This is a genomic window from Saprospiraceae bacterium (genome assembly GCA_016713025.1).
Lineage (GTDB): Bacteria > Bacteroidota > Bacteroidia > Chitinophagales > Saprospiraceae > OLB9.
In genome coordinates, this window is the sequence record JADJPZ010000003.1 from 461,374 (window position 1) to 692,059 (window position 230,686).

A 230,686-nucleotide genomic window follows, 5' to 3' on the forward strand; every position below is an offset into this window, starting at 1 on the left:
GATATTATTTCTGGTGAGTGTAGTTGCTGAAGAAAAAATTCCCAATGCTCCATTGCTCAGGTTGGTATACCTGGGTATTTCACCTGATGATGTGATACCAAGATTGGCCTGACCTATAGTAACATAGTCTTTTAGTTCTTTACCACCTGATGTGATGCTGATGGAGGCATTTTGAAAATATCGTTTGATCCCGGGATTTTTATCCGTGAGAGCTCCCTGAAAAAAATCATAAAACGACCTTCCTTGAAATGTAATGTCAGTTTTTTCTGTATTAGTGACAAGGTCCCAAACTACTGACTTGTCCGAAAGCTTGCCATCTTTTTCTTCTTTGATAAAAAAGGTAAATTTTACATTATGGATGACTGCATTATTATCTCCAAACCATCGCACCCGAAAATCTATATTATTTTGAAAAGACAACAAAGCTGATGCGTTTGGTGATGTGACATCTTCATTTTTTAATGGATTAAGAAGGGTTGTCGTAGCTTCACTCAACACAACACCATCATTTTTTATGATCTTGATTTTATATTGCTGGCCCGGGATCAAAGTTATATCTGATTTGCGGATCTTATACAGATAATTGGGAGCATCCGCAAAAGCACCCTGAGATCTTTTATATCCCTCACTATTACCGTCTACACGCTGCAGAGCAAATTCTTTGCCGGTGGTAACCTGTTGAAGTCTAACGGATATGTCATTAAAGTACAATTTTGAGATATCTTTGGCAAGGGTCAATGCTGATGTCTTGCTATCGATAAATGCTCTTTCTACTCTGATATATATTGCAGTATCTGAGGGTGAAAGCATACCATATACCACTGGAATTTCAGTTTCCGGTTCTGTGAGTTCAAAATCATTGGAGCATGAGGATATTACTATATGAAACACTAAAGTTAACAAAATAAGTACCCATATCTTTGACATACTCAGAAGGTTTATTTTTTTGCAAAAGTATATAATATTATGCTGTAACTCAGCAATATGGAATAGAAAAGCATAAATGATGTAGATTTTATGTTGAATCCCGATTAAAATATTCTAGTACAGCTACTAATTTTCCAACATGATTAAGAATAATGGATCATTGGCACTACATGGCATCTCATAAACTCTGCATAGACAATAAATTCTATTTTGGATTCGCTGGTGCTTCAAGTTTTTTGGAAAAACCAAACATTACAAATGTATATAATATTTATTACACTCTATATCAAAATTATATTACCTTAGCGCTTCGTATTCAAAACGCTTTGTTTTATGGCATTACGATATGCTGCCATTATATTATTCGGGATATCATTGCTTGCAGTTTTTCTGGGCCAAAAGCCTGTGAGACTTGACGGTCATACTACAGAACTGTCGGAAGAAATCAATATCATTCTGGAAAGGGATTCATCCTTAGTGATGAAGTATTTTGGAAGTGAAAATGACAAACAAATCCTGTCATCACTGTCCAGTTCACCATTTTACTTAGAAGTCTACAGACAGGACAGTATAGTTTTCTGGAATGATAATACATTCATTTCTGAAAATCCTCAGACTGAATTTAAACGAATCACAAGATGGGGTGATAGTTTGAATTACGCTATCGTAAGCCTCAATTTGAATCAAACAGATTATCATAACAAGATATTTAACAAATGGAAGTTTTATGATGTAAATTCAAAGCCGGATTTTGATAAGATACAAATAAGAAATTCAGTTTTGAGTTTAGACTATTTTGACGGTGCCCGCATTCAGAATTATTGGAAAAAAATGGCATGGATAGCCCTTTTTGGTAGCATTGTATTGATTTCTATCATACTTCTTTTCATTATCAAGTCAAAGATTTCCACTTCCTTCAGATCTGCCACGTACCCAACGATCTTATTAATAATGATATTGGGAGTTTATGGAGGATTGCATGGTTTGCCGGTATTTTACAGTTATTTCGCAGGAAATACATATCTAACTATCGCAGAACATGCCGGAATCAACATATATCAGATGATAGCCGGGTTATGGGCATTTGGCGTATTGATTTACATGAGTGTAATGATTTTTCGCCATTCGACATGGGTCACAGCCAAAACTACTCTGATGGCATGGCTGATAGGATTTTATACCTTTTTTATATTTGGAGTGAGCGTTTTTGTCATTGAAAAATGGGTACTGCATTCTGATGTCAACCTTGAAATTGAATCACTTCTGCAATTCAATTACCTCAGTTTTTTAGTGATCATCTCATTATTAACACTGATGATGATGATATTCCACAGCACACAACTGATGTTTGAATGGATGCATCAGCAACAATTGAAGGGTTATTATAAAGCGGGCATTTTAGTGACAGGATGGATTGGTGCTTATATCCTGCTCAGAATGGCAGGATGGCTCAATGTTCCGGCAATACTATTCTTTGTGTTTATCGCGTCTTACACGCTTATATTGGATGCCTATACTGAAAAGAAAGAAAAGAAGATCACTTACCTTATTTGGTGGATGATGATGTTTTCAGGATTTTTGGCTGTCACACTGTTTTATTTTGGTTTAAACAAAGATGTACAAACGCGCCAACGTTTTATGTCAGCATATTACCATGATTTTGACCCTGCGATAGTGACTTCATTAGAGATGCTCAATGACAGTTTGGTGGCAGATGATGTGTTTACAAAAATTGCTTCGATGGATCCCAATACCATGCTTGACAATAAGGATTTGAGTGAGTACATAGGCCGACATGCAGATTCTCCAATTGAAATTTCTACGGAACTTTTTAACAAACAGCGAGGCACCACTCTTTTTTCCAATCATTTTTCGGACTACTACAAGCTCAATGAATCATATCTTCATTCCAGAGCGGTAGGGAAAAACATCTATCATCATCCTTTTGAAAACTATTATTATTCAAGATTTGAAATTGCCGGATCAGACTCAGGTGCTACTTCCTGGTACTTGTTTATCATCTACAAAGTCGGAAAATCAACATCGATTCATGGCCAAAATTATAAAGACTTTGGGTATGCTGTTTTTCATCATGATCAGCTTATTGAAAAAAGAGAAAATACTCAAGCATCTCCTGATTTCAAAATACTAAGTTCGCTGATGGAGACCAATATAGAAAAAGGGTATTCCTACGTTGTGTCAAAGCCATCAGATCACTATCGTATAGTATCATGGAAAAAGGTGTCCGGTTTGATTAAGCCTATTTCCTTATTTTCATTTATGTTTACATTGATAGGTCTTATAGTAATCCTTTTCACCTGGATAAATACTAAATATGATTTTCTTCCAGACAATCTAGGTGTAAAATTTGGATCAAGTGCATCACTAAAGACAAAAATACAGTTTGCTATCATCCTTTTGATAGTCGTTTCATTTCTTATCATCGGCGTCATCACTGCCTTATATTTCAAAAACCTGATTGTCGCAAACCAAAAGTCAAAAAATATACAAGAAACTGAATCGATACTTAACAACATCAATACATCTATCCAAAACATTGATGAAGTAGGTTATGGTCTCAATTATATCAACAGCAAGCTGAAAGATCTCTCTTATATCCACAATAAAGCACTGAGTCTATATGACTACACCGGTAAGCTGGTGGGAGCTACATCCGATGAAAACATGCATTTGCGCGTTTCATACAATATCTGGTCCGGCATCAATTATGATCAACCTGAAGATCATGAATATGTACCGCTTTTTATGGGAGAGAACAAGGTGACACGAAAAATTCCATTTGCATTTATTGACATAGATCATCAATCATACAATTCATCGTCCAATATATTGGATTTTCTCAGTACCATTTTAAATGCTTATATATTTTTATTTTTAATTGCAGGAGCTATTGCCATTACCATTTCAAATTCCATTACCCAACCGCTGAGTATTCTGGCCGAAAAGCTCAAAAAATTTAAACTCGGTAAAACCAATGAACTTCTTGAGTGGAATTCAAATGATGAAATCGGAGCTTTGATACATGACTACAATAACCTCACACTGGAAGTAGAAAAAAGCGCAGGACTACTCGCTAAAACTGAGAGAGATATAGCCTGGAGAGAGATGGCAAAACAAGTAGCACATGAGATCAAAAACCCGCTCACTCCGATGAAACTCAATATCCAATATCTGGAAAAAACTGCAAAAGAGTATCCGGAACGCGCACATGAGATGATACCAAGAGTTTCTTCAGTACTGATAGAACAGATAGATAATCTTAGTCAAATAGCCAATGAATTTTCAAATTTTGCTGCTATGCCACAGGCATCAAATGAAAAATTTATACTCAATGAAGTTGTAGAAACCATACATGATCTTTTCAGAAAACGAGATGATATGGATATCAATATGATCGAACCGATAGATGATTTGTATATTTTTGCTGATAAAAACCATCTTGTGCGTATTCTGAATAATCTTTTGAAAAATGCCATTCAAGCCATACCGGAAAAACGAAGAGGAAAAATAGAAATAGAGCTCAGCAGAAAAGGAAATGAAGCAATCATACGGATATCAGACAATGGCACCGGCATCCCTGACCATATGAAAGATAAAGTCTTTACCCCCAATTTCACTACCAAGAGTTCTGGCACAGGACTTGGTTTGGCGATTTCCGCCAATATGATAGACTCATTTAATGGAAAAATTTATTTTGAAACACAGGTCGGAAATGGAACTGATTTTTATGTTTCCATACCGTTGATGCGTATAGATGAGCCTTCGAGAGATGAAACAAGAGTGACTCTGGAAGATTGATGATCTTAATGTCGTAATCAATACCAACTGTCACAAAGCTAAAACTTAATGTGAAGAAGATCAAAAAGCAGGTCTTATATAGTGACTTTATTAGCATTAAGTAGTCTAATGCTTGATTTATTCTTATAAAATCTTTATTTTTGCACCTAAATACACCAAAATCAAATTGCACCAAAAACCATTTGAAGAAAAAACTGATTTTGAAATTATCTTCAAAGAATATTTCAATCCGCTTGTCAATTTTGTAAACAAGTATCTTGAAAATTATGAAAATAGCCGAGAAGTAGTTCAAAGTACTTTTGTCAAAATATGGCAGTACAAGAATCAAATTGAAATAAAGACATCTGTTAAAGCGTATTTATATCAAATGACAAAAAATACAATGATTGATTTCATCAGAAGTAATAAGTCTATGATATCTGCATCATTGGTTGAAAATGAAATGTTACTTTTGCAGGATACAACTGATGAACATTTGGATCCGTATATTGTTAGGCAGGCCTTCGAATTAGCAATGATAGATCTTAAAGATAAACCACGGGAGATATTCCGACTTAATAAATTTGAAGGCTTGACTTATGAAGAAATCGCAGACTATCTGAATATCTCTAAAAGAAGTGTGGAAGATAATGTTGCGAAGGTTTCAAATCATCTTAAAGTAAAGTTAAAGAATCATTCATATTTTTTTGAGTAAAAATGTGTTATTGCAAAAAATCAGCGTCATAAGTATATATTAAGTAAAAATTGAATAAATTAGATTCCATATTGAAACAAAACAAAGATATCAAAGACTTTATAGTTTTTGATACTGATGCTGAATGGAATCAATTGATGCAGCAGGTGGAAGGACGTCATTTGGCAGAAAAAAAAAGTAAGATCTCATTCATTAATATCATTCAATCTATTGCAGCTTCAATGATAGTTATAGTACTTTTTGAGCTGACTCTAAAGGAGCCTGAGCCATCAAGAAGAGAAGTATTTGCAAAGGAAAACCAAAATATCACATTAACTGATGGTAGCATCATATCAATGATGACGGGTACAAATATGGACTACCCACTCCACTTCAGAGGACAAAATGAAAGAAAAATAATCTTTAAAGGAAGCGCAACATTTGATGTCAGGAAAAGTATTTTACCGTTTGTCATATATACCAAAGACTTGAAAACAGAAGTATTGGGTACTAAATTTATTATGTCACAAAAATCTGATACTTCATATATTGAAACATTGGAAGGTATAGTCAAGGTTTCAGAAATCAAAAATCCGGATAAATCTATTACGCTTCATAAAGGTGATAAATTTAAATATGCAGGAGGTTCTTTTACTGACCTTAACCACGTTGAGCCGGTAAAGAAAGCTCCAACCGTCATAAAACCTGCCAAAAATCCCGTTGTCGAAAAAGCACCACCAGTTGAACAAGCTGCTGAACCGGTAAAACCAGAAGGATCAGTATATAAGTTGGGTTCCGTGTTGAAAGACTATCTTGTCAAACAGAATAAAAAACTGATCAAAATCGACAAAAAATTCAAATTTGATCCTGAACAAAGAGTCAGAATAAATCTTAGCAGTGACTTTAATGAAATCATCAAATCCCTCAAATCACAGGGAATCATAGATACAAAACCCGGTGATTGCCTTGATTGTATTATCATTATAGCTCCGGATTCAGGGAAATAAAAGTTTATATTTTACAAGGATTCGCATAACACCATTGTAAGTAGCGTCCTTGGATATACCATTACGAATAGGGGTTCTTATGTGTTGGATTTAAACTTATACCCTAACCCTGCTCCGAACCATGGTCCGATATTGAATTGGCGGGAAATCAAAGGGGTTGCTCCGATTTTAAAAAAGAATTTACCCCCAGGTTTTTGAAAGCGATATAAAAAATTGGTATGTATCACCAAGTCCGGTCCCCAGCTGTCATCATCATCCCATAGAAAGCCATTGATATATGTCACTCCGGCTCCTATCTCAAAGTGGTGTTTTTTTCTGCCAAATACATAATTCAAACTGGCAGGAACGGTAATAAAGGATGTGGGTGCAAAACCTACTCCTATTTGCACATTAATACCTTGTAAATCCTTGCTCAGACTGTGCTCATAATTCACAGAGTTGACAAATCCCTTGCCCAATAATTCTATATACACTGCTTGGCTCGAAGAAGGGACACAAACAAATAAAAACAAGAAAATCATCAAAATTTTAAACATCACAATGGTGGTTTTAGATAAAAACAGATGGAATCGTTGACATTATGTAATGATTCTTTGGATGCACTCCTTTGCCGGCACAAGATTGCAAATTGTTCATTCATTTCTAAAATTGTGCTTCTCATTTTCCGGCAACTGTACAAAAATAATGGATATTTTTTAATTTTTCAATGGACAGGTCAATGAATGCAGTTAAATACCATATTGAACTTTAAATACTTACTTTATGTTTTATTTATTATTTTTACATCCAGGATTATATAAAATATGGTTATTAAAAATCACCAGTACTTCAATGGTAAAACAGGTGATTAAATATCTGTTGTGTTTCCAATGATGGATTTTTAGAGCAATTATTTAAGCTTGAAAGTTTTATTAGATATACAAAATGACAATAATTTCAAGAAGAACGATAAAAGAGAGCACATCCCAACAGGTGTTGCTTTAAAATGATTAAAACTAAGGGCAAACGTATAAACTAAAAAATTTGAACAATGAAGGTTATATTAGATATAAAAGACAATAAGGCTTTTCACCTTTTGGAAGTGCTAAAAAGTTTACCATATGTAAAAACAACCACAATTTCTGACGAAAAGGCTTTACTGATGGAAGAGATAAAAGAGGCTGTTGAAGAACTAAAACTGGTAAGAGATGGAAAACTTAAAGGCATAACTGCAAAACAGTTGTTGGATGAGTTATAACATAATCGCAGTTCCTACATTCAGAAAAGAATTAAAAAGGTTGGTAAAAAAATATAATTCTTTGAAAAAAGAAATATCTGCTTTATTTGAGAGCTTGGAGGATAACCCGGTACAGGGAACACTTTTAGGTAGAAACTGTTAAAAAATTCGTCTGTCTATCTCTTCTAAAGGTAAAGGTAAAAGCGGAGGCGCAAGGTTGATAACAAACATTGTCATTGCAGAAGAAACAGTTTACTTACTTACTCTCCATTTATGAAAAATCCGAAAAAGAAAATCTTACCGACAAAGAACTGGAAGAACTCCTGAAATATGTGCCTGAATAGTATTTAAGTTACAGTCTTGCGCCAATAGGGTGAAAATCAACCCTTATTTTCCTTCCAAATCCAATCCCAATTCTTTGAGCTGATCAGCATGTACCGGTGATGGTGCGTCGATCATCATGTCCCTGCCCTGATTGTTTTTAGGGAACGCTATAAAGTCTCTGATAGAAGATTGCCCATTCATCACCGCACATAGTCGATCAAATCCGAATGCCAGCCCTCCGTGTGGTGGTGCACCATACTCAAAAGCTCCAAGCAGAAATCCAAACTGTGCTTCAGCTTCTTCTTTACTGAAGCCCAGAAGGTCAAAGTTCCTGGATTGAAGTGCGCGGTCATGGATTCTGATACTACCTCCACCTATCTCAGCACCATTGATGACCATATCATAAGCATCAGCCTTCAGGCTTTTCATCGTCTCATGATCGCCGTTGAGCATACGTGGTATGTCTTCTTTTTTGGGAGATGTAAACGGATGATGCATCGCATGGAATCTACCTGACTCCTCGTCCCACTCCAATAGTGGAAAATCCAATACCCAAAGTGGTTTGAAATCGCCGGGTTTTGCCAGTTCAAGTCTTTTGCCCAACTCAAGCCTTAATTCACTGAGCTGTTTTCTGGTTTTTTCCGTTTCACCACTCAGGATCATGATCACATCACCTTTTTCAGCACTGAATCTTTGAGCCCAACTGTTCAACTCGTCATCTGTATAAAATTTGCCAATAGTGGACTTAATACTTCCATCTTCCTGATACTTGATATATACCAAACCTTTTGCTCCGATTTGTGGTCTTTGCAACCATTCGGTCAGGTCTTTCATATCTTTATTGGAGTATTTTTCTGCTATATCCCTGACACAAATGCCCACAACCAATTCTGCTTCATCAAAAACACTGAATCCTTTGCCTTTGACTACGTCATTCAACTCTACAAATTGCATATCATACCTGAGATCAGGTTTGTCCGAACCATAAAGTCTCAAAGCATCATCATAAGTCATTCTGGGAAAATCTCCGAGTTCAATGCTCAGAGTCTGCCTGAATAGGTGCCTCGTCAATCCTTCAAATGTGTTGAGTATATCTTCGATATGTACATATGACATCTCACAGTCTATCTGGGTAAACTCAGGTTGACGATCCGCTCTCAGATCCTCATCTCTGAAACACTTGACTATCTGAAAATATTTGTCCAAACCGGCAACCATCAATATCTGCTTGAAGGTCTGCGGAGACTGTGGTAATGCATAAAACTGACCCTGATTCAGCCTGCTGGGCACGACGAAATCTCTGGCGCCTTCAGGTGTACTTTTGATAAGAAATGGCGTCTCCACTTCTATAAACCCCTGACTGTCGAGATACTTTCTGGTTTCCAGTGCCAGCTTTGACCGGAATATGATATTGGATTGCACCGGTGATCTGCGCAGATCCAGATATCTGTACTTCATTCTGATATCATCGCCACCATCAGTTTCGTCTTCGATAGTAAATGGTGGTACCTTGGATTCATTGAGTACGTTGAATGTAGAAACTTCAATTTCAATATCACCTGTAGCTCGGTTGGGATTTTTACTGGACCTTTCCCGCACTATACCTGTCGCCTGGATGACAAATTCACGGGCCAGTTTCCTGGCTTGAGTACACAATTCAGCATTTTCATCCATATTGAATACTAATTGTGTCACTCCATACCTATCACGTACATCCACAAAAGTAAGACCACCCAGATCTCTGCCTTTTTGCACCCAACCTGCTATGGTGACCCTTTTTCCTAAATCTGCTATCCTTAGTTCGCCGCAATTATGACTTCTGTACATATTATTCTTAGTTAATCGTTATCAAATGTTTGGTATATTGGTTTGTAATCTTGTAACTCTTTAAATGAGGTCATTTTGTATTGTTTCATTGCTCATAAGCGACTTTCCAACATTAAAAAATTTAGCACACAAAGGTACGATTATAAGTGTTGATCGGCAAATGATAGATATTTTTTTGTTGGCTTATGTCATAATTCGTTCATGAAGATACCTCCTAATTCAACTTAGTTACCTTCAAAAATCTAAGTCAATTACACTTTCATCAAAATGTAATCAACAAAAATAAATTCTCGTCGGTACAAATGTACAGGTAAATTAGGGTCACAACTGTTGGGTTATGCCAACAGTTACCAATCAATCGGATAATCCGTGTAATTTGACAAAATAGAACTAATTACCCTTAAAATATTCAGGGTACTTCTTTATACCCTCATAAAAGAAATAAACTTCTCCATTGATGCCGTGCTTTCTGTTGGCCTGAATCATGCTGTCCAGCATACCTTCGGAAGGATTATAATCATCCACCTGAAGTAATATACCGGGAAATAATTTAGACTTATTTTCAGGCGAAATCTGGGTATTCACTATTTTGTCCAGTTCATACTGGTATCTGTCTATTTTGTATCTGTATATCTGTGGTATGATGTAATCTACGATGCCCATATTGACCCAGGTTGGCCAGTCCTGCAGATACTCTGCTTCGCACCAGGGGTAAATACTCGGAGCCATCGATATGATGATGTCAGGTTTTATTTTTCTGACTTCACTGGTGAGTTTTATCAGGTATTCATTCAGCTTACCTGATCTCCATTTTATCCATTCATAATCCTTTTCATTTTGAGGTGGAACCACACCACCGTTTTCAGATTTGTACATGTCGACAGTGTATGCATCATATCCACCGGAAGATGGTAAGGCCGGTAGTCTGTCGTCTCCTTGTATGCCATCTATATCATAGTTGGTCACTACTTCTGTCACCAAGGATGTGATAAATTCCTGTACTTCCGGATGAAAGGTGTTCATCCATTGGAAGTTATTTTTGGAAACAAGTTTGCCATTTTTATCGAGTGAGGCCCAGTGTGGTTTGGCCTTAATGATAGGACCACCATCATCTTTTTTGTACGAGCAGGAGAAGCCAAACTCAAACCAGGCGTGCACTTTGATGTTTTTGCTGTGTGCGGCATCTATCAATTCTTTTAATGGATCTCTACCACTTAATTCCGGTTGAATTTCCACACCAGTTAGATTTTTCATCATTTTGCTTGGGTAGGTAGTAGTGGCATCATTCCACGTGACTACAAAAATGTGATTGAAACCGAGACTGTCACAGAGTTGCACTGCCTTTTCAATATTACTTTTGCTAAAAAGAGCATCACTGGCTATATTGGTCAGCCACACACCTTTGATGGGATCTGCATTATTTTTACGGTTTAAATGATTCATTTCTTGAGGTGTCTGTTGGCATCCTGTTGCCATTAATCCCATAAGAAGAAAAAAAAGCCAGGTGATATTCATTGATGATCGTTGCATATGATACATTTTAAAGACTTCACAAATTACGAAGATATACCGGAAAGTAAAAATTTTTAAAAAAATAAAACAAAATATGCCGTGTGCGCGCACATATTAATTATATTTGTCCCAAATAACTTTTCATTAAAGATATGAATCATACAACATCAACAATTACAGAATTTGCCACCGGACTGAAATATCAATTAAAAACCTTTGAAAAAATTCCGATCAAACTTTGGGATTCACCTGACGAAGGTGCAGTTCAAATTGCCAGATATATTGCGCTTTGTATCAGACAGAAGCAGCAGGAAAATGAGAATATAGTGTTAGGTCTGGCTACCGGTTCTTCACCTATCAAAATTTATAATGAATTAGTCAGACTTCACAGAGAAGAAGGACTTTCATTTTACAATGTCATCACCTTCAATCTGGATGAATACTACCCAATGAAGCCGGATGCCAATCAGTCCTATGTCAAATTTATGAATGAATACCTGTTTAATCATATTGACATAAATCCTTCCAACATCCACATACCCAATGGAGATCTGCCAATAGAGTATGTCGAAAACTTTTGTGCTGAGTATGAAAAAAAGATAGAATCTCTGGGTGGTCTGGATATTCAGATTCTGGGAATAGGCCGAACAGGACACATCGGATTCAACGAGCCGGGTTCATGGCTTTCATCCAAAACACGACTTGTCAAATTGGATCATCTTACCAGAGTAGATGCTGTCAAAGACTTCGGTAAAGAAGAAAATGTACCCTACAGGGCCATCACCATGGGAATCAGTACCATCCTCAAGGCCAAACAAATATTTATCATGGCATGGGGCAGCCATAAAGCACATATTGTACAGCAAGCTATCGAGGGCGATATCACAGAAATGATACCTGCTACCTACCTTCAGAATCATAATAATGTGAAGTTTTATCTAGATGCCGCTGCAGCAGCCGAACTGACCAAAGTTAAGACTCCATGGCTGGCAGGTATCTGTAACTGGGATGATAAACTCATAGCCAAAGCAGTAATCTGGCTTTCACTAAAACTTAAAAAACCATTGCTGAAACTCACTGATGAAGACTATATCAATAATGGATTATCAGAACTCATCGCAGAGTACAACTCGACATACACGCTCAATATCAAAATATTTAACAAACTGCAGCACACCATCACAGGCTGGCCCGGCGGCAAGCCACATGCAGATGACAGCAACAGGCCAGAAAGAGCCAATCCTGCGAAAAAAAGAGTCATCATCTTCAGCCCTCATCCGGATGATGATGTGATATCTATGGGAGGTACTTTTATGAGACTTGTAGAGCAAGGACATGAGGTACATGTAGCATATCAGGTTTCAGGAAATATTGCTGTTCACGACATAGATGCGTGGAGATATGCTGAGTTTATGGGTGATTTTGCAAAAGCTATCGGTATTGACAACCCTGAGTTGTATAAAGTTGTACAAAAAATTTCAAAATTTATTGATAAAAAGGACCCAAATGAATCAGATATCAAAGAACTGAGGATACTGAAAGGTATAATAAGAAGAGAAGAAGCCCGAAGTGGTGCCATGTTTTGTGGACTACCTGAAAAAAATATTCATTTTCTCGATATGCCTTTTTATGAAACAGGCGGTGTGAGAAAAAATAAACTGGGTGAGGGTGATTTTGAAATTATTGTTAATCTGCTCAACGAAGTGAAACCTCATCAGGTATATGCAGCGGGAGATCTTGCTGATCCGCATGGTACACACAGAGTCTGCCTTGATGCTATATTTGAAGGCTTTGAACGTACGCGTGACCAAAAATGGTGGAAAGATTGTTATTTATGGTTATACAGAGGCGCATGGCACGAATGGCCCATCGACGAAATCGAAATGGCGGTTCCAATCAGTCCTGCAGAACTGATGCGTAAAAGAAAGGCTATCTTTATGCATCAGTCTCAGAAAGATCATCCTGTGTTTCCGGGAGAAGATACCCGTGAATTCTGGCAAAGAGCAGAAGACAGAAACAAAGAAACAGCTCATCTGTACAACGTATTGGGACTTGCAGAATATGAGGCAATGGAAGCATTTGTACGATGGAAGTTTTGATATGTCTTAATTACGATTTTTTAATCATTATTCATTTATGAAGTCATCTTATAGTTTTATAATCTTATTATTATCTGTTTTTTCATTCATCAATGGAAAAATGTATAGTCAAACAAACAATTTACCAGGAGTAATACCTGCACCCAACTCTGTCATCAATATTGGTAAAAATTCCGGTTTGAAGGAAATTAAACTTTACATCCCTGAAGAAGCCAAAAGCGCTTACTTTGACCACTTGTTTAAAGACTTGAAAATGGTCAGCTGGCAAAATGAAAAAAATGCCAATACCACATGCTCCATTGATAAAAGAATGACCGCAGAAGGGTACAAATTATTTATAGAAAAAGATAAAATTTCCATCAAGGCAGGTAGTAAGGTCGGATTGCAATATGCTTTGGTAAGTCTGGCACAAATGCTTACCCATAAGGGTTTGCCACTACCCCAGACAAATATCGAAGACAAACCTGCATTCGAGTATCGTGGCCTTCATCTGGATGTTGGAAGACATTTTTATAAAGCTGATGATATAAAAAAGTTTATAGACTACATGGCTTATTACAAGTACAACCAATTTCACTGGCACCTTACCGAAGATCAGGGTTGGCGTATTGAAATCAAAAAATATCCAAAGCTTCAGGAGATCGGAGCTTTCAGAAAGGAAACTGTAATAGGTCAAAACACAGGCCAATATGATGGGAAAAGATATGGCGGATATTATACTCAGGAAGAAGTAAAGGATATCGTAAGATATGCCATGGATAGAAATATCAACGTAATACCTGAAATCGAAATGCCGGGTCATTCATTGGCAGCATTGGCATCATATCCTGAATTGGGTTGTGAAAATAAGAAGTATGAGGTAGCAACCAAATGGGGTGTCTTCGATGATGTGTATTGTCCTACTGAAAATACTTTTCAATTCCTTCAGGATGTCCTCGATGAGGTGATGGTATTATTTCCATCAAAATATATCCATATCGGTGGCGACGAATGTCCGAAAGAAGCATGGAAAAAGAGTGCTTTTTGTCAGGAACTTATCAAAAAAGAAAACCTTAAGGACGAACACGAACTGCAAAGTTACTTTATACAGCGCATGGAGAAATACATCAACTCCAAAGGCCGTCAGATCATAGGATGGGATGAAATTCTGGAAGGAGGATTAGCTCCCAATGCTACGGTAATGTCGTGGAGAGGTACTGAAGGCGGAATCGAAGCAGCCAGACAAAATCATGATGTGGTCATGACTCCGGGTAGCCATTGTTATTTTGATCATTACCAATCTTTATCTTCTGATGAGCCTTTAGCTATAGGAGGTTATACCAATGTCGAAAAGGTCTACCACTGGCAACCTGTACCCAAAGAACTGGAAGCAGAAAAAAGAAAGTATATTTTGGGTGGACAGGCCAATGTATGGACGGAATACATCAAAGATTTTCCACATGTTGAGTACATGACCTATGCACGGGGTCTCGCCATGTCTGAAGCCCTTTGGTCAAAAGAAAGAAATTATAAAGCATTTCTATCAAAATACGAAATCCACAATGACTATTGGAAATCCAAAGGTGCCAATATAGCCAATCACCTTTATGAATTGACTCCCAAGGTATGGAAAAATAAAAACGGAAATATCAATGTCAGCTTTTTATTGCCAAGAGGAGCCAATATCTTGTATTCCATAGATGGTCAATCGGAAAAACCTTTTAAGGCAAGTCAGATTTTTGAACTGAAAACCTCAGGAAACCACTCTTTTACTGCTGCAAAGGGAGATAAAAAGGGCAATCCCTTAAATTTTGATCTTGATTTTCATAAAGCGACAAAAGCTGCTATTACCATAGATCCAGCGCCATCCCCTAAATACAATAGTGGAGGCAATGCATGTATCATCAATGGCATCAAAGGAAGCAACAATAAATTCAAAGATGATGAGTGGCTTGGATTTGATAAAACCGACGCTACGATTGCCCTTGATTTTAAAATGACAACCGATATCAATACTATTAATTGCCGTTTTTACAGAAGTGAAGGATCATGGATATTTTTGCCATCTGCCCTTATTGCAGAAGCATCTGATGACGGAAAAACTTATAAAAAGGTCGGCGAAATAACACAATTCAACAGCAAGGAAAACATTTCAGAAGTTGAAATAAAGACCAATGGAATATCTTCCAGATATATCAGGCTTACAGTAAAAAATTTCGGACCTTTACCGGCAGATCACCCGGGAGCAGGCAAAAAAGGATGGTTGTTCATAGATGAGATTACTGTAAAATAGAACGATCTGAACAACCAAACAATCTGAACAACCGAATGATTTAAATGAGTTAAATAATTTGAACAATCTGAATAATCTGAATAATCTGAATAATGAGTGACAGTAAGCGTAGGTCGTCTCAAGCATAGCTTGACAAGCTCTTTAGGGAATGAGGGTTGCGGGAAGTTGAACGATCTGAACAATCTGAACAACCGAATGATTTGAATAATTACGATGAGTTGAACAATCTGAATAATGAGTGACAGTAAGCGTAGGTCGTCTCAAGCATAGCTTGACAAGCTCTTTAGGGAATGAGGGTTGCGGGAAGATGAACGATCTGAAAAGCCGAATAATGAGTGACAGTAAGCGTAGGTCGTCTCAAGCATAGCTTGACAAGCTCTTTAGGGAATGAGGGTTGCGGGAAGATGAACGATCTGAAAAGCCGAATAATGAGTGACAGTAAGCGTAGGTCGTCTCAAGCATAGCTTGACAAGCTCTTTAGGGAATGAGGGTTGAGGGAAGATAAATAATCTGAACGATCTGAACAATCTGAACAACCGAATGATTTGAATGAGTTGAACGATCTGAACAATCTGAATAATGAGTAATAATAAGTGAGGGTCGAACCTTTAGGGAATGAGGGTTGCGGGAAGGAAAGCGAACAGAATTTAAAAAAACCAAAAGACCTTTTGGCCAAAACCTAATAAAAACAAATACAATCTAAATGTCAAACACAAAAACAAAAAGATCTCCGATGACCTGGGTTACTACAGCATATTTTGCTCAGGGCTTGCCTTTTGTGGCTATAGCAGCTGCATCTGCTTTGATGTTTAAGAATATGGGTATCACAGATACTCAGATAGCATTCTGGACATCTTTGATTATGCTCCCATGGACTCTGAAGCCACTTTGGGGACCATTTATGGAAATCTATAAAACAAAGAAATTTTTTGTTATCCTGACTCAGCTTACTATAGGGGTGATGTTTGGTTTGGTGGCTTTTTCGCTGTCATTGCCCGATTTTTTTGTATATAGTATTGCATTGCTGGCCATTATTGCTTTTGGTGGCGCTACCCACGATATGGCTGTAGACGGGGTTTATCTTAATGTATTGTCACCAAAGCAGCAAGCCATGTATATAGGATGGCAAGGGGCTGCCTACAACCTTGCCAAAGTTTTGTCAGGCGGTGCTTTGGTATATCTTGCCGGCCAGCTGGAAGAAAGACTTGGGGTAGTATCTGCATGGACGATTGTTATGTGTATATACGGGGCTATTATGATACTTGTGGGCTTGTATCACATCAAAATGCTGCCTTCAGATGCTGCTAAAACTGAGGTTGCCACATTGGATGAAGGGTTTGCCAGACTCAAAGATGTCATTACCACCTTTTTTCAAAAAAAATACATTTGGTTGGGTATTGTTTTTATCATCTTATATAGATTTGCAGAAGGGCAGGCGATCAAGATTGCACCGCTTTTCTTTAAAGCAGATAAGGCCGATGGTGGATTGGGCTTGAGTACTTCTGATATAGGTTTAGCTTATGGAGTTTTTGGAGCTGCAGCATACGTTGCCGGTTCACTTGCCGGGGGATATTTTGTGTCATCAAGAGGGTTGAATACGAAGACGCTTTTGATCTTGTGTGCTTTTTTCAACCTGCCATTTGCCATGTTTGCCTTGCTGGCCTACTTTGTGCCATCGAGCCTTGTAATCATCACCGGAGCTGTGGTGATTGAGTACTTTGGTTATGGATTCGGATTTGTAGGTCTGACATTATTTATGATGCAACAGATAGCACCCGGTAATTATAAAATGGCGCACTATGCCTTTGCAACAGGTATTATGAATCTGGGTGTCATGATACCCTCCATGCTGAGTGGTTACCTGAGTGATATGATGGGGTACAAAATGTTTTTCATCTGGGTGCTGATAGCCACCATTCCCGCCTTTCTGATTTGTTGGTTTATACCTCTGAAGCCTGTTGTAGCTGATGAAAATGAGTAATCAATTTTAAGAAACTTATGAAGAATTCAAATCCTGAAGGTAAACACCTGTCAGTACAATATCACGTGATCACCAATGTTTACGATGGGAAAGAACAGTTTAAGGCTGAACTATCCATAAGGAACAATAGTATACATACATTAAAAAAAGGCTGGTCAATTTATTTTAATAGTCTGAGAAAAATTCAGTCAACGTCGGTTTCAAAAGGTTTTCAAATCCAACATGTTAATGGTGACTTGTTCTGTTTGGAACCTACAAAAGATTTTAGACCATTATTACCTGGAGATGAAGTTGTTATATCCTATATAGCAGATTATTGGGCTATAAAAACTGTGGATAAGCCATTGGGTTTTTATATTGTTTACAGAGATTCATCCGGAAATGAGTTGAATCCGGAAGCATTGCCACCGGTTACTGTCATTTCTTTTGAGCGAGATGAGCAGAAGACGAGAAGTTGGATGGATGAATATCCTCAGCCGGACAATGCATCTATATACAAGGATAATGATGTTTTAAAAGACATAGATAAAAATGTTTTATGTCCTGTAGTACCAACTCCTTATTGGTACAAAAAAGAAAATGATGGATTTTTTGTAATTAATAAGGATACAAGACTGGCGTACCAATCTGCTTTGGTGGCAGAAGCTGGCCTTTTTATCGAAGATTGCAGAAAATGGTTTGGCATCCATATGATTGCCGTAGCCGGAAATCAGGGGAATATTAGATTGGAGTTGGGAAAAATTGAAAATCCTTATCAAAAAAAAGAACAAGGAAATGAAGCCTACAAACTAGTAATCAATCAGGACGGTATCCATATCATTGGTGTTCGGGGCGCTTCCATTTTTTATGGTATTCAAAGTCTTTACATGATCATGTCTTCTGCTGCCGGGAATACTAAAAACGGCGAGATAAAAATTCCTTATACCACTATCATGGATGTACCTGTGTTTTCATACAGGGGTATGCACCTGGATGTAGCGAGAAATTTTCAACATCCTCGGACAGTAAAAAAACTACTCAAGTACATGTCTATGTACAAACTCAATAAGTTCCACTTTCACTTGACAGATGATGAAGGCTGGAGACTTGAAATCGCAGGATTACCGGAACTTACAGATATAGGTAGCAAAAGAGGCCACACTATAGATGAAACAACATGTTTACTTCCATCATATGGTTCAGGATTTGACCCCAATGATCCGGACTCACCGGGTAACGGATATTATACAAGAAGCGAATTTATTGACCTTTTACACTTTGCCCACAGACACCATATAGAGATAATACCTGCCATAGATTTCCCTGGTCATGCACGGGCTGCCATCAGAAGTATGGAAGTCAGATATCTGAACTACATGGCGCAAGGATTGGAAGAAAAGGCTAACGAATATTTGCTGACGGACTGGCATGATGCGTCTGTCTATGAGTCCGTACAATTGTGGAGAAGAAATGTCATCAATATTGCCCTGCCTTCCACGTATACATTTATTGAGAAAGTCATTGACGAAATTCTGTCTATGTACCACGAAGCCGGTGTAAATATTACTACCCTGCATATAGGTGGAGATGAAGTACCCCATGGAGTCTGGGAAGGATCACCAATATGTCAGAAATTTCTTGAAACACACCCTGAACTACACGATATTTATGATATCTATGAGTATTTCCTTAAGGCCATCAATCAAATATTGACGGACAGAGGTCTGAATACCGGAGGATGGGAAGAAGTAGCTTTCAGGCATCAGGATGGAGCAAAGTCACCTAACCATCAACTCACAAATAGAAACATCATACCATATTGCTGGAATACTGTATGGGGAGATAAAGGTGAAGTTACACCCTATCTTTTGGCGAACTCAGGATATAATGTAGTGCTGTGCAACGCGCCAAATCTTTATTTTGATTTTGCCTATGACAAACATCCTGAAGAAGAAGGATTTTACTGGGGAGGTATGAATGATACTAAGGATGTTTTGAGGTTTTTGCCAATGGACTTGTATAAGAGTGCGGGGAGAAGCGGTATGGGCAAACTGATAGATCCGGATATGGAGTATAAAAAAGCGCCCAAGCTCAATAAAAGGAGTCATGAGAACATATCGGGTATTCAGGGTCAGATATGGGGCGAAACGATGACTACACCAGAAAGAGTGGAATATATGGCCTTGCCAAGGATGCTTGCACTGGCTGAGAGGGCATGGGCACAAGCTCCAGAGTGGAGTAAAATATCAGACAAAACCGATAGAAATGATGCTTTTAATCTCGAATGGTCACTTTTTGCCAATAGAGTAGGCAAAGTCCATTTTGACCTTTTATACCGGTTTTTTGGTTATATAAAATTCAGAGTACCGTGTCCCGGAATAATGATCAAAAACGATACACTATTTGCCAATACTTCATTTCCGGGTTTGACGATAAGATATACTACTGATGGAAGCAATCCCGGTATCGAATCCCCTGTTTATTTAAAACCATTAAAAATCAATTTTTCTGAAATAAAGTTGATTACCTTTTCGCCTAGCGGTAATTTCAGTCGGGTCATCCAATGGCAAGTGGATTCTTGATATATTTATTATTTTTGATATCAAAAAGGTGGTACTATTCAAATTTGTCTTTATATTTGTATAACTAAAATTTACATATCATGACAAAGCTGTACACTTTCGTTCTTTTGATTTGCTTCAGTAGCCTTTATAGTCAAAAGACTTTTTAAGAGAGAACTTTAATTATCCTGCCGGAGCACTCTTAAATGCTAATGGTTGGTATGCTCATAGTGCCGGAACAACTAGTCCCATAGCAGTTACCACAGAGGGATTGTCCTGGACAAAGTCATCTTATATCGGTAGTGGAAAAGGCAGGGCAGCAGCCGTAGTGACTACTGGTTCGGATGAAAATCGTCCATTTGACAGCTGGGTCGATACCATGAGTGTGTACGCATCATTTTTAGTGAAAGCGACTAGTGAAGTTACTACTGCCACAAGTGGCTATTTTTTTCATTATGTACAATATATGACGCCTTCCGCACCTGTTTTTACGTCAACAAGTACATCGTTCAGAGCAAGAGTATATAGTGCCCCTGGATCATCTGCTACAAAATTTAAAATTGGTCTCACCTTCAATTCAACAGCAGTCACGGATGGCGGCCAGTCAGCAGATCTCGATGTCGGAGAAACATATCTGGTAGTAGCAAAGTACACCTTTATTTCTGGGGCGGATAATGATGTAGTAAGTCTGTACGTGTTTAAAGACGGAGATAAAATAGATACAGAACCTGCCACTCCAACTGCCGGACCATTCGGAAAGACAGGTACGACCTCAGCTCCGGATTTGTCAAACATCCAGGGTGTGGCCCTTCGTCAATTTGCCGCAAATCAGAACATCATCGTCGATGGTATCTATGTCCGCAACCATTGGAATATGACTACAGAAGGTACCAGCAGTGCCAGCGATATCGTCAGGTCCTCACTGAATATTTTTCCAAATCCCACATCTGACAGGTTGATCAATATTTCCAATCCAGATAATGCTCCTGTAAAAGCTTGTGTGTATGACATAGCCGGACGAATAGTGTTGGATCAGAAAGTAGAAAATAATCAAATAGACCTTTCTCATTGTCTGAATGGAATGTACGTAGTTCAACTTACACAAAGCAATGAAACAGTAAGTAAAAAATTGGTATTACATTGATATCTCTAAACTTAGAAATGTATTAATAACAGATTTTAACTGTCTATTAAAGGAAATTAGATTTATAGTGCTGATTGCCAATGTCTTACATAGCACTTACATGGATCTTTATTCTTAAGGGGTAAACTTAATGTAATTTCATATTTACTGTGCCAAAGTCTACCTTTGATTGGCCTTTTCATTTTTAGACAAAACTTTGCAAAATGGCGTTAAGAACAGAAAACTGTATGAGCCAAAAAGAATGCATAATGCGAGAACAAAATAACGAAGTTCCTCAAATATCAAAACGGTGATAAACTCCAAAGGCGAGTTTTTTATGTTTAGCTATTTTGTGAAGTTTTGACGTTAAGAAAATGAAAAAGCCTTGACTTTTTGTTTCTTTTGTGTCAAGACAAAAGAAAAAGACAGTTAAAATCAATCTAACAAGAATAATTTTATATATCAAGTTTAGAATGAAGTTCGAAATTTGTAATTTGTCTTTGCAAAATTTACTCCGAAACTTAAGTCGAATAGTTCAAATTTTTTTTCAAAAGTTATCTTTTTGCGTATTTCGCCTTTCTAAAATTCGTAGTTTAGACGAATCAAGCGTATCTTTGATGATATTTTTGTTACTCTAATATCATGAAGATACATCATTGTACATTACTCTGTTTACTGTTCACTTTTTTGTTGCATCAACAACTTTTTGCCCAACAATCCACTACTTCTTCATATCAACCCCGAGCGTACACTTGCACCTATCTTGGTACAGGCAAATCCATCAATGTAGATGGCGATATTACTGAGTCTGCCTGGCAGGATGCAGTATGGACTGACTTAGTTGCAGAAATTGAAGGATCTAAAAAACCAAAACCCCACTTAGATACCAAGGCAAAGTTGCTGTGGGATGATGAGTATTTCTATATTGCTGCTGAAATGCAGGAGACGCATATCTGGGCTACATTTGACAAGCAGGATATGGTCATTTTTCAGGAAAATAATTTTGAAGTCTTTATTGATCCTGATGGAGACACACATCAATATCTGGAATTGGAGATCAATGCTATCGGTACTATCTGGGATTTAATATTGACAAAACCTTACAGCTTGTTTGGCACACCGATCAGTGCATATGACATCAAAGGGCTTAAAAAAGGGGTAAAACTCTATGGCACCAATAATAATGCATCTGATAAGGATGAAAAATGGACCATCGAGCTGGCTATCCCATGGTCTGCCATTGGTGAAATAAGCCATAAAAGGGGCAAACCCATAGATGGGGATTTCTGGAAAGTCAATTTTTCAAGAGTACAATGGGATAGAGACATCAAAAGTGGAAAATATTATAAACAAAAAGATGCTTCATCCCAAAAAGACAAACCCGAAAACAATTGGGTCTGGTCACCTCAAGGGGTGATATCAATGCACAATCCTGAGACATGGGGTTTGGTTATCTTCGCTAAATCGCCCAATGAAAAACTGATTAAATCTGCACTTGAAGTAGATAACATCAAAATGCAGCTTAGAAAAATATTTCTGCATCAGCAGACATTTTATGCAAAACATAGCATATATACCACGACACTTCCGGCAGACCTGAAACAGACGGATTTTGAAATCAGGGTACTGGGAGATACTTTTACAGCGAAGTACTGCAAAAGCCGGATTTGCTACTACATCAGGGAAGATGGCAGAGTGTGGGAAAAAAAGCCATAATTCTAATGGAGTTTAGTAATCATAGCAATCAAATTTTTGATCATTGAGACATCCATTTGCTTTTGTTGGTCTCGGAATATTGTTTGCGGCGCTATGGTCATCCGCTTCTGTAGCTGCCAAAATCGGTGTAACAGTCATGCAACCCTTAGTATTGTTTCAATTCAGGTTTTTCCTTGCGGCTTTTATTTTATTGCTGTACTCGAGGATATTTGAACCTTGGCGACTGCCGGATAAAAAAGAATGGATACAACTTGCTATCTTTGGTTTTTTTAATATCACCTTGTACTTGAGCTTATTTGTACTGGCTATAAATGAAGTTGCAGCCGGAATAGGGAGCCTGTCCACATCTATGAGTCCGCTGATGATGGCACTCCTCGGTGGTATGTTTTATAACAAGAAAACTAATAAAACCCAGATTCTGGGCTTGTTGTTGGGTATTGCCGGAGTTTGGGTAGCTGTCATACCGCTATTGGGAAACAATCTGGCCACTTTCAAAGGCATAGCATTTCTATTTATCAGCATCATGAGTTATAGCTGGGCAGCATTGTATTATTCTGATAAAACCTGGACATTATCAAGATATGCCATCAATGGCTGGCAGGTATTGTTTGGAGCGATCTTTTTATTGCCATTCACCATTTTATTATCAGAAGGCGACGTGACTTTTTCAATGACAGCCATGTTTTCTATATTGTGGTTGGTGATACCTGTATCTATCATCTCTGTGAACTTATGGCTGCGGATGTTGAAAATTGATCCCGTAAAGGCTTCATTTTTTCTGTTTTTAAGTCCTATCTTTGGGTTTGTATTTGCAACAAGCATACTTGGAGAGCCCTTTACCTTATATACATTGGGAGGACTGACCCTTGTACTTTGCGGATTGTATTTGGGTCAGAAGTAGGAGTTGAAAAAAATAATGTCAAAATAAAATATATGACACATGGACAAAAGAACATTTCTTAAAAATACAGCTCTGGCTACAACCGGATTAATACTCGGCAATCAGCTGACTTCATGCAAAATCCCGCAAAGTCCACCAAAAAAGTATAAAAACTGGGTTTGGGCACATCCACATGTCAACTGGTCGGCTGATACGTGGAAAATGAAGGTGGATAAAGCCGTCGAATCCGGTATCCACGCCATGCTGGTAGAAGTGTACAATGGTACCAATACATTTTATGAAGGTGGCCAACTTCCCATGGTGGCCAATGTATTGGAAAAGATCATACCAGCATGCCAATCATCCGGTATGGAGTTGCACGCCTGGATGTGGACCATGCCATGCAACGCACCGCAAATCGTCGAAAAACATCCTGAATGGTATGCCTACAATGGACTGGGTCAGCCTGCACACACCCATCCTGCCTATGTATCATACTATAAGTTTTTGTGCCCATGTCATCCCGGTGCTCAGGAGTTTATCAAAGGAAATGTCACAGCACTTTCCAAAATATCCGAACTCGCGGGTGTCCATCTGGATTATGTACGACTTCCTGATGCCATCATAGCTGAAGGACTTCAACCCAAATACAACATTGTACAGGACAAGGAATATCCACCATATGATTATTCGTACTCACCATCGTGCCGCGAAAAGTTCAAAGCCAAACATGGCATCGATCCGCTTACAGACATCAAAGAGCCCGCATCACACAAAGAGTGGGTGCAATTCAGAAGAGACAGTGTGACACACCTGGTCAATGACATCCTGGTACCCGAAGCCAAAAAGTATAATAAGCAAGTCACTGCCGCTGTCTTTCCCAATTGGGAGAACGTAAGGCAAGAATGGCACCGGTGGAATCTGGATGGATTTTTGCCTATGCTGTACCACAATTTCTATTTGCGGGATATGGACTACATCGCTGAACATACACAAAAAGCCAATGAAAGGCTCAAAAATAAAAAACCTGTGTATTCGGGTCTGTTTATACCCTCTATCAAAGCTGAACAAATATCACAAGCAGTTGCTGAGGCACAAAAAGGAAAATGTGCAGGTATATCTCTATTTGACTTAGCGTCCATGTCAGACGAACATTGGCAGGTATTGAAGAAGGTTTTACAGGCTTGATGGGAGTAGATTTAAGCGATGACAATAAACAAATTTTTTAGAGGGCGAAGTAACACTATTCTGGTGTCCCTACTTACCCGGTACATTTCACTTTGACTCAGATATAAAATTTTAAACATACTCTTGATAAGGTTTTTATTAACTACTTTTGTTAAAAAAAAAGGAACTTATGGTACAAACGGAATATAACGTCAACGAATATTGGTCAGAAGTGGCAAAAAGAATTAAAATCAGAGATGAGAGGGATAATGTGATAGCAGGTGATGATGAACCATTTTACAGGTATAAAAGAAAAAGATTTCTTGATCTGCTACTGAAAGAAGATTACCTTGATAAAGATGTTCTTGAAATCGGATGTGGACCGGGAGGAAATTTAAGTTCTCTATATCCTATGAGACCAAAAAAATTGGTAGGTGCTGATATTTCACAAAATATGATTGATCTTGCAAAAGCCAAACTACCGGTTGACATTGAAATTACCAAAACAGATGGCACGAGTTTACCATTTGATGATAATGCATTCAATATTGTTTTTTCTGCCACAGTTTTACAACACAACACCAATGACAAAATGTTGGAAGAGCTTGTAAAAGAGATGTGTAGAGTATGTAATCAAAATTTGTATATTTACGAGAGCATTTCTCCAGTCCTGACAGGAGAAATGCTCTGTAAATGGCGGCCTCAGTCTTACTATATACAACTTATGGAGGGTTTAGGATTCAAATGGGTATCAACAGACTTTATTAATGTCACCGTAAGTTATTACATGGCTGGAGTCATAAGAAAGTTACTTAATCCAAAGGATCGTAAAGAAGGCGAACCGTTAAATAAAATTTCAATTGTTTTGCAAAATTTGCTAATTCCAGTCACATCAATTTTAGACAAAATTATAAAATCAGAAAAAGACCTGGCGCAGCTTAAATTCACTAAGATAAAATAACCTTATTTATTTTTTTTAATAAGCAAATTACTCCCTAAGTCAAAACTTACATTATATCATTATTTTAAAATCTTTGAATATGCGACATCTTATAATTTTAATATTGCTGATCACTTCATCTTTTCAGTTGATAGCCCAGCATCATGAGTATCACCCCGATCCTGACACCAGCATTCATAGAAGACTCGAAGAGTGGAAGGATCTGAAATTTGGATTGCTCATGCATTGGGGACCTTACAGCCAGTGGGGCATCGTCGAGAGTTGGAGTATCTGTCCGGAAGATCTGAGCTGGGCAACCGGCGGCAGGAAACCCGGAATTTCTGAGAGTTATTTTGACTATGTAAAAAGGTATGAAGCACTTCAATACACCTTCAATCCTACCAAATTCAACCCTGAAAAATGGGCATCAGCAGCCAAAGTGGCCGGAATGAAGTATATGGTATTTACGACCAAACACCATGATGGATTCAGTATGTTTGATACCAAACTGACAGACTATAAAATCACAGGACAAGAGACTCCGTTTTCATCCCATCCACGCAGCAATGTGACAAAGGAAGTATTTGATGCTTTCAGAAAAGAGAACTTCTGGATTGGTGCTTACTTTTCCAAGCCTGATTGGCATTCTGACTATTATTGGTGGCGAAAATTTCCACCTTCAGACAGAAATTGTAACTATTCCGTAACAAAACATCCAGAACAATGGCAAAAATTTGTTGATTTCACGCATGGTCAAATCAATGAATTGGTCAGTGATTATGGCAAAGTGGATATATTATGGCTCGATGGAGGTTGGGTAAGGAAGACATCTGATGGTGAAGTCAAAAAATATCTGGCTGATGAAAGTGAAGGATCAAGGTGGGCGCGCAATCCACAAAACCAGGATATCAATATGAGTAAAATAGTAAAAGACGCACGTAAAAAACAACCCAAACTCATCGTAGTGGACAGAGCCGTCACAGGTGAGCACCAAAACTATCTGACACCTGAGCAGCACATACCTGATGACGGACTTCCGTACCCATGGGAGACCTGTATGACTATGGCCAATAGCTGGAGCTATGTCCCCAATGACAAGTATAAACCGACCAATGAAATCATCGAAAAATTGGTTGACATCGTCTCTAAAGGTGGCAATTATCTCCTGAACATCGGCCCGAGTCCAGAAGGCGAATTTGACTCCGTCGCATACAGTAGATTGCATGAGATTGGCTCATGGATGAAGACCAACGGTGAGGCTATCTATAGCACAAGGACGTATGATACATTTAAAGAAGGGGATGGAATCCGTTTCACTAAATCAAAAGATGGAAAAACAAAATATATTTTTCTTTTTGACTTTCCCGACAAAGCAATTACACTGACAAAAGTGAGTGCCGGTAAAACGTCCAGAATCCAGCTACTCGGAAGCAGCGCAAAAATAAAATGGGCTCAAAAAGGCCCAAATATGGAGATCAATTTACCTGCACAGCTCATGAGCGTATCCGATCATGTGTGGGTGCTGAAGATTGTGGATTAAGATGTGTTAAAACGTAGCCTTCACCTGAGCCCTTCCTACATTGACTACAGGTGAGATGCCGGTCTTACGGCCTTCGTAGTTGATGGTAAGGTCGATATTTTTTGCTATTCTTTTGGTATATACCACATTCCAGAGATAGTTTTTGCCATTTTTGAGGCCTTCGAGCATATCGTACTCGATGGGTGAGTTGGCGATGCCGGTAAAATTAATACTTACATAGCTGAGGGACATATCTAGACTATACTGATTGGCTTTTCTGATTGTATATTCAGATGTTATATCATGGATATTTGCCTGATCCATGGTGAGGATGGTTTGATTTTTTTTCTGAAAGCTGTACTTCGCCATCACTCGCATATTTTGAGATGGGCGGATACTGACTTCAGGCCTGATACGGATGACATCAATTTTGAGATTACGATCACCAAAAGCTTCTGACTGATATGTTTTATATGACTTTTCGATATGTAAAAAGAAGTCTGTATTATTTCTGAGATTGAATCTGGTGCGAAGAAACAATTCGTCCAATCCTCTGTCCTCACGTCCGCTTACCTGAATGATACGGTTTTGATTGTTTCTGTTGCCAAGCTGAATGTCATATTTTACATTGCCTTTATTGAAGAATATGGTATTGGTATTCAGTGCATTATAAGCCACTAAAGAAGTGTCCCTGATAGAAAAGTCAATGTAGGATGTCAAAGGACTCGCGATATTGTCCATTTGTTTTTTAGTAATTCTGAAATTGGATAACGATGAAAATCTCGAAAGAAACTTATATGTCTTTGACAGTTTTACACCTTCTTTTAGTGTCTTAAACTTGGACGGATCTATGGTTAAGCTTTGATTCAATTCGAGATTGTTTGTTCTGATAAACTCATTGTTTGTCAGAGATAAACGGATGTAGTTTGACAAAGGATTGGTAGGGTCATATCTGAAATCCTGAACATTGCTGAGATTAGGATTTTCGCTTTCGTTGATCAGGAAAAAGTCGCCCTGACCATTCTCAACCTTGCGGAATATATACTCTATTCTTGGTTCCTGACCTGAACTTGTATTGTATGTAGTAGTCGATCTGATACCTTGATTTATGGCAGCAAAAACATAATCCAATCTTCCGAGAATGGTCTTTTTACTTTTATCATTGGGCAATAGGCCCTGGTCTGTAATAGAAAGATCCCTGCCTGTGATACTCCATGATAAGTCTGAAGCAGCCGAAGCCAACCATTTTCCAGCCAGTTCTAATTCCTTTGCATTGGACGCTTTCTGGAGTTGATCTGTTTTTGCAAAATAATCGTTTCGGGAACTATAAGCTACTTTGATGGAAAAGTCCTTTGAAATGTCACTTGCGATATACCCTTTAAGAAAATTGTAAGCATAGCTAGCCTTTTTTAATGTATCTGTCCTGAAACCTTTCAATGTATTGGATTCACCATCATATTCAGTGCCAATGGTCCAGGACTTATTTTTAAAAAGCTTGTAGCTTGCAGTGATGTTGGGCCTCTGAAATCTGGTAGCCTGATCAAGGAATGATGAAGATGAATTAAGAAAATTGCTAAACGCCCTGGCTGTAAACCTTGCAACTTGATACCTTATTGTACCTTCGTGTTTGGTGCCCGCATACAGATTACCCTTTTCATACCTGTTGTACCCATATTCGAGACCCAAGCCGGATTTGCCAGTAAGTTGTACATGGGACATCAGGAGATTTTCAGCTGCTTTTGAAGTGATCAAACTGATATTCCAGTCTCTGGAAAACTCTGGAGGCCTGTACGGATTCAGTGCATTGAAGTGTTGGTGGAGATATTCATGATTCAGATTTGCTTTGATATTCCATATACCGGCACTATCCAGTCTTCCTGAATGAGAAAACCTGACATTGCTGGCCAATCCCGTATTGTCATTATTGTCAAGGGAAGATCGGCGATTGATGTCCAGATTACTGAGCGCCAGTTCTGCAAACACATCAGTATTGTTTGTTATTTTGTAAGCGGCATTGGCTGTGATAAGTTGTTTTTTTTCAGGTGGAATGAGTTGTATGACAGGCAGATAGGTACCCTTGCCTTTGCCTGCATACAGATATACCCTGCCATTTTTATTTTTGGTATTGTCTATTACATAATCTCCTTTTCCTACGCCTACTTCAGAAAACACAGCTGTATATTTGGCACTGTCCAAATTTTCTGTAAAATAGAGGATGAGATTTGCCGGATCAATCGGATCGGCTTCTCCTCGATATAAGATGCGTGTCAAATCAGTTTTTTCCTCTGGTGCCACTACTCTCAAACTTTTTCTGACTGATTTGGCAAAGTCATCACCACTCGACTCCAGGATGCGAATATCAATAGAGTCCAATTGCTGGTCACCTGTGACATTTTTGCTGTCTTGCTCTGAATATATCTGAATTCCGGCTTTCCATCTCTCGCCTTTGAATGACGTCTCTGCAGCATAAAGAGATCTCAGATAGTTGATATCGGTATATTCAAAATCAATGATCACCCTGCTATCCCTGGCTATGATTCTCGTAGGCGAAAATGCGATCTCTGCCCTATTGTAGTCTATCACATAGTCATAATCAAATCCTCGGGTCAATAAAATTCCGTTAAAAAATACCCTTTCTGTACCTGCTAGGACGATGATAAATCTTTCGCCATTGTTACCCTGAAGTCTGTAAGGACCTTGGTTGCCTTCTTTGGTAGGAATGCTCTGACGGGAAAATTTACCACGAGATATGGCAAAACTTCCTTTTGAAAAAGCTTCGGTTTTGTCACTCACATTGTATGTAGAAGCAAGAGTGATACCTTTGAGTTTTTTGAAATAATTCATAAAATAACTGTCAGGTTTTCTCAATTCATAATCTCCGGCTGTAAGTGAAGTTTTGTTTTTACTTACTTGAATGAATACTTTGTCAAACTCCTGCAGTTGTTGGGTATTACCTTGTGCCTGAATGGGGAGATTTTCGTCTGATATGGCCGCGACTACTTTGAGCCCGTTGCCCAGATCACCTATGAGTTGCATATCAAAGTTGGAATTGATCACGAGACTTTGACTATTACCAATGGATATTCCCCTTGAAAAACTTCCTCTGTAATCCAGGCCTTTGGAATCTACCAATGCATTTTTCCCGTCAGTTGGTTTGTACTCAAATACCTCTCCGATGGCTCTTTCCTGATATTTCAATTGAGAAGTGTCTATCATAAAAAATGGTTTGCCGATGTCAAAAGCAAATGTCCTATACCTGAAAGCAACACTTCGGTTAATAATACTTTTACATATGCTATCAGAAAAAATAATGGTATGATTGTCAATAACAAATTGAGATAGTGTATCTTCACCAATAGTAATCACCAAACTGTGGGGAAGAAGTGTAAAGTTGTCCAATTTTACAGAACAATCCTTGACCGTGAGCACTTTTAATTTCAATGGATTGCCTGTACTGTTCTGACCTGTTACAATCAAACAATATAACATCAAAAACAATCCCAATAACCAAATTCTAATAACCATCAACAATAATACGAAAAACAAGGGCTAAAAATTACTCATTTTGGTTTGATTTCGGTTTAAAAATTTTAGAATTACAAATACTGATAATATTTTGAACCCAAAAAGTGGATAATATTAATTATAAAATTTATATATTTGACCAACAAATAATTTAAAATGAAAGTTGGAAGTTGCCTAATAGGGTTTATGGTTTTTATGTCGTTTTCAGTGTTTGCGCAAAAAAAAGCAATGGTAGGTGGAACACTTATCGATGGTTTTGGTGGTCAACCAATCCATAACAGTGTCATCCTCATTGATGGCGAAAAAATCACCGCCGTTGGTCATCAGGGCAATCTACAGGTGCCGGATGGATATCAGGTGATTTCTACAGAAGGTATGTCAGTATTGCCCGGGCTTTGGGATATGCATGTGCACCTTATGATCAATGGTCACAGTAATTATACACACTGGGATTCTACTTATATAGATAAATTTGAAAAAATCATCATGCCATCTTCTGCGCATCAATTGCTCATGGCTGGTATCACCAGTGCCAGAGACCTTGGTGCACCACTTGAAGCCAGTATCAATGTCAGAAACAGAATCAACAAAGGTGAAATACCTGGACCAACGATGTATATGTCGGGACCTTTTCTGCAGCATAAACCATACCCAGGCACCGAAAAATTCAGATGGGGTATCAATGGTGCCGCGGATGCTATCGCCAAAGTCAACAAACTCGCAGATGCCGGAGTGGATTGTATCAAACTCATAGATCATGATGAGATGAAATATGAAGAAGTCAAAGCCATTGTAGATCAGGCACACAAGCGCAATCTCACTGTCATAGCACACAGCCACAGACCTGAAGAGATAAGGATAGGACTGAAAGCCGGAGTAGATTGTTTTGAACATACTGGCTTAAGCTCAGCTCCCGAATATCCTGAAGACATACTTCAGCAAATCAAAGAAAGAACTGCTCAGATGAATAAAGGACCTCTTTACTGGACTCCTACGGTCGAAGGATTGTACAACTATGAATACGTCAGGGATAATCCTGAAAAATTAGACAATGATTGTTGGCACCTTGGATTACCAAAAGATATTATCGACGATATCGAATCTTCCATCAGATATCCCGGTCGTATGCCATATTTTCAGCTCACTCCCATCAGGAAACCCACACTTGAGAAAAAAGTGAAACAACTAAAAGATGCCGGAGTCGTGCTTTTGATTGGCACAGATAGTGGCATACCTATGAAATTTCACTGCCAAAGCACATGGAACGAACTCGATGTCTGGGTCAACGAGTTTAAAATGGATGCTAACTACGCCATTAAGGCTGCTACATATTGGCCTGCCAAAATGATGGGTGTAGATGACAGGTATGGCACCATCAGCGAAGGCAAATACGCAGACATTATTACGGTCAAAGGCGATGTACTCAGATATGTTTCACTACTACAAAATGTGGACATGGTCATGAAACATGGGAAAGTAGTCAAAGGTATTATGCCGTGATATCCTAATGATCAATCGCCTTCTTCCAGCATAAAAATTTCATTGACTGATTTTCCAAAGTACCCTGAAAGTTTTAACGCCAGCAGCGTTGACGGAACGTATTTTCCTGCTTCAATCGAATTGATGGCCTGTCTTGATACCCCTATGGTTTTGGCAAGCTCATCCTGAGTAATATTTTTTATGGCTCTTTCTACTCTTAGATTATTTTTCATAGCTCATTTGTTTGCGTTCTTGATACAATTTAAAGTTGAATCTGCAAATAAAAATTATCAATATGGTAAACATATTGAATATCATGATATACAGAAACTCAGCGCCAAAAATAAATAGAAAACAAAAGATAAGAATAAAATAATTGATGTAAGTAGCCCAAAGCAGTGAATCCATCCTTGTTCTCCATATGAATTCGTCTTCGATTTTTTCTCTGGAAAAAGCAACCATCATTAACGAAATCAGACACATAACACCAGCAATAGTTTGGGTGTAATTCCCTGTAATGAATTTAAAAAAACCAATGTCCCCTTTATTGAATAATTTTAATCCATCGCTGGCATAGATAGTGAAAACTTTACTTCCCAACCAGTTTAACTCAAAATCAAAAAACAGAACAAATACACCGAGAATAAACGATGGAAAAAACAATACCCAACCAATTTTTTTACAGAAATTGGGCAATAACAAATTTGTGTTCATAATACATTTTTTTAGATGATGAAATGAAACACAAATATATACTATAATTTACATTATGTCAAGTATAATTTACAAAATATTTATAATAAAATACATTTTGTCAATTATCAAACATTATTGAATTGTCAAAATATCTATTGTTAGTCATACTCTTCAACCGGCAGTTCCTCCATTTTTTCACCAAAAACAAAATGATTGAACCACTGCCAGTTGTGCCAGATAGCTGCCAGTCTTTCTTTGGGCTTATTGATACCATGCCCAAATCCTTTGTACACTATTAGTTTTGAAGGTATATTCCTGTCCTGTAGTCCACGATACAATTCATAGGCATTGGGTATAGGTACTCTTCGATCGAATTCTCCATGCTGAATCAATGTTGGCGTAGATGCTTTATTGATGTTTGTCATGGGTGAAGTTTTCAAATATACATTCATGTCAGACCAGGGTGTGGCTTGCAGATATTGCCTTGTAAACGGAGTGATGTCAGTGTTTACATAGTAAGTGACCCAGTTGGATATACCTGCGCCGACTGAAATGGCTTTGAATCGGTTGGTATTGGTAGTAAGAAAAGCGGAAATGTAGCCGCCCTGACTCCAGCCCATACATCCCATTCTGGAGGTATCAATCATACCTTTGCTATTGAGGTGGTCAATCCCACTCATAACATCCCACATGTCTCCTACACCCAGATTTCGAACGTTGAGAGATCTGAATTTTTCTCCGTAACCTGCGCTGCCTCTATAGTTGACTCTGAGTACAAGTGCTCCTTTTTCACACCACTGACTGATAGGGTACACACCTCCGGGAGTTGGCTCCGGTCTGTCGATGCCTGTGGGACCCCCATGGATCACCATCAAAAGAGGATATTTCTTTTTAGAGTCATAGTCTCCAGGCTTAATCAATACTCCTTCAATTTCAGCACCGTCTTTGCTTTTCCAGCTGATGATCTCACTCTTTGGCACTTTCCAGTCTTTGATTTGAGCAGTCATATTTGTAACAGTTATTAACTTTTCTGATTTTTTTCCATACCATATTTCATTGAGCTGGTCGAAATTCCGTCCACTGATTGCTATCAGACTACCGTCTTTACTTGAAGATACTGTTCCCGGCAGATCCATACCGGTCTCCAACTCTTGGGTGGTATCAGACATTGGGTCATATATGAATACTTTATTTTTCATCTTCACATTTCTCCCATAGATGATACCTGATGGATTCCAGTCATAAATCGACTTATTTTCATCAACATTAGTAAGAATTTCCTTTGATTTACCTTCTTCCAGATTAAAGATAAATACTCTATTATTTTTGTAATAATGCGATATGGTATCATTTAATGTACTTGTATAAAGCACAGATTTCCCGTCAGGGCTCCAATTCTGGAAAAAGTCGCCTCCCATATTTTTAATAATAGTCTTTACTTCTTTATTTCCGATGTTTAATATAGCAATATCAGAGTGGATGGAAGCATTGATCAAAGGATTGGGCTGACGGTTGAAAGCGATTTGTTTGCCATCGGGGCTCCAGTCAAAGCCGGATACAGTAAAATCACCTTCGGTCAATCGCATTGCTTTGGGCATGTTGAAGCATGGTGTTGTTTTATTGGATCTAAGGCTGTCAGATTTTGAATTATAGCAAGGCAATAACCCCGCATTTAGTACAGAGTCCAGATTGAAATTTAAAACCCAAAGATGACTCAATTTATATTCTTCACCTTCGATACTAAAAGCACCATATCTGGACAGCATTCCTTTATCCTTTTTTGAATCAGATTCTGTTTTTGTAAATGCAAATTTGTCTCCATTAGGATTCCATTTGTATGATGTTATTCCATTCTCTTCATCTGTAATCGGAAATGCCTCTCCTCCATCCACAGAAATCAGAAATAACTGGTTTTTATTGCCTCGGTCTGCAAGAAAACTCACCCATCTGCTATCCGGGCTAAATGATCCTGCACTGCTACTGCCTTTTGTTGTTCTGGTCAGTTGAAACGGTTGCTGGCCATTTCTGCTCAACCATATCTCGGTATCATAGCTATTGTCACTCCAATTGGTACTGGTGACATTATAAATAACGTTTTTTCCATCGGGAGATATTATTGTACCTCCTGCTTGCTTGAGACTGATCCATTTTTCAAATGGAACAGATACATTCAACTGAGCAAATGTCGTGAGCGTGGTGACTAGAAAAAAAACGGGAATACAAATACTTTTCATTTTTGAAGTTATTATTTATCAGCAAATATGGGTCATTTAAAAATAATTTTATCAAAACTTTATATCAAAAATGACCAAAAAATCCAAAACATATTTAACTAATGAATTTATACTCATGCCTTGAGAATTAAAATATGATGCCAAAATCCAAATTTAAACAAAATCTAAAGCATAACGAGCTCTATAATTCTAAAGTGCATATAACAAAATAGAAGTGAATGCCTCCGTTTAAGAATTTCGCAGCTTACTTGTCATTCGTAAGAAACAAGCCGTATGTATCCCAAAATTGCACTATACTATATAGTTTTCAGTACTAAATTAATGATCCCTGTCGAAGAAGTATAAACCTGAAATGGCGATTTCTGATCAATTTTCTATTTTGAACGAAAATATGTACATCCTAAAAAGACAATAAAGTCTAAGGGTTTCTATATTTGCAGTAGACTGTCAAATCGCTTTTCACACATGTTTATAAAAATAAAAAATAAAAACCAAAAACTTATGAGAGCAAGTTTTTTTTCATCTATTTTGATTCTTTTCTTTGTCAATATCTCATTTCAGATTTTATCCGGGCAGGAGCCTGCTAAAAAACAAGCCATGACCCCGGAGCTGCTTTGGAAGGTACAGAGGGTTTCAGGTACAGGAATATCCAAAGATGGTAAAAATGTTATTTTCAGAGTGAGTACTCCTTCGGTCGAAGATAATAAATTCAGTTCAAAGACATATACAGTCCCGGTGAGCGGAGGCCAAGCAGCGGAAATCAATCTAACCAATGCAGGTTTGAGCGATAAAAATATTTCTCCCGATGGAAAATTTAAGATTACCCACAAGCCCGTCAAGGTTGAGCCTGTACACGGATATGACTTTCATCCTGAACTGAAAAAGTCCACAGCACAAATATACACAGCACTGGATTACAGACACTGGGATACCTGGAATTATGGCGAATTCAATCATGTGATATTCGGACCGGTCGATGCACCCGACTCTACTTACACAGATATCATGAAAGGGGAAGCTTATCATAGCCCTCAAAAACCATTTGGTGGTGATGAAGACTATATCTGGAGCCCTGACAATAAAAGTATCATTTACGTAAGCAAAAAACTTTCGGGTACAAAAGCTGCACAAAGCACCAACACTGACATCTACCAGTATGATATCAGTACTGGTAAAACGATCAACCTCACGGCTGACAACAAAGGATATGACACATACCCGTTATATTCTGTCAATGGTGATCTGGCTTATCTCAGCATGAAGACAGATGGCTTTGAAGCCGATAAAAATGATATAAAAGTGATTTCCAATGGTATCACAACCAATCTGACCGCCCGATGGGATGAATCAGTCAATAGTTTTATATGGGCAGCAGATGGGAAAAATTTATATTTTATTGCGGCAGTTGATGGTACATTACAAGTTTTTAGTGTCGATTTTCCGGGTATGACCAAAAAACTTCCTGTAGTGACTCAAATAACCAAAGGTGACTGGGATGTAAATAATATCATCGGACTATCAGGGGATTTGTTGATAGTTTCAAGACTGAGTATGAACAGGGCAGCTGAAATATACAGCTTCAATCTAAGCAACAAAACCTGGATCCAACTGACCGATGTCAATCGGGAACTATACAGCAATATCGGAGCATGTCGTACCGAAAGAAGGATGGTCATGACCACAGATAATAAAAATATGCTGGTGTGGGTAGTCTACCCTCCGGATTTTGATCCAAAGAAAAAATATCCGGCACTGCTATATTGCCAGGGAGGACCACAATCGGCATTGACACAGTTCTACTCTTACAGATGGAATCTCCATCTTATGGCAAGCCAAGGCTATATAGTAGTCGCTCCCAACAGACGCGGTATGCCAGGCCACGGGGTAAAATGGAATAAACAAATCAGTAAAGATTGGGGCGGACAGAATATCAGTGACTTGTACAGCGCAATAGACCACATGGCAAAGGAACCTTTTGTGGACAAGAACAGGTTAGGGGCAGTAGGTGCAAGTTATGGTGGTTACTCTGTATTTTATATGGCAGGAACACACAAAAATAGATTTAAAACTTTTATAGCTCATGATGGTATTTTCAATACAGTAAGTATGTATGGCACCACAGAAGAAATGTTTTTTGTCAATTATGATCTGGGAGGACCATACTGGGAAAAGAAAACTGATGTAAGTATGATAGGTGAAATCCCTGTGACCAATGAAATTCCCAATAAGTCCTACACTTCATTTAATCCTGTAAATCATGTACACAAATGGAATACACCTATATACATCATCCAGGGAGGTAAAGACTACAGGGTATCAGATGGTCAAAGTATGGAAGCCTTTACTGCAGCACAGATCAAAGGAATAAAAAGTAAATTCCTCTATTTGCCTGATGAGAACCACTGGGTTGTCAAACCCCAAAACAGTATAGTCTGGCAAAGGGAATTTTTTAAGTGGCTAGATGAGACTTTGAAGTAAAGAATAATAAAAATTAACTATTAAATATGTCGATTGATCCTACAAGATTTCAATTAAAAAGGAGTGCAATTTAGCACAAAAAAACTGCTCAGAATAGTAACACATTGTCTGCAAAGCTGTTATGGTTTTATAGTACAGAATGTGCATTAAAGAGTTTATATCTTAAAAAAAATAGTTTGCCGATTTTTACAAGCCGTTTAGCTAAGAATTTTGGGCATAATCTATCTAAATTATCAAAAGAATGTGCAATACCAAATAATACTCGTCCAGTGGTTGCACTAAGTGGTGTTAATTATCCCATTCACGAATTTCATGAGAGGCTGAGATACGGAGTGAATTTACCTTTAAACATAGAAAATAGTCAACTTACGTACATTAAACAAGTTAATTCTGTTGTCATAAATTTAATTTAAAATGAATAATAATTTATTATATACTTGGATAGATGTTCAATCCCAAATTCAAAATTTTTATAGCGATAAATCAAAAAGTACTATACTCAAAGATGTAAATTATCATGCATATTGGGATGGCTTAAATATTTCATATTATGGAAAACCTAATAAAGCAAAAGTAATAAAAGATTTGAATGAAATTTTTAAGTTAAGATTTACTGAAAATTCAGATCCACCTTTTATTGAATTGGAAGGAGGAATTAAATTTGATGTTTATTTAGAAGAGGTTGAAAATGAAGACGATATTGAACAGAATTTGGTAAAACCCATTTTATCAAGTTATTCATTTGTTTGGAGTACAATAAATTCAGAACCAGTCTCTAGAAATAATGAAACTCCAAATCTATATGCTTTTCATTCATTCAAAGGTGGTGTTGGTCGAACGCTTCATGCCTTGGCTTTTGCAATTCATTTAATTAAATCCAATAAGAAGGTACTCTTAATTGATGCGGATTTTGAAGCTCCTGGAATTTCATGGATTTTTTCAAACTGCGATATATCTTTTGCAGATATTCTGGCTATGTATCATGGTAGTAATGATAAGGAAAGTGTAATTGATTTGGCCAGCCAAGTCCTAGAAAAGGAGAAAGTTGATAAACTATATGTTTTACCAGCATTCAGAAATCTGGAAGAAAAAATTCCATTTCTGGATATTACTCCTGAAAATATTGTGCAGTTTGACAATGATCCATTTGTGATGTCAAAATTAGTATCTGATTTAGGTGCTAAATTGCAAGTGGACTATGTTGTTTTGGACTTAAGGGCGGGATTGTCAGAATTAGGCGCCCCTTGGTTTTTTGATCCGAATATTCAAAAAGTATTTGTTACTACATTAGCGAGCCAGGCTCTCTTAGGAACAAATATGATGTTTAAAAGTCTTTCAAACTTTAGACAAGAGCTTAATTTAGAAAAAGGAAAAGAGATACTACCGATGCTCATTTTTTCGCAGATACCTACCAACATTGTGAAAGAATATGAGGAAAATTGGTCTGATTCTTATTCAAATAATGGTCACCTTGGATTGATCAGGGATTCATACAAAGATGCTTTTTTAAACATGGATGATTTGGAAAGTAGTGATTCATACCAAGACTTAACTCCAAATCAAATTTTAGGGTCTGTATTAAGCCCGGTTACAATATTTACAAAAGAATACGATAGTTTAAAATCACTCCCAAATGATTGGAATGAAGTTAGAGAGCTAATCGAAAGAAGTCAATTAGACGAAGGTATAGCTAAATTTGCATTTAATAATCCAACTGTCCATGTAGATGTTAAAGATTGGGAAGGAAGTTTAAAAAAGTTAAAGGAAATTACTGATAAAGAAAAATTTGCTGAAACTTCGACTTCTAGTGATTTTTTTATTAACACTTCCATAAAAAACATTGCTACAACATTTAAAAGTGATTTGCCTATTGCAGTAGTTGTGGGTGCAAAAGGCTCTGGTAAAACATTTTTATTTTCTCAAATTTTTTTCTTAAAATATTGGAGTAAATTTGTTGACAAAATATTGAATGTTAAGCAAAATGATTCGGGAATAATTTTGCCAATAACTATTCCTTCTAATTTTACAAATCAAAATACATGGTCTAAAATCCCGGAAAGCTTACAGGCTATTAATGATAATGACTTAAGTAATAAAAATATTTGGTTGGATGTAATTAGACCCGATATTGAAAAATCACTTCAACAAGAATTCACAGTAAGTGAATGGAGAACAAAATGGCTCGATTATATTGCTTGGGCAGCTGGTTTTAAAATAGGTAAAGCAAATGTAATTTTAGATTTTCTTGAATACATCAAGTCAAATAAAATTCAAATTGTAAGTATTTTTGATGGTTTAGAAGACTTGTTTAAAGATTTTAACACAGAAAAAAAACAGCAAGTTTCTACAGCAGCTTTACTACAAGATGTACCCAATTGGCTTGCCACCCAATCTACAAAATATTTAGGTGTAATTGTATTCATTAGAAGAGACTTAGTAACTTCTTCAATTACCCAAAATTCAGGTCAGTTTTTAGCCAGATACCAAGACTTTGAGTTAAAATGGGTAAAAGATGAAGCATTAAAGCTTATTCACTGGATTCTAAATCAGTACGAAATTTTTAATCAAAGTACTATTGAAAATTGGTCTGTAGAATTGTCACATGCAAGTGAAGAAAAGTTGATTCAAAATTTATACAAACTTTGGGGGATGCGCATGGCAAAAGACAGTTCAAATGAAGCTTACACTGACAAGTGGGTATTAGGAGCTCTTGCTAATTTAAATAAACAGATTCAATCTCGTGATATTGTTAGATTTTTACATTATTCTTCCGAAAAATCTCTGAATAATGCACCTAATAAAGCAATTTATCCTGATAGATTGTTGTTTCCTTCAGAAATTAAAAAAGCAATTGATGAGGTAGGAAGAGAAAAATTGGAAGAGGTTAAAGTTGAAAATGAGCCGTTGAAAAAGGTATTAAATAAATTAGAAGATCAGTCGTCTGTTCTTAAATTTCCTTGCAAGAAAGAAGATTTAAACAGTTTTACAGAAAAGGACATAGATATTTTAATAGAAAATGGTGTAGTAAAACTCCATGAAGGAGAATACTATATGGCTGAAATTTTCAGAAAAGCAATGAAATTTGATTATTCCAGAAAAGGAAAACCAAAAGTATTGTACTTATAAAGTATGAAATTCAACGGGAGTTTTTTAAGTGGCTGAAGGAAACACTGTAGTATTGACTATCTTTGCTCCATAACTTAGTGATATGACCCAGAAAATATATCAGGTAGATGCATTTACTGACAAGATATTTGCAGGAAATCCGGCTGCAGTGTGCCCACTTAACAAATGGCTGGATGATGACCTTATGCAAAAGATTGCCGCAGAAAACAATCTGTCAGAAACAGTCTTTTATGTCAAAAACGGGGACAATTTTGATATCAGATGGTTTACACCTGAGGTGGAAGTTGATCTGTGCGGACATGCTACACTGGCAGCTGCTTTCGTATTGTTTTGGCATCAAGGTTTCTCAGGGGATATTATTCATTTTTATTCAGAACGAAGCGGTCCCCTTTCTGTTAAAAAGAATGACAATTTGCTTACTCTGAATTTCCCAACTGATGAGATACATCAAATGGAGCTGACATCTGACATCACCTTAGGATTCAATATCAGTCCTGTTGCAGTATACAAAGGTAAGACAGATTACATGTTGATCTATGATAATGAAGATCAAATTCTTCAGTTAATGCCGGATTACACTACTATTCAACAATGGCCGGTTCGTGGAGTTATAGTAACAGCGGCGGGAAAACATTCAGATTTTGTCTCCAGATTTTTTGCCCCGCAATCAGGCGTCAATGAAGACCCTGTTACGGGATCCGCACATACATCACTAACACCGTATTGGTCAGCAAAACTGAATAAAAATGAAATGACAGCTTTACAACTTTCTAGTCGCGGCGGCTACCTGAAATGCACTTACCTCCATGATAGAGTTGAAATAAGTGGGAAAGCAAAATTATACCTAAAAGGAGAAATTTTTATTGTGTAGTTTTCATTTTGAAATAAGCCATTCATATCAAAACATCATCAAAAAATATAGGAATCATCATCCTCGCAGCAGGTGCATCATCTCGGTTGGGAAGACCTAAACAATTGTTACAGTTTGGAGGCACTACTCTTCTCCAGCATACTCTTGACGTTGTAAAAACATTAAAAGTAGATCCGGTGGTGATCGTGACAGGGGCATATCATGATAAAATCATTGAAGTGACCGTTATTGGTGACCTTTATTTCGAATATAATGAATCATGGCAGGAAGGCATGACTACATCCATTGTATGCGGTATAAAACGTCTCGTATCAGAAGCACCGGAGGCTGATGCTGCCATTATCCTGATGTGTGACCAGCCATTTTTGAGTGCTGAAATACTAAATGAGATGATAAAAACCTATCATCTTTCATCTAAAGAAATCGTACAATGCCAGTATGGCAAAGCATCCGGACCGCCAGTGCTGTTTGATAAGTCTTTGTTTGCTTCAATTTGTGCCCTTAAAGAAAAAAATGGTGCACGCAGTATTATTAAAAACAATCCTGACAAAGTTGCACATGTGTCATTTCCGGATGGTAGCATTGATATAGATACTGAAGATGATTATAAACTGTTATTATAAATTTCAATGTCGTTTAGATAAGGATTTTTTCGCTGTTTTTACCCTATCTAAATCTTTCCCTAACAAGGGACAGACTTCATATAGAGGTTTACCTTTTAATTCTTTGTCAAATTATACTGACTCTCCAATTGATTGGAAAACTGTTGGGTTAACCCAACAATTGTGACCCTAATTTACCTATACATTTATCTTTAACTATGAAAAAATATCAGGTTTCCGGTTGATGACATTTTGATGAAAGTGCAATAGACTTACTTTTTTGAAGGTGACAAAGTAGAATTAATCCAACCCTGTTAGATGCCGGTTTTTATGTCATCGATAGCTCATAAAAAATTTAGATACCAAAATTAACCTTCTTCCTTCCTCAGTACTTCCAACGGTGGGCTACTGACAACACTACGGCTATTGAACATACCCGTGACCACAGTCACTATTACTACCATCAGAAATACAGCTATCACGGGTATCCAGTCTATTACAAAGTCTAATTTTAACTGAAATTTTGTAAGAATAAAGGCTGCCAGAATCGCGATTACTATCCCGGTTCCGGCTGAAAGTGATCCAAGTATGGTATATTCAGTCATATTGATCTTCAGAATCTGGGATTTTGTGGCTCCGATGGTCCGCAAAAGAATACTCTCTTTCAGCCTTTGGTATTTACTGAGCAGAAGTGAACTAATCAATACAATCATACCTGTAAGCAAACTGAATATCGCCATAAACCGGATGATAAATGCCACTTTCTGAAGGATGTCATTGACTGATTCAAGGATAGTGGTGAGATCGACTACTGATATGTTTGGAAACGTTTTTACGACTTCTCCGCGGTATGCAGAGATGGTTTTGTTGTCAGGAGCTTTGGTGACCAACACCTGAAACTGTGGGGCCTGCTCTAATAAACCTGATGGAAATACTATAAAAAATCTGGTGGACAAATTACGGAACTCTATCTCTCTCAGACTACCTACATAAGTCACGATTCTTGTACCCTGAACATTAAAAACTACTTCATCACCGAGATTTACATCCAGTGCTTCAGCAAACGTGGTACCCAATGAAACAAAAATACTATCATTGCCACCACGATATTTTCTCAGATCACCACTTACCAATTTTTCATCTTCTGAAATCGTGTCCCGATAGGTTACCCGCGCTTCTCTGTTGGCTGCCCATCTTTTTGAGTTCATGGTGCTGTCAGCCATCCATTGGGCTTTGGTCTTTCCTTTCCAGCCATCTATTTTCATAGTGACGATCGGGACTTCCTGAATGACGGGCAGATTATATTTGGTGGTTATGGCCTTGAGATCTTTCATTTGATTGGTTTCAATACCATAAAGGATCATATTCGGTTGTTTACCCTCGTCCATCAGGGAAACGTTGTTAAGCAACAAACTTTGAAGGATGATCATTGTCGTCAAAACTGCAGTACCCATACCTATAGTAACCATGATGGTCTGCGTCTGATTGTCGGGTCTGAACAGATTGGACATACCTTGTTTCAAAATAAATCCGGCTTTTTCCGGTATCATTTTTCTCAAAGAGCTGGTGACCAATACAGAAATGCCAGAAAGAATAAAATATGCCAACAGAATGCCCACCACAAAAAGTGCACCTGTAATCAATGAGCCGGTAAGCAACCACATAAATAAGGTCAGCGCCACTAAGATTAAGAGATACAGCCCGATTTTTATCATGCTGAATGATGCAGCTCCTTCTTCCACCGAAGATCTGAGAATTCTAAGCGGGCTTACAGATCGGATATTTACCAGTGGGATCAATGAAAACAAAGATGTCACCACCAGCCCTATAGCGAAGCCTTCCGATATTGCAGTTGGCGAAATACGCATATTGACCTGAACAGGCAAAAAGTCTTTCAGAATCAAAGGCAGTAAACTTTGTATGGCTACGCCTGCTATCACACCAGAAATGACTGCCAGCAAACCCAATGACATGATCTGAATAAAATAAACCAGAAATGCATCATCTGACTTCATCCCGATGCACCTTAGCAGTGCTATGGAGTTGTATTTTGATTTTACGTAAATAAATACACTGGACGCCACGCCTATACAGCCTAAAAGCAGTGCCACCACGGCAATAAGGTTTAAAAAGTTGTTCAGAAAACCGAATGCCTGATTGAGATTTTCCTTGCGATCTTCGATGGTTTCTACGCGCAGACTTTCAGAACGGAACAGTTTTTTTCTGGATGATTTCCATTTTTCTACATCAAAACCCTGCGGCACTTTGTAGTAATAGGCATAATTGACTAAGCTGCCGGGTTGTACCAGACCGGTACTATCCAATGACTCAATGGAAAGGTAGATGGCAGGTGCTACTGCAGACGCCGCACCGATACTTCCTATGGCTCCGCTCAATTTTCCTGCGATCGAAAACATCATATTTCCCAGCTTTATAGAGTCACCTGTGGCTAAGCTGTGCTGCAGCATCAGGCTTTCGTCGACAAGAGCATAAGGGCCGTTTTTGTACATTTTAGCTGCATCGACCGGGTCCGTTTTGATCTTGCCATAAAATGGAAAATCGCCTTCCAGCGCTTTCAGTCGCACAAACTGTGTTTCATCCGTTTTGGGAATATAGGACATGGAAAGCAGTTCCATCTCGCGCGCTTTTTCTCCCGGCAGGGAGTCAAGGATGTTCAGGATTTCGGGTTCTGCAACTTTATTGGTGGATGCTGCAAGATCGGCACCTAACAGTGTAGCAGCTTCGCGGTCGATTTCATTGCGCAGGTTGTAATTGAATGAATTGATAGCCACGAGGGCAGCAACCCCCAGTACGATGGATGACATAAACAGGACAAGCTTAGCCCTGTTTTTTCTGCTGTCTCTTAATGCCGTTTTGAGTAAAAATGTAAATCTGCTCATTATGCTCAGGCAGGAACCTCGTTTAAGTGATCTGAAACTACGTGCCCTGATTTTAGCTGTATGGTTCTTTTGGTTTTGGCAGCCAGGTCCTGATTGTGGGTGACGATGATCAAAGTAGTACCATAATCTTTGTTCAGGTCAAACATCAGTTTTTCTATGGTCTCTCCGGTGTCACCATCGAGATTACCTGTCGGTTCGTCAGCAAAAAGTATCTTTGGTTTATTGATAAATGCCCTGGCTAATGCCACACGTTGTTGTTCGCCACCGGAGAGCTGAGATGGATAATGCGTCACCCTGTCGCCAAGTCCAACCCGTTTGAGCAGGTCTTCTGCATCTTTGTGAGCGGTGTATATACCTTGCATTTCAAGGGGCAGCATCACGTTTTCAAGTGCTGTCAGACTGGGTAGCAACTGAAAATTCTGGAAGATGAAGCCAACATACTTATTTCTCAGCACCGCCCGCTGATCTTCAGAAAGTGGGCTGATTTTATTTCCCAGGATGGTGATTTCTCCGGAAGAAGGATTGTCAAGTGCAGCGCACAGACCCATTAGGGTCGTTTTACCGCTTCCAGAAGGACCGGTGATGGATACCGTCTCTCCTTCATGCACTTCGATATTGATAGATTGAAGCACAGATAATGACTTTCCGCCACTTTGATAGTTCATATTGAGGTTGTCCACCTTTAAAATTACCGACATAAATAAACTCTTTTCTGATTACTTGGTTAAATTGAAACAAACACATACATAAAAATGATCAGTATATATCCAGTGTCAAAAACATCGTCTCGATTTTACTCATCCCCGACCCTTCCCTTAAAATGGAAGGGAGACTTCTTTAAAAATCACAGCAATGCACTAAATTTTGGTATTATAACAATAAACAAAAAATCGAGAATATGGCTTACATTCCTAAAGAAGTTTTGGGTATTAATGATCATCATAATGCTAACCATACAAGGATGCAAGTCTAAACAAGAAAGTAGTGTACAAGTTGACAGTAAAGCCGAAAATAATGACCAAAACACGCCATCTGTCGCTGAAGAGGCAAAGCAGGCAGATAAAAAAACGATTCTCTTTTTTGGCAACAGCCTCACTGCCGGATATGGACTGGATGAAGAGCAATCATTTCCGGCACTGATACAGCAATGCATCGACAGCCTGGGATTGGCATATCTTGTGGTCAATGCAGGATTGAGCGGAGAAACAACATCAGTAGGCCTGAATCGCATAGAGTGGGTACTCAAACAAAAGGTGGATATCTTTGTCCTGGAACTGGGCGCCAATGATGTACTCCGCGGACTTGACCTGAAGGCCACTGAATCCAACCTGAAAGCTATCCTCGACAAAGTAAAGAGTACGTATCCGGATGTTAAGCTGATGCTGGCAGGAATGCAGGCACCGCCTAATATGGGCAATGATTATACCCGGCAGTTTGCAGCGATATTTCCTCGCCTGGCCAAGCAATACAACGCTGCACTCATCCCATTTCTGCTGAAGGATGTAGCTGCTATCCCATCACTCAATCTGGCAGATGGAAAACATCCCAATGTTGAAGGGCAAAAGATCGTGAGGGATAATGTTTGGGAGGTGCTGGAGGGTTTAGTAAATAATTGAATACTTACTTAATAATTGTGGGACGTTATTTTTCTACCAAATAAAATTATAAAATTTTATTGAGCTTTTTTGGAATTAAATAGAATGAGATGAGTAAAAGGCTAGTACTTTACTTATCTCATTTGTAGGTGTGGTTATTTTATTATTTTATCCTTTTCTGCACCAGTGCACCAGTGCACCTGCGGCCCTAGCTACTGCTCCAATTACATCATGAACAACAAGTTTTCTCCAATTTATTAGAGTATTGACCAAATATTATAAAATAGCAAAAACAGAATTAGTAAAAGAAGGAGAATATTTAACATATTAATTTGCTTTACATATATTTGTTTCATTAATATAATTAATGCAAATAGCAAAAATGAAATGGATAATATTGAAATTAAACTGCTATCTAGTCCTAAAAAAAAATTATTTTCAAATAATTTTACTTTTGATATTTGATCAAAATTATGATAATTATAGACGTAGATCCAACTTACAAAACTGTAAAAAGGAAACAATATTAATAAAACAAGTTTAATTTTATTTTTCATATTAATTTAATTTTTAATTTGATTCAATTAGGCATTTAAGCATGCCTAATTGAATAATTTTACTATTTAATGCCCTGTACAATCACTTTGACATGCCCAGCCACAATGCCATTTTGAGCAGCATATACATTCAAGATCATGGGCGAAACATGTATAAGTCCACATCCAACAACACCCACTATAGTTGCCACAACATCCATACGCAGATCCTAGCCCTAACAAACAATTTTTGCCCCTCGTCTCTAATTTTTTTTCATTTAACAAATAATTTCTAAATTCTTTTTTGCTAAGGTCCACAACCATTCCTTCCTACACCCATGAGTTACTCCACACTGTGCGCTTTCTGTCCCTATAGCGTCTCTCTTGATTTACTCCGCTATGATCGGGTACTGACTTGGCTACGAGCAGGTATAATCCATACTGCGTGATGCATAGTACGACCTCTCCCTGGACAAGTGTAATGTTAAGGTTAAATTGACAGATGACTTATTGTATCTTTTCCATTTGCTCTTCGTTGATGAACCCCTTCCTTAGTTACTGCTAAGGTCGGGAACCCTCGCCTTGATCAAAAGAAAAATCTACCTATAATTGATCCGTCATTCAACACTTACCATAACACTGGCTCGTTTTGACACAAGTGTGTTTCGGCATCATATGATGCGACTGGAACGATAAACTAAAATACACCACAGGACAGTGTCTGATTTTCAAAAATTAACCTTAAATGCTCTAAGAAAGATTTAGTATTTGCTGCGAGCCGGACTGAATGATGCGAAGCAAAATCGTGATAGAAATCACGATTTAATGAAAGAAACCAATCAAGCCTTTGATTGGATGGGCGGCTTTCGCAGTTCCTTCATTATCGAGTAAAGCATTTTACTCGATTCCCACCTATGGCGAGACCATTCAGTCACCACAGCTCCTCGTAGCAAAAATGCAGGCTCTCTTTTTGTCATCTATCGCAAGATAGGACAAAATATCAAGCCATACCGGCATCTTTCAAAATTTCTTCTGACTTTCCTGTATTTTTTTGTTTGTTTATTCCTGAGATATAGTACCGTGGTACTATATGTATCAGGACGTCTTAAATTTTTGCAATCCGTTGAAAAAATAGAGTAATAGATGACTGCACTTCTGAGCCATCAGCAACGATACGTGTATAGCAGCAGCACAAACTACTGAGCACAATTGATTTTTTGATATGATACTACACAACTGAAACTGCGACAGCATCATCCAAAAAAACCATCAAAAATGATCAAAATATCATCTTCAATCTTCTAAACTTAATTCTCTCAACGGGTGCAATTTTTTATCATCGGTCTCTTTTCATTTCACAATAGTATCATATCATGACCTATGATAATTGATGTAAATTTAAGGGGAATAATATTATAGAGCAAGGATTTTGGTGAATATTTTTATATATATTCATTATATATATATATATTGTATATCAATGTGATATGATTGGTGCTTGTAGTTGTGTGCTTGAAATATTTTTGATTAAAAAGCAAAAACTAAGAGAAAAGGAGCACAAATGGCATGTATCGGGCTTTATGAGACTGAAACTTGCGCTAGCATGGGATTGGAATATCTTGTGGTCAATGCTGGATTTTTATAACAATTGAATGAAAAAATGGAATACACCCCATACCTTTACGCCTATGGTTGCACAAGATATCATCATAGTAGGTGGCGGAGCTGCAGGTTTTTTTGCAGCAATTAATGCTAAAATAAAAAACCTGAATCAAAAGTTACTATTTTAGAGCAATCCAAAGAAGTGCTCAATAAAGTCAGAATATCTGGTAGTGGTAGATGTAATGTCACTCATCATTGTTTTGACCCGCGATTATTAACTACTTATTATCCACGTGGTCAGAGAGAACTATTAGGACCATTTCACATTTTTGGAGCGCAAGATACTGTGAATTGGTTTGAGGAGCATGGAGTAAAATTATATACAGAGCCAGATGGATGTATGTTTCCAGTATCCAATAGTTCTGATACTATTATCCAATGTTTTTTGCATTTGGCCGAAAAGTATCAAATCCAGATCATTAGAAATGCTAAAGTTAAGGCATTTAACTATAATGACACCAAAGCCTATAAGTATGAAGTCGTAACAGAAAGTGTGAATTATACTACTAAAATGTTAATGTTTGCCACAGGAAGTAGTCCTTTTGTATGGAATATGCTGGCGCAACATGGATATGAGATCATACCGCCATGTCCATCCTTATTTACTTTCAATCTACCTGGCCACCCTATTAGTAAATTGATGGGTTTGGTTGTAAAAAACACACATGTATCCATAGAAAATTCAAAAATATGCACTGATGGCCCATTGCTCATCACACATTGGGGACTAAGTGGTCCTGCAGTGCTGAAAGCGTCTGCTTGGGGCGCAACAGTACTGGCAGAAAGAAATTATGATTTTACGGCTTATGTAGATTGGGTACCTAATATAAAGATCGATGACATCACCGAGCTCAGAGAAACAATGGCAAAGAAAAAAGTCACCGCCAATCACCTTTTTGGCCTACCTGCTAGGCTTTGGCAGTTTCTTTTAGAATCAGTACTTAAAGATAAGGAGAAAAATTGGGCATCACTTACAAAAAATGAGATGTCAGATATCGTCACTCAACTCAAAAAATGCCCATTTCCTGTCAAAGGCAAAACGACTTTTAAGGAAGAATTTGTTACAGCCGGTGGAGTAGCCTTACATCAGATAAACTTCAAGACCTTTGAAAGCAAAAAACATCCTGGCCTATTTATGGCAGGTGAAGTGATCAATATAGATGCTGTTACAGGGGGATTCAACTTCCAAGCAGCATGGACGGGTGGATATATTGCTGGTATGACTATAGCTGAGAATGCGTGAATAATAAATAAGTAACATAAAAACCCGCAGATAAATAATTAGACGTCTAAAATTTCTGAAATTAATAGCTGAATTCATTAAAAATCAAAGAAAGAGATCACTCCTTCCATTTTAAGCCTGGAGAGAAAATGTGTGGGAGCAACAACCCTACCACACAACGTTAAAATCTTTGCCACCAAGGCACAAAGTCACCAAGTTAAACCAAGGATTTTTCTTTATTTGAATTAAGAGTGTGTATGTAACTTTTTTGCTCACAATTAATGATGGGCAATTCAGAAGCCCAAGTTGAAAACTTGCGCTAGCAGGGAAAACTTGCCCTAGCAGGGGTAAAATGTGTGGACGATGCTGGAGGAAACAAAGTCTAAACATTCACTCCATGATGAACAACATCATTCTTTTTTTTTAAAATAAAAAACCATTACCTTTGAAGCTCGTTTTACAACCAACCAAATACAATCAAATGTCTACAAATATTTTAAATCATTTTGCAAAACGTCATATAGGTATTTCATCGGCTGAAAAAGAAGCCATGCTTAAAATTATCGGAGTGGACTCACTTGACCAGCTGATAGATGAGACTGTGCCTCCGGGCATAAGAATGGACAAGAAGCTCAATCTTCCTGATGCCTTACAAGAGCACGAATATCTTTCCACTCTTCATAAAATAGCTTCTAAAAATAAAGTATATAAGTCCTATATAGGTCAGGGCTATTACAATACTCTGGTGCCGACTGTGATTTTACGTAATGTTTTTGAAAATCCGGGTTGGTATACTCAGTACACACCTTATCAGGCAGAAATTGCACAAGGAAGGCTTGAAGCTTTGCTCAATTTTCAGACAATGATTTCAGATCTTACAGCTATGCCAATAGCCAATGCATCATTGCTTGATGAAGGTACTGCTGCTGCTGAGGCTATGGCCATGTGCGAAGGCATACACAATAAAAAACGGAAATCTAACCCTGCAAAAAAATTTTTTGTAGACAATAGAGTATACCGTCAGACTTTGGATGTCATCATAACCAGAGCGAAGCCTCTACATATAGAAATAGTGGCCGGAGATTGGAAAACTTTTGAATTTTCTGATGATTACTTTGGTGTACTGATCCAATATCCTGATAGTGAAGGAAATGTACATGATTATACGTCATTTGCCTCACGATGTAATGATAAAGAGATACAAGTCATTGTAGCTGCTGATATCATGAGCCTTGCACTCCTAACACCTCCGGGAGAATGGGGTGCAGATGTAGTAATTGGTAATAGTCAGAGATTTGGCGTACCCAAAGGGTATGGTGGACCTCATGCTGCGTATTTTGCTACAAAAGAGGACAATAAAAGAGTAATTCCAGGGAGAATCATTGGTTTGTCCGTAGATGTAAATGGCGATCCTGCACTTAGGATGGCACTTCAGACCAGAGAGCAGCATATAAGAAGAGAAAAAGCCACGTCCAACATCTGTACAGCACAAGCGCTGCTCTCCATTATGGCAAGTATGTATGCCGTATATCATGGTCCGGATGGCATACGGCAAATTGCAGGTAACATTCATAAAAATACATCAATTCTTGAACACAATCTCAGGGTCATGAATTTGAATGTGACAAATACATATTATTTTGATACCATCACTATCAAAACAGATACTGATAAGATCAGTAAAATAAGATCTGAAAGTGAAGCAGCAGGAATAAATTTCTACTATACAGGTAATGATATGGTTTCTGTTTCTTTTGATGAAACCGTAAGTCTTGAAGACGTTGATGATGTTGTTACAATATTTTCGAAAGTTTTCAATATAAATCATACATTTGATGGTAGTGAAAGAAATGCATCCTTTGGAGTTAAGGTAAGAACAGGAGATATTTTGACCCACCCTGTATTTTCGAATTATCATACCGAAAGCAAGATGATGAGATATATCAAAAGTCTTGAAAATAAAGACTTATCTCTTGTCCACTCCATGATTTCATTAGGGTCGTGCACAATGAAACTCAATGCAGCGAGCGAGATGATACCTGTTTCCTGGCCTGAATTTTCGTCTATCCATCCATTTGCACCGGCAGAACAGACATTGGGCTATCAACAGATCTTCAATGAATTGGAAGAATATCTGTCCGAAATTACAGGATTTGATGCATGCTCTTTACAACCCAATTCGGGAGCACAGGGCGAATATACAGGTTTGTTGACCATAAGAGCCTATCACGAAGATCGTAATGAATTACACAGGAATATAGCGCTCATACCTTCTTCAGCACATGGTACCAATCCCGCTTCAGCTGTTATGTGTGGTATGGAAGTGGTGGTCGTAGGATGTGACGAAAGAGGTAATGTGGACATGAATGACCTTCGTTTGAAAACAGAGCAACATTCAGATAAATTGAGTTGCCTGATGATCACATACCCAAGTACTCACGGTGTTTTTGAAACTTCTATCAAAGAAATTTGTGACCTGATCCACGATCACGGAGGACTGGTGTACATGGATGGTGCCAATATGAATGCTCAAGTTGGCCTCACCAGCCCAGGTATTATCGGCGCTGATGTATGTCATCTCAACCTCCACAAAACATTTGCAATTCCACATGGAGGTGGCGGTCCTGGTATGGGTCCTATTTGTGTAAATAGCAAACTTGCACCATTTCTTCCGGGCCATCCATTAATAAAGACCGGTGGCAGCAAATCAATTCCTGCAGTATCTTCTGCACCTTGGGGAAGTGCAAGTATCTTGCTGATATCATACGGCTACATCAGAATGCTGGGAGCAGATGGTGTAACCAATGCTACAAAATATGCCATCTTAAATGCTAACTATATCAAATCAAGATTGGAAGGAGCTTATCACATTTTGTATTCAGGAGAACACGGCAGAGCGGCTCATGAGATGATAGTAGACCTTCGTCAGTTTAAGGACGTTGGAATCAGTGCTGAAGACGTAGCCAAACGACTGATGGATTACGGATTTCATGCGCCAACATTGTCGTTTCCAGTTGCTGGCACCATCATGATAGAACCAACTGAAAGTGAAGACAAGGGAGAGTTGGATCGTTTCTGTGATGCTTTACTGGAGATCAGGAAAGAAATTGATCAGGTGGCATCAGGGGAGATGGATGCTACATCCAATGTACTCACTAATGCACCACACACAGCAGTTATGGTTGTCAGCGATGATTGGAAATTTAGCTATAGCAGAGAAAAGGCAGCTTATCCCTTGCCATATCTTCGCCTTGGACATAAATTCTGGCCATCAGTAGCAAGAGTCGACGGAGCCTATGGCGATCGAAATTTGGTATGTGTCTGCCCGCCCACAGAAAGTTATATAACCCAATAAAATATACTGGAAAATAAATAGGGTAAAAATTTTAAAAATAATCTTTGTGAAATAAAAAATAAGCTTACCTTTGCGTCGCTTTTGAAGAAAGGCTCTTTAAAGGAGATCTGGTAGCTCAGTTGGTAGAGCAATACACTTTTAATGTATGGGCCCTGGGTTCAAGTCCCAGCCAGATCACGAAAAACCCTGATAATCCTTTGATTATCAGGGTTTTTTATTTTTATCGCAGAAGTTACACAGGTGCTACCCCTCCACAAATATAATAAATAAATACAATAAGAGATATTATATACTTTTGACAAATTTATCATAAGTATATGTTCCCATTAATTCCGGCATCATGTCAGAAATTGATGATATACATGAAAAAATCGAAGAACTAAAGTCCTAACTTAAGTTTAAGGCATGTTTCAACTTTTATCATTTGTCGCTAAAAGTGCTTCCGCCGCGGCGGATTGTATTTGAAGCTCTCACAACGAATCACATTTTAGTTATTTAGGTTAACAAAAATAAGACATCTAATCACATCAATTGGAAAAAAAAATTTTTATTAGTCAAGAGTAAATTACCCCCCCACCCTTTTACTTTCTGCTTCTATTCCGGTATTCCTTCTTCTTGACTTTACATTACTATTGCCCAGATCGTAACTGATGCTCAATGAAGCCCTTCTACTGTCCCAATTGCCCTGGCCATTGCCAACTTGTCCGTTGAATCTGGATACACCGCTCCATCCTGACTGGTAAGTGATATCTCCCACGCTAAGCCGGACATTCATTTTTTCATTGATAAATTTGCGCTGCAATCCGAGATTGAGACTATAGCTTGGGTCATATAGGAAAACTCCGCCCCAAACTCCCGGACCACTATACCAGCCGGATATTTCACCTTTCCACTGGTTGCCGAGCTTAAACGTATGTTGCTGAAAAAAACTATATGAACCCGCTTGTACATCTACAACTTTGCCGCTTCCATAGTCGGCCTGATTGTCGGTGTAGGATGCTGAAAAATTCATATACGCATTCCACCATTTGGTGATGTCCATAGGTAGAGAAATATTGGCGTTATATAATTTTTGAGTTGCCAGATTGTCCCAGCTAATGAATCCTGCTCTTGGATCAATTTCATCAGGTCCTAACAGTCGCGTAATTTGATTGGAAGTATTGCTGTAAGCCAGTTTAAAGGTGTATCTGTATTTTAATGTATAACCAAGCTCAATATTATTTACTATTTCAGGTTGAAGGAACTTATTTCCTTTACTATATGACAACTCACTGAGTTGCTCTCTGAATGGATTCAGTACATTGTAGTCAGGGCGATTGATACGTCTGCCATAATTGAGTGAAAACGAATGCTCAGGTTTGTGTTGATAAGTCACTCCTGCTGAAGGGAAAAAACTGGTATAATTGAAATCAACCGGCGCTTCATCGAGTTCAGGAATAAATGCTATCAAATCACCGGTAGCATCCGTATTTTTCTACCCTAAGGCCTGCGGATGCGTTCCATTTAGCATTGATGTTTTTAGAATAATTCAGATATCCGGCGTAAACATTTTCATGGTACTTAAACTGATTGGATCTTCGATCGTCCCTTGCTGAAACATTATTTTTGATATTGAAAAATAAAAAAGTATTGTCAGTTGCTACATTGCTGAATTTTGTACCGACACCTACATTTCCACCGAAAAGTTCTGTTTCAAAGTCGGCTTTGGCCGTAGCGATGTCTATTTTTACAGGTGTATTGTAGGAGTTGATATTTTGACTGATGATATTGGATTCACCTGAGTTAAAATAATAATTAGGCTGGAAGTGATCTGCTTCATTTCTGAATGTGCCATAATCAGCATCTATATTGAGTCGGTTTTTTCCTGATACATAAGCATAATTCAAATTAAAGGTAGCTTGTTTTCTTTTATTATCTGATGTATTAGGTGCTGTGAGTATGCTGTCTATCTTGTTGGGATTGCTCTCAGCCGAGATCATAGTTCTGTTATTACTGGCATTGTCCGAACCATTTACCTGACCACTTACCAGAAATCCTAAGGTACTCTTTTTATTGAGAAAAAAGTCAGTCCCCCATCGTCCATTTACTCCATTGTAATCATTGGTAGAGCGATTGGTCTCCAGCAGTCTGATGCCATTCTGGTAGGTGTCAAATATCATTTCGTTCCATCTGACACCTTGATTATATCCGACTCCACCGAAGGTGTTGAGAATTTTATTTCTATAATTTCCATTGGCATTGAAATTGCCGGTGCCGTATCTTCCATGACCGTATGTAGTGCTCACAGATCCGTTGGAGCCAAGATTTTTATCCTTTTTGAGACGGATATCGATGATACCGGCATTGCCCTGAGCTTCATATTTGGAACCGGGATTGGTGATGATGTCTATTTTGTCTATCTGCTCTGAGGTCAGATTTTCGAGATAATTGGTCAGATCATCACCAGTCAAAGGCACTCTTTTGCCATCCACGTACAACAATACTCCTGCTCTGCCCAGCACAGAAATACTATTGTTATTGTCTACCAATACACCAGGAGCTTTTCTCAAAAGATTCAGGCCGTTTTCTCCTGCTGAGTTGATAGTACCCTGAACATTAAATACTGTCCTGTCAGCTTTAACTTCTATCAATGCTCTCTGAGCAGTCACCACTACTTCTTCCAGTTGTTTGGCATTTTCTTTGAGCACAATCGGCGGAAGCGTTTTGATTGGTTTTCGATTGTGAAGATATCAGATTTTTGTTCTGTCAGGCCTACATAACTGGCTTCTGCAAAATATTTACCAGACTTGAGTCTTTCAAACGTAAAACTTCCTGTCTCTGTAGTAATATCGGCTTTGATCAAGCTGGAGTCAAGTGCTGACTTCAGTATAATGGTAGCGAAGGGAATACCTTCTCCTTTTTCATCATTGATATTGCCTGAGACTGTAAATCCCTGTGCGTATGTGAAAGAAAAAAAGATGAAAATAATAGAATAAAAAATGAAGGTAAAAATTTTGGCATAATTGTTTTGATTTTAAATACAAGCCGTTGTTTGTTCAATAAAACTCTGTTTTACTACTTAATACCCGTTTTTTAGAACTTCCAATGCAGCTTAAAGACACAAATATTTCAGTTTTGTTGCATGGTGTAAAAAAAAAAGACCAACATCGTATTATTTCGACAAAAAGGCTCTGATAACTGATAATTGAAAATAGTCTTTGATTCATTTATTTAAATTTACCTACCCTAACCCTCTCTTAAAATGGCTTAAAATGGAGGGAGTGCACTCGTTCTTTGATTTTTATTACTTTCATCATTATTGTCAGAAATTTTCCACCTGTTTATTCAATCGCTTTTTTATGGTACTTATTTTAATAAAGTCCATAAATCGTATTATTTCGGTGAAAAAAGCTATCTCGTCGAACTTTTTTAATTATTATGCACCGTGATGTATATCTTTGCACCAAATCAACATATCACTTATGAATGTTTTATCACTACAAAATGTAGTAAAAGCATATGCCAATCATGTCGCTGTCAATGATGTAAGTTTTGATGTAAAGGCAGGATCTATTTTTGGCCTGCTTGGACCCAATGGTGCAGGTAAGACGTCACTGATTCGGATCATCACGACGATTACAGCAGCAGATAGCGGCAAGGTTTATCTCAACGGACATCTGCTCAATCATCTTCACCCAAATGAAATAGGGTACATGCCTGAAGAGCGCGGCTTGTATAAAAAAATGAAAGTAGGTGAACAATTACTGTATCTTGCACAGCTCAAAGGACTCAGCAGCAAAGATGCAAAAGTAAAACTCAAAGCGTGGCTGGATAAGTTTGAAATAATGAGTTGGTGGGACAAAAAGATAGGCGACCTCTCTAAAGGTATGAGCCAGAAAGTGCAGTTTATAGCCACCGTAGTGCACGATCCGAAACTGATCATTCTCGATGAACCGTTTTCTGGATTGGACCCTATCAACAGCAACCTCATCAAAGATGAAATATATCAACTAAAAAAAAAAAAGGTGCGAGCATACTCTTCTCGACACACCGTATGGAGCAAGTAGAAGAAATATGTGAAGACATAGTTCTGATCAATAAAGGTAAAATCATACTCTATGGCAATGTAAACAAAATAAAAATGACTTCAAAGAACATATGTTCAGTGTAAAATATGAAGGGCAGCTGCCTGAAAACTTTGCTCTTTCGGCGTTTGATGTAGTTTCTGCCATTGGCAACGAAATTATTTTTAAAACAAGCCATCAGCATGCATCCAACGAATTGCTGAAGGGGCTTTTGCATCAGAATGTCAATATCATTCAGTACAATGAAATTCTCCCGACTTTAAATGAAATTTTTATCAAACAAGTAGAATCAAACAATGCATAAAATCTGGCTAGTCACACAGCGCGAATACCTTACCAGGGTATTGAATAAAACCTTTATACTTACCACATTGCTTACACCATTAGGTATTTTGGTATTTATGGTAGCAGTGGTTTTTATCATGGGGACAGGATCTGACAAATCAAAGATAATCAACGTCTATGATCCTTCAGGGCTGCTCGAAAAAGAATTAAAAACCAGAGACAATCTTACTTTTCAGTTCAACGATGATGCACTGGAGAAACAGTTTGAGCTATATAAAGACAAAAGATCAATGGTATCATAGAAGTACCTCCGCTGAAAGATTCGCTGGCGTCAAAGTACACTTATAAGTATCACTCAGACGAACAGTTGGCATTGGATGAAAATATGGGTATAGAAGGAGCAATCAGTAAAAAAATCCGGAATTATAAATTGAAAAAGCTCAACATCGACGAGAAGATACTTAAAAACCTTGACACCGATGTCACAGCTGAGCCGGTCACCATACTCGAGGATAAAAAATTAGTTCTATCACGACAGTGGTGAGTTCAGTTTTGGGTGGTATCGTAGGGTATGCCATGTTTTTTATTATTCTTGTTTATGGCATGCAGGTGATGAGGTCTGTCATGGAAGAAAAGATCAATAGAATCATAGAAGTTCTCATTTCATCCCTCAAACCATTTGAACTCATGATGGGCAAGGTCATCGGAGTGGCGTTGGTAGGCTTGACTCAGATAGGTATCTGGATGATTCTGATGCCACTGATCATGGTTATAGGTACCACACTTTTCGGTTTGAATGCCGACAATATGAGTCAAATCAATACAGGAAATATGCCGGTGGAAGAAATGGCTATGTCTTCTCAGGATAAAATAGCTCAGGTATTTATAGAAATCAAGGCGATGAACTGGTGGAAGATCCTGCCATTGACTTTGTTTTATTTCCTGGGAGGCTATTTTGCGTATTCAGCACTTTTTGCAGCCATAGGATCGGCAGTGGGTGAGGATATCAACGAGGCTCAATCACTGACTTTACCGGTGATGATGCCATTGATGTTTTCGATGTATATCGGCTTCAGTGCGGTCAATGCCCCGGATAGTAGTCTTGCAGTATGGTCAAGCATGATACCATTGTTGTCATCCATTGTGATGCCAGTCAGGCTTCCTTTGATCCTCCCTGGTGGCAGATTGGTGTCTCTGTGGTATCACTGATCATTTTTAGTATATTTCTGGTATGGATAGCTGCAAGGATATACAGAGTAGGCATCCTGATGTACGGTAAGAAGGCAAGTTTTAAGGAGTTGGCAAAGTGGGTGTTTTATAAAGGATAGGTAATGTATCTTTGAATGAAATTCCGTATTTAACCTTTAAATAGATGTCGTTTAGTTAAGACATCTTTATGAAGTCTTTCCCTTTTAAGGGAACGATTTAGATAGTGTAAAAACTAAGAAAAATTCCTTATCTAAACGACATTACCCTTTAAATAAATTAAAACCTGTTGCATTTCGACAGATGGTGAGCAAGATTTAAGGTATTTGTGGTTTCTGATTTCAATTCAGAATTTATAATTCTTAATATTTCATAAGTATATAGTATGTTTGCAACCTATCATACTTTTACAAATAAAAAATATGGACAAAATATATGACATTATACTCTTCGGGGCGACTGGATTTACAGGTCAGATCACTGCAAAATATCTGTCAGAACATGCCGTTAAAGAAAATATTAAATGGGCCATTGCCGGAAGAGATCAGGAAAAACTCCTTCATCTGGTCAAAAACCTTAATGAAAATACGCCCGCAATAATAACGGCGGATGTCAATGACTACAATTCTTTGTGTCAGATGACATCTCAAGGTCACATCATCATGAGTGCCGCAGGACCATTTAGTCGATATGGGAAAAAAGTAGTTCAGGCTTGTATAGAGACATCCACACATTATCTTGATATCACCGGTGAGCCTTCCTTTATAGCAGATATTTATAATAGCTATTTTGATCATGCTGTCGGGCAAAAATCCTGTATCGTCAATTGCTGCGGATTTGACAGTATTCCGGCTGACTATGCAGCGTGGCTTACTGCCAAAAAACTTCCTCAACACGAGCCCAAATCCCTAAAAGGTTTCATTCGCACCAATGCAACATTTTCAGGAGGAACACTGACTACTGCCATAGAAGCATTACATCAGGAAGCGCAGAAGAAATCCATCAAAACAAAGATAAAACGCCATCCTGACGCTCCGCGGATTCCTTTAAAGATCCACTTTAGTAAAGAAATCGGAGCTTGGGCCATTCCTATGCCTGTGGTAGATCCTCACATAGTCAAGAGAAGTGCTTACCGACTACCTGATGAATATGGGCAAGCTGTATCGTACGCACAGTTTTTGTAAGATCATCCCTGATGAAAGTATTCAAGACTGTCTTTCCCATCGCAGCAGCAGCGATTATGGTCAGATTTAAGAGTTTCAGGGAGAGGATGTTCAGCAAGTTTAAGCCCGGTACAGGTCCGAGCGCAGAAAGAAGAGCCAACAGTAAGTTTGAAGTCATATGTTTTGGGACTTCTCCTTCGGGTGGAGCGGTCACCAGGATTTCAGGTGCTGACCCGGGCTATGATGAGACGGCCAAAATGTTTGCTCAAGCTGCATTTACACTATCAGATAGTATAAAAAATAAATCCATTAAATATGGAGTACTTACGCCTGTAGAAGCATTTGGTATGCCTTTGGTGGAGAGGCTCCAAAAGGCGGGAATAGTAGTCAGCTGAAATAGTGTCACTAAATATTGACTAAAAAAAGCTGAAGTACCACTTAAAATGCTCATTTTGGGGTTGAACAGCCATGTACATGGGTGGTTACTATTCTTTTTTATACTGACAATACTACACCCTTCTTTGTCTTATTCAAAAAATGACATCTTCTTTTCAAATACGATGCTTGACCGTGTCTGCACTGAGCTAAATCGAAGTGTGAAGGAACTGTGAGCAGCTGCTCGCAGCGAATACTAATATATCCGGTGAAGACAAATTATTCAAAAAACATCTTGATCAGGACACAAACGTCCCAAAAGATCAAGCATAGCTTGACGCGGTATGGCAAAAAATATAACAGTGGCTAAAATAAAATTTGTCACTGGGAGACAAAGGTTAAAAGTTTAGACATACTCTAAACAGCAAATATTCAGTAAAAATTTGTAACAAACTCTTATTCATCATCAGCTTCCGCTGTCAATTCCTTCTCAATGTCTTCCATGAAAACGTAATCTATGGCTTCTTCAGAAGTAGGAATAATAGTAAGTATAGATTCAAGCCTCGATATTTCTATAAGTTTTTTTGACAGCCGGATGGTTGGCTCCCGTCAATACAAAACAACCATAATCTTTCCATAATCGATTAGCTGTCAGAATGGCACTTAAGCCTGACGAATCGACATACTTCACATCTGATAAATCCAAAATCAAATTTCTCACACCTTCATTACTGAAAACACAAATTCTGACTTTAAATCCGGCGCAAGGATCGAATTAAGATTTTCTTCGTGCAGTTTTATTATAGAGTACCGCTCTGTTTTATCTAATGTAAACTTCATGTTTGTTTAATTATTAAAAATTTGTCCTATCTCACCAACAATATAGTACCCCACTTTTAATCATTCTCCTTCTTAGTGTTGAGGAGCTTGAGAGTGTTTCATCAGCGATGGGGTGCAAAGGTAGCACATTTCACAAAAATATTTAAATTATATCTTTGAAAATAACAATCGCAATATTTTTGTCAAGAAAATAAAAAATATATTACAAATAATAATAATATTTAAAAGTCTTTATTATATTTGTGTTAAATACAAAAAGAGCAATAAAAGAGATAATTTATTGAAATCACGATCGCTGTTTTTTAGGTTGTAATTTACCTTATAAGGACATCATTTTAATTTTCATTCGGTTAATGAATGGTTAAAAACAATGATTTAGGTAATTTTTTATCATTTAATTTGTATAATTATTTAATTTTACATTTAAATTGATAATTTTGATTTCAATGTCGTTTAGATAAGGCCATATTATGAAATCCTTCCTTTTTAAGGGAAGGATTTAGGATGGGTAAAAACAAGTAAAAATACTTTAACTAAACGACATTGATTTTGATTTTGTATGCCATAATAGCAGAAATAAAATTGTGGCACGAAATTGTTAAATTATAAGTCGAAGAGAACATGGAAGCTTATATTTTGTTAGACCATGTTCAAAATTAAAATGAAATACAATAGATAAATGCATAACAGAAAATTTTCGCCAAAAGTAAAAAAGATCATACAGCTCAGTCGCGAAGAAGCCATTAGGTTGGGACATGATTTTATTGGTACTGAACATTTTTTATTAGGAATGCTCCAGGAAAAAGACAGTCTCCCTATAAAGGTACTGGATTCCCTTGAAGTTAATCTGGATGAACTCAAACACAAAATTGAGCTCACTCAAACACTCAGATCTGCAGATGAGCCTGCGTACAATCTCGGAAGTATCCCGTTGAATAAACATGCTGAAAAAGTACTGAAGGTCACTTCACTTGAAGCAAAAGTTTTCAGGAGTGAAGAAATCAAACCTGAACACCTTATGCTTTCTATTTTAAAACATGATGAAAACATAGCCAACAGAATCTTGTCCGACTTTAATGTGGATTATGAAGCATTCAAAGCTGAACTCGAATATGTAAGACAGGAACTTGAAGGTCATGCACCTGATTTTATGGGGCATACCCCGTCTGATTCTGATCTGCCTATAGATGACGATGATTCGGGAGATCAATACAGTTCGACGCGAAAGACTACCGGAAAATCAAGGACTCCTGTTTTAGATAATTTTGGAAGAGATGTCTCCAGACTTGCAGAAGAAGGAAAACTTGATCCAATCATAGGAAGAGATGTCGAGATCGAAAGAGTATCTCAAATCCTATCCAGGAGAAAAAAGAACAATCCGATCCTCATAGGTGAGCCCGGAGTAGGAAAAACAGCCATTGTTGAAGGTCTAGCACTGAGAATCATTCAAAGAAAGGTTTCCAGAACACTTTTCAACAAACGTGTAGTTATGCTGGATCTGGCAGCTCTTGTTGCCGGAACCAAATACAGAGGCCAGTTTGAAGAACGTATGAAAGCCATCATGACTGAACTTGAAAAAGCCAGAGATATCATCTTATTCATTGATGAAATTCATACTATAGTAGGCGCAGGTGGTGCCACTGGATCATTAGATGCATCCAACATCTTCAAACCTGCCCTTGCAAGAGGTGAACTACAATGTATTGGCGCATCCACGCTCGATGAATACAGACAATATATAGAAAAAGACGGTGCTCTTGATAGAAGGTTTCAAAAAGTGATGGTAGATCCACCATCTCCTGAAGAGACAGTCCACATACTGCACAATATCAAATCCAAATACGAAGAGTTCCACAATGTTACATACTCGGATGATGCAGTAGAAGCGTGTGTAAAACTAAGCGAAAGATATATTTCGGACAGGTTTTTTCCGGATAAAGCCATTGATGTAATGGATGAAGTCGGCGCAAGGACCCACTTAAAAAATATCCATGTACCTAAATACATTGAGGATCTTGAAAAAGAAATCGAATCCGTAAAAGAACAAAAAAACCTTGCGGTAAAAAGTCAGCAATATGAACGAGCTGCGGACTTAAGGGATCAGGAATCCAAGTTGCTCCGTAAACTGGAGCAGAACAAAGAAGAGTGGGAAGAAGAAGCAAAAACCAGAAGATATCCCGTCAATGAAGATGATATCGCTGAAGTGGTTTCCATGATGACAGGCATTCCTGTAAAAAGAGTAGCCCAAAGCGAGTCCAACAAGCTCGTAAAAATGACACAGGATCTTGAAGGGATGATCATCGGTCAGAGTGAAGCAATCGTTAAGGTCACAAAAGCCATTCAAAGGAACAGAGTTGGCCTCAAAGATCCAACTAAACCTATAGGTTCATTTATATTTTTAGGCCCGACCGGGGTAGGTAAGACAGAATTGGCAAAAGCCCTTGCAAGATATATGTTTGACAGTGAGGATGCTTTGGTTCGCATTGATATGTCTGAGTATATGGAGAAATTCTCCATTTCGAGACTCATAGGCGCGCCTCCGGGCTATGTTGGATATGAGGAAGGTGGACAACTCACGGAAAAAGTGAGAAGAAAACCATATTCAGTTATATTGCTGGATGAGATTGAAAAAGCCCACCCTGATGTATACAATATATTGCTTCAGGTACTGGATGATGGGCAATTGACCGATGGTCTTGGTCGCAAAGTAGATTTTAAAAATACACTGATCATCATGACTTCCAATATTGGTGTCAGGCAACTGAAAGACTTTGGTCAGGGACTTGGATTTGCCACTTCTTCACGACAAGAGGCTTCAGAAGAAAACACCAAAGCCATCATACAGGGTGCCTTGAAAAAACATTTTCACCTGAATTTCTCAATAGAATAGACGATATAGTCATATTCAACAGTTTGGATCAGGAGCATATTTTCAAGATTATTGACATCAATCTCAAGCATTTGTTTAAGCGCATGAATAATCTTGAATTTGAGTTGACCATGACAAATGAAGCTAAGAGTTTTGTTGCAGAAAAAGGGTGCGACCCGCAGTTTGGTGCACGACCACTCAACAGAGCTATTCAAAAGTATGTCGAAGATCCGTTAGCAGAATTTATTCTGAATGAAAATCCTGAAAAAGGCACTAAATTGATAGCTGACATCAACGAAGATAAATCCGGCTTAATTGTGATGTTGCATTCAGAAGCAAATACAACGGAAGACATAAGAGAGTAAGAAATTATTTTCATTGACATATACTTAAAGAAGGAGTACGTTTCGTCCTTACTCAAAATCAAAATGTTGGTCAAATCATTTTTATAGAACCGATTTATTTTGCGTATAAAAGAAAGTGAAATATTCTGTCTAAGAAATATTATAATTTATATATTTGCATTTTTAAAACAAAAACGAAAAACATTTGGCTAAAGGACGAGTACAACCCCAAGCAAAAGTACAGGATGATAAGTACAATTACAGACTGAACCGTGAAATCAATGCTCCAAGAATAAGATTAGTTGGGGAAAATTTTGATGAAGTCAGCGAAGTGGCTAAAAAACTATAGAGACAGGTATCTATAATACCTATCACGTACTTCAATGGGCTGAAGAACTGGAAATGGACCTCGTAGAAATAAGCCCAAATGCTGATCCACCTGTATGTAAAATCATAGATTATAAAAAATTTATCTATGACCGTAAAAAGAAAGAAAAAGAACTAAACGCCAAAACTGCCAAAACAGTCATTAAGGAAATAAGATTCGGACCCAATACTGATGACCATGACTTCGCATTTAAAGTCAAGCATGCTATCAAGTTTCTCGAAGACGGTGATAAAATAAAAGCTTACGTCCAATTCAAAGGAAGAGCTATCGTATTTAAAGATAGGGGCGAGTTGATTCTACTTAGATTTCTTAAAGAGCTCGAAGAGATAGGCGCTGCAGAAGAATTGCCAAAGCTCGAAGGAAAAAGAATGATCGTCATGATCTCACCGAAGAAGAAAAAAGTATAAACTGAAAAACCGGTATTTTACCCCATTTTCAAGTGTAAATAGTTGCTGACTATTTTAATCTCAGCTTCATCAATATATCTCTCTGAGCATCGTCTCCTAACACAAATATGTGGGAATCATAAGCAGTAAATCCGTTTTTACTATAAAAATTTATGGCCCTGTGATTGTTTTCCCAAACACCTAACCAGATATGATCAGCATTTCTTTTTTTCGCCAATTCGATACTTAGGTTGATTAGTTTTTGAGCTACCTGCTTACCATGATAAGTTTTCAACACATAAATTCTCTCCAGTTCAACTGATGCAACTCCGAACTCCGAATGGCGCTGACTTTGAAAGTTGAGTTTTAGATATCCTATGATCTTGCATCTTTCTTTACAGAAGTAAAATTCAGAATTAATGTCATGGATCTCAGATTGAAGTTTTTCCAAAGACATGTTTTCCTCAATATATTTGGACATATTCTCTGTAGAATTTGCATCTGAAAAGGCTTCAGTAAAAGTTTGAATGGAAATATTTCTCAAATCATCAATGAGCTCAGCACTTACTTTTTCTATATAAAAATCATCCATACTTTGTCCTAAAGGAGATGAGTAAAAAAAAATTCTGACATATTAGACAAAAGTCAGCTTTCAAAATTACAAATTATCATAATTATGTAATTTTTTTCTTAAAAAATTGATAAAAGTTGAATACAAAATGATATTTTTCAGTCTTATATTGTTATAGAACAAACAATACTTGAAAATGAAAAAGTTAATTATTTCATTAATTCTGATCATTTCAGTTTTTACTGAAAATTACGGACAATATTTTGGAAGGAACAAGCCAAGGTACAGAACTTTCGACTTCAAAGTAGTGGAAACGCCTCATTACAAAATTCACCATTACATGAAAAATCCGGAAATGGTGGGTTACCTTGCCAAAGTATCTGAACAATGGTATGACAATCACAAAAAAATATTCGGCAAAGATATACTCTTTAAAAATCCCATCATTTTTTATAATAATCATGCGGAATTTCAGCAGACAAATACCATAGGTGGTGATATAGGTATAGGTACTGGAGGTGTTACTGAAGCACTAAAAAACAGAGTAGTGATGCCGGTCACATTTTCTCTGCAGTCTACACATCATGTCTTGGTTCACGAGTTGGTTCATGCCTTCCAGTTCAACAATATACTCAATGGTGATTCCACTGCTATGCAAAATCTGGCCAATACTCCTCTTTGGATGATAGAAGGTATGGCTGAATACTTTTCTATAGGCAAAAAAGATCCTTTTACAGCTATGTGGATGCGGGATGCCATCATCAACAAAAACCTGCCGGAAATCAGTAAAATGAATAATTTTAAGTACTTCCCTTACAGGTATGGACACTCGCTACTGGCATTTTTGGGAGGATATTTTGGAGATGACAAGCTCAACAGAATGTTTGAAAGTACAGCAAAATATGGATTGGAGCTTGGATTTATTGATGCATTCGGGATGGACACAAAAACTATCAGCACCATGTGGCATGCTGCTCTTAATACACAATATAAACCTGTTCTGGCTGAACGTAAAGAAAAGCCGCGAGGCAAAAAACTCATTTCTGAAGAAAATGCCGGGAGAATGAATTTGTCTCCGGCATTGAGCCCAAATGGAAAGTATGTTATATTCCTGTCAGAAAAAGATGTTTTTAATACCGACCTTTATCTCGCTGATGCCACAAAGGGCAAGATTTTGAACAAAGTCACCAGTTTGTCTCAATCCGGGGACCTCGACTACATCAATGCGCTTGAGTCATCAGGAGCCTGGTCGCCCAATGGTAAGGATTTTGCCTTCATAGGCATCAAAAAAGGAAAAAATGTATTGGTCATAAAGGATGCAGATACCGGCAAAACTTTAAGAACCATCAATGTGCCCAATCTTGATGCCTTTGTCAATCCTGTATACCATCCCAATGGCAAAGAAGTCGTAGTCACCGGGATGATGGAAGGTCAGCCTGATCTGTATGTCATCAAACTTCAATCTCAGAAAGCTACCAGACTTACCAACGATATTTATAGTGAGAATATGGCTAGTTTTTCTTCTGATGGAAGTAAACTCATATTCAGTTATGATAAAAATAGTATCGTCAACGGCAGATACAAAGGTAAGTATACATATGACATTGCCGAAATGGATTATCCGGGCGGAACCATTAAGATATATGATTTCTTCAACGGTGTAGACAATATTAATCCTGTCTTTGATCATCAGGACAATTTCTATTTTGTAAGTGACCGGGATGGAATGCGCAATCTGTACAAATATGACAGGTCAGGTGCCAAAGTGTATCAAATGACGGATCTTCTGACAGGTATCAGTGGTATCAGTGGTATATCACCAGCCATCAGAGCCAGTTCAAAAAGGACAGGGTACTTTATACTCACTATTTTGATAGCAAATACACGATATATGAAGCATCATCTGATGAGCTGTTGAATAAAGAAATAACTGATACCCGCACTATAGATCAAACATTGGGAATGCTCCCGGTCTCTAATGTTCAAAGCATTGATATCGTAGATAATAGCTTTGCTAAGGCAGACAATGACCTTAAAAAAATCAAACCAAACACTAAAAACATAGCATACAGTCCAAATTTCAAATTGGACTACATAGGAGGTGGCGCCGGAGTTGGTGCAGGAGTCAATAATAACAACTTCAGAAATGCAGTAGGTCTGCAAGGTGGTGTGGACATGCTCTTTGGTGATCTTCTGGGCAATCATCAGCTGTACTCCCAACTCGCTCTCAATGGTGAGATCCTGGATATGGGTGGCATGGTCAGCTATATCAACAGAAAAAATCAATTGGCATGGGGCCTTGGCTTGAGCCATGTTCCTCTAAGGACAGGGTATCAGGATTTTTCGCAATCGACAATAGATGATGGCAGAGGTAATATATTTCCTGCACTTAAAGCAACCACCAATCTTATCAGAATATTTGACCAGGGACTAAATGTTTTTGCTCATTACCCGTTTTCAACAACATTACGGCTTGAAGGTGGTGTAGCCGGTACTTTCAGGAGCTTCAGATGGGATGAATACAATGATTACTATGTTGGCGATCAGTTCAGGGGATATCAGCTATTCGCATCTGACAGAACGAGGATACCTACAGAAGATCAGTTAGTGCTTGACAGATATTATACTATTCAAAAAGGAACAGGTGCTAATGCCAATGTGGCATTTGTAGGAGATAATTCCTTTTTCGGGCTGACAGCACCACTCGCCGGCCATCGTTTTAGGGTAAGTGTGGAGCAGTTTATAGGCAATGATAATTATACCGGCTTTCTGGTGGACGGCAGGAAATATTTCTGGATGAAACCTGTAAGTATAGCGGTCCGGAGCACCAATTATTTCAGATGGGAAAAAGAGGTAAACAGCGTGTACCCATTGTTTTTAGGAAATATGGGTTTTGTAAGAGGTCTCGGATCCATACTCAATAATGATGTAGAGTCTCTTGGCCTTACCTTCAGCCAATTAGTAGGTTCAAAAATGGCCTTGGGAAGCGTTGAAGTAAGGTTACCGTTTACCGGACCCAAAAGGCTTTCACTGATACCTTCTTCATTTTTACTTACAGATTTAAATGTGTTTGTCGACGGTGGTGTCGTCTTTGATAGCTTTAATGACTTTTCAGAAGGCAAACCGTATGATTTTATATCCAGAGACGAAAAAGGCAATATCATACTTGACTCTTCAGGAAGGCCATTCTATGAAACCAGAACAGCCAAACCTACATTTATTACCACCGTAGGGGCATCATTGAGAATCAATCTTTTCGGGGCATTGATTATTGAGCCATATTATGCTATGCCGCTACTTCAGGGATCCAGATTTAGATTTGGTATCAATCTTATACCGGGATGGTAATAAACATTGGTATCAGATTTGTGTTATATACTTCTACAGGACGACAAAGTAAGAAATGACAAATATACTTAAGATACTTTTTTTGGTTTTCGTATCACTTTTGTATTCTAATGAAGGTTTTGCTCAGCAAAAGTACAGACTGGCTGTAGAATATTACAACTCCGGTGAATATGAGAAAGCAGCTCAGATATACGAATCATTGTACAAGGAAAATCCCAAAAATAAGTCCTATTTCAATTGGTATATTCAGTGTCTTATCGATCTGCGGTCATATGAAAAAGCAACACAGATCATACAAAATGAAATAAAAAACTCACCTTCTGATGTGTCTCTGTTTGTTGCATATGGCAATCTTCTCGAAAGGCAAGGCCAGCATGAAAAAGCCAAAACAGAATATCGCAAAGCCATCGACAAACTTGATCCCGATCCGGGAAATATTGCAAACCTGGCATCATCATTTACCAACCTGGCCAAATATGATCTTGCGATTGAAACATATCTGAAAGGTGAAAAAATCTCCAATGTCCAAAATCTGTACGTCTACAATCTTGCAGATCTCTACCGAAGACAAGGAGATGTAAAAAACATGATCAAGTACTACCTTATTACCGCAGAAAAAGAACCATCCAGTATCAATATTCAGACGAGTCTGCAGAGATTTTTGTCCGTTGCTGATTATGATGAATTGCAAAAGCAGTTATATCAAAAAATACAGGAAAAAACGACTATACCTCATTATGGAGAGCTACTCCAGTGGACTTTCACTCAAAAGAAAGAATACGATAAAGCACTGCGACAAGCAAGAGCTTTGGACAGACAGTTTGAAGAAAATGGAAATCGAGTTTTTAATCTTGCCGATGTAGCATTCAAAGATAAAGATTACAATACCGCCATCGAAGCCTACCAATATATTGTAAATACTCATGGCAGGAATACGAGCTATTACCTTGACTCCAAACGAGGATTGTTAAATAGTAAAAAAGCTAAAGTGACAGAATCCTTCAATTATTCGAAGGAAGATCTGTTGGCTCTGAAAGCCGAATACAACTCATTTCTCGAAGAAATGGGAAGAAACACGCAGACCGCACCACTCATGCAGGAGTTTGCTGAATTTGAAGCACTTTATGTCAATGAGCTCGATACCGCCATCATGATTCTGGAAGAAATGAAGGAGTTTGGGGGCTTGTCGCCCGAAGCCATAGCCCGAGCTAAACTATCCTTGGGTGATTATTATCTGATGAGTGGAGACAGATGGGAAGCAAGTCTCCTATTCAGTCAGGTAGACAAAGACTTTAAAGAAGGCCAGGTGGGAGAAAATGCGAGATATAGAAATGCCAAACTATCATACTATGCCGGAGATTTTGAATGGGCACAGGAACAGTTTAATATCCTGAAAGGCGCCACTTCCAAACTCATATCCAATGACGCCATCGACATGTCCGTCTTTATCCTGGATAATCTGGGTATGGATACTACTGAAGTTACACTGCAGATGTTTGCACAGGCCGATCTTCTGGCTTTTCAGAACAAATATACAGAAGCACTTCAAAAGCTCGACTCTATCATCATCATTTTTCCGGACCACAGCCTCGAAGATGATATCCTGTACACCAAAGCGCAGATATTCAGAAAGTTGCGAAAAACTGACGATATGATCACGATGTATCAAACCATTATTGATAAATTTCCGGATGATATCAGAGCTGATAATGCACTATTTGAGCTGGCAGAGATATATGAAACAAAACTGAAAGAACCGGAAAAGGCAAAACCACTTTATGAAAAAATATTTGTGGACTATAGTGGCAGCACATTTGCCGCAGAAGCCCGTCAAAGATTCAGAATATTGAGAGGTGACGAGCTTTGAGAATGCTACATATGAATAAAAGTCACTATTTTGTATTTTTTTAGAATGAAAATACTATACAATATCACTATAAAAATAGAAACGGCCAGTCAACCGGAATGGTTGGAGTGGATGAAAAATGTTCATATCCCTGAGGTGATGGCTACAGGATGTTTTGAGTCATATAGGCTCACACGTATATTGGGAGATGATGATGAGCATGGTATCGGATATGCTGTCCAATACATAGCACCTGATATGCTTGCCTTTGAAAACTATCAGCAACGATATGCAAATGATCTGCAGAAAGCACATGCTGAAAGATACATTAATAAATACGTGGCTTTCAGAACACTCATGCAAATCGAAGCTGAAAACTACATTTTTGGCTGATGAAAGGCTACAGTCAGTGGTAAAACGATGCAAAAACTAGTTTCTTCATTGGGTTTTGATGACTTAACAAAAATCTTTCCCTTGTGATATTCTTCTACAATTCTTTTAGCAAGTGAGAGACCTAATCCCCATCCCCGCTTTTTTGTAGAATAGCCGGGATTAAATATGGATTTAAATTTTCCCGAGGGTATGCCATGTCCCGTGTCACTCAGTTCTATATATACATAGTTGTTCTGTTTATAGATCTTGCACCATATGCGGCCTTTACCATCCATGGCATCCAGAGAGTTTCTTACAAGGTTTTCTATCACCCATGCAAATAGATGCTTATTAATCATAGCAAAAATATCACTTTCGGGGCGAAAAAACTCAAACACTACTTTTCTTGGCGATCTTCTTTGCAAATATTCCTTTACTTCTTCCAGCTCCTCATAAATATTTGCTTGCTGAAGTACTGGTTCTGAGCCAATTTTTGAAAATCTGTCAGCTACAAGTTCAAGCCTTTCTACATCTTTATTAAGTTCATTGACCACATCAAGCTGGCCCGGATCATCTTTGAAGTGGTCACGCAGATACTCTATCCATCCGATGATGGCACTGATCGGTGTGCCGAGCTGATGTGCTGTCTCTTTGGCCATACCAGCCCACACCCTGTTTTGCTCAGCTCTCCTGGATGAACTGAATAAAAAATAACCCAGAGCGATATATAAACTCACCAATAGACCTTGTACCAGAGGAAATAACCTGATATAATCGAGCAAAGGAGAATTGAAATAGTAAATATATTTGGCGTATCCACCAGGACCATTTAAAGGCTGTTTGTCAGAAGCTAAAAATTCCTCCTTTTTTTTATTTAGGAACTTTTGATTTTGATTTTCATCATCATCGAAATTCATGCCTTCCAACAATCCGGTTTCATCCTCAGAAATCACTGGCAATGGGAATGATGCCTGTACTTCTGATGCCAGAGTCACATCATCACCGAAATTGTTGGTAGTGGCAAGCTCTGTTAAGGCTTTGATATAGAGGTTTATATTTTTTTCTTCATTTTCTCTCAGTTTCATAGCCAAAAAATTGGAATACAAGATTGTAGCCACCAGAATACCGGCGCCCAGAATCATTAAAATAATTTTCCAATAATTTGTCTTATTGAATAATGCCATCAATATCTAAACGTAAAAACTCCTTAACTTTGTATTATTACTGTATTTACAGAGCAAAAATGCAGCCAAAAAATGAATAAAGGAAGACAAAAGGAATTTTATAACAATTGAATGAAAAAATGATATGCCCAATATTTTTGTTCGATATTTTTATTACTCATCTGATGATAATGATTGAGGCAACATCAGCAAAAAGGACATTGATTTAGAATAATCCAGTAGTTCATATTCCAAACCCAATAATCGAATATTCTTGTAATATATTTGATGTTTGTTATAATAATTTTTTTCTGATTGAATGAGCCAGGCTTTTTCACCAAGTTTCTCTGCAAGAAACCATTTTTCAATTAATCTTGAAGTTCTGCCGTTTCCGTCATCGAATGGATGAATTTTGACAAAAACCAAATGCAGTAATGAAGCATAATAAAATATCTCCTGAACATTTAAATCAGCATTAAGAAGATACTCCAAATCAGTATAAAACTTGTCCAGTTCTGCATCAACCTTAAATGGGGAAACTGCTGCATATTCAATTCTTCCATCGCCGGTAATCACAAACATATTACTTGTTCGCACTTTTCCTTGTTTTTTTTTAGGTAAAATATGAGTTGTAATTATTCTATGTGCTTCCTCTATGTTTTTTTTAGTACACGTATGGTATTTTGCAAATTGATAAGCATCGTATAAGTCATCTATTTTTCTGGTGTAGTCCGGCAGAAACTTAATTCCAAATCTCTTATGTTTTATATAGCTGTCCAATTCAATTGGTTCGCCCTCAATTTTGGACGAAAACACAGCTGATACCGATGTATAAAAACTAAACGTGCTAATACTTAGTTCACTTTCCTGAAGTAATTCGTAATGCTTCAGATAAGTTGCTCCCACTTCTTTACAATAATCATTTAATAATACATCGTTTAAGATTTTGAACTTGGCCATTATTTAAGAATATGAAAAAATTACTAAAACAAGCTGAATGATGTTCCAATCATCCAGGTATTCATATCATGTGTCGAACTATCTTTAAATAGTTTTGACATGTTGTATCTGAATATCAGATCAAAACCTGATACATCCACTGCAAAATGAGTGCCGTACACCCAATTATTGAAATTATAGGCAGATCTTCGGTGTTCGTTAATTAACTCATTATTTATTTTTAGTGAGATTTTCTGAGATGAAGTTACTCTATAACCCAAATAACCTCCGGCATCAAATTTGACTTTTTTGCTCACCGCGATGGTCAATGATAGCGGAATATTGATATGTCCTGTATTTATGACAGGATGATCTTTAACTTCAGGAATCGCAATAAACTCAGGTTTGTTCTGACTATTTGTTACCAAACGAAGATCATTTTCAATTTTATAGGTGTTTTTTAAATAACCTATTCCATAATTCAGCGCAAATTTTGATTCTTTACCTCCTAATCTCGCTTTTCTCACCAAGGCAATATCCCAATACCATGATCCTCCTGTAGCAATCTCGGGAGAAAGGATACCCTGAGCAGGGTTTTTAGATTTTATGAGAGAATTGATCCCAAATTGAAACTTTATGCTTGTGTTAAATTTATTTTTAAAAGGCAGCATTTTTGAAAGTGCGGAACCGCTACTTTCTTTTTCATAATCTTCAAATTTGGGAGTTGGATTCATTTCAGTATTAGTTTTTTCTTCATTGGAGACTTCAGGGTCTTTTTCCGGCGTCTCTTGATTGGTGTCAGTGGACTGGTCTATGACCTCCGGAACCACTATCTTATTCACTTCATCTTCCAAAGATAAAGTAATCTCATCCATCTGATCAAGTAGTTGTACTATCTTGATCGAATCAGCATAATATCTCATTGATTGAGAGTACTCCTTGATCACAGAAAGGTAATATTTCATATTGTCCAGTTTGACCTGTGCATCACTCTGGCTGTAAGCAAATGTTGACATACATAAAAATGCAACCAATAAAATGTTTGATTTCTGACTCATGGTAATAGGGTTTTATTTTACTTAAAAATCTAAAATGATTGTTTGGAAAATCTAAGTTGATTTGATACTCTTTTGACTTCACATCATGAAACTGTGTCAAAAATAGGCTTTTTTGGAAAATATTGGTGATTATGTTTATTTATATTTTCGTTTGACCTAAGTAGCTGGAAGATCAGTGAATTGTGAGAACTATACCGACGAGAATTTATTTTTCTAAAGACGATGATACATATGCTTTATTATAGAAAATAATTCTAGTTAAGGCATCTTTATGAAATCTTTCCCTTGCAAGGGAACGATTCAGATAGGGTAAAAACAAAGAAAAATTCCTTATCTAAATGACATTGTATATAAAATCGAAAAATTCAATGGTGTGTATAACAAACTGAACAAATTCAAATTTTCTTCCTCGCTACCCTCATTCCCTGAAGAGCTTGTCAAGCTACGCTTGAGACGACCCGCCCAATTCAACCACGTTTTTACCGTCACTAAAGAAGAATACTGAAAAAGTGCAATTAGTTATTCACACAATTCATTGAGATGATTTTTGAATAAATGAGGATATTATTATCTTTGTATGCTAGTCGAGAGAATTTTGGATCGTCAGTTTTTATATTCATAAAAAAATAAGATAGGATTACAATTTTGTTTTAGAACATCACTTTATACAATATACCAAACAGAAAATTGATTACGAAAATTTACAATCATAATTATTTAATTTACAATACATTATGATTTATATTTTTCGCAGAATATTTTCTGTCTACAATAAAATACCCATCAAATGAATGATCAAGACAAAAAATTTAAAGAACTCTGGGAAAAAAGACAAGTTCAGGGACGTCTAAGATATGGACTGGTCAATGGTTCTTTTTTTGGCTTTATGGTATTTGTGATCATCAATCTGTTCAGTCTGAAAGAAAAGACATTTCAGGATGTTTATTTAACCTATCCGGCATTGTCACAACTGCTTACTATGATACTTGCCGGTATCATAGGCTACAGTACTCTGAAATGGTGGATGAATCAGAATATCTATAAGAAGATCATAGAAAGAGAGAAGAATTCTTTATAGTAATGGTTTCAAATAACCTTGGTTTAAAAGTCATTTTTAAAAGATTGATAATGCAGAAGAAAAAACAAATATTACCTTACTAAATATCATCAGGTGACGACAAATTCTAAATTGTTTGACAAATTTTAACTATGTTTAGAAATCCATTTTCAATTGAAGGTCGCATCAGAAGAACTGAATATGGTCTTACAATATTAATAATATATTCTTCTTATATGTTTGCTAGCCTTTTAATTGGCTTTACTCCTTTAGGAGCATTCATAATACACATTCTATTATTTTGGTTTAAATTAGCACAAGGAACCAAAAGATGTCACGATAGGGGAAACAGTGGCTGGTTTCAATTCATCCCATTTTATGGTTTATGGATGCTCTTTGGAGATAGTGACTATGGTATTAATAAATATGGACCCAATCCAAAAGGAGTAGGAAATATTGTGCGAAACACAAAGTGGTAATTCAGTGGTTAATCAATGTTTATTTTGGTTGACATTAAAGAGTTTTGAAGTATATACTTACAATAGAGTACTGACCAAACTACATATGTTTACTTGCAGCCCTGCGCAATCTGTCATTGATGGCCACACCAAGATCTGTTTCGGGGAGCAATTCTGCATAGATCACATCCAGATCACAATTATCCAGATACCGCATACCGGCAAATAAGTTGCGCGCTGCATCCATATAGTTGCCCGATGGTGATAGTACGACCTGATGTTTTGTGGTGATATGGGGAAGAAAATTCCTTAATGTGATCACACCAGTCTTTTCTTGATGAGCTCCAATAGTAAGCTTATTTAAATCTCCCAGGATCAGTGGCACTTTGGGCGCATAGTGGCTTATCAGCATACCGGGAGCTTCAGGATTTGATGTAGAAATATCCCTTACATGGACTTGCCCTACACAGTCTTCGATGTTTTCAACAGATAGTCCTCCTTTTCGGAGTATTTCGACGCCACCTTTATCGTCCATGCCTACAATCGTGCTTTCTACTCCTACTTCACAAGGACCGCCGTCAAGTATATAGTACACTTTACTTCCCAACTGGTCGGCTACATGTTGTGCAGTAGTCGGGCTGATATACCCAAAAGGATTAGCACTTGGTGCTGCTAAAGGAAAATCAAGTTTTGAAAGCAATTCTCGGGTAACAGGATGAGCGGGTATCCTTACAGCAACATAAGCTGATCCTGATGTCACCAGATCGGGAATGATATCTTTTTTCTTCAACAGAAAAGTGATGGGACCCGGAGTAAATCTCTCAGCAAGTTTTCTCAATGGTTCCGGAACTTCTTCGACATATTCATATACCCTACTGAAATCATACAGATGAATGATCAATGGATCAAACGAAGGCCTTTGTTTGATATGGTAAATCCTGGCTACGGCCCTTGTGTCGAGCGCATTGGCAGCCAGTCCATATACTGTCTCAGTAGGGATGGCCACCGCTTCTCCTTTTTTAAGCAATGAAGCGGCAATATCTATATTATGTCCTATAAAAGCATTTTCATACATAGTGCAAAATTACATCAATTTTTACTATAATGACTTAAATATTTCAATTTAAATTAATATGTTTTGAAAATGGTTAGGCTGCTCACTAAATTTTATTGGGTCATTTTTTTAACAATTGTGGTTATTTCAAGAGGCTTTAAACCCCTTGGGAACTGAACTTTTCCTTTTAAATGAAGATATACCTAAATAAATACTATGTTTTTAAAATTTTCTTTAATAACAATTTGAATGTCTGATGGCAAAGCTATGTGATCATCATGCATTGATAATCAGAGAAACACAACTTTAAAAAAACCATTTTAACAATAAACTGTTAGAAATTCTAACAGGTTTCCCAGTTTTTTCTCTGATTATTGGTTTTTTAGTTTACCTTTACACATTATTTATTTTCATTATATGACTTTAAGGCATTATTTATTTATTTTATCTTTTTTGACTGCTATTACATTCGTTACTGCACAACAAAATCTTATATCTGCAAAAACCCATATCAATCAAAAGGCAAAGTTCTGGGGTCTTGATAAAGATGATTATGAAGATATATTTGTAAGCTCAGAAGCCGTCAGTGAAAAAGGCATCACGTATATGTATCTCAATCAGGCTTACAAGGGTATACCTATACGCAACACCATGATGACAGTGATCATGGATCAGCATGGCAAAGTGGTTTCTGATGCACATAATCTGGTAGCTCAAATCGGTAAAAAGATCAATACACTAAAGCCCGCAGTAACACCTGCGGCAGCAATTATCAATAGTGCAGCTCATCTTGGGATACGGATTAAAGAAACTCCGGTTTCAGGTAGCAGATCAAGTGACAGAATACAATCATATACCCTACCTGAATTGTCCAAATCGCCTATACCTGCTCAACTGAAATATGAACTGGTAGATGACAAACTTGTATTGGTATGGAACCTCAACATTGATATGGCCAATTCTGCCGATTATTGGGATATGAACATCGATGCTGTCAGCGGTGAGTTTGTTTCAAAATACAACTATACATTATATTGCAAACATCATGATCATGCATATGCGAGACACGATGATTGTGGTATCAAAACGTTCAGAAAAATAAACAATACTCAACAATCTGTGTCAGAAATTCTTTCAGGGACAGCAGCAAAATACAATGTATTTAAATTGCCTGCCGAAAGCCCTAAACACAGTGGGCGAAGTATGGCGTCTGATGATGTTTATCCATCTGCTTCTCCATTCGGTTGGCATGATACCAATGGGATCGATGGACCCGAGCATACCATCACCCGAGGCAACAATGTATATGCTTATGAGGATAAAAATGATGATAATCAGTCAGATGGAAATGAACCCAACGGCGGCCAGTCACTTGTTTTTGATTATCCATTTAATATCAACAATGATCCCAGGCAAAGTAATCACGCTGCCGTGACCAACCTCTTTTATATGTGCAATATGATGCATGATGTTACTTTTTTAGCGGGATTCAATGAGGAGTTTGGAAATTTTCAATCAAAAAATTACACAGGTAAAGCAGATGGAAATGATTTTGTACAGGCTCAGGCATTTGATGGTATCACACTGCATGAAGAAAAAAAAGACACAGTTGCCGGACAACCTACAAAAATCAACAATGCCAATTTTTCGACACCAAGTGATGGTGGATCAGGCACAATGCAGATGTATTTTTGGGAAAATCAGGGAGGATCAGTGTCTATTGATGCTCCTGAACAATTGAAAGGCTTTGTTTCTGAATATGGAGCCGCCAGTTTTGGAAAAGTGATACCAAACTCAAACGAAATCCCTATCAGCGGAAATTTGGTAAATTATAAAGATGGGAGTGCCAATGCAACTCAGGGATGTTTTGTATCTGTCAATAGTAATGACATCAAAGGCAAAATAGCTTTGATTGATCGGGGAACTTGTAATTTTTCGACAAAAGTGCTGAATGCCCAAAAGGCCGGTGCCATTGCTGCTATCATTTGCAATATTTCAGGCGTAAATGGTGGAAATGGAGAAGAATTATCTACTATGAGTGGTGGTACTGATGCCGGCTCTGTCACAATACCATCTGTATTTTTCAAAAAATCAGATTGCGACCGCATCAGGGTTGCTCTCTCAAATGGAGCTACAGTGACAGTAACTTTTCAGCAGAGAGAAAGAGTTGGCGCAGCTTTTCTGGACGGATCACTTGATAATGGTATCATAGCGCACGAGTATGCTCATGGTATATCCAACAGGCTCACCGGAGGGCGATTTAATACATCATGTCTCACCAATGACGAACAAATGGGAGAGGGATGGAGTGACTTTTTTGCTTTGGTGATGACACATGAGCCAGGTGATAAGGGGCAGGACAGAAGAGGTATCGGAACCTACGCTTCAGCACAGGACATCACCGGTGGTGGAATCAGAAGATTTCCTTACTCCACTGATATGAATGTCAACCCACAGACCTTTCATTCTGCAAAAGGTACTAAAAGACCAGGTCCCGGATGCAATGGTTGCCACGCTCTGGGAGAGATATGGGCCGATGTATTATGGGATATGTACTGGGCTTTTGTTGATAAATATGGCTACGACGCTGATTGGAAAAATCAAAATTCAGGAAATTTTAAGGCAATGTTTCTGGTGATGGAAGGCATGAAGATACAGCCGTGTAATCCGGGATTTATGGATGGCAGAAATGCCATCATTAAAGCCGATGAAATTCATTTCAACTCAACTCATAAATGTATGCTTTGGAATGTTTTTGCACGTCGGGGATTCGGATATTTTGCGGATGGCGGTAGTAAAAATGACCGTGATGATGGCAGCGAAAATTTTGAATCCTTGCCTACCTGTATTGAAAAGTTAAAAATCAGAAAAAATATTTCGGCATCCGTCAATCCTGGAGGCGATGCCACTGTAGAACTAGTGGTTGTCAATCATATCCCGGCACGTCAAAATAATGTCATCATCACTGATCAGCTGGAAAATGGAATGACATACGTAAACGGATCATCTCCCATAGTACCTGAAATATCAGGAAATGTACTTACTTTCAAACTTGGCGAAATGGATTATGATAAAGAAATAAAGATTTCATACAAGGTCAAAGCCAGTAAGGACAATAAATCCGTAAGAATGTCAATCCAAAACTTTGATCGTGATTTCAACTGGGACATACAAAAAAATGAAGGAAATGAAGATTGGCTTCCCAACAATGATATATACCGAAGTCCGCAAACTTCGCTGCATATCATCAATGAGGTCGGGGATTCAGATGCTTCATTAGTTTCAGAAAAATTTGAAATCAAAGGAAAAAACCCGGCGGTCAGATTCTGGCATAGATACAATACTCAATTCGGCAATGATGGTGGTTTTGTGGAGATAAGTGTAAATAACGGGCCGTTCGTCCCTGTAAATAAAGAGAAATTTATACGAAACGGGTACACTGGTCCATTGGCTTGGGCAACCATAGCGATACCATCTTTGCAAGCATTTTCAGGCAATTCCGGTGGAAACTGGACCGGTACCAATCTGAATAATGGACCATGGATTGATTCATATATTGACCTGTCAGAATACAGTGGTAAGACAGTAATTTTCAGATTCAGGTTTGCAAGTGACGCCAGCGTAAAAGCCAACGGCGATGTGACCGGTTGGTTTATTGACGATTTTGAAATAATTGATATTTTTAAATACAACACATCGGCATGTATCACAGGCAACAATGGAACAGGAGAAAAATCCTGCACTCCTACCATACAAACACTTGTAAATACAGAAGATGCCGTCAGTCCTGCTGATGATTTTAACGAAGATTTATTAAGTTTCAAGCTCAGACCTAATCCTGCTGAAGATTATGTGGTCTTTTCAGCTAAAACAAATACAACTATACAATCCAGTATCACAATTTTATCTCCTGAAGGCCGTGTCATGATGGAAAGTAACGTTTTGCTTGACAACAGTCTGAGATTTTATCCACTGGACATCAGCACAATACCAGCAGGATTCTATCTTGTAAAATTACAGTCCGGCAATCATGTGAGTACACAAAAACTAATAGTGAAGTAGTCAATATCTGATTTACATCGAAATAAAGACTACATTTTCTATCTTTAAATATCATCCGTTTTCTATGGCGGACGCAAAAAGATTTATTTTGACTATTAACTAAGGATTATACTTCTAATGGGTGATCTGTATATTATCCTGTGGGACCATAACAGCAATAATATTATAACTTCATATCGTCTCCCCAAGCCTTCATGCTTTTCCGGCCACCCTTCATCAAAACTTAGACAATATAATACACTTTAATCCGTGTAAATTTTATATTTTTACAACAAATACTTTAAATCACACTCCAATGAAATACTTTTTGCTTTTTGCATTACTAATTCTTCAATTTTCTTCCTTCTCTCAAGACAAACCAAAATGGGACATAAACAATCCTCCCGGAAACTTTAAGGACGTTACTTTTACTACCAATGAGGGGACATGGATGAATGTCGATGTGAGTCCCGACGGAAGCATGATTGCATTTGATATGCTGGGAGATATTTACACCATCCCGATTTCCGGTGGTACTGCAACTGCAATTCGAACAGGTCTTGCGTGGGAGGTACAACCCAGATGGAGTCCTGACGGAAAAAAGATATTGTTTACCAGTGATTCAGCAGGTGGGGACAATATATTTTACATGGATCCCGATGGCAAAAATGTCAAACAAATAACCAAAGAAAGTTTCAGGCTCCTTAACAATGCTATATGGATGCCCGATGGTCAGTACATCATAGCCAGGAAACATTTTACTTCAGGCAGATCCCTTGGGGCGGGCGAAATGTGGATGTATCATATTTCAGGAGGCGATGGAATTCAACTTACCAAAAGGAAAAATGATCAGCAAGATGTAAACGAACCATCAATGTCTCCCGATGGTAAAATGTTATACTTCAGTGAAGATGTCTATCCAGGTGGATATTTTCAGTACAATAAAGATCCAAATAGCGAGATATTTGTGATCAATAGCTACAATATGGAAAACGGGGAAATCAAAAGAGTGACAGGAGGACCTGGCGGTGCTTGCAGGCCACAAATTTCAAATAAAGGTGACAAAATTGCATATGTAAGAAGGGTGCGAGAGAAATCTGTTTTATATATTTATGACATTGCCACAGCCAGAGAATGGCCGATTTATGATCAATTAAGTAAAGATCAGCAAGAAGCATGGACTATTTTTGGTATTTATACAGGGTTCGACTGGATGCCTGATGATAATGAAATCATAATATGGGCTAAAGGAAAAATCCAAAGAGTCAGCATTGAAAGTAAAAAAGCAATGGATATCCCATTTACTGTAAACGCCAAACATCGGCTCATGGAAACAGTGCAATTTGAAAATAAAGCTTTTGATGATCAATTTGAAGTGAAAGTCTTAAGAAATGTTGTCACGTCTCCGGATGAAAGTAAAATTGTATTCAGCGCATTAGGAGGTCTTTATGTCTCACAAAATGGTGGTACTCCTGAAAGACTTACAGATGGAACGGACTTCGAAGCTGAACCACAGTTTAATGCAAAAGGAGATCAGATAGTCTATGTGACCTGGAATGATGAAAGCCTTGGTAAAATTCAGGTTTACAATTTTGCTACTAAAAAATCAACCTCCATCACTAAGGATCCAGCCATTTACAGAACACCATCTTTTTCTCCGGCTGGAAATCAAATGGTATATCGAAAAGAAGGTGGTAATGGTCATCAGGGTTATCAGTACAATACAAATTCAGGTATTTACACCTGTAATGTAAGCGGTGAAAAACCTGAACTTATCACACAGGAAGGAGAAAAGCCCACTTTTTCATATGACGGTAACGACATTTATTATACAACCGGTGGATTTTTATTTGGTTCGGTATCCAAAGCTTTCAAAAAGTATAACCTGAAAACTAAAAAGTCCGAAATTGTTTTTAATACAAGCTATACTACCAATTTTGTAGCTAGTCCGGACAACAAATGGATAGCGTTTACAGAATTGTATAAAGTATATATTGCTCCCATGCCCAAAACAGGTCAACCCATTGGACTTTCTGCAAAAACCAAAATGGTACCAGTGGCACAGGTTGCCCGAGATGCCGGTATCAACCTGCATTGGTCGGCAGATAGTAAATCATTACATTGGACATTGGGCAATGAATATTTTACAGAAAGTCTGAGCAGAAGATTTCTCTTTCTGGAAGGTTCCCTTGATACCATACCTCCTATCGATACTTCAGGAACCAAAATCAATCTGACCATAAAATCAGACAAGCCCAAAGGTAAAATAGCCTTTAAAAATGCCAATATCATCACGATGGAAAATGACAGAGTCATCAAAAACGGCGTTGTAGTGATTGAGGAAAACATCATCAAATATGTTGGACCGGCTTCAGGGTTTAAATTGGATAATCAAACCAAAGTATATGACTTGAAAGGAAAAACCATCATGCCCGGGCTGATAGACGTTCATGCTCATCTTGGCGCCTTCAGAGATGGTATCAGCCCTCAAAAGCATTGGGAATACTATGCTAATCTGGCGTACGGCGTGACCACTACCCATGATCCTTCCGTCAATAGTGAAATCACATTTGCTCAGTCAGAAATGGTAAAAGCCGGAACACTCACTGGTCCAAGAATTTATTCTACAGGAACTATACTGTATGGTGCCGATGGAGACTTCAAAGCGGAAATCAACAGTCTTGAAGACGCAAAATCAGCTCTGAGAAGGACCAAAGCTTTCGGTGCATTTTCGGTAAAGTCCTATAACCAACCTCGCCGTGAACAACGTCAGCAAGTGATAGAAGCTGCACGTCAGTTAGGTATCAGGGTAGTACCGGAAGGAGGATCGTTTTTTTACCACAATCTAAGTATGGTGGCTGACGGGCATACCAGTGTTGAGCATAATATACCAGTGGCTCCGCTATACAAAGATGTTGTCAGTTTCTGGTCACATACGAAGACAAGTAATACACCAACCCTCATTGTCAATTATGGCGGACTTACCGGAGAATATTATTGGTACCAAAATACCGAAGTTTGGAAAAAAGAAAAATTGCTGAAATTTACACCAAGATCAATTATTGACTCTAGGTCAAGGCACCGAACTATGGTGCCACAAGAAGAATACGAAAACGGCCATATTCTGACATCAAAATCATGTAAAAAACTGGCAGATGCCGGTGTCAACATCAATCTTGGTGCTCACGGGCAGTTGCAGGGACTGGGAGTGCATTGGGAGCTTTGGATGTTGCAGCAAGGTGGTATGACCAACTTTCAGGCACTTAAAAGTGCCACCGTCAATGGTGCTGAACTCTTAGGAATGCAACACCAGATAGGGACACTCAAAGCAGGAAAACTTGCTGACCTGATCGTCATTGATGGAAATCCGCTTGAAGACATCCGAAAATCAGAAAATGTGGTTTATACCATGATCAATGGTCGCCTGTATGACACGGACACAATGAATGAAATCGGCAATTCAGATAAAAAGCGCACTAAATTTTACTGGGAAATGGATGGTAGTGGGCTGAATTACCCTTTCTATCAGGAGACCAATAGTTTTATGGGCATAAGATGTGCCTGTGGATTGTAACAGAGACCGAGATACAGTATATTAGGTAGTTTTAGCTTATCTCCAATTCTCACTATATTCGGGTGTATCCCAAAATTGCACTGTATTATTTTAATTTTTAAGTTTCGGATTTAGTGGGTTATCCTAGATGTAATAGACAAAATTAATGTTAATAAAGGCTGAAAGCCTTATAAACATTAGCTTTGCGTCAAAATAATGTACTACCATGATTGTCCGGGATATGCCCTTTGCATATACTGCATTTCTGCAAGTATAAAACCCAGATATTCTGTATGAAGTCCGGTTTTCCCTCCTTTTTTTGAAAAATACTTGACAGGGCCGGTCAGTGTAGCTTCTTGCAACGTCCTATTAAATTTAGAAAGAGCTTTTACTTTTACATTGTCCAAATGCGGAAAGATTAAATGAGCAGTGCAGTAATTTTCATATGTTGTAGGTGTAAACAGTTCATCCATATAGGAAATCATATTATTGAGAGCGTTTTGCATTTTGTCATGACTTTCTTCCGTTCCGTCACCCAATCTGATGACCCATTCAGAAGAAAAAGAAAGATGGTAGGCTGCCTCTTTGATACTTTTTTTGGCAATTGCAGCTAATCGTGCGTCCGCACTTTCTGTCATTCCTTCCAGCAGGTAATAGTGATAACAATCGAAGATACATTGTCTCATCATCGTATCCGCCCAGTTGCCATTAGGTTGTTCAACCAACAGTGCATTTTTAAAATTGCGTTCATACCTCAACATTGGATAATCATCTTCATTTTTGCCTTCTATCTCAGCAAGATACTGATAATAACCGCGTGCTTCACCTATGACATCAAGAGCTATATTAGTAAGTGCAATATCCTGCTCAAGGACAGGTCCGTGTCCGCACCACTCTCCTAGCCTTTGACCGAGCACCATTAGATTATCGGCCATCATGAGCATAACATCTTTTACTTCCTGCTGCATATTACATGTGTTTTAGTTCGTCAGGTAATTCATAAAAAGTAGGATGGCGATATATTTTGTCATGTGCCGGATCAAAGAGTGCTTCTTTATCATCGGGATTAGACGCAGTGATGTTTTTGGATTCTACTACCCAAATGCTTATACCCTCATTTCGGCGGGTATATACATCGCGTGCATTTTGGATAGCCATATGAGCATCGGCGGCATGGAGGCTACCCATATGTTTGTGACTGAGTCCATTTTTGGACCGGATGAATACTTCAAAGAGTGGCCAATCTTTCATGATACTTTGGTTTTAGTTTGAATTCTAATCATTACAGTCTATTGGTTTTGTGAATATTGTCCCTGAATCATTTATAGACACAAGATAACAGATATTATTTTCGTCTGTGAGAATTAATCCATATCCACTATTTTCAATCAGCATATCTCCTTCTTGTTGTTGGACATGGTTACCTGAAATCGAAGCAAGCAATGAAGTTTTCAATTCCCCAGCTTTACCTATCGATATCTTCCATAAAGCGTGATCAGGTGATTTGGTGATGATACCCTTTTGTGAAAAGTTTAAATTTAAGCTACTGTTTACAATCTTTGTGCTTCCTGTACTTGCACTGGCTATTTGAGACGCAGATATGATTCCTTCGTTGCTTACATTGATTTTATATTTTGTATTATTAGGACTTGTTAGTATTACACTACTATTAGTGGTATTAAAATAGATGTCCGCATTAATATTTATTTGATTTTCGGCAGGTAAGAGGCCTGAAGCCTGATTTACCATTGATGATAATAAAAATAAATAAGCTGATTGATAGTAAATGCCGTTTTCAGTCACGCTCCATGAGTTTTGGGGCCATCCGGTATTCCATTCTTTGTATGATTTTAATGGAGGCTGATTAGATGGTGGGTTTGTGATATTACAGAGATTATTGTTTGCAGCACTACCACACCCTGAAGGACAGCAACCATCCAAACTCCATCCTGGGTTAGGTCCGCCAGGAATAAATCCCGGCGCCGGGCCATATGTAGAAGTTCTGACATCATCCCAAAGTGGACTACCATGGTTAAACCATCCGTGGTAGATAGTATTTACAGATCTGTCTGCTCCTAAACCTGACATTTTTGTAAGGTAAGTAAGAGCATTGGGGTTTACACCATGCATATAATGAATATAATGACTCATAGTTTTTTCAGCCAAACCGTTGTTTGCAGCATCGAGATTAAAATGATGATAGGCTTGGTATAAGTTGCCATGATTACATTTGATTCCATTGCTACCCCAGCCAATGTTTTGTGTTTCTAAGTGAGCCTTGTACGCATCCAGATCATTAGCCTGAGCTGGAAAATTGTGCGTATAATTATTCATGGAATTTCTGAAAGCATTTTTTATATTGTTTGCAACCATTGTACTGACACCTTTCAAATGACTATAATGAAGCAAACTCAATTGAATCACATTTTCGAAAGGATAAACAAAGCCCCATTGCAATAAATGAGCATTATTATAATTACTTTCGACATATGTTTTGTAAGTATTGTCACCAGTCAAGTCATAAAGGTAGACTGCTGCGGCAAGTTTTCTCATGTCTCTTTCATAATTATCTACTTCTTGCTCACCTGCAGCAAGAGTGTCAGCAGTATTAAAGTAATTTATATTTGAATTGCTAATGGACCATGTCCATGCTTGGATGGCTTTAGTTTGGAGAGTTGTGGCATAGGATTGCGCAGTGGGATGATCTATTTTTTTAAATTGTTTGGAAGCAAAGGCGAAGGATGCAGCTGTAGTCAATGATGCGGCTGTGGTTTTAGTACCATAATATCTAGTAGCATTGTCAGCTGATGGAGGCGATGCTGACGTATGATTCTGGACACCTACCACACAAAAAACACCACCATCGGTATCTTGCATTTTGATAAACCAATCCAACTCATATTTGATCTCATCGAGTAAATCAGGAATACCATTGCCGGATTCGGGTATATTCATATTATCGTTTGCCCAAGCTTGTGGATTGATTTCATATGACCAAAGCAAATCGTTGATGGGTTTGTACGCAAAGTTCACGTATTTGTTATAATCACCTGCATCATGCCACCCACCAGCCATATTTTTGTACAATGAAGTATTATTTTTGTCCTTGATAAATCTACAGGAGGCATCTTGGGCATGACAAACTCCATCGGTATAACCCGGTAAAGCATAAGGAGCGACCTTTGCCACACCACATCTTTGATAATAAAATGTCTTGAAAGCTGTCTTTAAAATGTCATCATATATATCAGCCTTGATTTCAAAATCTTCTGATCGGATATCGCCACTATTTCCATCAGCGACATGATAAGTCCCAGGTGTATTGAACGCACTAAAATCAAATCTCCATACTCTGTCTCCACTCTGACTATGGGTAGCCCCACTTGCCCACACTACAGGCGCACCAGAAAATACGACTTGCAAGGTATTTGAGTTTTTCACAACTATAGTTGAAGCAGGTGTATAACTGTCCGCGCTATTGTAACCAGTTTGAGGATCAGATAGTATGGCAATTTTTTCGTCAGTGGGCTTGTAACCAAATTGGTCAATTTTGATCAAAGGTACATAAAGTTCGTTTATCGCGCGATTCACTGCCGCCACAGCGTCTATCCTACCATATCCATAGGTATTATTAGGTATAGAAGTGCCTGGTATGCCATTACATGATTGAGTATTTGAAGTAAGATTTACGGCTGTTTGCTCTATTATATTTTCGATTTTATCGACTTCACCTGCCAAAGTCGGATTGGCTGAGATGATCAATGCTACCAGACCTGCGACATGAGGACCAGCCATGCTTGTGCCGCTTGAACTGCCATAACCATTATTGCGAATGGCAGACCTGACGCTAACGCCAGGTGCACTGACATTGGGCTTGATCCTGTTTGAACCATCAACAGTAACGGACCCTCTACTGCTAAACCCAGCGATCTCATCTGCACTATTGGTTGCACCTACGCTAAAACTATTTTCAAAAATGGCAGAAGGATCATTTACACTTCCGCAGGATGAACCCGAATTGCCGGCGGACACAACAACAACACAGCCGGCTAGTTTCAGATTATCGACAGCAATCCTCATGATATTATATACTGAGGTATCACATCCCTCTACCGGCGGACATCCCCATGAATTGTTGATAACGTGAGGCATTTTAGTAGGATCACCAGTGGTGGAAAGACTATCCAAAGCATAAGGAGCCAAAAACCATTCAAAACATTCAAGATATGTTGATGGTCGTCCATAACCATTTTCCATATTGCGGCAACCTATCCATTTGGCTCCAGGTGCGACACCTATTTGATTTCCCATACTATCATTGCCTACCATCGTACCCATGGTGTGTGTCCCGTGGTTGTGATCGTCACAAGGCTGTCTGCTGTCAAAACCACAGCTATTTACACCCGAACTCAAAGGAATATCTTCTCTGATGGCATCATGCCAGTTGTAGTTGTGGTCAGGGGATGTCACATTCCATCCTCGGTATTTTTTTTTCAATGTATTGTGCATCCAGTCATATCCTGTATCCTGGCCTCCGATAACTACATTCTGTCCGGTATATCCCAAGTCCCACACAGTAGGGGCACCTATCTTATCTACATTCCATTCAATGCCTCTATTGCCTGATTTATTTCTTTCTGGTTCAATCAAATTATTGACAAGCACTGCTCCATCCAGCAAAACTCTGTCTACAGAAGTTAAAACAGCAATAGAATCAATGAGTGATTTTTTTGCTTTAAGCGTGATCATATTGACCATATAGTAACTTCTGAAAGATACTCCTTTAGATTGAAGTAAATTTTTAACTTCTACCTGGGTTATGACAGCTGTATCTTTTAGCCTGTTAAAAACAAAATTAGCTTTTTGGTCTTTTCCACTGACAGATTTTGCCCCTTTTACATCAGCTTGAGCAGAAAGGACTACTATTACATTCTGAGTTACATTAGGATTTGCATTGATCAATCGAAGATCTATTTTATTGATGATCTGAGCATCCAGATGTATGAAAATCATGGATGAAAATAAAAAAATTGCTAAAATGTATTTTCTAAGTACTCGTAACATGACCTTGTTTTTTTTATTATGCTACCGAAATGGCTCTTCTATGCTTTTGTTTTTCAGCGTATGCTAAGGCTGCCTCCCGTACCCAAGTTCCCTCTTCATGCGCCTTTATCCGTGCTTCCATTCTTTCTTTATTGCATGGTCCGTTGCCAGCCAATACCTGATAAAACTCTTCCCAATCAATAGGTCCAAAATCATAGTGACCCCTTTCTTCATTATAAGATAATAACGGGTCAGGCAGTTGTATCCCTAAAATTTCTGCCTGTGGCACAGTCATATCTACAAATCTCTGCCTCAGCTCATCATTTGAGAGTCTTTTGATCTTCCATTTTAGGGATTGGGCACTGTTGGGAGAAGCGTCATCATTTGGTCCAAACATCATGAGAGAAGGCCACCACCATCTGTTGACAGCATCCTGTACCATGTCTTTTGCTCTTTGGAACCTCTGCACATCGTCAGAAGTATATCATACCCTTGTCGCTGATGGAATGATTCTTCCTTGCATATCCTGACCATGGCTCTTGCATAAGGGCCATAAGATGTCCTGCACAATGCTACTTGATTCATGATAGCAGCACCATCTACCAACCATCCGATAGCACCTATATCAGCCCATGTCAATGTTGGATAATTAAAAATACTTGAATACTTTGCTTTTCCGGAATGGAGTTGGTCTATCAATTCTTCACGCGAAATGTCGAGGGTTTCAGTTGCAGAATAAAGATACAATCCATGGCCGGCTTCATCCTGAATTTTCGCCAATAAGGCGAGTTTGCGCTTGAGGCTTGGGGCTCTGGATATCCAATTACCCTCAGGTAGCATGCCTACTATCTCTGAGTGTGCATGTTGGGAGATCTGCCTGATCAGAGACTTTCTATATGCATCCGGCATCCAATCCCGGGCTTCAATTTTTTGCTCATCGTCTATTCGCTGCTGGAATATGTCTTCAAAAGATTTTATTGCATCCATTTTTACTAGTTTATCTTTTATCAACTAAGTGCTTTGATTAAAAGTGATGAAATCTGTTGCTCTAACTCTATTTTTATATATTTGTTTACTGAATCATACGACCAATTTAAGGTTTTAATGATAAAACTAAACACTATATCCACATTGTCAAATTCAAACTTTCCGGACTTTTTGCCTTCGATTAGTATTTTTTTAAACTTTTTTTCATAGTCTTTTCGCATTTCTAAAAAATCTTTAAGCTGGTCTCCGGCCATAAATCTCCACTCATCATTAAATACTGTAATAGAAGCCGGGTGATCATAAGCGGCATTCAGGTGCAGTTTGATAAGTTCCCTCAATTTCTTTTTCGCTGATACATCAGATGTAAAAATTTCATGCATACCATCAGTAAAATATTGGGCAAAAGGCATACAAATCTCAACGAGCAGCTCTTCTTTTGATTTGATATGACTGTAAATGCTTGATGGTTCAAGACCTACTCGCGCTGCAAGATCTCTGATAGATGTTGCACTAAATCCTTTTTCACGGAAAAGCTCAGCAGCTGTTTCGATTATTACTTGTTTCTTTGGACTGTTCAGTGTATTTGTCATTTTTTGTTACTTCTGGTCTAAATCTATATAAACTTTTGGTGATCTGGGATGCGACTGACAAAGCAATACGTATCCGGCTTCAATTTCGTACGGCTCCAATGCATAATTCAGATCCATTTCGACTTTACCCTTAGTGATTTTTGCCTTGCAGGTACTGCATACTCCTCCTTTACAGGAATATGGTAAATCCGCTCCGTGTGCTATGGCAGCATCAAGCAGGTTTTGACCTGAATAACTGATTGAAAATTCAAAAACATCACCGTCCATCTGAACAGTAATTTCGCTTTCCTTACTTTTTTCACTATCTTGAAGTGGCATTTTTTCAGTTAAAAGATTTTTTAAACCTGAAGTATTAAATAATTCATAATGTATTTTGCTTTCCGCTACACCTTGCTCCAATAAAGCATCCCTGACATTAAATATCATATCATTTGGTCCACATATCATAAATCCATCAGTATAGCTAATATCATATAGGGATTCTGACATAAGTCTACATTTAGCCTTATCGATTCGACCAAAAAATAATGGCAAGCCCGTTTTTTCTTTAGAAAACACATGATGGATAGCCAGTCTGTTTAAATATTTATTTTTGAGTCCTTCAAGTTCTTCTCTAAAAATTATTGATTCAAAGTTTTTATTGCTGTATATCAAAGTCAGAGAAGCATCTTGAGTGTGATTCAAAAGGTCTGATATTTGGGAAATTATGGGTGTTATTCCACTTCCGGCTGCAAAAAATACCACATTTTTCACATTGGGGTCTATGGTAAAATTGCCCGAAGGAGGCATGACATCCAATTTATCATCTTTTTTCAACACTTCATGAGCATACGTTGAAAATTTACCGCCGGGAAGTTTTTTGACAGCAAGAGTAAGGTCTGACTGACCCGGTACAGATGATATGGAGTAGGATCGGCGTAATTCTTCTCCTCCTATGGACCTTTTGAGAGTAAGATACTGCCCGGCCTTAAACTGAAATATATCACTTAGCTCATTTGGAATATCAAATGTGAGAGAAATACAATCTTTAGTATTTTGTGTTATATTTTTAACAACAAGGCTATAAAATTTAAGGCGACCCATCAGATACGAACATTTGTTCGCAAAAGTATGAAATTATTTAATTTTTTAATGATATCGAATGGAGTATTTTTTTTGACCAATTGTAGTTAAATCCGAGATACGGGTTTATTCGGTGGTAGTTTTAACTAATGTTAGTTTTTGAAAATCATTCCATTTATCTTCGATAAACCCGTTTTTTAAGGTGAAGCCGTCTACCATTTTCAGATTGAATTCCAGATTTGATGCATCAAAATCTTTAATGAGTAATTGGGCATCTTCATCATCGATATCATTCTCCAACCACTTTACCATCAGGTTTTCCTGTACTTTTGTCATGACAAATTCATTGTTTACCCTTAAACGTTTTTATCAGGTAATACCCTATGTTTTTTATGCCGTAATTTTACATAATTTTATATGTAATGTATAAGATATTTATCTACTGTCGATTAAAACTGTATTAAAATCCACTTTGAGTACTTTTAAAATTTCAATATTTTCATATTGATAGTATAGTAGATGAGTTGAATAGAATCGGTGTATCCCAAAATTGCAGTATATTATATAATTTTTAAGTTTCTAATTTAGTGTATTATCCTAGTAGTTAAGAGTTAAAGGGTGGGTCGTCCCTTCAGAGACTGCCAAGCTATGCTTGGGAATGAGGGTAGCGGGCAGTTTAAACAATTTTAGTGCAAAAATGGGATACACCCAATAAAATGAAATTTTGATAGTAGATATTACTTCAACTTCAAGGTAGCCATTATCTCCAATGCTTTCTGCATTCTTTTTTCTATAGCTTTTACACTAAGTCCAAGGGCTTCTGCAATCTGGCTGTAGGTCATTTTCTCCATTCTATTGAGAAGAAAAACTTCTCTTGCCATCTCTGGCATACTTTGTATGGTATTTTCAATTTTAGTCTTAAACTCATCCATTTCGATGAGATACTGAGGGTCAGATATTTCATTCTTTATTTCAAACCCATTGCAAAAAGTATTTTTTACCTTTTGGTGTCTGACATAATCCAAAAACAAATTTCCGGCAACAGTAAATAAAAATGACATGGCTTTGATGCGAAGCACCTTTTCTCTATTGTTCCAGAGTCTGATAAATGATTCCTGAGCGATATCTTCAGAAAGGTCTCTATCAGAGCATTTTGCAAAAACATACATTCTCAGAGTTGAAAAATTTTCAATATAAAACTCTTTGAAAGCTATTTCTTCAATCAAGTCAGACTCATTTGTTGATGACATGCTCTTTTAGATATTCTATTGCTTCTTTGTACCCTGGCAAACCATGTCCTACTATACTGTGTATTGCTGATTCTTTGATATAATTGATATGTCTGTAGGATTCCCGTTCATAGATGTTGGTGATGTGAACTTCAACTACCGGAGTGGTGATCGCCCGCAATGCATCGGCAATAGCTATAGATGTATGCGTAAAGCCAGCTGCATTGAGTATGATACCATCATACCTATACCCTACACCTTGGATTTTATCTATCAGATCACCCTCGTGATTGGATTGATAATAATGAAGATTATATTCAGGAAACTCTCTTTCCAATTCTACAAAGTAATCTTCGAAAGATTTATGACCATATATTTCCGGTTGACGTTTTCCTAAAAGGTTAAGGTTGGGTCCGTTTATTATTATAATCTGTACCATATTAATTAGCTATTTCAGAGATAAATTTTATTCGTGCTAACAATACTTCTTCTTCTCCAATATCGTCTTCCTGCAATTTTCTGATCGCTGCATCAATGGAATCCGTAGGTGATGATTTGAAGTAATCATATATTTCTTCGATGATCTCTTCATCAACTTTATCTTTAATATAATAGTTGATGTTTATTTTTGTGCCGTTATCTACAATATTATTCAGCTCATACAGTAACTCATCATGAGTCATCTCCACGTTGCGAGCTATATCATCAAATGGCATTTTTCTGTCAATGGACTGGATTATTGTCACTTTATTTCTTGACTTATTGGCGACTTGTTTGATGACCACTTCAGTTGGTCTCTCTATTTCGTTTTCATCCACATACTTTTTGATGAGTTCAATGAATGGCTTGCCAAATTTTTGTGCTTTGCCCTGACTAACGCCTGATATCTGCTGCATATCTTCCATACTAATGGGATAATACGTGGCCATATCCTGCAGGGATGGTTCAGAAAAAATCACCCAAGGCTGCACTTTGAGCTTACGCCCTTCGGATTTTCGCAAATCTTTTAGCAACTCCACAAGGACATTGTCCAATGCTGCTCCTTGCCCAGCACCGTAATCATAATCACTGTCATCTTTTACAGTGAAATCACGATTGAGTGGAATCATAATAGATTCAGGATGTTTGATAAACTTTTTTCCAGCATCGGTCAGTTTGAGAATGCCGTATTGTTCTATTTCTTTATATAGAAGATCATTTAACACTGCTTGTCTGAAAATGGTATGCCAAAATAATTCATCTTTGGCAGCTCCTGCACCGAATAATTCCAGTTTGTCAAACTTGAAATCTTTCATTTCTTTGGATGCTTTTCCGGTAACAAATTCCACCAATATTTTGATGGTATAATTTTCGTTGAGCTGTTGTACTACTTTAAGAGCAAGCTTCATCTCATTCATGACTTCTTCCTTCTTCTTGGGAAACTTACAGTTGTCGCACATATTAGTACACTTACTGTCATCATATTCTTCCCCAAAATAATGGAGCAAAAATTTCCTCCTACAGGTATTGGTTTCTGCATAGGCTATCACTTCATCCATCAGTTGAGCACTCAGTTCTCTTTCTGCTACCGGTTTGTCTCGCAGAAATTTTTCAAGCTTAAGGATATCTTTGTATGAATAAAAAGCCAGACAATCACCTTTGAGGCCGTCTCTGCCTCCCCGACCTGTCTCCTGATAGTAGTTTTCAATACTCTTGGGAATATCATAGTGGATGACAAAACGCACATCAGGCTTGTCGATACCCATACCAAAAGCAATGGTAGCCACGATCACTTCAACTTCTTCCATGAGAAAGTCGTCTTGCACCTGAGTTCTTGTTTTGGCATCGAGTCCGGCATGATATGCAGATGCTTTTATGCCATTCACAGTGAGTACTTTGGCTATTTCTTCGGTAGATTTACGGGATTGTACATAGATGATGCCGGATTTTCCTTTACTGGTTTTGATAAATTGGATAATACTTTTTACAGCATGATCTTTGCTTACTTTTGGCCTGATTTCATAGTATAGGTTGTCCCTGTTGAACGATGATATAAAAATATTAGGATCATCCATTTCGAGACTTTTTACTATATCAGTCTGGACTTTTGGTGTAGCTGTGGCAGTCAGGGCAATGATGGGAATATCTTCACCAATGGCAGAGATCATGGTCCTGATCCTTCTGTATTCAGGCCGGAAGTCATGCCCCCACTCTGAGATACAATGCGCTTCATCTACTGCAACAAAGGAAATATTGGATTTTTGAAAAAACTCAATGTTTTCATCTTTGGTTAGTGTTTCAGGTGCTATGAAGAGCATTTTTGTTCGACCGTTCACAATTTCATTTTTCACTTCATTCATCTGGGTCTTGTTGAGAGATGAATTCAGAAAACTGGCTATATTATCTTCCTGGCTATACCCACGGATAGAATCCACCTGATTTTTCATCAGAGCTATCAAAGGTGAAATAATGATAGCTGTACCTTCCATCATCATAGCCGGAAGTTGATAACAAAGCGATTTACCTCCACCGGTAGGCATGATGACGAAGGTGTTCTTTTTGTCCAAAACACTTTTTACTATTTGTTTCTGATCGCCTTTAAATGATTCAAAACCAAAGTAGGTTTTGATGGCGGATGTTATATCCTGATCTGTAAATACCATGGTATTATTATGTATCTTACTTTAATTAAAATTTTAAAAATCAATGAAACAGGTACCTTTTACCAATTCCATTAGTATCAATATCTTTCTGCTTCCGTGCGAAATCTCTGCCTGCAATTCTGCATTTAAAATCAAAGTTTTCTGCATTTGAGAAGATTCCATAAATATATTCATTTTTTACAAAACAATGTTAAAATTACAAGAATTTTTATAATAAAAATAATCATTTACAATATTATGAAAATGAATAAATTATATTTCATATTTAAATGTCGCATGATATATCACCTTCACATAAATCACTTATTAAAATCAGCTCAGAAGGTGAATGCACAAAATTTTTTGTAAGTTTGGGCTGCCTTAAATTGAAAGGCTTTTTTTTCGGATGCCAAAAATACAAAATTGAATTCAAATCAGTATACTTTCATAAAGGAAAAAATTATCAATTCCTTAAAAATAGAGGCAGATTCGCTTTATACTTTGTGTCATACGGTCAATAATGAGATGTGTGCGGCTATTGAATTGATTTACAAATCGAACGGAAGGGTGATTCTCACAGGAATTGGTAAAAGTGCATTGGTGGCTCAAAAAATTGTAGCTACATTAAATTCTACCGGCACCCAATCGGTCTTTATGCACGCAGCTGATGCCATACATGGGGATATAGGCATGCTTTCAGAAAATGATGTCGTGATATGTCTGTCAAAGAGCGGGGATACACCGGAGATTAAGGTCCTGGTACCGTTGATAAAAAATTTTGGAAACTCTCTTATAGCCATTGTCAGCAATGAAAATTCTTTTCTTGCATTGCAATCAGATATATGCATTTATCTCCCCATGGAAAAAGAAGCTGATCCCAATAATCTGGCACCTACGACCAGTACCATCCTGCAGATGGCCATGGGTGATGCCATCGCTGTGGCTTTGCTGTCGTTGAAAGGTTTTACGGAAGATCAGTTTGCACGCTTTCATCCCGGTGGCAGCTTAGGCAAACAACTTTACCTGAAAGTCAGGGACTTGATAGTAAGAAATGAAAAGCCAAAAGTATATCTGACTGATCCTATCAAAAAAGTGATATCAGAAATTTCAGGTAAAAGACTCGGGGCGACCGCAGTCATGGATGATAATGAAAATTTGCAAGGCATCATCACTGATGGTGATCTGAGAAGGATGATGGAACGAACAGACGATTTTGTCAACATTCAGGCAGGAGACATCATGTCGGGTTTTCCCAAGACTATCAGCATAGACAACCTGGCAGTAGATGCTTTTGCCATGATGAAAAAACATAGTATCACTCAACTCGTGGTCATGGAAGAAAACAGGTATAAAGGCATGGTGCATATTCATGACATGATGAGAGAAGGAATAATTTAGGGAAAGACGAACAACCGAACACTCGAACAACCGAGCAACCAAACAACCGAACAAACGAGCAACCGAACAAACGAACAAACGAACAAACGAACAACCGAGCACTCGAACACTCGAGCAACCGAACACTCGAACAACCGAACACTCGAATGATTTGAACAATGAATAGCGTGGGTCTTCCCTTTAGGGAATGAGGGTAGCGGGGCAGATCGACGAATGATTTGAACAACCGAGCAACCCATGTTTGAATCATTCGTCGTTAAAATTGTTCAGATCATTCGTCGTTCGAATTCATCTTCCCACATGTACGAGCAATACCGAAATATCAGAAGGCGATACACCACTGATTCTACTCGCTTGACCGATGGTTCTGGGTCTTATTTTTTGGAGTTTTTCTCTTGCCTCAATAGATAAGGACTTTAAAGATTGATAGTCCAATCGATCTGCAAGTCTGACAGACTCCAGTCTATCCATTTTTTCTACCATTTCCTGTTCTTTTCTGATATATCCATCATACTTCATGGCTACTTCTGCTATAGTGATCGTTTCATTATCAAAACGGCTTAAGAAATCATCAACATAAGGAAGATAACTCCTCATATCTGCAATGTCTATATTTGGTCTGGTGAGTACGGATTTTGCTTTCACTTTTTGTTTCAATGGTGCAGAAGTGATGGATTCAAGAAATCCATTGATCAGGTCTGGTTCCACACTTGTGTCGTCAAAATACCGCTCGATCCGAGCACCATTTTCGATCTTGGCATTGACTCGTTCCAACCTTTCTTCCATTCCCAGCATACCTAACTCACTCGCCAAAGGTGTGAGTCTGATATCAGCATTGTCCTGACGAAGCAAAATCCTGTACTCTGCTCTTGACGTAAACATTCTGTAAGGTTCATTGGTCCCTTTATTGACAAGATCGTCTATCAGTACTCCGATATACGCTTGTGATCGTTTTAATATAAATGGTTCTTGCGCTCTGATAGCCAGATGCGCATTGATTCCTGCCATCAATCCCTGACATGCTGCTTCCTCATAACCTGTTGTGCCATTGATCTGTCCCGCAAAAAACAATTTTTTTACAAGTTTAGTCTCCAGGTTCATGTTGAGCTGCACTGGCGGAAAGTAGTCATACTCAATGGCATATCCTGGTCTGAACATCTTCATATTTTCAAAACCCTGAACTTTCTTAAGCGCTTTGTATTGTACATCTTCCGGCAAAGAAGAAGAAAATCCATTGACATAAATCTCGCAAGTATTCCAGCCTTCCGGCTCTACAAAAAGCTGATGTCTGTCTTTGTCCGCAAAACGATTTATTTTATCTTCTATCGACGGACAGTACCTCGGTCCAAGTCCCTGTATCCTGCCATTGAACATAGGTGATCTGTCAAAACCTTCTTTCAGGGTTTCATGTACCTCTTCACTGGTATATGTCACATGGCATGGCAGTTGTTTTTGTATCACCGGGGTATCAGTGTAGGAAAATTTACCGGGTTTTTCATCTCCGGGTTGGATTTCCATCTTACTATAGTCGAGTGACCTTCCATCTATACGTGGTGGTGTACCTGTTTTCATCCGCCCCGACTCAAATCCCAGACTGATGAGTTGTTCGGTGATACCGGTAGCAGATTTTTCTCCTGCCCTTCCACCGCCAAACTGTTTCTCACCAATGTGTATTAATCCATTGAGAAATGTACCATTGGTCAGCACCACAGCGTCTGATTCTATTTCGAGTCCCAGACTGGTTACGACACCTTTGCAGACACCATTTTTGACGATGAGGCCTGGGACAGTTTCCTGCCAGAAATCAATATTCGGGTGTGCTTCCAGCATTTCACGCCATTTGGCTGCAAACATCATACGATCATTCTGAGCGCGAGGACTCCACATGGCGGGACCTTTGGACATATTGAGCATCCTGAACTGTACCAAAGAATAATCGGTAACGATACCTGAATACCCGCCAAGAGCATCCACTTCACGTACGATCTGTCCTTTTGCCACTCCACCCATAGCGGGATTGCATGACATTTGGGCGATGGTATTCATATTCATAGTGATGAGCAATACCTTAGAACCCATATTGGCAGCACCTACAGCAGCTTCGCAGCCTGCATGACCAGCACCTACTACAATTACATCATATTTTGGAAACATGCCGCAAAGATAAGATAATTGATCAATTTTCTCAAAATTAGGAATTTTGAATGATGCTTGAAATCAAATTGTTTCTGGATTTCGCTCAATCATAATTCTACAAATGTGTTTTTTGGGGTGTATCCCAAAATTGCACTAAATTTATATAATTCCTAAGTTCTGAATTTAGTGGATTAGCCTAATAGTTAGGAGTTTAAGGGTGGGACTTCCCTTTAGGGAATGAGGGTTGCGGGCAGTTTAAACAATTGCAGTGCAAAAATGGGATACACCCGTTTTTTTAAACTTGTTTTCTTGTAATACTTATGGCTTGGGTAGAGTTTCTGCCTGATTACTCCAATTCCAGACTATTGATCATTTCTTTAAGTTCATTTGGTTTGAGGTCAGCTTTTTCACTTTTATCGTAAATTGTGAGAAGATAAATTGTTTTTGTTCGCTATATAGATAAGTGATTATCCTTGCTCCACCTCTTTTTCCTTTGCCTTTACTGCTGACCAACAATCGAATTTTAAAACAGTTGTTTCCGATTTGTATACCTATGGATGGGTTGGTGACTAATTCAAAAATGAGTCGGGAATACTCATCTTTTAATGAACGATACTTTTTAGCCAATCGTTTAAGCTCTGTTTCAAATCGATGGGTAGAAATAACATTATAACTCATTTAGTAATTCCTGAGCAGTTTTTAATTTTATTCTACCTTCCTTATGCAATTTCACCTCTTGGGCAGCTTCTTTCAAGTCTTCCCATAACTCTATTTTAGAAACGCTCATTGGTTTAATTTTTTTAACAAATGAAAGATTTTCTAAAACCTTTATTGCAAAATTCGCATCATCATCCTGAATATCTATAAGTATTTTCATCGGTAAATTCTATTTTCTAAAAAACATAACTTGTTGATATAACAAATTGGCTTTCATTAAAGTTCTACGAAAATTTTTGTGTTCAGTTTTCTCTAAATTTGGGTTTTTTGAATTAGTCACACCACCTGTGAGATTAGTTTTTTTATATCAATCATAGATTTGCTATCTAACTGAAACTGAGGAATGAAAGTAATCGCTGTTTCAATTTTCATAAAATATTCATCTATTATTGTAAACAATTTATATTCACCGTTGTATGATTTTGTACAAATATTTTCCATATCGACAAGCACTATGATCCTTTATCCTAAAGATATAAAAGAAAAACTGGAATATTCTAAAATTATTGATGCCATTTGTTCAGAATGTCTGTCAGGTATGGCAATTGACTACTTCAGGAAGATAGAAATACTTACAGAGTTACAGCACATATCACAACTGATCAATGAAACGGATGAATATAAAAAAGCACTTCAACGGGGAGAATCCTTACCAATAACTTCTTTTGAATCAGTCACGGAAGATGTCCAGTTGGTACGAAAAGAAGGCTATGTACTTGAAATAGGTAGCATTAAAAACATTTACAGGATAGTCTCCATTGGTATGGAATTGGTGCAATACTTCTCTGATGCTGAGAAAGTCAAAATGAATCCACTAATATCAGGAATAATATCTGGTATCGTCATAGACAAGGCCCTGACCAAAGAAATCGACAGGGTACTTGATGAAGAAGGCGACGTGCGGCCCAATGCTTCAGAAGAGTTGCTCCGCATCTCCAAACTGATCAAATCCAGAGAAAGAGAAATAGAAAAAATTTTCAATAGTGAAGTGGAAGTTTATAAATCTAAAGGATATCTTGTAGATACATATGAAAGCATCAGAAACGGCAGAAGGGTGCTCACCGTAGCTTCAGAACACAAAAGAAAAATACACGGAATCATACATGACGAATCTGCCACTGGCAAAACGATATATATTGAACCTGAAAAAGTGATGCATTTCAATCAGGAAATCTACAATCTCTATGCTGAAAGACGACATGAGATATACAAGATTATCAGAGCATTGTGTGCTTTTATACGGCCTTATGCAGATGGCATACTGACGATACAGCACATCCTGGTCAAACTGGATACTATAAGGGCCAAGGCTCGATTTGCATACCGTATCAATGCAGGAAAACCATATCTGGATACCAAACCTGTATTCTGTTTTAAGACGGCTTACAATCCCGTCTTGCTCCTAAAAAATGAAAACACAGGTGCTCCGGTAATACCATTTGATCTCGAGCTACATGGTAGCAATCGTATCCTGGTACTCAGTGGACCAAATGCCGGCGGAAAATCCGTGGCATTAAAATCTGTAGGCCTGCTCCAGATGATGCTACAATCCGGCATGCTGATTCCTGTAGATGAAAATTCTCATTTTGGCATTTTTGATAAGATATTTGTGGACATAGGAGATCAGCAGTCGCTGGAAGATGACCTGAGCACATACTCATCACATCTCAAAAACATGAAGTTTGTCACAGAAAATGCGGATAAAAACTCATTGGTACTGATAGACGAATTTGGTTCGGGTACTGATCCCAAAATTGGAGGTGCTATAGCTGAAGCTGTACTTAACGATATGAATTACAGAAAAGTGTTTGCTACTATCACCACACACTATTCCAATCTGAAATATTATGCATACAAAACCAAAGGTGTCATCAATGGTTCGATGGAATTTGACAAATTGCATCTCAAACCTACTTTCAGGATGCAGGTGGGGAAACCGGGAAGTTCATTTGCATATGAGATAGCAGAAAAGATCGGCCTTGACTCTCGTATCGTCAAGTATGCTCAGCACAAAACCGGAAAAAATGAAAAAGCCATAGATGACTTGCTCATCAACCTGATGTCAGAAAAAAAAGAATATGAAGACAAGCTATCCTCCCTGCTGGAAAAGCAGGACCGGCTCGACAGACTGATACAGTCATATGAACATATGAATACTGATCTCGATATCAAGCGCAAAAAAATAAAACTCCAGGCCAAAGAACAATCGGCTATAAAAGTGATGGATCAGAACAATGAAATGCAAAAGATCCTCAAAGAAATCAAGCAGTCCAAAGATGAAGAAAAAGCACTGCAGGCATCTATCGCCCTGAAGAAAAAACAGGAAGAAACCCTCAAAGAACTCGAATCGCTGAAGATGGAAGTATTTGCCAGAGAGATCACTGCTTCGAAAGACAAAATAGAAGTGGGTTCTTTTGTACGTATGCGCAATGGCACGACCAATGGCGAAGTCCTCTCTATCCAAAAAGGTGTCGCCGAAGTGCAGATGGGATTTCTAAACCTGAAAGTGCCAGTCATAGATCTTGTCTCCGCCAAAGAACCTATAGAAACCAAGACCAAGAGTATCCACCTGCCCAAATCGGGAAATGAGATGCCTGACACAAAAATTGATATCCGCGAATATACCAAGTCAGATGCCCTTCATATGCTTCAAAACTTTATGGACAAAGCACTGATGAACAATACCTACGAACTCAGAATCATCCATGGTGTAGGCACTGGTGTTATGAAAAATGAAGTCAAAAAACTACTGCGCCAGTACAGGGACGTGAAAGAAGTCTGGCATCCTGAGCCTGAACAAGGAGGCGAAGGGGTGACTTTGGTGCGGTTTTAGGATGATTTGTTTTGCATGCATTGTTGCTACAAAATTAAAACAATGTGTAAGTAAATTTTAATCCTGCATTGACAGTAAATCTTGAGCCTTCATATGGTAGTATTGAATTCAGTGGAGTATATACTTCACTTCTAAAATTTGGGTTAAACTCATTGACACCTGATGGTCTTTCAAAAATCACACGATCATTGGTGAGCCATTTTAGATCTAAAAATCCTGATATTCTGGACCTGTTATTGATAAAATAATTGAAATTTAGTGGTAAGGAGAGTTGTGCTGCATGTTGACTAAATGTCTGAGTAGCCAAAGAAATGGTAGGAGAAGCACTGATGGTTGTTCGTGAGTTGGGATTGAAAATCAACCCATAGCTACCTGATAAAGTGGTGACATTATCTGCCTGGTGTGCATTGTTAAAGCCATGAGACAACCTTAATGAAGTTTCAGTTCCAAAAAACAGGCTTTTATTTTTTGCATTAACGTAGGTAACTGAAGCTAATGCACCACGATTTAACTCAGACTCCCAATTTACATTGTTTCGCTTGTCCCAGTTCTTTTGCGCCCATGGAGAAATACTGAATGAAAGCCTTTTCCCATTTAGCCTTTGGGCCGTAAAATTTCCGGTCCAGTTATCGTTCAGTATTGTAAATGTTTTGATATTTTGATCTATTCCTTTTGAGTTTAGCCAATTTGTAAGCTCAGTTAGCTGATAGATAGTGGCTCTTCTGAAATCAAATATCCTTTGATTTTTAACCTTGGCCATCAATGCTGCCAACTCATAAAGTTCACTTTCGGAAAATTTAGATTTGATAATACCGGCTTCCAGCAAATCATTCATAAGAAACTGTGCATCAAAAACTTCAGATACAGGCTCCAATCTACCAAAACCTAAACCCAAAGAAAGGTCAGCTGCAGCTTGAGTGTATGATGAGTTGATAACGCTGCTGTAGCTGACAGTAAGCTTATGATTGACCTCAAAAAACTTTCCTTTCAATCCTAAAAAGGAAGCTTCATTTTGGAAATAATTTCGATTTATCTGATTTTTATTGAGATTCAGATAGAAGCTCTTCACTTTATTCTCAATTGGTAACAAATCATATTTTGCATAGCTGAACCTATTCTGAACAGAAACAAAGTCTGTTTTTTGCCTTTTGCCTGTATTTAAAAACTGAAAGTAATTGCTCTCTAAATCGTAAGAAAAATTTCTGGATTTGTAGTCTTTGGTCAGTTCATATTTATTGTAACTTCCCAAGGAGTTAAAACTGATATTTAGACCTTTTACCTTTACCTCAGGAAATTTATATAGATCATAATTGTATTGACCAACAAGCATATTAGCCGAACCTAAGGTAAATATCATAGTGATGTAAAATAGTGTTTTCATAAAAATTGATTGGAAGAGTTGAATAATTAAAAAGTTATATCTTTATAACTCCCAAGAAAAAATAACGCTGCTTAAGGCTTTGAAATTTAATAAAGCTTTAACCAAGTCTGGTAACTATTAAGTTTTTATTAATTGTGTTTGCATAAATGCACAAGTTGCAAACTTGCACCAGCAGAAGACTACTATGGAAAAGTTATTCATTTGTATGAAATGAGTAAAATTTAGCTGGCGCTAATCATAAATGTCTTTCCTGTGTCCTAAGTCAATGACATCCACCAAAAGGATATCATCAAAAATTTCGTAGATAATGTAAAATTTTAATACATCCCCTCTACCTCACTTTGTTTATCTTTGCACTCACAAAACCTTCTTGAGTGATTCCAAAATATGTCACTGTCATCTTCCCATTAGCTCTACCAAAGCTGTATACTTATGCCGTTCCACCCGAAATGGCAGCAGATATACTCGCTGGTATCAGGGTCGAAGTATCGCTCAAAAATAAGCTGTACAGTGCACTCGTCGCTGAGATTCATGAGGAGATGACACTTGCTTATAAACCCAAAGCCATCATCTCTATCATCGATAAAATACCATTAGTCACTGCGGTTCAACTGCAATTTTGGACGTGGATGGCTGAATATTATTGTTGTACCATAGGAGAAGTCATGAATGTGGCCATGCCGTCAGGGCTAAAATTAGAGAGCGAGACCAAGGTAGTTTTTAATGGCAATCTCGAAGACATAGATCAGACGCTCTCTGATGACGAATATCTCATAGCCGAGGCTGTATCTATCCAAAATGAGCTCACCATCCTCCAAATCCAGGAAATCTTAGACAAAAAAACGGTCTTCCCGATATTAAGAAATCTATTAGACAAAAGGATTATCTCCATCAAGGAAGAACTCATCGAAAAATTCAAACCCAAAACCGCCAGCTTCATCACCTTGAATGAAATATATGTATCTGAACCTTCAAAACTGAACGATGCATTTGATCTGGTGGCAAGAAGTGAAAAACAAACCAAAGCATTGCTAGCCTTTGTTCAAATATCCAGAAATAAAAATTACATTCAGGCTGTTTCTGATATCTGCCAACTTGCTAATGTCGATACTCCGGTCATCAATGCCATGGTCAAAAAGGATATTTTCACTATCTCAAAACAGGTTGTGAGTCGTATAAAAAACAACGGAGCTTATCACCCTGAAACTGATACAAATCACCAACTCAGCCACCAGCAGGAAGATGGCTTGAAAGATATCGAGCATCATTTTGGACAAAACAAACCCGTGCTCCTTCATGGTATTACCGGAAGTGGTAAAACCAAAGTCTATACCGAACTCATCAAAAAGGTACTGGCAGAGGAAAAGCAGGTATTGTATCTCTTGCCGGAAATAGCACTGACCAATCATATGGTTGATCGTTTGACAGAAGTTTTTGGAAGTGACATCCTTGTGTATCATAGCAGGATGAACAATCAGGAACGGGTAGAACTCTGGAATGCCGTGCTATTAGGTGGAAAAATAGTCATTGCAGCCAGGTCGGGACTGTTCCTGCCATATATCCATCTGGGCCTGATCATCGTGGATGAAGAACATGATCCTTCGTTCAAACAGTCAGATCCCAATCCGCGGTACAATGCACGGGACGCTGCTATTTTTATGAGCCGTCTGACTAATTCAAAAATTATCCTCGGCAGTGCCACGCCAAGCATGGAGTCTTTTGCCAATACTGTCAACGATAAGTATGGTTTAGTAACTATGAATGAGCGACATGGAGATTCAGTATTACCGATAGTACAGGTGGTTGACCTGAGAAGCGAATATAAAGATAAAAGGTTTAAAGGGCTATTCAGTTCAGAATTAGTGGCTGCGATAGAAGATGCTTTGGAAAAGAAAGAGCAGATCCTGTTGTTTCAAAACCGTCGTGGTTATGCTCCAACACTGCATTGTCACATTTGCGGCTGGAAGGCGGAATGCACCAACTGTGATGTGCATCTCACAGTGCATAAAGCCTTCAATGAAGTGAGATGCCACTACTGTGGCACGAGAGCAAAACTACCCAAACAATGTCCTGCCTGCGGCAATCATGAGTTGCATGAGACAGGATTTGGCACAGAAAAAATAGAGGACGATATCAGGGAAACCTTTCCGACGGCTACTGTAGCCAGGCTGGATCTTGATACCGCAAAAACAAAACTGGCATTTGAGACTATCATCCATGATTTTGAAGAAGGAAAAATAGACATCCTTGTGGGTACTCAGATGATTACCAAAGGGCTGGATTTTGGCAATATCGCTTTGGTTGGTGTTCTCAATGCTGATGCACTATTGAGATATCCTGACCTTAGAGCCAATGAAAGAGCTTTCCAGCTACTCACACAGGTATCCGGCCGTGCAGGAAGAAGGGCTAAACAAGGCAAAGTGATCATCCAGACATTTGATCCTGCCCATCCGGTGATTGTAGAGACAATGCATCACATGTATGACCGATTTTTTGAAAGAGAGTCATCAGAAAGGAAAATGTTTTTGTATCCGCCATACTTCCGCATGATACAGATCGAGTTTTTACATAAAAATGCATCTACATGTGCACATGCTGCAGCTGTTTATGCAGAAGCTGTAAAAAAACAAATAGGAAGTCGTCTCATTGGACCTGCTACACCGGGTATAGCCCGCATAAGGGGTCAATATATACAGCAAGTCACCGTCAAAATGGAAAAAGATCCAATCGCAGTAAAAAAAGTAAAAGCCATCATCATGGCAGAAAGGGATAAACTGCGACATATCAAGGCTTGTAGCACTGTAAGGGTCAATGTTGATGTGGATCCTTATTAGGAACGTGGAGAAATGGAACGTGGAGAAATGGAACGTGGAGAAATGGAACGTGGAGGATGGAACGTGGAGGATGGAACGTGGAGGATGGAACGTGGAGGATGGAACGTGGAGGATGGAACGTGGAGGATGGAACGTGGAGGATGGAACGTGGAGGATGGAACGTGGAGGATGGAACGTGGAGGATGGAACGTGGAGAAATGGAACTTGGAGGATGGAAAATTTTGGGAGTGTAAGAAAGATTGTGTAAACTAGTATCAAGGAGTTAGGCTTCCATCTGTGGGGGGTACCCCCACAGATGGAAAATTTTAATATGTTTGTGCGACCAAGTACAGACACATTTTTTAACCTAACAAATTTAATAGTTATGCAAAGTAACAAATTTAATCTTAATCTCTCTGAATTTCTTCAGGATGTCAAGTCTCTTAATGATTTTGACAATGTTATGAATGGTCTTTACAAAGATGGCATTCAAGAACTTTTAAAAGCTGAACTAAGTCATCATTTAGGCTATTCAAAACACTCGCCCGATGGGATTAATTCAGGTAATTCCCGGAATGGGTCTTATAAGAAAAAGATACGCACTACACAAGGACAGGTAGAGTTGGATATTCCACGGGATCGTAACGGTGAATTTGAGCCTATCATGTTCCCAAGGGCCAAACTACCACTGAGAAAGTAGAATCTGTCATTACATCTCTTTACAGCAGAGGTATGAGCACCGATGACATAACAGCTCAAATTCAGGAAATTTATGGCTTAGACGTTTCTAAAACCTTTGTTTCAGATATTACAAACAAAATGATTCCGGCTATCCAGGAATGGCAAAACAGACCTTTGGATAATACTTATTACATCGTTTGGATGGATTGTATTTGTTTTAAAATCCGGCAGGATAATAAAATCATCAACAAGAGTATTTATATCGTTATAGGACTGAAAACCAATGGGATCAAAGAAGTTTTGGGCATCTGGATGAGCGCCAACGAGTCTGCCGCGTTTTGGCTTTCTGTCTTAAATGAGCTCAAAGACAGGGGCGTTAAAAAGATGCTCATTGCATGCACTGACAATCTTACAGGATTCACTCAGGCCATTCAAACTGCTTTCCCCGATACCGTATCCCAGCTTTGTATCGTTCATCAAATCAGAAACTCTATGAAGTTTGTCCCATGGAAAGATAGAAGGGCCTTCCTGGCTGATTTAAAAACTGTTTATGCCGCTTTAAATATGGAAACTGCTCTCATTGCTTTTGAAGCTTTTAAAGCAAAATGGGGGTCTAAATATGCCTATGCCATTAAAAGTTGGGAAGCAAACTGGTCAAATCTATCTCCCATGTTTCAGTATCCTACTAACATTCGTAAAATTATGTATACCACTAATACCATTGAAGGCCTCAACAGAGCCATCAGAAAATTTACCAAAACCAAAACACTTTTTCCAAATGATCAGGCAGCCTTGAAATCTGTATATCTTGCTATTCAGCAAATTCAAGTTAAATGGACAATGCCAATTCATAACTGGCATATTACTCATAATGAAATTTTAATTATCTTTGAGGATAATTTGATTCAGCCATAATTCTTTGAAGTTTTGTTTACACAAAATATTTTACAGCCTCTGAAGCTTAAAAAATACTTTTATCTATAAAATTTTTCAAACTAAAAGAACATTAATCAATCACTCAAGATAATATGTTATTTTTGCCATTATGAATACATTTTTCGTATGTTTTGCATCAGGCGCTAGTTTTTTATTGAGTTTTTTGCTTTACTTCCACCCTTTGCATCAGAATATAAAAGCCAATAAATGTCTTAGTTTTTTTGTTTTCACCATGGGTTGTGGATTTATAAGTATTTATTTGACAATTACACAAACAACCACGGAGAATAGCTTCCTTTTTAAATCTTTAAACTGTTTGCAATTTCTTTTGGCACCTAGCTTTTACATAAGTATTACCTATTTCGTTAATCCCAAAAAAGTATTTGGCAAAATGGAATGGCTGCATTTCTTACCCTTTTTGACATACTTCGGGGCGGAAATGATGTGGAATTACGACAAGGAAAGCATTTCAACATTCCCTATTTTTGCAATCAACGAAAATCTTTCTTTCTTGGTGCGGAATATCTTGCCCTTTATTGCAATCATATATTTGGCAAAATCCTATAATTTACTAGCAAAACATAAAAGTAATCTGAAACGAATAGCTTCGTCTATTAATGAAATTAGCCTTGAATGGTTGTTACAGTTTTTATTTATCCTATCGATAACCATCGTTACATGGATAAATGATGCACTATTTGGACTACCTTTTTTGACCGAAGCAACTAATTTTGTCTATGTTGTTTCTTTGTTTTTTTTAGCCTATTTTTCTATAAAGCAAAAAGCCATATTTGCATTTGAGGAAAAACATATCAAAGAAATTTCAGAAATAATAGAAGATAAAAGTGACTCCGACAGAAGACTCAAGGAAGGTAAAAATGTTGAAATACCAAGTGATGGCTCAGGTATTAAAGAGAAAACGAAGCGACTGAATGTAGAACAAATGGAAAATTTGGGGACTCAATTGATTTCCCTTATGGAAAAGGATAAACTTTTTCTTGATAATGAATTAAATCTACCAACTGTTGCTGAAAAATTAGGTATCAGTATTCATGAAGCTTCATTTTTGATCAATGAAAATACCAATGATAACTTTTACAACTTTATAAATAAGTACAGAGTCGAAGAAGCCAAAAGGTTATTGGCATCACCGAAAAGCATGGCACAATTAAATATTTTAGGTATTGCCTATAATTCGGGTTTCAACTCCAAAACCACATTTAATACCACTTTCAAGAGAATTGTGGGCATTTCCCCATCCCAATATAGTAAAGAACAGAAAAGTAGTTAAAACTTTGTTCGACTGGATAAAATCGAACACTTGATAGACCATGGAAGCCTAATTTTGAGCATTATTTATTCACAAAAACTTTTTAAAATGCTTAAATTATCAAATCCCTTGAAGTGTAGTCTTATTTTCTTTTTCTTGATTACCTTTTCTATTTCAAATGCCTGTTCAGTATTTATGGCCAATGATGGAAAAAATGTATGGGTAGGAAACAACGAAGACGAAGCCCAAAATACAAAGTACAGAATGTGGTTCTATCCTGCCAAAAAGGGTAAATATGGTTATGTCATCTGGACTGATTTAAACTTAAAATTTCTTTCTTACCTTAATCCACAAGGTGGTTTAAATGAACATGGTCTTTTTATGGATTTTACCGCCATTGCTGAAATTCCAATGGTGAAAGATGTACAAAAGAAAGACAGAAAAAAACAAGTGGTTACAGATCTTTTAAAAAAATGTAAAACAGTTGACGAAGCTTTGACCTATTTAAACCAATTTAACTTAATAAAATTAAATGCTGCACAATTGTTTATCGGTGATGCAACGGGCAATTATGCAACTATTACAGGTGGTTACGTCGTCAAAAAGACAGAAAATAGTTTTGCTGTGACGAATTATTGTATTAATGAAGGAAAAAAGAAAGCCTGCCATAGGAGAGATGTTGCTACAAATTACTTAACCCGTGAAACCACCTTTGAATTGAAAGATATAGCCAAAATATTAGAAAAGGCAGCACAAAAGTTTCCCCAACAATATACCACCAATGTTTCTACAGCAGTAAACTTGAAAACAGGTATAATACACCTTTATTATAAACACGATTTTGCAACTGTGGTTACCTTGTCGTTGAAGGAAGAATTAAAAAAAGGAAAACATCAAAGAGATATAGAATCCTATTTTCCCAAAAACATAGCACCTATTCTTGAAAAAACTTATAAAAGCAAAGGAATAGCAGGAACTATTGCCCAATATAATACTTTACGCAAAACAAGTTTTACTCAATATAATTTTAAAAACAGTGATGTTTTAAACCTTGCTATAAGCTGGATTAATAAGGGGAATGATAAAGATGCTTTACAGCTTTTATATTGTTTAGACGAGGTTGACCCTATCAATTCTGCTATTCAAACTTGGATAGGCGTTACAAACAGAAAATTGAATAACATTGAGGAAAGCAACAAGTATTTTTCAAAAGTACTGAGCCGAAACCCTGATGATTACTTAGCAACGCTTTGGGGCAAACAAGAAGCCGGAAAAATAACGTTTAAGTTGACAGATTTTGAAGCTGCGGAACGCGTATGGCTTGTGGGAGAATTTACCAATGGACTAAAAAACCCAATAAAAATGCGTAAAGAACATGGCTATTGGACTTGTGATGCAACCTTACCTAAAGGCGAAATGTCTTATAGGTTTGTCGTTAACAACTCTTATTATGTAGATGGCATAAATATATTGCATGCAGGAATCGAGGAACATACATTATCCAAAATATATGTATGGTAAGAGCGATTTTACTTACATTAAATGACAAACTACTGAAACTTAAGATTATTATAAAGTAGGTTAGCTAAATTTTCAATTAATACAATATAAAATCAAAATATGAAATCATCACTTGGAATCATTTTTATTCTTTTAACCTTTATAAGTACAATTTCTGCTCAAGAAAATGTAAAATTCATAAAAGCAACATCTCAAAAAGTTGCCATCAAAGACGGGAATCAGCCCATTTCAAAATGGTGGGATTATTTACGAAAAGATGTAAGACCAGTAGTATACCATATTTCAAAAATAAATCAGAATAGAAGAGTTATTTTTTATACTGATATTGATAGTATTGTTTTTGATGTAACGCCAAATAGTACATATAATTTTAGGGTATTGCTAAATGCAAAAGACACTTGTTATGCAAAAATTTCCACTGTTATTCCATCATATTACAAGGAGTATGAAAATTGTAAAATAACAAGAGACACCATTCCCTTTTTGCTTGGTACTGACAACTATATCCACATAAAAGGCAAAGTAAATAACTCAGAAACATTAGATTTTATTTTTGACACCGGTGCAGGAGTTTGCCTTTTGAATGAAAGAGGGCAAAAAATTGTACAATTGAATTTAGATGGTCAAACGGATAATGAAGGGTCATCCGGATTTACAGTTGAACAAACAAGTAGTTCAAATCATTTGCAGCTTTCGTTATTGAATTGGAATAATCTTCCACTTCTTTATATTGATTATCAAAACTCAATAAATACAGATGGTGTAATAGGTTTTAACATTTTTGAAGATAAAGTAGTAGAAATTGACTATGAAAAAAACATTTTAATAGTTCATAGTCAAATGCCAACAAACATAACAGGATATTCAAAGCATCAATTAAAACACGATAATAATGGTACTTTTATTGAAGCAACATTAAACAATGGTACAAAAGATTTTACAGGTTGGTACTTATTTGACACTGGTGGCAATATGAATGTTATGGTTGGAGGCGATTATGCAACCAAAAATAATTTGTACGGGTCAATGAAGAATTTAGGTAAATCAAAAGCAACAGGAAATGGAAAGGGTTTTTTTGAAAATGAAATTGTTGAACTACCTATATTAAAAATTTGCGGGTTTTCCATTTCACAAGTTCCTATACAGCTCACAAGATCGGACAAAAACTTTTACGACCAAGCAGGAATTATTGGCAACAACATTCTTAAAAGATTAAACACATTAATTGATTATCCAAATGCAACTATTTATTTAAAACCAAATGGTTTAATAAATGAAAAGTTTAAAAAAAAAGATGAAACAACAATGAATATAATTATTGGATTTTTAATTGCAATACCCCTTTTAGTTTTTGTTGTATTTCTATTTAAGAATTCGAAACGTAATATACTCCCAAAAAACAACTCTAATATGCACATAAAATTATTTTTAGGTCTGTTCATTACCCTTGTTGGTGAAGTTGCATTTGCACAACAAACAGTCCCAATTTTAAAAACCAATACTACTACTTTGGATTTTAAGGAAAGAGGTATTTTAAAAAAAGGTGAATGGCAATTAGCAGCTCATATTGAGTTAGATATTTATGAAGTAAGCAATAAAAATATAGAACAGGTAATCACCATTTATTCCGACATTGACTCTTTGTCAATAACTTTAATGCCAAATTCAGTTTTCGACTTTATTATCTTATGGAAAAACCAGACACCATTTAAAACCAGAATATCTTCACGCTACAACACTTACCGAAAAAACTGTAATAAATGTGTAATTACCAGTGATACGATTCCTTTTAAATACGGGAAAGGAAACAGGATATTAATAAAGGGCAAAATTAATGATGGTGAAGATCTTGACTTTTTATTTGATACGGGTGCAGAGTTCATTGGCTTATACCAGTCAGGGGTTAAAAAAAATCCGAACTTATTATTTAATGCAACTGGAGTTGCTATAGGAGGTGGTGGTCAATTTGAAATAAAAATAAGTGATGATAATAAATTGAGTATTTCTAATCTAATATGGGATAATAAAGCATTTTATTATAGCGGTGAAAAATTAGGGAATTATGATGGTGTTATGGGGTATAAAATATTTGAAGATAAAGTTGTAGAGATAAATTTTGATCAGGATATTATAATTGCACACAGTTCACTTCCAACAATGGAACAAGGCTATACTAAATGCAGATTTGAAAAAAGGGGAGAATTATTTTTTATAGAACTTAAACTCAAAATCGGTAATAAAACAGTTGCAGAATGGTTTGACTTTGACACAGGAAACACAGGAAATATTAATATTCATGACGAATTTGCTACCAAAGAAAATCTATTTGGTTTGTTAAAAAAAATAGGAGAAAGTACCGTTAAAAGTGCAGACGGTGCAAAGAGAAAAACAGACGAAGTAATACTTTCAAAAGTACATTTTGGAGATTATGAATTTACAGACATACCGATTTTTATTGAACATCCATCAAAAGTTGAAAACTTGCCTTTTCCTATTGTTGGAATTGAACTAATAAGCCGATTTAATGTAATCATGGATTATAAGAACAATTATATTTATTTAAAACCGAATAAGTATTTTTATACTTCTTTTAAAAAAAAAGATGACTCCAAAATGTATATAATTGTTGGTATTTCAATAACAGTAATACTTTTAGGTGGACTTTTCTTTCTGTATAAAAGAAGAATAAAATCATAATACAATCTTGTTTTCCGAACATTAAAATTAATTCAGAAAAAAATATGAAGTATTTAAAAATTTACTTATCACAAATTACAATAATTTCGGCTTTTCTAACTTCGTGTGGTACAACAAAAAACACCTATACGATAACAAAAAACTATAAACCCGATGACAAACAATTATACGAAACAATAGTAAAATTAGACAGTACTTTTTTTGGTGCTTACAATACCTGTAATACCAATCTTGAAAAATATGCTTCTTTTTTTTCTGAAAATATTGAATTTTACCACGACCAAGGTGGCTTAATGACTTCCAAGCAAGATATAATCGATGCTACAAAAAGAAATATTTGTGGCAAAGTAACCAGAGAACTTGTAAAAGGCAGTATTGAAGTATATCCGATAAAAGGTTTTGGAGCTATTGAAATAGGTTTGCACAAATTTTATAATAATCAAGAACCTGTTGGTACACCTTCAAAAGTTGGGCGATTTATGGTTATTTGGCAAAATAAAAACAATGAATGGAATATAACAAGAGTTGTGAGTTTACATTAATTATTGAATAATTAAGCTAAAGTCGCAGTTGGTTTTAATTCGCAGCTAATTTGATATGTATTTATGTGGAAAGGCAAACAAGGATTTAGAGATCACCACCAAATAATGCATGATATGATGGTGATAAGTAGTGAATAATTAAGATCAGGCTTTTCTAGTGCTCTGTCCAGATAAAAAGTTAAATTAAAATGGCCTTTATTTTTTCTAAGATCAAGGCAAAAAACGCAGCCATAGCAATAGCTACTGCAAGTATTCTTAACGCAGATATTAGGAAAAAGAACAACATTTCATTAAGTTCTTTATCTGGACAGAGCACTAATCCTAATAAATTCTTCAACATCAGTCTTATACTTTCTTCCAACAGGAATTTCAAAATGATCAAACTCAATTCCCGAAGAAGTCAAATTTTGAATTTTATTTTTGGATATGATAAATGATTTATGCACATGCAAAAAATCAACCTGCCCAAGCAGGTCCAACATGACATTCATGGTACTTCTTACTACGTGTCTTTCATTACCACAGTAGATCATCACATAATCTTTCAACCCTTGTAAATGAGTTATACTGATTTTGTTGATTAAGATCTTCTTGGTACCGGTCTTGATTAATATTCGAGAATCTGAGACACTTTCACTTTCGATGACAGATTGTAGCGATTGCAATTTTAAAAAATCAACAGCTCTATTAACAGCAATTCTAAAACGCTCTTTCCTTATAGGTTTTACCAAATAATCTATCACTCCAAGCTCAAATCCATCCAAAGTATAGTTTAAATAGGCCGTGGTAAAAATTGTGATTGGTTTTTTTTGGATGCTTTGCAAAAAGTTTATACCATTCTCTTCTGGCATTTCTATATCCAAAAACAAAATATCTACTTTATTTGATGCAATATATTCCCTGCATTCTTGTGCAGAATAACAATGTTTGACTAATTCCAAATTTTCATACGATCCGATATGAGATTTTAATACCGAATGAGCTAAGGGTTCATCATCAGTTATGACACATGTATACTTCATGCCAGATTAATTTGAAGATTCACTAAAAAGGAATCGCTTTTTCTTTCTATTACTAGTTCATGACGATTGGCATAAAGTAAATTAAGTCTTTTTTTTACATTGTCTATGCCTATGCCATGCGATTGTATGGCAATAGTATTATTTACTGGTGGAAGGTTATTTTCAATAGACAAATTAAGTAATTGTTCTTTTGTACTAATTTGAAGATGAATAAATCCGTTTTTTGATACAGTGTTCAGGCCGTGCTTAAAAGCGTTTTCAACAAAAGGAAGCAATAGCAAAGGAGTAATTTGCAAACTGTCATTCGTATTAGATTTAGTAAATGTAACATTAGCTTCAGGGGTTCGCAATTTCTCTAATTCGATATAATTTTCAAGGAGTTGCAGCTCTTTTTTCAGTAAAACTTTATCCTGATTACCTTCTCCTATTGTGTATTTTAATATATCTGCCAATTTCAACACACATTCTGCGCTTTTATCTGATTTCTCGATGATAAGGCCATATAAATTATTAAGTGTATTGAACAGAAAATGTGGATTAACCTGTGCCTTTAGGAAATTTAGCTCTGTCATGGCTTTTTCCAGTTCAATTCTTTTCAATTCTTCTTTTTGTTCAAAATAATCTACTGTAATTTGAAGCATAAAAGCTGTTAATACATATCTTATTGCCATTGTAAATTGTCTTATAAAATATAAAGTGCCTAGTGTGCTAATCTCTCTTCCTTTAATTTCTAATACAAACAACTCCAACTTTGCATTCACATATGCGGCTAAAATGGTAATCAAAATCAAACAAAAAGTATAGATAAAATATCGTTTCGCACCAAATAAAGTAGGATATAAGTACAGAAGGTTGAAGTAAACTAAGATCATCATCACAGCGGTCTTAGAAAAAAGATAAAATATGAAGTATATCTTATCCACATGATACAGCTCACTCTGATCAAAACAAAGTGAAATCATTAAAATCATCCATAGAATGATGTGGAAAAAATACTTCCTTGTAAAATCAAATCTGATTGCCATAGCTCAAAAGTAAGCCAATAATTATAAACAATTTGGTTATTCGTCTCAATTATTTGCAGTTTGTCGCATAAACAGATTTAAATGCAACTTTGCATCCTTTTTGGGCGTCATTAATGGAGAACGAAATATATTATTGATACTTCAAACAGTAATTTTATGTTCCTTCTTTTTAAAAAATATAAATAAATGTACTATGCTTAATTTAAAATTTAAAACCCTATTGCTAAGCTTATATTGTATATCGGCTTTTACTGCTAACGCACAAATATCTACAAAAGAACTTCAAACTTTTCTTGAAAGCGAAATAGTCAACAAAAGAACTAAAGGAATTGTTGTCGGTATTATTGATGCAAATGGAGGAAAACAAATTATTAGCGCTGGAAAACTAAGCGACAATAACTCAAAAAAACCTGACGGAAACACACTGTTTGAAATTGCTTCGGTAACTAAGCTCTTTACTACTTTAGCACTAGCAGATTATGCCAACAAAAACGAAGTCAGTTTGAAAGATGGTATCTCTAATTATTTGCCAAAAAAAGTTAAAACTCCCGTTTTCGATAATCAAGAAATTACTTTATTGCATTTGGCAAGTCATACTTCTGGCCTTCCAAGATTTCCTTTTAATCAATTTCCGAACAATCCAGTAGATAACTATTCTGTCGAAGATTTATATTATTACTTATCGGAGTTTAAACCAAACAAAGCGTTTGGGACAGCTTTTAAATACTCAAATACTGGAATGGGATTAATTGGTCATATTCTTTCTTTACAAGCCAAACAGCCTTTTGATGCTATTGTTAATGAAACAATTTGTAAAAAGTTAAAACTTAACAATACTACTTTTTCTCCTACTAATCAACAAAAACTAAATATAGCCAGCGGACATTTACCTTATGGACAAAAAACAGCACACTATCATGAAAGCGAAGGCATGAAAGGTGCAGGTGGATTATACTCTTCGGTAAATGATTTACTAAAATTTGCAGCCTTGGGCCTAGATCTTGAACAGAATGAATTATCATCAGCCATGCAATTGACTCAAACTAAAGTGGGTAATTTGGGCTATGAAATGGGTTATGATGCCGAAATACTTTATGACTATGGTATGGGGTGGAATATTTGGACTAAAAATGGCAGAACCATTCATTGGAAAGATGGTACTAGCTTTGGATTTCGGTCATTTATATGTTTAGACAGAGAAAAGAAAAAAGGTGTAGTGATTTTATCTAACAGCTTCAATCCTATTAACGATATTGGTTTGCATTTAATTGATGCCACATATCAATTAAAGCCATATAAATACCAATGGGGTTTGATTGATTCATTAAAAAAAACTTATACCAAGGCTGGTATTGATCGGACAATTGATAAGTATCTGGACTTAAAAAAAAGTGCAAATAAAGAAATTATCTTTCATGAAGAAGTCTTATACTATCTCGCAAAAGAATTATCGCTAATGAAAAAAAATGACCACGCTATAAAGCTGCATCAATTAAATATTGATGAATACCCAAAATCTTCTATGCCCTTAGAAAGTATGGGTAATTTATATTTTGAAATGGGAAATAAAACAAAAGCCTTAGAATATTATACTAAAGCACTTGTTATAGAGCCAAAAAATCTGCATTTTCAATGGGTTATTGATCAATTGAAAAAATAAGAAAACGATGAAAATAGTATTAAATAACAAGACAATTAAGGGAATTGCCGTTGGGGGAATGAAAGTATTATCTTTTATTTTATTGACCTTTTCATGCTTTGCTCAGATTAAAAATATCACAACTATAAAAGGCAATAAGATACTTGTAAAGGACTTAGACAAATTTATCATTTCGCAATTGGATAGCTTGAAGGTTCCAGCCATTTCATTGGCAATAATTAATAAAGGTAGACTTGTACATTACAAAAACTATGGTGTAAAAAATCTTGACACCAAAGAAGCTGTAAATCAGAAAACGATTTTTGAGCTTTGCTCCGTTTCCAAACCCGTATTTGCTTATTTTGCATTAAAGCAAGCAGAGAAAGGAATTTTGGACTTAGACAAACCCCTTTATGAGTATTATATTGATCCGAAAATTGACACTGCACATGGATTTTACAAACTCATCACAGCCAGAATGGTCTTAAATCACTGCTCAGGTTTTCCAAATTGGCGGGAAAATGAAGACTTTAAGAACACTTTATTTTTCAAAAATAAACCAGGAATGACATATGGCTATTCTGGTGAAGGTTATCAATATTTAGCAAGGGTTTTAGGAAAAATTCTAAATAAATCAGACGTAGAACTGAATGATTACTTTCAAGAAGAAGTTGTAAAACCATTAAAAGTGAAAAGCATGAATTTTACTTGGGATAATAAACTACGACCCTTTAAAGCTTATTCGCATAGGAAAGGGAAACCTACGGATAATGGGTCGCAAGGGCCACCTGATTGGTTTGGTTCAGCAGGTAGCCTACATTCTAATGCGGGAGACTACGCTTTGTTCCTTCTTTCTCTCATGAATAAAAACACACCAATTAATCATCAACTTATAAAATTAAATACAGATCTTCCAAAAGAACCTGACGGACTATTTCGCAGTTTTGGCTTTCCTTATAAAATGGCAGATGGTAAAGTACGCTACTATCATTCGGGCAATAACAGTGACGCTCAATCTTACTGTCATTTTTATAAAGAAGAGAAAATGGGATTAGTCATGTTTGTCAATAGTGACAATTTCTTTAAGTCAGGACTTGCTCAGAAGGTGTTGGTATTTTTGGAAGAAGAGTTTACGTATTAAACCCACATTTTGTAACCCAAACTCATTCATCAACGTATTTAAATAAGAGAATTAAAAAAGGTTTTAACAAAAATAAAATAGTCTGTAAAAATGGAAATTAAAGTAATTAGAACAATGACAAATACTAGGATTACTAAATGTATTCTGTTTGAAAAAAAACTATGGATCGCCTGTACGATGATCTTATATATAACCAACTTAATTTTTGCAAACAATCCAAAAATCATTTCTAAAAATGTGAAATTTACAAGTGAAGGAGTCACGTTGTCAGGTACGATTATAAAACCTAAAAATCCAGTGGCAGCACTTGTTATAGTTCATGGGTCTGGACAAGAAAAAAGAATGATGGAATTTGCGACGAATTTGTCTCACAATGGTTTTGCTGTACTAACCTATGATAAACGAGGAGTTGGCGAATCCGGTGGCGTATATGCTGGCCCTGAAGTAGGCACAAATAATGTTGATTCAACAAATCTCAATCTCTTGGCTTTGGATGCGAGTGCAGCCACAAACACATTGATGGCTGATATTGCTACCAAGCATATAAAAATGGGACTTATCGGTTGTAGTCAGGCAGGTTGGGTCATACCTCTGACAGCTCAAAAAAATGAAAATGTCAATTTTATGGTTATATTCAGTGGTCCACTTATCACGGTCAAAGAACAATTGAGATTTCAATTTTACACAAACAATGACGACAATTTCTGGGAGACACATACAGAAGATGATGCAAGATTTCATATAGCCAATGATGAGGATAGATATCAATTCATTGATGTTGACCCTCGTGTTGCACTTTCTACATTGGCCATACCATGCTTATGGATTTATGGACAAAAAGATATTCAAGTTCCTGTGAACCTATCTATTGAGCGCCTTGAAATTCTAAAATTAAAGAACAACCGATACCATCATCAGTTATATCCTGATCTAGGCCATAATACTGCTTTCACCGATTCTACGGAGCCAGTTGAAAATGCCGTTAAATGGATAAGATCCATGATATCATCAATGCAAAACAAAAAATGATTATTTTATTTCATAAGTAGTTTTAGCCCATCTTTATTTACATGTTTTCTTCTTAAAACTAAAACTCTTTGATTCACAACCCATAATTACAGAAATCAAAGAAACTAGGTAAATTTTACAAAACTGATCCATTGGTTATACATCATTTAATTTTAAATCCAGCACCTAATTCCAGGCTTGCATTCTCTATAAATACCCATTTGCCATCAAATAAAGGAGCATATATTCTGCTTGAAAAGTAAGTATCTCTACGCCCGATCTTTAGATTATACATAAGCCCTTTATCAAAGGAAAATGTGTTGAATTTAGTCTTAACATTATCTTCTAAAGCCGGATTTACTATTTTGGCTGAATATGAAAAATATTTACCTCCACCCATAATAAATAGCGTATGTGAGCAATGTTTGGAATATATCGATGTTCCAATGCCAAACTTTTGGAAAGTTGTGACGCTATATTTTACATCTATATTTCTAAAAGCTTTAAAACTATTGATATCAAATGAAAATGCCGTGTGGGAAGCAAAAGAAAATCTATTGTTGATCTGGTATTGCACCAGCCCTGCCACTTGTATATCTACCAAACCAAAAGCGGAGCTTACTCTGAGACCAATTGTGGGCTCTATGGATAATTTTCTTTTTGGATATTTTTCTTCCTGCCCATAAGAAAACATAATAAAGACAAACATAAAAAGTAAAGTTATTGGTAGTTTCATGGCTATAAATTTTTAAAGTAGTATTCCAAAGCTTTCTTTATGTTTTCATCTTTGCTACCGTTATGACCTTTGCCGGGGATTATACACAATTCAGTTTTTGTGTCAGGATAATATTTCTTGATGCGATTGTATAAAAGTTCTATTGGGGGCACCATATTGGGTTCTGTACCACCAACTCCAAAATAGACCCATTGCTTTTGAGATTTGATTTTAGCTCTTGTTTCCTGTTCATATTGCAAAATAATTTCATTGTCATAAATCAAACTAGGGCTGAGTAAAAAATATTTTCCAAAAGCTTCATTGTGTTTTACGAAGGCAAAAGCTCCACAGAGTCCACCTAATGAGTGACCAATCAATATGCGTTGCGTTCTATCCGGCAATACACGATACTCCATTTAAACTTTTGCGATGAGCTCTTTTTTTATAAAATTCATGAATTTTTCACCTCCACCTTCGCCGGAAAATCCGGAAGTAGAATATTTGGTCGGAGTATAATCAATTTCGCGATAGTCTCCATGGCGAATACCTATTACAACTACATCTTGCTTTTTATAAAGTCGACTCAATTCTTTACATTTTTTTGATATATAGAAGAAATTTGAATTACCTTCTGCACTTTTATCATCAGGATCAAGAACGTATACTGTGGGATATTTTTCTGCACTTTTGTTGTATTCTTCTGGCAGCTGTACCCATATTCTGTATGTTTTACTTTTCTCTTGGGAATCAATAAAAAATTCATGTGTAAGGCTGGAATCTAAATCACTCAACACTTCTTGTGCACAAGAGATTAGCGTCAAGATAACAATCAAATTTGTAACACTTTTTTTTAGCATCATTTTGCTCAATATTTTAGTAAGATTGCAAAGATAAGGTGAGAGCAACATAAATCTGTGTCTGAAAGATAGACGCAAGGAATCACATGACCAAAAGACTATTTTATCAATAATCATTATTTGGTAGGTCAATAATACCTATTGGTCAAGTAAAAATTCAATTTTGGCAACACCATTATGTTAATATAAAATAGTAATTTAAATTTATACCATGAATCCATTTATAGATTATTTTATTAGTTTTCATCATAGACACAGAGCCGCAACTCATGTGGTATTCTGGACATTGTTGTATGGTCTAGGTCTTTTTACTGATACTTCACATCTTCAGCAATTAAGTACTGATCAAAATATTGTTTTGTATTTGATGATGATGATTTCTAAAATTCCTATTGCCTACTTTGTTGTCTATTTTGTCATTCCGTTATACTTAGATAGAAAAAAATATTTATCGGCACTTTGTCTTTTCCTTATATTCTACTACCTCAATTTTTGCTTATCAACTCTATTTAAAATAAACATTTATCCGTTATTCCAAATGTATGTTATTAAGGATTTTGAAGAGTTTAGCCCTAGTCATTATATTAAAGACTACTTTATTTCAAACTTGGGAGCCACCGCATTATTAGTTCTAATAAAATTGTTTTTGAATAAAAGTGAAGTACAACAAAAAGCACTTCTGCTGGATAAACAAAAATCAGAAATTGAACTTAAGTTATTAAAATCTCAACTAAATCCACATTTTTTATTCAACACTCTTAACAATATCTATACTTTATCAATATTAAACTCACCGAAAACTTCTGAGTCCATTGCTAGATTGTCAGATATTCTGGATTATATGTTGTACAGGTGCAATTTAGTGGAAGTACTTCTAAAAAACGAAATCAAGCTTATTCAAAACTATATAGAATTAGAGAAAATTCGGTATGACGACAGACTAAAAATTACATTCATTGAGCATATTCAGTATGATGTTCAGATTGCCCCTTTGATATTATTGACATTGGTAGAAAACGCATTTAAGCATGGAGCTAGCGAAGATGCTGGTAGTCCTCAGATTAATATCGATCTGAAAGCCACAGAGAAAGTCATTGAATTTAAAATCCAAAATTCAATAACGCCACCTACACCTGATGAAAAAGTATCCTTAGGGATTGGCCTGTATAATCTGCAAAAGCAATTGGAGTTGATTTATAGCAACGGGTACAAATTAGAAGTTTCTAATGATAAAAAACATTTTAGTGTGTTATTAATAATAAATATCAATTCTAAATAAAAAGTGAAAAATGAAGATTCATTGCATGATCATTGATGACGAACCACTTGCTGTTCAATTATTAGAAAATCACCTTGCCCATTTAGAAAATTTCGAAGTTGTTGCTACAGCTAATAATGCCATCAAAGCAATTGAAATATTGAGATCAAAGCAGATTGATTTGCTTTTTTGTGATATAAAAATGCCCAAACTATCTGGTATTGACTTACTAAAGACACTCAAGAATCCTCCTAAAACCATCATTACTACTGCACATAGGGAATTTGCTTTGGAAGGATTTGAATTGGAAGTTTTAGATTATATACTCAAACCTATCACTCTTGAAAGGTTTTTGAAATCTATCGAAAAGTTTTTAAGAAGTAAAGAACATTTACCTATGCAGCACATTGATAAGAAAGATGACAAGGTTATAATAGTAAAATCCAATAATGTATTTTATAAAATCAACATAAATTCTATCTTTTATATTGAGAGCCAAAAAGACTACTGTAAATTGTTTCTCGAAGAAAAAGAAATTATTTGTAGGTATAAAATAAGCGAATTTGAAAAAGAATTGGCTGAATATGGATTTTTGCAGATCCACCGCTCATTTTTAATCAATACAAAACACCTTCATTCTTATACTGTTTCTAATGTTACTGTTGGAACGCATACTGTTCCAATTGGCCAAAATTTTAAGGAGTTAAGTTTGAGATATTTTGATAGTAAAAATAACTAAAATGAGATTTGTAGTAGTGCCTTTGGTCGATAGCGACAATTATTTTTCGTCCAGGATTTCTAAAAAAATGTTAGCTTCTTTTGATACAACGTTTGTTTGCTAATTTAATCAGTATTTTGGAATACCAAAAGGGATTTCGATTTAATAAATATTTTATTTCGGTAAGTAAATAAAAATAATGCTTTCTCCTTTCACCGATACTAAAGAGCCGGTTGAAAATGCCCTTAAATGGATAGGATCCATGATATCATCAATGCAAAACAAAAATTAGTTTGTTAAAAAATAACACGTTATTCAGTTTAGTATAGTCTTATTTTGAAAAGCTATCCTTAACAAATAAGCTTATCATCCCATTACCAAATAAGTTGATCAATCACTCCAGGCAATTCGATTTTCAAGCTATTTTTATGATTAATTCGAAGGTAGAACTACTCAATAAGTATTATTTAACATAAAATTAACATATATACTAATGAATTAGTAGTTATCCTAATAAATTAGTAGTACCTTTGCTTGAAATATTTTGAGATGATAAAATTAGCCAAAAGAGAAGAGCAGATCATGCAGGTGTTTTGGGATCTTAACAAAGCCTTTATCCGAGATGTCATTCCACTCTTACCCGATCCTAAGCCACATTACAATAGTGTAGCAACCATCGTCAAAATTCTGGAAGATAAAGGATTTATTGACCATGAAACCGTTGCAAATATGCATTGCTACTTTCCCGTGATAAGCAGAGAAGCTTATCAGCAGTTTGCTATGAAAGACATTGTAAGCCAGTATTTTGATAATTCATATCCCAGAATGCTGGCCTTTTTTGCCAAAGAACAAAACTTGTCAGATACTGAGTTGGATGAAATTGTTAAACTCATTAAAAAAGAAAACCAATGATACCTTATATCGTATATACTGCAATCATTATTGCTGCATTTCTTATTTTTTACAAAGCACTGTTACAAAAGGAAACCTTCTTTAGACTCAACAGATATGTGCTTCTTACCTGTATGACGCTGGCCTTTGTCATGCCAATAGTCCCTGTACCACAGCAATTCTCATTCAGGCAAGCACCCGAAAATCTTACTATACCAAATATAAATTCAGTAACTCCCAAAGAGGACATAAGCATTACCCAAACTGAGATTACACCTCCACCCGTTGAAACCGATTTACGTCAAACTTTCAATACAGATTCTGTTGTACAATGGCTGATTTATCTCTATTGGTTTGGAGTGATCATTTTTGGTCTCAATTTTTTGCTCCAAATAGTCATATTACTTTTCAAAGCATTTTCAAAGCCTGCCATCCTTGACGGCAAATTCAGAATTGTAGAGGTACCAGAAGATAAAGCTCCATGTTCTTTTGCCAATATCATTTTTATCAATCCTGAAAAATATGACTGGGAGACATACCATCAAGTCTTGTTGCATGAAAAAATTCATATTGAAGAAAAACACACGTTTGATCTCTTATTGACTGAATTGATGCTCATTTTTCAATGGTTCAATCCTTTCGCGTGGCAATGGCGCAAAGAGCTCGAAAGCAACCTTGAGTATTTTACGGATGCCCTTATGCTGCAAAATGATGAAGTCAGCAAAGAGCATTATCAGATGAGTCTCCTACGAGTAGCGGCTCCAAATATTCCCTTAAGTATTACCACCAATTATAATCAATCACTTCTTAAAAAAAGACTAATCATGATGAATTCAAAAAAATCAAATTTTCACACAATCTGGAAATATTTTTTTCTTCTGCCCATTATTGCAATTTTCATTTGCTCATTCAACGAGCCATTTTCACAAAGCCAAAGTAAATTATCAATCACCAATGTTGATACTAAAAATGAGAATGACAATGGAATGAAAAACACAGGATACTGGTTTGCTACCATCAAAAATGATCAGGTAAATATTCAGTTTAAAAATGACGATGATGAAGATAATAATAATTCAAGCGGTACCACCTTTCTAGTCAGCGAATTGGGCACTCTACCTATGGACAAACAAGGTACATTTTCTGTAAAAAGAGAAGCAGGTACCATGGAATTTACAGGCAAATTTGAGGGTAATAAAGGTATGGGCAATTATAAGTTTGTACCCAATAAGGGCTTTGTAGGAGATATGCAAAAAGAAGGAATAGATCTGAAAGAAGATACGGATTTGTTGGTCTTCTTTATGATCAATATCAAGGAATCTTATGTCCAAATGCTCAAAAAGACTGGATTCAAAAAGTTGGACAAGGACGACTTGATACCTTTGGCTGCATTAAAAGTTGATGAAGCCTATATTAACTCCCTCAAAATGGCAGGATTGAGTGATCTTAAACCAGGTGATTTAATTCCATTGAAATCGCTGAACATTGATAAAAAATACATTGAAGAAATTCGTAGTTCTGGATATAAAGATGTGACAGCTGACAAATTGATATCACTAAAATCTATGGACATTGATGGTAAATATATAGCTGATTATAAGTCAAGCAATAAGCACAGAACTGATGAGATTACAAGTAACAATATAAGTAATCGGACCAACGATGGCGGAAATGAAGACGATGATATCATTGCTTTCAAATCAATGGACATAGATAAATCATACATCAATTCGATCAAAGAAAATGGTTATGATAATATCGCCAATAGTGACCTGATAGCCATAAAATCTATGGGTGTAACTCCAGAGTATATTAAAACTATAAAAAATTCAGGATATCCTAACATTGAAATAAGCGACTTGATTGCAGTAAAATCTATGAGTATAACTCCGGAATATATTAAGAGTGTTAAAAATGCAGGATTTCCAAATATAGAAATCAGTGACCTTATCGCAGTAAAATCACTCAACATAACACCCGAGTATATCAAAAGCATCAAAAGTGCAGGTTATCCAAATATTGAAATGAGTGATTTAATAGCAATGAGTTCGCTTAAAATAGATGAGGATTATATCAAAAACTATCAAAATGTGGGTTATGGTAATATAGAGGTCAGTGATATGATTGCATTAAAATCATTAAACATAACAACTGCTCTCTTTAAGGAATACGAAGATCTTGGGTTTAAAGATCTCGATATTCAAGAAGTAATATCCGCTAAATCCACGCGTACGACTCCGGCATTCATAAAATCTATGCGCGAAAAAGGGCATAATCTCAAAAGTCTTGAAAAGTATGTGACTTTAAGGTCGGTCTTAGAAAACTAAGTAAAAGTCTTAGCCTTCACTTTAACCCAAATTTTGCATGTGACTACGTTGCGAGCACTGAAATACCAATAAATGTGGGTTTAAGAATAAATATCAACTGGCATGGCCTGTTGATATTTTTTAAATCATTTCTTTTTTCGTCTCTTCAATTTAAATAAATATGCAAAAATTTATTGCTAAAACATTATTTTGCTTAGTTATTATACAAACACAAGCACAAACCAATAAATTATCTAACAATGATATTGTAAAAGATAAAATTGTATACTTGCTCAATCAAGGCGATTATAGAGGTGTTTATAATTTAGCCGCATCAAACTTCAAGAAAAATATTTCAGAAGATCAAATCATCAATCTACTTCAGGGAACAGCAGATTTTGGAGACATTTTAAAAACAGAAATACTCAGTACGAATAAGGGTGGTGTATCAAAATACAGACTTGTTTATGAGAAAAAATCTTTGCATCTAGAAATGAAAGCGACAAAAAAATTGACATTTGAAGTTTTCGGTTTAAGCTTTTATACTCTACCGATCGTCCCTACACGGAAAGTATTTCTAAATGACAACATGATGAAAACTAAGTTGGACAGCTCTGTTCAAAGAGCAATTACGGCTTATATGAGCAATGAAAATGTCTCAGGTCTTTCAGTTGGCATAATTCAAAATGGTAATATGTTTACATATAATTTCGGAGAAACAAAAAAGGGGAGCAAGCAATTACCAACATGTGAAACAATTTATGAAATTGGATCAATTACAAAAACTTTCACAGGAATCATTTTAGCAAACAATGTACTAGAAGGTAGATTAAATTTGAGTGACGATATCCGAATGTATCTGGATGGAGATTTTCCTAATCTTGAATATAACGGGAAGCCTATCCAACTCGTACATCTGAGCAACCATACTTCAAGATTGTTATCACAACCTAAGATAGTTGGTACAAGGAAGGATCCGTTTGACCCATCACAGTTATTTTCTGAAAAAATACTATCCGATATTTTACATAATATAAAAATCGATACAATACCTGGTCATAAAATTGAATATTCTAACTTTGCAGTTTCTTTATTGGGGTGTGTATAACAAATTGCACAAAAATAAAAAAAGTATTAAATTTGCCACACCTGAGTATTATTAACCAATAAAAAACGAAACGATGGACACTAAAGATCAAATCTTAGAATCCATCCTGAGAAGTGTTAGAACCGAAGTTAGTTCATTTTTAGATCAAGAATCGGGAATTAAATGCCCAATTGAGTATGAGTTAAAGCTCATAGAAGTAAGTAGGAATTTTGCTAGAACGTTGCTGGATAAATCACAAGGTAAAATTCCAAAGAGTAGAAACTCAAAAAAAAAGTAATCACCTATTTTGGTAAATTAGACTTGAAGAAGGATCACGTTCTGTGTAGCGGCACCAAAAAGTTTGCCATTACGCGATACTTACAGGTGCTGCTTTGTTTATTGGGGCAAAGTAAGGTATTTGAAGAAGCTAGTGAAATGCTTGAGAAGCTTGTAGGGCTTAAAATCAGCGGCATGCAAATACAAAGAGTAAGTGAGTATTACGGAGATCAATTAGATCCTGCCATCGATCGCAATATCGAGAGTTGTATCCCTAAGTTAGAAGATGTTAAAAAAGAAGATGCTGTATATGTAATGGCAGATGGAAGTATGCTACTTACACGGGATGAAAAATGGAAAGAGGTAAAACTTGCTAGAATATTCACGCACAATAACATATTGAAAGTAAGTGATAAAAGGTCAGAAATTAGAAATTCGGTGTATGTAAGTCACATGGGGGGAGTAAGCGTATTTTTACCAAAATTAGAACGTCATTTAATAGGATATCAAAATAAGGTTATAATCGGAGATGGAGCTAAATGGATATGGAACTGGGCGGAAGACAATTATCCGGCAGCGACGCAAATACTAGACTTTTTTCATGCCAAAGAAAAATTAGTACTCTTAATAAAATTATTTTTAAAAGAGCAAGAACGGCAAAATTGGATCGACATTCAATGTAAACTTTTGATGGAAGATAAGGTACATCAAGTGATAGAGAATATAAAAAGGCTGAGGTGTAAAAGCGAAGAATCAAAAAGAAATAAAAGAAAAAAACGCTCCATTATTATGAGGAACATGAAGAAAGGATGTTTTATAAAACATATAGGGACAGAGGTTTACTAATAGGTTCAGGCCCAATAGAAGCAGCCCATAGGAGTGTATTACAATCACGAATGAAACTCTCGGGACAAAAATGGAGTATAAAGGGTGTAAATGCGATAGCCAACTTGAGATGCTTATACAAGAGCAACTCATGGCATATTCTTGAAAAATTTGTTAATGCGGCCGCTTAGTGCAATTTGTTATACACACTTTATTGGGATATATTTTGGAAAAAGTAAATAACTTGACCTATGAAGAATTACTCAATAAATATATTTTCGTACCAACAAAAATGACACATTCAAAAATATCATTTAGCACCAATGACTTCCTAAAATATGCTCAAGGCTATACTCTGGGAGGTGATACAACCGGATATTGGCGAAATAAATTAGCTGAACCGGCAGGTGGCATTCGGGCTACTTCGAAGGATATGCTTTTATATATCAGCGCACAATTGGAAGCAAAAAAGGGATCTCCTTATTGGTTGTCACATCAACTTACAGCTGGCACCAATCTACGCGGGAAAGGATTAAATTGGGGAATTTCAACTACTAAAAAGGGATATTTACTACTATCGCATGATGGGGGAACAAGTGGTTTTTCATCTTTATGCTTAATCTATCCGGAGTTAAAATCTGGCATTATTTTACTGACGAATAACGGCAATCATAATGACGAGTCTTTCTATGACATTGGAAAATTAATTTATTCGGATTGGGTAAAGTGAACTTAAAAAATTCATACGACCCATACACTGGCAACTTCAATCAAAACAGTTTTCCATAATAAATACATTTCAATCAAACAAATGGTAAAATTCATTCAATTATTGACATTGGCGCTGATCAGCAGCAATATTTTTTGTCAACAAACTTTAGGCTCTGAAAAGGAAAGTAAATATACCGAATATCTAATTCAAGACAGTGTTATGATTAAAACACGAGATGGTGCAACTATTTCGGCAATAGTAGTTCGTAAAAAAGGAGACCAAAACCCAAAACCAGTCATACTTCAATATACAATTTACGTTAGGGATAAAGGTAGAGACATTAGAACAACAAAAGAATCCGTTGACAACGGCTATGTAGGTGTAATTGCATACACAAGAGGTAAACGTTTTAGTCCTGACGAAATATTTCCTTATGAGAATGACGGTAATGATGCGTATGACGTTATAGAATGGATTAGCAAACAAAAATGGTGTAACGGAAGTGTAGGTATGTTTGGCGGTAGTTACAATGGCTTTACACAATGGGCAGCTTGCAAAACGTTGCACCCAGCACTTAAAACAATTGTACCTTATGTGGCGGCAAGACCAGGACAGGGCTTACCTGTGGAAAATAATATTTTTGTAAACCCAAACTACGAATGGGCATTTTTCGTTGGCAACAATAAATATTTAGACACATTAGCAGGAAACGACAGACAGCGTTTTAGAAATATGCAGAACAAATGGTGGGAAACAGGAGTTGCTTACAATAAGTTAGACAGCATTGATGGCACACCTAACAAGTGGTTTCAACGATGGATAAGCCATCCTTCTTTTGACAATTATTGGCAAAATATGACACCATATAAAAAGGATTTTGCTCAAATAAAAATACCTGTGTTGGCATTTGACGGTTACTACAACGACGGACAAAGTTCAGGCTTGTATTATTTGAGAGAACTGCAAAAATATAGCCCAGAAACACCTGCATATCTTATTATTGGACCGTATGGACACTTTGGCACTCAAAAAGGTGGAGAAGCTGTTTTGTATGATTATAAAGTTGACTCTGTTGCATTATTTGATATTACCAAAGTTACTTACCAATGGTTTGACTATATTTTAAAAAATGGAAGTAAACCAGCAATGCTGAAAGACAAAATCAATTATGAAGTTATGGGTGCAAATGAGTGGAGAAGTGCATCCTCACTTGACAAAATGAGTAATAGCTTTCTAACTTTGTATTTGACAAATAACAAATCGGGGAATTTTTATTCTGCAAGTTCTAAAAAGCCAAGTAAGAAAAATTACCTCTCACAAGAAATAGATTTTGCAGACAGAGAAAATAGTAATAACGATTATTATCCAGAACCCATTATACGCAAAGAAGTAGATACAAGCAATGGCTTCTTATTTATTAGCGACCCAATTAAAGAACCTACTATAATCAATGGTGCATTTTTAGGACAAATTAAAGCAAGTATCAATAAAAAAGATATGGACTTCGGTGTTACCTTATACGAAGTAATGCCGAATGGTGAATATTTTCATTTATCCTATTTTATTGGTCGTGCCAGTTATGCACATGACATTACAAAAAGAAAATTGCTAAAACCAAATACTATAGAAACAATACCATTTTCAAATACACATATGATAAGCAAAAAAGTAAGCAATGGAAGTAGATTATTAGTAGCAATAAACGTCAATAAAAATCCTTTTTCACAACTGAACTATGGAACCGGTAAAGAAGTAAGTACAGAATCAATAAACGACGCCAAAGAACCACTAATAGTTAAATGGTTTAATGACAGCTTTGTGAAAATTCCAGTATGGAGATAGTCGTTTAAAAGGTATTTAAAAATGTCTTATCTATTAACAAATAAGCTGAACATAAAACAAGAATAAGGCTCTAAAATCACCCCAAATACTGCTATGACATTTTTAGTGTTTTCCCTTTAGAATTGATAGACAAAAACTTTAAAAAAGAAAAAAGATCTCATTTATTTTTTTCTCAAAACAAAGCTATTTTCTGTAATTTCGGTCATTTGTCAAAAAAAAAGCAATAGAGAAAATGAACGAAGAGAAGTACAAAGCACCAAAGGCAAGCCTTTGCTGTAGTGAACAGTTTATGGGCTTTGGACGCGGACTGCTTTGATATTATGGTTTTGTGAACCAATAAAGGGACTAAGACGATCCACCTTTTCTCGCAACTCATCCTCCATATTCCACAGTTCGGTAACATGTTTTTGCTGCGATCTTAGATTGCCCATACTTTTGTCCTATCAAATTAAAAACACAGATCAATGAAATACATTTTTACCACAATTGCAATTTTCCTGAGTATAGTGACTTATTCTCAAACCAATACGCTCACAGTCACTGTAACAAACTTTAAAAACAATGAAGGTAAAGTGATGGTAGCCATTTACACGGGTCAGGATAATTTTATGAAAAAGGCAACTTTTAGAAAATCAGCCATTATCAAAACCAACACAGCTAAAGTCGTATTTGAAAGTGTCCCTGATGGTGATTGGGCGATTTCGCTCTTCCATGACGAAAATGACAACAATAAATTGGACAAAGGTTGGTTTGGTATTCCAAAAGAAGGATATGGATGCTCAAATGATGCCAAAGGAAACATGGGACCACCAAAATACGAAGATGCTAAATTCCAACTGACCGATCATAAAAGCATGACCATTAAAATCAATAATTAAACATTAACTAATTTTTTAAACAATTCACTATTAAACATTAAATAAACAAGAATGAAACATTTAATCGTATTATTAATCCTTACTTTAAGTATCTCTCTATCAGCACAAAGCGCTTACGAAAAAGGCATGCAATCTGCTATGGGACTTTGGTCTGAAGGCAAAAACAATGAAGCCGTTGCCATGTTCGAAAGAATAGCAGCTGCCGAAAAAGACAACTGGTTGCCCAATTATTACGTGGCTCTTGTAAGTACAACTACGGCATTTGCTACCAAAGACAAAACCCAAATCGATGCCATGCTTAAAAAAGCTCAATCTGCATTGGATAAAGAACTAAAAAAGCAGCCCAATCATCCCGAATTACTTGTGATGCAAGCTATGATTCACACAGCATGGATAGCATTTGATCCCATGACCAATGGAATGAAACTCTCCGGAATAGTCATGGAGATCTATGGAAAAGCTGAAGCCATCGCTCCTGAAAATCCAAGGGTTGTACTTGGCAAAACAGAATTTGAAATGGGATCAGCCAGTTTTTTGGTACCGATATCAAACCTTTGTGTGCAAAAGCAGAAAAAGCAGTCGAACTTTTACTACTTTTAAGCCCGAAAGTGGTTTTCATCCTAATTGGGGACAGGAAAGGGCGCAAGCAATCGTAGCATCCTGTCAGTAATTATTAATCTTCAGAACGATCATTTTGGCAAAGGAAATCCAATATATTACTAAAATAATTCTCACCGGAGTGACGGTTGGGATCGGCGTTGCTGTGATCATAATGACTCTGGAAGCATTATTTGGCAGGACTTTCCATTGGGACCAGGAGATGTTGCAAGCGTTTATTTATGATGTATATTTTGGATTAGTCTTGACTATCATTAATGCCGGTTTTTTTGATTATTTAAATTACAAAGTCAGTTGGCCATCTGGCAAGGATTATTACAGGATAATTGCTGGCTTTGTAGGGAGTATTCCTTTGACTCTTTTTGGTGCATGGCTGGTACGGCTGACCATTGCTGTTGGTATTGAAAATCAATCTTTTGACACATTTCTAAAGGAACAATCATTTCAAAGTTATTTAGGAACGCTTATCATTACTTTTGTTGTTTCACTTGTCTTTCATGCTATCTTTCTTTACCGAAAATTGCAGGAAACCAAGGTCAAAGAACAGAAAATCATAGCCGGTAATGCATCTGCACAGTTTGAAACGCTCAAAAATCAAATCGACCCACATTTTCTCTTTAATAGTCTTAATGTATTGAGTTCCCTGATAGAAGAGAATCCGGAAAATGCCCAAAAATTTACCACTTCGCTTTCCAAAATATACAGGTATGTGCTGGATCAAAAGGATAAAGAGCTAGTGCCTTTACAGGAAGAATTGAATTTTGCAAAGACCTATATGAAATTGCTGACTATGCGGTTTGAAAATTGTTTGACCTATCGTCTACCGGATACACCGATTGACGAAGATGCCAAAGTAGTACCATTATCATTGCAGCTGCTGTTAGAAAACACCATCAAGCACAACATCGTGAGTGATATGCAACCTTTACATATTTCAATATTTGTAGAAGGCGAAAATCTTGTAATATCAAACAATCTTCAGAAAAAAGAAGTCTTACAAAGTGGGTCAGGTGTAGGCTTAAAAAACATTGTAAATAGGTATGCCATCTTGACTAAAAAGCCTGTCTTGGTCGAGTCAGATGACGCTAATTTTGTAGTAAAAATACCTATACTGACCAAAGAAATAAATTTAATCAAAAATAAATCGTACAACGAAATGGATGCTTATCTAAAAGCTAAAAAGCAAGTCAAAGAAATCAAAGAATTTTATAGCAGTTTAATATCCTATTGTATAATTATACCGCTGCTTGCATTTATTAATTATAAAACACACTGGGATTTTAAGTGGTTTTTGTTTCCTATGATCGGATGGGGAATAGGATTGTGTTTTCATGCATTTTCTGTCTTTGGTTATGGTAAAACCTGGGAAGAAAGAAAAATAGAAGAATTGATGGCAAAACAAAATAACACTAATCAACGTAAATGGGAATAATCATGAATAATCCTGAACAGGAAATGGCTTACGAAGCCGCACAAAAGAGAGTTAAAAAATTAAAGGGTTTTTATATACACTTATTGGTTTATATTGTGATCAATGTAATGATCATTTATGCTAATTATTCCTATTCAAAAACATCAGCTTCACTTTTTGAATTTAAAAATTTCTCCACAGCTTTTTGGTGGGGAATAGGATTGATGGCTCATGCTTTCAATGTCTTTATAGCAGATCTTTTTCTTGGTAGAAATTGGGAAGAGCGCAAGATCAGAGAACTGATGGATAGAGAAAAAGAGAAAAATGATTTTGTGTAAAACCCACGATATATGACCACCATCATCATAGAAGACGAAAAGCCCGCAGCACGTATGTTGCAACGCAAACTCGAGAAACTCAATATTCCAGTTCAAGTAATGTTACATTCCGTCAGGGAAGCTGTAGAATGGTTTCAGCAAAATCCACATCCTGATTTGATCTTTTTGGATATACAGCTATCCGATGGATTGTCATTTGAAATCTTTGAAAAAGTATCCATCCAAAGTCCGATCATCTTTACAACAGCGTATGATGAGTATGCACTCAGAGCTTTTAAACTCAACAGTATTGACTATCTACTAAAGCCCATAGACGAAGACGATTTGGAAGTTGCCGTCGAAAAATATAGGAAGTTGATCAGCCCGAAGCCTGCCATCGATATGCAGATGATCCGCCAGCTATTTACTTCATCCAAAGCGCCGGAATACAAAAAACGATTCAGCATCAAAGTGGGTGATCACATCAAAGTCATACCCATCGAAGATGTAGAATTGTTTTACAGTGAATTTAAAGGGACTTTTTTGTTCACAACAGAAGGTCGGAACTACCTGTTAGACACAACCCTGGAGTCATTGGAGAAAGAGCTGGAGCCTTCACAGTTTTTCAGAGTGAGCCGCAAGTTTATCATTGCCAATATAGCATTGAAAGATATCGTCGTATATAGCAATTCGCGACTCAAATTGAACCTGAAAACCTACAACAAAGAAGAAGTCATCGTGAGCCGAGAGCGCGTGGGAGATTTTAAGGAGTGGTTGGGGTAGTATCCGAGCCTTGTTAATCATGCTTTTCTGCTCCAAAAACCAGCGTCGGGTTATCAGGATACATAGTGGATCTCCCAACCCTGTAACTATCTATTATCGCCGGTAGAAAGACTGGATCTGCTACTTGCATCCGCTATGCCATCAATATATAACCATACTCCTCCACTCGAAGCCTGACGGGTCACTGCGATATGATGCCAAACACCATCATCCACTATAGTATTACCTACCACGCCTCCGTGCCCTAGATTACTTCTATGTACTCCTACTACTATCCTTCTGTTGCATCATACAATTCAATAATCACCATAATCACCATTGCCAAAATACCATTCATTTGGGTTACAGCCATTAGCATTGTTATCTCCGGATTTGGCCTTCATCCAGAATTCTATTGTAAAATCCATTGCTACATTTACAGGCTTTCCAGGATTGCCCAGTGGAATTACTACAAGATCTATATCAGGATTGGCAGCACTACCTGATGCCAAAGACTGTAAAGAATACTCCTGTGCAGGACTTAAAAAAGGCAGGAGCAATAAAAAAGATATTGGCAGTTTGACAAGAAATCTGTATTTCATGAATAGATGTATTAACGATACAAATTGACCTGAAATTAATGTTGCAAATATAAATGAACTTTTGGCTACAAATAATAGAGATTCCCCTGATATTGGTGATAACACTAATTCACAACAATTTCTTCCGTTTTCACTACATCTCATGATAAGGTCATAAAAAACACAAATACCTTTGTTTCATTATATTCACCATTTTAAAAAAATAAAGTTATGCGTTTCATATTTTTAGTAATGTTTATTGTCTTTTACCTTGACTCAACAGCACAATTTGACAAAATCAAAAAGTCTGTCTCTAATGCTGCGAATGTAATTTCAAATACAGGCAAAGATGTTAAAGAAGTAAAAGAATCGGCTGCACAAAAGGAAACAAAACCTTCCACAGGACAGAACACAGTAAAATCCTCTAATGAAATACAAAATTCTGATGGTAATCACTACTACATTCGACCTGATGGGAAAGGCAAAGATGCTACGAAAGATGCTCCTGCCAAAGATATTGCAGCTATAGCAATGCAACTTAAAGCAGGTGATGTAGTACATGTGGCTGCTGGTGTGTATACAAGCAAGGCTGATCAATCATCTGATGTCTTTTCTGTTCCCATATCAATTATTGGCGGTTATAGCTTAGATTTTACCATGAGAGATCCATGGGGTAAATACAAAAGTGTATTCAGTGGCTCCAATGATATCAGTAAAGGTTTGACCACAGAGAGAGTCGGAATTCTGACAGACAAGGGCTTTAAAGACTGGAAAGGAGAAATTGTCATTGATGGTATCATCGTAGATAACGGAGCCAGAAACTATTATACAGATACAAAGGAAGAATTTATCAAAAGAAAAGCCAGCCCCGAAAAAGGAATGAATCCAACGCCCAATACGCCAGGTATAAAAATAAGAACCGGGAGTGGCACAAAAGTCATCATTAGAAATTGTGTGGTTACTAATACTGCTCCCACTCAAGGTGCCATAGATGTGCAGGTAGGTAAAGACGGGAAGGCCATTATCGAAAATAATCTGGTGGTAAATAATACTGGAGAAGGCATCATGTGCAAAAGTAATCACCATGGATCCAGCGGGCACCCTTCATACGAACTGAGAAATAATACCATACTTTTTACCTGGAAATATGATGCTATTGCCAGTTTCGGAGGAAATAGTCTGATGTTTGATAACGCACTCACCCTTGTTGCTGAAAATAATGTATTTGGATTCAGTGATTTTGGTGGCGTCAATAATGTAAAACAATGCAAAACAGTCACTCTGAAGAACAATCTCTTTGTTGGCCATAAGAAGTATGATTATCAGGAATTTGGTACGGGACTCAAACTGGATGAAATGGAAGACTATGCCAATTTCATAACCAAACAGTCAACCAATAACTACTCCAGGGAAATAAAACTTTATATTAATAAGTCATGGGCTGAAAAGTACTTCAACAGAGTAGAAATTTCCCGCGCAGAGGTTGATGCCGCAGCAAAAGTATCCAATAGCGGAACCAATCAACTCAGAGCTATGTTTGGACTGCCGTTACAGGCAAGTGCAGTAAAGATGGATGCCAGCATCTGGCTTCATAGAATGTCACTGGATGATGCTATAAAACTCGGAATTACACCATATGGCAACAATGCCGGATGTTCAGTTCCGACAAACTAACAATCCCCAATTTTAACATCTCAAAAGACTTCCTATATGGAAACTCCGAAGTCAGCCGGCTCCGGGTTTGATTTATTAAACATTAAAACATATCAAAAATGAAAAATTTAATTGTCTTATTAATTTTTACTCCTATTATCATTTTTTCTCAATCTTTTCCATCTGACACAAAGGTACTGCAGGATGTAAAAAAGTATCATGGTAAGATATCTACAGCAGAAGTACAAAATGACTGGAAGCTTGAGCAGGAATCCGGATATAATTTTAGCAATATGGCTAAAAGAGTGGTGTCAGGTACTACCATAAGAGAAAATGGTACATCCAAAAAAATTATTGGTTTAGCGATTTATATACGCGGCGGTGCGGGTGAAGCATGGAGCTTTTCGAGATATTTTGTGACAAACAGTGAAGTGGTAGGTGCTGTATCACTGACTGTAAATGATCTTGTAGAGCAAACAAAAGCACTTGCAAGAAAAAACTTTGAAAAAGCATTGTTCGCCTTGCGCAAAGATATCGTTTGGATTTACAATATATCTTTTCCGGGCTCAACTCCGGATCATACAGATCGCACTGGTGATATTATTTATAAAGGAAGTATAGAATATGAATATAAATTTAATAATTCAGAAGGCATCACACTTCCAAATTATCCATTTGAAGCTGGAATAAGAAGACACATCACACCTATTGAAGCTTATGTTAGATTGGTTGATGGTCAAATGAAGGTAGATTATGTTGCTAGCGGATATAGCGAACCTTTGAATGAAAAAATGATGAGTCGAAAAGATTTTGAAGCATTGCCCATTATTACAGAAAAGAATTTTGACCAGCATTATGGACCTGAATGCCCGTTTTTAAAATCAAAAGGATCTGAAAGTATTAATGCTAAAGATAAAAACCAAATAGATAATTCTAACAATACAGATGGAATATCAGAAAGCAAAACTGAAAAAACTTCAGAAAAGAAAAAAATTAAATTTGGTCTCCCCAAAATAAAGATAAAAGGATCAGGAAATCGATATAAAAAATAATCAGCTGAATAAATAACATAAGTACAAAACTTTTTATGTTTTCTATTTTCCACTACATTGCATCCCATCTTTAATAACTGGAATGGTTTTTATTAGTTTTAACGTTTAGACAAATATGCAGCAAAGTCATTTTAAGTCAGCACTTTGGGTTATTTTGATTGGATTGTGTGGTACGCTTTTCAGTCAGGAGAAGTCATATTTTGAATCAAGAACACTATATTTTAAAGATAATTTTGCTAAAGGTAATATTCTGGCAAAAAAATCTGATTTGTTAGTGGCCTTAAAATTCAAAGATAGTTTGTATAAGATTAACAGAAGTGATCTGCTGGCAGAACACATGCTCACAGTTGGGAAAATGTATCAAAGAATGGGTCAGATGACCAGTGCAGAAGGTGCTTTTCAAGCAGGCTTGAGATTGGGCAGGAATAGTAAAGATAGCATCTGGGTTGCGAAAGCATATTCCAGAATAGGAGGTTTTTACGCATTGGAAAACAGAAATTTTAAAGCTTTAGATTATCAGATGAAATCACTTTCTCTTTTTGAAAAATTTGCAAAAGAGAAAATTTATTTGCCCGATGTGTACAATGAAATTGCAAATGCCTACATTCAGATGGGAGAACTCAAAACAGCAGAACAATACCTGGAGAAATCACTAAAATTAAAAAAGGAGTTGAAAGATACGCTGAGATTGGGGATAATCAATAACATGTATGCTGACATATACAGACAAAGAGGGGATTATGCAAAAGCAGAGCAATTTTATCTGAAAGACCTGCCCAAAAGAGAAAAACAAAAAAACTATGAAGGTGCGATATTGAGCTACCTTGGACTTGGAGACACTTATATTGGATGGAAGAAGTATGAAAAAGCAGAAAGCATATATTTGAAAGCGCTCAGTTTTGCGGATACCATCAAAAGACCACGATTTATCGGAATTTCTTTGGTGAAACTTGGTGAATTATACCTAAATATTGGGAGAAAACCAGATGCCGAGCGGGTATTTAAAAGAGCAATTAATGAATGTACTCAGGTGGATTCACGTATCTATCAACTAGCGGCATATAAATCTATGTACATACTGTATAAAGATAACTCTCAACTCAATGAAGCTATCTATTATCTTGAAGAGTATCTGGAAATCAATCAAATATACTCCGATGAAGCATTTGAACACAAGGCAGAAGACATGACGGCTGCTTATGAGCTAAGGCAAAAAGAAGAGGATCTTTCGCGACTTACAACAGAAAATAATAAAAACGCTCAAATTCAAAAAATACTTACTTTAGGTCTGGTGCTTTTAATTGTGTTATCTTCCTTTTTAATATTTTTGTATTCAGGCCGGAATACCGCTTTAAAAAAACTTTTTCAAGAACAGCAAAATACAAACAACCTCTTAAGAGAAAAAGAGATGTTACTTGAAAACCTTGAATCTTCTCATCATCAACTCGTCCATAGCGAAAAAATGGCTTCTATTGGAGTCATGACTGCCGGCATTGCTCATGAACTTAATAATCCTGTAGGCTCCATCCATGCCAGCGCTGAAGCATTAAAGATGGATTATGACGATTTAGTCCCACTATTTAAGGTTTTGGATCACATTAAAAAAACGAATGATCAAGCCCATTGGGATAATCTGCTGTACCTTTTAAAGGATATTGACATAAAATATCTTTCTGCAGAATTGGAAACCTTACTAAATACAGTGATGAATGGCTCCATGAGAACATCTCAAATCATTCAAGGATTAAAAACATTTACCCGGGATAGTGGCGATACAAAGGAACCTTACTTTATAGAAGATGGTCTAGATGCAGCGCTGACCCTACTCCACCACAAATTTAAAGATCAGATTACTATAAATAAACAATATGAATTCGGAAAAACATTACTATGCAACGGCAGCAAATTAAATCAGGTTTTTCTCAATGTCTTAGACAATGCCATTCAGGCATTGGCAGGAGCAGGAATCATCAGTGTAGCAACCAAAGAAGACAATAATTATTGCATTATAAAAATATCAGACAATGGACACGGAATGGATACCACGACTCAAAAATCTATATTTCAACCTTTTTTTACCACTAAAGAAATAGGAAAAGGTACGGGTTTGGGCTTAGCCATAAGTTATGCAATAGTTAAAGATCATCAAGGTGAAATGCAAGTGATCAGCGCACCTGGACAAGGCACTACAATTACCATTTCCATTCCAATCCAATCCAATGAAGCTGTATGCTAATTATTTGATTTCATTGACTTATTTTGCCATTTTCCTCACTATAGCTGCATCATATATAGATTTGAATAATTGGCTGTTTAACAAATCAATTATTGAGGATGGATTAAGTCAATGCTTCAGATTCGGCAGGACAGTTTTGATCACCTATTTAGTTTGGATGACCAGTGAAAAAAAATTGTGCTTAAGAAGTAATTTACTTCTTTTGGCATTTATAATTTGTTCCATCGCAGATGCCTTTTTGATTTTACTCCATAGATTAGACATTGGTATCTTTTTTTTCACCTTGATGCAGATCGTACTGATCGTCAGGCACGCACCTGATTTGAATTCTTTTTCAAAAAATAAAGGAGAGGCTATTATAGCATTTGTAGCTGCAATATGCTTTTATTTGATTTTCTTGGTTCTATTATTTTGGTTTATGTCACAAAATCAATTGTTTATTCATGTGATTGTATATGGTTTTCTATTGGTTATGTCCTGCTTGTTTGGCTATTTTTCTAGATTCAAAAATGATCATATCACGCGTCTTCAATCTGATTTAATATTCTGGGGTATGATTTTATTTTTATTATGTGATATTACAGTATTACTTCCGGTGATGTTTCCAAATCAGGATTTTGCTCAAATCGCCAGAGCATTTACAGGTGTTTTTTACACTCCTTCACTTTTATTACTGGCTTGGTCTGGCGTAAAAAATGAATCATTTTGAAGGCTTTAACTGGTTTTCGAGGTTTAATTTTTAATGCCGTCCTTTTTGGATTGGTTTTTTTATTGAGTTCGTTTTTAGAAAAAATGAATGTAACAAAGGACAATTTTATTTTACCCTTGTATATTTCAGTATTAGGTATAGTATTGCTTCCATTTGAATACCGAGCGAATATATATTTACTTGCCACAGAGTTTCAAATCATGACTGCCATGCAAAGGCTCTTGTGGAGAAAATTTATAAAAACATGGTATTTTGGCATATTGATATTGATGGTCATCATTTGGCGTACTTATTTCAAAATGGAATTGATTTTAATGCCAGTTTGGTATGCTGCTTATGATTTTATAGGACTCAATTACCAAAAAATGAGTTGGAAAGGTAAATTGCCAGTTTACCTAAGTGGAATAACTATATTTTATTATGAATGTCTGCTTATAGGACATACCTTGATACCTGGAGAAGCTAAATACAAAGAAATTAAAGTATGGTTTTCAAATCTGATTGTGCTGCTTTTTATGACCTTTTTTACTACTGGTCTGATAGCTGTTTTTCAGAAAGAGTTTATAGGAATGACTGTAAATAACCTATGGCCATATATTCCCATTTCTTTGATAGTCTTTACATTTTTTTATGTTCCTTTACGTTGGGTTGAAGTCATCTCTGACATGATAGATTGTCAAAATATTTGGCAACTTTGGTTGTTTTGGATCAGTACTTTTACAGGGATGATTTTGATGTTTATAAAAACATGATTGAGGAAAAATTTAAAACTGCAGACCAGCATTTGCCCGTTTTACTTCAATAATTTACCGTTTTACTGCGATATACTTTTAAACAACATTCCAAACAGTAACTTTGATAGAAAATTAGATTTACAATGGGTATTCTTCTTATGTTTTTCATGGTTTGTCTTATTATTTATGCAGTATTGGTGACTCATGGTATCTATTTTCTATCCAATATGGTCATCATCAAATGGCTGGGATTAGCAATGTCACAAAAACTACTTTGGATCGTTGTTAATACCTTATTGTGGCTTTTCTCCATTCGTTTTATATATTTCCTGCTACTGGATTCCAAAGGTGGTACCCCAAATATGGAAGCTATTTGGAAGTTTTATATGGTAATTGCTACCGTCTTATTTTTAATTGTATTTTTGTTGGGATATAAATCCAAGTAAATTTTGAGTCAAACATCCATTTTATATCTTGACGATGAAGATGATAATCTGATTGCCTTCAGGGCTGTATTCAGGCGATCGTATACAGTCTATACCACTACTTCAGTAGCTGAAGCCAGGGAGTATTTAAAAAACTATTCTATACAAATCATCATTAGCGATCAAAGAATGCCTGGTATGACAGGTGTGGAGTTTCTTACAGAAGTATCAGTAACATATCCTGATGTGCTCAGAATGATCATGACTGGTTATACTGATATGCAATCTATCATTGACGCCATCAATAAGGGTAAAATTTATTATTATATCTCTAAGCCCTGGAAATTTGAAGAACTAAAGATTATTCTTGAAAACGCCATTGAAACTCAAAAACTGAGAGATCAAAATATTACATTGATCCAAGAGAATCATGATTTGATCAAAAAGTCCTTGGAATTTGAAAAATCGCAGCTACAGGCCCAACTCGAAGTACTCAAAAATCAGGTCAATCCGCATTTTTTGTTTAATTGTCTGAATACACTCGCATCTTTAATTACTTCTGATCCGGACGCAGCCGTACGTTACACCACCAAATTCTCAAAACTGTATCGTATGTCTATAGAGCATAGTGATGAAAAGCTAATCGGCCTTGAAAAAGAATTGGAATTTTTAAATGCATATATTTTTCTTCAAAAAATCAGGTATAATGAAAATCTTAGAATCCTTTTCGATATCAATAACCCACAATCTTATTTTATCCCACCTTTTGCATTACAACTTTTGGTAGAAAATGCTCTAAAACATAATGTAGTTTCAAAAGAGAAACCATTGGAAATTTTTATAATTCAAAAGAATGATAAAATAGCCGTTACAAATGAAATTCAAAGGAGACAATCGAGCGAACCATCTACGGGAACCGGCTTGAAAAACCTTATGGAGCGCTTTACACTACTAACTGGAAAAGGAATACAAGTCAATAATGACGGTCAAAAATTTGAAGCAATAGTTCCACTAATTTTAGAGATTTAAACCATGAGCACCATTAAAGTATTGATTGTAGAAGACGAAATTCCAGCTCAGGATCTCCTTGTGAGAACATTAAAAATAGTGGAACCATCCATAGAAATCGTGGGCAAAGCAGATAGTATTCAAACAGCGGCTGAATGGTTAAAATTAAATTCGGCAGATTTAATTTTTATGGATATTCAATTGAATGATGGGCTTAGTTTTTCTATTTTTGAGCAGGTACAAATACATACACCTGTGATATTTACAACCGCTTATGATGCTTACGCTATTAAAGCTTTTAAGGTAAACAGCATAGACTATCTTTTAAAACCGATTGATGAAGACGATCTCAGAATAGCAATCAACAAATACAAAAATATCACCAATTCTACATTGATACTAAATATTTCGGATCTTAAGAAAACACTGAGTCTTTCAGAAAAAACTTATCAGCAAAGATTTATAGTGCATCGGGGAGAAAAATTATTGAGTGTCACGGTGGATCAGATAGCTTACTTCGAAGGTGAAGACAGATATGTATATTTAGTGACTAAAGATGCTAAAAGATTCATCATTGACTACAAATTGGCAGAGGTGGAAACGGTTTTGGACCCTAAGTCTTTTTATCGATTAAACCGAAGTTTTATTTCCAGGTTTGAGGCCATCGACGGCATGATCAATCTCAGCAAAAGTCGTGTTAAAGTCAGCCTGAATCCACCTGCAAAAAGAGATGTAATCGTAAGCAGTGAAAATAATCAGGATTTTAAAAGATGGTTAAACTCATAATAATAAAGTTAGGTTTTGAAAAATATTCAATATTCTTTATTTCTTGAAAGTACTGACGGCTTATTTAAAATATTAGGCTTGTTTTTACTATTAATCACGTTATACATATACCCTAAAATCCCCGGTAAAGGTCAAAAAGCAGAAGATTTCATCCCAAAAGGATATAAAATCATAAAACAGGTCAAAGGGCATCTAAACGGAGATAACATCATAGATCAGGCTGTTATTATCGAATCTCAAAAATGTATCGACGGGCTTAAAGAGACAGATCACACACAAAAACCAAGGATACTTTTTGTAGTCACAGGTACGAAAAAATCGGGTTACATGCTTAGTGTTCAATCCAATGAATCTGTCATGCTCGATGATGATGGTGGTTTACTAGGTGACCCGCTTGAAGACATGTATATTTTGGACAGCAATCTGCACATCACTTATTATGGTGGCAGTCGTGAAAGGTGGTTGTATGATTACAAATGGAAATTGCATGGTGAAAAATGGTTGCTGGCAGGTGCTGCATATACTACAATGGACCCTGTAGAAAATATAAAAACAAGCTTTAATTTTAATTTTATAAAAAGCACCGGAGAAAAAACGGAACAGCAATACTTGGAAGATGATGAAGTTAAGCCAAAAACAAAACCAATAATAAAACGCATCAGACCAGAAAAAAAAGAACTTATGATGCTGGACAATTTTCGATTTGGACAAAATATGGTCTATAAAGAAGTATATTTTTAGGTTATGAAAGTATTAGCAGAAAGCAACTGGGATTATATCCTGGAAGAAGATCATGAATACAATTTATTTTTTGAAGTGGTATGTGGTACAGTAGCTATTTACACCATAAAATTTATATTAAATGATATTGAAAGAGAAATTTGGTATAAGGAAGGAACCACTGGGTTAAGGCATCTGGCGTATGATGTTAGGGATTATCCGGATAGGTATTTATGCAGAAAAATATAGATTGTTAAAAGCTCTTCTTTAATACCGTCACTGAAGTTTATTTCATTTTAGCATTTGAAAAAGAAATATTCTTGTATAAACAGGATTTTATCAATATTTTACTAACAGGCAAATTGTAATTGAAAGTTTTAATGTGCGATGAAAATTGCATCGAATATCCTTATTCGATAAATCATTCAAACTGATACTTATCTATCGGATATTTTTTGCGATTTTCGGATGTGCCGTAAGATATTAATGTTTGGAAGTCACGTTGTGTAATCGTTTTGTCTTTATTTCCATCATCGGAGTCAGGCGAATTTAAAAAGATTTTCTTGTAGGGAAATCTTAAGTTTAGCTTGATCTTTATATCATAAAAATCATTTAAATCCTGACCTTTAGCTGTTTTGGTGTAGATTGGAAGACCTTTACGATGGAGCGTGGACATATCTGGCAGTAACCTTGGATATAAACTGTCTCCATATACCACAAATTCTCTTTTTAGTAAAACTTTTCCGCTAGGCATATAGGCTTTGTCCGTCCACCATATATCCTTGACAGCATTCATAGCTGCAGCAGTTTCATCCATATTTTCTACAGGAATTAGTTGCAGCAGTTTCTTGTTTAGAATCTTAGTCACAGCATCATTATAAGGAAGATCACTTCTGATTGCTTCCATACCTACATGCGCACCCATAAGATTGGAATAAGCATCTTCAACAGAAAAAGCTGAATATCCTTCTGAAATAAATGGTAAGAAAGAGTTGCCATACCAAGTAGCGATTTCATGCCAAACAGAAATATCATAAGCTATTTTACCCGCCAGTATTATGGCATCATCATCAGTAAATTCCTTTGGTATTTTTAATATCAGTTTTTTGGTACCGCCTTCTTTTCCTAATTTTAATTCAAAATGGGGATTTTCTTCCTTTTGTGCTTTATTTATCAAATTGTACACATATGCAGTCCAATCAGCAACATCCCGAACATGTGCTATATCGACAAACCCTCCATGTTGTGTATATATAATCCCATTCATCTCAGCTTTATCGCCCAGGTATTTGTGACTGCCCAACTGATCATAAGAAGTGATATCTGTAAATTTTATAAAAGACAATGCGAACATTTTTACCTCATGACCAAAGGAGCAACAGGTACGAATGATTTTGGGTGGTGCCGACTTCAAATCAATATCAGATAATTCCGGTGATTTACCAAAAAGTGATAAAGGAAGTAATAGAAAAAAAATTATATTTTTCATAGACCTAAATAACGGTCATTTCAATTATTTGTTTTATTTTTATAAATAATTGACATTTAGTTGACGTTTCAATTTTACTTTTTTTTTGGTCAACAGTAAATGTTTCATGATGATACTTATAGTATACAGAAAATATTCTGTGAAATATTTAAATCATAATGTATTGTAAATTAAATAATTATGACAGTATATTTTCTCAATCAACTTTCTGTTTGGTATAAAAAATTGATATCAAATTATTTTAGGACGGAATTGCAAAACTCCTTTTGCAGCTAATCTGTTGATATGTTCAGGGGGTATGTAGGGGTGCAATTCCCCTGTGTGACTCGATTGTTGAACAAGCTTAAAATGAAACAGACAGCTATCAAATTTCTTTTTTTGTCAAATTTTTTGTTTACGCAAGGAGACAAAAAATTCCTGACTGACTTTATGTTAGGAAGGGAATTATTGCCTGAAAATGTTTTGGACAAGTATGTGAAATATGATTTCTCAAATATTTGGCTGAAAACCGAGAACAGTCAAATTTACGGGATAATCGGAGATGATCACCAAAGAATCAGAATAAAAATATTGACTGTAAAGAAAAATTCAGAAAATACCTCTGAATATTTAGTTGTTGGAAAGTCAAATGTAAAGGAAACAATTTGTGATTTTCAGGGTATAATAAATTTGTCTGAAATTTATGAAGTCAAGGAATTGCACTTTGGAGTTGATGATTATGTAGCCAAAGGAATTAAATCACAAGGCGTATTAATTGCTGATTACGAGTTTAAAGAGAATATGGAACAAAATCATAGCGGAACTTTTAAGGGTGAACTTTACACCAAATGGTATTTGAACTCAAAAAATCAGATAGCGTATGACAATATTGAATTCATTTCAGACGGATATTTTAACAATGCTTTTGTTGGGAAATGGCAAAGTAATTCAACAGGTAATAAGAAGACATGTAATTGGGCTGATTATAGAATTCCAAATGCAAATAAAGACTTTGATATTGGGGTTGGTGAATTTTATGTGTCCGAGAAATATAGGAATAAAGGCTGGTTGGACATAGCGTTGAAAAATCAAGCCCCAAATCACGCCATTAAACGAAAAAAAAGCTTAGGGAAATCGAAAGAATGGTGGGAGTAAAGCCGGTTGCTGACAGTATGTATGTGGCGTTAGGGGGTGTAGTAGCAAGAAGGTCAAGTTTAAAACAGCTTTAATCAAAAGCAACAGTCAGGAGTGTCGGGGCATCTACTAGAATTGAAGTTATTGGAATGAGCGATAAAGAATTTGAACATTTACTCCGGAAGCGATTGAAAAAATAATTGATTTTTTAAAAACACAAATGCCATGATAGATTCTAAAGTTAAAGAAATCAGAGCCTTTTGCGAATCCAACATCAATGATGAAATTATAAAAAAGTATTCACGGTATTTCAAGGAAGGATATGATGGTTATGGAATTGATGACAAAATTTTCAAAGAGCAGATTGATAAATGGATGGAGCAATGGAATGACGAAATGACGATTGAAAGTTACTTGTCTTTAGGTGATGAGTTAATGAAAAATGGAAGATTTGATGAAAAGCACGTTGCTATAAATTTTTTAATATCACACAGACAAGAATTTTCAAAGGATACTTTTATCCGGATTGGCCATTGGTTTGATAGTGGCATTAATAATTGGGCAACTACAGATGTTTTATGCATGACTGCTTTATCAAGTCTATTATTGGATAAAGTCATCGGCTTTAATGATTTAAAAACATGGATTGATTCTGAGTCAGAATGGAAACGTAGAGCCGTGCCTGTTGCACTTGTTGAACTAGATAAGTTAACGAACGATTTAAATCCTGTTGAAGCAATAGAATTGGTTGGACCATTGATGCTTGATGATTCTGAATACGTTCAAAAAGGGATAGGTACTCTATTATGTGGAATGTGGAAAAAACATCCATCGCAGATTGAAGATTTTTTATTGAAATGGAAAGACAAGTGCGGAAGATTGATTATTCAGTATGCCACAGAGAAAATGGATAAGGAATATAGAAAGAAATTCAGTAAAACTAAATAAAGTACGGAAATGTTAACGACGTAATTTTACAATCATCACTTTTCAACTAAAATACTAACCTATGGCTTCAGACCAAAATTTTGTGGACTTTGTTATAGAACAAATCAAAGATGCAGGAGAAATAACCGCTAAAAAAATGTTTGGCGAATATGGCATTTACGCTGACGGAAAATTGTTCGGACTGATATGTGACAACAAATTATTTATCAAACCCACCATTTCGGGACGAGAATTTATCGGTAAAGTGGTTGAAGCACCACCATACGTTGGAGCAAAACCAAGTTTCCTTATAGAAGAAAAAATGGAAGACAGTAATTGGTTAAGTGAACTAATCAGAATTTCACTCAAAGAATTACCACCACCGAAACCAAAAAAGAAGAAATAAACCCCAAATGAAATGAAACATCAGAAAATAGTTACTCCGAAACTTAATTTATTTTTGCATATTTTTACCGTTTAACCTGCTTAAGCTTAAAAAAATTATCTTTGCTCCAAATTGTATCAAGTGCAAAAATATAAAGCCTTCACCCTCTGGTTTCTGTTTATTATTGTCGCCAATCTGGTATTTCTTTCATGGCATACAGAATACAGGATGGTGAGCAAGCCGCTGATCATGGGAAGCTTGATCGGGTTTTACATTGCCCATGTGACAAAACAGTCTCCTTTATTTATTTTGGCATTGATATTTGCATTGCTGGGTGATGTCTTCCTGATGTTTGATGGTGAAACTTTTTTTATGATAGGGTTGGGTTGTTTTATGGTGATGCAAATCCTGTATACGACCATGTTTCTGAAAGACAGGTCTTCTGATCTAAAAATGAATTTCATCAAATCACTTCCTGTTGTTCTTTTGGCAGGTACGATGATATTCCTGCTCTGGGAAAGTTTGGGCTCGATGCGGATTCCTGTAGCAGTATATACCATAGCTATAGCTGCGATGGTCATATCAGGGGTCATACGCAGGCAAAATATCAAGTGGTATATTCCTGTGATCGCAGGTGTCGTATTGTTTATGATCTCAGATGCCGGTATTGCCATCAATAAGTTTGCAGCACCGTTTTCAGGAGCGGATTATTTTATCATGAGTACATATATGGTAGCACAATATCTTATTGTGAGAGGGGTAGTGGAAAAAGAATTATACCTAAATATCTAAAATGAGATTCGTAGTGAGAGCTTCAAATACAATAAAATCAGCACTTTTAGCGACAAATCATACTGTGTGCAGCAAAGCTGTAGTCACCATTATGGTGCGAAGCTAAAAGTGAGCAACGCGACTGATTTTGAAGTATTTGGAGGTCGTAATAGATTATCATTTTAGATTTTTAGGTTATACTCAAAATAAATTGGTCTGCAAAAAATTCCTAAGTTAATTTACTGATTTTGAGTAGAATGAAGACATAATTTTTCTTAAAGAAAATTATCGTCTTTATATCTCAAGGCTGACAATCTTTCTCCCGCCAGATCCAAAAGCTTTTCAGTTTTGGCAAAGCAGAACCTGATGTGCCTTAGATCTGACTTTTGAGAGTAAAAAACAGATAGCGGAATGGCTGTGACTCCTATTTTTTCAGTCATCCATTTTACAAAGGAAATATCATCTTCATTGCTTATCGACGAATAGTCCACCACCTGAAAAAAAGTCCCCTCGCTCTTCAATGGTTTTAACGGGGTATTTTTGATGGTTTCTAAAAAAAAATCCCTTTTTGCCTGATAAAAATCCGAAAGATATTCATAATGCGCGGGTTCATTTAGGTATACCGACAGGGCATCCTGCATGATGCTGTTGACACAAAACACATTCCACTGGTGTATTTTACGAAATTCCTTCATCAGGTAATCCGGCCCGATGATATATCCTATTTTCCAGCCTGTAGCATGGAAGGTTTTACCAAAAGAAAATACAGCCAGGCTTCTTGAACACAATTCAGGGTACTTCAATACACTCTGATGTTTAGCCCCATCAAAAATCAGATGTTCGTACACCTCATCACTGATGATGATGATGTCAGTACCGTGGACTACACTTTGGAGAGATACCATATCATCGTCATCAAGTATGGTCGCAGAAGGGTTGTGCGGACTATTGATGATGATCATTTTTGTTTTGGGGCTGATCATGGATTTTACATGATTCCAATCTATCCTGAAATCTTCACCCACCATGGTGTAAACGACACATTTTCCACCTGCGATTTCCACAGAAGGTTTGTAAGCATCATAGGCAGGCTCAAAGATAATCACTTCATCTCCGGAATGTATAAAAGCTGTGATGGCGGTAAAAATAGCTTGTGTTGCTCCGGCAGTGATGGTTATCTCTTTCTCAGGATCAACATAGGTGCCATATGATTTCATAATTTTTCTTGAAATAGCTTCACGAAGTTTGTAGTTGCCTGGCATAGGGGCATATTGATGTATATCCTGAAAGATATTTTGATGTATGAGGTGCAATAAATTTTCCGGTGGGTTGTAATCAGGAAACCCTTGTCCCAGATTGATGGCATTGTGTTGGAGTGCCAGGGCGGACATTTCGGTAAATATTGTGACGTTTTGGGACGTAAGTTTAGAATTTATTTGCTTCATGATCTGCTTTTCTGTAATATAATAGGGTCAATTGGTTCAAAATCTAATAAATATCAATCACTAAATTTGTTTTTTTTACTATAAATTTTACTTTTGTGGCCTTTATTGATTTTTGGAAAAAGTATATTTAAGTTTCTTTTTTTGAAATTACTAAATTTATTTTTCAAACAATATTTTTAATTATTAACGACAATCACAAATTTTTATGGGACAAAATTTAATTTATTTAATTCCTGTCTTGGGTATTTTGTCATTACTTTTTACCTACTGGAAAAGCAGCTGGGTGGCAAAACAAGATGTAGGAACAGAAAAGATGGCAAGGATTGCCAAAAGTATTGCTGAAGGTGCAATGGCCTTTTTGAAGGCAGAATACAAGGTTTTGGCTATATTTGTTGCCGTAGTTGGTATCTTAATGGCAATCAGTGGCACAACAGAAGGATCTTCTCCTATAGTAGGTCTCTCATTTATAATTGGTGCTTTTTGTTCTGCTCTGGCAGGATTCATAGGCATGAAAGTAGCTACCAAAGCCAACGTCAGAACCACTAATGCTGCCCGCACAAGTCTGGGTAAGGCACTCGAAGTAGCTTTTGCCGGAGGATCTGTGATGGGAATGGGAGTAGTGGGTTTAGGCTTATTGGGACTCGGTACATTATTTATAGTATATACCAATATGGGTTGGGATATCAACAAGGTAATTACTGTACTTACCGGATTTTCATTTGGTGCTTCATCCATTGCATTGTTCGCACGTGTAGGAGGCGGTATCTATACCAAAGCTGCTGACGTAGGAGCAGACCTCGTAGGAAAGGTGGAGGCTGGTATACCGGAAGATCATCCGCTCAATCCTGCCACTATAGCAGATAATGTAGGAGACAATGTAGGCGATGTCGCAGGTATGGGAGCTGACCTTTTTGAGTCATATGTAGGAGCCATAGTCGGTACAATGGTACTTGGGGCTGTTTTTGTCGGTATTACAGGTTTTGAAAGCACCAATGATTTCGGTGGACTAAATGCTATTTTGCTTCCATTGGTACTTTCAGGGGTAGGTATTTTGACATCGATTCTGGGTACATTTTTTGTAAAGGTTGTAGAAGGTGGAGATCCGCAAAAAGCACTCAACAGAGGTGAATTTATATCAGCAGGATTGATGTTGGCAGCCACATTTTTTATAGTAAAATGGATGCTTCCTGAATCATGGTCAGATGCTGCAGGAGTTACATTTACTTCAATGGGAGTATTTTGGGCAGTCATTATAGGTCTTGTGGCCGGTCTTGCCATAGGAATCATCACAGAATTTTATACAGGAACAGGTACAAAACCCGTAAAATCCATCGTCAACCAGTCTATTACAGGGGCAGCAACCAACATCATAGCAGGTCTGGGAGTTGGTATGATGTCTACAGCATTACCTATCTTGGTATTGGCTGCCGGTATTATAGGTGCGCATTATTTTGCAGGCTTGTACGGTATCGCCATTGCTGCAGTAGGTATGCTCTCCAACCTTGGTATTCAGCTTGCTGTAGATGCTTATGGTCCTATCTCTGACAATGCCGGAGGTATAGCAGAAATGGCTGATTTGCCTAAAGATGTACGACAAAAAACAGATAAGCTCGACGCTGTAGGAAATACTACTGCAGCTATCGGCAAGGGTTTTGCGATAGGCTCTGCTGCCTTGACGGCACTAGCACTTTTTGCGGCTTACATGACCACTACCGGATTGACATCTATAGACGTTGCAAATCCTGTCGTTATGGCAGGACTACTGATAGGATCTATGCTGCCATTTTTGTTTTCAGCTATGGCGATGAATGCGGTAGGTCGTGCAGCTATGGACATGATACAGGAAGTGAGAAGACAATTTGCTGATATTCCTGAGTTGAAAGCAGCACTTGCAGTCATGAAAAAGAATGACGGCTCAGAATATAAGACCTGGTCTGATAGCGACAAATCCACATTTGATGCCGCTGATGGCAAAGCAGAATATGGCAAGTGTGTGGAAATATCCACAAATGCTTCGATCAGAGAGATGGTGTTGCCAGGATTACTTGCTGTAATTTCGCCTGTGATCATCGGATTTGCAGGAGGTGCAGAAATGCTCGGTGGATTATTGGCTGGTGTTACTTCTTGCGGCGTGCTGATGGCTATCTTCCAGTCAAATGCAGGAGGCGCATGGGACAATGCTAAAAAAATGTTTGAAGAGGGAGTAGAAATTCAGGGTAAAATGTATTACAAAGGGTCAGATCCGCATAAAGCCACTGTAGTGGGAGATACGGTAGGGGATCCGTTTAAGGACACATCAGGACCATCACTCAATATCCTTCTTAAGTTGATTTCTGTAGTAGCTTTGGTATTGGCACCACTGCTTTCTTAAGATAAAACATTTTTTATACCAAACAGAAAATTGATTGATAAAATTTATAATCATAATTATTTAATTTGCAATACATTATGATTTAAATTTTTCGCAGAATATTTTCTGTTCACTTTAAAATATCAAAAGCCTTCTGTAGTTCAATTATGGAAGGCTTTTTCTTTTTTTTGAGTGTGTATAACAAATTGCACTTTTTCAGTGTTCTTTTTAATAAATGGTAGAAACGTGGTTGAATTGGGCGGGTCGTCCCTTCAGGGATTGAGGGTAGCGATTAAGGAAATTTTAATTCGTGCAGTTTGTTATACACACTTTTTTTAAGTATTTCACAGCATTTCAAACTTTTTGATGTATTTTTGTTTAAAAATATAACTATCACCATTTTCATTCTGATATGCATGTAATATTTAGAATATCATTTTCAGTACTCTTCGCGATGTTTTGTCTTTTAGATGCATCGACTCAAAAGTCGTTTCAACCTAAACAAGTGGAATTCGAATGGAAAGGAATCGTATACAGAAATGAAACTACGCTAAAAGGGACACTACACACAAATGGATATAGTATAGCTTACAATAAAGGCAAAATAAAATCTTACTATAAAACCAACTATTATCACATTGAACTCGGGCATATTTCTGATCCCAGAGAACAAAAGCAAAATAAAAATATACCTTATCAGTTCAGTAAAATCAGCAGATCATTTAAGTTTGGCAAACAAAACAGTCTTTATGTAATTCGAGCCGGCAAAGGGACAAAAACCCTTCTCACAGACAAAACAAAAAGAAAAGGGGTAGCAATCGGTTATAATTATGAAGCAGGACCAGCAATCGCCATTCTGAAGCCATATTATCTGGAGTTGATTTATGGAGTAGAGCGGAATGGGAAATTCCTCAATGAACTTAAAGAAGAAAAATTGAACGACTCCAATGCGGACAAGTTTCTTGATTATAACTTTATTTTTGGAGGTGGATCGCCTGGCAGTGGTTGGAAAAATATAAGTGTAGCACCCGGAATTCAAGGGAAACTCGGTCTGTTTTTTTCACTCGGTGCTTTTGAACAATATGCAAAATCAATTGAAGTAGGCATCATGGGAGACATCTATACCCGGAAAATTCCAATTATGGTTGAAACAGAAGCCATAAGCTCCAAGCCCTACTTTATAAACTTTTATGCAACTATAGAGTTTGGTAAGAGAACAAATTAATTTTTGATTAAAAGTTTAAATCCTCTAAAATAGCCTTCTATTGTGATAGAATTACCTATAATTTCTGAATTGCCTTCAATTGCTCAAAAGAAGTCAAAAAAACCCGATTGGTTACGGGTTAAATTACCTATAGGCGAAGATTATCGCAAAGTCAGGACTCTGGTCGATCAATATAAACTTCACACCATATGTCAGAGTGGCAATTGCCCCAATATGGGAGAATGCTGGGGAGCGGGCACCGCTACATTTATGATTTTAGGCAATGTATGTACACGCAGTTGCTCGTTTTGTGCTGTTAAAACAGGTCGTCCCCCTGAATATGATGAGGACGAGCCACGCAGAGTTGCAGAAGCTATCTTTCTTATGGGTGTAAAACACGCCGTCATTACCTCAGTCAATAGAGACGAGCTCAAAGACAGAGGTGCTGAAATCTGGCACCAGACGGTCGTGAAGGTAAAAGAAATATCGCCCGAAACCACTATAGAAACCTTGATTCCCGATGTCAAAGCAAGCTGGGATGCCCTGGAAAGGATGATCAGTGCCGGACAGGAAGTAGTATCTCACAATATGGAAACCGTACAGGAACTATACCGGAATGTTCGCCCGCAGGCAAGATATGAGCGCTCACTGGAACAGATCAGCCGCACGAAAGCATACGGCAAAAGGACAAAATCTGGCATTATGGTGGGATTGGGAGAAACCAGAGATCAGGTATACAAAATTATGGATGATCTGGTAGCCCATGGCTGTGATGTTTTCACTATAGGACAATACCTTCAACCAACAAAGATGCACATCGAGGTAGCGGAGTTTATACATCCTGATATATTTGCCATGTACAAGGAAGAAGGACTGAGCCGTGGATTTATGTATGTAGAAAGCAGTCCATTAGTGAGGAGTAGTTATCATGCTGAAAGACATTTGTAAAAGTTTTTCATGAAAAAATCATACAATTAATTGCGAAGTTAAACGAAGAATTGTACATTTGCACCGCATTTGAAAAAAATATAAAGATATTACCAGAACTCAATCTCAAATGCCTCCTTAGCTCAGTCGGTTAGAGCGACGGACTGTTAATCCGCAGGTCCCAGGTTCAAGTCCTGGAGGGGGCGCAAAGCCTGATCGATATTTTTCGGTCAGGCTTTCTTGTTTTATAGCTGGTTATTTTATTGTTTCTTACTTTAGAGCGTGAGAAGGAAACACGTCAGGGGAAGACCCATTGTTGGGAATAATTAGGGTCTGCTGAATATGTCTTAAGATCATCCGATTGCCTGAACCATCTGGGACCGCCCAGCGTAAAACGATAATAAAAATTGATTTGTCTGCAAGTTACAATTTTGCTTCAAAGCACTTAGTATGTTTTGTATCAGGCAATACAGTGCTACCCCAGCCAACTTGACCAGGTTGAGCACCAGTATGATGGTGGAAATCCATGATTCACTCGTTGAAGTCAGCATGGCTCTTATCTTGTCAAAACCATAACCCCGCTTTGCCTGACCAAACTTGCCCTCTATGGGATTTCTTTCTCCGGGTCTTACTTGATTTGACAATGCCTTCGGTCTTCCTAATGGTTTTGCTCGTAACTCTATGCCCTGCTCTTTTAGAAAGTTTCGGAATTGATGTCCGAAACTTATATGAAAACGGTGGAATGGTGCATTGTGTGACTCAGCAACAACCACAATAAAGAAGTAGTGTGCTAAAAAAGCAGAATCATATACCAACTTTCTCCAGTCAACAGGAAGATGTGAAGAATATCATGAAATGAATAATAGCCTTGGCAAATAAAAAATCTTAAACCTGATAACTATGCATAGAACCAAAATACAAATTTATGGTTAACTATGAATGCATTTCATTTTTTCGTCCTTTGCTCGACTTCTTATCAAGTTTCGTTTGTACATCGTATCTACGATGCAATGTACTCAGGCATCATGTCTGAATTGCGAAATAAAAAAATGATGATGATTACTGTGAAGCAAAAAAATGAAATACACCCTTAACTATTAACCGTTTACTATTTTAAGGGAAAGTCGTACATTGTGCCTTCATAACAGCACGACCCAAATTTATGGCATCAGAGCTTGATAAAATAAAAGAACCAGTCAAAGCAGAGCTTGAAGATTTTGAAAAATACTTTAAAGACTCCATGAAAAGCTCAGTGCCACTGCTGGACAAAATCACTTACTATATCGTCCAGAAAAAAGGGAAACAGGTCAGGCCGATTCTCGTTTTTCTGTCAGCAAGGATGTTTGGTAGAACGTCCGAATCAACAAGCGTAGCTGCTGCCTTGATAGAGCTATTGCACACTGCAACATTGGTTCATGATGATGTAGTAGATGATTCTTATCAAAGAAGAGGTTATTTTTCAGTCAATGCATTATGGAAAAATAAGATTGCTGTTTTAGTGGGAGATTTTTTGCTGTCGCAGGGTATGAATATAGCCCTGGAATCCGGCAATTATCAACACCTTCATACAGTATCCAAAGCCATAAAACAAATGGCTGAGGGCGAACTTCTCCAGATTGAAAAAGCCAGAAAACTGGACATCGACGAAAAAGTGTACTATGAAATTATCCGACAGAAGACTGCTACCTTGATAGGTGCTGCTTGTTCTGCAGGTGCAGCATCTGCCACTGAAGATCAGGCAATAGTCAGAAAAATGTGGACTTTTGGGGAAAAACTGGGTATAGCCTTTCAGATAAAAGATGATCTGTTTGACTACGGTGATGAGTCAATAGGTAAACCCCGAGGCATAGACATCAAGGAAAAAAAAATGACATTGCCCCTGATATATGCCTTGAACAAAGCGGAAAAATCATTAAAAAATAAAATCATCCATCACATCAAAACTGATAGTACCAATGAGTCCAAAATCAAGGAAGTGATTGACTTTGTAAAATCTATGGGCGGCCTGGAGTATGCTCAGGAAGCCATGATAAGATATCAGAATGAAGCTTTGGAAATCATCCAATCATTTCCTCAAAGTGAAAGCAGAGATCGTATGGTTGATTTAGTGTACTTTTTTACTAACAGAAAATCATAATCGATGCATCATACTATCCAAAATGACTTTTTGAAGGTGGAGATTGCAGAAGAAGGAGCTGAACTGCAAAGTATCATAGTCAAAAATACAGGTAAAGAACATCTGTGGCAAGGTGACACCACTTTCTGGCCAAGACGAGCACCGCTGCTATTTCCGATAGTAGGCAGATTGAAAAATGATACTATGACTTTCAAAGGAAATGAGTACAATATGCATCAACATGGTTTTGCCAGAGACCTGCATTTCAGTGTTGAAAAAATGACAGATCAAAGTATCCTCTTAACAAGTGCAAGTAGTCCGGAAACAAGACAAAAATATCCCTTTGACTGGAAGTTGGATTGTAGTTATGAGCTCGATGGCAACATGCTGAAAGCTTCTGCATCAGTAACAAATACTTCTTCTTCAGATTTGATGTATTTTAGCATTGGATTTCATCCGGGGTTTGTATTGCCTATGGATGGAGGATTGACTTTTGATGAATATCAGTTGTATTTCAATAAAGATCACTCAGCCAAAAGGTGGAAAATCGAAGGAGCACTGATCGGTGACGAATTATCAAACAACACCATCAATGACTATCATATACAATTGTCATATGCTTTATTTGAGACGGACGCACTCGTTTTTAAAGGCTTAAAGAGTGATGAGATCATCATTAAAAACTCAAAATCGGATTCAAGACTACATTTTACCTTTCAAAATTTCCCTTTTTTGGGTATCTGGACGAAGCCCGAAGCACCTTACCTTTGTCTCGAGCCCTGGCACGGGATTGCAGACAGCATATGTCACAACGGGGATTTCACCGTCAAAGAAGGTATCCAGACACTTGATCCCAACAATACTTTTCAATGCGGGTATGGGGTGGGTTTCCATTAATTCAATGTGTTTCAATGAAGTTCAAAGAGTTCAATGAAGGAAGTAAACGATATGATGTATCAAAAACTTTATTGTTGATCTGAAGAACCGAAAATTCGCACAGTACTTGGTATTCTGAACTAAATTTTACCTTATTTTATTATTAATTTTAAACCAAATAAATATGGTAGAAGGTATAGTTTATATAACCGACGAGAAGGCAGAAAAGAAATTTGTACAAATCGATCTTGAAAAATATGGTGATCTGTGGCCAGATTTTTTAGACATCATAATCGCCCACTCCCGTAAAAGCGATAAGAAAGTAGCATTTAATGATGTGAAAAAACTTGTACTTGATGGTTCTTTATGAAATTGTCTTTAGTGAGGGTGCTGTAAAAGACTTGTATATCTTTAATCTAAATTATTTTCTATGCCCCATTCGTAATTCACTCATTCGTAATTCGTAATTAAACCTCAATACCTCCCATCCTTAATAAAAGGCAGCTTCTCCATCTTGCTCACTTCCAGATCGCAAAGCCAAAACCATCCACTACCTTGCCTAGTACGGCATAGCAACCTTTGCCCTGAAATGCATAAGCTTTCAGGCTCGGAGGGAAATGTACGGTGGCAAAGAAGCATTTTCACAAAAGCAAACGGTAAAATTTTAAAAAATTCTCAATTAATTAAAAAAATACCCTTATCTTTGCATTATCAATACCTCCCGGACCTCTCTCGTCTTTGACGATGATGTGCATTTTTGGGGGGTTTTCTTTTTTTATACTTTTGTGATGGCAAAGCAAAATAAACTATCATACAATAAGCTACCCAAATCCTTTGAAAATCAGGTAAAACTACTAAAGTCAAGAGGACTTCATTTTGAGAATGAGAAGAAAGCGGAATAGATTCTGCAGTTTGTCAGTTACAATAGGTTAAGTAATTATTGGTATCCGTTTTTAGAAGAACCAAAGACGGAAGAAGTATTCAAACCCGAAACTTCATTTGAGTCGATATTTAGTATTTATCAATTTGATAGTGAATTACGAACACTAACATTTCAAGCTATCGAACAAATAGAAATTGCTGTAAGAACACAAATCATTTACCATTTGTCACATAAATATAATTCCGGCTTTTGGTATGAAAATTCCGGAGCATTTAAAAATTATCCTCAATATGTAAACTTTCTTTCAAAGATTACCATCAACACTGAGGAGTCAAAGCAGGAATTCATTTTAAAATACAAAGACAAATACCAACAATTTCTGCCACCATCCTGGAAAGCTTTTGAAATAGTAACTTTTAACTCACTACTCTTCATTTTGAAAAATGTAGCAGATTTTAAAGATATTATCCCTGTGGCCAGAAGCTTTGGATTGAATCATGAAGTTTTCATTTCATGGGTAGAAACTTTAGTGTATATCCGGAATATTTGTGCGCATCATAGTCGATTGTGGAATATAATTTTGACGATTAGTCCTACATGGCCAAAAAGCACATCAAAAAATTGGGTAGATAGATGGGAAAATATTCCATCGAAAACTAACACAAGAGACAAGGTGTTAAAAACATATGCCGTATTCTGTATGATAGCATATTTGCATAGTCACATTAATCCATATAGTAATTTCAAAGCTAAGTTGAAAAAGTTAATTGAAGAATTTACAGAAGTAGATATTAAATATATGGGATTTCCAGAAAATTGGGAAACACAACCTTTATGGAAGTGAATTTTAGAAGTTACATAACCATTAGCATGAACTTTATAAAAAAATATTTCCCAAATCTAATTGTAATATTGCTCCCATTTTTGTTAGAGCAAAAGTCATTGTATACATTTGTTTATTGGGTCTGGGTGAAGCCAATATCGCAAAATATTTTGGATAATATCTGTATATCTGCGCTACTAATTTCAGTTATAAGTTATCTTTATTGCATCGGCTTTTTTCAACGAAAGTCTAAACTTTTGCTTACTGCTCTTTTGACTGTGATTATTATAATGGCACAGACTTGGAACTATTGGGAATTTAAGGGATATTATTGGACTATGCCATTTCTACTTTTAATCATTTATACTATTTCTGAAATAACAATTAAAAAGAAATATGAGAAAACGTCTATAACAGATGAGTTAAATCGAGATGGTTTTGCAGCGTCAATTTTGGAAGATATTAAGTTAAAAAAAGATATTGAACGCTCTTATAATTATGGTTTAGTTGGTGAATGGGGCTCAGGCAAATCATTTTTGATGGAAATGATGTATGAAAAAATGAAAAATGAGCCTAAAACATTCATTACTTACTATTTCAAACCTTGGGAAACACCCAATGAAAAAGAATTTGCTATACAAATCCTGAACGGAATCAAATCAAAATCCGAAAATTATGAATTTGAAACCAAGATCAACAAATTTCTTTCGAAGATAGAAACCGATTCAAGCGACATACTTACTAAAACATTCACAACGTTCTTCTCTTGGCTCATTTCTGATGACTCGAGTATTGATGACATTAAAAAAGACCTTTCAAACTACCTTAAAAAGAACGATAAAAGATTAGTTGTATTTTTAGACGATTTGGATAGGTTGGACCAATCAGAGATAAAAGAGTTGCTAAGATTGATGCGTAATACTTTTGATATACCATATTTGTTTTTTATTGTTGGGTATGACAGAGAATATTTAGCAAGAACCTTACGTCTTCCTTCAGTTAAGTTTGATAACTATATTTCTAAGTTTTTTCAGGTAAGAGTTGATATTCCATTATTAAATAAAGATGATCTTTTCAAGAAATATTATAGAAATGACTTATGTCTTGTTATGGACTTTGATGCAAATGACTTGGATGAAGAAAAAAAGAATAAAGAATTGATCTCGTCATTTTTTTTGGATAAAATCCAAACGCCAAGGGATTATGAAAATATTATATCTTCGTTTGACGTTGCCTTTCGAAACCTACGCGATAACTGTGATTGGTTTACATTATTTCAACTTGAGATACTAAGACATAAAGAGTACGACAAATATATCGAAGCGAAAAGTGGGAATTATAATTATACAGGATCAGAAGTCTTGAAACAAGCATATGGAAAGTATCCAATAAGCGATATAAAGTATCGTCACAAGTACTTTTCTTTGGTCAATGCAGCTTATGAGATTGACCAAAGAGAACTTGATAAAATCCTTTCAGAGAATGACTTAACCATTGTTGAAGAAAAATTTGAAAAATGGCTGAAGGATGGGAAATATGATGATTTAGATAAAAAATTAAAGTACTACTTTAACAATTCTGACAATTTTATTGACCCTGACTTACTTCTACTCATAGATAGTAAGATGGCAAGTGGACCTTATTCACGACATAGTGTATATAATCCTATATTAGAATATTTACTACGAATTTTAAAACACTTAAATATACCTGATTTTCATTACATTGCAGGAATTCATAGTAAGTTAGACAATGCGAGTAAGTTAGACAATGCCAATATTAGTCGCAATATTTCATATTTTTTAGTAGATCATATTTATAATAATGAATTGTGTAATGAAATTATTGAAAAGTTTAACTCACTAATAGTGACAAATCAATATTATGATAATCAACTTTTTTACTTTTTACAAAATGTTGAAGTTATGCAACAAAACTTTATTGATAGAGATATTTATAGAGAATCTTTCGAAAATTATTTGAATTTCAAAAATAATTTCAAAGGAAAAATTGATCCAATTTTAACTAATTTTGCTAGAACCGATATAGTAGAATTTCTTCAAAATTTTAGTGCGCCCATACCAAATCCTCGTGGCCCTCTATACTCCATTTATGATGATCTTGTACCCAAATTGATCAGTTATGATGATGTTTTAAAATTGCTTATTAAAGAAAAACAAACTGATTCAGTTAAAGAATTAGTTGATTTTGTTTCAAAGTTAAAGCAGGTTGAATTAGATTATCCTCAAGGTTATTCTGTTTTTGTCCAAAACTTTACATTTAGACATAACGAAAAAATTATTGATAAATCTTAATCAATACCTCCCATCCTTCACAAAAGGCAACTTCTCCATCTTGCTCACTTCCAGGCTCGCGAAGCCGAAGTCATCGACTACCTTGCCTAGTACGATGTAGCAACCTTTACCCTGAAATGCGTAAGCTTTCAGACTAGGTGGGAAGTGTACCGTGTCAAAGAAGTGTCCATCTACGTCGGTCATCGTACCGAAATTCATGAGATCGCCTTTGGAGGTGGTGACCCACTTGCGACAGACGTAGTAGCCGACCATACGGACGGTCTTGCCGATGTAGTCTTTCATTTGGGTGGCTCTGATGTCTCCGCGGAACTTCGTCTGGAGCAGGTCAAAGGGATTGCAGAGCGGAAATCCGAGCAGCTCTATCTCGTCGAAAGATTGCTCGTGCTCGGTCTCTGAGAGTATAGGTAGCGTGAAATTTTCCATCTCTGTGTCGAAGAGCATCTCCCCGGCATAGGCGTGTTTGATGAGCGGATTGTGGACAGCATTTTTTTCCCACATAAGTTCGTACTTGTTCATCCCTGTGAAGCGGAAAGCACCGATGCGGATGAGGATTTCGAGTTGCTCTTTGGAGATATTGATGCGATGGGTAAAGTCCTTGAGGCTGCGGTAATCGCCATGTATCTGGCGCTCTTCGACGATGGCGTGGGCGAGTTTTTGCTCCAGGTTGGCGAGGTGGACGAAACCAATGTAGATCGTGGTACCATAGATATTGGTGAGGTAGGTAGAGTTATTGACGCAGGGTGCTTCTATCTTGGCACCACACATACGGGCTTCGTGGACGTACTGCTCCGTACTGTAGAATCCACCAAAATTATTGATCACGGCGGTCATAAATTCGAGCGGAAAATAGGTCTTGAGATAGAGACGTTGGAAAGACTCTGCCGCAGAACTCGCCGAGTGCGCCTTGCAGAAGGAATAACCACTGAAACTCTCGATCTGCCGCCACACTTCCTTGCTGAGTTCGTCGGGATAACCACGCTCTTTGCAGTTTTTAAAATATTTCTCTTGTAGTCGATAGAAGGTGTCCGAACTCTTCTTTTTACCGGTCATGATACGTCGTAGCACGTCTGATTCATCAAGATCGAGACCCGAGAAATGGTGGACGATCTTCATCACGTCTTCCTGATAGACCATGACACCATAGGTCTCGCCGAGATGCTCCTCAAATACCGGATGGAGATACGTATAGCTGTCCGGCTTATGAAAACGCTGTATGTACTCGCGCATCATACCCGACTGCGCTACGCCCGGGCGTATGATGGAGCTGGCGGCGACGAGATGTACGTAGTTATCGCATCGCAACTTGTGTAGCAGTCCACGCATGGCGGGCGACTCGATGTAAAAGCAGCCGATGCAGTGACCGGATCGGAGCTGGGTTTTGACGTTTGGGTCTTCTTTGATCTGTGCCACATTGTGTACGTCGATAGCCTTGCCCTGATTTTGTTTGACGAGATCAACGGCATCTTTGATATGGCCGAGACCACGCTGCGAGAGCACATCGTATTTGTGGTATTCGAGATCTTCAGCTCCGTACATATCGAAGTGTACGATGGGAAATCCCTTGGGCATGAGTTGTAATGCCGTGTGGTAATTGAGTGGTTTTTCGCTGATGAGTATACCGCCGGCGTGGATAGAGAGATAATTGGGAAACTTTTCGATCATCTTGCCATACTTAAAGATGTGTTTGGCAAAAGGATGATGTTTGTCCACGGCCATAGGTTCGTCCACGATGGTGTCTATGTCCGCTTTGGGTAGGCCAACCACTTTGCCGAGCTCACGGATGATGGACTTGCCCTTGAAGGTATTGTATGTGGCGAGCAAGGCCGTATGTTCTTTGCCATATCGTTTGAAGATGTAGTCGGTGACATCATCACGGTTATTCCATGAGAAGTCGATGTCAAAATCCGGTGGTGAAGACCGATGTGGATTGATAAATCGCTCAAAATACAGGTCCAGCTCCAGTGGATCTACGTCGGTGATATTGAGATTGTAGGCTACGATAGAGTTGGCTCCTGATCCGCGACCTACGTGGAAGTAACCTACAGAGTGTGCATACCTTACGATGTCCCACGTGATGAGAAAATAAGCACAGAAGCCCATCTGTTGTATGACTTTGAGTTCACGAAGTGTACGCTCCATCGCTTTTTTATGCTTATCTCCAAAGCGTCTTTTGCACCCACTGACAGCGAGTTTGGTCAGAAGTTTGAAGTCATCCGTCTCATCACCAGTGAAAGTACGACGATTGTGGAGCTTTGTTGCCTCCATCTCTGTATGGCAAGTATCCAAGATACGTTGTGTGTTGGCAATGATGTGTGGATACTGTTGGAAGACATTTTCGAGATGACCTTTTGGGTAAAATATCTCAGATGACTTGGCACAATCTTTAGGGTCAAGCTTGCCGATGACGATGTTGAGATCGATACAACGCAGCAGCTTGTGCGCCTTAAATCCATCCTCATCTGCGAAAGTCACCGGACTGAAGATGACGAGTTTGTCGGGATAATTTTTGAGATAGGATGAGTACAGATGATTGACTTCTTCGGGTCTGATGCCAGCATATTCGTAGTCACGGAGCAGCTCCACACCTTTGGGTAGTTTGCGATAGATGATGTAGCAATGGTGAAGTTCGGGAGCTTCCTTGGGCAGTGGTTCGCCTGTAAGTGAGGACTCTGTGAGCAGGGAACAAAGCTCGCGCCATCCTTCATCGTTTTTGGCTATGCCGAGATATAGAAACTCATTGTCCTGACGAAATTCTATACCAAGGATGGGTTTTATACCTTGCTCGCGACATGCACGTACAAACTGAAAAGCAGCGGAAGTATTGTTGATATCAGACATGACGAGACACTCCACGCCATAAGACTTAGCGATGCCAGGCAACTCTTCGGGAGCGAAGGTGCCGTAGCGGAGGCTGAAGTAGGAGTGACAGTTGAGATACATCGACGATAAGGTTGAGATTAAGATTGAGACTAAGAATAGGGTGACAAAATTCAGCCTAATTTTACACTTAGCTTCAAAATGTCGACTTAAACGTCAATATAATGACGATAAATCTGGCAAAGATAACAATTGCCATTAATTTATCAAATGTGAAGGATGAAATATTACCTAAAAATCTAAAATGATAATCTATTACGACCTCCAAATACTTCAAAATCAGTCGCTTTGCTCACTTTTAGCTTCGCACCATAGTGGTGACTACAGCTTAGCTGCACACAGTATGATTTGTCTCTAAAAGTGCTGATTTTCTTGTATTTGAAGCTCTCACTACGAATCTCATTTTAGATATTTAGGTATTACAAATTTACTAATATCAACATACTAAATTCTGCCATCTTTTTTACTCAACGGGTGATATTTTATCATAGTCTCTCTAAGGTAATTTCTGTCCAGATGAGTGTAGATTTCTGTAGTCAGTATGGATTCATGACCCAACATTTCCTGAACAGCTCTGAGATCCGCACCTCCTTCTACCAGATGGGTTGCAAAAGAATGTCTGAAAGTATGCGGGCTAACCGACTTTCTGATTCCTGCTTGTGTTGCATATTGTTTGATCAGTGTAAAGACCATCACTCTGGTGAGACCTTTCCCTCTTCTGTTGAGAAAGAGCGTATCTTCATGATTTTTGGCAATGACGGGCAGAATTTTTCGTTCAGTATCTAAGTATAATAGAATATGTTTGATAGCTGAAGTGCCAATAGGAATTAATCGTTCTTTATTGTTTTTCCCCAGTACTTTCACAAATCCCTGATCAGGAAAAAAATTACTTATCTTTAGTGTGATCAATTCAGAAACCCTCAAACCACAGGCATAAAGAGTCTCCAGCATGGCGCGGTTACGCTGACTATGTGGCAGTGACATATCTATACTTCCGATCATATGGTCTATTTCCTCATAGCTCAACACATCTGGCAATGCACGCTGCAATTTGGGTCCTTCCAGTAATGAAGATGGGTCATTTTCAATAATGTCTTCCATCATCATATACTTGTAAAAAGCCCTGATTCCCGAAATGATGCGAGCCTGACTTTTGGGCTCGAGGCCAAGATCATTGATATAATAAATAAAAGATGTCAGGTGGTCAGTTGTCAATTTATCAGGCGTAAGATCTATCTTGCTGATAATCACATATTCCATTAGTTTTTCAGCATCACGGATATAAGCCTCGATGGAGTGTGCCGAAAGTGACTTTTCAAGCAGTAGATAAGCCTGGAAACCTTTCAAAGTGCTGTGCCAATCCAAATATGTTAAGTATTTATAGAGTTAAACTTTTCAGTATATAATCTTAAACCTAAATATCTTTATGAATTCCGTTATGAAGATCAAAAGTACAATAAAATAACACTATCAATCGACTTAAATTAAAATTTCACCAAAATACACATCTAATCAATTGATTATCAATAACCATTGTTTGTACAACACTATAGAACACCCCTTCATATGTAGCTACCCTTACTTTTAAAATATTTATATTGTGCAAAGGTGAATTGATAGCTTTCATTCTTTTTGAAAAAATCAAAAAAGGTCAGCACATTTGACATTGAACACTAGGTTGAACCTAAATATCTATAATGAGTTCCGTAGTGGGGTCAACCTGCACGACGTTTCGGTGAGGCAGGCTAAAAGCACAATTGAACCCGATGGATACATACCTTACAGGGTAAAAGCAGCATTTTGGACGACATATTCTATTATGTGATGCTTATACCCAACAGAAAATGATTTGCAAAATTTATAAATCACAATTATTTGAAAATCTATAACTTGTGATTTAAATTTTTCGCACAATATTTTCTGTTCACTATTAGTTGAAGCACTGCTACTGCAAGACAGCACAAGTTAATTTGGTTGATTTCGGATTTTAATACAGTTTTAACATTTCTTAAATCAAATAATATTGTACTTTTGAAGTTTAATAGTAACTTTACCAGCATTTTTTTAAAGGGACTTTTTTATACAATTAGTAAAAAATAAAGCATGATCTTGCGTCAAAGTATAATTCCGGTTATTATTTCTGTTTTTTTTGTACACTTTTCTATAGCACAAAGTGCTTTTCACAGGACTTATGCTTCAGATAAAAACAAGGATATCGTGAGCATCGGTGGTATTCAGACCAAAGATGGCAATTACGTTTCGCTTGAACTCGAAGTAGAAAAAACACCGGATAAGTCTTTCAGATCAGATACCCTCATTGTCACGAGCTACATGCCAAAAGGAGACATCAACTGGTCCACAGCCATAGCCATAGATACTGCTTTCGGCCGACTCCAGCAAGCATTGGGTAACATCATTCAGGGAGACAGGGATAGTCTGTTTTTCAGCCTGATCACTACGAAATCAAATAAACCATCAAAAATTATAGGCTCACTGGATATCGGTGGGAAAAACGGATGGATAAGGGCATACACTACTCAGGCAAACAGAATGGCAGACGGCACCGCTTTCAGTCATCTTTTGGCAAATCATAACAGATCCTTATTTTCCACTCATGTGGGTGGTAGCAGTACAGACCACGACATTGCACTCAGTAGAAAAAATTATGCCGGCAATAATATCTGGTCGAAACTTTTATCCGCAAAAGATGGAGCCGGTAGAAACATAACTGAAAGAGTGGCCCATCTTTCTTTTGAAAAAGACAGCTCGCTGTTGCTTGCCGGCATAGTAGATACCTCCAATCTTACTGCTTTCATTGCGGTCACAGATACTTTTGGCAATCTCAGGTGGAGCAAAAAGTACCGGACAGCCAATCCATCTCTTGATGGAAGATTGCATGGATATGGTGCTTTAAGACTTGCTGATTCCACTTATATTCTTACCGGAGTTTTGGCCAGAACCGGTCAAAAAGACAGAGGTTTTATCTTGAAAACCAGAAAAAACGGCGACGTGGACTGGGGTAGAACAATCATGTTTAAAGCTCTTGACAATACCATCATCTCTCAAATCACTTTAGATACAAAAAACGATATCATCCTATCGGGTATCAATATGGACTCTATCGCTAAAAAGACTTTTATTTTTGTCATGAAAATAAAGCAGGATGGAAGCCTGGTATGGAATAAAAAATATACCAGAGTCGGTGGCAGATCTGAGTTTACCGGTAACTTATTTGCCACAGCAGACGGAGGTTCAGCTTTGTTTTCATCTGCTATAGAGAGCCAGATGACAAAATCATCTTTTATCAAACTAAATGCCAATGGCAGTTCTACCTGTGAAGAAAATGTATCTGAACAAGTCCTTACCGCTGCATCATTTTTTGCGGATACATTGATCTGGACGACAGCAAATGCCGGAACAGTGGATACCGTCACTTTTAAGACTAAACCCAACAATTATGATGTACCGGTATTGGCACTGAATGTCCGTCCCTTCTGCCCTAATGAACCGATTGACTGGACTTTCAAGGCAGGTACAAAAGGTGCCATTTTTTACGAGTGGAGTACCGGAGAAAAAGGACCAACTCTGGATACCTTAAGAGTATTTAAAACCGGAAAATATTCAGTCACTGTGACTATAGGCGAAAAAGTATGCTTCATGCTATGCGATACTGTTGAATTAGCCAGATATGATAAGCCCCAGGCAGGTATGAATCTCGGATTGGGAAGCTTTTGTACTACAGGAAGACAAACCTTGGCTTTTTCTTATACACCTGGACATCCTCAGGTAAAATCAGTTGCCTGGAGCACAGGACAAAATACAAATACTATAGAAATCGCCCAGCCTGGAAATTATTCTGTGACAGTAACGGACCAATGCGATGAAAAAGCTCCGGCTTCGACTTCAGTAGGTACTTTCCCGACAAAAATTACAGCTGCTACCATAGCTCCCACCATATCTGTAGACTGTTTTACCGGACAGGCGACCGGAACCCTTACAGCAAATGGTAATTCTACAGGCCTCGGACCTGAGACGTACAGATGGAGTACTGGCCAGGCAACAAAAGCCATTTCTATCAATAGTGCTGCGATCAGAACCTTTACCGTTACCATCACTGACGCGTGTGGAAGCACTGCCGCAAGTACCTACAATATGGAGCTGAAAGGACCCGGAATCACAAAAGCCAGCATAAGTATCAATAAAGATGGCATTTGCCAAACGAAAAATATTCGGTTAAATGCTTTGGCCGACAAGGTCGGTCAACTTAGATATGCCTGGTCAAACAGCACTTCTGCTGAAAGTATCAATGTCAATCAAACCGGAACATATTCTGTTACAATCACAGATGTCTGTGGAAATACAGGCACCGCAAGCGCAACGATTAAAGAGTCCGATCTGACACCACAGGATTTGATATATGCCAATGTATTTTTCCCTGAAGGAGTCGGTGCCAGGTTTGAATCAGGGACAGATTCACTTGCCTGGAATGCTTTGAAATTAAACCGTACATTTGGTCCGGTCAATAAACCGGAATTCTGCATAGACATTATTTCTGCCTATGAATTTTATGTATTCAATCGCTGGGGTCAGCAAGTCTTTGAGTCCAAAAATATAAAAAATGAATGGGATGGCCGTATAGGCGAAAAAGATGCACAAAGCGATACCTATATCTGGGTAGTAAAATACAACATAAACGGATTTGAAAAAAAGCTCAAAGGCGATGTCAGTTTGATAAGGCAATAAGAGTATGTTTGAACTTTTATCATTTGGTTCCAAGTGGCAAATTTAATTTTAGCCAGCGTTATATTTTTCGCCGTACCGCGTCATGCTAAACTTGAGCTTCCGGATAGATTCAGTATTCGCTGCGAGCCGTTGTTCGCAGTTCATTCATTATTGAGTAAAGTATTTTACTCATTTCTCGTCAAAGACGAGACCATTCAATCATCTTGTCCAAAATAAAATTTCCTCACTTTCACTCAAACGTAAAAATTTAAACATACTCTAAGTAGTGCTGCATAAAACTAAAAATTCAAAAGTCGCTGTTTTCCTTTTTGAAAATTAAATTGATTATGTCGATGGCAGATTCAATGTTCATTTTTACGTTTCTAAAAAATGATTTTCCAGTTTAACCTATTTCGCACATCCATCACACATTACCTTTCAGGTCATTTCTTTTCTTACAACCTACACTTCCGATCTCCATTCGACAGATTTATTTTATTTTTCGTCGATAAAAACTATGTGTTTGTATATAGTACCTGCTTAAAGATAGTACTATGTATTGCATGGTACTATAAAATGTTATATCTTTGTGTCGTTATTGCAATTGAATCAAATATATAATATGACATGGAATTAAAAATTGAAAATACAAAAGCGCAGATGCGCAAAGGCGTACTCGAGTTATGTGTGTTGGCTATCATTGCAAAGGAAGAAGCATATCCTACCGATATCATCAATAAGCTGAAGGAATCCAAGCTCATAGTGGTAGAAGGTACGCTCTATCCTTTGCTCAACAGACTCAAGGACGCCGATCTTTTACAATATACCTGGAAGGAATCCAAGTCAGGTCCTCCCAGAAAATATTACCAGATCACCACCCATGGCAATGAGTTTTTGTCAGGACTCAGGGAAACCTGGGAAGAATTAAATCACGCTGTAAATCAATCACAAAACAATACTAAATCAAATAAGAAATGAACAAGACCTTTAATATTAATCTCGGAGGATATCCATTTGCGATAGATGAGGATGCTTTCGAATACATACAAAATTATCTGGGTACGATCAGACGTCATTTTTCCGCATCAGAAGGATGTGAAGAAATTTTGTACGACATAGAAGTCCGTATGGCCGAGCTTTTTCAGGAACACCTTAAAGGCAGAGCCATCATCAGCATGAAGGAAATCGATGAAGTAATCATGATTATGGGTAAACCCGAAGATTTTGGAGCAGAGCCTATGTCAGAACAATACACCAGCAACACCAGGGGTAAGAAATCTGATACCAAAATCAATACAGGTAAAAAACTTTTCAGGGATCCGGATGATAAAAAACTCGGTGGAGTTTGCTCCGGTGTTGCCGCATATCTCGGAATTGAAGACCCGTTATGGTTAAGGATTTTCGTAGTTCTTACTGCGATTTTTTCAGGAGGATTTGTCTTCGTGGTATACATGGTTCTGTGGTTTTTAGTACCTGAGGCGGCGTCTGCCAGCGACAAACTCGCTATGCGCGGTGAGCCGGCAACTATCAGTAACATTGCCAAAGTAGTGGAGGAAGAACTCAACGAACTTGGTGATAAAATTACTGAGTGGAGCAAAGATTTTGACGGTACTAAAAAAAAAAGTGGTGATACATCATCAGGAACACACCAATTTAAAGCAAAAGCTATCCTTGCAGAAGGAATCAATATTTTTGGAAGTGTAGCCTCTGGTATTATTCCTGTTTTCAGGACTATTTTGAAACCCATATTTATAACCATTGCTATCATAGCGATGGCTGCATTAGGCATATCATGGGCAGCTTCTTTTGTCGGATTGTCTTTTGCTTCACCTGTGCTTCATGCTGTGGGACCTGATTCTGGATTTGTAAGCTCCCTTGGTATTGGATCTTTATTTTTTACTTTTGGTCTGCCTGTTCTGGGAGCAATGCTGTTGTTGGCCAGACTTGCTTTTTCTTATAGAATCAATAAAAATGTAAATACCGGCTTATGGACAGTGTGGTTTTTGTCTTTATTTACTACCATGTTTGCCGGGATGAGTACTATCAAGGAGTATCAATCCCATCATGTGACCACTGCTATCTCTGACTACAACATCGGATCGTCGGATATCAGGATCTCAATGCCGGAAGAGAATCTGGATCATTCTATGGGTGTTTTTTTAGACAAATTTTTTGCAGACAATGGCAAACAATGGGCTATACGAGATGTAAATATCCAACTCGAAAAATCCAAAGATGCGTTTGTCCACGTCGAAAAGAAAATTACATCAAGGGGCGAACAACTTTCTGATGCTCAGCAAAATACGCTTTTTGTAGGTAATGATATCAAAGTAAATGATAGCGAAATTTCTATTTCAAAATATCTCACCATACCAAAAGAACGAAAATACCGAAACCAATCCGTAGACTATACGATCTTCATCCCCGAAGGCAAAAATATCATTTTGGACAATAGTGTCAGGGGAAGATTAAGACATTCGGAACTGATGAATTGGGAGCAAGTATACTCCAGCGAAGACAACATGAAATGGACTGTAAAAGGAAACGGCGTTTTTTCAAAGGAATATGATGAAATCCATCACTTCAAAAGGCAGATTGCCACAGGCAATTACAACAAAATAATTATAGAAAACGGTTTTGACGTCGTCATAAAAAAAGGAGAAAAGTCATCTGCCAATTTTTCCGGGAATAAAGAACTGGTAGAAAAACTTACGTTTAAAAACCTGGATGGAACATTGACTATAGATGTTCAGGACAATGAATCCATCGAAGATGTTACCATATATATTGAAACCCCATCTTTGGAACTCGTACAGCTTCACGGTGTAAAATCAGCCACTATTGAAGGTTTTAATCAGGATAATTTTAAAGTACTGGCCAAAGACACAGAAGGTGGATTTTATAATAATGAAATCAAAATATCAGGTAACATTAAAAATCTTGACATCTCCATGGATGGTAACCAAAATCTGCATTTGACGGGAAGTGGCGAATCAATAAGTGCAGTCATCAATGATGGTGCCAATATAACTGCGGATAAATTTATAGTCAATAAAGCGATAATATCTGGCAACCACACTCACGAATCCAGTTTCTATGTCCAACAACAACTGAAATGTGAATTTCCTGATCAGATTGACTTTAAAATTTATGGTAATCCAAAAAAGGAAAAACTTTGATCCGGGCAGCTGAAAGTATCGTAACTATTTATTACCTAAAAATCTAAAATGATAATCTATTACGACCTCCAAATACTTCAAAATCAGTCTCCGCCGCGGCGGATCACTTTTAGCTTCGCACCATAGTGGTGACTACAGCATAGCTGTACACAGTATGATTTGTCGCTAAAAGTGCTGATTTTCTTGTATTTGAAGCTCTCACCACGAATCTCATTTTAGATATTTAGGTATTAAGTAGCTCAGTGTAAAGTTTAGATGCTACACTAATTTGTGCAAGAATTTTATTGGATACAAACGTTTTCACAATCGTTTGTATCCAATTATTTTTTTTGAACCATATTCACTCAATTTGCCATAAGCCAGAAATTATTCAAGCCATCTCCCTGTATCAGTGACACCTGTTGCAGGTTCAACAGTTCGAGCAAAGCAATAAAAGTCACAACGGCATGTATGCGGTTTTCGAGCTGTAAAAATATTTCGGTAAAGTTGACTTTGCGGCCTTTGGGCAATCTGTCCATGATGTATGATTGCTGCTTCTCCACAGTATATTCAAACCTTACGATCTGATGTTTGGGTGTGTTGATATCATCATTGTACCTCTGGATAAGATGTTGAAATGTTTGGAGCAATTTAAATAGACTTAGTGATTCGAGCTCTACATCGACCAAAGCCTTTTCTGCGATTTGTTTCAGTTCATCGGTCACATTACCTCTTGTATGTCTGAAATGCCTGTTATCTTCGAGTGCTCCCATCTCATCGAGTATCGCCTTATACTTACGGTATTCCAGGAGTTTTTGTGTCAACTCTTGTCTTGGATCTATTTCATTGCCGTCATCATCCATCTCCTTTCTGGGTATGAGCATTTTTGCTTTGATGCGCATGAGTGTTGCCGCAACCAGAATAAATTCACTGGCTATGTCTATATCCAGAGATTTCAGATGTTTGATATAGTCCAGAAAATCTTTTGTGATTTTGGCGATCGGGATATCATTTATGTCCAGTTCGTCTCTTTCTATAAAGAAGAGCAACAGATCAAAAGGACCTTCAAACTGCTGAATTTTAATAGTATATGATTCCATCGCCACAAAGATAATAAAAGTTAGACATTTCTATTTTTTCATTCAGCCAATGTGTGTATAACAAATTGCACAAATTCATATTTTCTTTCCCGCTACTCCTGCCCGGACTACGTAGGCAGGCAGTCTTATTCCCTAAAGAGCCTGTCAAGCTATGCTTGAGACGAGCCACCCAATCCACCCACATTTTTACCGTCTATTAAGAATAATACTGAAAACGTGCAATTGTTAAACACACGTCAGTCAATATATAAAAACATATGTTTATATTGCTGTGAATCAAGATATTTAAAGTGTTTTTACTTTGTAAAGATGGATAAAAAAGTTATCTTTGCACCCCAATAAAATATATATAAATTAACAAATGAGTGAAAACAAGGATAATCTGAAAAAGAATGAATATGGCGCAGACAATATTCAGGCGTTAGAAGGACTTGAGGCAGTAAGAAAGAGACCCGGGATGTACATCGGTAGTACAGATACCAAAGGGCTTCATCACCTGGTATGGGAAGTCATTGACAACTCTATTGATGAGCACCTTGCTGGACATTGTACACATATTGATACTATTATCCATAAAGATAATACCATCACTGTAAAAGATAATGGTAGGGGAATACCGACAGGAATGCACGAAAAGCTGCAAAAATCTGCACTTGAAGTGGTCATGACAGTCCTGCATGCAGGTGGAAAATTTGATAAAGATACATATAAGGTCTCTGGTGGATTGCATGGTGTAGGTGTCTCATGTGTGAATGCACTTTCAGACTATCTTAGGGTGGAAGTACACCGTGACGGGCAGTATTTTGAGCAGGAGTATAGCAAAGGTATTCCTATGGGCCCGGTAAAAACCCTTGGTGATTCTGACAAGAAAGGTACACAAGTGACGTTCAAACCTGATGGATCCATATTTGAAACACTGGAGTATAGTTACACGACACTTTCTGGAAGGATCAGGGAGTTGTCCTATCTGAATAAAGGTTTGTTTCTTTCCCTGACAGATGAGAGAGAGGTTGCAGAAGACGGTTCTTACAAAAGAGCAGATTTCTATTCAGAGGGCGGTCTTAGAGAATTTGTAAAATACCTTGACGAAACAAGACCACCACTGATAGACGAACCCATCTATGTCACAGGAAAGGAAGAAAATGTCGAAGTTGAAGTGGCCATGCAATATAACACGGGCTATCAGGAAAATATCTTCTCCTATGTAAACAATATCAATACCCGCGACGGTGGAACCCACGTGGCCGGATTCAGACGTGCCATCACAAGACTTTTTAAAGATTATGGAAACGAAAACAATCTTTTCAGCAAGGTGAAATTTGAAATTGCAGGTGAAGATTTCAAAGAAGGTCTGACAGCAATTATCTCTGTAAAGGTGCCAGAACCTCAGTTCAAAGGACAGACGAAGGGTGAACTGGGCAACTCAGAAGTGACAGGAATCGTATCCAGATGCGTAGGAGACGTACTCAAAGCCTATCTGGAAGAAAACCCTGTCATGGCCAAAAGAATCATCGAAAAAGTAATATTGGCTGCTACCGCTCGTCATGCTGCCCGTAAAGCAAGAGAGATGGTACAGAGAAAAAATGTACTTACAGGCAGCGGACTGCCAGGAAAACTCTCAGACTGCAGTTCCAAAGACCCTGCAGAATCAGAAATATTTCTTGTCGAAGGAGACTCCGCAGGAGGTACTGCAAAACAAGGTCGGGATAGAAATTTTCAGGCCATCCTTCCACTGCGAGGCAAAATACTCAATGTAGAGAAAGCCATGGAGTACAAAATCTACGAAAATGAAGAGATAAAAAATATGTTTACTGCACTCGGAGTAAGCATAGAAGAAAAAGATGGAGAGAAAATACTCAACATCGAAAAACTCAGATACCATAAAATAGTCATCATGTGCGACGCGGACGTGGATGGAAGTCATATTTCTACATTGATTATGACATTCTTTTTCAGATACATGAAACCACTCATTGAGCACGGCCATATCTTTATCGCTGCACCTCCTCTATATCAAGTCAGAAAAGGTAAAAATTTTGTATATTGCTGGAATGATGAAGAACGTAAAAATGCAATAGAAACCTATGCAAACGGTAAAGAAGATACCAGTATCAAAACTCAGAGATATAAAGGTCTTGGAGAAATGAACGCCGAACAGTTGTGGGAAACCACAATGGACCCGGTCAATAGAATACTTCGCCAGATAACCATCTATGATGCTATGGAGGCTGACAGGATCTTCAGTATGCTCATGGGCGACGAGGTGCCACCGAGGAGACAATTTATAGAAGAAAATGCAAAGTACGCCAATATTGATGCGTAATAAACCGGATTCAGCACAAGGGTATTGATCAATTAGTATATTTTTTTTGTTTAAAACCTAAATATCTAAAAAATAGAAGTCAGATATGATCAAAATAGGATTTGGAGGAAAAGCAAAACCAAAAAGTTTTGACTACAAGCCCCGATATTATGACGAGGCAAAAGAAGAATTGCAGGAAAGGATAAAAAAGTATAGTCCAGCCGAAGATAGCGAACTTTCAGTAGAAAACATGAAAAATCGGGTAAAATCGGGGCTTAGGATGAAATCATATGGCGACCAAAATACCAGAGCCAAAGCAGAGAGGCAATCCAATATCAGACTATTGCTTATCATCGGTGTATTGTTACTTGCAATTTATGTCATCATGTCATCCAACAAAATTGTCACACTTTTAGAGTCGTTTTCGAAGTAAAAATCCTATTTGATGCCTGATATCATACAGCTACTTCCGGATAGTATCGCAAATCAGATAGCTGCAGGCGAGGTGATACAACGACCGGCATCCGTTGTGAAAGAATTGATGGAAAATGCTCTCGATGCCGGGAGTTCATACATCAGACTGATCCTCAAAGACGCCGGAAAAACAAGTATTCAAGTCATAGATGATGGCAAAGGTATGTCAGAGACCGATGCGCGTATGTCATTTGAACGGCATGCCACCTCCAAGATAAGATCAGCTCATGACCTCTTCAGCATCAAGACTATGGGGTTTCGTGGAGAAGCACTCGCTTCCATTGCCGCCATAAGTCACACCGAAATGACCACCAGACAAGCAGAAAGTGATGTGGCTGTCAGAATCGTCATTGAAGGGTCTCACATTTCAAAACATGAAAAATGCCAGGGAGCAGCAGGTACATCTATCACCGTAAAGAACATTTTTTACAATATACCCGCGCGCAGAAAATTTTTGAAATCCGATCCGGTGGAAATGAAGCACATTATCGAAGAGTTTCACAGAGTCGCTTTAGCCAACCCTGAGATACATTTTACACTACATCATAATGGAAACGAACTATATCACCTTCCAAAATCAAATCTTAAACAAAGGATTGTAGGTATTTTTGGAAAAAATATCAATGATAAACTTGTGCCTGTAACTGAAGAAACTGAAGTAGCTGTCTTTTCAGGACTCGTAGGCAAACCCGATGCTGCAAAAAAAACTCAGGGTGATCAATATCTTTTTGTCAATAAGAGATTTATCAAAAGCAGTTATCTCAACCATGCTATAAGGACAGCATATGAAGAATTGATTACCAAAGACATGTTTCCTGCATATTTTATTTTTTTAGAGGTGGACCCATCACACATAGATATCAATGTGCATCCCACCAAAACTGAAATCAAATTTGAAGATGAAAGATTGATTTACAACTATCTCAGAGTTTCAGTCAAGCATAGTTTAGGCCAATATAGTCTTTCTCCTATGCTTGATTTCAATGTGGATCATAATTTTACCCACAAATATTCGGGAGAAGCTACTTCCGACCGGAAAAGTACAAACTATCATCCGGAGCAGGAAGCAAGATTCAGACCCGGCCAGGAAAATGTCAGAGGTTGGGAAGATATTTATAGTAGCATGAAGCAGTTTACTGTGCCCGAAGATCCATTGTCTCAAAATGAAGTAAGTATCCTGGAAAGCGAAGCTTTCAAATCCGATATTTCAATCAATGAACTTGATGCCATCAATAAAGATCCATTTCAGCTGCACAATACATATATCATTTATCCTGTCAAATCCGGTATGATGATCATTGACCAGCAGGCAGCTCATGAAAGGATCCTGTATGAACAATACCTTGAAAATCTGCAAAACGGCGAGTACAGTACACAAAAAGAACTCTTTCCCAGAACAATAGAACTGGACGCAGCCAAAGCATCCGTACTAAAGAATATTGCAGACAGAATAGCCGCTTTGGGGTTTGATCTGGAAGATTTTGGTCACAATACCTTCATCATTCATGGGACACCATCGGGATTGGACAATTCGATAAGTATTGACTCTGTCATCGAACAACTCATCTCCAATTATGTTAACAATCTTGAGTTTGAATTGGGGATAGAAGACAATCTTGCACGCTCAATGGCCATTTCTTCAGGTATCAAAAAAGGAAGAAGATTGGAAAAACAAGAAATGAGTGCCGTCATAGACATGCTTTTTGCGTGTAAAGTGCCTGAAAAAAGCCCTTCCGGAAAAAAATGTTTTTTCATCCAGGAGATAGATGAGATCATCAAACGTTTTAATCAATAAGATAAATTATGTAATTATGATGAGTATGACGGATGTGGTAAAAAATCTTTTGATCATCAATGTCATTGTATTTTTCGCCGTCAATTTTTTAATACCTGTACCTGGCATCCAAGAGTATTTTGTTCTTTACAGACCGTTTACTATTGGATTTGAACCTGTACAGATTGTAACGCATATGTTTTCACATGCCGATATTCCACACCTTTTTTTCAATATGCTGGGTCTGTATATGTTTGGATCCATGGTGGAGGCAAGTCTCGGCCCCAAAAGATTTCTTATTTTGTACCTGACTTCAGGTCTGGCGGCTTCGGCACTGCAGATGTTATTGTCACCTTCACCTATTTTAGGAGCTTCAGGTGCCGTTTTTGGGATTACTACAGCATTTGCAACTATGTTTCCCAATACCCAATTGATGCTTTTATTTCCACCTATACCGTTGAAAGCCAAATATATGGCTATACTGTTTATTGGAATAGGCTTATATAGTGGTCTCTCGGGCTCCAATGACGGGATCGCACATTTTGCACATGTAGGAGGAGCGATATGCGGATTTTTAATGATTATATACTGGAAACTCAATAATTTACGTTAATTAATGTAATTCAGGTGATATGCTCCAATCAATAGCACAGGATATTAGAAATTCATTTGATTTTGGCAATATGGTGATAAAACTGGTCATCATCAATATCGCTGTTTTTGTGATTACGGCATTAGCAGAAGCATTTTTTCCTTTCTTTTATCAGTCTCATATATTACCTTATTTAGCTATTCCGGGTGATCTCAGATTACTCATATATCGGCCATGGACTGTACTCACACACATGTTTGTACATTCAGGTATTTGGCATCTTGTATGGAATATGATCACCTTATTTTGGTTTGGAAATATCGCCGGTGACCTATTAGGAGACAGGCGTATTCTACCTGTGTATATCATGGGAGGTTTGACGGGAGCATTGTTTTACATTATATCATATAGCCTTCTGCCGGGTATAGGCATTATGGCATTGGGTGCTTCAGCTGCAGTGATGGCTATCGTATTTATGGCTATCATTACAGCGCCGGATTATGTTGTTCATCTCATATTATTAGGGCCTGTCAGAATCAAATACATTGGATTGGTCATATTTTTCATTGACCTGATCGGCACACGGTCTGCAGACAATACAGGCGGTCATTTTGCTCATCTCGGAGGTATGCTCTTTGGCGTTCTTTTTGTATACCTTTTGAGATCAGGTACAGATATTTCAACCATTTTCAGCAAAAAATCAAAAATATTACCAAAGAAAACCACAATATTCTCAACATCCAAATCAAAACTTAAGGTAGCTCATAAGTCGCCCAGCCTGAAGAGTCAAAATGAAAAACTGCCGACTCTCCAAACTACCCTTTCTCAAAAAGTGGATGAAATATTGGATAAAATAAAATCAAAAGGTTATGAAAGCCTGACGGATGAAGACAAAGAGATATTATATCAGGCTAGTAAAGATAAATAAGTGAAATTTTTTGACAGGACAATTTTGCTTTTCAATTTGGCAGCAGTTGTAGCTCTGCTTATCGCCTATGTAGCTCCTCATATAGACCCGGAACTTACATGGGCTTTATCATTTTTTGGACTTTTTTATCCTGTTATCTTATTGATCAATATTATATTTATTTTTTATTGGGTGTTTAAAAAACCGCGTTACATTTGGCCATCATTGATAGCCATCCTGATTGGATGGAGCCAGTTGAATAGTTTTATTTCATTCAGTAGCCAACAACCCGAATCTGAAGGTGAGACCATCACTATAATGTCCTTCAATATCAGTAATGCGTCTTTTGGCTATGATAAAAACAAAAAAACACGGGAACTAAAAAAAGAAGGATTAATTGATTTTTTGGATCAATTCAAGAACACCGATATAATATGTTTTCAGGAAGTCGGTGATTATGCATATGAAATTCTTAAAAAAAACTTTCCAAAGCATCATATCTATTTCAAACAAAAAGGAGCTGTCATACTTTCTAAATATCCTTTCAGAGATAAAGGTGAAATTGACTTCGGAACAAAGACCAATTCATGCCTTTGGGCAGATATCACGTTGGATGATGAAACATACAGGGTGTATAGCATCCATCTTCAGTCCAACCAAATAACTAGAGATACTGAAAAATTGGCCAATCAAAAAGAAATAAATCAAAAACAAGCCTGGTATGACATCAAAGGCATATTGCGAAAATTCAGAAATAACCACATACAACGCAGCAGACAAGCAGAAAAGATAGCAGAACACGTAAAAAAAAGTCAATATAAAGTAATCATGGCTGGTGACCTGAATGATCCGCCTCAGTCATATACTTATAAGGTTTTTTCATTATTGGGAAATGATGCTTTCAGAGAAAAAGGTGTGGGTATAGGGACAACCTTTGCCGGCAAAATACCATTGTTAAGAATTGATTATATCTTTGCAGATAAAAATCTGAAAGTACACGATTTCACCATCATCAAAGATAATTATTCAGATCACTACCCCATCTCGGCAACTTTGGAGTGGAATGATAAAATTGATGATGAATCATCTGATAAAGAATAAAGTGCACGCTTTTTTATTGAAATAAATTAAAAAAATATCATATGGCAGAAGTACTTGAATTAGCAAAAAATAATCTGGTCAAAAAAGGTTTTCTTGATATTGATGTGGACCCAACTTTAGACCTTGTGGAAGCCATCAATAAGTTAAAAAAAGAAAAAAATGCCATTATCCTGGCGCATTATTATCAGGAATCTGAAATCCAGGATGTGGCCGATTATATAGGTGATAGTCTGGGATTGTCTCAAAAAGCTGAAAGCACTGATGCCGATATGATAGTATTTGCAGGAGTGCATTTTATGGCTGAAACTGCCAAAATGCTTAATCCCTCAAAAAAAGTAGTTTTACCGGACCTGAAAGCCGGATGTTCCTTGGCTGACAGTTGCCCACCTGCTTTTTTCAAAAAATTTAAAGAAAAATATCCCGACCATGTAGTAGTGAGCTATATCAACTGCACAGCAGAATTGAAAGCGCTGACCGACATTTGCTGTACATCTTCCAATGCTGAAGCCATCATCAACAGTATACCAAAAGATAAAGGTATCATCTTCGCACCTGATAAAAACCTGGGAGCATATCTCGAGAAAAAAACAGGCAGAGATATGATTCTCTGGAACGGCGCATGTATGGTTCATGAAATTTTTTCACATGAAAAAATTGTAAAGCTTATGGCCAGATACCCTGATGCAAAGTTTATAGCTCACCCTGAGTGCGAAGCACATATTCTAGACAAAGCACATTTTATCGGCTCTACTACTCAATTGCTCAAGTACACCCAATCCTCTCCGGCTACATCTTTCATAGTTGCCACTGAAGCCGGTATCTTACACCAGATGGAACTGGCCTCACCGGATAAAACTTTTATCCCGGCACCACCCAACAACAATTGTGCATGTAATGATTGTCCTCATATGAAGCGAAATACCATGGAAAAACTGTACTTAAGTATGAAGTACGAGTTGCCGGAAATCATTCTTGAAGACTGGGTGATAGAAAAAGGAAGAATTTGTATAGACAGAATGCTCGATATCAGTGTTAAGGCAGGATTTAAAGCTTAATACCTAAAAATCAATGTCGTATAGTTAAGACATCTATATGAAGTCTTTCCCTTGTAAATGAAAGTTGGTAACTATATAGTTGAACATCATCAGGAACTTTTTTTAATCTGATTAATGTTTGGCACTGTTAAATCCATCGTACTATCTAATAAATATCAGATATTTGCATCTTCTTAAAAAAAATCAAAATAAGAATCATGTTTTTACACATACACAAGTCAAAAATTCATAGAGTCAGGGTCACACAAGCCAATCTCAATTATGTTGGTTCCATCACGATAGATGAAGATCTCATGGATGCTGCAAACCTTTACGAAGGCGAAAAAGTACAGATAGTCAACAACAACAATGGTGAACGTATAGAAACCTATGTCATCAAAGGTGAAAGAGGCTCCGGTATGATATGTCTCAATGGCGCGGCGGCTCGAAAAGCAGAGGTCGGTGATGTAGTCATCATTATTAGTTATGCACTCATGACTCCTGAAGAAGCAAAAGCTTACAAGCCTGTCGCTATCTTCCCTGATGAAGATAATAAAATCAACTAAAATTTCCGGATTTGCGAAGTCATATCACTAAAGGACTTAAAGTATTTATTTTTTTTGCAATTGGTATTGTCATCTTGTATCTATTGTATCAGCGCCAGGATGCCGCTTTCAGGGCGGATTGTGCCATCAAAGGTATAAGTGCTGAAAACTGCAGTCTTATGTCAAAAATTAAAGATGACATCAGCAATGCCAATTATTATTGGGTATCCATCACAATGATACTTTTTATGATTACCAACATACTCAGAGCACTGAGATGGAAAATGATGTTTGTAGCTATCGGGTATCGCCCACGTATGATCAATCTTTTTGGCACGATCATAATCAACTATCTCGCCAATTTAGGTATTCCGAGATCAGGAGAAGTCATACGCGCAGGATTATTATCCGGTTATGAAGATATACCAATAGAGAAAGTGTTAGGAACGATTTTTACAGACAGGATTTTTGATGTGATGATGCTGTTGATAGTAATCGTTCTGGCGATGTTTTTCGGAGGAAATGACTTCCTGGCCTACCTCAATCAAAACATAAGTATAGGCAGTAAGTTGGCCGGAATTTTTAATAATTCAGTATTAATTTATATAATAATTGCATTTCTGGTACTATCCACAGTTGTCATTTGGAAGTTCAGAACCAGGATCATGTCTACCAGACCAGGGAAAAAATTAGTTTCACTTTTTACTGGTTTTGCTGACGGAGTGAAAAGTGTTGCCAACGTTTCGTCAGTGCCCCTTTTCTTGTTCTACACAGGGGCAATTTGGTTTATATACTACCTGATGGTATATTTTGCATTTTTCACATTCTCACCTACAGCTCATCTTGGTCCCGTTGAAGGTTTAGTGGCATTTGTATTTGGAAGTCTGGGCATTCTGATCCCTACCCCAGGTGGAATGGGCAGTTTTCATTACCTCATGGGAGAAGCATTATCGATGTATGGTATAAGCGGTGCTGATGCTTTTTCTTTTGCCAATATCGTGTTTTTTTCTATCAATATATTTCTGCCTATAGTATTTGGATTATTGGCACTTATCTTACTACCTGCGGTAAACAAAGATGAATAATGACACTCATTAAAGAGAAAATCTATCAGTCTCACCAGCATATCAAAGATCAGATTGCTATCTGGAAGGCTTCCGGCAAAAAAATTGTCTTCACAAACGGATGTTTTGATTTAGTGCATGTAGGCCATGTGCTCTATCTTGAAAATGCTGCTCAGCTGGGAGATATTCTTGTAGTAGGGCTCAATAGCGACGACTCAGTGAGAAGGCTTAAAGGACCAACAAGACCTATCAATGATATCCTCAACAGATCACATGTACTTGCTGCATTGGCAAGCGTCGATGCAGTCATCATTTTTGAAGAAGATACACCATTAAATACTATCCATACGATCCTTCCCGATGTTTTAGTCAAGGGTGGTGACTGGAAACCGGATCAGATTGTAGGGAGTGACTTGGTTTTAGAGCATGGAGGTCAAGTATTGTCTTTGAATTTTGTAGATGGGTACTCCACTACACAGATTGAAAATAAGATCATCCAGCTCGGTTCGATTTGAGCATATTTGAGTGATTTTAACACCCGGAGTTCATTTGCTCTTCGTTGGGTTGCTCTTCGTTTGTCATACATCTTTCTCACAACCCCTGCCTTACTACTAAGGCAGTCAGGCTCATTTCCTAAAGAGACAATCTACCCAAAATCTTCTAAAATGGCCTTACTACCGATCAAAAAGCCAAATTTCCATCCCGCTACCTGAAGGCCGACCAGTCCCAAATTCTTCTTAAATGAACTTACAGTCCGGACCTAAATTCGCCTTTCCATAAAACAGGTAGTAAGTATCGGCTTATCTAAAAACTTATATCTAACTAAAAGGTATCAGCTGACATTCAACATCTGAAGTCAATTCCTCACCTTATCAGCCAGTGTGACCGAACCGGTGTATTGAATTTCTTTTCCGTCTATGAATCGAGCTCTGACAAAATACACAAAAACTCCGGGATCAAGGCGCACATTATTGTAGGTGCCATCCCAACCATCAGTGCCTGCAGGGTCCGGTATAAAATTACTCTTATCAAATACCATATTGCCCCATCGGTCATAAATAGAAAATGAGAGAAATTTTTCTACACCCGGCCCAACAACAGCCTGAAAATAGTCGTTAAACCCATCTCTGTTGGGCGTAAAAATATTGGGGAAATATACATTTCTTATATTATTCACTTTTACAGTGATTTCATCTGACCCCTTACAGCCTTTTTCATCAATGACCGAGGCAAGATAAGTGGTTGTGATGATTGGATTTACTTCCAAAGTAATACAATCCGGTGATAAACAATTTAAACTGCTTTTTGGTGTCCAGATGACTGTATCTATTTTAAATTCTGAATTGACATCTACTTTGAGCAAAACCGGATCCTGACCTAAATTCATCTCAATATCTGGGCCAAGGTTTACAGATATAGGCGCTGGCTGGTTGATAGTGATTATTGTATCAACTGAGCAACCGGCAGAGTCAATGAAACTTATAAAATACTGACCTGCACTGACTCTCACACAGGAGTCTATGGGAAAGCGTCTGCCGTTGTTAATTTGAAATGTATATCGATTGCCGGTACCGCCGGATACAGACTTTACAGAAATACAGGTACTGCCTCCATTGCATTGAGGCGGATTAGGATTGTTGACTTCTCCTCTCACTTGTGCCGGAGCGACAAGTGCATAGCAGAATGTGTCTTTGCATCCAAAGTTGTCTGTCACTGTAGCGCAGTAATTTCCTTCTTTTAATCCTATAGCAACCCCATTATCTATTGTTAGTCCTGACTGCCAGTTGATAGTTTTTATTCCCGGGTTTCCACCTGTGGTTTTAATTCCTATTCTGCCTGCATCTGTGCCTTTACAATCCAAGCCAACAAACTTACTTAGATCCAGCGAAGCCACCAATTCGGTAGGTTGTGCAACGGTGACACTGTCACTTTGCAGGCAATTATTGCTGTCACTGATAGTTACTTTGTAGGTTCCGGCTGCAAGATTGGTCAGTTCAGGGCCTGTTGTTCCGTCTTGCCATCTATAGGTATAGCTTATTCCAGTTCCTCCGGTCGCATTTATTCGGACGGATCCATTTCTGTTACCAAAACAAGAAGCATTGATCAATTGAGTCCTGATGCTATCAACGGCCAACTTTTCAAACGTGCCGGTATCAAAAAAAGTGGTATCAGAAACACAATTTTTATTATCTTTTGCAATCACCCAACTCTTTCCAGCTGAAAAATTTGAAGCAAAAAGTCCGTTTATACCCGTGGACCAGGAATAAGTCAAACCCGGAGGGCCACCTACAATTGCTGCCTGACCAGTAGCCAACCCAAAACACGTGACTTTGCGGGTTTCAGGGTTGGGAAAAGTAATCTTTGGAGGTTCGGTAATTATTATGGAATCGGTATTCTGACAACCGTCAGCGTTAAGTTCCTTTACAAAAACATAGTACTTACCTGCTCCAATATTTGCCACTGTCGAATCCTTGCTGATTTCGACTCCATTGACATCCTTCCACACCACATTATAAGCAACATTATTACCACTGACAGCGACAGATGCTCTACCGTCTTTGCTTCCTGCGCAAGTGATGGTTTTGGAAAGCATGGGTGTAAGCATGACTTCTTTCAAAGCCTGTGTCAGCGAATCACAAAATTCGGTAGTACATCCCTGACTATCTGTGATGGTGGCACAATATCTTCCTGCCCGCAGTCCTGACGCAATAGACGATGAGGAAGATACTCCTGTCTGCCATTTGATTTGTTTCTGACCTGAATTTCCGCCATTGATGACAAAAGCTACTGAACCACCTGTAAGGTTGATACAATCAGGATTCTTAAAATTGCCGGGATCTTTGATAGCTCTCAAACTATCAGGTTGAGTCAATGTCAAAGAGTCTATGGTCGAACATCCCCCACCATCAGTGATGGTAACGATATACTTACCTGCTACCAGATTGGAGAGAAAATCACCACTTCTTCCGTTTGACCATGCATAAAGGTACCCGGAGCCTGATCCTCCTTTGGATGCCACCGAAAGTGACCCGTTATTTTGACCAAAACACTTAGGATTGGCAAGTATAATATTGGCCTGATCTAAAGTTATCTTCTCTGGCTCTGTAATATTAAAAATGTCGTGTCAGATGTGCAGTTATTATTATCAAAACCGATCACCCAATGCCTACCTTTGGCAAGGTTTAATGCAAATGAGCCGGTAAAGCCATTGGACCAAGTAAAATTCAGATTTGGAATTGGGTCTATTTTAGCTCTTCCATCTGATTTTCCACCACATGTTACATTAATAGTATCCGGCCTAGGAAATGTGATCTTTGTTGGCTGGGTGATTACCACAGTATCTTTCTTTGGGCAATTTCCTGTATTTGATATGACCACAGTATAAGTACCGGCTTGAAGACTGATAATACTGTCTTTACCTATTGTTTGATTTGAAGCGTTTTTCCAATCAAAAGTATATCCTGCATTTCCACCTTTTACTCTTATCGTGGCATTGCCATTTTCCTGAAAACATCTGGCATTAATTACAATTTTTGTATAGGCAATAGAGTCTGGCTGTGTTATGAAGACGGTCTGTGTGACTGAGGCGCATTTGTTTTTGTCTGATACTACCACATTATACTTTCCTGGTCCTTTGTTGATCACATCTTGGGTTATGCCTGCACTATTGCCCAGACTGTCTGTCCACTGGATATCAAAAGGTCCGTTTTGACTCTGGATGTCAACAGTCAATGTTCCGTCTTTGGCTCCATAACATGTGATATTAGTCGATTTTGCAGTGATTTGTGGTCTCCCCGAAGGATCGAGCGTCTGACTGAATACAGAGGAACACTTATTGGCATCTGTGATAGTGACCTGATAATTGCCGCTATCTAAGTTTTTAATGCTATTTAATGTATCTGCTGGAGTCTGATTCCATTTGTATGAGTAACCAGGAGTACCGCCTGATGGATTTAGTGTAATGGAACCAGGGATATCACATTTGGGTTGTACCACTACCTGATTATAACTGATTGCAAACGGTGCAGATATGACCATAGTATCTGAAACTTCACATCCAGCTGAATTGATAGATCGCACAATATAAATGCCCGCACTATCAACCAAAATACTATCTCTGTCGATAATGGTTGAATTATTTAATTTTTGCCACTCAAAACTGTAGGCGGCATTACTACCTCCGACAATTTTTATCTCGGCTATTCCATCTCTGCTATTGTGGCATTTTGCAGCAATGGATGGGGATTTGATGGTGGTAAATATGGGAGGATTTGTCAAATTGATGCTATCCGTCAATGACTTGCATCCATCCTTATCCGTCACCTGTACATAATAGATTCCAGCACCTATACTGACAAGGGAGTCAGTCAGAGAGACGGTGAGACCACTACTATTTTTCCATACATAGGTATAGGGGCTGCTTCCACCCGAGGCTGAAACTTTGAGTTTACCATCGCTTTTTCCTGCGCATGATATTGTCTTAGTAATGCTCAGATTAGTAGCCAATGAACCCTGAGCGTTTAGCGTGATAGCGGCTGTGTCTGTGCAGTTTTTTGAATCCGTCACAGTGATGCGGAAGGTACCTCCGGTCAGACCAGATAGCGAAGTGGTATTGGGACTTTGAGGTGGATTCCAAGTATAGTTGTAGCCACCATTGCCCCCTCTGGTATTCAAAGTAATAGAACCTGCTATATTACATCCCGGCTGGATGATGACTGGATTAAGTTTTAGCGAGTCTGAAGGCTCGTTGATGGTAAACTCGACAGTTTTCTTACAAGAATTTCCACGATGAGTTGTCTGAAAAGCATACATACCTGCTTTAAGATTATTTAATGTTATAGAATCTCCACGATTATGGGGTCCCAGTATATTTGAAAATGGATTTAAAGGTAAAAATTCAAAATCTGTAGAACGAGGAATTGATATCATTTTTAGAGTTGCACTTCCATTATTTGCCCCTTTGCAAGTTATATCCTGATGGACTTCAGTTAAATTTAATGAATTGTTGTACAACGTATCATATGGTATAGTAATAGAATCCACTTTATAACATATAAGTGAATCTTTCACTGTAATTTTATGTCTACCTGCTATTTGATCGGGAGGAGGAGAAGTAGGGGATATATCGAATTTTCGGCTGAAACCTGATGGGAGGGGTTCTATTTCCAAATTGTATATATTTCCTGATTTTGGCATGCCACCTGAAACATTCACATTGATGAAGCCAAAAACCCCTGATTGATTACACGGAGCAGGACTATGTAAACTCAAAGTCATATTAATAGGAGAGCGTGAAAGTTCTGTACTATCTACAATCTGGCATCCTGTATCTTTGTTGGTAATAGTTACATAATACTTTCCTGTACGCAGCCTATCTAAAGAATCTAAACCTCGACCACTCAATAAGTTAGACCATTGGTAGGTATAGTTTTTGTAAAATCCATACACAGGGTTAATTTTTATACTGCCATTGTCACTATAAGAACATAATGGATCTATTTTTGTAAGGTTATATTTTAGACCTTCTAAATTATCAAATGAAAACCTATCCATTTGTTTTCTTCCACTGACATCTGTCAAAATTATTTCAAAATTTTTATTTGCATCCAGATTTGGTATAGTGACCCTTTGTCCATCTGAGAGACCTCCACCAGTATACTCGGTGCCATTGACTGTATAAGAATAAGGAGGTGTGCCACCTACTCCATAGAAAGTGATTGAACCTTTTTTCGCTCCGTCAGCATCACAGTAAGACCTGAAGAGTTTAAAATCAGTTGAAACCAAATCGATTTGACCCTGATTAAATTTTATTATTGACTTTGAACACGGAGATATATCCTTGTAACAAACTTCAACACCTCCTGAAATAAAATTTCCATTAAAGACTATGGGAGATTTATTACCAGCATCTCCGATTACATCAAAACAGATCGTAAAAAGCACACTATCGTGAGGGATGGTTATGGGATCACCAGCCCAAACTACATTTAAATAACCCTTATCTTTATTGTTACAATTAAATAAATCTCCAAAAAAACTGCTCTTTAAAGAAGGATGGACAAATGTCGCGGGGCATGAAGGTACAACCAATGTTGCGTCATATGAAAGACTAAACTGAAAAGATTCTACATCCTTAAAGTTTTTTGTGGTAACATCCATACACACAGTGCTACCTGTTGTCCCGGATTTTTGCTTTATTTCCAAACAAAGGGTGTCTTGCCCACTTGCATTTAAGGAAATAAAAAGTAATAGTAATGCAAAATATTTTATAATAAAAATTTTATTTAACATCATGATAATCAGTCAATTAAAGTTAGTACAAACGCCTTTTATTTTAAAATAAAATGCAAATGTATATAAAAAATATTAATATATGATGTAAAGAGGGAAACTGTTGGTAAGAAAACGCAAAATTAGGTTTTAATGTTGTTTTATCCAAAATAAAAAATGAATATTTCTTATACGACCCCGGATAAATTATCTAACTTTGTCCTTCATTCTTCAATTCAATTTGTGACAATAATCCACTTCACCGCAAGACTTTTTTTCCTGGCATTGCTCAGCAACCCATTCTTGATGCAGGGTCAGGATGAAGATGTCTTATTTATAAAAAAGATTCATGACGAGGCACTTACTGCCGGAAAAGCATATCCCTGGCTCAAAGAATTATGTACAAAACACGGAGGGAGAATAGCCGGATCGCCGGCATATATAGGGGCGGCATCACTAACAAAAGACATGTTGGCCTCTGTCAAAGGAGTACAAAGCACGCTTCAGGATTGTGAGGCCAGCTATTGGTACAGAGGATCTAAGGAAAAAGTTATGCTATTGGATACAAAAGGCAGAAAAACCCCATTAAAAGCACTCTCACTTGGAAATTCAGTAGCTACACCTGCCGGCGGTATCACTGCAGAAGTTGTGGAAGTAAAGAGCCTTGATGAAGTAGAATCATTGGGCAAGGAAAAAATCAAAGGGAAGATAGTTTTTTACAACAGGCCTATGGATCCAACGCAGATCCGTACTTTCAACAGTTATGGCGGAGCTGCTGATCAGCGCGTTTTTGGGCCTTCCAAAGCTGCTGAATATGGTGCAGTGGCGGCCATAGTGAGGTCACTGACCACTTCAAATGATGATTTCCCCCACACAGGAGTCACAGTATATCAAGACAGTACACAGCGGATACCGGGCTTAGCCATCAGTACCAATGATGCCAATATGCTGAGCAAAAAACTTGCAATAGGTCCGGTAAGCATGTATATAAAGACAGATTGTAAAACGATAGGTATGAGATCGGCCCCAACAGTCATAGGTGAAATGAAAGGCAGTAAATATCCGGAAGAAATACTACTCGTCGGAGGCCATCTTGATAGTTGGGATGTAGGCCAGGGTGCGCATGATGACGGATCAGGTTGCGTACAGGCTATGGAAGTACTCAGGATTTTTTCAGCTATAGGTTATACACCCAAAAGAACAATTCGCGCAGTACTTTTTTCCAATGAAGAAAATGGTCTCGCCGGAGGCAGAACTTATGCAGAGGTATCAAACAAAAAAGGCGAATTTCATTTGGCTGCTATGGAGTCTGATGCCGGAGGGTTTTCTCCCAGAGGATTTAGTTTTGAAGCAGATACTTCGGTATTTAAAACGTATTATAAAAATGTCAGTAAGTGGCTGCCTGTATTGGAAAGTTATGGTTTGATATTCGAAATGGGTGGTTCAGGGGCAGACATCAGCCCTTTAAAATCTCAAAAAGGACTGCTCATAGGTTTAAGACCTGACTCTCAAAGATATTTTGACTATCATCATACTGATAATGACCTCATACAACATGTAAATAGAAGGGAACTGGAGTTGGGCGCTGCGGCGATGGCAAGCCTCATTTATCTCATAGACAAATACGGAATCAAGTGAGTTTAAAAAAACAACAAGATATCATCCAGGTAGGTGATCTTTCATTTATCAAATATATAGATGCAAAGGAGATTGAAAAAAAAGTACAGGAAATAGCCGACTCCATCAGAGAAGATTATCACGAAAAATACCCCATGTTTTTGGTAGTAATGAATGGTGCTTTCATCTATGCAGCTGATCTGATCAGAAAGCTGGACTTCCCCTGTGAGCTCAATTTTGTTCGTATCAAATCATATCAGGGAACCGAAAGCACAGGCCAAATAGATATCTATATGCCACCAAATATTGATATTAAAAACAGGCACATCATCATCATAGAAGATATCATAGATACAGGCAATACGATGTCTGCCTTTTTACCAGAATTGGAGAAAAATCAACCTGCGTCGATATGTTTGTCTTCTATTCTCGTAAAACCCGAGGCTCACCAACATCCTATCATCACTCATTATCCGGGATTTATTATCCCCAATAAATTTGTAGTAGGATATGGACTGGACTATGACGGCATGGGTAGAAATCTCAAGGATTTATATCAGCTGAACGACAATTCTTAAATGCACTTTTATGCTTTCTGACCAAGAACAGGCTGTAAAAATTGTGCATCATTTAATGTATTCAAATGACCGGTTTTCACAATGGTTGGGTATTGATATACTGGAAGTGATGCCGGGAAAATGCACCGTTCAGGTGAAAGTGAAACCGGAAATGCTCAATGGATTTAATTTATGTCATGGTGGCGTCACCTTTGCAGTGGCTGACAGCGCTTTTGCATTTGCGAGCAATTCGAGAGGCATACAGTCCTTGTCTGTGGAGACATCCATTTCTCATATAAAAAAGGTATTGCCTGATGATACTATCACAGCAGTAGCTACAGAAAAACATATCACATCAAAGTTTGGGCACTATGAAGTTTTACTGACCAATCAGCACAATGAAACGGTGGCGATATTTAAGGGTACGGTATTCAGGACAGGAAAATCCTGGGAAATTCTATAAACAAACGGCCTTATCAAACCATTTAGCATGTTACCAATAGGTTAAAGTCTCTGATTTTGGAATTTTACACTATATTTGTGGATTGTTATTAATTCATGATGTTTTTTAAATACATAATTGATTAAAAAATGAGGTATATCATCAACACCCTTTTTATACTTTTTATCAGCGGCTCGATCATTGCTCAAGGGATTGAGTTTTTCCAAGGCACATGGAAGGAAGCCCTCGCCAAAGCCAAAGCTGAAGAAAAACTTGTGTTTGTAGATGCTTATGCAAAATGGTGCGGTCCGTGTAAAGTCATGGCCAAAAATGTTTTTACGCAGCAAAAAGTTGGAGACTTTTTTAATGCCAATTTTATCAACCTCAAACTCGATATGGAGGAATCAGATGGCGTTACTTTCGGTCACGTTTATCCTGTCTCGGCATATCCTACCTTGCTCTTTCTGGATGGCGAAGGAAAGGTAGTCAAAAAAGTGGTCGGAGGCCAGCAAGCTGAAGGACTTATCGCCCAAGGGGAAGATGCCAATAAAAAGAATGACAAGAGTGGCAAGTTTGAAGAAAAATATCTTGCTGGTGACAGGAGCTATGATTTGATGTATTCTTATGTGAAGGCTCTCAACGCAGCAAGTAAACCAAGCCTGAAGATATCCAATGACTATCTCTTGTCCAATCCTGACATCACGGAAAATCAAAAGTTGTTGTTTATACTCGAGGCTGCCACAGAAGCAGACAGCAAACTTTTTGATCAGGTGATCAGTAATAAATCTAAAATCATAGCCGTGGCGGGCAAAAAAACATATGAAGACAAATGTAAAAGCGCCTGTCAGGCTACAGTAACAAAAGCAGTCAATTTTGAAATGGAATCTATGCTTACTGAAGCAAATAGTAAAGCAAAAAAAACATTTCCTGATGATGCAGACAAGTTTATTGCTAAGTCAGGCATGTATTATTATAAGACTTTCAGAATGGAATCACCCTATACTCAAAGTTATAAATCACTGGCCAAGTCTGCCGGAAAAGATCCTGAAACTTTGATGTTTATTGTAAAAGATATTAATAAAAATTTTAAGGACAATAAAAAAATGATGACAGATGCTTCACAATATGCGGAGGTCGTCTGGGAAGCAAAAAAAGATATGGAATCTCTTGGTACATTTTGTTCAATACTCTTATCAATAAACGAAACAGAAAAGGCAATCAAAGTAGCAAAAGTAGCCAGAGAAAAAGCAGAAAAATCCGGTGAGGACTTATCAGGATATGATGGTCTGATCAATTATCTGAATTCCAAAAAAGCATGAGAAAATATTTAAGATAATTTTAAGTAAAAATCATGTGGCAATTCAACTTGTAATATGTCTTTATCAAAGTAAAACAATTATTTTTTTTAAAACCAAAAATGATACCAATGAAGAACCTTATTTTTATTTTCATCGTCATGATGAGTACTGTACTTTCAGCTCAGGATATTGTAGAAAAGAAAGTATCTATGAGCCTTGGACCACAAAATGCATTTTATGTTGAGATTCAGGGTGCTGATAAAAAGCTTGCCGAAAAGACCTTCTATGAGTTTGTAAAAGAATATGGAAAAATGAAGGAGAACGGTAAGGCACGTGAACACTTTCTGATGGCTACCAAGATTCCTGTGATCAATGGTACTTCCCCATTGGACTTGTATGCAAAGTTTGAAGAAGGAAAAGGTATGGCAACTACATTTGTATGGATCGACCTCGGCGGTGCTTTTGTCAATGCGGCGGAACATGCATCTCAAACTACTGCTTTGCGTCAATTTATGAAAGATTATTTTGTCTCTGTAAGAAAAAAAGTGGTAGCGGAAGAAGTCAAGGTGGAAGAAAAAAATCTTTCAAACCTAGAAAAGGATCTGAAAAAACTTAGAGAAAAAAATGAAGACCTGCATAAAGATATAGAGAAAGCAAAATTAAAAATAGCTGAATCAGAAAAAAATATAGAAAAAAATCTTGTGGATCAGGACAATAAAGGAAAGGAAATTTCTACTCAAAAAGACGTTTTGGGCAAAGTGACTGAAAAACTCAATAACATAGGTAAAAAGGATTGATTTTTTGGGTGTATCACAAAATTGCACCTTACAGTATGTTAAAATAATTATTTATTACCTTAAAAACAATATATTATGAACCTGGATTCAAAATGATCACCTCATTTAGTCCATCAGCCCACCTAAAATGTAGTTGATAATTTTTTTTAAATTTTAATGAACGATTGATATGACAACACCAACTAAAAACCCATTCACTTGGGTAGAAATTTATGTAGAAGATATGGACAGAGCTCAAAAATTCTACGAGACCGTTTTGCAAATTTCAATGATACCAATGCAGGCCCCAGGCGAATTTGGTGACTTGGAAATGGTGAGTTTTCCTTGGGCACAAGGAGAAAACAATATAAGCGGAGCATTATGTAAGACAAGCGAAATGAAACCCGGAACTGGAGGAACTTTGGTTTATTTCACTTGCGAAGACTGTGCTGTCGAAACTGCAAGAGTAGAAAAAGCAGGTGGCAAAGTATTGCAAGACAAGTTTCCAATTGGCGAACACGGTTTTTGTTCGATTGTGATGGACACAGAAGGCAATACCATTGGGTTTCATTCAAACAATTAATCAGGTCAATATATAGTGAACAGAAAATATTGCGCGAAAAATTTAAATCACAAGTTATTAATTTTCAAATAATTGTGATTTTTAAATTTTCCAAATCATTTTCTGTTGAGTATAAAAAGAGTCAACTTTTTAATTTGCTGTTTCAATTTGTCATGAAAATCTGTTTTTTGATTTTACCACCCTCTTAGTCATTTTGGTTATATTTGAAACTCTCACTACAAATCTCATTTTAGGGGTGTATCCCAAAATTGCACTGTATTATTTAATTTTTAAGTTTCTAATTTAGTGTGTTATCCTAATAGTTAGCAGTTTAAGGGTGGGACGTCCCCTTAGGGATTGAGGGTTGTGGGCAGTATAAACTATTTTAGTGTAAAAAATGGGATACACCCCATTTTAGATATTCACCTTTGAGTTTTTTTAGCTGCATGCCTGTGGTAATCTAAGATCATTTATGTTTTCAGTATTATTGATCATCCAAAGCTTTATACAAGCCACTCGTTGGATTTCGATAGGTAGAAATTTTGACTTTTCACCTTTCCAATTCTTTTCTGTTTCCTTATCTGCAAAACTAACTATCGAAATTTAGCGTTTTGGTATATAAATAAACTTATCGCTAGAGTTTGATAACACCATTGATGGAGATAAGTTATCTATTCTATACCGCTCGTGACGCGGGACGAGTTAAGACAACTAAAAATCAATAAAAAAAAATAACCAGATGCAAAAAAATCTTTTTATAGCCTTTGAAGGCATCGATGGCAGTGGCAAAAGCACGCAGGTAAAGTTACTAGCTAAATATCTGACCCAACAAGGGCATAAAGTATATACCACCTTTGAGCCCACAGATAGTCGTATAGGTACCATGATCCGGGACATATTCAATCATCGTATGGAAGGTGACCAGCGGGTCATCGCTACGCTGTTTGCCGCCGACCGACTCCACCATCTACTCAACAATACTGACGGCATACTCAAAAAACTAGCCGAAGGCTACACTGTCATCACCGACAGGTACTATCTCTCCTCCTATGCTTACCACAGTGTGTATGTAGATATGGATTGGGTGATACAAGCCAATTCTATGAGTGCTGATCTATTAAGACCTGACCTGAACATCTACATCGATATCAGCCCGGAAGTCAGTATGGAACGCCTGCGAAAAGGTAGGAAGCTATGGAAATGTATGAAACCCTCGATCACCAGGTGAAGGTATATCAGAAATATGAAGAAGCCATGGAAAGAGTAAAAAATGTAGAGAAAATAGTCAGAGTTGACGGAAACAGAGATGCTGAACAAATTGCCAATGATATTAAGAGTATGTTTAATTTTTTATTGCCTTAAAATCAATATATTATGAACCTGGCTTCAAAATAATCGCCTTATTTAGTTCACCTGCCCGCCTATTATCATAGTAGTCAGGCAAGCTAAATGCGTTGATTATTTTATCGCCAGAACCATAATCTCTTAATTTACAACTAAGAAAAATTTTAAACATACTCTAAGATCTTAGTAGAAGATCGAAGTGCTCAAAGTACTATATCTTCCATTACACAATAGGGTTAATATCCTCTTTTGAAAAAGAGGATTGGAGATATTGAACAATCACATCTGTAAATCTTCTGTGACCATCCTGCACATAATCAAGATATAAGTCGGGTTCTATCAGTTCGAGTTCCATCAGATGAAACACATTGCCGATCATCACTCCATCAATTCTGGCATAGAGAAGGTCATGTTTGATGTATTGTATGATATTGGTACAACTATTGAGCAATAGATCATCAGGAAAATAAGGCATGTAAGAACCTCCAAATTGTGATTGAATCCTGAAATCGCCATCTTTGGGTGTTTTAATTACTGCATGACTATATTTTTTGTCAAAAAAAACAAGTGAAATCTCTCCGTGAGTAATGATTTCCGGGATAAACTTCTGTATGATCAAGTCATTACTTTTTCTGATATCTTTGTATACCGTGCTGATAGTATCTACATTCTGCAAAAAAAAGCACTCGGTAAGATAAGCACCTGCTGAAATAGCAGGCTTGATGACTGCTTTTTCCCAATCTTCCGGTATAAGCATACGGAAATCTGTGTCGTCATCTTTAGAAATAAAAATACCAGGGATGACAGGTATGCCATACTCTTGCAACTCTTTCAGGTAGAACTTATGCGCGTTCCAAAAAATTGTATCCAACGTATTGATAGTGGTTATATTACGAGTTGCCAACTCCTTTAACCAGTTGAAAAATGTTTCTTTTTTTGTAAAATAGTCCCACGTATTTCTGAATAGCAAAACATCGTATCTGGTAGATTGGAATAAGGGATTATCCCAAATAACAGCTTCAGCAAAGATGCCACTTTCCTTTAACAAGGGAATGAGCTTTTGATCAGATAAAGTCAAATCAGGAAAATCTGAACAAGTAAGAATGCCAACTCGAATCATGTTTTTGAAAAAAATTGTTAAAGATTATATTTAAAAAGGTTGTTTCAATAGGAAATCGACCCTGATTGGTCGTTAATTTTAGGTTAATGTCCTACTAATGACAACAAAATGCATAAATTTGTTCGTTTAAAACACTAGTGCAGACCAACCTTTGATACAAAAATGCAAAAACAAACATACGCTTTTATTCTTGGCATCGTGATTTTTATTTCTATATCAGGTTTTTCTCAATCTGATACCGTAAGACTTAAAAATCCAAGCTTTGAAGACAACCCCAAAAGGGGCGGAGAAGCAATGACAGGTATTTCCGGATGGTTTGACTGTGGCAAGATCAACTTTCCATCGGAATCACCGCCGGATATTCATCCTAATGGATATTGGGGAAATAATTTACCAGCTTACCATGGGAAAACTTATCTTGGTATGGTTGCCAGGGATAATGGAACGTATGAATCAGTGTCACAAAAACTAAATAGTCGATTATTAAAAAACACTGAATATGAGTTTACATTAAATATTGCAAAATCTAAAAATTATATTAGTCGTACTAGAACAAGTGGTATTGAAGCAAATTACACCAATCCTATAGTGCTCAGAATCTGGGGAGGTCTTGGAAGTTGTGAAGAAAAGGAACTTTTATATTCATCAGCACCCATAAATCACAATGACTGGAGGCAGTATATAATCAGAATCAAACCCAATCAAGATTTAAAAGGATTAACATTTGAAGCATATTATAAACCTGGCACTGTAACAGGATATAATGGTCATATATTATTAGATGCGATCTCAGACATAATTAAAATCAATTAATAAGAAAAATTATCAATTTTCTAACTGAAAATTTGGACCAAGTAAATGCATAAAATTAAGTTCAGTCTGATAAATTTATTAATCATAGGTCAAATATCTGTGACTTGTTTTTCTCAAGCAGATACTGTAAGACTAAGAAATCCAAGCTTTGAAGACAACCCCAAAAGAGGAGGAGAAGCAATGGAAGGTATTTCAGGATGGTTTGACTGTGGTAAGATCAATTTTCCATCGGAAACACCGCCGGATATTCATCCTAATGGATTTTGGGAAAATAATTTACCTGCATCAGATAAGAGAACTTATCTCGGGATGGTAGTAAGGGATAATAATACTTATGAATCCGTCTCACAAAGGCTGGACACCATGCTTCTTGCTGGTAAATGTTACAAATTCACAGTCCATCTGGCCAAAGCAGCAAAATACATAAGCAAAACCAGAACCACAGGTGAAGAAGCAAATTATACTACACCTATAGTCCTGAGAATTTGGGGCGGTTCCGGTTTTTGTAATGAAAAAGAATTGCTGGGCGAATCTGATCCTGTCAGTAATACCAGCTGGCAAATCAATGCATTTGAGTTCAAACCTAAGTCCAATATCCGGTCTATCACTTTTGAAGCATGCTACAAGACACCTACTTTTTTACCCTACAATGGCAATATTCTGGTAGACGGGGCATCAGATATCATCAGGATCCCATGCCCGGGAGAAACGATTGCAGCTGTTGAAAAATCAAATCTACCACCTCATAAACGAAAAAAAACAGTAAATACAGCTCCTGACACCGTAACACCGAAGCGAGAAACTGCTGTGGCCAACAATGTACCTAAAGATTTTAAGCCAAAGGTACTGCAGGAACTTAACAGAAATAGTATCAAACAAGGCCAGACCATTGAAATACGAAATCTGATGTTTCGGGCAGATTCTGCCAAGATAGAAAGTTCTTCATACGATGTGCTCAATGACATCTATGGATTTTTGGTATCAAATAGTGATGTAATCATTGAGATCGGCGGTCATACGAATGGAATTCCTGATGATGAATATTGTGATAGGTTAAGTACTGCCCGAGCAAAAGCTGTCGCTGAGTACCTTGTAGGAAAAGGGGTAAATCCGGCAAAAGTTCAGTTCAAAGGGTATGGGAAACGCAAGCCATTAGCAGACAATAAAACCAAATTTGGAAGAGATAAAAACCAAAGGGTTGAAATCAAAATTCTCAGCCTGAATACATGATTTATTTTCCTTAAAGAGCAAAAAACAAAAAATTACAACTCAAATGTCTGACTTATGATATCAGCTAAAGGGATAAAAAAATCATATGGAGCACTTCACGTACTGAAAGGTATAGATGTTGACATTTCGTCCGGTGAAATTATCAGTATTATAGGTAAATCAGGTGCAGGAAAGAGTACCCTGCTGCATATACTTGGTACACTCGACAGGCCCGATGCCGGTAGTCTGGTCATCAATGATAAGGAGATAACTCACTATAATGAAAAAGTCCTCGCAGGATTCAGAAATAAGAATATTGGTTTTGTATTTCAATTTCATCACTTGCTTCAGGAATTTTCTGCCCTTGAAAATGTGTGTATTCCTGGATATATCGCAAGAAACAACGCCTCAATTGTGGAATCCAGGGCAAAAGAACTTCTTAATTATCTCGGACTTGCAGAACGAATGCACCACAAGCCCGGTCAACTCTCAGGTGGAGAAGCACAAAGAGTCGCAATAGCCAGATCTCTGATCAATAACCCAACCGTAGTGTATGCTGATGAGCCTACAGGCAACCTTGATAAGGCAAATTCAGAAAGCCTGCACCAACTGATCATGGATTTGAGAAAAGATTTTAACATCACATTTGTCATCGTCACTCATAATGAAGACCTTGCCAGACTAAGTGACAGAATCATCACCCTTGAAGACGGTCTGATCAAAGTATAAATGAAATGAAAGCAATCAATTTATTTATTTTTGCAGTTATCATTTTTTATTCTAATCTGAGTTTTTCGCAATCTGAAAGAGGGAAAAAAACCAATTATGAAGTGGGCATCACTTACGCAGCATTGGGTAATGCCGATATTGTTCATTCCGGAATTGATGGAGCTCCATCATATGAATCAGAAAGAGTCCAGATAATTGGGTTAAATGCGGTAAGCACCATCAACCCATGGCTCGAGTTTGAAACAGGTCTTGAGTATGGCAAATACAAATTTAGGGTAGAGTCATATCGTGGTCCCGGAATGCCAGTAAATATCTCTTCAGCCAACGCAGAATTATTGACAATACCCGTAACAGTCAGAGCCGTATTTTTAAAATACTTTTTTATTAATGCCGGAGGTCTGTGTGGGATTCATATTTCAAATCAAAAAGAGCCTTCCAATCAGTCAGGTCTTGGACTTATGGCCGGATTAGGGGCCAGATATGCTTTTAAAAACGGATTATCTCTGATGATCAATCCTTATATACGTATTCACAATCTGATACATTTTGGAGAAGGGCGAAACGGAGCATACTTGTTGGAAAATGGAGTCAGATTTGGTGCAGGGTATAGGTTATAGTGGGTGTAATCATTTTTAGTTTGTATCAAAAATCTTACCAAAACCTAAAGCTCAGTAGGTTGTGGTTGGATGATTAAGGCACAAGTTGCATTTATCAGGCTTAGAACTGACTGAAACTTGCGCCAGCAAGGGGAAGAAGATGTGGTCAAAACCCGGAAGGATAATGGTAAATGTCATGATTTTTGTGCCAAACCTGCCTTCAAAAGCTTCTGACTAAAACTTATCATAAGAAACTTATTGTCTTGTAGTCGCGTTGAATGCAAATGATCAAAAAGTCTTAACTTTGTACCAATGAAACACAAAATCCAAAATCATCACGACAAAATCGTCAAGGAAACCTTTTTACGCCCTGAGTTGGCCAAAGAGTATTTCAAGCAATTTCTGCCCGCAGGTCTGAAAAATGTGATTGATATGGACACGATGACAAAATTAGAGACCTCCTACATTCAAGAAGGACTTGAAGAATATTTTTCTGATTTGGTATTTCAGTTTAAGGTCAAGGGTACTGAAAAAGAACTGTGTGTTTCACTGCTGTTTGAGCACAAATCGCATCGCCACAAACATGTGCACGTACAACTCGGGCATTATATCTTTAGTCAGTGGGTGAAAGAACTCAAGGAAAGAACAGTAGTAGTCCCTATTATTCCATTTATCTATTATCAAGGCAAAAGCAAATGGAAGGTACTAAAATTACAGGACATGTTTAGCGACTATCCCGATGAAATTAAGAAATACATTCCTACCTTTGATTTTGTATTTATGGCTCTGAATGCCGTCAGTAAAAAAACATTGGATGCCATCACGGATGCTATGCTGATTATTGCGCTTACTGGGCATAATCGAAATATTGGCATTAAGGAGTTTGTCCAAAAACTAAACAATATTCTAAAACTAAAAAGTTTTGATGATATAGACGGGAACTTTATAAGTCATATCATTGTTTACAAAACGCGTGAAGATCTGATTGAAAAAGAAGAATTTATTGAATTGATAAAAACCATTCCTAATCCAGTTAATGATAATATTATGAGTTTATATGATGCTATTAAAATCGAAGGGAAAATCGAAGAGAAAATCGAAACTGTCCTCACCTTAAATGAAGATAAACTGCCTTTAGAGCAAATAGCTAAATATGCTAGACTTACTATGAATGAAGTAAGAAAAATCCTGAAAGATAATGGTAAGTTACTGAAGGATAATGCTAAATAAGAGTAAGGATCAAAATAAACTTTGGTGGTTAAGTTTGTTGTATTGAAAATAAACCTCGGAGTAGTCTACCTATAAATACAAAACTAAGTAAGTAATTAGCATCCGCCTTTGCGAGGTACACGTTTATAAAGTATTTTTCCATCTCGTTGTACATTGTCGCCCGCTACTATTGGGTATGCATACTTGGGGGCGTGTGATACAAAATGGCTTCTTATAATAATTTTGTCGTTAACTTTCAGGCTATGTAACAGCTCAAATTCATTTTTCAGATTCAAAACATTCTTGCCGGACTTTTCTGGCCCAAAAGCAAGAATAAAATCATCACCATCAATCCTTACCATCAATCCGTAACCTAATCTTGAGACTGGCGGAAGAGAAAGGGAGGTTACAATTCCTTCCATATTGGTAGAATCTCTGATGGACTAGCTTATCTTAGCTTCACTGGCATACACTTTTTTACCCGTTGGAGACGCTTCCCACTTTTTGTACATTATACCAGCTGGAGTAGCTGCCCATTCTTTTATTGCAGTTTTCCTTTCAGCAGCAGAGATAGGCTTTGAGACTTTTTCAGATATTCAGCCAGTAATTGACTTTAAGTACGATAGCCCTGTTTTTATTGACAAAGGCGACATCGGTAAAATAGTTGTCGGAATACACCAAAAACATATCACTCATGGGCCGGTATCGCCATTGCAGACGACTATTGACATTAAAATTATCTGCTTGCGAATTCCACTGCACAAAAGTGGTCCAGAAAAGATTATTGGCAAAGTTGATCTCCATTTTGGGGGCGATAAGCCAGAATTTCTGGTTGCCATATGGTGAAGGAAATTTCAGATCATTATATTCAAATGACATAGACATCAGCAAATATGGCTGATTTCGGACATTGATATCAGCATTAACCTGTAGATAATCAGCATTATAAAATTTGCCATAGGTGACACCTGCAGAAGCCACAAAGTTTTTTCTGGAATCTGTAGATACTTCCAATGTGCCATTATTAAAATTGTACATTTTTGTCGGAAGAGGTTCGGCATTGACATCATCTACAAAAGTAAAAGGAAAAAGCAGATTTACACGATTGATGTTATAGCCTATTTCTATTCGGGAGGTATTTTTAAACTCCCATGATGCGCTACTGGTCTGATTTAACTCATTAAATTTAAAGTTTTCATCATAAGCCAGAAAGTTTTCTGTACCGAGACTAAACCTGTTTAAAGCCCCATCCTTAAAGTACCATGTGTATCCGGTTTCATTGAATGCGAAGTTGAAACCCACACGAATTACTGTATCTCTTTTTGCATCATAATTGGATATCCTGTTGACAAAACCCACATCGGCATCATAGTTTCTTCCAGCATGAGTAAAATCAGTGAATGTCACAAAATTCTGCCCGAAATATCCAGCCCCGATATTAGAAAAAATATTGTTTCCTTTGATATCAGGTTTTAAACTGAAGTGCCCACTTGACCAGGCCTGTACCACACCTGATTTTGATGAGTATGATAGTTCAAGACCGCCGTTTCTGCCGAAAGATCCAAATCGATCACTGCTTTTTTCTGTTTCATTCTGAAAAGCTGTCCTGTTGGTAAAGTATCCTTTTATGACAGACCTGTCCAGCACTTGCTGATTGAAAGTCAGTGTGGTAAAGTTGTCTGCTGCGCTTTCTCCTTTTCTTCCTGTTTGAATATTCATGACCCCAAATCTGAGTTTTTTGTTCAGGTTGCCGGTCAGCCTTGCACCAAATAGGATCGGCACACTCTGACCATCTTTGCTGCCTATTCGCCTGGAATAAAATGGTCGCACAGGAGGTATTCCAAATCCTGAAAACAAATCATCATTTTCAAGGAAAAACACCCTTCTCTCCGGAAAAAATATAGAAAATCGAGACAAATTCGTGACTTGCTCATCCACATCTACATTAGAAAAATCAGGGTTTACAGTCAAATCAAGATTGATGGATGATGATACTGCGATCTTTGCATCTACACCAGCATTGATGGTGCCGCCAGTACTGACTAATGTGGTAGCATCCGAATTGATTCCTGCCAAAAAATACGGATTTATAGATGCGGAACTTCCTCCCGATGGAGGGTCATTGTCCCACATCATTTGGCCAAGATAGCCCAGATCAGTACCTCTAAACTGCAGTGGCATATTTGTCCATGTATGAAACTCATTTTCTGATCTTGCTGAGCGTATAAAATTGATACCCCAAACACGTTTTGACTGTTCATATCTGAGTATTGAAAACGGAATGGCAATCTCTGCGGTCCAGTATCCGTCGTATTTTTTTGTCTCGCTATACCAGGTGTTGTCCCACGTGATCGTTACTTCATCATTAGAGTTGCCGATTAAGCCTTCAGTTTGAGAGTTATAAGGAGTTACCGCAAAATAGAAGCCGTTTGTTTTCAGATTTACCGGATCAAGTACGATACCTATACCATCCGCCACCCTCAATCCAAGGTCACGTTTCAGAGATTGTACCAACAAACCTTCACTTGACTCCGTCACCTTGACTCCAAAATACAAATAGGTATCATCATAAGTAACCTGAACTTCAGTTTTGGGGTCAGCCAATGATTCATTGGTGGGAAATTTCATCCAGAAGTCAGTATTTTTACCTGTTCCTTTCCAGATATTTTCATCCAATACACCATCCAAGATGATTTTATCAGAAGTCTTTGACAAGTGGATGATTTTATCGGAGTTATCTATCGGCTGATTTGGGTTGTTTCCGGCTGAAAGATAAAGTCCTGAAAGTATTATCGAGAGGGTAAAAATATGCTTCATTGATCTAATTGTGGAGCAAAGATAAAAAAAATTTTTACGAGCCATCAAAATACGGCGTATCCGAATTCAAGCTTTGCCCGTATTGGAGATGTATTGAAACTTCTGAAGTTCAAACGAATCTCCAGATCAATCAACTCTTCACTCATTAATTTTTTTAATTCAGTGGTACTACTCAGCATCCTGAGTTGACTTCCGGTATTTAATGGTACAAAATCAATATAGTACATTTCTCTTTTTTGTGAAGGATCTTTTCTGGATACTGCATAAACGGAAACTCTCTCTACAAAATCAAAATCTCTTTCCTGGAATTTTGCTCTTATCAATCCTCTTGAAGCCAGAACATTAGCAATACCTGAAGTATCGAGACTGCGATTGTCAGCGGATTGTTTGTAGAAAGTTGGTACATTTTTGATAATAAAATAATGTGTTTCCAAAGTATTGAGCCCAACTGGTATATCAAACTCCGCATCTAAAGCAACATCATATCTTATAATGCTTTCTTTTTCGCAAGAAAATAGAATCGTCAAGGATAAAACCCATAAAATCAAACGTGGCAACATAAATTATGGTTAACATTAGATATTAAAAAACATGAATTGATGAAAATTATTGTTCAATACCGAAAATTGAATGATGTTTTACTTTATCAATTAAAATAAGTCAATTATATTGCGCTGATAAATTAAATTGGTCTAAAAATTGTGAGTACAAATAGCGGTAATTACCGGAACATTGGATCAGATAAGGGCAATTTAAAATTTTATCGGAATTAGTGATTAGAAAGATATAACTTTATTTGTATTATGGGAGAACAAAAAGTTTCTTTGGTAAGTGATCAGAAGCAGATGCAGAAATTTGTCAAATCGTTGCTCAATGATGTGACCGCACTGGAGTTTATGCTTGACAATGATTGGTTTGAATCAGATGTCATCAGGATTGGTGCCGAACAAGAGATGGTGATGGTGGATAAGACTACCTTTAAGCCATCTCTGGTTGCTATGGAGGCACTTGAAAAAATGGAACAATATCCTTGGGTGGAGACGGAACTTGCCAAATTTAATCTTGAAACCAATATAGAACCAAAAGTCTTTGAAAAAGACTGTTTTTCCATGCTGGAACAAGAGAATACTTACAAACTGGACAAAATCCAGGAAGTACTGGACGGAATGAATACGTCTATAGTCCTAACAGGAATCCTGCCAACCCTACGCAAGTATCACCTTGAAATGGAAAACCTTACTCCAAAAAAGAGATATTTTGCATTGATGGAAGCCTTGAATAAGCAATTGATTGGTCAGTCGTACGAGTTACGTATAGTAGGGATCGATGAGCTGTTGGTAAAACATAGTTCTCCATTGCTGGAAGCAAGCAATACCAGTTTTCAGGTACATTTACAGGTGGCACCTAAAGACTTTGTCAAAATGTACAACATTGCCCAGGCACTCGCAGGACCTATGATGGCCATTGCTGCCAATAGTCCTATTGTCTTTGGAAAACGACTATGGCATGAGACAAGAATTGCATTATTTCAGCAATCTCTTGATACCAGAACATCCCACGATCATATGCGGGAGCGTAGTCCGCGGGTTCATTTTGGAAGAGATTGGCTGCACGACTCCATCATGGAGATATACAAAGAAGATATAGCCCGGTTCAGGGTCTTGCTGAGCAGTGATGTAGAGGAAGACTCCATTGAATTACTGAAAACCGGACAGGTACCAAAACTTAGGGCGCTTCAGGTACACAACAGTACTGTGTACAGATGGAACAGACCTTGCTATGGTATCAGTGACAATGGCAAACCACATCTTAGGATCGAAAACAGAATATTGCCATCAGGGCCTACAGTTTTGGATGAAGTGGCCAATTCCTGTTTTTGGTTGGGTTGTATGATAGGAATGTCCATGGAAGTGGATGATATCCGCACCAAAATGTCTTTCTCAGATGCCCGGGACAACTTTGGGAAGGCAGCAAAATTTGGGATAGATACAAAATTTACCTGGTTTCATGATGAAAAGATATCTGCCGAAAGCCTCATCTTACAATTACTTCCGATAGCGCGCAAAGGACTGGAAGCCAGAAATGTCGATGCTGATGATATCAATAAATACCTGCACATTATAGAGCAAAGAGCCATCCAAAATATGACAGGAGCCAGATGGATGTTGCGTGCGTTTACAAAATTACATCAAAATACTAATACAGACGAGGCACTAAGTGTTCTCACCGCAGCCATGATAGAAAATCAAAAATCAAACAAGCCTGTGCATGAATGGGAATTACCGGATCTGGATGATCTCAAAATGTACCGACCTGCCCATCTGAAAGTTTCAGAATTTATGCTTACGGATTTATTTACAGTCCAGAAAGATGATATCGTGGATTTTGTTGCAGAGTTGATGGATTGGAATACCATAAGATTTACCCCTGTAGAAGATTCTAAAGGAAAATTAGTGGGACTGGTTACAGCGAGAATCCTGCTCCGGCACTTTCTGAAAGCAAAACAAAGCAATTACAGAAAGACGACACTTGTGTCAGAAGTCATGATAAAAAACCCGATCACAGTACATCAGGACACCAATATCATGGATGCCATGAAGCTGATGCGCGAAAATAAAATCGGATGTCTTCCGGTGGTCAACGGTGACGAACTCGTAGGACTCATATCAGAAACAGAATTCCTCAGAATCACAGCAAGATTGATCAACAGGCAATAAGTAAGTTGTTTACATCATTGATAATCACTGCTGAATCACGACACAATGTTCCGTCATTTAGATACTGTGGAAGTTTTGTGCATTTCAGCAAACATTGCCCTGAAACAATTTGCTGAAGTATTGCCTTCTTTTTTAGCATAATACTCCCTCATGAACGATTCGGCGCCTGACCATACTGTCTGCATCATGCCCTGATACCTGTTTTTCATCACTTTGGTAGCACCTGATCTGAAGGTGATCATATCTTTGGTCTGCTGTACAGCAATGGATGGTGTGCGCCACGGACATGTGATGACATCAAAGCCTTTCATGGCAAAATACACTGCGGTGTGTAATGGAGCCTCATAATGCCAGTCACAAATGATGACGCTTTTATCAATCATGTCTATGGCTCGATGGGTATGATTCATGCTGGCTTCCCACATACCTATGCCGGTGGTTTTACCATCTATCAGTCTGTCTCCCCAGATATACAATTTTCGATTTTTTTGTCTTAAGTGCTGATTTATTTTATTGACCTCACCAGCAAACAATTCCGCTTTATCCCTGCCTGCACATCGTGGGCACTTATCATCTCCTATATAAAAAACTTCATCCATGCCCGCATGAAAGCCGTCAGATTCAAATACATCGCATATCTCATCCACGAGACTAAATACTACCATATGTACACTATCGTGCAGCGGGCAGTAGCTTTTGCAATACAGACCGTCGGCATTGGGCCATTCATATTTTTCCGGCATTTTGACATGAGGCGTTTCATCAAATTGAGGGTATACCTGCAGTAGTTTTTCCAGAGTACTTGCCCAAGACTGATGCCCAAGGAGATTGATTTGGGGTATCAGTTTGATGTTGTTATTTTTGCATACTGCCACCAGCTTTTTGACATCAGCTTTTGATAATGGATTGTTGTTGCGCAATTCAGGATGGCTTTGATACTCATATTCATAATCCACTCTCAGTATCAAAGTATTGACTCTTGCAGGAGCCAGTTCCTGTCTGATGAAAGTGACAAAGCTATCCACATGACTTTTTTTCGGTGCGGCAATGCACAATCCTCTTACCGGGAAAATTGTATCCAGGCCTGACTGTGCGTTCAGAGCATATGCAAAAAAGAGTAGTAAAATGTTGGTATAAAGTTTCATATTATTTTCTTTTAAGAGTATGTTTAAAATTTATCCTTTAGCAATAAAATGTTCTATTTTGGCTACAAATTCGTTAAATTTTTCGTCGAATTGCCAACATTCGACTGCAAAATTTGCCACTTTTCGCTCAAAATAACTCCATTTTATTATCCAAAAACAAAATTTAAACATACTCTAACTTGTGAAGATTATTCTGTCTGCAAATGTAGAAATTTCATTACTCTGAGTTTAGCGTTTTGTCTGATATTGTTATAATAAAAGTTTACATCTGCAATGTGGTAATTTTTAGTCCGAAGAAAAACACTACCTCTGAATTTCGGTTTATTGGCCCACAAAATATTGTTGTGCACCTGCGCGTCTACAAGATCCGGATATAATTTGTCAAAATCATAAAGGAGTGTTCCGCGGTTGTATGATTTAGGTACATATTGTGTGTCTGAAGTCCAGCTGAGCGGATTGGTTACAGCTATACTGCCATCTTTTTTGTTTTCAACTAAATGATGTCCGCTTTTAAATGTACGCCATGATACGAAACATCCGGTTTCAGTACTATCACTACATGGTTTGATGTCTTTGAAACGATCTTTTTTCACTGGCATTCCCAGCAGATATGCAGCGATGAGCTTTTCTTTCAAAGGTGCACCTGAAATGAATTCTTCAATGAGTCTTTCAGCATGATTGGTGCCCTGACTGTGGCTGGCTATAATAAAAGGTCTTCCGTTATTATGTTTTTGCAGATAATATTCAAATGCATTTTTTACATCTTTGTACGCCAGATCAAATGCTTTTTTTGAAGATGCAAGGTCTTTAGAAAAATAAGCATGAATATGCGCCTGACGATATCTTGGAGCAAAGATCCTGCCTGCTTGGTTGAATACAGAAGCCTGAAATCGTATCGTTCCTTCATCTGTTTTCTGGTTAACTTTTTTATCATCAATGCCGGCATTCCATTTATCCTGTTTTTTTTCTCCGATATAGGTGGTAGGGTGGATAAAAAATACATCCGCCAGTAGCAGGGTGTTTCGAACAGTATCTCCTTCAGGTGTTCTGTCTGATTCGTCTATCTTGTCAGGGTGTGCTGCCCAATGATCTAAATTACTGTAATCAACAAGATTGTACTGTCTGTCTTCAAATGTATCAACAGGTTTGTACACCTTGCAGGATAATAGCAAAATGGAGATGAAAAAACTAATGTACAATGATTTCATTGAAAATGCTCTATATCTATAATTTTGAATAAACACCTTTTCCGTTGATACTGTTCAGGTGGTAAAACAAAAGTCAGTTGTATCAGATTAATTTATTAAGATGAACACACTCTAAGTAAAATTCATCTGAAGCTTAAATAACGTGAATTCGGGTTAAGAGAATTGAAGCAAATATGGTTTATTCTCAAATCTATTGGAGAAAAATTAAGGTATCGAGTTAATATATTATACCAAACAGAAAATTGATTGCGAAAATTAAAATCTTAATTATTAAATTTACAATACATTATGATTTAATTTTTTTCCAGAATATTTTCTGTTCACAATAAGCAGTTTTATTAAAAGAAGGCGCGTTAGCTCTGATATCTTTGTAAAAAGAACTAACTAATTGATAATAAGGGGCGTAGCCCTGACATCTTTAATGATACTGAAATTGTTTTAAGATTACAAAGCTAACGCCCCTGATTTTAAGTTTTGGTACTCCGATTACAAAGATTACAGGGCTACGCCCCATTTATTTAAATCAGAAAAAAAGTGCGATAAAATACCTTATCCCGAATTCACGTTAAATATTAAAGTATAAATAATTACATTTGGTTTCTTGATCGGGCAATTGTGGAGGATCAGTGGATATTCTGTTTTAAGGAGTTTTCTGAACAGATTATCTGTATGCTGATATTCCTGAATTTTTTTTACATACAAAATTTTATCATGATTAGATTATTAATCGCACTATCAATATTTGGTTTGTCCATATTCGACACAAAAGCCCAGACTTACCCTCAAAGGGAAAACACCCATCGGCTTATGAGTTACAATATACACCACGGTCAGGGTATGGACAGCAAAATAGATATTGCACGGATAGGCAGACTCATTCTCGATGTTAATCCTGAAGTAATTGGATTGCAGGAGGTTGACAGCGTGGTCGGGAGAAGTGGCAGAATTGATATCATGAAACTGCTGTCTGACCAGACAGGAATGTATGCAACCTTCGGGTATTCCATTCTTCACGACGGGGGTAAATACGGAAATGGCATCCTGACAAGGGGAAAACCAGTCTCTACTAGGAAAATATCCCTTCCGGGTGCAGATGAAGCCCGAAGTGCACTAATAGTGGAACTCGACAGATACATTGTTGTCAATACGCACCTTTCGCTCAAAAATGACGAAAGAACAGAATCCATTAGAATCATAACTGAAGCTGTCAAAGATTATCATAAAGCCGTCATCTTAATGGGTGATTTAAATGCCACTCCGGATTCTGAACCTGTAGAGTTACTAAAAAGAAATTGGCAAATTCTTTCCAATCCTGCAATAAAAACATTCCCATCAGGGGAGCCCGAGGTAACATTGGACTACATTCTCGGATATAAAGGACAAGCTGAGACCTATGCAAAATACCATGCTCAGGTCATTGATGAAAAAATAGCATCTGACCACAGGCCACTGTTTGTAGATATCAGGCTTAAAACTCCTGCTTCGGACGTGATGCGTACTATCCCGTACTTACAAAATCCGGGAACCAATGAAATGACAGTGATGTGGCTGACCAATGTGCCTGCAAGAAGCTGGGTCGAATATGGCACAAATCCGGATAGCATGATTCGTGCGCGTACTTTTCTCGAAGGTGAAATGGTGGCAAACAATAAAATCAACAGTATTCGATTGACAGGTTTGGAACCCGGCACAAAGTATTTTTACAGGGTCGTTTCACAGGAAATTACAAGGTATTCCAGCTATTACAAAGAGTTTGGCGATACCGTCATGTCGGATATCAAATCATTTGCTACATGGAGCGATACTAAAAGGGATTTCCGGGTTATCGTGTATAACGACGTTCACAGCAATATGCAGATGTTTAACAAACTACACACTTTGGTGGCGGATAAACCCTACGACCTGGTAATATTTAACGGAGATTGCTTTGATGATGTGGAAGTGGAAAACGACATTCTAAGCAGATTACAGACTTACAATTCGCGGATAAAAAGTGATGAAATACCGTCTATCTACATAAGGGGAAATCACGAAACCCGAGGCGAATATTCCCTTTATTTGTGGGACTACCTGGGAAGAATTGGCGGACGTTCATACGGTGCCTTTTCGATGGGCGACACTCGCTTTGTTCTCCTCGACTGCGGAGAAGATAAACCTGACAACCATTGGGTATATTATGATATGAACGATTTTACCCGACACAGACTTGACCAGGTTGAATTCCTTAAAGAGGAACTGAAATCCAGAGAATTTAAAAAAGCGAATAAACGCATTCTGATTCATCATATTCCTATTTTCGGAACAAAATCCGGTAGTTTCGCTCCCTGCTCCGACCTTTGGATACCCGTTCTGGAAAAAGGTCCATTCAACGTTTCCCTAAATGCACACACACACCGCTTTCAGGTTATAGAAAAAGGGGTAGCCAGAAATAATTTCCCTGTTATCATTGGCGGTGGCAACAAAGATGCTGATGGTACCGTTATGGTTGTCGAAAAAAAGGGAGATAAATTGATGCTGGAAGTGCTTAATGCTGATGGGGTAAAATTGCTGGACAAAGAGCTGTAAAATTGATGAAAGGAGTGGAAGTATAATTCAATAAAAAAGCCCATAAGTAAAGATGTATGGGCTTTTTTATTGATAGAAATCAGATCATATCTTCGGGTTTTACCCATTCGTCAAATTCAGCTGCAGTGACATAGTTCAGATCCAGGGCTGCCTGTTTGAGTTTGGTGCCCTCCTTGTGTGCTTTCTTAGCTATTTCGGCAGCTTTGTCGTACCCTATTTTGGTATTGAGTGCAGTGACGAGCATCAGAGAGTTGTTGAGATTGTATTGGATTCTTTGTTCATTGGCTTCGATACCTATAGCACAGTGCTCCTCGAAACTGATACAGGCATCACCGATAAGATTGGCTGACATGAGGAAGTTAAAAATCATGACAGGTTTAAACACATTCAGTTCGAAGTGGCCACTCATACCCCCTATGTTGATGGTGACATCATTGCCCATCACCTGAGCCATGGCCATAGTCAATGCTTCTGACTGAGTAGGATTGACTTTGCCGGGCATGATGGATGATCCCGGTTCGTTTTCCGGAATAGTGATCTCACCGATACCACATCGTGGCCCTGAAGCCAGCATACGGATATCATTTCCAATTTTCATCAATGAAACAGCTACTGTCTTGAGTGCGCCATGAGCTTCTACGATAGCATCATGAGCAGCAAGGCCTTCAAATTTATTGGCTCCGGTCACAAAAGGCAGTCCAGAAATTTCTGCTATTTTTATTGCCACCAAAACATCATATCCTTTAGGTGTATTGAGTCCTGTACCTACAGCTGTGCCACCAAGTGCCAATTCTGATAAGTGAGCAAAACTGTTTTTGATGGCTTTGATACCATGGTCCAATTGTGCCACATATCCGGAAAGTTCCTGTCCTAATGTCAGAGGTGTTGCATCCATAAAGTGAGTACGGCCTATCTTGACGACATTCATAAATTTTTCTGACTTGGCTTTAAGTGTATCCCGGAGTTTTTCGATACCTGGTAACGTCACATCTATCAATACTCTATAAGCAGCTATGTGCATGGCTGTAGGGAAAGTGTCATTGGAAGATTGAGATTTATTGACATCATCGTTGGGATGGAGTATTTTTTTGGCATCATCCAGCGTGCCCCCGTTGATGACATGACCACGATTGGCGATGACTTCATTGAGATTCATATTGGATTGAGTGCCTGAACCAGTCTGCCATACTACAAGAGGAAACTGATCGTCCAATTTTCCATCCATGATTTCCTTACATACCTTTTCGATCAGAATTTTTTTCTCACCTGACATTACACCAAGATCAAAATTGGCCTGAGCCGCTGCCATTTTCAGGACTGCAAACGCATTAATGATTTCTTTAGGCATTTGGTGACCACCAATTTTAAAATTATCTGCTGATCTTTGTGTCTGTGCTCCCCAATATTTATCAGCAGGTACATCTATGTATCCCATACTGTCTTTTTCCTTTCTGAATTGGCTCATTTTTTATTCTTTTTAACTTTTAAATACACATAATTATCATGCAAGTTGCAAAGGTACAAATTACTCTATATCCAACCATGTGATTAAAAGCAAAATGAATAATGATCATTATCATTTTACACTTTTATAAAAAAACAAAAGGAGCACTAAAAATTATAGCGCTCCTTTTAAAATAATTCAAGATTTTAAAACAATCAGGCGTACACCGACTCTTTTTTAAATTTTATGACTAGAAGTGCATAAACTATTGCTCTGTGCTTGTTTCTGTTGCTTGATCCCATAGCGCTTACTGCTTCGTCAATAGCAGCGTCTAAAGCAGGGCTGTCAGCAAGTCCAAGTTTCTTAATCAAAAAATTGTTTTTCACTCTTGCCTTTTCTTCAGCATCACTACCTGAAACTAAAGATGCATCTCCCAAATAAATAGATGGTCCAAGTCCTTTTGCTACTTTAGTCAATAAATCTGTAGGAATATTTAATCCCAACTCTTTAGCATTGTCAACATACATCGCTACTTTTTCATCAAATTTGCTCATAATTGCTTTTAAATTTAAAATGTTAATAAAATATACTTGAAATTTAGTTTCCTTTTAGTTCAGTTGGGACATTTGGTGGTATAGACTTACAAATATCATTCCCATTGGCATCTTTTACAAAAAGTTCTACCCTTCTGTTAAATCTCCTACCTGAATCATCGTCTGTATTCTTAGCAATCGGAGCAGATTCACTAGATGCCGATGTTGTAATTCGATTTGCATCAATACCTGCCTGCACCAGAACAGCCTTGGCTGAGTTAGCTCTGTTTTCAGAAAGTCTTTGATTGTAAGCGTCATCACCCCTTGCATCTGTATGTGCTTTAAGTACACCTACGTAAGTTGGATTTTCTTTCAGAATTTTTGCCATCAGTTGCAATTCACCATCAGCATCCTGACGAATATTATATTTATCAAAATCAAATAATATCCAATTGAGGTCACAACTTGGAGGTGCAGGTGCTACTTCCGGAGATGCCTGCGCCACTACAGTATCTACTGTAGCAGGTGTGGATTCAGCTGGTGCCGGAGTCATCTCAGAAACTTCATTGGCCTTTTTACCATCACAACCCTTCCAAATAAAGAAAAGAGGAATCAGCAACAATGGCAGTAACCACCACCAGTTGAATCCGGAACCTCCGCTTGCCACGGGAGCTACAGGAGGGACAACTTTCGGTGCAGCAGCAACCGGTGAAGGTGTGACCACAGGTGGTGCCGCAGCAACCGGTACTACTGGAGGAGGTATAATTGCAGCACCTGGTTTCTCAGGACATGACCTGCCTACTTCTCTTCCTGTCTTATCTTTCAGCACTTTGATGACAAAACCTGCTTTTTTGATGGTTTCATACATATTGCTATCATTAAGATGCTTGATCACGCCTCGCAACTCCTGATATCGTTCTTGTGCAGTTTTGAACCCTTCGCTTCGTAATCTTACACTGCCATCTTTATTATAAACGACAAAATAGAATTGACCATTCTTATGTTTAAAAAATGCAATATTATTGGCTTTGTCACTGACTGCATATCCTTTGTATTCATCACAGGCAAGATAGTCATCAGATTTATCCGGGCTTTTATATTCTGTCTTATCTTTTATGATTTCTGAGGCTAAGGCAGCCGTTCCTGCAGCAGCTACAGCGGCAGGAGCAGCAATATTTACCGGTTCAACTACTTCAGGAACAGCTGCAGGTGGAAAGACCATCGCCCATAGCTTATCTTCACTATCTTTAGGGCACGACCTACCTATTTCCTGATGATTTCCTGCTTTTAGTACCAAATAGTGAAGGCCACGTTTTTCTTCTGTTTTAAATCTTTCTCTGATTTCTCTGTTTTTGCGTACCGACTCCATACCATTGTCACGAGCTGCTGCGGTTGGATAACCCTCGCTTCTCAATATGACATTGCCATCCCCATCATACCATGCAAAATAATATTTGCCCGTGTTTTCATGCAAGAATCGTATGAATCCACCTTCCTCTACTTTATCGGTTTGGTATTGTTCTTCGTACTCTCTGCAAATCATGTAATCATCCTCCTCATTTGTCCCGGAAAGAGTGGGTGCAGCAGCTGTCAGAGTAGCTAATCGAAGTGCTTCTGCTTTGGCTCTTTCGGACGGTAGCCATGCTCTCGCTTCATCTTCTGTCTTGAATGGACAAGATCTGCCTATTTCCTGATGGTTTCCTGCTTTGAGCACTAAGTACCATAAGCCTCTTTGTTCTTCTATTTTATATCGTTCTTCCAGATCTCTGTTTTTACGAACCGATTCTAAACCATTATCTCTCGCTCCAGTAGTCGGGTAGGCTTCACTTCTCATGATGATATCACCGGAATCAGTAGTCCATGCAAAATAAAAGCTGCCGGTGTTTTCATGTTTAAACCGGATAAAATTGCCATCTTCCAATGCTTCAGGAGTGAACTTCTCCTCATATTCTCTGCAAATCATGTAGTCATCGCTTTCCTTGGATGAAGTTTCATCACTATCGTTAGCAAAAGCGACACCTTCCTGAGGAACATGTCCTGCCTCAATTGATGCCAATCTGAAAAACTCTGCAGCAAATGCTGCTCTCTGGGATGGAAGGTAAGACATTACTTCTTCTTCGGACTGTTCCGGACATGATCTGGCAATCTCCTGATGATTTCCTGCCTTCAAACTCAATACCCAAAGACCATCAGGTAGCATTTTAGCACTATACATCTCATCATTGTCCATGTTTTTTTGGACTGATGAGATACCATTTTCTCTTCCTGCTTCGCTACTATATCCTTCACTCCGTAGCACAACTATGCCATGATCTATAAAAGAAAAGTAAAATTTGCCTTCCTGCTCAAATCGATTAAAGCCTTGTTGGTGAGAATTGACGGACTGGTATTGATCACATTTCAAATAATCATCATCCCGATGTTGAATTGGGTCATTCATTATAACTGTTTTTGTTAATTATAAAAAAAAATTATTCAAGAGCTTTTTGGGGAGGATACGAATCAAAACTGTAAATATACAAATAAATATATATAGTAAAAGAAACTACGTCAAAAATTATCGAATTTTTTTACTTAATTTTTATAGCAATTATCTATTGAAAGAAGCTGTATCAAAGTATGATTTCCTTATACCCAAGAATGGTGTTGTACCCTTTTGCATTGAAGTAACCCTTGACGTATTCCAATCCATCTCGGGAAGTGGCCATCACAAAATCTCCACCCCATGCACCAAGCGATTTGACTGTACCTGAGTAATCTGGAAAAAGCCTGTCCTTCACCTTTTCAAAACCAGTGTGACTACTGACAGTATCTTCATGCTTTTGGAGAAGTTTCTCAAAATCTGACAGATCTTTTGTTGTTTTGATTTCCTCTGTAATAGATGTTATAGTTTTGACAAAAGCACTTTTATTTTTTACTGCTTTGATATAATCTTTTATGCCTTGAGCTGAATTTTGTTTGTGGCCCAAATGTATAAAAAACAAATTGTCTTTAAACTTAGGATTAAAATCAACCTCTGTGTATGCAACTTCATCAGGTGAGTTGAGATATTCTACAGGACCATCTGAAAATGCACATGCCACATCATATCCCGATCCATCTTCGGTTTTGAAATATAGTAATAAAGGATTAACTTCGGCCCATTCAGAAATCAAATAAATGAGAGTACTGCTTGACCCCAAGCCCCAATCAAGTGGAAATTCAACCTGAGTTTCTATCTTGAATCCATTCCATTGAGATAGAAATTCTGAATTGAGTCTTACAGCATTTTTCAAAAGTTTCTGGAGATAATCTGATACTTTTTGGTCAGTAGTGGTCACAGCAGAAAAGTCAAATAAAGAAATAGTGGATTCGAACCAGGTCTTTCCTTTCATATCAAGGCTTTCCCATATGAGGTCTGAGCTTGTAGTTCTTTTGACGACCAATTTTTGTCCCAATTTGGTAGGTAAGCCGAGTGCTTTAGCCCCATCCAATACAGCATACTCTCCGGTGAGTAGCAACTTGCCATGGCCGTAATATTTCGTTTTGATATGTTCTGGTTTTAAAAATCCGCGACAAAATTAATAAATTTAAAAAATCCCCCAAATATTTTACATTTTTTCTTTTATGTATTTTACTTAATGTAAGTCATTTATATATTAATGGTTTTGTCTGATGACCTTGTTTGGCAAAAAATTATGGCCAACACTTTAAATTATTGAGTGTTGGTTAAAATATGATAGAAACTCAGTCAAATGATAAAAATGGGGTGTATCCCAAAATTGCACTCTATTTATATAATTTTTAAGTTTCCAAGGTAGTGAATTGTCCTAGTAGTTAAATGTTAAAGGGTGGGGCGTCCCTTAAGGGAATGAGGGTAGTGGGTAGTTTAAACAATTTTAGTGAAAAAATGGGATACACCTTAAAAATCTAAGTGTGATACACAGTATGAAAATAAAAAGTTTGCCAAAATAAAACTGTTTTTCAGCAAGTTATGAAAAATAAATTTAAAAAATTATTTAAAAAAGTTTTTTTTATTACTTAAAGCATTTACTTTTGCGGGCTCAATTGGAAAAGCATAATCCATATTGATGAATAAGATCATAGTTTAAACATTAAAATTAATAAAAAGTGGATACACTAAGTTACAAAACCAAATCGGCCAATGCTGCTACAGTAGACCAGAAGTGGTATGTTGTCGATGCTGAGGGAGAAGTAGTCGGAAGGCTCGCAACCAGGATTGCAACTGTCCTCAGAGGAAAACACAAGCCTGATTTTACACCTCATTTTGATACAGGAGACTTCGTCATAGTTGTCAATGCTGATAAGGTAAGATTTACCGGATCAAAACTTGATGACAAAGAGTATCAGAGATATTCCGGTTATCCTGGCGGACAAAAGAGAAGAACAGCAAAAGAGATGCTGGATAAAAAACCTGAAATGGTACTTGAGCTTGCCGTAAAAGGTATGTTGCCAAAAACGAAACTCGGAAGAGCCATGATTAAAAAATTATTTTTATATGCAGCTTCAACACATCCGCATGCTGCACAAAAACCTGAACCATTTAAATTTTAAGAAAAGATGGAAATGATAAACAGTATCGGAAGAAGAAAAGCCTCCACTGCAAGAATATATGTAGTCAAAGGAAGTGGAAAGATCACAATTAACGGTAAGGATTACAAGGACTATTTTCCAATGGCTATCACACAATCTGCTGTGACAGATCCGCTAAAGGTAGCAGAATCGGAAGGTCAGTACGATATAAAAATCACAGTAGCCGGTGGCGGATTCAAAGGACAGTCCGAGGCTATAAGAATGGGTATATCCAGATCATTGGTAAAAATCAATGAAGATGTCAAAAAACCACTTAAAGATAAAAAATATCTTACCCGTGACTCAAGAGAAGTAGAAAGAAAGAAATTCGGAAAACCAAAAGCAAGAAAGAGCTTCCAGTTCTCCAAGCGTTAATCTTTTACTACAATTTATTAAATCATATATTCAAAAAAAATATAAAGAAATGAATAAGCCGACATATAATGAAATGTTAGAAGCCGGAGTACATTACGGACACTTAAAAAGAAAGTGGAATCCTAAGATGCTCCCATACATTTTCATGGAAAGAAAAGGAATACACATCATTGACCTTAACAGAACAGCTGAGTGTCTTGACAGGGCTGCATATGCCATGAAGCAAATGGCTAAATCAGGCAAAAAAATATTGTTTGTTGCTACAAAAAAACAAGCTAAGGATATAGTAGCTACTGCAGCAAGGAGCGCAGAAATGCCATTTGTTACAGAAAGATGGCTGGGTGGAATGATGACCAATTTTGCAACCATACGTAAATCTGTAAAAAAGATGAACAGTATCGACAAAATGCTCAATGATCCTGCTATATCTATCACTAAAAAAGAGAGACTCACACTCTCAAGAGAAAAAGAAAAACTTGAAAAAGTATTGGGTGGTGTTGCTAATCTAAACAGACTTCCAAGTGCAGTATTTATGGTCGATATACACCATGAACATATCGCTCTGGCAGAAGCAAAAAGATTGGGTATGAAAACCATAGCTATGGTGGATACTAACTCAGATCCAAATAAAGTTGATTTTGCCATCCCTTCCAATGATGATGCTTCCAAATCTGTAAAACTGATCACTGACTATGTGATGAGTGCTATCAAGGAAGGTCTCGAAGAAAGAAGAGTTGCCAAATTGGACTCCAAGGAAGACTAATTCAAAAAAATTTATAAATATTAAATTAAGAAATAAATCATGAGTGAAGTAAATATTTCAGCAACAGCTGTCAAAGAACTCAGGGAACAAACCGGAGTTGGTATGATGGATTGTAAAAAAGCACTGGTCGAGGCCAATGGTGATTTCGACAAAGCTATAGAGTTATTAAGACTTCGTGGTCAGAAGATGTCTGAAAAAAGAGCTGACAGAGATGCTAAAGAAGGTGTGGTCATCGCAATGGTATCCCAGGACAATAAAAAAGGTATCGTAGTCAGATTGAGTTGTGAAACAGACTTTGTTTCTAAAAATGAAGACTTCATAAACCTTACAAAGGATATTGCTCAGGTAGCATTGAACACATTCCCCTCTGACCTGGAGAGCTTAAACCAACAGCACATGAATGGTCTGACACTACAGACAGTCGTAACAGAGCAGGTAGCAAAAATCGGTGAAAAAATCGAAATTGCAGACTATCAAAAAATCGAAGCTCCGCTTGTAACCTCTTATATACATATGGGTAACAAAGCAGGTGTTCTTGTGGGATTGAATCTTGGAGATGATAAATATATAGATGCAGGTAGAGATGTGGCCATGCAGGTTGCAGCAATGAAACCGGTAGCTTTGGACAAAGATGATGTATCTCAGGATATCATCAACAAGGAAATTGAAATCGGCAAAGAAATAGCTAGAAACGAAGGTAAGCCTGAAGACATGCTTGAAAAAATAGCAGTAGGCAAACTTAATAAGTTCTTTAAAGAAAATACTTTGTTGAATCAGGTATTTGTAAAGGATGGAAAAATAAGTGTTGCTGAATATCTGAAATCAAAAAATCCGGAATTAACAGCAATCGGATTTAAACATGTAAAATTGGGTTAAAAAAATTTAAAAGAGCGGTTCAATCAACCGCTCTTTTTTTATGCCCTATTCAATCCTACTCGCATCAACAACCTTATCACAATCTTAACCATTATCTTAATTTAATCCTTATGCCTCTTAAATACAAAAGAATACTGCTCAAATTAAGCGGAGAATCGCTAATGGGAGAACAAAAATTTGGCATTTCTTCAGATATGCTGATTTACTATGCAAAACAGATTAAAGAACTTGTGGCTGAAAAAGCTCAGGTGGCTATTGTCATTGGTGGTGGAAATATATATCGTGGACTAAGCGCGGAATCTTCGGGAATAGAAAGAGTCACCGGTGACTACATGGGTATGCTCGCAACATGTATCAATGGTATGGCGCTGCAAAGTGCACTTGAAACTGAAGGTGTCTATACAAGATTGATTACAGCAATAGAAATGCGCCAGATTGCAGAACCATATATCAGGCGGAGAGCAATACGACACCTTGAAAAAGGAAGGGTAGTCATATTTTCTGCCGGAACTGGAAGCCCTTATTTTACAACAGATTCTGCAGCCGCCCTGAGAGCCAATGAAATCAATGCAGACGTTATCTTAAAAGGTACAAGAGTAGACGGTATTTACGACAGTGACCCTGAAAAAAACCCTGAAGCAATCCGGTTTGACTCTATTTCTTTTTCAAAAGTCATCAGTCTGGGATTGTCTGTAATGGATATGACAGCGTTTACACTTTGCCAGGAAAACAATCTTCCTATCATAGTTTTTGATATCAACAAGCCAGGACACCTTATAAGAATTGCAAATGGAGATAAATTGGGGACTTTAGTGCAATAAATAAAAATGATGGAATTTTTTTTCATTTATTAGCAGCATTCCATAGCATACGTATTAGTATCGCTTGCTTGCTTGAAATGAAAATTATTCAATAGTTACAAAACCTCATCATCGTACATATAAACAAACTATCACCAAAACAATCCCAACAATAAGTTTTAATATTTTATCTGCATTAGTTTCCCATAATGCATTAGTTTCATTTTGGCTCATTCTAATTATTTTTATTGCCTATAAGACGTTTCAAAAGACAAAGGTCACATATTTGAATTGGTACTGCAATATAACTTTTGTTATATAAAATTTAAATTGGGGTCAATAACTGGGATCATACATCATATTTTTAATGTGAGTCCGTAGATTTTTGGGTTTTTCTAATTTAGCGAGATTCAGGTCATAAAGATGATTAGCCACGGATACTGCAATTTCAAATGAAATAGTCCTGAGATTGGTTAGCTTGGGATACACCGTACCGTGATCCAGGTCAGACTGATGAATCTGTCTGGCCAGTTCGGCAGCCGCAACTAAAAATACACTTTCAGGCAGTGTTTTTGCTTCGACAGAAATAGCTGCCAACCCTATGCCCGGAAATATATAAACATTATTTCCCTGACCAGGTATAAACTCATTTTCATTATATTGCACAGGCGCAAAAGGACTTCCGCTGGCAAATACAGCCTGTCCCTTGCTCCATGTATAAGCTTGTTCGGCGGTGCATTCAGAGTTGGAAGTAGGATTGGAAAGTGCAAAGATTACTGGTCTCTCATTGATGGATGACATGAGTTCTATTACTTCTGATGTAAATACACCTTTAGCACCTGAAGCACCGATGAGGATGGTAGGTTTTATATCTTTGATAGCTTCTATAAATCCCATGGGTTCGTGGTCATGAGCATACTTCAAATTATGCGACATCAATCCTTTGGTGGATTTGACTATCAAGCCATTGATGTCAACAAACCAAAGTTTTTGCAGTGCTTCTCCTTCATTCATACCTTCCTGAACCAGTGCTTTTACCATCAGGTCAGCGATACCTGTGGCCGCAGATCCCGCTCCCAGAAACATGATTTTCTGGTCAACAAACGATTGTTGAGTGATACGCAGTGCACTATAAACACCACCCAAAGCCACAGCTGCTGTGCCCTGGATATCATCATTGAAACACAATACTTTATCCCGATACTGATGCAGAATTTTGTATGCATTGGGTGTAAGAAAATCTTCAAACTGGATGAGTGCCTTTGGAAATTTTTCCTGCACAGACATGATAAACTCATCGATCAGCTCGTCATATTCTGCTCCCTTCAGGCGCTTGTGAGGATAACCCAGATACATAATCTCTTCGAGTAGATGTTCATTATCTGTACCCATATCCAGCATGACAGGCAGGCAATATTCCGGTCGTATACCACCTCCTGCAGTATATAATGAAAGTTTGCCGATAGGAATACCCATACCGTTACACCCAAGGTCACCTAGCCCCAATATCCGGGATCCGTCTGTGACAACAATGATTCTAACATCGCGTTCCGGCCAGTTGTCCAGCAATTGCCCAATATCTCCTTTATCTTCAGGAGTGATATAAAATCCCTTGTCTATCCTGTAGATGTGCGAAAACTGCTGACACACTTCGCCCACAGTGGGTGTATAGATGACCGGCAACAATTCAGGAAGATAGTCCATCACTGTCTTGTAGAATAATCTTTCATTGCGATCCTGAAGCGCGGAAAGAAAGATATATTTTTCAATACTGGATTCCTTTCTTCTGATATTTTCAATGACTCTTTGCTTTTGTTTGTCCTGCGAAGAAATAGCATATGGCAACAATCCTCTGAGTCCCATTTGTTCTTTTTCTTCAGCCGTAAATGCTGTGGATTTACTGATCCTTTTATCTTTTAATACTTCAACACCTCTCTTTTCCATGTGACCTTTTATTTTGATGATGCAAATGTCTGCATTTTCCTATAAATATGTAAATAGTTTCGATGTAAGTGTGCATAACAAATTGCACTTTTTATTATTTTTCTTGATTTTTGTTGAAACCTGTTATAATTAAGAGGGTCGTCTCAAGCGTAGCTTGACAAGCTCTTAAGGGATTGAGGGTAGCGGGGAAGAAAATACTAATTTGTGAAATTTGTTATACATACTCGATGTAAATCAAAATTTCAGAGTGGTTAGGGTTCTAAAGAACTATATGAATATGAACTCTTTTAAATAAGAATTCAATATCGTTAGATAAGGAATTTTTCTTTGTTTTACCCTATCTAAATCTTTCCTTTACAAGGGAAAGACTTCATAAAGATGTCTTAACTAAATGACATTAAATCAGAATTTTTAAAAAATACTGCCCGAATTAATCAATGATTTAAAATCTATTTATACATTTAGACCACTTTTATAACGTCCTAAAAATTTTCTTTTGAAGCCACTTAATATAGTAATATTCATTTTCATCATTCTTGGTGTAGTAATTGGGTGTAAAAAAAATGAAACCAGCACCAAATCCCGACCTATAGAACATTGGGTGTTCAGATCAGTACTTGACTGGAACCCTAGAATGATCACGCTCGCCCTTTCAGATAAGTTGTGGGTATCGTATCATGCGGAGACCGGCGCATTGTACAAAGCATGGAAAGGAAGTGTCTATTTTGATGGTGCCGTATATACTACAGCACATGGTCCTCAGCCGATCTCCATAGGCAACAGTTATGTTGAAAATAAGTACAAAAATCCCTGGTTTATACTTTCAGGCAAAGATACCATTCCTTCAACTTTTCATTACAAAGGACATAGGTTTGCCGGTGGTAAAGCACAACTCATGTACGCTTTTACTTCAGACAAATTTGCAAAACCTATCCATGTTTTTGAAGAAGTAGAAACAAATAGTTCTTCCAGTGGATCTCCAGTTCTTGAGAGGACATTTATTACTGAAAATGTGCCTGATGGATTTAAATTAGGGCTCAAATCAAATGCAAGTTCTATAGTGGTGGAAAGCAATATTTCGACAGATGGTACTTTGTCTGTGATATCTAAGGAAGATATAAAATATGATGATGTCAATGCCATCAATATCGATGCGGTATTGATATTAAACAGCAATAAACCTACTAAATACCATACAACTTTCATAAGTATACCTACCATAGAAAATAAAAATGTAGCTGGTGGTAATGAAGAAGAAAAAAATGAAGAAACAACAGAAGGCGAAATTCCTGAAGGATTAAAACAAATAGCAAAAAGCGATTGTAAAACCTGTCACAATAAGACTCTTCAAACAATAGGACCTTCATACACAGCAATCGCCCAAAAATACAAAAACACACCTGAAAATATCACTCTTTTGAGCACCAAAGTTAAAAACGGTGGTTCAGGGATATGGGGAGAACAGGCCATGACTCCACATCCTGATCTGGGAGATGAAGTCATCAAGGAGATGGTCAGCTACATCATGTCACTGGACAAAGATGTTGAGGTAGCTGCAGTGGATGAAAAAGGAACCTCCCTGCTTACTATGAGTCCTGATACTTCGGTCAAAGATAAAGATTTGCTTCCCGGAAGTATTGTTAAGGTGTATGGAATTCCCAAAAATACGAAGTTAATGCCATCCATTGGTCCAAATCAAAAGCCAATGCAAGCTGGCATTTTGCCCAAGTTTGATAACCTTTCCGGAGGGGATTTCAAAGAGCTTGAAGAAAACTTTTGTTTGATTGGTTCCGGATACCTAAAGATTGATACTGCGGGCACTTATACTTTTCATATCTGGAGCGATGATGGTTCAAAATTGTATATCAATGGACAAAAAGTGATCGATAATGATGGTATTCATGGCGCTGACTATGGTGAAGTAAGTATATCAATGACACCCGGATACTATTCTTTCAGACTGGAGTATTTTCAAGGTGCAGGTGGCAGATTTCTTTCATTCAACTGGAAAAAACCCGGCGGGAAAGATTTTGAAGTCATTTCCAATTTTAGTTTTTTCCACAAAAATGACCAGCAAAACCTGCTAAGAGAGTACAGATTGCCGATGGCCAATCTTACCAAAATCCCTGGTGATAAGTTCCCATTGCAAGAGGTCCACCCGTCATTTGATTTGTTCCAGGCACGACCAGATAGTTTTAAACCTAAAGTTGGAGGTTTGGATTTTCTGTCTGATGGCCGTCTGGTAGTTAGTACCTGGGATGCTGCAGGATCGATCTATATCGTGGACAATGTCCAATCAGGCGATACTACCAAAATGAAAGTAAAAAAAATAGGTTTCGGACTGGCAGAACCACTCGGTGTCAAAGTTGTCAATGACACAATTTATGTCATGCAGAAACATGAGATGACAAGACTTATTGACACAAACGGGGACGATATCATTGATGAATACCAAACCCTTTGTGACGACTGGAAAGTATCCACAAATTTTCACGAGTTTGGATTTGGCCTTGCTTATAAAGACGGGTATTTTTATGCTACATTAGCTACGGCCATTAATCCCGGAGGTGCCAGTACCCAACCGCAGATTCCGGATCGAGGCAAAGTAATCAAAGTCGATAAAAATACGGGAGCTATGACATTTTTTGCATCAGGTCTTCGCACTCCAAATGGTATCGGTATAGGGTATAAAGGTGATATTTTTGTGGCTGATAATCAGGGTGACTGGTTGCCTTCCTCCAAGATAGTTCACGTAAGAGACGGAGCCTGGTTTGGATCGAGATCGGTCGATCACGAAGGAACAAAAGATAAAAAAGAAGATCTTCCACTGGTATGGTTGCCACAGGATGAAATCGGCAATTCTCCAAGTACACCTCTGGCGCTTGATCTTGGTCCATATAAAGGGCAAATGATCCATGGTGAAGTGACGCATGGCGGCGTCAAAAGAGTATTTGTCGAAGAAATCAATGGCCAGTTGCAGGGTTGCGTATTCAGATTTATTCAGGGGCTCGAGGCAGGTGTCAACAGGCTTCAATGGGGACCGGATGGTGCTCTTTACGTAGGAGGTATAGGCAATCCTGGCAATTGGGGACAAACAGGTAAACTCCACTACGGTTTGCAAAGACTTGTGTTCAACAATCAACCTACCTTCGAAATGCTGGCTGTCAGAGCCAAGTCCAATGGTATGGAAATAGAATTTACAGAGCCCCTTCAGGATGGAGATGGATGGAATACCGAACACTTCGAAGTCAAACAATGGTACTACAAACCCAGTATCGAGTATGGTGGTCCTAAACTGGATGAAAAGAAACTTACCGTGAAATCAGCAACTGTTTCTGATGACCGTAAAAAAGTATTTTTGGAGTTTGATGGCCATAAAGACAATCACATGATTTACATCCGACTTAAAAAACATTATATCAGTGAAGGAGGAAGAGGCATATGGTCTACAGAATCCTGGTACACCATGAATCAGGTGCCAAAGAATAATAATGGAATTGCCAAAAAATCTCCTTATAACTATGCCATAAATGCACTTACCGAGGCAGAAAAGAGAGCAGGATGGCAATTGCTCTTTGATGGTAAAACACTAAACGGCTGGAGAAACTTCAAGAAAAAAACCATAGGAAAAAGTTGGGTTATCAATGAAGATGCGATACATCTGGACGCCAAACCTAATAAAGACGGTCATTGGCAGGCAGCAGATGGAGGTGATATCATTACTAATAAATCGTACGAAAATTTTGACTTTACTTATGAATGGAAGATCAGTAATTGTGGAAACAGTGGTGTCATGTTCAATGTAGTGGAAGCGGACAAATACGATTACGTATGGAAGACCGGACCCGAGATGCAGGTGCTTGATAATACATGCCACCCTGACAGCAGATTTGTAACCCACAGGGCAGGAGATTTGTATGATATGATAGAATGTAAATATCCGACTGTCAGACCGGCGGGCGAATGGAATGAAGCCAGAATAAAGAGCAATAAGGGCAATGTTGAATTCTGGCTCAATGGTATCAATGTGGTGAACTTCACCATGCATGATGACAAATGGAGAAAGATGGTAGCCAATAGTAAATTTAAAGATATGCCGGATTTCGGAAAGTCAAAGGCAGGTCACCTATCTTTGCAGGATCATGGGGACAAAGTTTGGTATAGAAACCTTAAGATCAGGGAGTTAAAGTAACCGAAATGAATGATTATAAAGAATATTTTCAGAAAGCCAGTTATTTG

At 37.4% G+C, this 230,686-nt stretch carries 166 protein-coding genes, 2 tRNA genes and 15 pseudogenes (2 of these 183 running past the window's edge); 124 read left to right on the forward strand and 59 right to left on the reverse strand.

Annotation, left to right across the window (positions count from 1 at the left end; translation table 11 throughout):
- A protein-coding gene (locus tag IPK35_04870; GenBank protein ID MBK8052619.1) for a DUF4249 family protein crosses the window boundary here: on the reverse strand, window positions 1-927 show its 5' portion. Its footprint begins 69 nt before the window's first position; the window shows 927 of its 996 coding nt (coding positions 1-927); its start codon is at window positions 925-927; the stop codon falls past the left edge of the window.
- Between the two features lie 333 nt (window positions 928-1,260).
- Between IPK35_04870 and IPK35_04875 the strand changes: the two genes are divergently transcribed.
- From IPK35_04875 to IPK35_04885, 3 genes are all read left to right on the forward strand, one after another.
- Window positions 1,261-4,746: a GHKL domain-containing protein gene (locus IPK35_04875; GenBank protein ID MBK8052620.1), complete on the forward strand. Its 3,486-nt coding sequence runs from the start codon at window positions 1,261-1,263 to the stop codon at window positions 4,744-4,746.
- A gap of 166 nt (window positions 4,747-4,912) precedes the next feature.
- A complete protein-coding gene (locus IPK35_04880; protein ID MBK8052621.1) occupies window positions 4,913-5,440 on the forward strand; it encodes a sigma-70 family RNA polymerase sigma factor in 528 nt (175 codons plus the stop codon).
- A gap of 50 nt (window positions 5,441-5,490) precedes the next feature.
- Entirely contained in the window at window positions 5,491-6,426 is a 936-nt protein-coding gene (locus IPK35_04885) for a FecR domain-containing protein (protein ID MBK8052622.1), read from the forward strand.
- A 77-nt stretch (window positions 6,427-6,503) separates the two neighbouring features.
- Here the strand turns inward: IPK35_04885 and IPK35_04890 are convergent, their stop codons facing one another.
- Entirely contained in the window at window positions 6,504-6,965 is a 462-nt protein-coding gene (locus tag IPK35_04890) for a hypothetical protein (GenBank protein MBK8052623.1), read from the reverse strand.
- Window positions 6,966-7,456: 491 nt separating this feature from the next.
- On the opposite strand from IPK35_04890, the gene IPK35_04895 reads away from it, so the two are divergent.
- Together IPK35_04895 and IPK35_04900 are read left to right on the forward strand one after the other, a co-directional pair.
- Window positions 7,457-7,663, forward strand: coding sequence for a hypothetical protein (locus IPK35_04895; GenBank protein ID MBK8052624.1), 207 nt, complete (start codon window positions 7,457-7,459; stop codon window positions 7,661-7,663).
- A pseudogene (locus IPK35_04900) lies at window positions 7,653-7,986 on the forward strand (type II toxin-antitoxin system RelE/ParE family toxin). Before IPK35_04895 ends, IPK35_04900 begins: the two are co-directional and overlap by 11 nt.
- A gap of 43 nt (window positions 7,987-8,029) precedes the next feature.
- Here IPK35_04900 and aspS read toward each other — a convergent pair.
- Complete coding sequence (aspS, locus tag IPK35_04905; protein ID MBK8052625.1) at window positions 8,030-9,793, reverse strand: aspartate--tRNA ligase; 1,764 nt, start codon at window positions 9,791-9,793, stop codon at window positions 8,030-8,032.
- Window positions 9,794-10,183: 390 nt separating this feature from the next.
- Window positions 10,184-11,269 (reverse strand): family 10 glycosylhydrolase, encoded by a 1,086-nt coding sequence (locus tag IPK35_04910; protein ID MBK8052626.1) that lies wholly within the window; start codon window positions 11,267-11,269, stop codon window positions 10,184-10,186.
- Between the two features lie 188 nt (window positions 11,270-11,457).
- On the opposite strand from IPK35_04910, the gene nagB reads away from it, so the two are divergent.
- The 10 genes and pseudogenes from nagB to IPK35_04960 all read left to right on the forward strand — a co-directional run bounded on the left by nagB (window position 11,458) and on the right by IPK35_04960 (window position 27,563).
- Window positions 11,458-13,404: a glucosamine-6-phosphate deaminase gene (gene nagB, locus IPK35_04915; protein MBK8052627.1), complete on the forward strand. Its 1,947-nt coding sequence runs from the start codon at window positions 11,458-11,460 to the stop codon at window positions 13,402-13,404.
- A 37-nt stretch (window positions 13,405-13,441) separates the two neighbouring features.
- The gene (locus IPK35_04920; GenBank protein MBK8052628.1) at window positions 13,442-15,676 is read left to right on the forward strand and encodes a beta-N-acetylhexosaminidase; all 2,235 of its coding nucleotides are present in this window, start codon (window positions 13,442-13,444) and stop codon (window positions 15,674-15,676) included.
- Between the two features lie 703 nt (window positions 15,677-16,379).
- Window positions 16,380-17,657, forward strand: coding sequence for an MFS transporter (locus IPK35_04925; protein ID MBK8052629.1), 1,278 nt, complete (start codon window positions 16,380-16,382; stop codon window positions 17,655-17,657).
- 17 nt (window positions 17,658-17,674) lie between these two features.
- Window positions 17,675-20,218: a carbohydate-binding domain-containing protein gene (locus IPK35_04930; protein MBK8052630.1), complete on the forward strand. Its 2,544-nt coding sequence runs from the start codon at window positions 17,675-17,677 to the stop codon at window positions 20,216-20,218.
- A 250-nt stretch (window positions 20,219-20,468) separates the two neighbouring features.
- Window positions 20,469-21,341, forward strand: coding sequence for a T9SS type A sorting domain-containing protein (locus IPK35_04935; GenBank protein MBK8052631.1), 873 nt, complete (start codon window positions 20,469-20,471; stop codon window positions 21,339-21,341).
- Between the two features lie 621 nt (window positions 21,342-21,962).
- Entirely contained in the window at window positions 21,963-23,036 is a 1,074-nt protein-coding gene (locus tag IPK35_04940) for a carbohydrate-binding family 9-like protein (protein MBK8052632.1), read from the forward strand.
- A 70-nt stretch (window positions 23,037-23,106) separates the two neighbouring features.
- A pseudogene (locus tag IPK35_04945) lies at window positions 23,107-23,937 on the forward strand (DMT family transporter).
- Window positions 23,938-23,976: 39 nt separating this feature from the next.
- Complete coding sequence (locus IPK35_04950) at window positions 23,977-25,104, forward strand: family 10 glycosylhydrolase (GenBank protein MBK8052633.1); 1,128 nt, start codon at window positions 23,977-23,979, stop codon at window positions 25,102-25,104.
- A gap of 169 nt (window positions 25,105-25,273) precedes the next feature.
- Window positions 25,274-26,044, forward strand: coding sequence for a class I SAM-dependent methyltransferase (locus IPK35_04955; GenBank protein ID MBK8052634.1), 771 nt, complete (start codon window positions 25,274-25,276; stop codon window positions 26,042-26,044).
- A gap of 79 nt (window positions 26,045-26,123) precedes the next feature.
- Window positions 26,124-27,563: an alpha-L-fucosidase gene (locus IPK35_04960; GenBank protein MBK8052635.1), complete on the forward strand. Its 1,440-nt coding sequence runs from the start codon at window positions 26,124-26,126 to the stop codon at window positions 27,561-27,563.
- 6 nt (window positions 27,564-27,569) lie between these two features.
- Here the strand turns inward: IPK35_04960 and IPK35_04965 are convergent, their stop codons facing one another.
- The gene (locus IPK35_04965; protein ID MBK8052636.1) at window positions 27,570-31,067 is read right to left on the reverse strand and encodes a hypothetical protein; all 3,498 of its coding nucleotides are present in this window, start codon (window positions 31,065-31,067) and stop codon (window positions 27,570-27,572) included.
- A gap of 156 nt (window positions 31,068-31,223) precedes the next feature.
- Between IPK35_04965 and IPK35_04970 the strand changes: the two genes are divergently transcribed.
- Window positions 31,224-32,567 carry an amidohydrolase family protein gene (locus tag IPK35_04970; GenBank protein ID MBK8052637.1) on the forward strand — a complete coding sequence of 448 codons (1,344 nt, stop codon included), beginning with the start codon at window positions 31,224-31,226 and terminating at the stop codon, window positions 32,565-32,567.
- 11 nt (window positions 32,568-32,578) lie between these two features.
- Here IPK35_04970 and IPK35_04975 read toward each other — a convergent pair whose 3' ends face one another.
- The 3 genes from IPK35_04975 to IPK35_04985 form a co-directional block, all read right to left on the reverse strand.
- The gene (locus tag IPK35_04975) at window positions 32,579-32,779 is read right to left on the reverse strand and encodes a helix-turn-helix transcriptional regulator (GenBank protein ID MBK8052638.1); all 201 of its coding nucleotides are present in this window, start codon (window positions 32,777-32,779) and stop codon (window positions 32,579-32,581) included.
- Window positions 32,769-33,260, reverse strand: a complete 492-nt coding sequence (locus IPK35_04980; GenBank protein MBK8052639.1) for a hypothetical protein — start codon at window positions 33,258-33,260, stop codon at window positions 32,769-32,771. Before IPK35_04980 ends, IPK35_04975 begins: the two co-directional genes overlap by 11 nt.
- 140 nt (window positions 33,261-33,400) lie before the next feature.
- The gene (locus tag IPK35_04985) at window positions 33,401-35,476 is read right to left on the reverse strand and encodes a S9 family peptidase (GenBank protein ID MBK8052640.1); all 2,076 of its coding nucleotides are present in this window, start codon (window positions 35,474-35,476) and stop codon (window positions 33,401-33,403) included.
- Between the two features lie 501 nt (window positions 35,477-35,977).
- Here IPK35_04985 and IPK35_04990 point away from each other — a divergent pair.
- The 4 genes from IPK35_04990 (at window position 35,978) to IPK35_05005 (ending at window position 42,574) form a co-directional block, all read left to right on the forward strand.
- Window positions 35,978-37,954, forward strand: a complete 1,977-nt coding sequence (locus IPK35_04990; GenBank protein MBK8052641.1) for a S9 family peptidase — start codon at window positions 35,978-35,980, stop codon at window positions 37,952-37,954.
- Between the two features lie 414 nt (window positions 37,955-38,368).
- A complete protein-coding gene (locus IPK35_04995; protein MBK8052642.1) occupies window positions 38,369-41,080 on the forward strand; it encodes an AAA family ATPase in 2,712 nt (903 codons plus the stop codon).
- An 82-nt stretch (window positions 41,081-41,162) separates the two neighbouring features.
- Window positions 41,163-41,951, forward strand: coding sequence for a PhzF family phenazine biosynthesis protein (locus IPK35_05000; GenBank protein MBK8052643.1), 789 nt, complete (start codon window positions 41,163-41,165; stop codon window positions 41,949-41,951).
- A gap of 86 nt (window positions 41,952-42,037) precedes the next feature.
- On the forward strand, window positions 42,038-42,574 hold the full coding sequence (locus tag IPK35_05005) for a nucleotidyltransferase family protein (GenBank protein ID MBK8052644.1): 537 nt from the start codon (window positions 42,038-42,040) through the stop codon (window positions 42,572-42,574).
- Between the two features lie 347 nt (window positions 42,575-42,921).
- On the opposite strand, the gene IPK35_05010 is transcribed toward IPK35_05005, so the two are convergent.
- Window positions 42,922-45,378 carry an FtsX-like permease family protein gene (locus IPK35_05010; protein ID MBK8052645.1) on the reverse strand — a complete coding sequence of 819 codons (2,457 nt, stop codon included), beginning with the start codon at window positions 45,376-45,378 and terminating at the stop codon, window positions 42,922-42,924.
- Between the two features lie 80 nt (window positions 45,379-45,458).
- Window positions 45,459-46,151, reverse strand: coding sequence for an ABC transporter ATP-binding protein (locus IPK35_05015; protein MBK8052646.1), 693 nt, complete (start codon window positions 46,149-46,151; stop codon window positions 45,459-45,461).
- Between the two features lie 246 nt (window positions 46,152-46,397).
- On the opposite strand from IPK35_05015, the gene IPK35_05020 reads away from it, so the two are divergent.
- The 4 genes and pseudogenes from IPK35_05020 (at window position 46,398) to IPK35_05035 (ending at window position 54,000) form a co-directional block, all read left to right on the forward strand.
- A complete protein-coding gene (locus IPK35_05020) occupies window positions 46,398-47,069 on the forward strand; it encodes an arylesterase (GenBank protein ID MBK8052647.1) in 672 nt (223 codons plus the stop codon).
- A gap of 2,203 nt (window positions 47,070-49,272) precedes the next feature.
- Window positions 49,273-50,489: pseudogene (locus IPK35_05025) on the forward strand (NAD(P)/FAD-dependent oxidoreductase).
- A 460-nt stretch (window positions 50,490-50,949) separates the two neighbouring features.
- Window positions 50,950-53,823 (forward strand): aminomethyl-transferring glycine dehydrogenase, encoded by a 2,874-nt coding sequence (gcvP, locus tag IPK35_05030; protein MBK8052648.1) that lies wholly within the window; start codon window positions 50,950-50,952, stop codon window positions 53,821-53,823.
- Between the two features lie 104 nt (window positions 53,824-53,927).
- Window positions 53,928-54,000: transfer RNA gene (locus IPK35_05035), tRNA-Lys, on the forward strand.
- A gap of 388 nt (window positions 54,001-54,388) precedes the next feature.
- Here the strand turns inward: IPK35_05035 and IPK35_05040 are convergent.
- Genes IPK35_05040 through IPK35_05050 form a run of 3 tightly spaced genes read right to left on the reverse strand, consistent with a single transcriptional unit; the run spans window position 54,389 to window position 56,815 of the window.
- The gene (locus IPK35_05040) at window positions 54,389-55,273 is read right to left on the reverse strand and encodes a TonB-dependent receptor family protein (GenBank protein MBK8052649.1); all 885 of its coding nucleotides are present in this window, start codon (window positions 55,271-55,273) and stop codon (window positions 54,389-54,391) included.
- A gap of 1 nt (window position 55,274) precedes the next feature.
- Entirely contained in the window at window positions 55,275-56,510 is a 1,236-nt protein-coding gene (locus IPK35_05045; GenBank protein ID MBK8052650.1) for an outer membrane beta-barrel protein, read from the reverse strand.
- Window positions 56,474-56,815, reverse strand: a complete 342-nt coding sequence (locus tag IPK35_05050; GenBank protein MBK8052651.1) for a carboxypeptidase regulatory-like domain-containing protein — start codon at window positions 56,813-56,815, stop codon at window positions 56,474-56,476. Before IPK35_05050 ends, IPK35_05045 begins: the two co-directional genes overlap by 37 nt.
- A gap of 469 nt (window positions 56,816-57,284) precedes the next feature.
- On the opposite strand from IPK35_05050, the pseudogene IPK35_05055 reads away from it, so the two are divergent.
- The 6 genes and pseudogenes from IPK35_05055 (at window position 57,285) to IPK35_05080 (ending at window position 60,936) form a co-directional block, all read left to right on the forward strand.
- Window positions 57,285-58,191: pseudogene (locus IPK35_05055) on the forward strand (ATP-binding cassette domain-containing protein).
- Window positions 58,184-58,474 (forward strand): hypothetical protein, encoded by a 291-nt coding sequence (locus IPK35_05060; protein MBK8052652.1) that lies wholly within the window; start codon window positions 58,184-58,186, stop codon window positions 58,472-58,474. Before IPK35_05055 ends, IPK35_05060 begins: the two are co-directional and overlap by 8 nt.
- 65 nt (window positions 58,475-58,539) lie before the next feature.
- Window positions 58,540-58,716 carry a hypothetical protein gene (locus IPK35_05065; GenBank protein MBK8052653.1) on the forward strand — a complete coding sequence of 59 codons (177 nt, stop codon included), beginning with the start codon at window positions 58,540-58,542 and terminating at the stop codon, window positions 58,714-58,716.
- Complete coding sequence (locus IPK35_05070) at window positions 58,713-59,381, forward strand: ABC transporter permease (protein ID MBK8052654.1); 669 nt, start codon at window positions 58,713-58,715, stop codon at window positions 59,379-59,381. Before IPK35_05065 ends, IPK35_05070 begins: the two co-directional genes overlap by 4 nt.
- Before the next feature lie 419 nt (window positions 59,382-59,800).
- A complete protein-coding gene (locus IPK35_05075; protein ID MBK8052655.1) occupies window positions 59,801-60,562 on the forward strand; it encodes a saccharopine dehydrogenase NADP-binding domain-containing protein in 762 nt (253 codons plus the stop codon).
- Between the two features lie 11 nt (window positions 60,563-60,573).
- Window positions 60,574-60,936, forward strand: coding sequence for a hypothetical protein (locus IPK35_05080; GenBank protein ID MBK8052656.1), 363 nt, complete (start codon window positions 60,574-60,576; stop codon window positions 60,934-60,936).
- Window positions 60,937-61,372: 436 nt separating this feature from the next.
- Here the strand turns inward: IPK35_05080 and IPK35_05085 are convergent.
- Window positions 61,373-61,756 (reverse strand): annotated as a pseudogene (locus IPK35_05085) (STAS domain-containing protein).
- A gap of 679 nt (window positions 61,757-62,435) precedes the next feature.
- Between IPK35_05085 and IPK35_05090 the strand changes: the two are divergent.
- The 3 genes and pseudogenes from IPK35_05090 (at window position 62,436) to IPK35_05100 (ending at window position 65,764) form a co-directional block, all read left to right on the forward strand.
- A pseudogene (locus IPK35_05090) lies at window positions 62,436-64,990 on the forward strand (ATP-dependent Clp protease ATP-binding subunit).
- Between the two features lie 184 nt (window positions 64,991-65,174).
- On the forward strand, window positions 65,175-65,318 hold the full coding sequence (locus IPK35_05095; GenBank protein ID MBK8052657.1) for a hypothetical protein: 144 nt from the start codon (window positions 65,175-65,177) through the stop codon (window positions 65,316-65,318).
- On the forward strand, window positions 65,315-65,764 hold the full coding sequence (locus IPK35_05100) for a translation initiation factor IF-3 (protein MBK8052658.1): 450 nt from the start codon (window positions 65,315-65,317) through the stop codon (window positions 65,762-65,764). Before IPK35_05095 ends, IPK35_05100 begins: the two co-directional genes overlap by 4 nt.
- Before the next feature lie 49 nt (window positions 65,765-65,813).
- Here the strand turns inward: IPK35_05100 and IPK35_05105 are convergent, their stop codons facing one another.
- On the reverse strand, window positions 65,814-66,335 hold the full coding sequence (locus IPK35_05105; protein ID MBK8052659.1) for a GNAT family N-acetyltransferase: 522 nt from the start codon (window positions 66,333-66,335) through the stop codon (window positions 65,814-65,816).
- A 175-nt stretch (window positions 66,336-66,510) separates the two neighbouring features.
- Here IPK35_05105 and IPK35_05110 point away from each other — a divergent pair, with 175 nt between their 5' ends.
- From IPK35_05110 to IPK35_05125, 4 genes are read left to right on the forward strand one after another with little or no spacing between them, the layout of a single operon-like run.
- Window positions 66,511-68,232, forward strand: a complete 1,722-nt coding sequence (locus tag IPK35_05110; protein MBK8052660.1) for a PD40 domain-containing protein — start codon at window positions 66,511-66,513, stop codon at window positions 68,230-68,232.
- Window positions 68,229-69,662, forward strand: a complete 1,434-nt coding sequence (locus IPK35_05115) for a hypothetical protein (GenBank protein ID MBK8052661.1) — start codon at window positions 68,229-68,231, stop codon at window positions 69,660-69,662. Before IPK35_05110 ends, IPK35_05115 begins: the two co-directional genes overlap by 4 nt.
- 55 nt (window positions 69,663-69,717) lie before the next feature.
- The gene (locus tag IPK35_05120; protein MBK8052662.1) at window positions 69,718-71,529 is read left to right on the forward strand and encodes a tetratricopeptide repeat protein; all 1,812 of its coding nucleotides are present in this window, start codon (window positions 69,718-69,720) and stop codon (window positions 71,527-71,529) included.
- Window positions 71,530-71,574: 45 nt separating this feature from the next.
- Window positions 71,575-71,901, forward strand: a complete 327-nt coding sequence (locus IPK35_05125; GenBank protein MBK8052663.1) for a DUF4286 family protein — start codon at window positions 71,575-71,577, stop codon at window positions 71,899-71,901.
- Here IPK35_05125 and IPK35_05130 read toward each other — a convergent pair.
- From IPK35_05130 to IPK35_05140, 3 genes are all read right to left on the reverse strand, one after another.
- Window positions 71,886-72,965, reverse strand: a complete 1,080-nt coding sequence (locus IPK35_05130; GenBank protein MBK8052664.1) for a HAMP domain-containing histidine kinase — start codon at window positions 72,963-72,965, stop codon at window positions 71,886-71,888. The genes IPK35_05125 and IPK35_05130 overlap by 16 nt on opposite strands.
- A 252-nt stretch (window positions 72,966-73,217) precedes the next feature.
- Complete coding sequence (locus tag IPK35_05135; GenBank protein MBK8052665.1) at window positions 73,218-74,003, reverse strand: Fic family protein; 786 nt, start codon at window positions 74,001-74,003, stop codon at window positions 73,218-73,220.
- A 23-nt stretch (window positions 74,004-74,026) separates the two neighbouring features.
- Window positions 74,027-75,040 carry an outer membrane beta-barrel protein gene (locus tag IPK35_05140; protein MBK8052666.1) on the reverse strand — a complete coding sequence of 338 codons (1,014 nt, stop codon included), beginning with the start codon at window positions 75,038-75,040 and terminating at the stop codon, window positions 74,027-74,029.
- A 787-nt stretch (window positions 75,041-75,827) separates the two neighbouring features.
- On the opposite strand from IPK35_05140, the gene IPK35_05145 reads away from it, so the two are divergent.
- Window positions 75,828-76,118, forward strand: a complete 291-nt coding sequence (locus IPK35_05145) for a hypothetical protein (GenBank protein ID MBK8052667.1) — start codon at window positions 75,828-75,830, stop codon at window positions 76,116-76,118.
- 131 nt (window positions 76,119-76,249) lie between these two features.
- Window positions 76,250-76,576: a DUF805 domain-containing protein gene (locus IPK35_05150; protein ID MBK8052668.1), complete on the forward strand. Its 327-nt coding sequence runs from the start codon at window positions 76,250-76,252 to the stop codon at window positions 76,574-76,576.
- A 79-nt stretch (window positions 76,577-76,655) separates the two neighbouring features.
- Here IPK35_05150 and IPK35_05155 read toward each other — a convergent pair whose 3' ends face one another.
- Complete coding sequence (locus IPK35_05155; protein ID MBK8052669.1) at window positions 76,656-77,630, reverse strand: threonylcarbamoyl-AMP synthase; 975 nt, start codon at window positions 77,628-77,630, stop codon at window positions 76,656-76,658.
- A gap of 432 nt (window positions 77,631-78,062) precedes the next feature.
- Here IPK35_05155 and IPK35_05160 point away from each other — a divergent pair, with 432 nt between their 5' ends.
- The gene (locus IPK35_05160) at window positions 78,063-81,671 is read left to right on the forward strand and encodes a M36 family metallopeptidase (GenBank protein MBK8052670.1); all 3,609 of its coding nucleotides are present in this window, start codon (window positions 78,063-78,065) and stop codon (window positions 81,669-81,671) included.
- A 295-nt stretch (window positions 81,672-81,966) separates the two neighbouring features.
- Entirely contained in the window at window positions 81,967-85,224 is a 3,258-nt protein-coding gene (locus IPK35_05165; GenBank protein ID MBK8052671.1) for an amidohydrolase family protein, read from the forward strand.
- 200 nt (window positions 85,225-85,424) lie between these two features.
- Here the strand turns inward: IPK35_05165 and paaC are convergent, their stop codons facing one another.
- The 10 genes and pseudogenes from paaC to recQ form a co-directional block, all read right to left on the reverse strand.
- A complete protein-coding gene (paaC, locus tag IPK35_05170; protein ID MBK8052672.1) occupies window positions 85,425-86,171 on the reverse strand; it encodes a phenylacetate-CoA oxygenase subunit PaaC in 747 nt (248 codons plus the stop codon).
- Window position 86,172: 1 nt separating this feature from the next.
- Entirely contained in the window at window positions 86,173-86,454 is a 282-nt protein-coding gene (gene paaB / locus IPK35_05175) for a 1,2-phenylacetyl-CoA epoxidase subunit B (protein ID MBK8052673.1), read from the reverse strand.
- Window positions 86,455-86,478: 24 nt separating this feature from the next.
- A complete protein-coding gene (locus IPK35_05180; GenBank protein MBK8052674.1) occupies window positions 86,479-90,267 on the reverse strand; it encodes a glycoside hydrolase family 9 protein in 3,789 nt (1,262 codons plus the stop codon).
- 16 nt (window positions 90,268-90,283) lie between these two features.
- Window positions 90,284-91,233: pseudogene (paaA, locus tag IPK35_05185) on the reverse strand (1,2-phenylacetyl-CoA epoxidase subunit A).
- 20 nt (window positions 91,234-91,253) lie between these two features.
- Complete coding sequence (locus tag IPK35_05190; GenBank protein MBK8052675.1) at window positions 91,254-91,823, reverse strand: TetR/AcrR family transcriptional regulator; 570 nt, start codon at window positions 91,821-91,823, stop codon at window positions 91,254-91,256.
- Window positions 91,824-91,829: 6 nt separating this feature from the next.
- Window positions 91,830-92,906, reverse strand: coding sequence for a 2Fe-2S iron-sulfur cluster binding domain-containing protein (locus IPK35_05195; protein MBK8052676.1), 1,077 nt, complete (start codon window positions 92,904-92,906; stop codon window positions 91,830-91,832).
- A gap of 105 nt (window positions 92,907-93,011) precedes the next feature.
- Window positions 93,012-93,221, reverse strand: a complete 210-nt coding sequence (locus IPK35_05200) for a hypothetical protein (protein ID MBK8052677.1) — start codon at window positions 93,219-93,221, stop codon at window positions 93,012-93,014.
- 401 nt (window positions 93,222-93,622) lie between these two features.
- The gene (locus tag IPK35_05205; protein ID MBK8052678.1) at window positions 93,623-94,135 is read right to left on the reverse strand and encodes a sigma-70 family RNA polymerase sigma factor; all 513 of its coding nucleotides are present in this window, start codon (window positions 94,133-94,135) and stop codon (window positions 93,623-93,625) included.
- Entirely contained in the window at window positions 94,119-94,553 is a 435-nt protein-coding gene (locus IPK35_05210; GenBank protein MBK8052679.1) for a 3-dehydroquinate dehydratase, read from the reverse strand. The genes IPK35_05205 and IPK35_05210 overlap by 17 nt, the downstream gene beginning before the upstream one ends.
- Before the next feature lies 1 nt (window position 94,554).
- Window positions 94,555-96,756 carry a DNA helicase RecQ gene (gene recQ / locus IPK35_05215; GenBank protein ID MBK8052680.1) on the reverse strand — a complete coding sequence of 734 codons (2,202 nt, stop codon included), beginning with the start codon at window positions 96,754-96,756 and terminating at the stop codon, window positions 94,555-94,557.
- Between the two features lie 504 nt (window positions 96,757-97,260).
- Here recQ and IPK35_05220 point away from each other — a divergent pair.
- Window positions 97,261-98,133: a KpsF/GutQ family sugar-phosphate isomerase gene (locus tag IPK35_05220; GenBank protein ID MBK8052681.1), complete on the forward strand. Its 873-nt coding sequence runs from the start codon at window positions 97,261-97,263 to the stop codon at window positions 98,131-98,133.
- Window positions 98,134-98,421: 288 nt separating this feature from the next.
- On the opposite strand, the gene mnmG is transcribed toward IPK35_05220, so the two are convergent.
- From mnmG to IPK35_05235, 3 genes and pseudogenes are all read right to left on the reverse strand, one after another.
- On the reverse strand, window positions 98,422-100,287 hold the full coding sequence (mnmG, locus tag IPK35_05225) for a tRNA uridine-5-carboxymethylaminomethyl(34) synthesis enzyme MnmG (protein MBK8052682.1): 1,866 nt from the start codon (window positions 100,285-100,287) through the stop codon (window positions 98,422-98,424).
- A gap of 328 nt (window positions 100,288-100,615) precedes the next feature.
- Window positions 100,616-100,947 (reverse strand): annotated as a pseudogene (locus IPK35_05230) (type II toxin-antitoxin system RelE/ParE family toxin).
- On the reverse strand, window positions 100,937-101,146 hold the full coding sequence (locus IPK35_05235; protein ID MBK8052683.1) for a hypothetical protein: 210 nt from the start codon (window positions 101,144-101,146) through the stop codon (window positions 100,937-100,939). Before IPK35_05235 ends, IPK35_05230 begins: the two are co-directional and overlap by 11 nt.
- 294 nt (window positions 101,147-101,440) lie before the next feature.
- On the opposite strand from IPK35_05235, the gene IPK35_05240 reads away from it, so the two are divergent.
- A complete protein-coding gene (locus IPK35_05240; GenBank protein ID MBK8052684.1) occupies window positions 101,441-103,819 on the forward strand; it encodes a Smr/MutS family protein in 2,379 nt (792 codons plus the stop codon).
- Window positions 103,820-103,853: 34 nt separating this feature from the next.
- Here IPK35_05240 and IPK35_05245 read toward each other — a convergent pair whose 3' ends face one another.
- A complete protein-coding gene (locus tag IPK35_05245; GenBank protein MBK8052685.1) occupies window positions 103,854-105,200 on the reverse strand; it encodes a hypothetical protein in 1,347 nt (448 codons plus the stop codon).
- A 386-nt stretch (window positions 105,201-105,586) separates the two neighbouring features.
- On the opposite strand from IPK35_05245, the pseudogene priA reads away from it, so the two are divergent.
- The 7 genes and pseudogenes from priA (at window position 105,587) to IPK35_05280 (ending at window position 115,660) form a co-directional block, all read left to right on the forward strand.
- Window positions 105,587-108,034 (forward strand): annotated as a pseudogene (gene priA / locus IPK35_05250) (primosomal protein N').
- A gap of 77 nt (window positions 108,035-108,111) precedes the next feature.
- Window positions 108,112-108,267 (forward strand): phosphotransferase, encoded by a 156-nt coding sequence (locus tag IPK35_05255; GenBank protein MBK8052686.1) that lies wholly within the window; start codon window positions 108,112-108,114, stop codon window positions 108,265-108,267.
- A 131-nt stretch (window positions 108,268-108,398) separates the two neighbouring features.
- A pseudogene (locus IPK35_05260) lies at window positions 108,399-109,609 on the forward strand (IS256 family transposase).
- Between the two features lie 571 nt (window positions 109,610-110,180).
- Window positions 110,181-110,921, forward strand: a complete 741-nt coding sequence (locus tag IPK35_05265; protein MBK8052687.1) for a helix-turn-helix transcriptional regulator — start codon at window positions 110,181-110,183, stop codon at window positions 110,919-110,921.
- Window positions 110,922-111,008: 87 nt separating this feature from the next.
- The gene (locus IPK35_05270) at window positions 111,009-112,421 is read left to right on the forward strand and encodes a hypothetical protein (GenBank protein ID MBK8052688.1); all 1,413 of its coding nucleotides are present in this window, start codon (window positions 111,009-111,011) and stop codon (window positions 112,419-112,421) included.
- A gap of 99 nt (window positions 112,422-112,520) precedes the next feature.
- The gene (locus tag IPK35_05275; GenBank protein ID MBK8052689.1) at window positions 112,521-115,118 is read left to right on the forward strand and encodes an aspartyl protease family protein; all 2,598 of its coding nucleotides are present in this window, start codon (window positions 112,521-112,523) and stop codon (window positions 115,116-115,118) included.
- Between the two features lie 44 nt (window positions 115,119-115,162).
- A complete protein-coding gene (locus tag IPK35_05280; GenBank protein MBK8052690.1) occupies window positions 115,163-115,660 on the forward strand; it encodes a nuclear transport factor 2 family protein in 498 nt (165 codons plus the stop codon).
- A 299-nt stretch (window positions 115,661-115,959) separates the two neighbouring features.
- Here IPK35_05280 and IPK35_05285 read toward each other — a convergent pair whose 3' ends face one another.
- Complete coding sequence (locus tag IPK35_05285; protein ID MBK8052691.1) at window positions 115,960-116,682, reverse strand: response regulator transcription factor; 723 nt, start codon at window positions 116,680-116,682, stop codon at window positions 115,960-115,962.
- Window positions 116,679-117,557, reverse strand: coding sequence for a histidine kinase (locus tag IPK35_05290; protein MBK8052692.1), 879 nt, complete (start codon window positions 117,555-117,557; stop codon window positions 116,679-116,681). The genes IPK35_05285 and IPK35_05290 overlap by 4 nt, the downstream gene beginning before the upstream one ends.
- Window positions 117,558-117,900: 343 nt before the next feature.
- Between IPK35_05290 and IPK35_05295 the strand changes: the two genes are divergently transcribed.
- From IPK35_05295 to IPK35_05305, 3 genes are all read left to right on the forward strand, one after another.
- Window positions 117,901-119,367 carry a serine hydrolase gene (locus IPK35_05295; GenBank protein MBK8052693.1) on the forward strand — a complete coding sequence of 489 codons (1,467 nt, stop codon included), beginning with the start codon at window positions 117,901-117,903 and terminating at the stop codon, window positions 119,365-119,367.
- A gap of 7 nt (window positions 119,368-119,374) precedes the next feature.
- The gene (locus IPK35_05300; GenBank protein ID MBK8052694.1) at window positions 119,375-120,487 is read left to right on the forward strand and encodes a beta-lactamase family protein; all 1,113 of its coding nucleotides are present in this window, start codon (window positions 119,375-119,377) and stop codon (window positions 120,485-120,487) included.
- 114 nt (window positions 120,488-120,601) lie between these two features.
- The gene (locus IPK35_05305; protein ID MBK8052695.1) at window positions 120,602-121,516 is read left to right on the forward strand and encodes an alpha/beta hydrolase; all 915 of its coding nucleotides are present in this window, start codon (window positions 120,602-120,604) and stop codon (window positions 121,514-121,516) included.
- Between the two features lie 142 nt (window positions 121,517-121,658).
- On the opposite strand, the gene IPK35_05310 is transcribed toward IPK35_05305, so the two are convergent.
- The 3 genes from IPK35_05310 to IPK35_05320 are packed head-to-tail and all read right to left on the reverse strand — an operon-like array spanning window position 121,659 to window position 123,070.
- On the reverse strand, window positions 121,659-122,231 hold the full coding sequence (locus IPK35_05310) for a hypothetical protein (protein ID MBK8052696.1): 573 nt from the start codon (window positions 122,229-122,231) through the stop codon (window positions 121,659-121,661).
- Between the two features lie 2 nt (window positions 122,232-122,233).
- Complete coding sequence (locus tag IPK35_05315) at window positions 122,234-122,626, reverse strand: hypothetical protein (protein ID MBK8052697.1); 393 nt, start codon at window positions 122,624-122,626, stop codon at window positions 122,234-122,236.
- The gene (locus IPK35_05320) at window positions 122,627-123,070 is read right to left on the reverse strand and encodes a hypothetical protein (GenBank protein ID MBK8052698.1); all 444 of its coding nucleotides are present in this window, start codon (window positions 123,068-123,070) and stop codon (window positions 122,627-122,629) included.
- A 208-nt stretch (window positions 123,071-123,278) separates the two neighbouring features.
- On the opposite strand from IPK35_05320, the gene IPK35_05325 reads away from it, so the two are divergent.
- From IPK35_05325 to IPK35_05390, 14 genes and pseudogenes are all read left to right on the forward strand, one after another.
- Complete coding sequence (locus IPK35_05325; protein ID MBK8052699.1) at window positions 123,279-124,346, forward strand: histidine kinase; 1,068 nt, start codon at window positions 123,279-123,281, stop codon at window positions 124,344-124,346.
- A 10-nt stretch (window positions 124,347-124,356) separates the two neighbouring features.
- On the forward strand, window positions 124,357-125,064 hold the full coding sequence (locus IPK35_05330; protein MBK8052700.1) for a response regulator transcription factor: 708 nt from the start codon (window positions 124,357-124,359) through the stop codon (window positions 125,062-125,064).
- A gap of 528 nt (window positions 125,065-125,592) precedes the next feature.
- Window positions 125,593-125,955 (forward strand): BlaI/MecI/CopY family transcriptional regulator, encoded by a 363-nt coding sequence (locus tag IPK35_05335; protein ID MBK8052701.1) that lies wholly within the window; start codon window positions 125,593-125,595, stop codon window positions 125,953-125,955.
- The gene (locus IPK35_05340) at window positions 125,952-128,261 is read left to right on the forward strand and encodes a peptidase M56, BlaR1 (protein ID MBK8052702.1); all 2,310 of its coding nucleotides are present in this window, start codon (window positions 125,952-125,954) and stop codon (window positions 128,259-128,261) included. The genes IPK35_05335 and IPK35_05340 overlap by 4 nt, the downstream gene beginning before the upstream one ends.
- 160 nt (window positions 128,262-128,421) lie before the next feature.
- Window positions 128,422-129,348 (forward strand): serine hydrolase, encoded by a 927-nt coding sequence (locus IPK35_05345; GenBank protein MBK8052703.1) that lies wholly within the window; start codon window positions 128,422-128,424, stop codon window positions 129,346-129,348.
- 73 nt (window positions 129,349-129,421) lie between these two features.
- Window positions 129,422-129,625, forward strand: coding sequence for a hypothetical protein (locus IPK35_05350; GenBank protein MBK8052704.1), 204 nt, complete (start codon window positions 129,422-129,424; stop codon window positions 129,623-129,625).
- A gap of 23 nt (window positions 129,626-129,648) precedes the next feature.
- The gene (locus IPK35_05355) at window positions 129,649-130,449 is read left to right on the forward strand and encodes a hypothetical protein (GenBank protein MBK8052705.1); all 801 of its coding nucleotides are present in this window, start codon (window positions 129,649-129,651) and stop codon (window positions 130,447-130,449) included.
- 205 nt (window positions 130,450-130,654) lie between these two features.
- Window positions 130,655-131,158, forward strand: a complete 504-nt coding sequence (locus tag IPK35_05360; GenBank protein ID MBK8052706.1) for a beta-lactamase family protein — start codon at window positions 130,655-130,657, stop codon at window positions 131,156-131,158.
- A gap of 81 nt (window positions 131,159-131,239) precedes the next feature.
- On the forward strand, window positions 131,240-132,982 hold the full coding sequence (locus tag IPK35_05365) for a CocE/NonD family hydrolase (protein MBK8052707.1): 1,743 nt from the start codon (window positions 131,240-131,242) through the stop codon (window positions 132,980-132,982).
- Window positions 132,983-133,446: 464 nt separating this feature from the next.
- A complete protein-coding gene (locus tag IPK35_05370; GenBank protein MBK8052708.1) occupies window positions 133,447-133,860 on the forward strand; it encodes a DUF2141 domain-containing protein in 414 nt (137 codons plus the stop codon).
- A 51-nt stretch (window positions 133,861-133,911) separates the two neighbouring features.
- Window positions 133,912-134,530: pseudogene (locus IPK35_05375) on the forward strand (hypothetical protein).
- A 102-nt stretch (window positions 134,531-134,632) separates the two neighbouring features.
- Window positions 134,633-135,910 (forward strand): 2TM domain-containing protein, encoded by a 1,278-nt coding sequence (locus IPK35_05380; protein MBK8052709.1) that lies wholly within the window; start codon window positions 134,633-134,635, stop codon window positions 135,908-135,910.
- A complete protein-coding gene (locus tag IPK35_05385; GenBank protein ID MBK8052710.1) occupies window positions 135,901-136,227 on the forward strand; it encodes a 2TM domain-containing protein in 327 nt (108 codons plus the stop codon). Before IPK35_05380 ends, IPK35_05385 begins: the two co-directional genes overlap by 10 nt.
- A gap of 12 nt (window positions 136,228-136,239) precedes the next feature.
- Complete coding sequence (locus IPK35_05390; GenBank protein MBK8052711.1) at window positions 136,240-136,989, forward strand: response regulator transcription factor; 750 nt, start codon at window positions 136,240-136,242, stop codon at window positions 136,987-136,989.
- Between the two features lie 86 nt (window positions 136,990-137,075).
- Here IPK35_05390 and IPK35_05395 read toward each other — a convergent pair whose 3' ends face one another.
- Window positions 137,076-137,222, reverse strand: coding sequence for a hypothetical protein (locus IPK35_05395; GenBank protein ID MBK8052712.1), 147 nt, complete (start codon window positions 137,220-137,222; stop codon window positions 137,076-137,078).
- Between the two features lie 63 nt (window positions 137,223-137,285).
- On the reverse strand, window positions 137,286-137,570 hold the full coding sequence (locus IPK35_05400; protein ID MBK8052713.1) for a hypothetical protein: 285 nt from the start codon (window positions 137,568-137,570) through the stop codon (window positions 137,286-137,288).
- Window positions 137,571-137,780: 210 nt separating this feature from the next.
- On the opposite strand from IPK35_05400, the gene IPK35_05405 reads away from it, so the two are divergent.
- The 10 genes and pseudogenes from IPK35_05405 to IPK35_05450 all read left to right on the forward strand — a co-directional run bounded on the left by IPK35_05405 (window position 137,781) and on the right by IPK35_05450 (window position 147,121).
- Window positions 137,781-139,223: a right-handed parallel beta-helix repeat-containing protein gene (locus tag IPK35_05405; protein ID MBK8052714.1), complete on the forward strand. Its 1,443-nt coding sequence runs from the start codon at window positions 137,781-137,783 to the stop codon at window positions 139,221-139,223.
- Between the two features lie 98 nt (window positions 139,224-139,321).
- Window positions 139,322-140,254 carry a hypothetical protein gene (locus tag IPK35_05410; GenBank protein ID MBK8052715.1) on the forward strand — a complete coding sequence of 311 codons (933 nt, stop codon included), beginning with the start codon at window positions 139,322-139,324 and terminating at the stop codon, window positions 140,252-140,254.
- A gap of 115 nt (window positions 140,255-140,369) precedes the next feature.
- The gene (locus IPK35_05415) at window positions 140,370-142,490 is read left to right on the forward strand and encodes a tetratricopeptide repeat protein (GenBank protein MBK8052716.1); all 2,121 of its coding nucleotides are present in this window, start codon (window positions 140,370-140,372) and stop codon (window positions 142,488-142,490) included.
- Window positions 142,474-143,199, forward strand: coding sequence for a hypothetical protein (locus tag IPK35_05420; GenBank protein ID MBK8052717.1), 726 nt, complete (start codon window positions 142,474-142,476; stop codon window positions 143,197-143,199). Before IPK35_05415 ends, IPK35_05420 begins: the two co-directional genes overlap by 17 nt.
- An 83-nt stretch (window positions 143,200-143,282) precedes the next feature.
- A complete protein-coding gene (locus tag IPK35_05425) occupies window positions 143,283-143,951 on the forward strand; it encodes a hypothetical protein (GenBank protein MBK8052718.1) in 669 nt (222 codons plus the stop codon).
- A 125-nt stretch (window positions 143,952-144,076) separates the two neighbouring features.
- Window positions 144,077-144,379, forward strand: coding sequence for a hypothetical protein (locus IPK35_05430; protein ID MBK8052719.1), 303 nt, complete (start codon window positions 144,077-144,079; stop codon window positions 144,377-144,379).
- A pseudogene (locus IPK35_05435) lies at window positions 144,380-144,814 on the forward strand (response regulator).
- Between the two features lie 585 nt (window positions 144,815-145,399).
- Window positions 145,400-146,152 carry a response regulator transcription factor gene (locus IPK35_05440; protein ID MBK8052720.1) on the forward strand — a complete coding sequence of 251 codons (753 nt, stop codon included), beginning with the start codon at window positions 145,400-145,402 and terminating at the stop codon, window positions 146,150-146,152.
- 15 nt (window positions 146,153-146,167) lie between these two features.
- On the forward strand, window positions 146,168-146,893 hold the full coding sequence (locus IPK35_05445) for a hypothetical protein (protein ID MBK8052721.1): 726 nt from the start codon (window positions 146,168-146,170) through the stop codon (window positions 146,891-146,893).
- Window positions 146,894-146,896: 3 nt separating this feature from the next.
- Window positions 146,897-147,121, forward strand: a complete 225-nt coding sequence (locus IPK35_05450; GenBank protein MBK8052722.1) for a hypothetical protein — start codon at window positions 146,897-146,899, stop codon at window positions 147,119-147,121.
- 172 nt (window positions 147,122-147,293) lie between these two features.
- Here the strand turns inward: IPK35_05450 and IPK35_05455 are convergent, their stop codons facing one another.
- Complete coding sequence (locus IPK35_05455; GenBank protein MBK8052723.1) at window positions 147,294-148,361, reverse strand: DUF4056 domain-containing protein; 1,068 nt, start codon at window positions 148,359-148,361, stop codon at window positions 147,294-147,296.
- A gap of 348 nt (window positions 148,362-148,709) precedes the next feature.
- Between IPK35_05455 and IPK35_05460 the strand changes: the two genes are divergently transcribed.
- The 4 genes from IPK35_05460 to IPK35_05475 all read left to right on the forward strand — a co-directional run bounded on the left by IPK35_05460 (window position 148,710) and on the right by IPK35_05475 (window position 151,578).
- Window positions 148,710-149,495, forward strand: coding sequence for a hypothetical protein (locus IPK35_05460; protein MBK8052724.1), 786 nt, complete (start codon window positions 148,710-148,712; stop codon window positions 149,493-149,495).
- A 204-nt stretch (window positions 149,496-149,699) separates the two neighbouring features.
- The gene (locus IPK35_05465; protein ID MBK8052725.1) at window positions 149,700-150,422 is read left to right on the forward strand and encodes a DNA alkylation repair protein; all 723 of its coding nucleotides are present in this window, start codon (window positions 149,700-149,702) and stop codon (window positions 150,420-150,422) included.
- A 61-nt stretch (window positions 150,423-150,483) separates the two neighbouring features.
- Window positions 150,484-150,807, forward strand: a complete 324-nt coding sequence (locus IPK35_05470) for a TfoX/Sxy family protein (GenBank protein MBK8052726.1) — start codon at window positions 150,484-150,486, stop codon at window positions 150,805-150,807.
- Between the two features lie 120 nt (window positions 150,808-150,927).
- Window positions 150,928-151,578: a lysoplasmalogenase gene (locus IPK35_05475; GenBank protein MBK8052727.1), complete on the forward strand. Its 651-nt coding sequence runs from the start codon at window positions 150,928-150,930 to the stop codon at window positions 151,576-151,578.
- Window positions 151,579-151,832: 254 nt separating this feature from the next.
- Here IPK35_05475 and IPK35_05480 read toward each other — a convergent pair whose 3' ends face one another.
- Window positions 151,833-153,002 (reverse strand): aminotransferase class I/II-fold pyridoxal phosphate-dependent enzyme, encoded by a 1,170-nt coding sequence (locus IPK35_05480; protein ID MBK8052728.1) that lies wholly within the window; start codon window positions 153,000-153,002, stop codon window positions 151,833-151,835.
- A 205-nt stretch (window positions 153,003-153,207) separates the two neighbouring features.
- Between IPK35_05480 and IPK35_05485 the strand changes: the two genes are divergently transcribed.
- The 4 genes from IPK35_05485 (at window position 153,208) to IPK35_05500 (ending at window position 157,689) form a co-directional block, all read left to right on the forward strand.
- On the forward strand, window positions 153,208-155,373 hold the full coding sequence (locus tag IPK35_05485) for a sodium-translocating pyrophosphatase (protein ID MBK8052729.1): 2,166 nt from the start codon (window positions 153,208-153,210) through the stop codon (window positions 155,371-155,373).
- Between the two features lie 433 nt (window positions 155,374-155,806).
- A complete protein-coding gene (locus IPK35_05490; GenBank protein MBK8052730.1) occupies window positions 155,807-156,577 on the forward strand; it encodes a hypothetical protein in 771 nt (256 codons plus the stop codon).
- A gap of 42 nt (window positions 156,578-156,619) precedes the next feature.
- Entirely contained in the window at window positions 156,620-157,504 is an 885-nt protein-coding gene (gene lipA, locus IPK35_05495) for a lipoyl synthase (protein MBK8052731.1), read from the forward strand.
- A 111-nt stretch (window positions 157,505-157,615) separates the two neighbouring features.
- A tRNA-Asn gene (locus IPK35_05500) sits at window positions 157,616-157,689 on the forward strand.
- A 264-nt stretch (window positions 157,690-157,953) separates the two neighbouring features.
- Here IPK35_05500 and IPK35_05505 read toward each other — a convergent pair.
- Window positions 157,954-158,196, reverse strand: a pseudogene (locus IPK35_05505) (transposase).
- Window positions 158,197-158,645: 449 nt separating this feature from the next.
- Here IPK35_05505 and IPK35_05510 point away from each other — a divergent pair.
- From IPK35_05510 to IPK35_05530, 5 genes are all read left to right on the forward strand, one after another.
- Window positions 158,646-159,620 carry a polyprenyl synthetase family protein gene (locus IPK35_05510; protein ID MBK8052732.1) on the forward strand — a complete coding sequence of 325 codons (975 nt, stop codon included), beginning with the start codon at window positions 158,646-158,648 and terminating at the stop codon, window positions 159,618-159,620.
- Between the two features lie 3 nt (window positions 159,621-159,623).
- On the forward strand, window positions 159,624-160,496 hold the full coding sequence (locus IPK35_05515) for an aldose 1-epimerase family protein (GenBank protein ID MBK8052733.1): 873 nt from the start codon (window positions 159,624-159,626) through the stop codon (window positions 160,494-160,496).
- Between the two features lie 163 nt (window positions 160,497-160,659).
- Complete coding sequence (locus tag IPK35_05520; protein ID MBK8052734.1) at window positions 160,660-160,845, forward strand: hypothetical protein; 186 nt, start codon at window positions 160,660-160,662, stop codon at window positions 160,843-160,845.
- 532 nt (window positions 160,846-161,377) lie between these two features.
- The gene (locus IPK35_05525; GenBank protein ID MBK8052735.1) at window positions 161,378-162,202 is read left to right on the forward strand and encodes an Abi family protein; all 825 of its coding nucleotides are present in this window, start codon (window positions 161,378-161,380) and stop codon (window positions 162,200-162,202) included.
- 236 nt (window positions 162,203-162,438) lie between these two features.
- Window positions 162,439-164,496, forward strand: coding sequence for an AAA family ATPase (locus tag IPK35_05530; protein MBK8052736.1), 2,058 nt, complete (start codon window positions 162,439-162,441; stop codon window positions 164,494-164,496).
- On the opposite strand, the gene IPK35_05535 is transcribed toward IPK35_05530, so the two are convergent.
- Entirely contained in the window at window positions 164,497-167,436 is a 2,940-nt protein-coding gene (locus IPK35_05535) for a DNA polymerase III subunit alpha (GenBank protein ID MBK8052737.1), read from the reverse strand.
- Between the two features lie 381 nt (window positions 167,437-167,817).
- Window positions 167,818-168,738, reverse strand: coding sequence for a site-specific tyrosine recombinase XerD (gene xerD / locus IPK35_05540; protein ID MBK8052738.1), 921 nt, complete (start codon window positions 168,736-168,738; stop codon window positions 167,818-167,820).
- A 738-nt stretch (window positions 168,739-169,476) separates the two neighbouring features.
- On the opposite strand from xerD, the gene IPK35_05545 reads away from it, so the two are divergent.
- The 3 genes from IPK35_05545 (at window position 169,477) to IPK35_05555 (ending at window position 175,274) form a co-directional block, all read left to right on the forward strand.
- Complete coding sequence (locus IPK35_05545; GenBank protein ID MBK8052739.1) at window positions 169,477-172,116, forward strand: gliding motility-associated C-terminal domain-containing protein; 2,640 nt, start codon at window positions 169,477-169,479, stop codon at window positions 172,114-172,116.
- A gap of 606 nt (window positions 172,117-172,722) precedes the next feature.
- Complete coding sequence (locus IPK35_05550) at window positions 172,723-173,073, forward strand: PadR family transcriptional regulator (GenBank protein MBK8052740.1); 351 nt, start codon at window positions 172,723-172,725, stop codon at window positions 173,071-173,073.
- Window positions 173,070-175,274: a DUF2807 domain-containing protein gene (locus IPK35_05555; GenBank protein MBK8052741.1), complete on the forward strand. Its 2,205-nt coding sequence runs from the start codon at window positions 173,070-173,072 to the stop codon at window positions 175,272-175,274. The genes IPK35_05550 and IPK35_05555 overlap by 4 nt, the downstream gene beginning before the upstream one ends.
- Window positions 175,275-175,618: 344 nt before the next feature.
- On the opposite strand, the gene IPK35_05560 is transcribed toward IPK35_05555, so the two are convergent.
- The gene (locus tag IPK35_05560; GenBank protein ID MBK8052742.1) at window positions 175,619-176,353 is read right to left on the reverse strand and encodes a segregation/condensation protein A; all 735 of its coding nucleotides are present in this window, start codon (window positions 176,351-176,353) and stop codon (window positions 175,619-175,621) included.
- A gap of 361 nt (window positions 176,354-176,714) precedes the next feature.
- Here IPK35_05560 and gyrB point away from each other — a divergent pair, with 361 nt between their 5' ends.
- From gyrB to rfaE2, 10 genes are all read left to right on the forward strand, one after another.
- A complete protein-coding gene (gene gyrB, locus IPK35_05565; protein MBK8052743.1) occupies window positions 176,715-178,676 on the forward strand; it encodes a DNA topoisomerase (ATP-hydrolyzing) subunit B in 1,962 nt (653 codons plus the stop codon).
- An 85-nt stretch (window positions 178,677-178,761) separates the two neighbouring features.
- Complete coding sequence (locus tag IPK35_05570) at window positions 178,762-179,088, forward strand: hypothetical protein (protein MBK8052744.1); 327 nt, start codon at window positions 178,762-178,764, stop codon at window positions 179,086-179,088.
- A gap of 12 nt (window positions 179,089-179,100) precedes the next feature.
- Window positions 179,101-180,924 (forward strand): DNA mismatch repair endonuclease MutL, encoded by a 1,824-nt coding sequence (gene mutL / locus IPK35_05575; GenBank protein ID MBK8052745.1) that lies wholly within the window; start codon window positions 179,101-179,103, stop codon window positions 180,922-180,924.
- Between the two features lie 16 nt (window positions 180,925-180,940).
- Window positions 180,941-181,516: a rhomboid family intramembrane serine protease gene (locus IPK35_05580; GenBank protein ID MBK8052746.1), complete on the forward strand. Its 576-nt coding sequence runs from the start codon at window positions 180,941-180,943 to the stop codon at window positions 181,514-181,516.
- A 19-nt stretch (window positions 181,517-181,535) separates the two neighbouring features.
- Window positions 181,536-182,423 (forward strand): rhomboid family intramembrane serine protease, encoded by an 888-nt coding sequence (locus IPK35_05585; GenBank protein ID MBK8052747.1) that lies wholly within the window; start codon window positions 181,536-181,538, stop codon window positions 182,421-182,423.
- Between the two features lie 36 nt (window positions 182,424-182,459).
- Window positions 182,460-183,503 carry an endonuclease/exonuclease/phosphatase family protein gene (locus IPK35_05590; GenBank protein MBK8052748.1) on the forward strand — a complete coding sequence of 348 codons (1,044 nt, stop codon included), beginning with the start codon at window positions 182,460-182,462 and terminating at the stop codon, window positions 183,501-183,503.
- A gap of 41 nt (window positions 183,504-183,544) precedes the next feature.
- Window positions 183,545-184,558 carry a quinolinate synthase NadA gene (gene nadA, locus IPK35_05595; GenBank protein ID MBK8052749.1) on the forward strand — a complete coding sequence of 338 codons (1,014 nt, stop codon included), beginning with the start codon at window positions 183,545-183,547 and terminating at the stop codon, window positions 184,556-184,558.
- A gap of 197 nt (window positions 184,559-184,755) precedes the next feature.
- Window positions 184,756-185,103, forward strand: a complete 348-nt coding sequence (locus IPK35_05600; GenBank protein MBK8052750.1) for an aspartate 1-decarboxylase — start codon at window positions 184,756-184,758, stop codon at window positions 185,101-185,103.
- An 11-nt stretch (window positions 185,104-185,114) separates the two neighbouring features.
- The gene (locus IPK35_05605) at window positions 185,115-186,167 is read left to right on the forward strand and encodes a flippase-like domain-containing protein (protein MBK8052751.1); all 1,053 of its coding nucleotides are present in this window, start codon (window positions 185,115-185,117) and stop codon (window positions 186,165-186,167) included.
- Window positions 186,167-186,661, forward strand: a complete 495-nt coding sequence (rfaE2, locus tag IPK35_05610) for a D-glycero-beta-D-manno-heptose 1-phosphate adenylyltransferase (protein ID MBK8052752.1) — start codon at window positions 186,167-186,169, stop codon at window positions 186,659-186,661. Before IPK35_05605 ends, rfaE2 begins: the two co-directional genes overlap by 1 nt.
- A 341-nt stretch (window positions 186,662-187,002) precedes the next feature.
- On the opposite strand, the gene IPK35_05615 is transcribed toward rfaE2, so the two are convergent.
- Entirely contained in the window at window positions 187,003-189,165 is a 2,163-nt protein-coding gene (locus IPK35_05615; protein MBK8052753.1) for a gliding motility-associated C-terminal domain-containing protein, read from the reverse strand.
- A gap of 68 nt (window positions 189,166-189,233) precedes the next feature.
- On the reverse strand, window positions 189,234-192,440 hold the full coding sequence (locus tag IPK35_05620) for a hypothetical protein (protein ID MBK8052754.1): 3,207 nt from the start codon (window positions 192,438-192,440) through the stop codon (window positions 189,234-189,236).
- A 282-nt stretch (window positions 192,441-192,722) separates the two neighbouring features.
- Between IPK35_05620 and IPK35_05625 the strand changes: the two genes are divergently transcribed.
- The 7 genes and pseudogenes from IPK35_05625 (at window position 192,723) to tmk (ending at window position 199,030) form a co-directional block, all read left to right on the forward strand.
- Window positions 192,723-194,054, forward strand: a complete 1,332-nt coding sequence (locus tag IPK35_05625; GenBank protein ID MBK8052755.1) for a M20/M25/M40 family metallo-hydrolase — start codon at window positions 192,723-192,725, stop codon at window positions 194,052-194,054.
- A 20-nt stretch (window positions 194,055-194,074) separates the two neighbouring features.
- Entirely contained in the window at window positions 194,075-194,611 is a 537-nt protein-coding gene (hpt, locus tag IPK35_05630) for a hypoxanthine phosphoribosyltransferase (protein MBK8052756.1), read from the forward strand.
- Window positions 194,612-194,621: 10 nt separating this feature from the next.
- On the forward strand, window positions 194,622-195,053 hold the full coding sequence (locus IPK35_05635; protein MBK8052757.1) for a hotdog fold thioesterase: 432 nt from the start codon (window positions 194,622-194,624) through the stop codon (window positions 195,051-195,053).
- 128 nt (window positions 195,054-195,181) lie between these two features.
- Complete coding sequence (locus IPK35_05640) at window positions 195,182-196,351, forward strand: thioredoxin family protein (protein MBK8052758.1); 1,170 nt, start codon at window positions 195,182-195,184, stop codon at window positions 196,349-196,351.
- Window positions 196,352-196,458: 107 nt separating this feature from the next.
- Window positions 196,459-197,127 (forward strand): hypothetical protein, encoded by a 669-nt coding sequence (locus IPK35_05645; GenBank protein ID MBK8052759.1) that lies wholly within the window; start codon window positions 196,459-196,461, stop codon window positions 197,125-197,127.
- Between the two features lie 169 nt (window positions 197,128-197,296).
- Complete coding sequence (locus IPK35_05650; GenBank protein MBK8052760.1) at window positions 197,297-197,689, forward strand: VOC family protein; 393 nt, start codon at window positions 197,297-197,299, stop codon at window positions 197,687-197,689.
- A 718-nt stretch (window positions 197,690-198,407) separates the two neighbouring features.
- Window positions 198,408-199,030: pseudogene (tmk, locus tag IPK35_05655) on the forward strand (dTMP kinase).
- Window positions 199,031-199,235: 205 nt separating this feature from the next.
- Here tmk and IPK35_05660 read toward each other — a convergent pair.
- Window positions 199,236-200,132 carry a hypothetical protein gene (locus IPK35_05660; protein MBK8052761.1) on the reverse strand — a complete coding sequence of 299 codons (897 nt, stop codon included), beginning with the start codon at window positions 200,130-200,132 and terminating at the stop codon, window positions 199,236-199,238.
- Between the two features lie 162 nt (window positions 200,133-200,294).
- Here IPK35_05660 and IPK35_05665 point away from each other — a divergent pair, with 162 nt between their 5' ends.
- The 5 genes from IPK35_05665 (at window position 200,295) to IPK35_05685 (ending at window position 204,709) form a co-directional block, all read left to right on the forward strand.
- Window positions 200,295-200,945: a hypothetical protein gene (locus IPK35_05665; GenBank protein MBK8052762.1), complete on the forward strand. Its 651-nt coding sequence runs from the start codon at window positions 200,295-200,297 to the stop codon at window positions 200,943-200,945.
- Between the two features lie 45 nt (window positions 200,946-200,990).
- On the forward strand, window positions 200,991-202,175 hold the full coding sequence (locus IPK35_05670; GenBank protein ID MBK8052763.1) for an OmpA family protein: 1,185 nt from the start codon (window positions 200,991-200,993) through the stop codon (window positions 202,173-202,175).
- Between the two features lie 54 nt (window positions 202,176-202,229).
- Window positions 202,230-202,883: an ABC transporter ATP-binding protein gene (locus IPK35_05675; protein MBK8052764.1), complete on the forward strand. Its 654-nt coding sequence runs from the start codon at window positions 202,230-202,232 to the stop codon at window positions 202,881-202,883.
- A gap of 5 nt (window positions 202,884-202,888) precedes the next feature.
- A complete protein-coding gene (locus tag IPK35_05680; protein ID MBK8052765.1) occupies window positions 202,889-203,500 on the forward strand; it encodes a hypothetical protein in 612 nt (203 codons plus the stop codon).
- A gap of 291 nt (window positions 203,501-203,791) precedes the next feature.
- Complete coding sequence (locus tag IPK35_05685) at window positions 203,792-204,709, forward strand: Rpn family recombination-promoting nuclease/putative transposase (GenBank protein MBK8052766.1); 918 nt, start codon at window positions 203,792-203,794, stop codon at window positions 204,707-204,709.
- Window positions 204,710-204,804: 95 nt separating this feature from the next.
- Here the strand turns inward: IPK35_05685 and IPK35_05690 are convergent.
- The 3 genes and pseudogenes from IPK35_05690 to IPK35_05700 all read right to left on the reverse strand — a co-directional run bounded on the left by IPK35_05690 (window position 204,805) and on the right by IPK35_05700 (window position 208,065).
- A pseudogene (locus tag IPK35_05690) lies at window positions 204,805-205,281 on the reverse strand (hypothetical protein).
- Window positions 205,277-207,505 (reverse strand): carbohydrate binding family 9 domain-containing protein, encoded by a 2,229-nt coding sequence (locus tag IPK35_05695; GenBank protein MBK8052767.1) that lies wholly within the window; start codon window positions 207,503-207,505, stop codon window positions 205,277-205,279. The pseudogene IPK35_05690 and the gene IPK35_05695 overlap by 5 nt, the downstream one beginning before the upstream one ends.
- Before the next feature lie 44 nt (window positions 207,506-207,549).
- Window positions 207,550-208,065 carry a hypothetical protein gene (locus tag IPK35_05700; GenBank protein MBK8052768.1) on the reverse strand — a complete coding sequence of 172 codons (516 nt, stop codon included), beginning with the start codon at window positions 208,063-208,065 and terminating at the stop codon, window positions 207,550-207,552.
- A gap of 243 nt (window positions 208,066-208,308) precedes the next feature.
- On the opposite strand from IPK35_05700, the gene IPK35_05705 reads away from it, so the two are divergent.
- Complete coding sequence (locus IPK35_05705; protein MBK8052769.1) at window positions 208,309-210,222, forward strand: CBS domain-containing protein; 1,914 nt, start codon at window positions 208,309-208,311, stop codon at window positions 210,220-210,222.
- Between the two features lie 53 nt (window positions 210,223-210,275).
- On the opposite strand, the gene IPK35_05710 is transcribed toward IPK35_05705, so the two are convergent.
- Together IPK35_05710 and IPK35_05715 are read right to left on the reverse strand one after the other, a co-directional pair.
- Window positions 210,276-211,367 (reverse strand): family 20 glycosylhydrolase, encoded by a 1,092-nt coding sequence (locus tag IPK35_05710; protein MBK8052770.1) that lies wholly within the window; start codon window positions 211,365-211,367, stop codon window positions 210,276-210,278.
- Between the two features lie 188 nt (window positions 211,368-211,555).
- Complete coding sequence (locus IPK35_05715) at window positions 211,556-212,575, reverse strand: DUF3089 domain-containing protein (GenBank protein ID MBK8052771.1); 1,020 nt, start codon at window positions 212,573-212,575, stop codon at window positions 211,556-211,558.
- Window positions 212,576-213,286: 711 nt separating this feature from the next.
- On the opposite strand from IPK35_05715, the gene IPK35_05720 reads away from it, so the two are divergent.
- Complete coding sequence (locus tag IPK35_05720; protein ID MBK8052772.1) at window positions 213,287-215,140, forward strand: metallophosphoesterase; 1,854 nt, start codon at window positions 213,287-213,289, stop codon at window positions 215,138-215,140.
- Between the two features lie 79 nt (window positions 215,141-215,219).
- Here the strand turns inward: IPK35_05720 and fumC are convergent, their stop codons facing one another.
- The 4 genes from fumC to IPK35_05740 all read right to left on the reverse strand — a co-directional run bounded on the left by fumC (window position 215,220) and on the right by IPK35_05740 (window position 220,617).
- Complete coding sequence (fumC, locus tag IPK35_05725; GenBank protein ID MBK8052773.1) at window positions 215,220-216,605, reverse strand: class II fumarate hydratase; 1,386 nt, start codon at window positions 216,603-216,605, stop codon at window positions 215,220-215,222.
- Between the two features lie 194 nt (window positions 216,606-216,799).
- Window positions 216,800-217,138 (reverse strand): DUF2853 family protein, encoded by a 339-nt coding sequence (locus IPK35_05730; GenBank protein ID MBK8052774.1) that lies wholly within the window; start codon window positions 217,136-217,138, stop codon window positions 216,800-216,802.
- Between the two features lie 43 nt (window positions 217,139-217,181).
- Window positions 217,182-219,557 (reverse strand): DUF1508 domain-containing protein, encoded by a 2,376-nt coding sequence (locus IPK35_05735; GenBank protein ID MBK8052775.1) that lies wholly within the window; start codon window positions 219,555-219,557, stop codon window positions 217,182-217,184.
- A gap of 172 nt (window positions 219,558-219,729) precedes the next feature.
- Window positions 219,730-220,617, reverse strand: a complete 888-nt coding sequence (locus tag IPK35_05740) for a GHMP kinase (GenBank protein ID MBK8052776.1) — start codon at window positions 220,615-220,617, stop codon at window positions 219,730-219,732.
- Between the two features lie 610 nt (window positions 220,618-221,227).
- On the opposite strand from IPK35_05740, the gene rplM reads away from it, so the two are divergent.
- The 5 genes from rplM to IPK35_05765 all read left to right on the forward strand — a co-directional run bounded on the left by rplM (window position 221,228) and on the right by IPK35_05765 (window position 224,524).
- The gene (rplM, locus tag IPK35_05745) at window positions 221,228-221,671 is read left to right on the forward strand and encodes a 50S ribosomal protein L13 (protein ID MBK8052777.1); all 444 of its coding nucleotides are present in this window, start codon (window positions 221,228-221,230) and stop codon (window positions 221,669-221,671) included.
- 6 nt (window positions 221,672-221,677) lie between these two features.
- Window positions 221,678-222,064: a 30S ribosomal protein S9 gene (gene rpsI, locus IPK35_05750; protein ID MBK8052778.1), complete on the forward strand. Its 387-nt coding sequence runs from the start codon at window positions 221,678-221,680 to the stop codon at window positions 222,062-222,064.
- A 49-nt stretch (window positions 222,065-222,113) separates the two neighbouring features.
- The gene (rpsB, locus tag IPK35_05755; protein MBK8052779.1) at window positions 222,114-222,827 is read left to right on the forward strand and encodes a 30S ribosomal protein S2; all 714 of its coding nucleotides are present in this window, start codon (window positions 222,114-222,116) and stop codon (window positions 222,825-222,827) included.
- Window positions 222,828-222,866: 39 nt separating this feature from the next.
- Entirely contained in the window at window positions 222,867-223,703 is an 837-nt protein-coding gene (locus IPK35_05760; GenBank protein MBK8052780.1) for an elongation factor Ts, read from the forward strand.
- Window positions 223,704-223,813: 110 nt separating this feature from the next.
- Window positions 223,814-224,524: a UMP kinase gene (locus IPK35_05765; protein ID MBK8052781.1), complete on the forward strand. Its 711-nt coding sequence runs from the start codon at window positions 223,814-223,816 to the stop codon at window positions 224,522-224,524.
- Between the two features lie 315 nt (window positions 224,525-224,839).
- On the opposite strand, the gene IPK35_05770 is transcribed toward IPK35_05765, so the two are convergent.
- Window positions 224,840-226,447 (reverse strand): NAD-dependent malic enzyme, encoded by a 1,608-nt coding sequence (locus IPK35_05770; GenBank protein MBK8052782.1) that lies wholly within the window; start codon window positions 226,445-226,447, stop codon window positions 224,840-224,842.
- 511 nt (window positions 226,448-226,958) lie between these two features.
- On the opposite strand from IPK35_05770, the gene IPK35_05775 reads away from it, so the two are divergent.
- Both IPK35_05775 and IPK35_05780 read left to right on the forward strand, forming a co-directional pair.
- Window positions 226,959-230,639 (forward strand): DUF1080 domain-containing protein, encoded by a 3,681-nt coding sequence (locus tag IPK35_05775; GenBank protein MBK8052783.1) that lies wholly within the window; start codon window positions 226,959-226,961, stop codon window positions 230,637-230,639.
- Between the two features lie 5 nt (window positions 230,640-230,644).
- Window positions 230,645-230,686, forward strand: partial view of a hypothetical protein gene (locus IPK35_05780; GenBank protein MBK8052784.1) — the start only. 222 nt of this gene lie beyond the right edge of the window; 42 of the gene's 264 nt are visible here — the first part of the coding sequence; the start codon lies at window positions 230,645-230,647; its stop codon lies off the right edge, out of view.

Coding starts and splice junctions, on each gene's coding strand:
- IPK35_05020 (MBK8052647.1), top strand. CDS start 46,398: ATGCTAACCATACAAGGATGCAAGTCTAAACAAGAAAGTAGTGTACAA.
- IPK35_05710 (MBK8052770.1), bottom strand. CDS start 211,367: ATGAAACTTTATACCAACATTTTACTACTCTTTTTTGCATATGCTCTG.
- IPK35_05000 (MBK8052643.1), top strand. CDS start 41,163: ATGACCCAGAAAATATATCAGGTAGATGCATTTACTGACAAGATATTT.
- IPK35_05330 (MBK8052700.1), top strand. CDS start 124,357: ATGAAGATTCATTGCATGATCATTGATGACGAACCACTTGCTGTTCAA.
- IPK35_05640 (MBK8052758.1), top strand. CDS start 195,182: ATGAGGTATATCATCAACACCCTTTTTATACTTTTTATCAGCGGCTCG.
- IPK35_04980 (MBK8052639.1), bottom strand. CDS start 33,260: ATGAACACAAATTTGTTATTGCCCAATTTCTGTAAAAAAATTGGTTGG.
- IPK35_04985 (MBK8052640.1), bottom strand. CDS start 35,476: ATGAAAAGTATTTGTATTCCCGTTTTTTTTCTAGTCACCACGCTCACG.
- IPK35_04960 (MBK8052635.1), top strand. CDS start 26,124: ATGCGACATCTTATAATTTTAATATTGCTGATCACTTCATCTTTTCAG.
- IPK35_05455 (MBK8052723.1), bottom strand. CDS start 148,361: ATGAAAAATATAATTTTTTTTCTATTACTTCCTTTATCACTTTTTGGT.
- IPK35_05165 (MBK8052671.1), top strand. CDS start 81,967: ATGAAATACTTTTTGCTTTTTGCATTACTAATTCTTCAATTTTCTTCC.
- IPK35_05290 (MBK8052692.1), bottom strand. CDS start 117,557: ATGATGATCTTAGTTTACTTCAACCTTCTGTACTTATATCCTACTTTA.
- IPK35_05275 (MBK8052689.1), top strand. CDS start 112,521: ATGAAATCATCACTTGGAATCATTTTTATTCTTTTAACCTTTATAAGT.
- IPK35_04950 (MBK8052633.1), top strand. CDS start 23,977: ATGGACAAAAGAACATTTCTTAAAAATACAGCTCTGGCTACAACCGGA.
- IPK35_05370 (MBK8052708.1), top strand. CDS start 133,447: ATGAAATACATTTTTACCACAATTGCAATTTTCCTGAGTATAGTGACT.
- IPK35_05240 (MBK8052684.1), top strand. CDS start 101,441: ATGATCCTTTATCCTAAAGATATAAAAGAAAAACTGGAATATTCTAAA.
- mnmG (MBK8052682.1), bottom strand. CDS start 100,287: ATGTTTCCAAAATATGATGTAATTGTAGTAGGTGCTGGTCATGCAGGC.
- IPK35_05555 (MBK8052741.1), top strand. CDS start 173,070: ATGAACAAGACCTTTAATATTAATCTCGGAGGATATCCATTTGCGATA.
- IPK35_05010 (MBK8052645.1), bottom strand. CDS start 45,378: ATGTCATCCATCGTACTGGGGGTTGCTGCCCTCGTGGCTATCAATTCA.
- IPK35_05410 (MBK8052715.1), top strand. CDS start 139,322: ATGAAAAATTTAATTGTCTTATTAATTTTTACTCCTATTATCATTTTT.
- IPK35_05245 (MBK8052685.1), bottom strand. CDS start 105,200: ATGAAAACACTATTTTACATCACTATGATATTTACCTTAGGTTCGGCT.
- IPK35_05105 (MBK8052659.1), bottom strand. CDS start 66,335: ATGGATGATTTTTATATAGAAAAAGTAAGTGCTGAGCTCATTGATGAT.
- IPK35_05190 (MBK8052675.1), bottom strand. CDS start 91,823: ATGACAAATACACTGAACAGTCCAAAGAAACAAGTAATAATCGAAACA.
- IPK35_05585 (MBK8052747.1), top strand. CDS start 181,536: ATGCTCCAATCAATAGCACAGGATATTAGAAATTCATTTGATTTTGGC.
- IPK35_04910 (MBK8052626.1), bottom strand. CDS start 11,269: ATGGCAACAGGATGCCAACAGACACCTCAAGAAATGAATCATTTAAAC.
- IPK35_05400 (MBK8052713.1), bottom strand. CDS start 137,570: ATGAAATACAGATTTCTTGTCAAACTGCCAATATCTTTTTTATTGCTC.
- IPK35_05335 (MBK8052701.1), top strand. CDS start 125,593: ATGATAAAATTAGCCAAAAGAGAAGAGCAGATCATGCAGGTGTTTTGG.
- IPK35_05545 (MBK8052739.1), top strand. CDS start 169,477: ATGATCTTGCGTCAAAGTATAATTCCGGTTATTATTTCTGTTTTTTTT.
- IPK35_05150 (MBK8052668.1), top strand. CDS start 76,250: ATGTTTAGAAATCCATTTTCAATTGAAGGTCGCATCAGAAGAACTGAA.
- IPK35_05195 (MBK8052676.1), bottom strand. CDS start 92,906: ATGGGTCGCCTTAAATTTTATAGCCTTGTTGTTAAAAATATAACACAA.
- IPK35_05425 (MBK8052718.1), top strand. CDS start 143,283: ATGAATGTAACAAAGGACAATTTTATTTTACCCTTGTATATTTCAGTA.
- IPK35_05380 (MBK8052709.1), top strand. CDS start 134,633: ATGACTCTGGAAGCATTATTTGGCAGGACTTTCCATTGGGACCAGGAG.
- nadA (MBK8052749.1), top strand. CDS start 183,545: ATGGCAGAAGTACTTGAATTAGCAAAAAATAATCTGGTCAAAAAAGGT.
- IPK35_05695 (MBK8052767.1), bottom strand. CDS start 207,505: ATGAAGCATATTTTTACCCTCTCGATAATACTTTCAGGACTTTATCTT.
- IPK35_05635 (MBK8052757.1), top strand. CDS start 194,622: ATGCTTTCTGACCAAGAACAGGCTGTAAAAATTGTGCATCATTTAATG.
- aspS (MBK8052625.1), bottom strand. CDS start 9,793: ATGTACAGAAGTCATAATTGCGGCGAACTAAGGATAGCAGATTTAGGA.
- IPK35_05570 (MBK8052744.1), top strand. CDS start 178,762: ATGATCAAAATAGGATTTGGAGGAAAAGCAAAACCAAAAAGTTTTGAC.
- IPK35_05205 (MBK8052678.1), bottom strand. CDS start 94,135: ATGTCATCAACAAATGAGTCTGACTTGATTGAAGAAATAGCTTTCAAA.
- IPK35_05350 (MBK8052704.1), top strand. CDS start 129,422: ATGGACACTAAAGATCAAATCTTAGAATCCATCCTGAGAAGTGTTAGA.
- nagB (MBK8052627.1), top strand. CDS start 11,458: ATGAATCATACAACATCAACAATTACAGAATTTGCCACCGGACTGAAA.
- IPK35_05580 (MBK8052746.1), top strand. CDS start 180,941: ATGATGAGTATGACGGATGTGGTAAAAAATCTTTTGATCATCAATGTC.
- paaB (MBK8052673.1), bottom strand. CDS start 86,454: ATGAAAGATTGGCCACTCTTTGAAGTATTCATCCGGTCCAAAAATGGA.
- IPK35_05285 (MBK8052691.1), bottom strand. CDS start 116,682: ATGAAGTATACATGTGTCATAACTGATGATGAACCCTTAGCTCATTCG.
- IPK35_05515 (MBK8052733.1), top strand. CDS start 159,624: ATGCATCATACTATCCAAAATGACTTTTTGAAGGTGGAGATTGCAGAA.
- IPK35_05660 (MBK8052761.1), bottom strand. CDS start 200,132: ATGATTCGAGTTGGCATTCTTACTTGTTCAGATTTTCCTGATTTGACT.
- IPK35_04965 (MBK8052636.1), bottom strand. CDS start 31,067: ATGGTTATTAGAATTTGGTTATTGGGATTGTTTTTGATGTTATATTGT.
- IPK35_05345 (MBK8052703.1), top strand. CDS start 128,422: ATGCAAAAATTTATTGCTAAAACATTATTTTGCTTAGTTATTATACAA.
- recQ (MBK8052680.1), bottom strand. CDS start 96,756: ATGGTATTTACAGATCAGGATATAACATCCGCCATCAAAACCTACTTT.
- IPK35_05110 (MBK8052660.1), top strand. CDS start 66,511: ATGAAAAAGTTAATTATTTCATTAATTCTGATCATTTCAGTTTTTACT.
- IPK35_05015 (MBK8052646.1), bottom strand. CDS start 46,151: ATGTCGGTAATTTTAAAGGTGGACAACCTCAATATGAACTATCAAAGT.
- IPK35_05365 (MBK8052707.1), top strand. CDS start 131,240: ATGGTAAAATTCATTCAATTATTGACATTGGCGCTGATCAGCAGCAAT.
- IPK35_05325 (MBK8052699.1), top strand. CDS start 123,279: ATGAATCCATTTATAGATTATTTTATTAGTTTTCATCATAGACACAGA.
- IPK35_05140 (MBK8052666.1), bottom strand. CDS start 75,040: ATGAGTCAGAAATCAAACATTTTATTGGTTGCATTTTTATGTATGTCA.
- IPK35_05405 (MBK8052714.1), top strand. CDS start 137,781: ATGCGTTTCATATTTTTAGTAATGTTTATTGTCTTTTACCTTGACTCA.
- IPK35_05680 (MBK8052765.1), top strand. CDS start 202,889: ATGAAAGCAATCAATTTATTTATTTTTGCAGTTATCATTTTTTATTCT.
- IPK35_05235 (MBK8052683.1), bottom strand. CDS start 101,146: ATGAAAATACTTATAGATATTCAGGATGATGATGCGAATTTTGCAATA.
- IPK35_05675 (MBK8052764.1), top strand. CDS start 202,230: ATGATATCAGCTAAAGGGATAAAAAAATCATATGGAGCACTTCACGTA.
- IPK35_05535 (MBK8052737.1), bottom strand. CDS start 167,436: ATGTATCTCAACTGTCACTCCTACTTCAGCCTCCGCTACGGCACCTTC.
- IPK35_05645 (MBK8052759.1), top strand. CDS start 196,459: ATGAAGAACCTTATTTTTATTTTCATCGTCATGATGAGTACTGTACTT.
- IPK35_05220 (MBK8052681.1), top strand. CDS start 97,261: ATGTGTGCGGCTATTGAATTGATTTACAAATCGAACGGAAGGGTGATT.
- IPK35_05670 (MBK8052763.1), top strand. CDS start 200,991: ATGCATAAAATTAAGTTCAGTCTGATAAATTTATTAATCATAGGTCAA.
- IPK35_05685 (MBK8052766.1), top strand. CDS start 203,792: ATGAAACACAAAATCCAAAATCATCACGACAAAATCGTCAAGGAAACC.
- IPK35_04930 (MBK8052630.1), top strand. CDS start 17,675: ATGAAGAATTCAAATCCTGAAGGTAAACACCTGTCAGTACAATATCAC.
- IPK35_05470 (MBK8052726.1), top strand. CDS start 150,484: ATGGCTTCAGACCAAAATTTTGTGGACTTTGTTATAGAACAAATCAAA.
- IPK35_05700 (MBK8052768.1), bottom strand. CDS start 208,065: ATGTTGCCACGTTTGATTTTATGGGTTTTATCCTTGACGATTCTATTT.
- IPK35_05390 (MBK8052711.1), top strand. CDS start 136,240: ATGACCACCATCATCATAGAAGACGAAAAGCCCGCAGCACGTATGTTG.
- IPK35_05305 (MBK8052695.1), top strand. CDS start 120,602: ATGACAAATACTAGGATTACTAAATGTATTCTGTTTGAAAAAAAACTA.
- rpsI (MBK8052778.1), top strand. CDS start 221,678: ATGGAAATGATAAACAGTATCGGAAGAAGAAAAGCCTCCACTGCAAGA.
- IPK35_05295 (MBK8052693.1), top strand. CDS start 117,901: ATGCTTAATTTAAAATTTAAAACCCTATTGCTAAGCTTATATTGTATA.
- rfaE2 (MBK8052752.1), top strand. CDS start 186,167: ATGACACTCATTAAAGAGAAAATCTATCAGTCTCACCAGCATATCAAA.
- IPK35_04875 (MBK8052620.1), top strand. CDS start 1,261: ATGGCATTACGATATGCTGCCATTATATTATTCGGGATATCATTGCTT.
- IPK35_05075 (MBK8052655.1), top strand. CDS start 59,801: ATGGACAAAATATATGACATTATACTCTTCGGGGCGACTGGATTTACA.
- IPK35_04895 (MBK8052624.1), top strand. CDS start 7,457: ATGAAGGTTATATTAGATATAAAAGACAATAAGGCTTTTCACCTTTTG.
- IPK35_05310 (MBK8052696.1), bottom strand. CDS start 122,231: ATGAAACTACCAATAACTTTACTTTTTATGTTTGTCTTTATTATGTTT.
- IPK35_05720 (MBK8052772.1), top strand. CDS start 213,287: ATGATTAGATTATTAATCGCACTATCAATATTTGGTTTGTCCATATTC.
- IPK35_05155 (MBK8052669.1), bottom strand. CDS start 77,630: ATGTATGAAAATGCTTTTATAGGACATAATATAGATATTGCCGCTTCA.
- IPK35_05340 (MBK8052702.1), top strand. CDS start 125,952: ATGATACCTTATATCGTATATACTGCAATCATTATTGCTGCATTTCTT.
- IPK35_05315 (MBK8052697.1), bottom strand. CDS start 122,626: ATGGAGTATCGTGTATTGCCGGATAGAACGCAACGCATATTGATTGGT.
- fumC (MBK8052773.1), bottom strand. CDS start 216,605: ATGAGCCAATTCAGAAAGGAAAAAGACAGTATGGGATACATAGATGTA.
- IPK35_05730 (MBK8052774.1), bottom strand. CDS start 217,138: ATGAGCAAATTTGATGAAAAAGTAGCGATGTATGTTGACAATGCTAAA.
- IPK35_05760 (MBK8052780.1), top strand. CDS start 222,867: ATGAGTGAAGTAAATATTTCAGCAACAGCTGTCAAAGAACTCAGGGAA.
- IPK35_05270 (MBK8052688.1), top strand. CDS start 111,009: ATGCTTAAATTATCAAATCCCTTGAAGTGTAGTCTTATTTTCTTTTTC.
- IPK35_05560 (MBK8052742.1), bottom strand. CDS start 176,353: ATGGAATCATATACTATTAAAATTCAGCAGTTTGAAGGTCCTTTTGAT.
- mutL (MBK8052745.1), top strand. CDS start 179,101: ATGCCTGATATCATACAGCTACTTCCGGATAGTATCGCAAATCAGATA.
- rpsB (MBK8052779.1), top strand. CDS start 222,114: ATGAATAAGCCGACATATAATGAAATGTTAGAAGCCGGAGTACATTAC.
- IPK35_05485 (MBK8052729.1), top strand. CDS start 153,208: ATGGGACAAAATTTAATTTATTTAATTCCTGTCTTGGGTATTTTGTCA.
- IPK35_05715 (MBK8052771.1), bottom strand. CDS start 212,575: ATGAAATCATTGTACATTAGTTTTTTCATCTCCATTTTGCTATTATCC.
- IPK35_05180 (MBK8052674.1), bottom strand. CDS start 90,267: ATGTTACGAGTACTTAGAAAATACATTTTAGCAATTTTTTTATTTTCA.
- IPK35_05200 (MBK8052677.1), bottom strand. CDS start 93,221: ATGACAAAAGTACAGGAAAACCTGATGGTAAAGTGGTTGGAGAATGAT.
- IPK35_05735 (MBK8052775.1), bottom strand. CDS start 219,557: ATGAATGACCCAATTCAACATCGGGATGATGATTATTTGAAATGTGAT.
- IPK35_05600 (MBK8052750.1), top strand. CDS start 184,756: ATGTTTTTACACATACACAAGTCAAAAATTCATAGAGTCAGGGTCACA.
- IPK35_05420 (MBK8052717.1), top strand. CDS start 142,474: ATGAAGCTGTATGCTAATTATTTGATTTCATTGACTTATTTTGCCATT.
- gcvP (MBK8052648.1), top strand. CDS start 50,950: ATGTCTACAAATATTTTAAATCATTTTGCAAAACGTCATATAGGTATT.
- IPK35_05385 (MBK8052710.1), top strand. CDS start 135,901: ATGGGAATAATCATGAATAATCCTGAACAGGAAATGGCTTACGAAGCC.
- IPK35_04995 (MBK8052642.1), top strand. CDS start 38,369: ATGAATAATAATTTATTATATACTTGGATAGATGTTCAATCCCAAATT.
- IPK35_04975 (MBK8052638.1), bottom strand. CDS start 32,779: ATGAAAAATAATCTAAGAGTAGAAAGAGCCATAAAAAATATTACTCAG.
- IPK35_05415 (MBK8052716.1), top strand. CDS start 140,370: ATGCAGCAAAGTCATTTTAAGTCAGCACTTTGGGTTATTTTGATTGGA.
- IPK35_04940 (MBK8052632.1), top strand. CDS start 21,963: ATGAAGATACATCATTGTACATTACTCTGTTTACTGTTCACTTTTTTG.
- IPK35_05430 (MBK8052719.1), top strand. CDS start 144,077: ATGGGTATTCTTCTTATGTTTTTCATGGTTTGTCTTATTATTTATGCA.
- IPK35_05480 (MBK8052728.1), bottom strand. CDS start 153,002: ATGAAGCAAATAAATTCTAAACTTACGTCCCAAAACGTCACAATATTT.
- paaC (MBK8052672.1), bottom strand. CDS start 86,171: ATGCAGCAGGAAGTAAAAGATGTTATGCTCATGATGGCCGATAATCTA.
- IPK35_05625 (MBK8052755.1), top strand. CDS start 192,723: ATGCAGGGTCAGGATGAAGATGTCTTATTTATAAAAAAGATTCATGAC.
- IPK35_05060 (MBK8052652.1), top strand. CDS start 58,184: ATGCATAAAATCTGGCTAGTCACACAGCGCGAATACCTTACCAGGGTA.
- IPK35_04920 (MBK8052628.1), top strand. CDS start 13,442: ATGAAGTCATCTTATAGTTTTATAATCTTATTATTATCTGTTTTTTCA.
- IPK35_05665 (MBK8052762.1), top strand. CDS start 200,295: ATGCAAAAACAAACATACGCTTTTATTCTTGGCATCGTGATTTTTATT.
- IPK35_05130 (MBK8052664.1), bottom strand. CDS start 72,965: ATGAAACTGAGAGAAAATGAAGAAAAAAATATAAACCTCTATATCAAA.
- gyrB (MBK8052743.1), top strand. CDS start 176,715: ATGAGTGAAAACAAGGATAATCTGAAAAAGAATGAATATGGCGCAGAC.
- IPK35_04990 (MBK8052641.1), top strand. CDS start 35,978: ATGAGAGCAAGTTTTTTTTCATCTATTTTGATTCTTTTCTTTGTCAAT.
- IPK35_05620 (MBK8052754.1), bottom strand. CDS start 192,440: ATGATGTTAAATAAAATTTTTATTATAAAATATTTTGCATTACTATTA.
- IPK35_05450 (MBK8052722.1), top strand. CDS start 146,897: ATGAAAGTATTAGCAGAAAGCAACTGGGATTATATCCTGGAAGAAGAT.
- IPK35_05135 (MBK8052665.1), bottom strand. CDS start 74,003: ATGGCCAAGTTCAAAATCTTAAACGATGTATTATTAAATGATTATTGT.
- IPK35_05770 (MBK8052782.1), bottom strand. CDS start 226,447: ATGGAAAAGAGAGGTGTTGAAGTATTAAAAGATAAAAGGATCAGTAAA.
- IPK35_05650 (MBK8052760.1), top strand. CDS start 197,297: ATGACAACACCAACTAAAAACCCATTCACTTGGGTAGAAATTTATGTA.
- IPK35_05125 (MBK8052663.1), top strand. CDS start 71,575: ATGAAAATACTATACAATATCACTATAAAAATAGAAACGGCCAGTCAA.
- IPK35_04955 (MBK8052634.1), top strand. CDS start 25,274: ATGGTACAAACGGAATATAACGTCAACGAATATTGGTCAGAAGTGGCA.
- IPK35_05765 (MBK8052781.1), top strand. CDS start 223,814: ATGCCTCTTAAATACAAAAGAATACTGCTCAAATTAAGCGGAGAATCG.
- IPK35_05300 (MBK8052694.1), top strand. CDS start 119,375: ATGAAAATAGTATTAAATAACAAGACAATTAAGGGAATTGCCGTTGGG.
- IPK35_05320 (MBK8052698.1), bottom strand. CDS start 123,070: ATGATGCTAAAAAAAAGTGTTACAAATTTGATTGTTATCTTGACGCTA.
- IPK35_05465 (MBK8052725.1), top strand. CDS start 149,700: ATGATAGATTCTAAAGTTAAAGAAATCAGAGCCTTTTGCGAATCCAAC.
- IPK35_05120 (MBK8052662.1), top strand. CDS start 69,718: ATGACAAATATACTTAAGATACTTTTTTTGGTTTTCGTATCACTTTTG.
- IPK35_04970 (MBK8052637.1), top strand. CDS start 31,224: ATGAAAGTTGGAAGTTGCCTAATAGGGTTTATGGTTTTTATGTCGTTT.
- IPK35_04925 (MBK8052629.1), top strand. CDS start 16,380: ATGTCAAACACAAAAACAAAAAGATCTCCGATGACCTGGGTTACTACA.
- IPK35_05145 (MBK8052667.1), top strand. CDS start 75,828: ATGAATGATCAAGACAAAAAATTTAAAGAACTCTGGGAAAAAAGACAA.
- IPK35_05520 (MBK8052734.1), top strand. CDS start 160,660: ATGGTAGAAGGTATAGTTTATATAACCGACGAGAAGGCAGAAAAGAAA.
- IPK35_05280 (MBK8052690.1), top strand. CDS start 115,163: ATGAAGTATTTAAAAATTTACTTATCACAAATTACAATAATTTCGGCT.
- IPK35_05510 (MBK8052732.1), top strand. CDS start 158,646: ATGGCATCAGAGCTTGATAAAATAAAAGAACCAGTCAAAGCAGAGCTT.
- IPK35_05460 (MBK8052724.1), top strand. CDS start 148,710: ATGAAACAGACAGCTATCAAATTTCTTTTTTTGTCAAATTTTTTGTTT.
- IPK35_05705 (MBK8052769.1), top strand. CDS start 208,309: ATGGGAGAACAAAAAGTTTCTTTGGTAAGTGATCAGAAGCAGATGCAG.
- IPK35_05550 (MBK8052740.1), top strand. CDS start 172,723: ATGGAATTAAAAATTGAAAATACAAAAGCGCAGATGCGCAAAGGCGTA.
- IPK35_05210 (MBK8052679.1), bottom strand. CDS start 94,553: ATGGTACAGATTATAATAATAAACGGACCCAACCTTAACCTTTTAGGA.
- IPK35_05080 (MBK8052656.1), top strand. CDS start 60,574: ATGAAAGTATTCAAGACTGTCTTTCCCATCGCAGCAGCAGCGATTATG.
- IPK35_05490 (MBK8052730.1), top strand. CDS start 155,807: ATGTTTTGTCTTTTAGATGCATCGACTCAAAAGTCGTTTCAACCTAAA.